The sequence below is a fragment of the Sphingobacterium gobiense genome (genome assembly GCF_002980575.1).
GTDB classification, from domain to species: domain Bacteria; phylum Bacteroidota; class Bacteroidia; order Sphingobacteriales; family Sphingobacteriaceae; genus Sphingobacterium; species Sphingobacterium gobiense.
In genome coordinates this window covers 1-230,686 of record NZ_PVBS01000002.1, presented here as the reverse complement: position 1 = coordinate 230,686, position 230,686 = coordinate 1, and the positions used below count along the sequence as shown (strand labels likewise).

Below are 230,686 nucleotides of genomic sequence, written 5' to 3'. Positions count from 1 at the left end.
TTTTTTGAAAGTTCCCTAATTAATACGACTTTTACCCCCCATGTTGAGAAAGTTGTTTAACTATATATGGGCAATCGCTTGGGGGTCAATTATGCTCCTCCTCATGGGATTACCTTCAAACGATATACCGAGCGTTGGATTTTTTGAAGGGTTTGATAAATTGGTACATTGTGGCTTCTTTTTCGTTTTTACGGCATTGTTGTTATTTGGCTCTATAGCACAATCACTCCACAGGTCCACCAAAACAAAAGCGATCATCATTACGTTTCTTATTGCCAGTATCTTCGCTTTCGGCACAGAAGCTATTCAGTATTTCTTTTCCGAAGGACGCCAAGCAGACTGGTGGGATATTTTTGCTGATTACGTTGGGATAGGAATGGCTCTTTTTAGCTACATTTTGTTCTATCGGAGATCCACGTTTTGATTGATCTCCGTGAGCAATCAGATGGATCTATGCGATCGCTAATACAGCAACAGAAACTTTACAGTTACACTGGTCTGTCAGCGTTCGCACAGCAGAAGCAACAGTAGCTCCAGTTGTGAAAACATCGTCCACCAATAATATATGCTTACAGTCAAAGGCTGAAGGTCTAACACAGGTAAAAGCATCTTCGACATTATCGTGGCGCTCTAAGCGGCTTTTCTTCGTTTGTGTTTCTGTATTTACAAGGCGTACGAAATCCGACCGATTTAAAGGCAATGACATTGCCTCGGCAACGCCTTGCGCAATATAATCACTCTGGTTATATCCGCGAATTCGCTTTTTCTTCTGATGGAGTGGCAGTGGGACAACCACATCAATATCAGCATAAAATGGCGAAGTAAGCAAATCCATGCCGAAGCACCTCCCAAAATACGTTCCGATACGATAATCCTGACGATATTTCAACTTATGGACTATAGCTTGTACTAACGAAGATTTTGAAAATGAAAGGTAAGCTGCACCGGTATTAATAGGAGCTTTGCCCAAAAGACGCTGCGTTAATTCATTCTGCATGAACAGATAATGATCATTGATAGGTAAATGAAATCGGCAGGTTGTACACATAAATTCTTCTTGGTACAACAATACATTTTCACAGGAAACACACAATGGCGGGAATAAGATAGATACAAAACTTTCCCAATACGACTTTATTTGCATACTGTTTACAATTGGTGTATATAAATTTACTTCTTTTTTTTCGTAAAAAAGAAGCAAAAACCTCGTGGCTTCGGATATTTTACATATTGGATAGTGCTAAGGATGAATTTCTACAGTTGTAAAACATCCGGATGCCACATTTAGGTGTTAATGAAGGGATAGTGCATCTCCTATCCTTGTTCTTTACTCTCTAGACTACGGTTTCTTTAATAGCAAGCTGGCCACAAGCAGCATCGATATCTTTCCCCCGGCTCCGACGGACGTTAGTCACAATATCCTGGCTACGCAGATACGCTGCAAACTGGTCGATTTTATCTGCATCGGCATTCACAAAATCAGCTAAGGCAATAGGGTTATATTCAATGATGTTCACTTTGCAAGGTACATGCTTACAAAATCTGGCAAGCTCCTTTGCATCCTGCAATTCATCATTAAAATGATGGAACACAATATATTCGAATGTGACCGGATTCTTGGTCTTTGCGTAGTAGTATTTCAATGCGTCTGCCAATGCTTGCAAGGAATTCTGTTCGTTGATCGGCATGATCTGATTCCGCTTTTCATCATTTGCGGCATGTAGTGACAGGGCTAGATTAAAACGCACTTCATCGTCTCCTAATTTCTTAATCATCTTGGCGATACCCGCTGTGGATACCGTGATACGCTTCGCCGCCATATTCAATCCATCAGGAGCTGTAATACGCTCTACCGATTTCATCATACCGCTGTAATTTAACAAAGGCTCGCCCATTCCCATGTAGACGATATTGGTTAATGGCTGATTATACTTTTCCTCAGCCTGTTTGGCGATCAATACCACTTGATCGTATATCTCGTCGGCTTGTAGGTTCCGTTTACGTTCCATATAACCCGTTGCACAAAATTTACAGGTCAAACTACATCCTACCTGCGAACTTACACAAGCTGTCATTCGATCCGGCGTAGGAATCAGAACGCCTTCAATCACATTTCCATCATACAGGGTAAAACTACTTTTAATGGTCTTGTCCGAACTTACTTGTGATTCTCGGATCTTAACATCACGTATCTCGAAATTATCCTTAAGCGTCTCACGCAATGCCTTACTCAGGTTCGTCATCTGGTCGAAATCCGTACATGATTTAGACCATAGCCATTCATACACTTGCTTTGCCCGAAATCCCTGCTCGCCCATTGCCGTAAGCTTATCTTTTAAATCCAACAAGCTTAAACTTCTGATATCTATTAATTTCCTCTGCTGTACCACCATGCAAAGATAGGGAAATAAATTTTTGCAAAAATAAAATGTATTTTAGCGCATGAAAAAAATCGCCGGTAACTTACTATTCAGGGTTGTCGTTGCTATCGTATTAGGTACGGCATTGGGCCTTGTTGTACCAACATGGATAGGACGCATCTTCGCTACTTTCAATGGCTTGTTTGATGAACTTTTAAAATTTTTAATTCCGCTTATTATCGTCGGCCTTATTGTCCCGGCCATTGCCAAGCTAGGCCAATCGGCAGGAAGGTTACTTTTATACACCGTACTACTCGCATACGGATCGACGTTAGCAGCGGGTTTTTCATCTTACCTGACCAGTATCACTATCTTTCCTCGTTTGTTGGGGGATCAAATAGCAGCACCACCGATGGAAAGCGCGGTAGTGCTTTCTCCATTTTTCCAGATGGAGTTTCCTCCTTTTTTCGACGTCATGCCGGCACTCATATTTGCATTTCTATTTGGCTTAGGTTTAACACAGTTTAGGCAATCCAGCTTGTTAAATATCGCCGAAGATTTTGAAAAAGTAATATCGTTCCTCATCGAGAAGCTCATTATTCCGCTATTACCATTGTTCATATTCGGTATTTTTTTGGACATGACCTACTCGGGAAAAATTGCCATCATTTTCCATGTGTTTTTAAAAGTTATAGGCGTTATCTTTTTGATGCACATCGTATGGCTTTTGCTGCAGTTTATCATCGCTGGTGCCATTTCAGGCAGAAATCCCTTCCGCTTATTGAAGACCATGCTTCCCGTCTACTTTACTGCATTAGGCACGCAATCGTCGGCAGCTACCATCCCGGTAACACTTGGACAGACCAAGAAAACGGGTGTTCAAGAAAGTATTGCCAGCTTTGTGATACCACTTTGTGCGACTATACATCTAGCGGGAAGCACGCTTAAAATCGTTTCCTGTGTTGTCGCACTGATGTTATTGCAAGGTATACCGATTGATTTTTTCCAAATGGCAGGATTCATTTGTATGCTCGGTATTACGATGGTTGCTGCACCCGGCGTACCGGGCGGTGCGATTATGGCAGCCATAGGTCTTATTTCTTCGATGTTGGGATTTAACACTGAAGATCAAGCCTTAATGATTTCGCTCTATATCGCTATGGACGGTTTCGGTACAGCCGGCAATGTGACGGGAGACGGCGCGATCGCGGTTATTCTTGATACCGTTTATAAAAAACCTTCGTGATCTAGCGGACGAGAACCGCCTCCATATTTATTTTTTTAACGCCTTTTTTACCTTCGGCATAATATGCGTACCATACAGCTCAATAGCTTTCATCATATCTTTATGATTTGGACTACCTACATCCGTATGCGCAGAAAAACGAGTCAGGCCAAACGTTTCTATAACATGCAATATCTTTTCTACGGACTGGTTCACGTCCCCTACCACCAAATGTCCATGGATAGAGCGTCCGAAATCGTATTGTGAGCGTTGATAAGGTGGCCAACCTCTCGATGCGCCGATTCTATTCATCTGTGCAGCATAAAGCGGATAATACTGGGTTGCTACTTCCTGACCATTTTCTCCAAAAAATGCATGCATGTGGACGCCTACCTGAAAGTTATCCATAGCATGTCCATTATCTTCCCACGCTTGTCGGTACACTTCAAACAGCGGCTTAAAGTTATCAATTGCACCACCGATAATCGCAAACATAACAGGAAGTCCCAATTTCCCTGCTCGGATTACCGAAGAAGTTGTTCCTCCAACAGCTACCCAGATGGGTAAAGAACCACGAACGGGGCGAGGAAAGATTTCCTGATCTATCAATGGTTTCCGAAACTTACCCGACCAGGTAACAGTCTCTTGCTTATTCAATCGCAGCAACAACGCTAACTTTTCCTCAAAAAGTTCGGCATAGTCCTTCAAGTCATAACCGAATAGTGGGAAAGACTCTATAAAAGATCCCCGACCGGCCATGATCTCCGCTCGGCCGTTCGATAGCAGATCTACCGTTGAAAAATCCTGAAATAACTTAACGGGGTCTGCCGAGCTGATAACAGAAACCGCACTACCTAACTTGATATTATTCGTTACCGTAGCAGCTGCCGCCAATATAATTTCCGGAGAAGCAACGGCATAATCTATACGATGGTGTTCCCCCATTCCAAAGAAATCCACACCGACTTCATCCATCAATTTGATTTCTTCGATAATCTCCTGTGTACGTTGCGCCGCAGATTGCATTTTGCCTGTTGTGGGATCTATATGGACATCCCCGAACATCCCTATTCCTAATTCGATCATAGCTTTTTTCCTTTCTAAAACAAAGATAGGGATGTTTTTCGCGGTGGGTATTGATGTAGATCAAGAAGTATTTCTTTTTTCTTTTCCCTAGATGGAAAAGAAACAAAAGATCACGACTTGTATAGTTCTGCTATTTTTTCTCCTCTATTCCTAAACAGCATGAAACTCGCTCCGCTCAGACAACATGCTGTTTTTAACGGAATAGTCTTCGTAAAAATCAACGCAGAACAATACAATGTCAATTTAACCCGCATAATCGCAAAGCAATATTGCTCGCTTTTTAATACGCATTTGCACTAATCAAAATTAACCTTAAAGGTCGCATACGAATTTTTGAGGCATGTAGAAACTCATTCTAGCACTATCCCTCTTCTCAAAGATTCGAAGCGACGATTTTTTGTTGTACTTTTTTCTAAAAAAGTACCTAATCAACCATGAATATATTCCTTTTTACCGTAACTCTGAATGAGCTTTCCCTCAAAATCCAACCATTCTTGCCACCTTTTATCTACGTCGACATCTGTCGTATATTTACGTGCAAAATGGAGGAACGTAGTATAATGGTTTGCTTCGGAGACCATCAAATCGTGGTAGAATTCTGCTAACTCTTGATCGTCTATATTTTTAGAAAGAACACGAAAACGCTCACAGCTACGTGCTTCGATCATTGCTGCAAACAATAAACGGTCAATAAACGCTTGATTACGGGAACCATCTTTCTTCGAAAATCTCATCAGTTGTCCAACATAATCATCTTTCCTTTCCCTTCCCAGTGCATAGCCACGGGCTTTGATAATATCGATTACCATCTGGAAATGCTGCATTTCTTCAATCGCGATAGCGGTCAATTCATGAACGAGATCTTCGTGTTCTGGATTCTGTGTAATCAACGTAATCGCATTAGATGCCGCCTTTTGTTCACACCAAGCGTGATCTGTGAGAATTTCATCTAAATTGGATGCTGCGATATTTGCCCAACGAGGATCTGTCAATAATTTTAGTCCTAACATATTCTTTTCTATTAAACCCTTGGATTATCCAAAAAATTGCGCGGGGTCAAACCCATGTTCTCTCAATATATCCTCTGGGACACCGTTCCATACACCGGGTCTGTTCCCTACGTAACCAATATCTTTAACGCCCATTTCGGTGGTGTAAAATCCTGAAGCCGTTAAGTTACGAATCAAAGAGAAGAACGCAACCCCTTGCTGCATTTCCGGTTTAGCTTTGTCAGGGTAAGCAATCTCGTCGATGAGTTCGATTTGCTGTTCTTTAGTACATTTTATAAATGCGTTATCGTACCGCTTCTGGCATTGTACGTCCATCCATTTCAGCCCGCCACGCATCGGAATCTTGTTGGAGGGAAGATCCTTTACAATGAATTCGATAAAGTCCGGCACACCTGCTTCTGAGGCACTACCAGAAGTATCATCCTTTGGTATAATAATATTAGCTAATACCGTAATGGTCGCCATTTCATGGTCTGTAAAAAATTTTTCTTCGAGCAGTTTCTGCGTTCGCTCGTGTTCCCAATCTTCAACTCCGGGCAACTTATCAGAAGCCTCGTTAGCGATTCTTGCTTCCTTCGCACTTTCGCCGTTACAGGCTGTGGCTAAAACGCCCGCTCCTGCTGCAAGTAAACCTAATGCCTTAAGAGATTCTCGTCTATTCATATCTTTTCGATTAGCCGTTTAACTTTTTCTTCTCTTCCAATATATATTCTGCTGTACGCATGGACAACGCCAAGATGGTCCAAGTTAGGTTTTTATCCCCTTGCTGCACAAAAGGTCCTGCATCCACTACATACAAGTTCTTGCACTCATGCGCTTGTCCCCATTTATTCAAGACCGACGTCTTGGGATCATTTCCCATACGCGTTGTTCCACCTTCATGGATAATCACACCAGGCGCTTCCAAACCATATTTTGTTTCTGGTCCCTGCTCGGGCGACAAAACAACAGCCCCCATCTCGTGCATGACCGACTTGAATGTCTCTTGCATATGTTTGGCTTGCTCCACTTCCTCGTTGGCCCATTTGTAGTGAAAACGTAATACGGGAATACCATATTTATCCACTCGTGTTGGGTCTATTTCGCAATAGTTATCCTTTCTTGCCAAAGCAGTACCACGTCCAGCCATCCCAATGGATGCACCGTAAAAGCGGCGGTAATCTTGCTTCAGTAACGCACCATATCCTCCACTATCTCGCTTTTCTCCACCGTTACCGGCCACCATACCCACAGCACCGGGTACCCAGTTTAAGAATCCATATCCCGGCATATTTAAGCCGCTACCATATTCGATATGATAGCCTCTGGGGAAACGCAATTTCTTATTGTCTTCCCACCATGGGGAATAAATATGCACACTGCCTACGCCGTCCTCGTTAAAACGTTTTCTATCCAATAACTGGGGTAAAAAACCCCAAGCGCTCGACCCCGTCGAGTCGTGTAGATACCTTCCTACTAAACCAGTACTATTGCCCAGTCCACCTGGGTGGGCGGATGATTTGGAATTCAACATGATACGCGCACTTTCACAAGCACTCGCGCCAAGAATCACCGTTTTTCCTCTCACAGCATACTCTTGTAAACTTTTGGTATCCACATAGGAAACACCCGTCGCCAACCCTTCATCGTTTGTGAGTACTTCGCGCACCATAGCGTTATCTATCACTTTCAGATTTCCGGTCTTCATCGCCGGCATGACCAAACAAGAAGACGAAGAGAAATCACCATATACCTTGCAGGCTCTTCCACACTGTCCACAATAGAAACACGTTCCACGTCCTTTGATCTCCGGAGAAGACTCGGTCAAAACCGCGCCTCGTCCCGGAATAACCGGAACACCTGCTTTTTTTGCTCCCCGAGCAATATAAAGTTCACCCAAACGGGGTTTTGGTGGCTTCATAAAAATGCCATCCGGCTCATTTCGTATACCTTCAACCGTTCCGTAGATACCAATCATACGGTCTACGCGATCATAAAAAGGCTTGACCTCTTCGTAGGTAATTGGCCATTCTTCGGTAACACCGTCTGTCGGTTTAAAATCATCCGGCCCCATACGTAAAGAAATTCGACCCCAATGATTGGTCCGACCTCCGAGCATACGCGCGCGGAACCATTCAAATTCCGTTCCGCTGACTGTACTATAAGGTTCCCCTTCTAATTGCCAGCCTCCATAGGCGGCATCAAAATCTCCAAACGGACGGGTTGTTCCCGCTCCCCTACGAGGCGACTCCCAAGGCCATCGCAATTGCAATGCATCTTTCGCCGGATCATAGAATGGTCCTGCCTCCAACATCAACACTTTCAATCCTGCATGGGCCAAAATATAGCCTGCCATACCTCCTCCAGCTCCCGACCCAACCACAATAGCGTCGTAAACCTCCGGACTTTCTTTTATTTGATATTCGCCCATATTTTATGAATTTGTAAAAAGCGGTAAAAAAATTTCTCTTCTCTGATACTGTTTAGCCACCACCAAAGTAAAAAAAAAATCTAATTTGAGAAGAATGTTATCCTATTTATTACCGAAGTTGTCTATCGCCTCTCAGGAATGCCCTCAGCGCGTTTTATTTTTCTCCTCGATCCAAAGCGACATATATTTACTGGCATTATGGTATTGACGCTGTAAGATTTGTCCGATAAAATTTTGTCGACGATGCGTATGCAATCGCTCTTTCAATTCAGCTATATACGTAAGAAATGGTATTTCAAACTGTGCTTTACTACTTGTTGTATTCAGTAACGTTATTCCTTTTCTCTGTGCTTCCCACCAGATCTTCGGGTCGCTATATAAAATAGCCGATTTCGCTGCAAAGTTGTCCGGATCATCTTCAATATATCCATTCCAGTGCCCGTCGACTGTCATTGATTCCGAACCTATGGCAGTCGTAACGGAAGGAGTACCCGCTTGCATAGCATCGATAAATTTACCTTTTACACCCGCTCCAAACTGAATCGGGGCAATCAATACCCGGTAGGCTTCGAGGGTTTCGCGCGCATCTTGGGCTCTTCCTTTTATCAGAAAATTATCTTTAGGCTGATGTAGCTGATAGACCTTTTCGCTTGCATAAGCACCGTAAATATGCAATTCCGCCTGCGGTAAGCGTTTCTTTATTTTTGGCCATATTTCTGTTTTCAGCACCCGGACTGTATGCCAATTAGGCTCGTGTAGGAAGTTTCCGATGAACACGAAGTTCGTCCGTTGGCCGAAAGGACGCCATTTATCTGTTGCCGATTCTTCTATTTTTGGTTCTAAGAAGGGGAGATAGCATAAAATTTCAGCGGGCAAACGGAATGTCTGCAAAAGAAGTTTCATTTCGCTCTCCGAAATAATTAAAGAAAGGTCGCAGCGTAGTATAGCGGCTATCTCTCGCGTGGTAATATCATTATAATAATCCAGCGCTGTATTTCGTTTTACGGCTTCCTGTCGTGCCCGACGAAGAAAATGTAAATCTTCTGTATCCAATATAGTTAGTACAGATGGACAATACTGCCTTACCCTCCATCCATATTGTTCCTCGCTGACAAAACGGTCAAAAACAACAATATCGGGTTTTAATGCTGTAATAAAGGTATCAAAACTGCTGTCATTGAGCTGAATATCTTCTTCCCGAACACCCTCTCGAGAAAGCGGGTAGCTATAGGGAGATCTGATAGCAGCCGAAGCGAAAACCACTTCGTATCCCCCGCTTTGGAACATCCGAACTAATTGCAGGATACGTGTCCCTGCCGCAGATGATTGAGGTTCAGGCCAAACAAGTCCGATGAAAAGGGTTGTTTTCATCGGACTAAAATAAGCAATTTACATTTTGGAAGGCTATCTCCGTCTAAATTCAATTTTTGTAGTGATGTTGCCCGCTGTATTTACCAACGTAAATTTAGCTACGGTTTGGACGATATTTTCCTGAATATCATACTCCACATCATCAAAAATCATCTTTTTACTAGTTGGCATACTATAGGAATAGGAGCTTGTTCCTCCTTCTGCCCCATACACATAAGCGTATCCGTTGGATTTAAACTCCATATTTTCACCTTCTCCCACCAACATTACCCGTACATCGGCCTGATCAGCAACCGACGTTGTTTTCACCACATCAAACCACTTGTTCGAACGAATAATATTCAACGCTGTGTCTCTGCCAATATTATCCACGGTCTCTTTACTACAAGACGAGAGCCCCATCAGAATTGTTCCTGTAAGCAGGAACATCCAGGTTCTAAATGTTATTCCTTTCATCATTCTTCATTTTAAAATTACAAAAGGAGATATCCAAGTATAATGCCAAAATCAGCCGTCTAAATTGAAACGATAAATTAATCGAGGCATTGCCATCTCGGCCTGGGCACAATATGTCTTAGATAATTTCGCGACTGTAAACGAAACAGTAGCAGCATTAAAAGATGAACGACGCCATCAATCAAGTATGACGTAATTCACTTTGTCCAGCCCGGTGTTCCCTGTATGTTCTTCGTAACCATATACAATAACTTCATAATTACCCGTGTCAGTAACGGGTATCCGGCCTTCGAAGAGATTACGCGACGCAAACTTTAAGGTCACATCGTCCATACGTTTACCATTATGCTTTACCATCGCTTTAATTTCCATTTTGTCGGCATCCCATAGCCCACCAGATTCGACGGAACAGCCACACATCATAACCACATTGACCTGTATAGGCAATGATTGACTGGCAAGGCTATTTAACGAGATATACGCATGCGTCCGGGGCTCCAGCACATCGATGATCAATCCGGGTATTTCAAGCACAATGCCATCGTTTAAGATATGCTTACCGGGGATAACCCATAATTCGGTGGTTGCACGCACTTGCGATGTTTTAAGGTTGATCGGCGACAGCACTTCGATCTCGACGAATGTAGGCTCGTCAATGTCCAATACCGCCTGAAATTTGGCTGTTTCTGGCGTAGCAATCGATTCTCCTCGTTGCAAAAGCTGATCCATGATCAACTTTGTATCACCAGTAGAACCTTCAGTCTTACCTTCTGCCAATATCTGGCCATTGACCTTATTACGAACGATAATATGCGCTCCACCTAAGGACGAGCCGATAAACTTGGCATCCTTAGCTTTTGCACGAATGTTAATACGTGTCTCCTGCGCAGAAATATGGACAGCAATAAAAAACGTAGCGATAAAAAAAACCAAAAATTTTGTCATAGTTGTTCTGTATAAAATCCCATCTTGTCCATAATGCGTCGACTAATTTACAGAAAGATTTCTTTACAGAAAACTAACAGCCCAAATATAACCAGGTATACACAAAAATATTTACGTTAAAAACAGTTAAATGCCATAAAAATTATGGAAGTTATCAAAACTAGTTGAAAATAATATTACTTGTCCCTTACTTTGCTGATTCGTTATTTGTTCTGCTGATGGCAGCATAGATGACAAAATTTTCCACCACAGAAAAAATTAAATAGATGAACACAACCTTCAAATCAATTGCCTTCATTTTATTGCTTGTATGGGCGAGCGCAGGTATCGCTCAAAGCTCCTCCTATACATGGAAAGAAGGTAAAGACGGTGCATACAGCTACATGTATGTCCCGGGCGATCCAACGGCAGCTCGGTTTTACAAATTGGATAATGGGCTAACCGTCATCCTGAGTCCGACGAAAAAGGAGCCACGCATACAGACATATATCGCGACTAAAGCTGGTGGCAAAACCGATCCAAAAGATCACACTGGTTTAGCACATTACTTGGAACATATGCTTTTCAAGGGAACTTCTAAATTTGGTTCGCTAGACTGGGAAAAAGAAAAACCGTTATTGGATGAGATTGAGGCGTTGTACGAACAGTACAATAAAGTAGAAGATGCGCAGGCACGTAAAGCTATTTACCGCGAAATCGATAGTGTATCAGGATTGGCGGCTAAGTTTGCGATTCCGAATGAGTACGACAAGCTTATGAGCAATATGGGCGCTGAAGGAACAAATGCTTTTACCTCGTATGAACAGACCGTATATATCGAAGACATACCTAATACAGTGATCGACAAATACCTGACTGTACAGGCAGAACGCTTTCGCGACCCCGTCCTCCGCCTCTTCCATACGGAGCTGGAAACCGTATATGAGGAGAAAAATATGAGCTTAGATAATGACAATAGAAAAGCCATTGAAGCTATTTTCTCTTCCTTATTTCCGAACAACAATTATGGAAAACAAACCATACTGGGCTCGGTAGAACATTTAAGGAACCCTTCCTTAAAGGCCATCAATGAATATTACAGTACCTATTACGTACCAAATAATATGGGTATAATTATGTCCGGCGATTTCGAGCCGGCAGAGATGATCCGTAAGATAGATCAAGCATTTGCTTACATGCGTCCTAAGGCCATTCCCGTCTATCGCTTCGACGCAGAACAACCTATTAACAAGCCGGTTGTCCGTGAAGTAAAAGGGCCTAACCCAGAATTGTTGTTAATGGGCTTTCGTTTCCCGGGCGCGGCCACAGAAGAGGCGCAGATGCTTAACCTGATGGCGAGTATCCTTACAAATGGTTCGGCAGGGCTCATCGATCTCAACCTCGTAAAATCGCAGAAATTACTTGGTGCCGGTGCATTTCCTTACGTCCTCAAAGATTACTCCATGCTGATATTACAAGGCAACCCTTCTCAGGGCCAATCCTTGGATCAAGTTCGCGAACTATTATTGACAGAATTAGCAAAGCTCAGAGACGGGAATTTTTCGGATGACTTGATTACTTCAATCATCAATAATGAGCGGAAAAGCCAGATTATGCGTACCGCCAGCTATAAGAGCCGAGCAGAAGATCTGATGAATGCATTTACATCCGAAGTAGACTGGGCAGATGAACTGGCTTATATGGACCGCTTAGCAAAACTCACCAAAGACGACGTAGTCACCTTCGCAAAAAAATACTTAAACGAGCAAAATTATGTGGCAGTATTTAAGCGCCAAGGAACCGATGCCACGGTCGACAAAGTAGAAAAACCGACTATCACGCCGATTACGATCAACAGAGATGTACAGTCGGATTTTCTGGGAAAGGTCAATGAAATCTCAGAGGCGTCGATTACGCCACAGTGGGTTAACTATGAGAAAGATATTTCCAAAGGAAAATTAGACGGACAGGAGATACTAACTGTTCAAAATCAAGAAAATGAGCTGTTCAACCTGTCTTATCAATACGATATGGGAGGATGGGATAATAAGCTGTTGCCATTAGCACTTGGCTATTTTCAATTTCTGGGCACAGCAAATCATTCCAGCGAATATTTCAGCACTGAATTTTACAAATTGGCTTCCTCGTTTCGCGTTAGCGCGGGTGATGAGGAAACGGCAGTTTCGATATCAGGGTTGAATGAGAACTTTACGGAAACGGTCCGTTTAATTCAACAGCTGCTCCGTGAATGTGTTGCAGACCAGGACGCCTTTGAAGCATATAAAGGACGCTTGAAACGATCTCGGCTGAACGCTAAAAACGACAAGAAAAATATATTGGCCGGCCTACAAGCTTATGCCAAATACGGGACAAAAAACCCCTTTAACTATACCCTGACAGACGCTGAGCTAGACCAGCTGCATGCGGAGGACTTGGTCAGCATTCTACACGATTTGGCTAAAACGGAACACACAATTTTGTATTACGGCCCTTGGGAGCAGCAACAACTAACAGCTGCCTTGCCGTCATTGAAAAACAATAATGGGGCTTACCTTACGCCGAAACGCGGCAAGCGGTTTATTGAAAAACCAACAACAGCGAACCAAGTTTTGTTGGCACACTATGATATGAAACAGGTCGAAATATTCTGGCTACGTAATACAGAAAGATACGACGTAGAAAAAGCGCCAATCATATCGCTATTTAACAGTTATTTTGGTGGTGGCATGGGTAGTATTGTCTTCCAAACACTTCGCGAAGCGAGAGCGCTAGCTTATACCACTTATGCTTATTATGGCCAGCCTCGCAAAAAGGAAAATCACGGCATGGTGGGTGCTTATATTGCTACACAATCTGACAAACTTAATGAAGCTTTAGCAGGCATGAATGACCTGCTAAACACGCTACCTGAATCCCCAATGGCTCTGGAAACGGCTCGAATAAGTCTTCGAAAATCGATCGCCAGTGATCGCATAGGGAACGAAAACAAACTCCATAATTATTTGACCGCGAAACGTCTTGGCAATACAACAGATATTCGCAAGAATATTTATGAACGCTTACCTTCATTACAATATACGGATCTAAAAGCATTCCACGCCGAGCAACTCGCGGATAAGGCTTATAGTTATTGCGTGATCGGTGATGAAGAAAGCTTAAATATGGAAGATCTGCAGAAAATTGGAGAAGTTAAAAAGATCTCATTAGAGGAGATTTTCGGATATTAGACACTATAGGTGTAAGATGGCTGTCGCTACCTATTCGATAGCTTAATATAAAAGGGGCACCGTTACAGTGCCCCTTTTTATTGGAATCTATTTTTTGACGCTCATCAAATCTATCTCATCGGATAGACGTTCAAAATCTTGCAACAACAAATCCAATTGTTTCGTCGTTTCCGTACTCGGCAGCACACTTCCATTTCTACAAGTCAATCCGATACGCATTCCCCGCTGCTTCAATATATATTTTGCGCTGGCTGGATAAGTATCATGCATAACGGCCATATTGCCTGCGAAAAACTCCTGTACTTTGGCTATCTTATCCTGTTTTTCAACGTTAGCGTAATTATCACACAGCCACACCACAAGCTCCGGAAAATAGTTTCCTTGGATACACGAAAGACCAGCAGATCCGGCTTTTAAAGACGCTACAGCATGTACCATATAAGCATCGTACAATCCGAAGGTGCGCTCCGCCTCCGTCTCTGCTATTTTTTGGCGCACATTTACAATATCCAAACAGGTATCTTTATGATATTTTACACGTCCAGTCGCCACCAGTTCGCCTAGCAACGCAGGAGATATAACACGTTTGTAAGGAATCGGACATTCGTAAAATCCTACAGGAATATCTCCTGTCAGATCCAACAATTGATAGACATTTTTTCTGAACACGTCTTCTGAATCTTCTTCCTTCGCCAACAGACTGGATATCAAAATAATCGCTGAAACGCCCGTTTCATATATTTTCTTTACATTTTCGGCTTGTTCCGCTGTTGTTTCGCCAAAAGAACCGGTCGCTACGATAGGAACACGCCCATTTACACGATGTACTATATGGCTTACGGAATCTACCATTTCTTCTACCGACAACTGATACATCTCACTGGATAGACAGTTGGCAAACAATCCACCGGCTCCACTTTCAAGATAAAAATCAACCAATCGGTCCAATGCGTCATAATCAATCTCCAAATCTTCTTTAAACGGCATCAACATCACCGGTATAAATTTTTTGCTATTATTCATCGTTAAAATATTCATATGTTTTAGTTATTGGGGTATTACGCTTTAGGTCGTAACCGCTGGCTAATATTCCCCACTAAGAGAATCGCCATCGTTCCGACCACAATAATCATATTCGCATGAAGCATATTCCTCAGGAACGCATAATGTTCAGGCAGCAGATAGGAGAATGTCATCCAGAGGATAACGGCTATTCCCACACCGGTAGCTAACATCGCATCGCTATTGCCTACCTTTTTATTGGTAATTCCAAGTAAGAACAGGCCAAGCATACCGCCTGCAAAGATTCCGGACAAGGTCCACCACACATCCAATATACTCTGGACGCCAATCATTGCAATGCCTGCCGACATTCCGATCACACCAAATACCCCTGTACAGATTAATAGCAGGCGCAGGTTGCCCTTATCGGATATATTGGGATTGATGTAGCGTTTATAGATGTCCTCCGTAAAAACGGTGGCAGAAGCATTCATTCCTGAACTGATCGTACTCATAGCGGCGGCTAAAATAGCAGAAACGATCAACCCCAAGATTCCTACAGGAATGTGGTTTACCATATAATGCGGCAACACTTTGTCGCCGTAATCTGCTGGCGTTAGGACATTCATTGTCCCCGCAAGGTTGCCTCCTGCACCCATTCGTTCCAAAGCCGCTTGTTCTTTAACTGTCACTAACAATTCCGGATTGACATCATAATAAGCATACAAACACACACCTATAACGAAAAACAATAAGGATATAGGCAGATAAAGCCACACACACAACCACACCGATTTAGTAGCTTCCTTAGCACTTGGTGCGGCATGATAACGTTGAACGTAGTTTTGGTCCATCCCGAAGTTTGTGAGGTTCATAAAGAAGCCATATAACAAAATAACCCAAAACGTAGATGAGGAAAAATCCGTCAAGGAGAACGACCCCAAGCTAAATTTATTATCTCTCAAGCCGATATCAATTATGGTATCGGTGCCGCCTGGAGTATTATAAATCAGCGTTCCAATGACAATCACCGCACCTACTGTCAGCAGTAGTCCTTGCACCACCTCCGTCCATATGACAGCTTCCAATCCTCCAAGCACGGTGTATACGACGATACATACGCCCGTAACCAACATGATCACGGACATGTCTAACCCTGTTAAGGCCTGTAAAGTGAGTGAAATACCAAAAAATATAGAGCCCATTCTTGCTACCTGTGTCAGTAGAAAGCAGACTACTGCATAACTTCTCGCCCACGCGCCAAATCGGTTCTCTAGATTAGTATAGGCAGACACCGTCTTATGGTTTCTATAAAAGGGCACAAAATACTTCGCTGCAATAAAAGCAGCTAGCGGCATAGAAAGACTAAAAACAAAAGCATTCCAGTTGGCGCCGTAAGCCTTACCGGGAACCCCGAGAAAGGTATTTGAGCTTAAAAATGTCGCATAAAGCGAAATTCCAATCGCCCAACTGGGTATACTGCCTGCAGCTTTAGTATAGGCATCAGTGGACGTATTTTTTCTGGAAAAATATACGCCGACCAATACCATCGCCAGCAGATAAACAGCTATTACAACCAGATCTATGATTGGTAAATTATTCATCATGTATCATATACCAATTAGTTTAAATACCACAAAAATTCACCTTAATTCCCAGCGACTGAAATGTTGCTGCCTTAATTTCTGCCGCTCTCTTCACATCGAAATCGCCGTCGACATAAGCCACCTGTATGTGGTTGGCTTTATGCTTGGCCATCATTTGGTCTCTACTTACGCCATCCAGCACCCCGTGCATAATCGGCCATTGCGGATCGGTGAGCGCCCATCGTCTTTCTGTTTCCTCTTTCGGCAGTTCCACGGCACGTCCTGTACCTATATCACAGCACAATTCATCTTGCTCGATATAGATTCTGCTCCACACAATTTTTCCTGGGCGACTTACCCCACGAAGTGTTCCTCCTCCTTTTTTGAAGAACATCGGCGGCTGGCGCATGCTGCTCGCACCGCTATATCCACCTTCAAAATGAGACGCGGGGACCGCTCCTGATATCAGGAACACCCATACAAATTCCTCTCTTCCATCTACTACAAAGTTCTCCCCATAACGTAAGTCATGTAGCGTATTATCACCGTTTAACCCCAGCTGTCTCCAGAGGTGATACGTGATGTAACCATCAATCCCAGCACATTCATCTACTTCATTAAAATGCGGTAAAGCTTCTTCTGGATATAGTTCCTCTCCTTTTTCATTATAAACGGAAGGCCGTTCTGTATTGTTCAAAAGACCTTCTACCAGGTCGCTCGCGGCCACCAAGTCTTTCAGTCCCTGCTGGTATTGTATACCAATCGTATCACATCCAAATTCATCCGCCAGATGAAGTGCCGCAACGTACATTTTGCACTGCTCCAGCGTCTGCTCTTTGGTTAGTTCGTTCACCGGATCCGTACCCCAGTCGAATTTCATTCCTTTTTTTTGGAGCCAATCCAATACAGCATGTGCCTCTTCATCAGAAACGGTCAACATTTTGGCGTATAATGTGGATTGACTAAGACGTTCCTTAAACATACCCAGCTGATGAATTAACGCGTCCGGCACAATCGCGTTAAACATACCCATACAACCTTCATCAAAGACGCCCATGATTACTTTGTCATTTTGCATCTTCGCTGCGAATCCTTCGGCCAATGTACGATCTTCCCTCGTAAGGACCTGCGGTGCAAATGCTCGTACATGAGAATAATCATGCGTGAGGGTTCCTGTGTTCAACCATTCCTGTAGTTTACTTTTGAAAAAGTCGTCTGTGAAGTCTTCGCTCCAGAGAAAACTATAGTTCACATTGGCTTTGGTCAATGAGCCTGTCAAGTTCAACGCGCCGACTAAGCCGGGATAGGTTCCATCCCAATTGGTCACGACCAAGATAGGCCCTTCGTGCGAAATTAGCCCTGCTAACACGTGATGGCTATATTGCCAAACGCTCTCTGCAACAATAAGGGGTGCTTTTTTATCTATTTCCCTGAAAATTTTAACCCCAATATGCTGGTAGTCGATAAAGCCATGTCCTTTTTCTTTGTCGTACCCATGCGCTCGCTTGATGGTCCAGCCAACATGTTGCAATGCCTGTTGGAGTTTGTCCTCCATCTGTTGCTGCATCGGCCAGCATTTGATATTTGCGGAAGGTCTGAGATCTCCACTACATACTAAATAAGCTTGATTATTATCCATTGTTGTCCTTCGATTAATGTCCCGTATTACAAAGATGGTTTAGAAATTCAATGATTTCGTGATGTAACTTTTCCAAAATATATAACATCTTATCATTCCACGCTACAGACGGCTTATAAATTATCGGAACGAAAGAAGCGCGTCGCACTTGCTTTACCCCTGCTTCGGACGCTCTTTAGACATTCTTCGGACTTTCTTCGGTTCTTGTTCGGTTCTTATTCAGCTACCGAAGGGCTATCGTTCGGGTTTTTATCGATAAATAGCCGATAGTTCCCCGTAGTAATCTCGAAGATATTGCGAATGTAAAGCGAAGTTAAAGTTAGGTTGGAGCGAGGTTAAGGCGAAGTTAATACGGACTTAGGCGGACTTTAATGGACTTGGGTGGACTTTGCTGGGGTTATCTGTTAGGATTTAAAGGGCTGTGCCATGTAGGGGAAGGTGCGTGTTGTTTGGCTTTTCAAACATAATAATTTTTTTTATTTTCGTGGAAAACAGAATCTAAAAAGGCTAACCGCGTTATACATGGACGAACTCATTAACAGGTTTATTTCTAAAAAGCTACGCAAAAAGGGACAAGATTATCAATTAAGCGAAAACAGCAGGGTAACGGCTCAGGATTTCGGACGGCTGAGTACCATCGCCTCCAAAATATACCAATATCTAGTGGCTATTAGTCCACGACTAAAAGCCGGTAGTGCTTTCAACGAGCTGGTCGCACTGCTCCGGGAAATGCGCAACGGGGATCAGACACTCTCGCAAGAGGAAGCCAAAAGCGTTACGAATATTAATGTCTTGGAAGGGTTCTCATTAAATAAACGAGCGTCTTGGGCCACCGTACTTCCATGGCATCCACAATTTTCGTTCGATATGGTCCGACAGGAAATAAAGGTCACACTCCCCGAAAACAAAAGCTGGACGCTGCAAAGCTTCCCCGAGCGCTTAAGCCGAATCGGCATCACGTTTCACCTCATCGTTATCAATCAGACGGATCCGAAGGAGAAAGGGGCAACCGCTCATACGACGATGGTCTTCGAAAATCCCACTAAAGAAGGTAAAAGTTTGACCACCGCCATGCGACCGGATTTATTTACGGACAGCCTGATTATCGTTATAGGCAAGGTTCAGTACTATTTATTCAATACGCAGGCAACGAAAGACGGTCCTTCCGAACACAACCGTTATAACGCCACCGACATCATGGCAACTTTTCATGTCCGTAACGGGACGTTGCTGAAAAACAGGCACGTCGCTCAAAAACCCTTCCCCTTGCCAAGATTCGATCCGAGCGGTGGCAGTGAATGGGAGTAAGCTTCAAGACAGGGATAACAAGAATTTCTCCAAGTCGACGTCCTTACCGAGGCCAAATTTCTGTTTCAGCCTGTATTTGAACATCCGGACACTCTGTGGTTCCACGTGTAATGCCTGCGCGATCTGCTTGGTCGTCATCTGGAGATAGATGTACGCACAATATTTCAAATCGAGCGGGGTAAGTTTATGAGCCGCTTTCTCCATCAGTTGCTGGAAAAAGGTCGGGTGGAGCTCCTGTATCTGCATCTTAACATCATTAAAATCCGCACGGAGCAACATTTCTTCTTTCAGCAGTTTTCGGATATCGGAAGTATCACCGTTCCGTATTTTGCCTTGTATCTGCTTTAACATATCGTTTTTATGGTCGATAATTAGTGAATTTGCCAGTGCTTCTTTTTCCAACTGTTGCCGTTTTAAGTCTAATAGCTCCTGTTCAGCTTTTAATCTAGCTTGCTCCTCTTTCTCAATTTTCAATTCCAGTGCTGCTTGATGTTCAGCATCTTCTTTTTCCTTGGCCAGCTTCGTTTCTCTTTCAAGTGCATATTTTAGTCTAAAATGATAGGAAACAAACATGAACACAAACCCGAATAACAGCGCTACCGCAATCCCGCCGTACATGTAGTTTTGTTTTTTACGGAATAGCTCCCGCTCCCGCAACAATTTCAATTGCTGATCCTTTTTCTCCGTTTCATATTGAACTTCCAGTTTTTGGGCATTGAAGAGTTGCTGTTCATCAAAAGATTTTTTTAGCAAATCCTCCGCTCTTTGCTGATACGTCAATGCTTTTTTTACGTCATTGTTCTTTAATGCGATCTCTTTTAGGTCCTTGTTGACCACATACTCCAGTTTAAAATGATTTTTGCTGGAATTCATCAACTGACTCAATCCCTGCAGAAGATAGTGTTCCGCAAGCATAAAATCTCCCTCCTTTTTCGCAAAACCACTTTTAATGCCATATACATTAATCCATTTTTCTGAACTTGCTTCCGCATGCCGGAGCTTCTTCTCTGCCAGATCGAGATGTAAAAAGGCCTTTTGACGGCGGGTCATCAAATCCTCTCCGGAAAACTCCAGATAGTAGTTTGCTAGATTGATGCAGGTGATAACTGACGTATTGCCACTGACTCTATCAGGCGACCGCTGGTATAATATTAACGCCTTATCCAAATAGTGATAACTACTATCTAATAAATTTTGTTGACCGGATGCTTTATATCGAGCAAGAAACATACTGGACATACCATTATTTACGTTCGCTTGCAGATTGATATTGTTTGCCAATATTGCATACTGTTGGCAAATACGGATATATTTTTCCATCTTTTCTTCATCATCCCATTTACTATAAGCGCTGTACAGGAGATAATGAAGGTGATATTTTGTCAACAAGTCATCATTACGCTCTTCGACATATTTCAACCCCGTCAAAGCATCTTCTACGACAGCATCCGGAAGATTGAGTATATTGCTTAGGTAGGCTTTAGCACGGTAGGCAATGGCTTTAGCATGTGGACTCTTCGATTTTCCCGCATTTTCCATGCTAAGATCTAATAATCTTTTCCCTTTCAGCAGGCTATCCGCGGCAATATACATACCACTTTGATGCGCGTACAAATACGCCAAGTCTGTGGGAGAGCCTGTATTCTTTATCGCTTTTTCTAAAACGTCAAACGCTTCTGGGGATTTATTGCGCAATTGGAGCTCATCCAATGTATTAAGCGTTTGCTGCGTAGCTGGCAGAATATATTGTGCATGTCCTAATGAACAGATCAAGAAAAGAGTAATAAACAAAAGTATTTTGGTCAACATCATAAAAGTTTTTACAGAAGAACAAGATAGCCAAAATAAAATGTTAGCATAAAATAGCGCATCATAATTTTAAGATTACAGAATCTCTTACAAACTATAAATCAACAAAATAAAAAAATTGTAGATACTTTGTATATACACCCGTAACACCGATAGATACTTTGTTATACGTTTAATTATTATACTTCAAATTTTTATGGCGAACTTCGTTGTAGTACGTAAACAAACATTAAAGGCCATGTTTTTTCACATTCAAAAAATAGAACAATCGACACATCATACGGACAACCTACAAAACCCTAAAACCCCAGGAAACCCGATGGTACTAGGTGTTTACCGAAATAAAGCACGGACGATTTTCTATACCATATATACGAAGAAAACCTTTGGTGAATATTGGGACTCCGTGGAGAACAAACGGATTTCAAAACGGTTTTGGACACCGGAGATGAAGGAATATTATCAACAGAAGGCACTAGACACACCCAAGCCTCCTTTCGTGTTTAAAATGACCGTTGTCGGGTGGCTATTTATTCTTCTCTTCATAGGTGTATTCGGCTACTTAATTTATGATTCCGTAAAGCCGCCTCTGGCTAAATCTGAAAAGCACGTTGCGATGGAGCAGGCCCCTGTAATGGGCGACGTCTACTTTGGTCGGTATGAAATATATAAAGAGAAAGGAAATCCGCTGGGCATGGAGGGTCGTTTTGGTTGGTTTAAAGTCCTAAAAGTAGAAGGCGATGTTTATCACATCGCGAAATCAACCGAGATGAACAGCGCCCACAGGCCAAAAGAGGAGATGAACAGCACAAGTTTCGAATCAAAAAGCCTGCCGCCCGTGAAGCTCACGGAGCAGACAGGCTATAATGTACGTTTTAAATCCGATGATGGTTTAACGGAAATATATATCACCGACAAACAAGAAAGTTAACGCTATTTACTAGCCGCGTTCAATATAGCAAGGTCTTCGGCATCCAATTTCAGCTTTGGCGCAGCAAATAAGGTTTGAAGTTGACTCTCACTAGTGGCACTTACGATAGGTGCAGTAACCAGCGGATTTGCCAGTAACCAGGCTAACGCGACAGTGGCCTGCTTTGCATCATGTTTCCGGGCAACGGTATCCAACGATTTCAAGATAGATTTTCCCCTATCATCGAAATATTTCTTAACGCTACCGCCTCTGACGGTTTTATCAAAGTCCTCTTCTGACCTGTACTTTCCGGTTAAAAATCCCGCTGCCAACGACCAATATGGAAAAACACTTAAATTATACTGTTCAACCAAAGCTGCATAATCAGTCTCAAAGGTATGACGTTCTACCAGATTATAATGTGGCTGCAGCGCTACATATTTCGGTAAACCGCTTTTCTCGGCCACTTCGAAACTTTGCGTTAATCGAGCAGGAGAAAGATTAGAAGCCGCGATGTAACGGATTTTGCCTGCCTTAATCAGTTCGTCATAAGCAGATAAGGTTTCCTCTACCGGTGTAACGTTATCATCAAAATGTGTATAATATAAATCGATATAATCTACGCCCAACCGTTGTAAAGACTCATCGGCAGATTTTAAAATATATTTTTTACTGATATCAAATCCATGTTCCTTCGTTTCAGAGCCGACTTTTGTAGCGATAACGACATGATTTTTGTTGCCGCGACTTTTAAGCCATTTACCGATAATTTCTTCGGATTGGCCTCCGGTTCCATTTACCCACCAAGAGTAGGTATCTGCCGTATCAATGAAGTTAAAACCTGCATCGGTAAATTTATCCAATATTTCAAAAGATGCTTTTTCATCTAATGTCCAACCCAAGACATTGCCCCCAAAGTTGATAGGTGCTATTTCTAAATCCGTGTTTTTAATCGTGACTTTGTTCATGTTGCTCTTTATTCTAATTCCTAAAAATCTTACGTCCCTTCTTACAAATGGCTCACATCGATCAAATTTAGCGAATCTTAAAGCGCTCGTTGTTGTTTATTTGTAATAAAGTTGTAAATTCAAACCCTTATAAAGGAGATGTCGCGGCTCACCTTTAACATCAGTAACTCGATATCACATGAAATATTCGTTTAGACAAGCAAAGCTGGAAGATGCTGCTCAAATTTGGGAAATTTTAGCTCAAGGTATCCAACGGCGAAAAGAAGAAGGTAGCAATCAATGGCAGGATGGCTATCCAAACCCTGCTGTTATCAGAACGGATATCGAAAAAGGAAATGGATATGTATTGGCGGACGGCGATACTATCGTGGGTTATTGTGCCATATTGATCAATGACGAACCGGAATACGCCAATATAAAAGGAAAATGGCTTACAGAGGGAGATTTTGTGGTTTACCATCGGGTCGCTATTTCCGAAACCTATTTAGGCAAGGGTTTGGCTCAAAAAATGTTACTGTATATTGAAGGTTTCGCCAGACAACACCGTATCCACAGCGTAAAAGCCGATACAAATTTTGACAACGCCGGGATGCTCAACATCTTCAAGAAAATGGGCTATACTTATTGCGGAGAGGTAACTTTTCGAGGGGCATCTAGGAAAGCTTTTGAAAAAGTTATCGCACATTAAATTATTATTGATTCATTTATTATTCCTTCAGGCTGTTAATAAACTCGTTTACTTTATTCTCATCTGTGGCCCAAGACGTAATTAATCGCACGGCAAACCTGTCCTCATCAATGGGTTTCCAAATATAGAAGGCATATTTTTGCGCGAGCTTTTCCATAACACGCTTAGGAAGAATAGGGAAAATTTGATTAGTCGTAGGTGCTGTAAGAAAAGAATAACCTTGTGCTTCCATCGCATCCGCTATTTTTATCGCCATTTCATTAGCATGTTTGGCTAAAGCGAAATACAAGTCACCTTCGAACAACGTCAAAAACTGAATACCCAATAATCGTCCTTTTGCTAGTAATGCCCCTTTTTGTTTCAACATATAATCAAAATCCGTCGCCAAAAGTGTATTATTGAAAACTACGGCCTCGCCTAATAATGCACCATTCTTCGTACCACCGATATAAAAGACGTCAGTATAACGGGTTATATCGGATAGGCTCAAATCATTGGACTTGGCGGTCAGCGCGTGTCCTAACCGAGCGCCGTCCATAAACAGATATAAGTCTTTTGATCGACAATAAGCCGATAGCTGTTCGAGTTCGGATTTTTTATAGATTGTTCCAATTTCCGTTGAATTGGATATATAGACCATTCTGGGCTTTACAACGTGTGGTCTTAACGAATATTCCTGTAGAACCTGTTGAATATCCGTTGGTGTTAGTTTACCGTTTTCTGCCCCTACTGTAATCACTCGATGTCCCACCGCTTCAACGGCTCCCGTTTCATTGGCATAGATATGTCCGGTTTTCGCACTGATAACGGCTTCATGTGGCCTTAAAAGCGCAGATATAACAATTAGGTTCGTCTGCGTACCGCCCGAAACAAAGTAGATAGCCGCTTGAGGATTATCCATTTTTTGTTTCAATAGTTGCTTGGCTTCTCTGGAATAATTGTCTTCGCCATACCCGTCTTGCTGTACAAGATTGGTTTCTAGCAATTTTTGCAGAATATTAGGATGTGCCCCTTCGGCATAATCATTTTTGAAACTGTACATTCTGTGGTGCATGGATTTTATCAACACAAAAGTACAAAGTCTGGACCGTTTTTCTTTTCGTTCTTGCATTTTAGGTTACGCCATAAAAAAATATTTATCTATGTTTGGATAGCTATTAAAGACACCACCATGAAGGACAGAATCACATTATGGAAGCTTACTGTAATCTTTGGGGCATTTTTACTCTTTGCTTCTTGCGCGAGTAGTAAAAGAACCGTATTGGCAAGCCTAAGTAAAGAAAGTTATTGTAACCCGCCTGGAAATTTTCATCACTTTAATGTACAAGCAATCAAAGATGCGAAGTCTGTCCTTGCCACAAATGCTGATCTGCGCAACCGGTATTCTGTTTCCAGTATTCTGATTATGGATGCCCTCGGGCTCGATGATGAGGTGCGAACTATCGAGGCATTAAGAATGGATACGGCGCTAAGAACACAACTTAAAGTGTCGACGCTAAAACAAAAAATTAACAGTAAAACATTGCTCGTCAACTCGGAAATAGATGCAACCACTGCCGAGCTGGACTGCGAAGGCGAACGCGTAGAACAAATCGCCGGCTATATCAACGAAATAAATGCTAACAACGACACGCGTCTAACCGTTGCTTCCATCGTATTAGGTGCGATATCGGGCTTGGCCGGAGCGGTAATAAGTGATAGCGGTTGGGATAACGGGGTTGCTATTGGAACGGGCGTTGCGGGTACCGCCTTGGGTTTCATCATGCTCAACCCAAAAGGCAAAAAAGCGCAACTGAAACATGATCGTAATTTATTGGAAAACGTATGGTCTAATACCAATAATGGGGAAATGGCCCCTTTTCTTTGGTACTTGTTGACTGAGGAAGCTTTTAGCAATTCTGGAGAGACCTCGTTGCTTCATAACTTGAGGGAACGCTGGATTATGTATCAGTTTGAAGAAGATAAGGAGGCTGCCGAAAAATCCGTCAACTTCACGAAAGGAGGAACATATCGCGCAGATGATTTATATGCCCGAGCGCAGATGATTAATCAATTACAAGCAGTCGTTCGCTCTACCTCGCAACACCTAAATACTTTTCTCATGGAGCTAGATAAGTTAGAAGTAGATTAAGCTGTTGGGCTAAAATTCTAAACCCTTAGTCTGAACAAACAGACCAAGGGTTTTCGTTAAATGATGCGCTTAAAAATTAATTTTAATTTATTTAAGCTCCACGTTTGTGATAACGGGAAAATGATCTGAAGGAAAAATCCCATCGGTTTCATCCTGTAGTACCGCGTATTCTCTTACCCGAAAGTGACTGCTTGTAAAAACATAATCAATACGCCCTTCATAGGCTCGATCGTTATTCATACCGTTATACGTACCGATCGGTCCTTCCGGTGCGGTTTCACTGACAGCGCGGCTATCATTAAGAAAACGCGTCAGCGTAAGGATCGGCATGCTGCCCGGTAAGGCGTTCATATCACCTGTCAAAATCACGGGTTGCCCGTTGGTCATAAAATCGATTCTTTCTTTCATGAGCAGTGCAGATTTCTCCCGCGCCTTCACACCTATATGATCGAAATGTGCGTTGAATACAAAGAAGTTACGCCCTGTATTCCGGTCATTGAATAGTGCCCAGTTGCATAACCTAATTACTGCTGCGTCCCAACCGTGCGAGCTCTTCTCTGGTGTTTCTGACAGATAGAACCGTCCTTGGCTACGTACGGAAAACCGCTTTCCGTCGTACAATATTCTTTTGGCTGTACCAGCAACCTGCAATCCCGTTGCCCTTTGAATATCTGCCACTTGGTTTGTCTGATCCTCTTGTAGACACAATATATCGATCTCATTTTCTATAACCTGTTTGATCAACAGCTCTTTCCTCTTGCTCCACTGATAATGTTCCGATATAGCTTCTGTGTCGTGCAGAATGTTATAACTGGCAACAACAAACGTCGGTTCACCTTTCGGAGAACCTTTGTCTTCCTCTAGACCGACCGTTTCATTCTTTTGACAGGAAATACTTATGCCGAGCAACAGAACGAACCAATACATATATTTACGCATAGTCACTATTTTTAACGACAACTTGTTACTTAGTCTGTAATAATCTTAAATTCTACTATTGCTGGTCGCCGGCTACTGATAACAGGAGCCAGTCGGAAATCGACCAATTGTTGAGCGCCGACGTTCTTATATAAAATATGATCGGCTGTAAACTCTTGATTAAACTGTGTTACCGTTGGTTCGCAAGGCCTACAGACTGATGACAGCTCATCTGTCAAGACGGTTGGCAGCATATCCGATCCTTCATTCTGAAAAAAGAAATTGCCGGCAACGAAAACGGGGATATCCATGTCCTTAATGAAATTTACGATCGTTTCTCCCTGTAAAGGGCGGTTATGATTTCTTCTATTCGCATTGCTTCCATCATCTAAGTGTACGCCAATAAAGGCTATATCGATGTCTCTGCTGAAATTAACTTTCAGGTATGCCAACGGACGTTCATCCCCGTTTACAGCGGGATCCACTGGCATCTTCATAACCGAGGATTCTTCGATTGGCAATTTTGACAATACCGCTAACCCAAACTGTCCTTCCCTATAATTGTCAAGCTGCGGCGCAAACACATACTGCATACCCACATCGGTTGCGATAACTTCGGCCTGATTGATATTGATGCCCGTACGCGTATTATTTTTATCAACTTCTCGCAACACGACTAAGTCTGCTTGCTCACTATTTATTAATTGGGTGATCGCCGAGTAGTCGGCGTTCGCATTGTTTATGCCGATAGAAATAATTTTAATGTTGTTCGGATCTTTCTCTTCTCCCTCGTTATCATCATCTGGATTTGTTGCTCCGGGCGTCGGCGGATTAGGATCCACCGGTGCGACATAACTTTCCCAAGGCGCTTTACTACAAGAAGAAAAGACCATCAGGCATATAAACAAGAAACTTAATGAAGTTTTCATAACATGTATCTTTAAATATTATTTTCAACAATTAGTAACCAGGATTTTGTTCCATCTTCGGATTCGACAACATTTCCACTTCTGGAATAGGCCACCAAAAGGAGCGGTCGCCATTCGTCGTACGGGTTTCCACTTCGATTTTCCTTCCGGTTTCGGGATCGACGGCGCCATATACCGTACCGTTCATCACCTCTTTCCAAGTTCCCCATCGTCGGATGTCAAAATAGTGAACGCCTTCAAATGCCAGCTCCACCGACCTTTCTTGGCGGATAAGCGCACGCATTTTTTCCTTTGAATCGTATTTTTTTAGCGTAGCACTTGGCATACCGGCTCGATTACGCACTAAATTGACGTAATACAGCACATCCGGATGATCCCATTCTCCGAGTTCGACGAGGGTCTCCGCGTAACTCAATAATACTTCAGCATAACGAATGATCATAAAATCAAGGATCCGCGTAGTGGGTGTATTGACTTTGTCTCGCTCATCAAGGTGTTTTTTCACCCAGTAACCCGTAACGGTTGAAAATTGATTTCCTAGGCGGTTGGCGTTAACGATAGAATTATCGAATGGGTTCAATGTCGAGCTCATAAAGGTATCGCCGACAAGCAAAACAGACGCTTTCAAACGTGGATCGCGCATATCCTTATGGTTAGGGTCGCGATGAAATAGCGCAATAGAGTCTGCAGAAAGTTCACTCAAGTTGCGTCCGTCCTTGAGCTGATAGGTGTCGACAATCGCCGCTGTAGGCGATAGTACACTTTGCCCGCCCTCGCTGGGCATGCCGATCGCGGTAAACGCACCGCTGTTCCCTTCATCCCGAAAGAAAATACGTTCCTTATTCTCTTCGCCAGCATAGCTAAATAGATCGGCATAGCTATTGGTCGGATTTGCACTTCTGTACAACTCATACTCTCCTGATTCAATAATTTTTAAGGATGCATGTCTTGCCGTTTCGTAATCGTGGTAGAACAGGGCAAGCCGCGTAGCTAATGCATATGCAATACCTGATGTAATCCGGGTGCGGTCCGCAAAATCATATTTTGCAGGTAGTCCTTCAGCACATTGCAGCAGTTCAGATAGGGCAAATTCGTACACTTCTTGCTCTGTATTCCTTTCCATATAGCTATTTTCAGGGCTGAGCGCCGTTGTTACAATAGGTACACCACCAAATAAAAGCAGTAACTCCATGTGATAATAGGCCCGCAGGGCCCTAGCCTCCAAAATATAGCGGTCTTTTAACCAATCTTCCATATACACTTTACCTATGTTTTCGAGTAAACGGTTGACGCGCCGGATGGTCTTATAGTTGTCCATATAAATATGGTTGGATTTGTCCCAATTCGACGCTTGTATTCCTTTAACATAGGCTTCGTATTCGCCACGTGTACTTTGTCGTGCCACGAGCTGGTCACTTAGGGCATCCAAGAATATAATTTGCCGTCCCGAAAGGCCATGCGGAATTCCGACATAGCACCTGTAAAGCCCCAGCTCCGCGTCTGCGGCCGTATTCCACCACAGCTCGTCGTATACACTGGTAGGGTGATCCTGCACTAGAAATTTCTCACAGCCAGTTGTTGTTAACAAACCAACTGCTAAACACGTTGAATAAATATATCGTTTGTTCATTTTTTTAAAATCTTATACTTGCTCCTACTGAATATGTTGCCATAATACTATGTTTCCATTGGTCTCCCCGGCTTTCGGGATCCACCAATTTCACGCTCGTGAAGGTCATGGGGTTCTGTGCATTCAAGAATACGCGTAATCCAGAAAGCTTCAACCGGTTGGCCATCTGCGAATTTAGCGTATAGCCCAATTGGATGAACTTCACACGAACATAGGCAGCATTCTGAAACCAAAAATCAGAAGCCATACGGTTATCTCCCGGACTGGCATTTAATCGTGGAAAACGCGCATCGGTTCGATTGGGAGCCCAATAGTTGTCCGCATAATAAGTTGTAGGCACCCCACCATCTGCGCTTCTATCGAGCGGAAGAGCAAACATACCCGTCAGCATCGCATCACTCTTGCCGGTACCTTGAAGTAAAAACTCCAAATCGAAGTTTTTATAATCAAACCGAAAGTTGGAAAAGAAGTTAATACGAGGCATGGGGTCACCGATAATCGTTTTATCCGCTTCATCAATCTGTCCATCTTGATTGAGATCAATGTATTTAATATCACCCGGAGCTGACTCCACACTCCTGACCGGAATCAGAGGCGCTCCGTTGTCATCGAAGTCGTCAGCCTGCAATAAACCATCGGTCCGATACCCAAAAAGACTGCCGATACTCGACCCAACTTGATTGCGGACATCTCCCCCGCTACTTTCGTAAGGTCCTCCTACAAGACTCAAAATCTCATTCTTGTTGTAAGTAATGCCCGGTCGTAGAGAAAACCCAAACCCGTTATCCAGCCTTTCCGTATAGGTTAATGATGCTTCCCACCCCCTATTCTGTACCTCGCCGGCATTCACGGGCACCTTGGCTTGGAAGCCTCCGGTCAGCGGCAATTGTGGTTGCAAAAGCATCCCATTGGTCCGCTTATCGTAGAAATCTACCGTCAGCTCCAGTTTATTGGATGCAAATAAACCCAGATCGAATCCGACATTTAGCATATCGACTTTTTCCCAAGAAATATCCGGGTTACCGTGAGTCACTTCCAAAGCGGTAGTCGGGCTGATCAACGATTGGTAAAGGTAAGGGTCGATGTTCTCGTTTCCTAGACTACCATAAGATGCTCTTAACTTCAAATTGTTCACTATAGTAGACTCGTTCAAGAACGATTCGTTATGCAGGTTCCAACCCACCGCAACGGAGGGGAAGAAACCATATTTCTTGCCCGGGCCGAACCGCGATGAGCCATCCATACGAACTGTTCCTTCCAAGAGGAAACGGTCGTCGTACGAATAATTGAGTTTAGTATAGGCAGAGCGCAAGGCGAAGATCGTCCAGTCGCCCTGATTTCGTTGTTCTTGCGAATATCCTAAAATACTATACACGCTATGCTTATCGCGGTTAAACGTATAGTCTGCATTCAAACCCACAAAATAATAGGTTGAACGCGATTGGCTGGCCTCCCTTTGCAAGCCCCACGTCCGAAGCAACACACCGGTATAATAGTCAAAGTGATTAAAATTTTCGCGTACATTATGATGCGCATCACTATTCAGTCGGAAACTGAACTGCCCGTTTACATTCAAACCAGGAAGCACCGTCCATTTTGGCCGGAAATTAATCAAGGATTCGGTATATTCGTTCTTACGCACCCCGCCAACTTCTGCATAAGCCAAGGGATTAACGATATCGGCAAATTGTCCATAAAATCGTCGTCCATCCCTATCCGGGAAACGGGGCAATACATTTGGCGCTACGCGATACAAATCCTCCAACAAACGAAACGTGCCGCCTGACGTCGCCCGATTCGCGAGCTCACGATTCCGTTTGATTGCCGTAAAATCTAGATTGACTAGAAAATTATCCGCTAAGGTAACAGTGGTGTTGGCCCGGATATTAAACCGTTTAACATTCGTGTTTGGAAGCATACTTCCTTGATCCATATAGTTTCCCGTCACGGCAAACCGTGCTAGACTATTTCCTCCGCTCACAGAAAGACTGTGGCTCGAAATCGGCGCCATCTTATCTAGCATCAGGTCGACCCAATTGGTATTTGGGTACATAAGCGGGTCTGCTCCTCTACGCGTCTCCTCGATGGCAACATCGGCGTGGGGAGCGCCCTGACCAGCAGCAAGATGCGCCTCGTTGTCCATCTCCATATACCGAACAGCATCCACTGTTTGGGGTAATGCTGTAGGTGTCTGGTAGCCGTAATAGCCATCGTAATTCACCCGCATTTTGCCAGGCGTTCCTCTCTTAGTTGTAACGACAATCACACCATTTGCGGCACGTGATCCATAGATGGATGCCGCGGCCGCATCCTTCAATACCGTCACGCTTTCCACCGTTACGGGGTCAATATGGTTCATATCCATTGGAATTCCGTCTACCAACACCAAGGGGTTTGCGCTGTTCAACGTCGTGATACCCCGGATATATACGGTCGCTGCATCGCCGCCGGGCAATCCAGAACCCTGACTGACCTGAATACCGGTCACTCCGCCTTGCAAAGCCTGAGAAAGGTTGGTAATGGGCTTCCCGGCAATGTTGCTCTCTATAGGTAACGTCGATAATGAACTGGCGATGTGTTTTTTCTGTTGTTCGTTCATCCCTACTACGACAACTTCATCGAGTGCCGCCACATCGCTTTTTAAGGCAATAGGTAAGCTTCTTTCATTTTTCGTAACACGGTGTTCTCTAGGGTAGAAGCCTACCATCGTAAACACTAACACATCTCCCTTTTTCGCGTTTACGGAGAAGAAGCCGGATTCATCCGTGGTTGTATTTTCGACAGTACCCTTCACCATGACATTTACGCCGGCCAGTGGCATCGGCGGCTCCTGCGTATCGTAAACCACACCGTTGATTGTCACGGTTTCCTGCTGTGGACGGCTAGCTGGTGTTGCCACTTTCGCTGCATTCGCTTCTAGGATAATGGTTTTTCCTTGTAGTGTATAAGTCAACCCTAAATTGCTGGATATCTCATCCAAAACGCTGGACAAGGGAGCGCTTTTTACATCTATTGCTATTGATTTCGTGCGCTTCACAAGATTCTCATTGTAAATGAAATAATAACCTGTTTGTTTATTGAGCTCTTTAAAAACACTTTTCAGGCTACTATTTCGGGCCTGTAACGTTACATGCTGTGCAAGGGTATGTGCACTTAAATGCATGCCGAAAAAAAATAATAGAATGCCGGTAAGCTTCATAATTAAAAATGTTCGTCGAAATCTGGGGGATTTTCTACTGTTTTTTGAATGAACGACCATCGTTTTAGATCGCCGGAGTTTAAAATGTAATACTTCTTTCATACATTTGAAATGTTTGATTATTAATTCATAAAAGGATATGCTGACAGCTGATGGCAGCAGTTAATTTAGTCGAACGTTTTCCTTCTCGGTTGCCGCCGGGAAGGATTCTTCATTCATAGGGCGTTTTTTTATGCATCGATTTTTATTTTAATTGTTTGACCATTATTTTGTTTTTCTGAACATCAAAGTGTAACCCTCCAGCACGCTCCAAAATAGAAAGAAGCGTAGCCAAGGAGTCTTGGCGGGATACCATTCCTGTTAGGCTCACCTCAGGCACTTCCCCTTTATAAACCACCTCGGCATCATACCATCGACCTATCTGCCGCATCACCTGTGGCAGTTCAGATTGGTCAAAAAGAAAGATTCCATTTTTCCAAGCGATGATAGGCTCTATGTCTACGACACGCATCTGAATTCCTTGTTGCTTTCGCTTGATTTCTGCCTGCTGCCCCGGGATCAGGCGCATTGCTTCTTCACCTCTTTTTACATGGACGGAGCCTGTTAACAAAGTTATTTGGCTCTTTTGCTCATCCGGATAAGCCATTACATTGAAGCTGGTACCCAACACTTTCACTTCGCTTTCGGCGGTCTGCACAAAAAAAGGTTTGGCGGCATCATGCGCCACTTCAAAATAGGCCTCGCCTTCCAGCTTCACGCTGCGCTTGTTTCCTGAAAAATGACTTGGAAAAATTAATGAGGATGATGCATTCAGCCAAACTTTCGTCCCATCGGCCAAAATAATTTGGTACTGACCACCTCGCGGCGTCCGCATGGTATTCAGCGCATGGTCGGCCTGGTCTATATTATCGTCATCGACCCGATAGATAACCAGTCCTTCCGATGTATTGGAGATCGTAATACCCGCCTCTTGGAGCAGCTGATCTTGCTCCAGCTCATTTAATACTATTTTCTTCCCATTAAATAGGGTTAATTCGGCTCTGTCGGTTCCGGGTTGCAGATAGCCCTTTGCCTGTGCTGTTATCTGCTCCTTAGGTGCATGCTTTATATACCGATAAGCGAATAGGGATGCTGACGCGACGAGCATAACCGTCGCTGCGACCCTTGTCCAATGTATTGCATGTAAAGATCTATACCAGGGGGTTCCTTCAGACGCTTGGATTTTCTCCTCGATTTTATCAAAAAGCTTAGACAAGTGTGGCTGCTGCGCAGTGATCTCCACCGTATCGACTTCCTTATTTAACGCTTTCAGAATAAGTTCTTTCAGCATTTCCGTATTTTCATCAATATCGAAATAGCGATAGAGCTGAGTCAGTTCCTCAGCAGTACACTCTTGCTGAAGAAATTTCTGAAACAGATGCGCAACTGTATGTGGATGCTTTTCCAATCGTTTGTATTTTCTTTTCTCTATTACGTATGAAAAGAAATTTACATCTGCTCCGCTCGGACTATTTTTTCAATAAGGGTGAAAGCAAAAGAAAATTAAGCGGTAAGGGAAGCTTAAAAAATAAGAAAGAATAAAAGTAGTGTGTAATAGCGTGTCTCCACTAGATACTCCTTTACGGTTTTAGTAGCTTTAACGATATGATCATTGATCGTCGAGGTGGAAACGCCTAGCATATCGCTCACTTGGTCATAGCTTAGTCCTTCCAGTTTGCATAATTGGTAAATCTCTCTTCTTCTGGGTGGAAGCTGATCCACAGCGCTCTCCAAGATCGCCTTATCTTCCTTTTCTCTGAGCCATTTTTCGGTAGGGGACTCGCTCTTTTCTCTTTCTTCTCGTCGACGTGAGGTAACAGCATTCAACGTGTGTTGTCTTGCTTCTCTTCGGAAGTTGTCAAAAACCGCATTTTGGGCTATTTGAAAGATAAAAGATTTGAAAGATCGGTCGGTGTCGATAATGAGCCGATTTTCCCAGATTTTGATGAATACGACTTGTAATATATCGTCAGCTATTTCACTGTATTTGGTCATTCGTTTTATATTCCCATACAACTTACCACTGTATCGGTTATATAACTCCCGAAAGGCACTTTGGTCGCTTTGCTTTACTAATTCAAGTAAGACCGTCTCTGGCAAATCAAGATACGATTCGGTCCGCTTTTTCATTCGCATAAAAATTATTTATTTGTGTCTTTCTCCAAGGTATTACCCTTTCGTGTCTGACTTCGATGATATCCATAAACTCGTTACACTCGGTTTGTCTTTTAGGTGACGAAACTACCAAACGCATTCACCACAAAGTCGCACATAGCCACTTCGCAAATCTAAAATTCCAATATTACCTCTATATTAAGAAACAATAATTTATGTCAATCCCTCTTCTTTGCCCAACCTCGCATAACCGAAAACTCACAAAACTTTTTTGATTATCAGTGACGCTGATTCCGAAAATGCTTCAAAAAACGACCGTGTATAAAGCAATTGTTACGGGGACGTTAAATGATTTATTTGTTTCGACGGATTTAAAAATAGCCTGTATATTTACAGCGGTCAGCAGAATTGGCCACCCGCAGAGCGTTAGCCGGTAACGTTCCGAAGGTTCGAATCCTTCCTCTGCAACATCATCAAGTTTAGTTTAGTTAGTTAGTCAGCTAAGCCCCTCCTCCCCGTTGGGGCTTATTTGTTCTACGAGGTGACGCGGTATATGTTTAGAACTCCGCACGGAAAGGAAGTCAGCATACCAGTAGCCTGAAGATTTCACGATACGTTTTTGCGTTGTAAAATCAACATACACCAGTCCGAATCGGGGATGATATCCTTCTGCCCACTCAAAGTTATCGAGGAATGTCCATACGAAATATCCATTTACTTTTACCCCTTCTTGTTTTGCACGCAACACCTGCGCAATGGTGTCTTTTAAATACGTTTTTCTTTTCGAATCGTTTACTTGTTGGTCTCGGACCTCATCCTGAAAGGCTGCTCCGTTTTCAGTTATCATCAGCGGAGGCATATTTTCGTAAGCACTGAATTTCTTCAATACGTGATAGATTGACGCTGGATAAACTTCCCAATTCATAGCTGTTACCTCTACCTTACGTTTTTTTGCACTGACAATTTTTGCTTGTAACCACGGGACAAAAGGTGCATAACGGATTACTTCTCGTGTGTAATTTTGTATGCCGATGAAATCCATATCAAACTTCAGATCTCTCTCATCGTCTTGTTGTATATATTTTTCTATTCGATTCAGAATCTTCAGATCCTGTGTAGGGTACCCCATACCTAGTAACGGCTCGATAAACAGCCGATTGAGCAAGGCGTCTGCCTTTCTTGCAGCAAGCATATCTTTTTCGATTGCGCGGAATGGCTCAACGTGTGAGCATGAAAACGTCGTACCAACACAACTGTCGCTTTGTATAGATTTAATTATCCGTGCTCCGTAAGCCTGTGATAGCGCGGCATGATGCGTAGCTGCTAAAAAATTGCCCAACCCCTTTCTACCTGGAGCGTGCACACCAAAGAAATATCCCGCGCCGGTAAACACAACTGGTTCGTTTAAAACCATCCAATTTTTCACGCGGTCTCCAAAATGCTGGACGCACATGGACACATAATTGCCAAACCACTCTTTGACATCACGATTTACCCAACCTCCCTTCGATTCCAGTGCGTGGGGAAGATCCCAATGGTAAAGCGTTACCCAAGGTGTTATACCCAATTCTAGCGAAAGATCAATAAGCCGATTATAAAAATCGATTCCTTTCTGATTAATCTCGCCTGTCCCATTAGGAAGTATACGGCTCCACGAAATAGAAAATCGGTAATTCGGAATGTTTAGGCTGTGCATCAGATACAGATCGTCTACGTAACGATTGTAAAAATCACATGCAATATCCCCATGTTGATTTTGGAAGATTTTATTCTTTCTTTTTACAAAGACATCCCAGATCGATAACCCTTTACTATCGTGGTTATGCGCTCCCTCGATCTGATAAGCAGCAGTGGAAACGCCCCAGATGAAGTCTTCTCCAAAGGCATCCTTATTCAACAACATCTAACGCTCTCCCTTTTTATATATCACAGTTTATGAAACCGCATAGGTGAATAGAATGAGGAGAACTGGGCTAAAAACAAGCGCGTGAACACTTTCTGGAAGAAATAAATGACCCTTTTCATGGCAATTAAGTTTTAATCCTTATGTAAATTAAGGGATTATATATGAATAAACGATTACCAGCATATTAAGTTTTTATTTACTGTTAATCGTACAGTCTTACTTTATGTTGATTTAAAAAGTATGATCAGACCAGGTCACCGGAATTTCATCTTTTATTAAAACCAAAGGTAGCAGATCGACGTATATATAGAAAACAACTGCGTATGCAAATAGGTTTTCACGCGTCACACGAACAGTTTTCGCCCAAACATTTGCTCGAACTGGTAAAGTTGGCAGAGCGTGCTGGTTTTGATGCCGTGCTTTCATCAGATCATTTCCATCCTTGGAGCAATGCCCAAGGAGAGAGCGGCTTTGCGTGGAGCTGGCTAGGAGCTGCTATGCAAGCAACCCACTTGCCCTTTGCCATTGTCAATGCACCAGGCCAACGCTATCATCCCGCGATTATTGCACAAGCCGTGGCAACATTGGACAACCTGTTTCCAGAGCGGTTTTATATCGCCGTGGGCAGCGGGCAGGCTTTGAACGAAGCCATCACGGGAGCGAAGTGGCCCGTGAAAGAAACCCGCAATGCGAGGCTTGAGGAGGCCGTAGATATCATGCGGGAGCTTTGGCGAGGTGATTATGTAACACGGAATGGGCTGATTCGGATTGAACGAGCTAAATTGTTTACACGGCCACATGCAACCCCAATGGTTTATGGTGCCGCCCTTACAGAAAGGACCGCGCAATGGTTGGCCGATTGGGCAGACGGCATGATAACCGTATCGCAACCAATGGAACAACTTGAAAAAATGGCTGCTGCGTTTCGGAAAAAAAATGTTTCCAAACCGATGGCTTTAAAAGTTCAGGTGTCCTACGCTCCCGACGAAGAAACGGCGCTTTATGGCGCCTGGGAGCAATGGAAAAATAATATTTTTCCTAGCAAGCTCCTTGCCGAGATCAGTACACCCGATCAGTTTGATGCTTTAGGCGCTGTCGTGCGTAAAGAAGATTTAAAACAGCATGTTATTATTTCAAATGACCCTATGGTTTACATCCAGAAAATCAATGCATTTTTCGCAATGGGCTTTGAAAAAATATATATACACAACGTAAACAGTGAGCAAGAGCTTTTTATTGATTTTTTTGGAGAACAGGTTCTACCTCATTTAAAAAGATAGTATAGATGAATAAACACTGGTATAAAAAAGCCGTCATCTATTCCTTGGATGTCGAAGACTTCATGGATGCGAATGGAGATGGTGTAGGCGATTTTCAAGGATTAATCGAGCGGATTCCTTACTTGTCCGCTTTAGGCATTGATTGCATCTGGCTACTTCCTTTTTATGGCTCACCAAATAAAGACGATGGCTATGATGTGAGCAACTATTTTGAGGTGGATAAGCGGCTGGGAAATTTGGGTAACTTTGCCGAATTTGTTGATGCTGCCACCAAAGCAGGTATCCGGGTTTTGGTAGACCTCGTGATTAATCATACGTCAGTTAAGCATCCGTGGTTTATAGAAGCTGCAAAGGACAAAGCATCCAAATACCGCAACTTTTACATTTGGGCCGATGAGAAGCCAGATGATGATGGCAAATATGCCATCTTTGGGCCAGATCAAGACTATTCAAACTGGGAGTATAGTCGAAAAACAAAACAATGGTACTACCACACCTTTTATAACGATCAGCCCGACCTGAACATGACAAATCCCGCTGTACAGGAAGAAATATTCCGGATTATCAACTTTTGGCTAAAGTTAGGAATTTCCGGCTTCCGCATTGATGCCGCTCCGCATATTATCAGACAGAAGGGCGACCAAAAGTTCGACGGGGACCGTCACGATATTTTCAGGAAGATCAGACAGTTTGTAAAAGAGCGAAACCCTGAAGCAGTCTTAATCGCCGAAGTAAATGTCAAACCAAAGCGGTATAGTGATTTTTTTGGCAAGGGCGACCAAATGCACATGCTTTTTAATTTTTATATCAATAATTATATATTCGTTGCGTTTGCCCGAGGAAAGGCCACCCCCCTTCTAGCAGCCCTAGATCGTCTCCCAACACTACATTATGAACAACAAATGGCTAACTTTCTCCGGAACCACGATGAGCTTAATTTAGAGCAGCTAAGCGACAAAGAGCGCGAGGAAGTGTTTGAAGTTTTTGCTCCAGATGAAGACATGCGCATATTTGACAGGGGCATCCGAAGAAGACTAGCCCCTATGCTGCAGAATGATCGGAAAAAGTTAGAGCTAGCTTATAGCCTGCTACTCACGCTTCCCGGAACTCCGGTGCTTCGCTACGGACAAGAACTGGGAATGGGTGAAGCGCTTTCCAAAGAGGGTAGGAATAGTGTACGTACGGTTATGCAATGGCACGGTGGAAAAAACGGCGGTTTCTCTAAGGCGGCCACCGAAGAACTTGTAGAAGATATCATTACCAAAGGTCCGTACGGATATAGGAAAGTGAATGCAAAAGCGGAAAGCTTGGATCCTAACTCGTTACTAAACTGGCTGATAAAAGCCATTAGGATCAGGAAGCAATTGCCCGAAATAGGTGATGCACGATTTGAAATCATTCCGGTGAACAGTGAAGAAGTTATGGCTATCCGATATGAAAGTACGCACAGGTGTGCCCTGATACTTCACAACTTTAGCGGTAACGATGTCCACGTCAAAATCGAGATGGAAGATATGAACGGGTATCTTGAGGTTTTCAGCAACGAAAGCTATGAGGAGTTCAATCCTAAAAAAAGGATCCAATTATCCGCGTTTGGTTACAGGTGGATGCAGAAGAGACAGCTGTTTGATTAAACCCGTTGGAGAAATAACAAACTATACATTAACGTAGTTTATTCGAAAATAAAATGGTATAATTCCAACATTCCTCCACACTCCAAATCAACTTTTCTATTTTTGGAGGAAAAGAAAGCTACATGCATCGTTACATTGTATTATTCAGTTTATTTTGTGCTTCCCTACCTCTTCAAGCACAAAACGGCAAACTATCCGGCACGGTCAAGGATGCTATTTCTCAATCCCCCGTTTCGTACGCGAGTGTCGCCATCGTCGATACCAACCATAATGTGTTAGATGGCGTTATATCTGATTCTCTAGGCTACTTCCAGTTTTCCGATGTAAAGAACGGGACATACCGTTTGCTGATCAAGTTTATCGGATATAACCAGAAAAAGATCGATTTTAAAATGAGTCGCAACCAAAATGTTAACTTGGGAACATTGCTACTCGCACCCGCAGCCACGGAAATAGAACAGATTAACGTTACAGGTAAAGCTGCTCCCCAACGTCATAGCTCCGATCGCCAGGTATATCGATCGGATCAGTATAAAAACGCTGTCGGAGGAACAGCATTGGATATCATAAAAAATCTGCCCGCCGCATCCCTCGATGCTCAGGGTAATATCAGTATCCGTGGTAACGCGGGCATTCTTGTTTTGATCAATGGCAAACCCTCTTTTTTGGATCCAGCGACTATTTTAAGCCAGATAGCGGCTAACGACGTGTCCGAAGTAGAGTACATCAGTAGCCCGACGGCTCAATTTGATCCGGATGGAAAGGGCGGAATGATTAATATTAAAACCAACCGAAAACCAGATACAGGTTTTTCTTGGGTGCTTAATCTGCAAGGTGGCTTACCGAGTATTGACGACTATAACAACAAGGAGAGACAGCAGCGTTATGGTGGCGATATTGCTTTCCAGTATAGGCAAAACAAGCTGGAATTAAATGGGTCCGCAAATTACCTCAGAAATGACAATGCCGGCTTACGGGATGGCGATGTATATACGATCATCGGCGATAGACAGACTTTTTTCCCTTCAACGGGTGAGAGGAGTTTTGATAAATACAATTATGGTCTACGCCTAAACGGCTCGTATGCGTTTTCCGAAAAGCAAACGCTCAGTTTAGGTGTTTTAGCTTCCCGTCGATTTCAGGACCGGGTAGCCGACATCCATTATACTAATCGGACTATTCAGCCATCAACCGGTCAGCAAATATCTTCTGTAAATTATTTCAACCCGAATCTGCAAAACAAACAGGGGGAGTTTTATTTGCTTGACTTAGCTTATCAATACAAAATAAATCCCACTCATGCTATACAGGTCAATGGTATTTACGAGTACGCCAATATATACGGATCGACAAAGAATGGCAACATTGAAAATGGTGCTGACACCGTTCAATGGACATATAATCCCTATAAAAACCCATTACAGGGTTTGCGGTTGTCTTTGCAGCATCAATGGAAAATAGGAAAAGCAGTATGGGTAACCGGCTACCAGCTACGACACGATAGCCAAAAGGGGGATTTCGCGTATTATGAATCTAATACAGGCATCACGAACCTCGTCTTAAATCCTGAATTTACCGGAAAATTAAATGCTACCAATATCATTCATGCGCTATACAGCCAATATGATAAAACGTTTCATAAAACGCAATTATCCTTAGGGCTGCGTTATGAATACTACCAACGGGACTTGCTTTTACTAAACACGGGGCAACAATTTCCTTACGCCATCCACCAACTCTACCCTACCCTAAACCTTATGCACGATTTGGGCTCGGATTGGTCTTGGAAGTTGGCTGCTGCAAGAAGGGTACAACGCAATAACAATTTCGAACTCAATCCCATTCCTGAACGAGAGCACTCCGAAACGTTGGAACAAGGAGATCCGGAGCTATTGCCGGAGTTCGTTACAAATGCCGAAACAGGATTGGTCAAGAAAATCAACACAGGAAGCCTTTTCGTCAACGCGTACTATCAACATAGTAAAAACCCAATACAGCGCGTCAATGCGGTCTACGCTGATACCATTCTACATCGGGTCTTTACCAATGCAGACTATGCGAGTCGCTGGGGTATGGAAGTTGGCGGCAATGGAGAGCTTACACGATGGCTATCGCTGAACGGCGGTTTGAATATTTATAATTACAAGATAGCTGGCCAGGTATTAGACTATCAAGAAACCCGCGAAAATCAAGATTGGGTATATTCCGTAAACACTGGAATTCAGGCGAACCTAGCAAATAATTGGAGTATGGGACTGCAGGTAAATTACCTATCGGAACGACCTACCGTTCAGGGGGTGGATTCTAGATTCGTTACCCCTCATTTTAATCTGAGCAAATCCTTTATGCGGGGTGCTATGACGGCCCAAATCCAATGGCAAAATATAGAACTGGGCAAATGGGGCGTCAACGAGCAAAGAATCAGTACACAAGCACACGATTTCTATACCACAACGAATTACGTCTACGAGAAAAATATACTGTTGATTAATTTAAAACTCAATCTGCAGCGTCTGAATGAAGTGTTCAAGTTGCCTAAAAGTGAATTTGGTGAAAAAGAATTTTAAATTCGCTGATTCCGGAAATTCTTGGGTGTAGTACCAGCATACCGCTTAAAATATTTGGAAAAATGGGATTTATCAGAAAACCCTAACGCATAAGCTACTTCCGAAACGGTTTTTCCAGTATAAACGAGTAGTCGTTGCGCTTCTTTGATAATATAGGTTCCTATGACTTCCGAGGCGGTTAGATCGGTGTTTTTCTTGCAGGCCACATTCAGGTTTTGTGGACTTGTATGTAGGATTTCGGCATAATGGGCCACGTGATTAATCACTTTTCCATCTTCACTTAACAGCGCGCAGAACCGAACAAAAAGGTTATTTTGCATCGTTCTGTTCGGTTTTATCTGTTGTACGTCTTCTAACGTTTTTGCCAAAATAACTTTGAGCAAACCCTCTTGGCAGACCATATTCTTTTCTTCCTGAAGCATTTCCAAAAGGCGTTGAAGATACTGACCGTTTTTCAGGTAAATCGTGTTATACTTCCCTATCTCCTTGACAAGGCGGTTAATTTCAAAATCCAAGGACCGGTCAACGAATGGTTTCTTCACTAAAACCACGTAACCTACTACCGGAAGCGCCAATTCCCAATGATGAACATTTCCTTGTTGAATAACCAGCACACAAGGCGCCTTAACAACAATTTCTCGACCATCAATATAATGTTTCCCTGAAGTTTCTGCCAAGAACACCAATTCTAGGTAGCCATTATGTTTATGAGCCGTGGTATGATGCTTAGACTGATCAAATCGCCTAACTTTGATCAGTTGCTGACCATCCATTTTGTCCTTGATTTCAATTTCTTTCTGCATCATCTCCACCCCAAGAGGATTTCGTAAATACACAATATGTTTTATCTATCCAAACCTACATAAAGTTCCTCTTACATACAATAATGCATTTGTATGTGTACTACAGTGGCACTGCCGCCACGTTTACCGCGCCATGGAAAGGAAATACCGATTAAAATCGGTAGGTCAAGCCAACAGTTCCTCCACCATGAAAGGTATTCCGTCTCTGGTCTGCTCCCCAGGCTTTCCAGATCACACCTTTATTCGCCAATCCGGGATGTATTGCCTCCGAATACGTCAGCGATGGGGCAGCATATACTTGAAGTTGTCGGCTCAAGTTCATCGCGGGTATGACCCGCAATGAACTGCGATTGGTATCATTATATTTAAGGTCTTCATCAAAATGCGTTCGATGAACCAATTCTGTCGACAGCGTAAAGCTTGTCCGTTGTATAAGATGTGCACCGATACCAGCTTCAATTCCGTATTTAAAGTGACCGTCGTTTAGGTAAGTACCTACTCCCAAGACGCTGTACATCACCCGGCCGCCGCTTCTGAAGCTCAAACCCATGAACTTGCTCTCATCAAGTCCCAATGACAATTGACGAGAACCATTTTTTATCCAGTTAAACACACCTATAGGGTAGTCGCTACTATCGGCCATATTAATAACAGCAAGCTGCACACCACGTACTTTCTGAGCGATATTAATACCTCCTGCGAATTGACTTCCGACCTCGCTTTTAGCTAAATTCATCACACCGGCAAATTGTATGCCCTGCACAGCATTATTAGCCAGATTGATTCCTCCCGTCAACTGTATCCCGGAAGCAACCGTGTCTATGCTATTCCATATTCCTGCCAATTGAACACCAGACAATTTATTCAATCCAACATTACTAACTCCTGCAGCCTGAAAGCCTCGAACATCGCCTCCTACGACATTGAATAGACCGGCGAATTGAACGCCTTGCATGTCAAATTGGTTGACATTAAATGCTCCAGCAAGTTCTGTTCCCGTTACACCCGCTGTATACCCCCCTATGATATTTAGAGAGAACTTATTAACGATCTGCGAATTGAAAAATCCGTGAGTGCCCAATCCTGGAGTCATCGAAATCTGAAAAGGGCTATACACAAAGAAACCTCCTAAGTTAAGATTTTGAACGCGCTGTCTAGAACTGGTAAAAAACCTCCCAAAAGCGGTGTTCGAGATCATTTTGCTCGAATCTGAAGCATGATAATATCCTGTTTTCCTTTCCTTACCCTTGCGTGAAACCTCTATCGGGAGCAATAAAACTAGCGCTGTATCTCGATAATTTTCTTTACTCATCGCTATCGTAAAAGTAGGTGCTGGATTCTTAACATCTAATTCGAAGTATCCGCTTTTGTCTGTCAATGTAGAAAATTGATATGCCGTGCCGTCATACACCGTGACAAACTTAACAGGCATATCTGTACGGATGTCTTTGACATAACCGGAAATCTTCGTTCGATTATTTTTGATGGTATCCATATCAACCGTGCTTACATCCATCCGTTGCGGGGCATACGTAATAATGATGTGCGAATTGGCTTCTTTAAAACTATATTTTTCTCCGAGTAGTTTTTCCAAATAACCGACTAACAGGCCTTGATAACGATCTACATTAACTTCTTCATCTAAATTTAGCAACTGGCTGTTGTAGGAAAAAAGAACCGATTGATCTTGTTTCAATACGTCAAAAATCTCTCTTATAGTCGCTCCTTCGAATTTTGGCAATTGTATATTATCTGAAAGTTTATTTTGAGCATCCGCGGATAAACTGTTGAAGCACATAACCAGCGTGCTTACAGCAAAAAGTTTCGACTTCCGGATAATGTATATAACAATTTTCAAATGTTTAATAAAGTTGTAATATTTAGACATGGGATGCTTATTTAATATAATAGATGTCATCTTTTTTACTCATTTTTAAGTCGAATGTTTTCAGAATAACGTCTACGATTTCTGTTAGATTCTGCTGTTCGAATGTTGCTGTATATGTTAGCTCTTTTGTTTTCGGATCTTCAATTAAAAACTTTTTTCCATAGGCTTTCCCTAAGACTTCAAAAACGCGTCGCAACGGCGTGTTCTCAAATGTAAATTCCTGATGGACATAATACCGATAGAGTTGATCCGGAATCGTGTCAACACGAAGCTTCTGATTGGAGGTATCTGAAACAACAATCATCTGATTGGGCTTTAAAATAAGTTCCTGTCCACTATAGGTAACTTTTACTGCGCCACTCGCTACAATAACCTCGGTGTCGGTTCCGTCTCGCCGAACATGAAAACTGGTTCCCAAAACTGTGATTTTACTTTTACCACTTTCAATAACAAAGGGATGATTCTGGTCTTTTTTTACATCAAAGAAAACTGCTCCTTTAAACAGTTGGACCTTTCGATCTTTTCCAAGCCACTGTTTTTGATAAACCATTTCTGCATGCGTATTAAGATGAACGGTGCTCCCGTCTGGCAATCCCGTATGCTGTACCTGCATATCCGTTTTTAATTTCTTTTTTACGCTGAGTGCGGATTGGAGTCCCCAAAAAGCTAATGTACCAAACAGCATTAACGATGCAGCAACGCTTAACCACTTCAGGCTAATTCGTTTTTGTGTGGTATCTAGTTTTTTTTCCTTGCTACTTTGCTCATCACGCATCCGAACGAAGTCTGACCAGGCCTTGTCTACATCTATTTCAGGAATCTGTTTAAGATTTTCTCCGATATCCCATATTTTTTTCATTTCCTCCAGTTCCTTTTTATTGTCACTATGCTCGGCAAGCCATGCCTCCACTAAAAGACGTTCTTGATTGTCGGCTTCTCCAACAATATATTTTATTATCAATTCCTTCATAACCCTGTCATCATGATTAAAGTCAATACATTTAAATAATCCGCAAGATGAAGTCTCAGATGCTTCAACGCTTTGGTCATATGTCCTTCCACTGTTTTCAGCGACAACCTCAGTTCTTCAGCTATTTCCTGATATTTCAATTCCTGAAATCTGCTCATCTCAAATACGATTCTACTCTTTTCAGGTAACTGAGCTAGAGCAACATGTAACTGTTTCCGCAATTCGGTATCACTTTGTTGGGCATACGCCGAACTAGCGCCGGCATACTGCTGATACAATTCGTACTTTACCTTACGTTGATTTCTCTTAAGGAGATTCATACTTTCGTTGTATACTGCCCGATACAAATAAGATCGAACAGACGTATGGATATCCTGTTGCCCATATTTTTCCCACAACTTTAGAAAAACTTGCTGGACGGTTTCTTCGGCTGTATCCGCATCACCCAATATTTTAAATGCGTACCGGTACAACTCCTTAAAATAAGTCCTAAAGACTTCTTCAAATTTTTTCTCTTTATCTAATAGCATATTTATGATGCTTTTATTTTTTTTCGTCTGCACTTTTCTAATGGCCCTAACTATATATGTAGACAATTAATTTGATCTTAACCCTTATACAATTCTTACTTTTTCTTTTTCATCGACAGGGTTAAACGATCCCCTGCCGACAAAAATACCCAATGCGCTAATTTTTTTTCAGTTCAGGCAAAGGGTATATCTAGAATCAGTTGTCATAAACATAAAAGAATACTATAACATTTAATCTTAAACGTAATCAAAAATGAAAAAACACGCGAGATACGGATTTATAATTTCCGTCTTATGCCTTGGTTTACTAGGAACCGTTAATGCGCAGGATATTGAATACGGTGTGAAAGCCGGAATCCTATTCAATATGCCAAGCTATGATCATGATGCCGTGAGCAATTCCGATTCGAAATTTGGTGTACAGGCGGGCGTCTTTGCTCGTACTTCTGAAAGACTTTTTCTGCAAGGGGAATTAACATTTTCCACTTTTAAATCGGAGTATACCTTTCAACAACAAAATTATAATCCTACATTCTACCAGTTGAATGTACCTATTCAATTAGGTTACAAAATAGTAGAGAATGACCAAATGAATTTAAGAGCGTCTGTAGGTCCTCAAGTAAACTATAATTTGAAAGAGAACCGCGCCACAAGTAACAATCATTTCAATAGATTTACCTACGACGGGGTCGTTAATCTAGGCACTGATATAAGCCGTTTTGCTATAGATCTCCGATATAACCATTCCGTCAATAAAACGAGTAAAGAGCTTGAAAGTCGCGATCGAATAATAGGTTTATCCGTAGGCTATAAATTTTAAATCAAAAAGGCCGCCCCTAAATGGGCGGCCTTTATAGTTAATCGTTGGGTAACATAAGTACAACATTACCGATCTTTCGTCCGCTTGCTACGTAGGTATAAGCTTCCTGTACCCGATCAAGCGTATAGCTGCATTTGAATTTCAGGAACCGGCGAAATAAAACAGTATGTTCATTTTGGATACCAGGTCTTACCGAAGTTAAGCATTCGGTGTAATGGATGAAATACCGGATTTTAGGGATTTATAAATCGAATCAAAATATGCACTTTTGTATGGTATGGACTATTTTTATAAAGGAATGATACGGAAAACATGGATCCTCGCTGCGCTGTTTATGTTCATTATGCTGACATCATGTGATAACAGATCTCATAACCGAAAACCGTTCGTGTGGGATGAAGACGTCAAGCAACTGATAGGTGTGGAAAATCTGAATGCATGGCTTCGGAAAGCACCTTTTGGAGACGAGCTGAAACAAGCCGAAAAGGATAAATTAATCTTTACTAATGCAAAGCAGGTATTCCCTTTTATGAACCGTTACTATGATGCGATAGAAGAACTTCGCGAATACGGTGATCCCGCTACAGATACCGTCATTTTCAGTGCAAAAGAAGTGTTGTTTCAGGATTCCGTCTGGGGAGACCTGTTTGTTGGCGCAATGTTACTTTATGACGACCGGGAGGTATTTTTGAGCGACAGCTATCTCGAGAGCGGTAGTCCTATTTTTGGCGGCGTAGAGGCCGTTCGCGATATACATCGTGCATCGCTCTATGAAACCGGAGTTTTGGCTAAACACCCGAAATACAAAACCGGTATCTACCGGGTGTGGACAAGTTATCGTGATTATCTGTTAGGCTTTTACCAGCAGGGACAACTGGTTTTTGAGGCCGTGGTACCTTTGCTGGGAAGCGATACACTCGCCACGCTTAACAAAATGAAAGAAATTAGTAAAAACCTCGGACTGAACGTTCCTGAATGGGAAAATGCGACGGTAGAACAACTACAACAAGTCGACGAACCGAAGAGCTTTTGGCAAGATCCGTTTTTGGGCATTTATCCAAACAAGTTTACGCATGATGTATATCTCAAAATAAAAGATACCCCCTTTATACAAGATGAAAAGCCACGCAAAGGGGACTATTATTTTGCCTATCGCGCTGACAATGGCGACGTTTCGCTTTATACCTTGCTGCAAAAAACAGAAATGACCAAAGATGATTTCAACGAGGCGAACAAGGAAATGGATAGCTATCGCTACAGTTATGACGATATTTTCTACGAAGAAGAGTCGAACAATGGCTACGTGAGCGGTACGGCAAAAACCTATTTTAAGGATAATCAATACCTGGAAATCTATTATTCCTATCCGGAAGCAGATGGGAAAGCGAAAAAACAGGCACACAGTATTTTGCGGTACGTCAATACACGTAGTTATTAACGGAGAAATTGATAACACATAACGAAAAGCCGCCTCTAAATATATTAAAGGCGGCTTTGAATCTTGTCGGCTCTCTTTGGAGTCTCTCGGTAGCCCGTAGGGGAATCGAACCCCTGTTTCAAGAATGAAAATCTTGCGTCCTAACCCCTAGACGAACGGGCCATTTGCTTTCGGTGATGCAAATATAAGAGCAATATCTATATTGCCAAAACTTTTTTTCGCGCTATCTTATAATACATTGAATCTGAAAAAGTTATTTTTTTACAACAGGGCGTGTCTTAAAAGGCGTAAAGCGTCTTTAGGATGTTTACGCCCTTTAATCTCGTTTTGGTGAGAACTTATATCAAGTCGAACCCGATATCCTTACGAAAATATTTACGTTCAAAAAATATTCTTCCGGCATCAGCTGTCGCTTGTTGAAGTGCATCAAACAAAGTGTCTTGGAGTGTCGTTACGGCAATAACGCGCCCTCCGGCTGTAACAACCTTTCCATCTATTTCCTTAGTTCCTGCATGAAAAACAATAGAATCTTCCACATTTTCGATATTCGTAATCTCCTTGCCAGATTCATAATCTCCCGGATAACCTCCTGAAACCAGCACTACTGTTACGGCTGTTTTGGGGCTAACTGTGTAACTCCGGGAATCTAAATCGCCTTTCGCCACACCGTCTAATAGATCAATCAAATCTGACTCAATCCTTGGCAATACAGATTCTGTTTCCGGATCGCCCATGCGGACATTATATTCGATAACATAAGGCTCTCCGTCGACGTTCATCAAACCAATAAAAATAAAACCCTTATATGGAATTTCGTCTTTCTTTAGCCCTTCTATTGTTGGCTTAATAATGCGTTCCTCTACTTTAGAAAGAAAGATCTCATCAGCAAATGGAACGGGAGATATCGACCCCATTCCTCCCGTATTCAATCCGGTATCACTCTCACCGATACGCTTATAATCCTTTGCCGAAGGCAATACTTTATACGAATCACCATCCGTAAGCACGAAAACGGAAAGCTCGATCCCTTTTAAAAACTCTTCAATAACCACTACGGAACTAGCGTCTCCAAATTTCGCATCCGCGATCATAGCACTTAGCTCCGTCTTAGCGTCTTCCAACGTTTCACAAATCAAAACTCCCTTTCCAGCAGCTAAGCCATCGGCCTTCAAAACAATAGGCAATTTTTGGGTCTCTAAGTAGGCCAGCCCTTCTTCCAGATTAGACTTGTCAAACGATTTATAAGCAGCCGTGGGAATTTCATGGCGCAACATAAACTCCTTTGAAAAATCTTTAGACCCTTCGAGTTGCGCGCCTTTTTGTTGAGGACCGATAACGGGTATGTGCTTCACATCTTCTCGGTTCAAAAAATAATCGTGAATACCTTTTACTAAGGGCTCCTCAGGCCCCACTAGAATCATATCGACCGCATTTTCAACGGCAAAAGATGCTATTCCGTCAAAATCCGTGACTTTCAAGTTTACATTTTGTCCATACTGGCTCGTTCCTGCATTTCCTGGAGCGATAAAAAGTTGATTCAATTTTGGACTTTTCGATAATTTGTACGCAAAGGCAGATTCCCTGCCGCCGGAACCGATAATTAAGATATTCATACCAACAAAGATACCGATGTTGATTAATAATCGTTAAAAAATAATAATGTATACTGTTTTTTTTGTATTTTGAGTTCAAATTTCACCTGTTATGAATACGAAAAGACTCCTGTTGTTATGCTTTTTTACACTGGTTACGGCTGGTATAAAAGCACAAGATTTACAAGGTCTTCTAGCTAAAATAAACGCATACCACGACGCCCGTCCTATTGAAAAGCTGTACCTCCATATGGATAAACATACCTATACAGCAGGAGAGACTATTTGGTTTAAAGCCTATGCAACCGTAGGCGTGGACAACCTTTTATCCAATATTAGCAACATTGCCTATGTAGAGCTCATCAGCCCGAAAGAAAAAGTTGTATCGCGCATCCGGATCCCTATATTGACAGGCCTCGGTATGGGCGACATTACATTGACCGACACGCTAGTTGAGGGAACATATCGTATCCGGGCCTACACCAACTGGATGCGCAATGATAGCGCTATTTATTTTTTTAACAAGAATATACAGGTTAGTAACGGCAGATTAGACAATGTCCTTTCTCGTTCTTATCTTGACAATAGCAACTACACGATTCAATTACAGGATCTACAAGGTGTTCCTTTGGCAGAAGAAACCATACGATACGAGATTATCTCCCGAGAAGACAAAAACTTAAAAAGAGGTCGTGTTAAAACTAATGACCAAGGGCAATTGGAGATTCCTTTTAAAGATGATTATGCAGAAGCCAAGCTTTCTATTAATTTTACGAATAGCGCAAAAGCACAAATCGAAAAAATCTTCAAACTGCCGAAAGCAACAGCTTTAGAAAATAGCGTACAATTTTTTCCAGAAGGAGGAAGTCTGTTAGCTAACCGCATCAATAAAATTGCTGTCAAAACACTAAAACCAGACGGTCTCGGCGTGGAGAGCCGAACGGTTATACTAACAACGACGGGCGACACCGCGGCAACCATCGAAACCAATATTTTGGGTATGGGTTCGGCTCCACTATTTATTCAAAATACAGAACCTATGGTCGCATATACCACATTCGACGATGGAACGACTATAAAATCGGAACTCCCTATACCCCTTTCTTCTGGTTATAATATCCAGATGAACAATGGAAATAGCGATAAACTGTTTGCACAGGTAAATGTAAGCACCGATAAGCAAGACGGTAGTGAGATCTATTTCGTAGTTCAGTACATGGGAAATGTTTACTACGCATCAAAACAGCCTGTTTCCAAGCCAGAACTGGTTTTTTCTGTGCCTAAAACTGATTTGCCCAATGGCATATTAACCATCAGCATTTTAAATAGCATACTGGAACCGTTGATAGAAAGGTCCGTTTTTGTTTATAGTGAAAAGAAAACACTGCCATTAATAGCGAATACGAACACACCAACAAGTACCAAAAGAAAAAAGATAACCGTGTCACTTGAAACGGGAGTACCATCGGATAGCATACGAACGGCTGTTTTATCCGCTTCAGTAGTCAACGCCTCTAAATTAAAAGATAACCCTAAAATAGCGCCTAACATGCTCTCGTCGCTATTATTAAGCGCAGATATTAAAGGCTACATCGAAAACCCCGGCTATTATTTTGATGGTGAAATAAAAACCAGCGATATAGACAATCTACTTTTAACACAAGGTTGGCGAAAAATCGATATAACGGCTCCTTTAGAAATCAGCGAACCTGCTTTTTCTCCTGAGAAGAGCATATCCATCAAGGGTCAGGCCCGGAAACTCGGCCGAAAAGCACCTGCTCCAAAAGCCAACATGGTGTTAGTGCCAACACACAATTTTATGGAATTTATCGATACGGTGGCGAATGAAGAAGGCTATTTCGAGTTCGACAATTTATTTTTCCCCGACAGCATTAAATTCATCATAACAGCGAAAGACGAAAAGGGACGAAATAACATCGACATTATTGTTCCTGAAGAAACTTCGCCTGTTATCGACCCCAACAAAAATGCTCCCGGCGAACAGAATAACGTGAATACGACCTTTGTCGACGAGCTTCTCTACAGTAAAAAATATTTCTCGGGACTAGAGGCACAAGGACTTATGGAAAAATCCATTGCGATTGAAGAAGTAATCGTAACTGCCCAACGTCCACGGCATAAGGCTTCCGAACGCTCCGCAAACCTCAATGGGCCTGGCAACGCGGATCAAGTAATCTCTGCAGAGGATTTGGAAATGTGTACTACATTAGAAATGTGTCTAAACGGCCGGTTGATGGGGGTCATGTTTAGAAACGGTATTCCATATACCACCCGTGGAGGCGGTGAAATGCAAGTTATCTTGGATGGGATGTACGTCGAAAGCGATATGTTATCCATGATCAACCCGATGGACGTGCAAAGTGTAGAGGTACTGCGAAATGTAAACTATACGGCCATTTATGGTTCTTACGGCGGAAATGGCCTAATCATCATTACCTCAAAAACAGGCGCTGATGCCATGCGAAGCAACTATACTCCCAAAGGCATCGCCACGGTGCAACCAAAAGGCTTCCATATTCAGAAGACGTTCTATAAGCCTGTCTATGAACCTGATTCAGAAACAACACTGCGTCAGGATTTACGGACCACCATTCATTGGGAACCGAATATCATAACGGATGACAGTGGTAAAGCGACTTTTGACTTTTATACTGCCGATGAAGCCGGTGAATACCTTATAACGATAGAAGGGCTGGATCTTTACGGAAGATTGGGGAGGAAAACATTAACTGTTGACGTCAAATAAAAATAGTGCTACATCATTCTTTTTTCTATATCGTTAACTTTCGTAATCATATAGCGACTAATTGCTGCGCGTTGTACTGCATCCACTGCATCCACAAGATTTCGCGCTATCGACCCTTCACTGGGCTTAATCAGCACGATAATATCCTTCCCATTGGTTGCTTGTTTCACGTCAACAGCCGTCTTTGCCAGCAGTTCTCCTAAACCCAGCTTTCCATACGCTACTTTTTGAGGACTAGTCTTCGGTGAGTCGGCGGTACCTCGATAGTACGTTAGTTCATTATTTTCCCCTAAGATAAGGTTCAGCACGCGATCTTCACTCAGCAAAATTGGCTCCGTGATAGGACCTTTGTCCGGCATGGCAATATCCAACTGATTGGGCGTATTCAGCGAAGTAGTGAGCATAAAAAAGGTAATCAGGAGAAAGGCTAAATCAACCATTGCGGTCAAATCTACTTTAGGCACGGGTGTGTTTCGAATACTCCTACGTTTCTTCTTTCCCCCTACTTTCTGGTTGTTCGTTAATTCTGCCATAATCTATTATTTTTAAGAAGTGCGACTTGGTTATTTATAATATTGATGGTTTTTTGCGTATTTTTCCATAAAATAGCATAAAAAGAAATATTATGGGCGAATTCATCAAAGCACAGATAAGCGAACATATTACTTATATCGGACTTGACCGGGGAAAGTCCAACGCCATGCATTTAGAAATGATGCAGGAACTAACAAGTGAATTGGAACGCGCGAAAGAAGACCCCGCAGTAGAGGCTATTATTCTTCATGGCAAAGAGGGTTTCTTCTCTGCTGGGCTAGACCTTATCGCACTATACCAGTACGATAAAGAACAGATAAAAACCTTATGGGAAACGTTTGTCGATCTGATATACACTTTGGCGTCGTTTCCTAAACCAGCAATTGCTTCTGTTACAGGACATGCGCCCGCTGGAGGATGCGTTTTAGCCATTTGTTGTGATTACCGTATTATGGCAGACGGCGAATTTATTATCGGATTAAATGAAGTTCCGATCGGCTTGATTGTACCGCCAAGTATCTTTGATCTCTACAGCCTATGGCTAGGGCAAGCCCAAGCTTATCGATACCTTTTAGATGGAAAACTTTTCTCCCCAGCCGAGGGACTACAAAGTGGTCTTATTGACGAGGTTGTTCCGGCAGACCGCATCCATACCTCGGCTACCCGAAAAGCAAAATCATGGACCCAATTTGAACGCCAAGCCTGGGGAACAACAAAATTGAATATGCGCAAACATCTACTGCAACATATCGACGAAAATAAAACAGAAGTGGTACAGCAAATGTTAACACAATGGTGGAAACCATCAACAAGGCGTATATTAAAAACTATTATTGACAACCTCACTAAATAAGAACGGATTAAAGAACAAAGACATATGAACATGAAGAGCATTCTTATCTTAATATGCTGCTATACCTTTTTTTTATTAGCATCATGTACCTCCTCCAACAAAAAAAGTGAAGAAACAAAGGATTCCCTTGACATACCGACAGCTACTTTTCCGGATGATACACAAGGAATAAGCGAAGTCATTACGCGTTTTGCAAGGGCATACCTTAGTCAGGATAATGAAAAAGCCAATGCGCTTGTACACCCGGACCTAGGTCTGTATGTCATATACCGGCCCGGTGCGCAAGACGTGTATGAGCGCGTGGATAGTATCGATTTTACTAAACCGGTGCCTGAACATTTTCCCTATACGACATTCGAGAACGGTTATGCGCTAAACTTTGAGGAACTTCCTTCTTTTGACTGCGGCACGGAAAAATGGAGTAAATTAGGTTTTTTCTGTGACACGACTGTACAGGCAAACGAACTCACAGAAATCGCCACCTTTAATTATGAGTTTAATGGCATAAACGACACCGATCTTGCAGAAGTCAAACAATTGGAAAAAGATACTTTCCGTGTTATGCTAACAAAAGATGAAAATCTGATTTTCCATGTTAAAAAACATCAAGGCAATTGGTACGTATTTGTACTTGATCGCGCTTACGGTTGGTGCGATGCTTAAATAGAAAGATAATTTGTTTTTTTCATATAATGAACGCACTTTTAAGTTAATTTTAGCAAAGATGAATAACAAAATAGATAATGAAACAAAAGACCGTATTCAACAATGGCTTGGCGCAGAATACGACCGCGATACCGTTGCAAAGGTACAGAACCTCGTAGATAGCAACGAAGAAACAGAGCTTATAGATGCTTTTTACAAGGAGTTAGCGTTTGGAACCGGAGGTTTACGTGGTATTATGGGTGTCGGATCAAACCGAATCAATAAATATACTATCGGCAAAGCAACACAGGGCTTGGCAAATTACCTAAAAAGCCAGTTTCCTGCCCAAGAGATCAAAGTGGCAGTCGGTTATGACTGTCGGAACAATTCGCAACAATTAGGCCATCTGGTAGCAGACGTTTTCTCGGCAAATGGCATTCACGTATACCTATTTAAGGAGCTCCGTCCTACGCCGATGCTTTCTTTTGCCGTCCGGCATTTTGGATGTCAAGGTGGTGTAATGTTAACGGCCTCACACAACCCGAAGGAGTACAACGGGTACAAGGCATACTGGAAAGACGGCGGACAACTGGTCGCACCACACGATAAAAACGTAATCGATGAGGTTAATGCCATACGATCCGTAAATGATATTAAGTTTGAACGCGATCAAACGAAGATAACCCTCGTGGATGAGGATTTTGATAAACGCTATATCGAGGAGAATAAAAAGTTAAGCATACACCCCGAAGCTGTATCCGCTCAAAAAGACTTAAAGATTATCTTCTCCCCTATCCATGGAACCGGCATTATCGTGCCCAAGGTACTTTCTGCGTGGGGCTTTACCAATGTACAGGTTGTGGAAGAACAAATGACGCCAGACGGAAACTTCCCAACCGTGGTCTATCCAAACCCCGAGGAGGAAGAGGCTATGACAATGGCGAAACAAAAGGGACAGGAGCTAGACGCAGACCTCGTCATGGCAACCGACCCTGACGCAGATCGGGTTGGTTTAGCCGTAAAGAATCACAAAGGCGAGATGCAGTTATTGAACGGTAATCAGATCGGTAGCTTGCTTATCTATTACGTACTATCGTCCAAAAAAGCAAAACACGAACTGCGAGATAACGATTTTATCGTGAAAACGATCGTGACATCCAACCTCATGGCTGACATCGGCCATAGTTTCGGCGTAAAACATTACGACACATTGACTGGCTTTAAATTCATTGGTGAAGTGATGACGAAATTAGAGGGAAAAGAAAACTATCTAGTTGGTGGAGAAGAAAGCTATGGCTTTCTAGTTGGCGACCTCGTTCGGGATAAGGACGCTGTTAACGCCTGTGCCTTTATCGCCGAGATGGCCGCTTACTTCAAAACCCAAGGGAAAACATTATTCGACGTGTTGCTGGAGCTTTACGAAAGCTACGGCTTTTATCAAGAAAAACTTATCTCACTTACCAAGAAAGGAAAAGCGGGTGCCGATGAAATCAAGCAGATGATGGCAAATCTTCGTGCTACTCCTCCACAATTACTAGGAGGTGTAAACGTTAAAGAAATCCGCGACTATTCCACCGCTATTGCGCACATATTGACAGATGGAACGAAAACAACTATGGATTTGCCAAAATCAGATGTACTCCAATTCATCACTGTTGACGGCGATGTAATCTCTGCCAGACCATCGGGAACCGAACCTAAAATTAAATTTTACTGCTCCGTCAAAGAGGATCTAGGATCCAGAGACGCTTACGAGCACGTACTAGCGAAACTGGAAGATAAAGTAAAACGTATTATGGCGGACATTGTGAAAGATTGATTATGGAGAAATGGACTTTATTAGATTCAAAGTATATTATCCAACGTCCCTGGGCCACTTTGCGTGTCGATAAATTACAGCTTCCAAACGGGAATATCAAAGAGGAATATTACGTGCTGGAATATCCCACTTGGGTGAATATGGTAGCCTTTACCGAAGACAATCATATACTATTTGTTCGGCAGTATAGACATGGCGCAAACAAAATCATGGTGGAGCTCCCCGCAGGTGTGGTCGATGACGGCGAGCGACCAGAAGAGGCAGCCCGGCGCGAGCTTTTAGAAGAGACGGGCTATATTTTCGAATACATCGAATATATCTGCGAATTATATGCCAATCCGGCGACGAGTGGAAATTTAACGTACACGTACGTCTTAAAAGGAGGCAAGAAAATTCAAGAACAACAGTTAGACAGTTCGGAGGATATTGAAGTTGTGATTATGAGCGTCGAAAAGGCTAAACAATTCCTTTTTGACAATAAGATAGGTCAAGCTTTGCACACTTCTGCCTTATTTTATGCATTTCGAAAATTAGGTTTACTTTAAGTAAGCCTAATTTTATTTTTAAAAACAGCTTTCGCGCCGAATAATATTCAATATTTTGTACCTTTGCATGCATGGCAAGAGAGATCTTTGAAACGAAGCGAAAAGCATTAAAAATTAACCTCAATCCCGATATTTATGGCACCTTTGCTGAAATCGGCGCAGGACAGGAAGTCGCCCGCAACTTCTTCGGAGCAGGGGCCGCTTCAGGCACCATTGCAAAAACAATGTCCGCTTATGATATGGCATTCAGTGATGCTATATATGGTGCGGAGGAGTCCGGCCGTTATGTGAGCCGCACGCGTGTCAATAAGATGCTGACGCACGAGTTTGATTTATTAACCGAACGCCTGCATGGGGAAAAATACAAATCAAAAAAATTCTTTGCTTTTGCCGATACCGTCACCACGCTCAATTTCACCAAAACCAATGATCCGCACGGATGGATCGGTATACGCTTTCAACATGAGGCAGGCGGTCCGGTCAACGATATCGTTATCCACATCCGCCTATTGGATAGTGATTCGCGTCTACAGACAAAAGTACTGGGTATCTTAGGCGTTAATCTCATTTTTGCCGCATATTACTACGCTAATAATCCACAAACGATGATTGAGTCGTTAGTAGACAATCTTTCTATCGGATCAGTGGAGATTGATTTAGTTAAAGTAACAGGTCCGGTTTTTGAACATGCCAACGAGAGACTACTCAATCTTTACCTCATTGCAAAGGGATTCGCACAAGCTGCTATATTCAAACCTGATGCACATGCGGCGCAGATTAAAGACTACCTCTACAAAAAGAATATCATTATTCTACGCACCAAATATCGGCAGAAATCAAACCCTAATTTCGATCTATTCAACCTCGCTGTAGAGCAGTTTAAGAAAAACACGGGTGCTACAGAAAATGACACGGTAGTATTAATTGAGGTCTTAATGGGAAATGCGCTCGACGAGGAGAACAAGATCACCAACGAGGATCTCCGGTATTTTGCTGAACGTGCTGAATACCTTTGTTCAACAGGTAACAATATCATGGTGTCGAACTTTCAGCGTAATAACCATTTAGCGGAGTTTATCCAGACATTTAAGCCGAAACATGTGGGCATCGCGACCAACACCTCCAATCTGAAGAATATTTTCAATACCGAAAACTACAATAAAGACGTTTATACCAACGAGTTGCTTTCATACATCTCGGGCATGTTCAGTAAAGATGTCAAACTATATGCTTACCCTTATTTAGATAAGAAAACAAACGAGATTATTACAACCGAGAATATGCCCGTTGCCGATGAAGCAAAACCGCTATTTGACTTTTTGGTGCAAAATAAATATATTGTCGATATAGAGAACTACGACGAAAAATTTGTGAAAACGGTATAAGCCGAGAAAAGATTACAGGTATTTCTTAAAAATAGCGTACAGTATTTTCAGTTCTTTTTCATTTAAAACAGCTGTAGTGGAGCCGTCCTGAATATAATGAACCTTAAATGCTTTTATCGCAGCATCGATGTTTGTTATATTATATCCGATAATACGTAACGCCAATGGCGGATCGAAATTTTCCGGCGGTGTTTCCAGATTTTCGTCATACCAGAATCCAAATCCTGCATCTGCCAATTTTTTCCAGGGAAAACGAGACGGATCTATCTTCCTTCCTGGTGAGACATCCATATGTCCAATAAAATTTGCTTGTGGGATTTTGTAGGTTTCTTTCAGGTAGTGTAATAAGCTAATCAACGCATCAATCTGAACATCGGGCCAAGGATCTGTTGTTCCGTTATTATCCAACTCTATACCTATGGATGATGAATTAAGATCTGTATCATTTCCCCATCTGCTCACGCCAGCGTGATGCCCTCTGTACAAATCGTTCACCATTTGTATAACTTTTCCGTCACGCCCGATCACATAATGAGAACTAACCCCGGCCTTCTGATTATGGAAAGTTCGAACAGTTTGTTCTGTAGAGTTTTGCGCCGTATGGTGAAGAACAACATAGTTCGGCTTTCGGACGCCGAAATTAACGGAAGCTATCCATTCCTTCTGTGGAACAATAATCTTTCCCAATTGGCCCGTTACGGGGGTTTCTTTATATATTTCAGCAAATCCCTTCGCCTTCGATTTATAGATTTTTTCCGTTGCCGCATATTTTCCACCACCACAGGATGACAGTAGAATGGCGCAGCTAAATAAAAAGATATAGATATTTTTCATTCAAAGTTTTTTGTTACCTCTTTGCTCCTAATTTAAACAAAGCAATAAATGCTCCAATTCCTAAAGCTCCTTCACGATGTGTTCCGGTAAGATATATCCCTCGTCCAATTCGATAATCTGCAAGTTCCTAAACGCTATTTGAGCTCCCTCCGATTCCAGGCATACATATCCTTTTCTTTTAGAGGATTCCCGTATACCATTGACAAACTTTCCGTTAACAGCGAGCTTAATCGTTCCGTCAACACAAATCACCGTATATTTATTCCACTCACCTACACCCAAACACCTATTCTCCACCGATTTGCTTCGCACCCCCCTCGGGTTATCTGGCACCGTCGAAACTTTTCCGACTCCAAAAAGCTCACCGTGCACATAGGCAATAGGTGGTGTTTCTCCGTTTCGCTTATGCTGGTTTACCCAATCCAGTTCCAACATCTGTACTTCTACCCCACTAGGTAGTCTATTGTGTTCCTCCGGTTGCGCATCACACCAAACAAAAATCCCCGAGTTTCCTCCTTTCTCCATGTGACGCCATTCCACATGCATAATGAAGTTTTGGTACATCTTTTCCGAACGCACGATACCGATCGGCAAACCTTTACACACCAGTTTATCCCCATCACGATACCAAGTCGTATCGGTAGTATTAACATCAATCCATTTTAATGTCTTTGCTTCTGGCACCCCATTTATTAACGCATTGAAATCCCTTCGTTCCCCAAACTCAAAAAGAGCTTCCTGCGCCTGGGACGTTAAACCCCAAAATAAAATAAACAGTCCCACGAAAGCTAGTATCTTCGATATACGCATGATCAAAGGTTTAAGTTTTCTCTAAAATAAAAAAACTCCTGCAATTAAAAAATCGCAAGAGTTTTAAATCATATGATCCGTCAACGGATATAAATAGCTTTTCTACGCTTCCATATATTCTTCGATAGAAGGACACGAACAAATCAATGTTCTATCCCCTTGTGAGTCGTTTACTCGACCTACCGAGGGCCAGAATTTATTCACTTTTAAATAAGAAAGTGGATAAGCGGCTGTTTGGCGGCTATACGGTCTATTCCATTCATCGGCAGAAACAATTTCTGCTGTATGCGGAGCGTGTTTCAATACATTCTCCTTCTGATCGATTTCACCAGTTTCTACCGCTGCAATTTCAGAACGGATGGCAATCAATGCATCACAAAAACGATCTAGTTCTGCCTTGGATTCTGATTCGGTAGGTTCAACCATCAATGTGCCTGCCACCGGAAAAGATACCGTTGGTGCATGGAAGCCGTAATCCATTAAACGTTTAGCGATATCACTCACTTCAATGCCAACACTCTTGAATGCCCGACAATCCAATATCATCTCGTGTGCACAACGACCGTTCGCTCCCGCGTATAACACTGGGTAATGATTTTCCAAACGTGCTTTAATGTAATTTGCATTCAAGATCGCTGTTTTAGTTGCATCCGTCAGCCCCTCTCCTCCCATCATAGCAATATAAGCATAGGAAATCGTCAAGATGGAAGCCGATCCAAAGGGAGCGGCGGAAACGGCCGAAATACCTTCTTCACCCGATATCTCTACCACTTCATGATTCGGTAGGAACGGCACCAAATGCGCTGCGACACCAATGGGGCCCATACCAGGGCCACCACCACCATGTGGAATACAGAAGGTCTTATGTAAGTTTAAGTGACATACATCCGCCCCGATAAAACCAGGACTGGTCAACCCCACCTGTGCGTTCATATTTGCACCATCCATATATACCTGCCCACCATTTTGGTGAATAATTTCACATATTTCAATAATCGACTCCTCAAATACCCCATGTGTTGAAGGATAGGTCACCATCAAGGAATTTAAGTTCGCGGCGTGTTCTTCTGCTTTCGTCCGAAGATCTACTACGTCGATGTTGCCATACACATCGCATTTTACAACCACAACTTTTAAACCTGCCATAGATGCCGATGCAGGATTTGTCCCATGTGCTGAGGCAGGAATCAAACAAACATTACGATGCCCCTCGCTACGGCTTTCATGATAGGCACGTATAACCATCAATCCCGCGTATTCGCCTTGGGCTCCCGAATTTGGCTGAAACGACATCTTCGCGAATCCGGTGATCTCGGAAAGCCAATCGTTCAACTCGTTAATTAGTTGCATATAGCCGGATGTCTGATCGACAGGGGCGAAGGGATGCAGATCACCAAAACGTGCCCATGTTAAAGGCAGCATTTCGGTCGTTGCATTGAGTTTCATGGTACAAGAACCCAACGGAATCATGGAATGACATAAAGATAGATCCTTAGCCTCCAATGATTTGATATACCGAAGCATTTCACTCTCGGAGTGATAACTGTTAAAAATCGGGTGGGTAAGATAAGGAGAGGTACGCACGGCTTCCGAGGGTATGGAAGATTCCAATTGCTCTGTCAAACCACGTAGATCAACATCGTTCCATGATTTTCCCTTGATTTTGGCGAAAACCCTGACAATGGTTTCGATGTCTTCAAAGGTGGTGGTTTCATCAAGAGAAATACCAACCATTCCTTCGTGGTAAAAGAAATTCAGTTCATTGTTAAGTGCTTCTGATTTTAATGCACCGACATGATCGCCAACTGCGATGCGTAGGGTATCAAAGTACGCCTCATTGATCTGTTCGTAACCAAGCTCTTGCAATGCCTTGTCTAATAGCTTAGTTAAATCGTTAATGCGTTTGGCTATATTTTTTATGCCTTGAGGGCCGTGGTACACCGCATAGAACGATGCCATAATCGCCAACAGCGCTTGTGCTGTACAAATATTGGAAGAGGCCTTGTCACGACGGATATGCTGTTCCCTTGTTTGCAATGCCATACGTAATGCATAATTACCACTAGCGTCGGAAGTAACACCGATAATACGTCCGGGGATATTTCGTTTATACGCTTCTTTTGTTGCAAAAAAAGCGGCATGTGGTCCTCCGAATCCCATCGGAACACCAAAACGCTGTGAGTTCCCAACGACAACGTCAGCTCCCCATTCTCCCGGAGGAGTCAGTAATGCCAACGACATTAAATCGGCTATAGCACATACCGTGACGTTTTTTTCGTGGGCTGCTGCGGTAAAACCGGTGTAATCCTTAATCGTACCATCCGCGGCAGGATATTGAATAAGCGTCGCAAATATATCTTCGGTCAAGTTTTCTTCTTCCAGATCAGCGACCCGTATCTCCACACCAAACGGAACTGCTCTCGTTTGCAGTACATCCAATGTCTGTGGGTAAATATTAGGCGTTACTAAGAATACATTTGCTGTTTTATTTTTCCGTGCGCTGTATAACATAAACATCGCTTCAGCAGCAGCCGTAGCTTCGTCCAGCAGGGAAGCGTTCGCAATTTCAAGTCCCGTCAGATCTGCAACCGCTGTCTGGAAGTTCAACAGAGCTTGCAGACGTCCTTGGGCAATCTCTGCTTGATAAGGTGTATATTGTGTATACCAACCCGGATTTTCCAATACGTTGCGCTGAATAACTGCAGGTACAGTAACATCATAATATCCCTGTCCAATATAGGATTTGAATACTTTATTTTTATCTGCAATTTGTTGGATTTTAACTAAAAATGATTTTTCGCTCAAAGCCGTTGGCAAGGCGAGCGCCTTTTTCAACCTAATCTGGCTTGGAACTGCTTGGTCGATAAGCTGATCCAAGGATTGTAGCCCCAAGTAGCCTAACATTTCTTGTATCTCTTCTACCCTCGGGCCGTTGTGACGGTCCTGAAATTTTTCTTGATAAAATACGTTGCTCATTTTGCGCTTTACTTTTCCGTAATATCGTCCTAAACCATCTTATTTAGACCTTTTTAGGGTGATACTTTCATATACTTTTTGAGACCGCAAAGATACAATTTAATCATCGAAATTAATAGGACCTGAAAGCCTGATATAGTATCATATGCACAACAATCGTTTGCGGTATTTTCTATGCACACACTTATATTTAAGAGAAAATCAAAATAAAATCGGCTTTCTTTCTATTATTATTAACCTTTCTACCAGAATCTTATCAATAATGTATTTCGACATAAAAATTAACCTTTGTAAGACAAATTACTTATCTTTAAGACATTAGCAGGTATAGAAATCGGTATGTTAAAACTTCATATCACAAACGAAACGGGAAGATTAAGGGCTGTCGTATTAGGTATTGCGAACCAAAATGGCCCGGCTCCGAAAGCAGAAGAGGCTTACGACCCGAAGTCTCTGGAACATATATTGGCAGGAACTTATCCCGTAGAGTCGGATATGGTTTTCGAGATATCTGCTTTTCATGATGTGTTAGAGCGATATGGAGTAAAAGTATATCGACCCGAACTGATACCTGAATTAAATCAAATATTCTCGCGCGATATTGGCTTTGTCATAGACCGCTACTTTATAAAGGCTAACATCCTCCCCGACCGTGCGGAAGAATGGCGAGCAATCGAGCATATTGTCAAACAAATCGCTCCAGAGGATCTTATTAAAGCACCGGAGGAAGTACACATTGAAGGTGGAGATGTCATCCTTTGGAATGAATACCTTTTTGTGGGCACATACAAAGGTGACGATTACTCGGCTATAAATACAGCCAGAACGAATAGGAAAGGTGTACAATTTTTGAAAGATTTGTTTCCTGACAAAATTGTGAAAGAATTTGATCTTATAAAATCAATGACTAATCCGCGGGAAAATGCGCTCCACCTGGACTGTTGTTTTCAACCTGTAGGCAGGGATAAGGCCATCATTTATCCTGGTGGTTTCCAGAATCCAGCGGACTATCTCTATCTTCGCAAACTTTTCGGGGACGAAAATATTTTTACCATAACGGCAGACGAAATGTATGAAATGTATAGCAATATATTTTCTATCTCAGAAGATGTAGTGGTGACCGAGCGACGGTTTGATCGACTTAACTATTGGCTTAGGAATCAAAGATTTCATGTGGAAGAAGTTCCCTATCACGAAATTGGCAAACAGGAAGGGCTGTTGCGGTGCTCTACCCTTCCTTTATATAGGGATTAATTTTTATGTTAATGAGGGATTGTACAACGGCATAAGTGAACGCGATTAATAGTTGATAGCAGTGATGCGGATTAAATCGACCTAGTATTGTTCCGCGGCCAGCTTTACGCAGGATATTCCGTTAAAAACAGAATGCTGTCTGAGCGCCAGCGAGTTCATTCTGTTTAGGAATAGACAAGGAAAGGTAGCGGAACCATGCAAGTCTTGATTTTTTTGGTTCTTTTTTCATCAAGGTAAAAAGAACATAGAACTTATGAAACAAACAACAGACACGTTACTTTTAGTTCGGCCTTATCAGTTTCGGAAAAACGAAGAGACAGCCGTAAACAATTATTTTCAAGAAGATTTACTGTTACCTCTACCTGCTCAGCAGGCTCAAGAAGAATTTGACAATTTTGTAAATGCACTCAACGCACACAAAATAAATACGTTTGTCATACAGGATGAAGGAGACTATGATACACCGGACAGCATTTTTCCAAATAACTGTATTTCGTTCCATAAACGAACAGCGGTTTTGTATCCCATGTTTGCTGAAAATAGACGACGGGAACGCAAATTGGATTATCTGAATGCGTTGCAACGATGGGGCTTAACGTTTGACGATATTATAGATTATACCAGCTTTGAGAAAGAAAATCGCTTTTTAGAAGGAACCGGAAGTTTAATTTTGGACCGCATAAACCGAATTGCTTACTGTTCATTATCTCCCCGTGCCGATGCAGGGGTTGCGCATCAATTTTGTCTTGATTTAGGGTATGAATTATTTATTTTTGAAGCCAACCAAACGGTAGGCGGGTTGCGTAAGCCCATCTATCATACCAATGTGATGATGTCCCTAGGAACACAGTTTGCCGTCGTGTGTACCGACAGTATTGACAATAGGCACGAAAAAATGAATTTGATTAAACGGTTAAATGAAACCGGAAAGAAGATTGTGGATATATCGGAGGATCAGGTTAATTCTTTTGCGGGAAATATACTGGAAGTACAGTCTATTACAGGAGATCCTTTTATTGTAATGAGCTCACAGGCGTATCAGAGCTTTACGGCGGAACAGCTAGGCTTACTTTATTCTTGGGGACAGATTATACACAACCCGCTGGATACCATTGAAAGAGGTGGCGGCGGCAGTGCGCGGTGTATGGTGGCCGAAGTGTTTTACTGAGCCTTTTTCTTTACGCCTTGCTCCAGTAGTAGTTCTCGACGCACACGGCTAAGACTTTCAGGAGTGATCCCGAGATAAGAGGCAATCATCCATTGGGGAACGCGTTGTAGCAAACTCGGATACATATCCATAAACAAAAGATATCGTTCCTTGGCACTCATGGCCAATAGTGAATTTATCCGTTGCTGCTGGATGTGGATATTTCGCTGTAACGAGCTTTCCATAAAGCAGGCGAAAGCATGACTTAACTGGGACGCCTTTTCCATAAATTCCGGTTGAATGAAAACAATTACCGAAGGTTCGATCGCTTTGATGAAAAAATCGGTTGGCTTATTGAAGTATTGGCTTGCTCGATCCGAGATAATCCAGTTCTCCGGCGCAAATTGCAGAATATGCTCTCCTCCCTTTTCGTCTAACGAAAACGAAAGCAATAGTCCCGACTCCACAAAAAAGACATAACGACTCAACTCTCCTGCGCTGAGCAAGTACTGATTATGGATAATCTCCCTAAACGAAAAGTACGGCACTAGTTGTTCAAAGATCTCTTCGGAAAGCGCAGCTTTCTCGCTATAATATTTAAAAAAATTACTTTCTCGCCAATTGAACTCCATAGAAGCCTTTAATATAAAATCGTAAATTTAAACTCGAGCGGGTTAAAGTGCTTTTCCAATTCCCGAATGAGACCATCACCGTGTTTCAAATATAAAGACGCAAAGTTTTCTGTACGCTCTTGTAAGCCGCCGTTTGGAAAAAGTTTATCTTTCACACGTTCTATCTGTATAAGCGCATCTTCATGGTTATGCTTGTCGGCTTTCAGCAGCTTCTTCTCTAAATTATTAATCGCTTTTTTTAAGCGTGCTTTCACGGCTTCTGTACTCGGGCCCAAGCTGGGGTCGATTTTATGCGCACGCAGTTTAATCTTTCCAAAAATAGCATTGAGCTCCATCCACTCGTCACGCAGATTCAACCGATGTTTTGTATGGCGTCGGACATACTCGTTCTTTAACACATCTGTTGACTTAAATATACTTTTGAAAGTCAAGTCTAAACGAAAAATTTTTCCCGCAACATGGTCATCTGTGAGCATGGCTGAGTTACGTGGGACAAGAATAGGGAACGGCACTTGATAGTAATCGAAGTTAGCCTTCAATTGCAACCAATACACAATCTCCGCTCCTCCACCGATATAAGCCAAATTCGGTAGGATAAGTTCTTGATATAACGGCCGCATAACGACATTCGGACTAAACCGTTCAGGATATTGCGCTATTTCCGTCCGCATTTCCTCTTCCGAAAAATAAAGTCCACGATGCAAGACTTCGAATCTCCCATCTTCTGTGCGCACGATACGCTCCCGAAATTCATCCGTTAAATAAAAGAAGTTGATTTCCCGCGCGTGCACCTGCGTATGGTAACCTAAGTTCTCTAGATTTCCAGAGGTATCTTCAATAGCTTTAAAGCTATTTTCTTCAAAAATATCCTGTGCTATAATCGGCGCGAAAACTTTTTTAAAGTCTTTGCTATCCGCGTCAATAATCACCAGTCCGTATGGTTTGAACAGTTCATTTACCATATACCGTGTAGCTGCTGCAAGAGACCAGTTTTGGAGGTAGGCATCCTCGACTATCCTTTTTAGCTTATCCGCATTGATAGATAAGCCGAAGGTACCGCAATATTGTTTGACGGTGTCGGCAATGTCATATGTGGACATCCGACCCGTAGCGGAAACCGCCGGCGTATCCCATATTATCTTCTTACCGAATACTTTAGTGTTATTTATTTCGGCAAAATCGTGGTCTTCGGTCGCCATCCAATACACCGGTACGAAAGAATATTCAGGGTACGCTTCTTTTAAATCTTTCGCCAACCGTACCGCGGTAATAATCTTAAAAATAAAATAAAGTGGCCCGGTAAATATATTGAGTTGATGTCCTGTCGTAACCGTAAAAGTCTTTTCATCTCCCAGCAACGTGATGTTAGTTTCCACTTCCGGCGATTGTGCTAAAAGCGGGCCGTATTGCTCACGAAGTGTTGTCGTCAATAATCTTCTGTTCGGAAAGTTTCGCTTCTCGGCAATCTGTTGTCGAAACCCTTCCCGTGTCGGTCTTTGCCCGTAAAAAGGACGCAATTGCTCTTCGTTTGCGAGGTAGGCTAATAATGTATCTGAAAAACTACCAGTATCGCTGTAATCAATATATGTTGCTTTCATCTAACGCAGTTCGTATCGTCTCGTAGTATCTACGGATTGAGCGGACAATTTACATATTTTTGCACGAAGCTACCACGGGGAAACCGAAATTATAGCAAACGTTTGACGAAAGGCACTTATTCTACGATCCAAAATGTGGTCAGCGATCTATTTAACCACTTCCCCATATAAATCAAAATCCTCTGCTCGATCTACTTTTACTTGAACGAAATCTCCGATCCGAGCATAATTTGTCTTCGCATTCAGCACCACTTCGTTATCCACCTCCGGTGAATCATATTCCGTGCGGCCAATGAAGTAATCACCGTCCAGACGGTCAACGAGTACCTTAAACGTCTGTCCGATTTTTTCTTGATTAATTTCGTAGGAAATGCCTTGTTGTACCTCCATGATTTGCTCCACACGCGACTCTTTCTCCTCTTGTGATACATCATCTACTAAGGTATGGGCATGTGTCTTTTCCTCGTGTGAATACGTAAAACAACCTAAACGATCAAATCGGGTTTCTTCCACCCACTCCAACATTTCATTGAAGTCCTGCTCCGTTTCTCCCGGATAACCACATATTAAAGTTGTACGTAAGGCAATATCGGGCACGCTATCACGAATTTGATTAACAAGGTCGACTTGCTTTTGTTTCGTCGTTCCTCGACGCATCGATTTCAGCATGGCATCAGAAATGTGCTGTAACGGCATATCAAGGTAATTGCAGATATTCGAGCGCTCCTTTATGACCTCTAAAATATCCATTGGAAAACCCGATGGATAAGCATATTGCAGGCGAATCCACTCTATACCATCGACATCCGATAAATGCCGTAGTAGATCTCCCAAATTACGCTTTCCATAAATATCCAGCCCATAATAGGTTAGGTCCTGGGCGATGAGTATCAATTCTTTCGTTCCGTTAGAAGCTAAGAATTTGGCCTCTTTCACTAAATCGTCGATAGATTTAGACACATGCTTACCCCGCATAAGGGGGATGGCGCAAAACGAGCAGGGCCGATTACACCCTTCTGCAATTTTAAAATATGAAAAATGAGAAGGTGTGGACAATAAACGCTCTCCTAACAATTCATGGCGATAATCTGCTCCAATTGTCGTCAGCAATTCTGGTAGATCGTTTGTTCCGAAATAAGCATCAACATTCGAAATTTCAGATTGAAGTTCTGGTTTGTACCGCTCCGATAAGCAACCAGTCACAATAACCTTATTTATCTTTCCCTCCTCCTTTAAAGCCGAATATTGCAAAATAGTATCAATAGATTCTTGCTTTGCATTGTCAATAAAACCACAGGTATTGATGACAACGATATCACTTTTCTGTGTATTGGAAGCCTCGTGCACAACTTCCATTTGGTTGCCTTTCAGCTGTCCCATTAATACTTCAGAATCGTGGATATTCTTAGAGCATCCCAACGTCACGACATTCACCCTTGGTTTACTCACTTGAGGAGTACCCTTACTATTTTTTGTTCTCATTTCTGTTCATTATGATGACAGGAATGTGCCATCAAGGACTATTTTATTAAAGGAAATTATTTAAACAACGAATCGACGAAATCCTTTTTATTAAATAACTGCAAATCGCCAATTTTCTCACCCACACCAATATATTTGACCGGAATTTTAAATTGGTCTGAAATACCGATGACTACGCCCCCTTTTGCTGTACCATCCAATTTCGTTAGCGCTAAAGCATTGACGTCGGTAGCTTGCGTAAATTGTGTGGCTTGCTCGATGGCATTTTGCCCCGTTGAGGCATCCAATACCAATAAGATTTCATGGGGAGCACCCGGTACGACTTTTTGCATCACGTTTTTAATCTTGGTCAACTCGTTCATCAAACCAACTTTGTTATGCAAGCGTCCAGCTGTATCTATAATGGCTACATCATCACCGTTCGCGACAGCTGATTTAACCGTATCATACGCTACCGACGCTGGATCGGATCCCATGGGCTGGGCTACCACGCGTACGCCAACACGTTCTCCCCATAATTTGATTTGATCTACGGCAGCGGCGCGAAAGGTATCTGCTGCGCCTAATACAACTTTATTTCCCGCTTCTTTTAATTGATGGGCAAGCTTACCAATGGTGGTCGTCTTTCCTACACCATTTACGCCTACGACCATAATTACATAGGGTTTGTGGGCACCATACTCAAAAGTTTCGAAGTCGTTACTATTATTTTCCGCCAACAGTGCTTGTATCTCTTCTTTAAGTAGGTGATTTAAGTCCTCTGTGCCCACATATTTATCACGTGCAACGCGTTGTTGAATACGGTCAACAATCTTTAAGGTTGTCGTTACCCCGACGTCGGACATCACAAGCACCTCTTCGAGATTGTCTAAAACTTCATCGTCGATAGTGGATTTTCCAACAACTGCTTTGGTTATCTTTGAAAGAAAACCTTCCTTTGTTTTTTCCAAACCCTTATCTAAAGCTTCCTGTGCTTCTGCTGTTTCCTGCTTCTTTTTAAAAAAATCAAATAATCCCATGGAGAAAAAAGTAAAAGGTAAATATACGAAAAAAGCCCTTTCGGTAAATACCAAAACGGCTTCTCTTATTTTTTAAAGAAAACTTTAAAAAGGAATCGCTGTTGCGCAACTTATTTAGCAGCTTCTGCTACAAAATCTTTCACTTTGTCATTGTGAACCATACCTTCTTTAAAGGTATAAGCTCCCGTTTTGGCAGACTTAGTAGTTACGACAACCTTAGTAAATTCCTTACCACCTCCTTTTTGTAACGATGCAACCGATTTCTTTGCCATTGTCTTATATTTTTAAATGAGCTAATGCTCTACGCGTTAATTACTTAATTTCTTTGTGAACAGTTACTTTTCTAAGCACAGGATTGAATTTCTTCAATTCTAATCGCTCTGTCGTATTTTTTTTGTTCTTTGTGGTGATATAGCGAGACATTCCCGGAAGGCCACTTTCTTTGTGCTCAGTACACTCTAAAATTACTTGTACTCTATTTCCCTTTTTTGCCATTGTTTTACTTTATTTTAATCCCTAGGGATCAGATTTCATGAATATTTTTGATAACAGGCGGTAACGATTAAATAAATCCTTTTTTGATAAATGTATCAATTACTGCTGTAATTCCCTTTTTGTTAATCGTCTTGATAGCCGAAGTAGATACTTTTAGCGTAACCCAACGATCTTCCTCTGGAAGATAAAAACGTTTAGTTTGTAAGTTAGGATAAAACTTACGTTTAGTTTTAACGTTTGAGTGCGAAACGTTATTTCCTGTTAATGCCGCCTTGCCTGTTAAATCACAAATTCTTGACATGATATTTGATTTTTAATGTTGTTTCTCCAATCGCTCTTTTCACAAAGAGTTTGCAAATATCCATATTTCTTTTGTGAAATGCAAGCAATGAATTAATATTTTTAAAGTTTTCCACAATTCACATGTATTTTAAGGTAAAGGGATGCCTTTCCTTTTTTGTATATTTGTCCTTTTAGACATAAGATGCTTCACAAAACGCACGGAATTGCTCTCAAGACGACCAACTATGCAGATAACAGTATCGTCGCCCACATCTTCACGCAGACGTTTGGCATGCAGTCCTATCTTATAAACGGTGCGAGAAAACCTAAAGCGCGGATTCCAGCGAACCTCTTCCAACCATTGCACCTTCTAGACCTTGTTGTCTATCATAAGGAAAGTAACGGCTTACAGCGCATCAAAGAGGTACATCCCCGCCCCGTATTGAAAGAAATCCCCATGGATATCACAAAATCATCCATTGCGCTATTTCTGAACGAGATACTATACAAGGTGCTTCATCACCAGTCGCCGGACGCCTATCTCTTTAACTTCCTACAGCAGTCGATTATATGGCTGGATGAAACGGATCAACGCCTAGCAAATTTTCACTTAATATTCTTGATTAAGTTATGTCGATTTCTCGGTTTCTTGCCGTTGCACCATCATAGCCTGAAATATCCCTACTTTAATCTTTTAGAAGGTGTATTTGACAAGAACCTTCCCGCACATGGCCACGTCCTGCAGGAACCACATACATCCGTTTTTCTGCAATTGCTGCAAACTGATTTCGGAGAATCACATCGCATTAAAATGAATAAAGATGATAGAAAATACTTGATAGAAAAAGTGCTGATATTCTATAGACTTCATACGGAAAACTTCGGGCAAGTAAATTCACTATACATTTTGGAAGAAATATTCACGTAAACGTGCGATGTAACTTTTTTATTGTTATTTTTAACATGGCAATAAAATTATTTACTTTAATTAAATCTACTATTATGGACTGGTTCCTAAAAACATTAAAAGAAAACTATGCTAATTTCGATGGCCGGGCGCGCAGAAAGGAATTCTGGATGTTCGTTCTATTTACTTGGCTAATCTATGTTGCGATCAGTATTGTGGGGGGTATACTTGCTTATATCAGCTCTATATTGGGCGGATTGGTATATGGCATCATGGGTCTTGCTTCGCTTGGACTGCTCATCCCTAGTCTGGCTGTAGGTGTACGCCGTCTTCACGATACAGGTTGTCCCACATGGTACATTGTTTTCGCCTTTATCCCCCTTATCAACTTATACTTTCTTTATCTAATGATAAAGGAGGGAGACAAAGGCCCTAACGAATTTGGGCCAGACCCGAAAGAAAGTGGGGATGGCCCAAATCCATTTGGTAACTTCCCACCAACGCCAGATGACAGCACATTTCGAAACAACCCTGACGCATAAACGTATAAATATAAAGCCAGACCTAGAAATAAAAAATAGTGTCTGGCTTTTGCTATAACCTAAATCAGGGTATAAAAAAGAAGCTGCTTTCCTCTTCGGAAAACAGCCCTTTACAATAAATATATTTGAAATCTAAATTAGATAAGCTTTACATTTACCGCATTAAGACCTTTACGGCCTTGTTCTACTTCGTAAGATACATGATCGTTCTCACGGACTTTGTCTACTAATCCTGACACGTGAACAAAAATTTCACTCTCGCCAGAGTTAGGAATAATGAAACCGAAACCTTTGGTTTCATTAAAGAATTTTACTACGCCTTCTTGCATTATTGTATTATTATTATGTATTGTTTCTAAAGGTAGAAATTTATTTTTAATGTCTCTTTATTTATTTTCAATTTTAAACGAAATGAGGCTTGTTCCGTCAAACAATACGCATACAATTTTGTATTAGTAACAATAAAAACAAATAAAATGAAAAAAATAACCGTTTTAATCTTAGCTGTCTGTATGGTATCCATGTCCAGTGCACAAACGAATAATTTCGAATCCAGTAGAAGAGTCTCCACGAGAGGGTATGCTGAAAAAGAGGTAACGCCTGATATTGTTTATATTTCCATTTCGTTAAGAGAATACTTTGTCGATGGCAACACCAAAAATAAAGTCGATATCGAAACACTGGAAAAGCAACTTTATGATGCTGCATTGGCTATCGGTGTTAAAAAAGAGGATTTCAATATTCAAAATATCTATAGTTACAATTATGATAGTTCGAAGAAAAAAGAAAACAAACAGTTACTGCAAGCGAAACAGTATAGGATCAAAGTGTCCAATCTCAACGGGTTGAACACCATGTTAGATCAAGTAGATCCCAAAGGCATACAAAACACTTCTATAAATGGCTACGATCACTCTCAAAAGCGACAGATTGAGAAAGAGTTGAAAGTGGCGGCGGTACAGGATGCCCGTACCAACGCGGAAATTATTGCTACTGCGACCGGTGATAAAATCGGAAAGGTACTCGCCATCAACGACAACAGCTCATTTGGCTGGAACGATATATTACCAACTCCGCGTATGTATGCTATGTCGGCAAAAGCGGAAATGGCAGATGCTACTTCGGCAGGTACTGGAGAGAATCTTGACATCAATGTGCGCCCCATTAAGCTTGCCTGTAACATTGATGGTATCTTCGAGCTTTTATAAAACCGAGTGAAGCAAGCTCATGGATATCACAATAAAGACGAATCCATACCGCTGTATGAAAAACAATCTTTCTTTTGAAAAAGAAAAAAGAATACGAGAACTAAGATGGGTGGAGCAAGTCTCCACCCTATTAGATAGTAAGTTCAAAGTTGGGGGATTCCGCTTCGGACTCGACCCTTTACTTAATTTCTTCCCAATTCTGGGACCAATCACCACCTTTGCGACATCCGTATTGTTAGTCTTGGTTATGTTCCGAAACGGCGTGAGTTCTAAAGCCGCAGTCAAAATGCTGCTAAATACAATATTTGACGCCATTATAGGTTCAATTCCTGTTCTAGGGAATATCTTCGATTTCTTTTTCAAAGCGAACAAACGCAATGTCAAGATCCTAAAAGAGCACTATCATGATGGCAAACATGAAGGCAGTGCTAAAGGGATATTGACAGTCCTTTTTATCGTCTTACTTACGCTCTGTATCTTCCTATTTTATCTCTTATGGCTCTTTGGTGAATGGATAATCGGAATCATTGCACACTAATCGCTACTTTTGTCCTTTATGATGAGTAAAACAAGAATATTCGCCCTCAGCATGATTGTACTCATGCTTATAGCCTTCTTCAGCAACCCAAAACAGGAGCAACACGAAAAAATAGTGCGGGAAAAAGCTATCATGCTTCTTAAACAACAGGCAGGCAAACAAAACGAACAAGTAGTGGATTTTGGTATACAACTTTTTGGAAATACGTTAATCGACCAATTCATGCAAAACCATGTGAAAATAGAGAATTACTATCTTTTTTCCATCACGAAAATACAAATTGGTCGTCAAGAAAATACAATTGGGGGTGGAGCGTTCGGCTCGATCTGGCTTAGCCCCAAAATAGATGAAAAAGCTACAGAAATAGCCAAAATGATAAAAGAGGGGTTATAATGCTGGATATTCTATATGAAGATGATGATCTAATGGCCATTAATAAACCACCTGGTTTATTGGTACACCGATCGTCTATTGCGGCCGACGCCTCTGAATTCGCATTACAACTTCTACGGGATCAGATACAACAAACCGTATACCCTGTCCATCGTTTAGACCGCAAAACCAGTGGTATCCTCCTCTTCGCGCGAAATAAAGAAATGGATTCACGCACACAGCAACTCTTTGCAGACAAGAATGTAACAAAAATATATTGGGCTATTGTGCGAGGTTATACCGATGACGAAGGGACGATAGACTACCCTCTCTGCAAGGAAAATGGTGCTTTACAAGATGCCGTTACGCATTACCGAACCTTATCCCACGCAGAGATTAATCTCCCTTTTGGAAAACATCCTACTTCTAGATACTCATTAGTGGAAGTAAGGCCCGAGACAGGCAGAATGCACCAGATCCGTAAGCACTTCGCTCATATTTTCCACCCCATCCTAGGTGATAGACCTCATGGCTGCAATAAACAAAACAAGCTTTGGAAAGAGCGGTTTTCCATGGACACCATGATGCTCCATGCGAAAGAACTAGCTTTTCGGCATCCGCGGACTCAGCAAGAAATCAATATTGAAGCGCCTACACTCTCGGAATTTATCCGTGTACGACAAATTTTGGATTTATAAATACAAAGAGGTAACGTAAATCGTTTGCGTGAATTGAAAATGGCCGACTATCCAGGCGTTGAATGGTCCTTTTTTGTTTAAATTTCCTCTAATAAGATATTTTCAATGGTGGAAGAGAGCTAGCTAAATCAGTTTATATACAGATGCGATTATTGTATATAAAAATGAATTTCGTTAGGTTTGGAAAAATTTAGATTATCATGATTAAAAACGTTGCGTTAGCCGAGCATCATATAGCGCTTGGTGCTAAAATGGTGCCTTTTGCCGGGTTCAACATGCCCGTTCAATATTCAGGAATAAACGATGAGCACGAAACCGTACGCACCGCAGTGGGTGTTTTCGATGTAAGTCACATGGGTGAATTTATCCTAAAAGGTGAAAATGCGATAGATTTAATCCAAAAGATATCTTCCAATGACGTTTCTAAGCTATACGACGGCAAGATTCAATACGCGTATATACCGAATGAAACAGGAGGAATTGTAGACGATTTTCTAACTTATCGTATCGATGAACACACTTACTTATTAGTCGTAAACGCGTCCAATATAGAGAAAGACTGGAACTGGATTAGTAAATATAACACCTATGGTGTAGAAATGAAGGATATTTCGGATAAAACATCCTTATTTGCCGTTCAAGGTCCGAAAGCAACCGAAGCATTACAATCCCTGACCGATATTGAATTGGCAGAGATGGCCTATTATACTTTCAAAAAAGGCACATTTGCAGGCGTAGCTAATGTGCTGGTATCAGCGACGGGTTATACCGGCGCCGGTGGATTTGAAATATACGTAGCCAATGAGGATGCTAAGAAAGTATGGGATGCAATCTTCGAAGCCGGAGCAGCATACGGCATCAAACCAATCGGTCTAGGAGCCCGAGACACGCTACGTTTGGAAATGGGATTTTGCCTTTACGGCAACGATATTGATGAAAGCACATCTCCACTCGCCGCAGGGTTGGGTTGGGTAACAAAATTCACCAGCGATTTCGTAAACAGTGCAAACTTAAAAGCTGAAAAAGAAAACGGTGTTGCGCAGAAATTGGTGGGTTTTGAAATGCTTGAACGCGGGATCCCTCGTCATGATTACGAAATTGTTGACGCGGACGGCAATAAGATTGGACGCGTTACATCTGGCACACAATCGCCAACGCTGAAAAAATCTATTGGTTTGGGCTATGTGGACAAAGCCTTTGCTAAAGAAGGAACGGATATACATATATCCATCCGAAACCAAGCGGTAAAGGCCCGCGTGAGAAAACCACCTTTTGTGAAATAGGAATATAAAATATCCGTAGAGATGCAAACGCTGCGTCTCTACTTTTTTCTTTTCAGCGGCTGTTTCCCCTCCCGTACGCTTTTCTTCACTACTTTTAACAAGACTACCTTCAGGTAAATCAATACAACCAGCAAGGCTATGGATATGAATAAAAAAAGATGGTTTCCCGATTGAAAGGACATGATACCACTATACACCAAAAATGCAATGGCAAGATTTAAAACAATATTTAAAATAAAATACTTTGTCATGTTTATTTTTTAATAGCCTTCCCTATCACCTTTTCGCGCAGAAAGAAAAAATAAACTGCTCCGGCTATAATATTACCAAAGATGATAAAAATGATTAACAATAATCGCTCCGTGTTTGTCAACTTTACAGAGAGCATAATTTCCCGCAAAACCAAAAAGGTCCACAGCAAAGATAATAGTAACGCAATGCTTATCAAGATGTGAGCTAGGGAAAAGTTCAACATCCACAATATAAATGCTAGGATGTAGAAGCCTAAGCTAAAATAAAATGCTTGCTGGGTCTGATGAATGAGATTCTTCATCCCGCAAAAATACATAATCTAGTAGAGACGCAATGCATTGCGTCTCTACTAATACATTAAGGGAAAATGCCCAGTTGCTCATATGCGACACCTATCTTGTCGATAGCGCAGATGAACGCCGCTGTCCGTAAATCCTCTACTCCCTCTCGGTTTCTATAAATTTCTCGAATTTCGCGATAGGAGTCTACCATGGTATCCTCTAACCCCGAATGAACAAGATCTATTTCACTGGGTCCCCGCAAAACCATTTTTCGTTCTAGATCAGACACCCGTTTTCCTGTTGTAGATTCGATAATATCAATGAGCTCGTTATACATATTCTCACTAAAACGTTTTTCAAGACGTCCGTAACGAACATGGCTTAGGTTTTTCAACCACTCAAAGTAGGATACTGTTACCCCGCCGGCATTCAAATAAATATCCGGAATTACCAAAACACCCTTTCTGTTCAAAATTGTGTCTGCTTCTGAGGTCAAGGGACCGTTAGCCGCTTCACCAATAATTTTAGCTTGGATTCGCTCTGCATTATCCTTATGAATAACGCTCTCCAAAGCGGCAGGAATAAGAATATCACAGGCCTGCTCCAATCCTTCTGCAGGATCTGAAAAATTAATTGCATTCGGATAATTAAGAATACCTCCTGTCGTCTCTCTATGGGCTTGTACTTGGTCAACATCCAATCCATTTTCGTCATAAATGGCGCCGTTATATTCTATTAGTCCGACTAATTTTGCTCCTGCTTCCTGAAAATACTTGGCAGCATGATAACCCACATTTCCTAATCCTTGCACAATGACCCGCTTGCCCGCGATACCCGTCGCAAGGCCCAGTTTTTCCATATCCTCTTGAAACGAACAGGCCTCACGTATTCCGAAAAATACGCCCAAACCGGTTGCTTCCGTCCGGCCATGTACACCTCCTTGTGAAAGAGGCTTACCCGTGACACAGGCCTGAGCATTTATATCTGTGGGGTTAAGTGAGGAGTAGGTATCAACAATCCAGCTCATTTCGCGAGCCCCCGTACCATAATCTGGTGCAGGAACGTCTATGCCCGGACCGATAAAGTTTTTCTTGCATAATTCAGATGTATACCGACGCGTTATCTTCTCCAACTCAAAAGCAGAATATTTACGCGAATCGATTTTTATCCCACCTTTTCCTCCACCAAAAGGAACGTTTACAATAGCACATTTGTATGTCATGAGCGCAGCCAATGCCATTACTTCTTCTTGATCCACTTCCATGCTGAAGCGAATTCCTCCTTTACAAGGAAGCTTATGGTGGGAATGCTGCACCCTATAGGCTTCGATGACTTCAATACTGTCGCCGATCTTAACGGGAAATTTTACTCGAAGAATAGAATTACAGGCTTTAATCTGGGCTATTATACCCTGATCAAATCGTGTGAACTGAGCGGCCTTGTCAAAATTCCGTTGAACGCTTTCAAAGAAACTGTTATTTGCTGTATTCGTTATACCCATAACATGCTTATTTATATATTTATGTTGGTTATTGCTTTATGCTTTAAAATTAATAAACTTTGGTGGAGTTAAGCACAAAATACGAACAGCAGTAAATATTTACGTTTTTCTTGTTGGAATCTGCTTTTTGTTTTTTTTTATATAAAAACAGTAATGTCTGCTCGCAATTTTATTTAAAAAGAAGCAACTTTCTTGAAAAAATAAAAAAGGAGATTATCCTCTCCTTTTTACAATTGTTGCTAGAAACCTTTAATAAACATCCATTTCTGGATCAATTTCTTCTTTCCAAGCTAGAATACCGCCTGTCAAATTGGCTAAATTATCAAACCCCTGCTGTTCCAATAACATAACCGCCTGGGCACTGCGTTTTCCACTACGGCATTGTATAATGACGGGCTTGTCTCTCGAAACCTTGTCGGACTCGATTACGATCCCTGCTAACGGAATGTTTAAGCCATTTAGATTAGAAACTTCGTATTCAAAAGGTTCACGCACGTCAATAAGTTGAAAATCCTCATTGCGGTCCATCATTTCTTTGAGTTCCTGAACTGTTACTTCTTTCATGTTTTATACTTTTCTTTTATCAAACCTAATTAATTTCATTTTTATATGCAATTTAATTGCACATAATATAATACTTTCAAGTGCACCATGTAGATTTTACACCTAACTATACCTATTATTGTACTATGAAACACAAACTTCTACGATGGGCTTTTCCATCCATCATACAACTCGTGGTATGCTCAACTTTCACTACGGCCCAAATAGTGGAGACGACGGACGTGGAACGGATTATCGCAACACTTGCCGATGACGACATGCGAGGAAGAGCAGCATTAACTCCTGATATTGCCCGCGCAGCAGATTTTATTGCAGAAGAATTCAGCCAAGCGGGTCTACAGCCATATGCCGAAGACAATTACCGTCAAACCTTTGAGGTCACGAAAGTTTTTACGGAAAATGAGTCTATTGAGATTAATGGAAAAGCATTGAAAATAGATGAATTTATTATATTGAACAATACTTCGAACCTGTCTTGGAATACAGATTCGGAAATCGAAATCATGGAAATCCGTGCAGGAGAAGATTTCTCTACGCGTTTCCGTGATATCGTCCGGAATAACCCAAACCACAACATCATTTGGGTAGATCCGTCCTTTGCTCCTATGCTAGCACGTTTCAAAAAAATACTTTCACGTGAAAACATCATTCCAAAACAAGCAAGTGTAACCGATAGCCCAAGTAAGGTGTTTGCCATCAAGAAAAAGAAGATCGTAAGTTTTCAAGTAGAAGCTCGCACCGTACACGAAGATTTTCCATTATTTAATGTTGCGGCTGTTATTCCAGGAAAATCTAAAGCAGACGAATTTGTTGTTTTCTCCGCCCATTACGATCATATTGGTATCCTCGACCCCTTAGGAAAGGATTCTATCGCCAACGGGGCGGATGACGATGCCTCCGGCACAACGGCCATGATAGCGTTGGCCAAACATTTCAAAAAGGAAGATATCAATGAACGTACGCTAATTTTTGTTGCTTTTACAGCCGAAGAGATCGGTATGTTTGGTTCTAAATATTTCTCCAATCATATTGACGCAGATAAAGTAATGGCCATGATTAATATCGAAATGATCGGCAAAGATTCAAAATTCGGACCCAATACCCTGTATGTAACAGGATATCATCATTCCAATCTGGCAGAACTGATGCAGGAAAACGTGAAGGGGACGACGTTTACCTTTCATCCCGACCCTTATTCGAAACAAAACCTCTTTTATCGAAGCGATAATGCAGTATTAGCCGCTTTGGGTGTTCCGGCGCATACTTTCTCCACTTCGCAGATTGATAAAGACGAATATTACCACACCGTAAAAGATGAGCTTTCTACTTTAGATATTCGAAATATAAAATCAAGCATCGAGGCCATTGCCAAAGGTGTCATCGGAATCGTCACGGGAACACAAACACCATCACGAGTAGAGAAGCTAGCGGACTAGTCGCTGCATTACGTAATCATCGAGGACGTAATCATAATAAGGTATATCCACTTCCTTCATCACTTGGAATCCCTGTTTGAGATAGAAGTAATATGCCTTATTTCCTCTATTTACGTTAAGCTCAACTACCGAACAATTAAGTTCCCTAGCTTTTTCCACCGCGAAGTCAATTAATTTTTTACCTAAACCCAATCCTTGGCTGCTTTTTAAAAGGTATAGCTTTTCTATGCGTAAAATGTCTTCACTCTTCTTTTGAAGCGCCATAAAACCCAAGGGCTGTATCTCTTGTTGGAAGATAAGATAAAAATCTTGTCCATTTAACATAGATTGTTGAATGGCTTCGGGGCTATAATTTTTACGCAACATGAAATCTATTTGAGCAGGACTTAAGATAGCCGTGTACGTCGTATAGTATACTTCTGTCCCTAGATGATGGATTACTGTAGCTTCTTCCCGGCTTACTTTTCGAATAGTGTACATTTTAAATTTCTTCGCCTATACAAACATGTTCATCTGTGTTAAATTCCAGATAGATAAAACCGTCCTGCTCAGTGACAAACTCATTCGGGTTAGTATGTTTAAGCCCGACCAGTGATTTGAGCCGGTTTTCGGGAACGAAAATACGCGTGCCTGCTTGTTTCCATTTTTCGTAGTGATAACGAATATATACGTAACGTATCCCATGAGACAACACAACGATATTGATTAATGCACAATAGGATGCTAGTATGTCATCCGGAGCATCACACACGATATTGACGGCTTTGTGGTCGTGTTGAATAAGATAATCCAGTGCATCGGGTATTATCCCATTTTTTGCTGGAAATTTTTTGATTTGCTCTTGCCGGTACGTTATTTCTTGCTTGCTGAATACCACGTCCACTTTAATGTCTGCAGCTAAAAAGAAATCTATGGTATCATCGTTGGCTATTATCGTCGGGCTCCACTCTAGAAGTTGTCCCATATATTCTTCATCGAGCGCTTCATAAGCAGCCACGATTAAAGCAGGTTCCTGATTCTCTCTAATAATATGATGTGAAGACATTTATCTACTTTTCGCCAAGTTGTCGTAGCGCGATATACGACATTAAGCCTATACTCACTTTCAACGCATTTTCATCAATATCAAAGGTTGGTGTGTGCACAGCTGACGAAATTCCAGCGGCTTTATTTCCGGTTCCCAATCGATAAAAACAGGCATTGGTTTCTTGCGAATAATAAGAAAAATCTTCTGCTGCCGGCCATATATCCAGTTCAACAACATTTTCTTCCCCTAGATACTCTACAGCAAAAGTGCGGGACGATGTTGTCAATTTCTCCTCGTTAATGAGGAATGGATATCCTTTTCGTACTTCGAAATCGCAGATTGCGCCCATGCTTTCCGCGATACCTGTTGCCATCTTGACCATATACTTATGGGCTTCCGATCGCCACTTTTCGTCAAATGTGCGGAATGTACCTTCCAAATATACTTCGTCAGGAATAATGTTGGTAGCACCATTTCCCACTATCTTGCCCCAAGACAAAACCGTTGGTATTCTTGGGTCTGCATTTCGGCTAACTATTTGCTGAAGAGCGGTAATAATTTGTGCTGTAATTGCTATTGGGTCTGTATTTTGATGTGGATGTGCTCCGTGTCCGCCTCTACCCTTCACGGTCATAAAAAGTTCGTCACAGGACGCCATGTACTTTCCTGTACGGAAACCGACTTTGCCTGTTTCGATAAAGGGCATAACGTGCTGGCCGATAATACCTGTAGGTGTGGGATTTTCCAGAACCCCTTCCTTAATCATAATGGAAGCTCCGCCGGGCAAACGTTCTTCTCCGGGCTGAAATATAAGTTTTATGGTGCCTCCAAATTCGCTTTTTAAGGTTTGCAATATGGATGCAACGCCGAGTAGCGAAGAGGTATGCACGTCGTGCCCACAGGCATGCATAACACCAACATTTTGTGACCCATAATGACGGCCACCCACCTCTTGTATAGGAAGAGCGTCCATATCTGCTCGAAGCGCCAGTACATTAGACGACGGTTTTTCGCCATGAATCAGCCCCACAACACCTGTATTTGCCATACGCTCATAAGCAATACCCAAGCTGTCCAGTTGCTGTTTGACAAAAGCAGATGTCTCGTATTCTTCAAACGATAATTCAGGATGTTGATGCAAATGGCGTCTAAACCCGACCGTCTTTTCAAAGAAGTCTTCGGCAAGTTGTTTTATCTTTTCTTTCAACATGGACATGGTTTTTCTCCTTATTCATACGCCCAAACGTCTTCGGTGAAGACGAACACATTGCTATATTGGGAGCGTAGCTCTCGCATAAAACTCGTCGCTTCGGACCGACTTCTAAAATCGCCGACCTTGACTCGATAATTTGGTTCATCATAGCTTACATAGCTTCCTATGTCTTTATATGACGTCTGAAATCTAGATTGTACAGCATAGGCATCACTCCGGCTCGATCCAGAAAATATCTGCACACGAAATCCGCGTACTTTTACCCGTTTGCCGCTCTTTTTATCGACCACTTTCGATCCCAAGCTAATCATACGGGAGGTACTAGGATTGATACCGTTTTCTGCTCTGAATTCCTGCAAGAGATTAATCAAAGAATCCTTTTCTACTTCAACGATTCCCGATTGTGCTTTACTAAGCTGCGTTAATCCAATGAGTACAAAACCAATTATCAATCCTTTATGTAACATCTTCCGTAAAATTTTTTACCCGTTTTTTCCGTGACAGTTTTTATATTTTTTTCCCGAGCCACAAGGACATTCGTCATTTCTACCCACGGTTTCCGTTTTGCGTATAGGTTGTGTCACCTGTTGCTCACGTGTATCCTTATCTTCCGCGGAGACCCCCGTCGGTGAAGCCAACTCCGCTTTAGTCGCCCTAAGCTGTGCTGGCTGAGCTTGTATCGGCCGTGCTTCCCGCACATTTTGTGGCTCCTGTTGCTGACCTGGAATTTCTCCTTTAAATAAGAAACTTACAATTTCTTTGTTCATCGAAGCTAGCATGCTCTTGAACAGATTGTAGGCCTCCATTTTATAAATAATAATCGGGTCCTTTTGCTCGTAGACAGCATTTTGTACGGATTGCTTTAAATCATCCATTTCACGAAGATGCTCTTTCCATGCCTCATCAATTAATGCTAAAACGATTCCTTTTTCGAACGACCTGAAAACTTCCTTTCCGTGAGATTCTACTGCCTTCTGCAAATTAGTCGCAACTTGTATGCCACGAATACCGTCGGTAAACGGAATGACAACGTTTTCTATCATAGCGCCACGTTCAGCTAACACATTGGTTAATACAGGAAGTGTTTGCTCTGCTATTTGTTGCGCCCTATTTTGATAATGTATGATGATCTGTTGGAATAGTCGATCGGTCAACGCTGCTACGCCACTTTGCGTAAACTCTTCCTCCGTAATTTCAGGATTAACGGCAAACAAACGGATAACCTCGATTTGGAACTCCTCGTAGGTTCCTCCCTCTTTCGCTCCGGAAACAATATCTTCTACAACATCGTAAATCGTGTTATTCAAATCAACGTCCAGTCGCTCACCAAACAGCGCGTTCTTACGTTTGGTATAGATTACGGTACGTTGGGAGTTCATCACGTCATCGTATTCCAATAGGCGTTTACGAATACCAAAGTTGTTTTCTTCCACTTTACGCTGCGCTCTTTCAATCGATTTCGTCAACATGCTGTGTTGCATCACTTCGCCTTCTTCCACACCCATTTTCACCATGATGTTAGAAATCCGTTCGGAAGCGAATAAACGCATCAGATTATCTTCCAAAGAAACAAAGAATTGGGAAGAACCTGGGTCTCCTTGACGACCGGCACGTCCACGCAACTGACGGTCTACACGACGAGACTCATGTCGTTCTGTACCAATAATCGCCAAACCTCCAGCTTTAATAACATCCTCTGTCAACTTAATATCCGTACCACGACCCGCCATGTTGGTAGCGATCGTTACCTGCCCAGGGCGTCCTGCTTCCGCGACAATATCCGCCTCCTTTTGGTGGAGCTTCGCGTTTAACACATTGTGTTTGATACCGCGCAGTTTCAGCATCCGGCTAAGCAATTCCGAAATTTCCACGGAGGTTGTACCGACTAGTACTGGTCTTCCTGCCTCTGTCAAGGCTTGAATCTCCTGTGCCACCGCATTGTATTTCTCTCTCGCCGTACGGTAAATTAAATCCTGGCGATCATCGCGTGCCGCAGGCCGGTTTGTCGGAATTTCTACAACGTCTAATTTATAAATCTGCCAAAGCTCACCTGCTTCTGTCGATGCCGTACCGGTCATCCCTGCAAGCTTGTGATACATACGGAAGTAATTTTGCAAGGTAACCGTTGCATACGTCTGTGTTGCGTCTTCTACCTTTACATTTTCCTTTGCCTCGATTGCTTGGTGCAAACCGTCAGAATAACGGCGTCCTTCCATAATACGGCCCGTCTGTTCGTCAACAATCTTAACCTTACCTTCATCCACGATATATTGATCATCAATTTCAAATAAGGTATACGCTTTAAGCAATTGATTTATAGAGTGGATACGTTCTGATTTAATCGCGTAATCCCGCAATAACTCTTCTTTTTTCTGTGCCTTTTCCTCTAGTGATAGCTCTAGTTTTTCGATATCGGCTATTTCAGATCCCACGTCGGGCATAATAAAAAAAGTAGGGTCTTCACCGGAAGCGGTAATCAGTTCGATACCTTTTTCAGTAAGCTCAACCTGATTGTTTTTCTCATCTATCACGAAAAACAGCTCTGCGTCCACCTTAGGCATATTGCGGCTTTGCTCTGCCATATAGTAGTTTTCCACCTTCTGCAGCAATTGTCTGTGGTTTCCTTCGGATAGGAACTTAATCAGTGCCTTGTTTTTAGGCAAACCACGATAAGCACGTAACAATGCCATCCCGCCTCCTTCTACGTCGGAATCTCCGTTGGAAATGGCTTTTTTAGCTTCGTTAAAAACCGTATTTATATATGCTTTTTGCGCATTTACTAATCGTTCAATACGCGGCTTTAGTTGATAAAATTCATGCTGATCGCCACGTGGGATTGGGCCGGAGATAATCAATGGCGTTCGTGCATCGTCAATCAAAACAGAGTCAACCTCATCAATCATCGCAAAATGCAGTTTACGCTGCACCATAGAATCCGGTGTTTGTGTCATATTGTCGCGCAGATAGTCGAAACCAAACTCATTATTTGTTCCGTACACAATATCGGATAAATATGCTTTCCTACGCTGTGGTGAGTTGGGCTGATGTTTGTCGATACAGTCGACACGCATTCCGTGAAATTCGAATAACGGGCCGTTCCATTCCGAGTCACGACGAGCCAAATAGTCGTTGACCGTCACGATATGTACGCCCTGCCCTGACAATGCATTCAAGTAAGTCGGCAGTGTACCAACTAGCGTTTTACCCTCACCGGTGGACATCTCCGCAATCTTACCTTGATGCAATACAACACCACCAATAAGCTGTACATCATAATGCACCATATTCCAGGTAACTTCCGTGCCGGCTGCTATCCAGGCGTTTTTCCATATTGCTTTACCATCCTCAACAATTACATTCGGCTTGAGTGTTGCTAATTCGCGATCAAGGTCGGTTGCTGTTACTTCTATTTCTTTATTTTCTGTAAACCGACGAGCAGTTTCTTTTACCACCGCAAAAGCTTCGGGTAGGATTTCCAACAACACTTCTTCGAGTTTCTTATCCCTATCTTTAGCGAGTTTATCTACCTTCTCATAAAGTTCCGTTTTTTTACCCATCTCTACACCTTCCTCGTCAGCCTCTGCTTTTAAAGACGTCATTTCTTCGTCTATATCAGCCAAATACGCTTTGATTCGGTTTTTAAAATCGGTTGTCTTCGCCCGCAATTCGTCATGGCTTAACGACGATAGCTTCTCGTACTCCTCTTTGATCTTATCTACAATGGGTTGTATGGATTTGATATCTCGTTCTGACTTGCTGCCAAATAATTTACTTAAAAATTTTAACATAATATTTTTATCTCCGTATATCGCCGTGCAATAATGGCTCCAACACGATGTTTACAGACATTTTGACACTAACCGGGCAAATTTAATTATTACATGTGATAACTAACAGAATTCCAGTTTATTTTTTTGTAAAACCTATGTTGTTATATTTGCCCCTGAAGTAGCCTCTTTATTTTTTATGGAAGAAGGAATTTATTTGGTCAAAAAAAGCCGCTTATCCAATGGTGGGACAAGCTTTAATGCCTGCGCTTTGTCGAACATTTGTTGTATTGCCCGACGCCCATCGGTTCCCAAATGTTCTGAATATTTATTGACGTATAGTTCAATATGCTGATACATCACGGTCTCTTCCATTTCCTGTGCATGTGAACGGATGTAGTTCAATCCTGATTTCGGGTTTTCAAAGGCAAATTGCACGCTTTCGCGAAGTAAACGGTTGATCTTGAGTTTAAGTCCTTCGTTCAAACCACGTTTAACAACGATTCCACCTAAAGGGATTGGACTGCTAGTTGTTTGTTCCCAAAAATCGCCCAGATCAACCACTTTGTGCAAACCCTTTGCTCGGTAAGTAAATCTATTTTCATGAATGATCAATCCCAAATCGATTACACCGTCCAATAGTGATTGCTCGATATCGGAGAAAACCAACTCCACTTTGTTCGGTAAGGTCGGGAATGCCAAACCCAATAGAAAATTCGCCGTGGTGTATTTTCCCGGAATACCGATTTTTAATTTGCTTTCCGCAGCACTTAGTTCCTCCTTGTCTTCTAACGCGCGCTTTAACCGAGCAGCTAGTTCTGGGTCTTTAGCAATGAGCAAAGGACCAACACCCGAACCTAATGCACTACCAGCATCCAATAGTTCATAATCATTTACCGCATAAGCGAAAGCATGATAACTCAACTTGGTAATATCCAATTCTCCCTGAAAAGCCTTTTGATTTAACGTTTCCACATCGTGATATTGGACTTCAAATTCCAGCCCTTCGGTGTCAATTTTATGATGGATCAACGCGTCAAAAATAAACGTGTCGTTGGGGCAAGGAGAAAAACCTAGTGTAAGTTTCATTTCTATTATTTTTAATGCAAAAATAGGGATTAAAGGGCTAAACAATCAAGCATAGGAAAACACCAATTCTCTCTTAACGACAATCAAAACAATCATAGCTAAAAATGTAACCAACACCACACCGTTGGCTGTAGCATCTTTCTCATAGCGGTAAAGAAAGCGAACCCCGATCAGGTTTGCGGTGGCAGCAATTACATACAAAGCGATAGGCTTATGTATGAATAACGAGGTTTGAATCGCGGTAAAGGTGGCCGCAAGATAAGCTAACAGCGGAAAGACAACGCCAAATGCCATTCCCAGTACAAAACTATTTTTCATCCGTTCTCCTCCTACTGTACATCAAAACTCCAGGAATTTAATTCTGTAATGGTGTGATGAGCCGTCATGTCAAATTGTGTCGGCACAATAGAAACGTAGCCATTGCTCAATGCATGAGCATCGGTATCCTCTCCTCTGTCTAACAATTGAAATTTACCTGTCATCCAAAAATATTCCCTGTTGTAAGGGTCTAAACGTTCATCAAATTCTTCAAACCATTTGGCGGTAGCCTGTCTACATATTTTTATCCCTTTTAGTTCTTTGCTGATGTGCGGGAAATTAACATTCAATAAGGTGGCTTTTTGCAATCCGTTATTTAATACCTGCTGGGCGATACTACGCACATACGGCCGGCAATGGGAAAAATCGGCATGATGAGAAAAATCATCCAACGAGAATCCAATAGAAGGAATGTCTTCAATGGCTCCCTCAACAGCAGCAGACATGGTCCCCGAATACAATACATTGATGGAATAATTCAAGCCATGATTGATTCCCGAGACACATAGATCCGGTTTTTTCCCTTTAAAAATTTTATTTACGGCAAGTTTCACACAATCCACCGGTGTCCCTGAGCATTTGTACATCTCCACGCCTTCATACAAATCAATTTTATCTAAACGAAGGGGTTTCCCAATAGTTATAGCATGCCCCATACCCGATTGCGGACTGTCGGGAGCTACCACCACAACATTGCCTATTTTCTGCATCTCTTCCAACAGCACTTTGATGCCGGGAGCTGTAATGCCATCATCGTTAACGACTAAAATCGTCGGTTTCTTTTTCGCCATAGTGCGAATTTAAAAAAAATTAAACGAACCATTTCTTTCAACAGAAAACAACATGCTCTAATTTTATTTGTATCTTCATCATAAAAAAATATCAATATGGAAAGAAGGAATTTTTTAAAATCAGCTGCTGCCGCGGGTTTAACCGGGACACTGCTCGCATCGTGTACACCGCTCGACGATAAAGGATCTATGTCGTCTAACACAATCGCTAAAGGAACAATTTTACACAGCGTATATTTTTGGTTAAAAGAAGACATTTCTCAGGAAGAAGAACAGGATTTCTTACATTTTTTTGAAGAGCTACGTAAAGTCCCTGGCGTGCAAACATTGCAATATGGAAAACCAGCATCCACCAATCCACGGCCGGTAGTAGACAACTCATTTCAATACAATCTATTGGTTACCTTCCAAAATATGGAGGACATCAACACGTATGAAACCCATCCCACCCATACTGCTGCCGCAGAAAAATACAGTAAATATTGGACAAAAGTGGAGGTTAAGGATACTACCATTATGTAAACGTTTCCGAAAATACTTGCTTTTAAGTGCGCTTTAACTCTTATCTTAGACCATTTATTAGTTATAATCATTATAATACTATGGCAAAGCACACTGTCTTCGAGAGTCGATATGCGATTGGTCCCAATGAAACTAAATCATTGGATACCAAAGGACTTCGAGAAAATTTTCTGATCGAAACCGTTTTCGCACCGAATAAAATCCATTTTGTATATACCCACTACGACCGTTATATGGCCGGAGGCGCAATGCCTGTTGACGGACGCTTACAACTGGAGACTATAGACGATCTTTTAAAGGAGCCCTTTTTTCTGTCCCGGCGGGAGCTAGGCGTTATCAACGTAGGTGGAGACGGAAAGGTAGAAGTAGATGGTACCGTATATGAAATAGGCCATAAGGAGGCTTTATATGTAGGGAAAGGCGCAAAAGAGGTCTTTTTCAGTAGCAATGACGGTTCCAGTCCAGCGAAATTTTATCTGAATTCTACGCCGGCACACCACAGCTATCCAACAAAGCGTGTCACCAAGGCAGAAGCCAACAAAATTGAACTCGGTACAGCGGAAACGGCGAACCATCGTGTTATCAACCAGATGTTACTGCACAAGGTATTGGATACCTGTCAATTGCAGATGGGTATGACAGAACTACAACCGGGATCGGTTTGGAACACGATGCCATCGCATACACACGATCGCCGTATGGAAGTATACTTCTACTTCGATTTACCAGAAGACCAAGCCGTTTCCCATTTTATGGGGCCAATCGACGAAACCCGTCATATCTGGATGAAAAATGAACAAGCGATTATCTCTCCGCCTTGGTCTATCCATTCAGGCGCAGGAACGAGTAATTACACATTTATCTGGGGGATGGCCGGTGAGAACCTGGACTACGACGATATGGATAAATGCGCTATAACAGATTTAAAATAAAACGGTGATGCAAAAAATGATCTGGCCGGTTTTTGCTTGTGCTTTGTTAAGTGTAAGCTGTGTTGAGCAACAGAAGCGTATCACGGTGAGTAATCCGACAGACATAGCACGCGAGGAACTTGTCAGTATTTCATATGCGGAATTTACGGAACATTTCGGCGTGGATTCGATTTTTTCGGTCAAACTGACGGACTCCAAAACGGAACTTCCGTATCAGCTGGAAAAAAGAGGAAGTGCGACCCCTGAAAACGTGCTGATTTGGATTCCCGTAGATGCGAAAGGAGAGGTTACACTAACCGTAGCGAAACGGGATGCCAAACCGGAGTTCAAAGCACAAACCTTTGCTCGTTTCGTGCCAGAGCGTTTTGATGATTTCGCATGGGAAAATAATGTGCTTGCCTTCCGCATGTATGGAAAAGCGTTAGAGGGCCGACCAGACGATGCACAGGGAACGGATGTATGGGCGAAGCGCACCGAAGAGTTAGTTATTGATAAATGGTATAAGGAAAATGACTATCATACTGATCACGGTGAGGGACTAGATTACTATGCAGTAGGGCAGACTTTGGGTGCAGGTGATATTATGCCTTATTTTGATGGTAAGATACATTTCACGAAACATTATAGAGAATACCAAATACTAGATAATGGGCCGCTTCGCACAACGTTCAAGCTAAGCTTCGAGCCGGAAGAGCTGAACAGTCAGACAATTTCTTTAACGAAAACCATATCCCTTGACGCAGGTCAATACTTCAATAAAGTAATCGTCGATCTTAAAAACCAACAGTTGGAAAGCACGCCTGTTGTAGTCGGGTTAGCAAGACGTGGAGAACGCGATCCCCAATACGATTATAACGAATCAAATCGCAGTTTGGCTTACTGGGAACCGGATATTCAAGGGCATGGTCAAACTGGAACAGCATTGATATTACCTGAAAGTAAAGCTACATTTATCGACACTGACAACGCACAGTTTTTACTAAGCACGGAGATTCAGCAGGAAAAACCACTTGTTTATTATAATGGTGCCGTCTGGAACAAAGCAGGGCAAGTAAAATCAGCTGATGAATGGAAAGCTTTTGTCGAAGAACAAGTAGAAAAAATAAGTAATCCGTTGATTGTTAAGCTCAAGTAAAGCGTTGTAAATTATATATATCTGCTAACACTTGATTTCTAATAACTTAAAAAACTAAAAAAATGTCTGTTTTAAATACATTTGATTTATCCGGAAAAGTAGCATTAGTTACAGGCTGCAAACGTGGAATTGGGAAGGCGCTGGCAGAGGCCCTTGCGGAAGCCGGCGCCGATGTTATTGGCGTATCCGCGTCGTTAGAGTTAGAAAACTCAAAGGTTGCGCAATCTGTAGAAAACATCGGACGTAAGTTCTACGCCTATCAATGTGATTTCGCAAACCGCGAATCGCTGTATCAATTTATCAATCAAGTCAAGAAAGACCATCCGGTTATTGATATCTTATTTAATAATGCGGGCAACATCTTACGTAAACCCGCTGCGGAGCATCCGGATGAATACTGGGATCAAATCATCGAGATTAACCAGAATGCACAATTTGTGCTTACCCGCGAAATCGGACGGGATATGATTGCACGCGGATCGGGAAAAATTGTCTTCACCGCATCGCTATTAACATTCCAAGGTGGTATCACGGTGCCGGGTTATGCCGCTTCTAAAGGGGCTATCGGCTCCTTGACAAAGGCTTTTGCGAACGAATGGGCGTCTAAAGGGGTGAATGTGAATGCTATTGCTCCAGGTTATATCGCTACCGATAATACGGAGGCACTACGTGACGACCCGGAACGCTCTGCCTCTATTCTTGGGCGCATCCCCGCCGGACGTTGGGGTGAACCGGAAGACTTTAAAGGACCGGCCGTATTCCTTGCTTCCAAAGCTTCGGATTATGTGCACGGCACGATCCTAACTGTCGATGGCGGTTGGATGGGAAGGTAAGTTCTTTATCACAGAAAGGAGAAATGGTGCGACAACGAAACATATTCGCACCATTTCTTGCTACATTATGACCACGGCATTCCAAAATCGTGCAGCGGCCCAAAACACCCATGGCATTTACGTCCATTATCGCCGAATTTGCTCAAAGGCGTACAAGAACTAAAAATGCCTGTTGTGTCTCCTATATCGGCATCGATCCCACACCAAACTACAGTGATACGGTAGCAAGCTATATGGTTTAAACTTAAAAAAATTTCGTAATTTTGAAAACGTTTCAATCCGTTTTTGTTTTTCCATAGAACTTATTGCGACCAAAATAATAATTAATACGCGTGCTTATTTGCACGTGGATTTGTCGGCTACTATTTAGAAAGGAGAGAACGTATGCCACATGTCGACTGTCATGAAGAAAGAATCCATGTATGCGGAAAGATCCAACCTTTCGGCTACTTATTTATATTTGACAGACATGAACAATGTATTGCTGCGAGCGAAAATATAGAGCAACATTGGCTTTGTACCGCAGCTAGTCTGATCGGAAAGAGCATAACCGAACTTTTGGGTTTTCTTTTGCCAGAATACAGTCTGCATTTTCAGCGTTTTAGGGATGAAATAGCAGATCCCACATTCAATCGCTTTGTAAAGAAGGTAAAGTTGGATGACCGTCATTATTATGTGAGCATTTATCGACATGGGGAAAATTTATATCTGGAAATAGAACAGAGCAATGGATTTGAGCTAAAGCAAACAAAACTCCATTATTACGCTAAACACCTCGAGCGCGAGGACAGTGACGTATGGCAATCGCTTACACAGCTCATTAAGGAGATTATCCAGTTTGACCGTGTCATGATTTATCGCTTTAAGGAAGACAAGAGCGGTCAAGTTATCGCAGAATCGATAAACGATAATCTCGATTCACTTTTGGGGTATCGCTATCCGGAATTTGATATTCCAAAACAGGCGCGGGCATTATATAAAGAATTCCTAGCTCGCCATACAGCCGATACGGAAAGCCCTATCAGTCCATTGGTGCAATCAACAGAAGAAGAAATAGATCTTACCCATTGTAGTGTTCGGGCACTATCCCCCATACATCTCCAATATTTACGCAATGCGCAAGTTCGTGCAAGTGCTAGCTTTTCGATTGTTGTAGATGGTGAACTTTGGGGTTTAGTAACGTGTCAAAACCTATTACCTAAGCATGTAGACCTCGCCCAACGACACGCTTGTCTATTCTTAACACAGTATGCCGTCAACTATTACCTCTCTACCCGTCTAAAGCAAGAAACGTACTATATCGAGATGACGAGTAAACTAGAGGGGGAATTGAAAGAGGAGCTTTGGATCAGCAACGATTTACTAGCCACTTTCAATAAGTACGCGCACCGATTAATGAATAAACTTGCTGCCGATGGCATGTTTATCGGAAACGAAGAAGAAAAACTTTCATTTGGCGACGTACCTTCGGCACACCACATTACTATAATCAAACAATTGTTGGATCAACATCAGGAGAATGTATTTGCCACCCATAAATGCATATATTGGAAAGATACGAAAAAAGAAGAAACACTATTTCCTGGAGTTATTAAAGTCGATCTCATCCCAAACTCATCATGGACATTGCTTTTTTTTCGCAAAGAGCATATTGTCGAAGAAATATGGGCTGGTAAACCCGAGAAAATAATACAAAATAGCCTATTGGGAAATGAAAAATACCCGTCGCCGCGTACTTCTTTTGCGGCATGGAAACGGATTAATGAGGGCGCATCAAGTAAGTGGGAGCAAAGAGAGCTTAAATTTATAGATCGTATTGCCCTTTTAGTGCAGCAGTCTATAGCTAAAAAGGCTGGCGAGATACAACGTTTGAACGAAAAACTTGTGAACGCAAACAATACGTTGGATACATATAGCTATACATTGACGCACGATCTCAAAAATCCGCTATCTGCTATCCGGCTTTCCGCACAAATGATTCAGATGAAACCGGATCTAAGTGAGGAATTTTTAAAGCGATGTAGTACCAATATATTGGATGCTGTGCAATTGATGTCTGAAATGATGGAGAAGATGCACGAAGAGTTTGCAGCCAAAAGTTCGGTTGCACTGAAGCCTTATCTCATCGACCCGACAGCACATATTCAGTCCATTGTAGAAACAGCCAAACAAGAACATGGCGTGCACAACCTACATTTTGAACTTGGAGAAGTTTATCCTGTTTTCGCCGAAAGAACACTTCTTTTTCAGCTGTTTTTAAATTTAATTGGCAACGCCATAAAATACAGCGGGAAGGAACAGCAACCTTACGTAAAAGTACGTAGCGAGATTAACGATACTCACATATCCTATTATATTGAAGACAATGGCATCGGGATGGACTTGAAAAACAATAATGATATTTTTGAGATTTTTCTGCGTATGCCAAATTCGACTGGTTACGAAGGATCCGGGGTAGGTTTATCTATTGTTAAGAGAATTGTCAATAGGCTAAATGCAACCATTGCTGTGGAAAGCGAACTCGGCAAAGGTACATTGTTTCGGGTAGATTTTGTTCGACCTCGATAAATGAACAGCTTCGCTAACGCAGATAAAGCCCTTTTTTTTCTATAAAATCAATAACCTTATCGGGTACATAAAACTGTAAACTCTTCCCTGCTTTTACGGCATTTCGCACAAACGTAGACGACAGCTCCATAACCGGGGTCTCAGTTACAACAACAGAAGGATGCTTTTTAAGATCTCCTCCGTCATAATCTGGCCTAGGATAAACAATAATTTGGTAATCACGGAGTATAACATCGGCGTTCTTCCATTTATGAAAACTGGTCAGGTTATCTTCACCCATAATTAAGGTAAACGCTTTCGCCGGGTACTTTTCGGTCAGATGAATCAAGGTATCGATGGTATAAGAAGGTTGAGGTAAAGAAAACTCGACATCGGATGCCCGCAGCTTTTCTGCTCCCTCAATAGCAAGGCTGACCATCTCCAGACGGTCGTACATATTGCCCAAGTTCTTTTTCACCTTGAATGGATTCTGTGGAGAAACGACAAACCAAACCTCATCAAGGTCTGTATAATTTGCCATATAATTGGCGATAATCAAGTGCCCGATATGTATCGGGTTAAAAGAGCCGAAAAATAATCCGATTTTATTGCTTGCCATCTTCTTATTAGGCAGACACAGAGGTCTGCCCCGCATTAATTTCCTATTTTTCTAAAAACTTCAATACCAGTTCCTCGGCTTCGGCACAGGCTGCTTCCAAATCAAAATTGTTTAACACCACATCAAATTTATCGGCATAACTGAGTTCAAGTTCCGCTTTGGCAAAACGCTCTTGTAGCTTTTCCTCAGCGTCTGTTCCTCGGCCTCTCAAACGCTCTTTTAATACTTCCAGCGACGGAGGATTTACAAAAATGGCCAAAGCCTCTTCCGGATATTTAGATTTAAGACGGAGACCGCCTATCACATCGATATCGAAAATAACTGATTTTCCCTGCGCCCAAATCCGCTCCAGCTCTTTTCTTAATGTACCATAAAAGGTTCCCGCGTATACTTCTTCAAATTCGATGAATTCGTGTTTTGCTACCTTATGAAGAAAGTCCTCTTTAGAGATGAAATAGTAATCTTTACCGTCTATCTCGCCCGTTCTGGGCTGCCTTGTACTGGCAGAAATAGAAAATGCAATCTTGTCTGCGTGATTGGATAACAGGCGTCTGACAATGGTCGTTTTCCCCGCACCGGAAGGAGCCGAAAATATAAGCAGTTTTCCTCCCATTTCTTATAAAACGTTAAGTAATTGTTCTTTTATTTTTTCCAATTCCTCTTTCATCCGGACAACAATCTGTTGAATATTTGCGTCGTTTGCTTTAGATCCTAAAGTGTTGATCTCCCTACCCATTTCCTGCGAAATAAAGCCCAATTTTTTTCCGTTAGAATCATTTGCGTTCAACGCTTGGATAAAGTAGTTACAATGACTTTTCAAACGAACTTTTTCTTCCGTGACATCCAACTTATCTATATAATAGATAATCTCTTGTTCGAAACGGTTCATGTCCACATTCTCTTTTCCAACCGCTTCATCTAAATAATGGCTCAAACGCTCCCGTATTAACGGGATACGATTTCCTTCCACTTCTTCTACTTGCGACAAATAGGAAAGAATCAGGTGTACGCGGCTTTCCAGGTCCTTCTTTAAAACTTCACCTTCATCCTGCCGAAACTTTGTAAAGTGCATTATTGCCTTATAAAAAGCCTCCATCAACACTTTGCCTTCTTCTTCATCTACCGTATCTTCGTTAGCATTTACTACCTCTGGCATCGTTAGCGCCATCTCAAAAAGGGACGTGTTCGCTTCTCCTATTTCCTGTGCTATTTCTTGTAACTGTTTATAGTACTGCTTTAAAAGTGCCGCATTAATAGTAGAAGCTTTCGCTGTTTGGTCAACATATTCAACGGATATCGTGATATTTACTTTGCCTCGTTCAATCAATTTACTGGCTTCGGTGCGAAGCGTCAACTCGCGATCAGAAACAACTTTCGGTAAACGCAAGCTAAGTTCAAGAAATTTGGAGTTCAGGGATTTTAATTCGACGGTATATTTGACCTGGCCATTTTCATGACTGCCAATACCATACCCTGTCATAGATTTTATCATACGCAATTACGCTTCCTTTTTTATTTTTTTGCTGCTTATTTTCTCTTTGACCACCTCAAAGATAATCGGTAGGACAGAAAGGAAAATAATGAGTAACACTACTTTCGAGAAGTTATCCCGAACGATTGGAATATTACCTAAGAAATAGCCGGCTAACGTGATTCCCACTACCCATAAAACAGCGCCCACAACGTTATATGTCAGGAATGTCCCGTAATGCATCCTGCCTATTCCACCTACAAATGGAGCCAATGTCCGCACAATAGGTACAAAACGAGCAATCACAATCGTTTTACTTCCATATTTTTCGTAAAAAGCGTGTGTTTTTTCGATCTGCTCGTCTTTTACAACCCGTTTTCCGAACAACTTAAATCTGGTTATTTCCATACCAAAACGTCTACCGATAGCATAATTCATCGAATCTCCGGCGATAGCGGCAATCAAAAGCAACGCTATCATAATCCAAACATTCAATTCATTAGGCTGTGCGGCCAACATGCCGGCAGCGAACAAAAGAGAGTCCCCTGGTAAGAAAGGCATGATCACAACCCCTGTTTCTATAAAAATAATCAAGAACAGGATAAGGTATGTCCAAGTCTGATAAGAGTTCACGATCTCCACAAGGTGTTTATCAATATGGAGAACAAAATCTATTAAAGAATATACGACTTCCAAAATGACAAGTTTAGATATTATTCAACATAACAGGCATCACCAACATCAAAATATCTTCATTGTCTTCTTTTACTGCGGGGATCAATAATCCGGCTCTGTTTGGTGTACTCATTTCAATGGCGACTTCGCTGGAATTTAAATTACTCAACATTTCCACCAAGAATTTAGCATTAAATCCTATTTCCATATCCTCGCCTTCAAATTGACAATTTAAACGCTCGTGCGCTTCGTTGGAAAAATCTAAATCTTCTGCCGAGATATGTAGTTCACTTCCAGAAATCTTCAATCTCACTTGGTGTGTGGTTTTATTCGCAAAGATAACCACACGACGAAGGGTATTTAAAAATAACAAACGGTCTACCGTCAACTTATTTGGGTTAACCTGCGGGATCACCGCTTCGTAATCCGGGTAGCGCTCATCAATAAGACGACATATCAAATGAATGTTCCCGAATTGAAAAAATGCATTCGTGTTATTGTATTCTATAGAAACGACCGTCTCATCAGATGGGAGCGAAGATTTCAATAGCGTCAATGCCTTCTTAGGTAAAATGAAAGACGTTGGTTTCTCTGAACTTACATCCGTCCGTCGATAGCGAACGAGTTTATGCGCATCAGTAGATACAAAAGTAATATTTTGTTCTGCCAATTGCACTAACACACCCGACATGGCGGGGCGTAATTCGTCGTTACTCACGGCAAAAAGCGTTTTATTAATGGCTTCTGAAAGAATAGACGCATTTAATGCCACCGTAGCAACGTTATCCACTACCGGAATTTTTGGAAAATCATCTGCATTTTCTCCGCTCAATTTGTATTTTCCGTCACCGGCACTAATTTCAATAGCCAACGTATTGGTATCCACAGAAAATGCTACGGGCTGATCAGGAAGCGTCTTTAATGTTTCTATCAATATTTTAGAGGGCATGGCCACCCGACCTTCTTCTTTGGCTTCAATCTGTAAGGATGTAACCATACTTGTCTGCAAATCCGTAGCCGAAATGGTCAACAAATTATCTTTAATTTCAAACAAAAAGTTTTCAAGAATAGGCAGCACCGTGCTACTACTCGAAGCACCGCTAATCGATTGTAGTTGTTTTAATAAAATTGAGGTGGATACAATAAATCTCATTTCCTGATTTTTATAGATTTTTATATGCAATATTACACAAAAGAATCTATATTTTATAAACTGAGCGCGTGTTAATTCTTATAGCGAATTAATTAATTAGTACCTTTGTATTGTTTATAAAGACATGCAGTTTAAGGATATTATAGGTCATCACAAAATCAAAACGCACCTGGCTCAAACCGTAAAAGAAAATCGGGTAAGCCATGCGCAGTTATTTCTCGGTCCGGAAGGGTCAGGAGGCTTGGCACTGGCGGTCGCCTATGCACAATACGTCAACTGCGAGCAAAAAGCTGAAAATGATAGCTGTGGTATCTGTAGCTCCTGTCGCAAATATCAAAAATTGATTCATCCTGATTTGCATTTTTCCTATCCGTTTTTTGCGAGTGGGGAAAAAGACGTAGCCACCAGCTATTTAGAAGAATGGCGCGCTGCTTTTTTGGATAATCCTTATATGGGGCTAGATTATTGGCGCCATCAGTTAGAAGCGGGCAACAAGCAGGCAAACATTAACATTGCAGAGGCACACGACATCATCAAAAAACTCAGTTTGAAAGCGTTTGAAGCGGAATACAAAGTATTGATCTTGTGGCTCCCGGAATACCTTAATGTACAGGGAAATGCATTATTGAAATTGATTGAAGAACCGCCAGAGAAAACACTGTTTCTTCTGATATCGGAAAATCAAGACAGGATATTGAACACCATCATATCGCGTACACAACTGGTGAAAATTCCGAAATTTTCACATAGTGATGTTAAACAATACTTGACAGCAGAAAAAGCAATTGCAGAAGAGCGGGCAAGCGAAATTGCATTCATAGCCGACGGAAACGTACAAACCGCGATAGAGCTCATAAAAGATGATACTAATCCTTATTTTGATTTACTTATCAATTGGTTAAGATTTGTCGTAACCGATTCGGGATTGCATATTATCCGTTTATGTGAAGAGGATTTTCCCAAGCTGGGACGTGAAAACCAAAAAATTTTTTTACTTTACGCCGTTAGCGTGTTCCGTCAAATTCTATTAACACAAACGGGCCTCTCACAATTAGTGCTTTTACAGGGCAAAGAATTGGATTTTGTCCAGAAATTTGGTGATAACTTTATAGGTGAACAGTTGGAAGCCGCTATTGATTTACTTGAAAAAACACATTATAAAGTAGAGCGTAATGCAAATCCTAAAATATTATTTTTAGATTTATCTTTGCAACTAGTTTTAATATTTAAATATCAAACGTTCCCACAAGGGACTCAATATATATAAAAGGAAAGAATATGGGATGTGGCAATTGCTCATCCGGAGGTGGGTGCGGTAGTGGTTCTACCGGAAAAGCACCTGCAGGCTGCCAAAATAACGGCTCCTGCATGACCAGCGGATGTAATAAATTAGATGTATACGACTGGCTTTCCGACATGGACTTGCCGGCAAACTATAAACCATTCAATATTGTAGAAGTCCGATTTAAAGGATCGCGCAAGGATTTCTATATCAACACGGACAACCTTTATCTTGAAATGGGTGAAATGGTCGTCGTTGAGCCCTCCACAGGAGGGTATGATATTGGACATGTATCGCTAACCGGCGAATTGGTGCGCTTACAGTTAAAGAAAAATAACGTAAAGGCTGAAACAGTCGCCAAAAAAATATACCGGAAACCAACAGAGGCGGACGTACAGAAATATAACGCGGCGAAAGACCTGGAGTGGGAGACTATGCACCGGGCGAGAACGCTTGCGCTAGATCTGGGTTTGTCTATGAAAATTTCTGATGTCGACTATCAAGGAGACAAAACCAAAGCAACCTTTTACTATACAGCAGAAGGGCGAGTTGATTTTCGGGAACTGATCAAGCGTATGGCAGAAGCATTCCGTATACGTATAGAAATGCGGCAAATCGGGATGCGCCAAGAGGCCAGCCGTTTGGGCGGTATAGGCTCCTGCGGGCGAGAGTTGTGCTGTTCCACATGGCTGACAGACTTTAAAACGGTTTCTACCGCAGCAGCGAGATACCAAAATCTTTCGCTGAATACCCTTAAGCTAGCCGGGCAATGCGGTAAATTAAAATGCTGTCTTAACTACGAACTTGATAGCTATATGGATGCTTTAAAGGATATTCCTAACAATGTTGATCGTTTGGATACTGAAGCAGGCACAGCGTTCTTACAAAAAACGGATATCTTCAAAAGAATCATGTGGTATTCCTACCCTGGTGCCGAAAGCTGGATTCCATTAGACGTAGACAAAGTGCGTGAATATGCTGAAATGAACAAAGAGGGCCGAAAGTCACAAGATTTGAAGGTCCATCAAGAACCGATAGAAGAAATAGAAAAACCTATCTCCTACGATTATGAAAATGTGGTGGGACAAGACTCTTTAACCCGTTTAGATGAAAAAAATAGGAAACGAAGAAAAAAGAAACCGAAAAACAAAAAAGAGCCGAACACAACTGGAAGCAAAATTGCAGCATTAAAGAAAGTAGAGACAAAAGAAGAAAAAGTCGTTACTTCTAAAGAAGAAAACACCAACGGAAATAAACCGAAAAGACGGTTCAACCGGAACAAAAATAAAAACAGGAATAAAGCACCAAATAATAATAAAGGCGAAAGCTAGCATGAAGCCACATAAAAAAGTTGTCGGGTTTAGTCTGTTATTTCTCATGCTGGCTTGTTCCAATCAGCCTTTTTATGACGTTTATAAAACGGTACCGAACAGACAATGGCATCATCATGAGAAACAAGCTTTTCAAGTACATATAACCGAAAATGGTGCTAAATACGATATTTGGGCCTATATAAGACATAGTGGCGAATATGATTATGCGAACATGTTTTTTTTATTACACGAAACGGGACCGCAGTTAGCGGATACCTCCTACAGGCACGAGCTTACGCTAGCGACCACCGATGGTAGATGGACAGGAAAAAGTGCGGGAAACCTATATGAAAACAGCTTGCTTTTGAAGGAAGACTATATTTTCCCCGATACAGGCATTTATACTTTCGAAATAGAGCAAAATATGCAGGAAGATCCGATATCGAATATTACCGATATTGGTTTAAAAATTGTTAGAAAGAAATGATTAGGTTCATCCGTTGGTTGCTTTTTCCGTTTAGTATCTTATACGCAACGGCGGTACTGCTTCGAAACTGGGCTTACGATAACCAACTCTATAATAGTACTTCTTTTCATTTTCCGGTAATCGTTATCGGAAACCTGTCGGTGGGTGGTACAGGAAAAAGTCCGATGACGGAATACGTACTCCGATTGATTAAAGCCCGCCTAAACGTAGCCGTTCTCAGTCGAGGGTATGGGCGAAAAACCAAAGGATTTCGATATGTCGATGTACAGGATTCCGCTAAACTCGTGGGAGACGAACCCCTCCAAATAAAACGGAAATTTCCAGATGTGATGGTGACCGTCTGTGAAGACCGCGTACATGGCATTCAACGGATTCAAGATCAAGTCGATACTGTGCTCTTGGACGATGCCTATCAACATCGGAAGCTACGTCCGAGCTTTTCTATACTGTTACTTGACTACGAATCCTTACAGCATCCCGTTATTCCGCTACCCACTGGAAATTTTAGAGAGCCTCTGTTGGGGTGTAAACGCGCTGATGTAATCGTAATTACCAAATGTCCACAAAAAATTTCCGCACAAATAAGGTTTTCTTTAGAGTCTCGACTTCGCAAATATACGGTGGTCCCCATATTTTATACAAAAATAGCCTACCAAACACTACAAACAACAGGTGGTATACTGCTATGCGAAGCGCAACTTCATGATACCTGTGCGGTGGTCGTAACCGGTATCGCAAAACCGCAACCGCTGCTAGCTCATCTAGAACCACAATTGAAAAAAATCATTCACTTGTCTTTCCCTGATCATCATGAATTCTCGCCAAGTGATCTCCATAGAATAAGCCAAACCCTTCAACATATCGACGCTCCTCAAAAAGTTATTATTACGACAGAAAAAGATATGCAACGGCTACCGTCCTCGTTCATTGCTCAACATCCCGTATATTTTCTTCCTATAGAGCAAGCTTTTTTATTTGACCAAGCGGCTACCTTCAACAACATCGTGATGCGTGCATGCTCTTTTGAATAGCGTAATTTCGTTAATTCCTAATGTTCACTTCTTGTAATCCTTCAGAATGCTGTGCTATGCGTTATACGCAAAACAGGGAGGTTAGCACGTGATTAAACTGTATTTATACGGGAATGCCGTTAAGAAATGTTAAAATGTAACACTTTTGATACATTGCATACAACAAACCTGTAGAAAATGTGTTCTATACTATGATAACACATTTATTATGTGATTTAACAATTAAAATATAGTGTCATGAAAAAATTATTTTTAACCGGAATCAGCTTATTATTTGCGCTGACATTAACATTTGCCCAGGATGCAAACCCGGAAGACAAAGCAAAAGAAAAAGTAACAAAGTTAACCGAAAAACTAACGTTGACAGATGAACAACAAACTTCTATCTATGACATCGTCTTGGAACATGCAAAAGCAAAGCAAGCATTAAAAGCAGACGCGTCACAATCGCCGGAAGCAGTAGCTGAGGCGAAAGGTAGATTGCAGGAGACAACAGATGCTCAAATCAAGGAACAATTGTCTGATGAGCAAAAAACATTATACGATAGGATAATCGCTGAGCGCCCTAGAGAAGAAACACCCGCGCCAGCTACTCCTGTCACGCCACCAACCCAGCCGCAAGAGCCTATGGAGCCACAGCAACCAGAGCAACCGATGGAACCACAACAACCGGAGCCACAACAGCCAATGGGAGAGTAGTGCTGCATAACTAGAGGTTGATTCAAGAAAAATGCGAAACCAGAATGAATTGGTTTCGCATTTTTTTACATTCAAAAATCAAGGATAGACAGTGACGTATCCTTTCTGCTTTTTTAAGACGACTTCAGCTTCTTCTGAATATCCTGAACATACGTCTTAAATTTCTTATCTGTTTCAATCAAATCTTCTACTGTTTGGCAAGCATAGATCACCGTAGAATGATCTCGTCCTCCAAAGAAATTTCCAATTGTTTTTAACGAAGATTTTGTATGATTTTTTGCTAAATACATGGAGATTTGACGAGCCTGTACAATCTCGCGCTTTCGAACTTTTGATTTTACCATCTCCACCGGTACCTCAAAATATTCACAAACGAGTTTTTGAATATATTCCATCGAGATTTCTTTGTGTGTATTTTTCACAAAGTTTTTCAACATGGATTTGGCCAGATTTATGTCTATTTCCTTTTTGTTTAACGTAGATTGGGCCAAAAGTGATACCATAGCACCTTCTAACTCTCGTACACTATTATCAATCTGCGTAGCAACAAATTCGACGACATTTTCTGGTAGCTCGATACCATCGGAATACATTTTTTTCTTCAAGATAGCCATTCGGGTCTCCAAATCCGGAATTTGAATATCTGCAGACAATCCCCATTTGAAACGACTTAATAAACGTTCTTCTAGACCGGATAAATCTTTAGGTGGTTTGTCCGACGTTAAGATAATTTGCTTGCCGGACTGATGCAAATGATTGAAAATATGAAAGAAAATATCTTGCGTCTTTTCTTTACCTGCGAAATTGTGCACATCATCCATGATAATCACATCCATAGCTTGGTAAAAATTCACAAAATCGTTAATGGTATTATTTTTCAACGAGTCCACGAATTGCTGACAGAATTTTTCACAAGAAACATATATGACCAATTTGTCTGCTAAATTCTTTTTGATCTCATTACCGATGGCTTGTGCCAAATGCGTTTTTCCTAAGCCTACGTCGCCATAGAGCATCAAGGGGTTGAAAGAAGTTCCTCCCGGCTTGTTTGCTACAGCGAAACCTGCAGAACGAGCCAATCGATTACATTCCCCTTCAATGAAATTATCAAATGTGTAATGGGTATTTAGTTGGGGGTCAACCTGTAGCTTTTTTAAACCAGGAATAACAAAAGGATTTTTGATATTCTTGTTCAGTGCTACAGGAACAGGGATAGATTGTTTTTTACCCTCAGCACCGTTTCCATTGGAAGGAATATTAGTGGTGTAAGGTGTATTGGCAGAAGACTTATCTACAATAATGTTGTACTCCAAACGCCCCTGTTCACCTAGAAATTTCTTAATTGTCTTACGCAGAATACCGACATAATGTTCTTCCAACCACTCGTAAAAAAACACCGAAGGTACTTGAATAGTCAAAACGTTCCCATTTAAACCTACCGCTTTAACAGGCTCAAACCAGGTCTTAAAACTTTGCGCAGGTATATTGTCTTTAATGATCTGAAGACAGCTATTCCAAACACTTGTACACGTTTTTTCCATTCTTAAATTGTTAATAACTTGAAAACCAATATTTGACAAAAAAATTGTTTAAAACTTTCACTTAAGACGAAGATGACAAAAAAAAACGACCAAAAAAACTAAAAAGTTAAAAAAAACATAAATAATTATAAATCAGTAATTTAAACAAAAAAAAGACCTGTTTTCGAATTAAAATACCACTTAAAAATATTTTTTCAACATCTTAAATTTAAGTTTTTAAAAACCGCTATTTCCACCTAAAAACAATATATGACCTGCTTTAATGTGGAAAACTATTAGGTTTATTTCGCTTATAAATATAAAGAATTTTTATTGAATTCTATTAAGACACCATGGTATCTGTTTTGATTCCCGCAGTCAATTTTTTTACCTGTTTCACGATAGCAGGTGCATCATATCCACATAGTTTCCATAGTTCTGCTTGTTCGCCGTGTTCAACGATTTCATCAGGAATTCCTAGACGAACTAATGTTGCCTTATAACCCTGGTCTGCCATAAATTCTAAAACAGCAGAACCGACTCCCCCCATAACACTACCATCCTCCACGGTGATAACTTTATTAAATTTTTTAAAGACTTCATGGAGCAACACTTCATCCAGTGGTTTTACAAACCGTAAATCATAATGGGCGGGATAAATACCTTCTTCATTCAATATTTGAACAGCTTTTACTGCTTCATTTCCAATAGTACCGAAGGTCAGAATAGCAACTTCTTCGCCATCATGTAATTTACGTCCTTTCCCTATTTCTATCTGAGAAAATGCGCGCTTCCAGTCTACCATGACGCCGCTACCACGTGGATAACGAATAACAAATGGCCCAGTATCTGGTAATTGCGCCGTATACATGAGATTCCGAAGCTCCTCTTCATTCATTGGAGCGGAAACAATCAAATTAGGAACACAGCGCATATATGCGATATCATATGCCCCATGATGTGTTGGGCCATCGGCCCCGACAATTCCTGCGCGGTCTAGACAGAAGACTACATTCAGTTTTTGCAGTGCCACATCATGAATAACCTGATCATACGCCCGTTGCATAAACGACGAGTATATATTACAGAACGGTATTAATCCCTGTGTAGCTAAACCAGCACTAAAGGTTACTGCGTGTTGCTCAGCTATACCGACATCAAAAGCTCGGTTAGGCATGGCTTTCATCATAACATTTAGCGATGATCCAGAAGGCATTGCTGGTGTAATGCCCATAATTTTATCGTTGGCTTCCGCTAACTCTACTAAAGTATACCCAAACACATCTTGATATTTAGGTGGCTGTGGTTTATCTAAAACCAACTTCTTAATCTCTCCGGTTATTTTATCAAATAAACCGGGAGCATGCCACTTTGTTTGGTCCTTCTCTGCTAATGCATACCCCTTGCCCTTCACGGTTACTGCATGTAGTAACTTCGGTCCGGGAATATGTTTAAGATCTTCGATCGTTTTCGCTAATTTTGTCACATCATGCCCATCCACCGGACCAAAATAACGGAAATTCAGCGATTCAAATAAGTTGGCATTCTTCAACAATGTACCTTTAATACTTTGTTCTAGTTTCTTTGCCCATCCATAAGCATCTGGTCCATTCTTCGAAATCTTTGCTAATACGGCAATCAATTCATCTCGAAACTTGTTGTAGCTTCTGGATGTAGTAATACTGGTCAAATACTCCTTCATTGCTCCCACATTGGGATCAATAGACATGCAGTTATCATTGAGTATAACCAATAAATTAGATTTTTCAATCCCTGCATGATTTAATGCCTCGAAAGCCATGCCTCCAGTTAACGCACCGTCACCGATAACGGCCACATGTTGCCTGTCTTTCTCTCCTTTGTATTCTGAAGCAACAGCCATTCCCAGCGCTGCTGAAATAGAAGTAGAAGAATGCCCTACCCCAAAAGCGTCATATTCGCTCTCACTTCTTTTTGGAAAACCTGATATTCCGCCAAAAATCCGATTCGTATGAAAGATTTCTTTTCTTCCTGTTAGTATCTTGTGCCCGTACGCTTGATGCCCTACATCAAAGATGATTTGATCGTAAGGTGTATCCAATATGTAATGTAACGCTACGGTTAATTCTATCACACCCAAGCTCGCTGCAAAATGTCCGCCGTTGACCGAAACGATATCGATAATGAATTGCCTCAATTCACGGCAAACCTCTTCCAATTCACTTGTTTTCAGCCTCCTAAGATCTGACGGGTAATTTATCTTTTGTAATAGTGGACCTGCCTCTACTTGCATTTCTTTAATTATATAAAATAAGTTACAAACTTAATAACTTATTCCCTAAACTACAGAACAATAAAAGCAAATAAAAGTTTATTCCAGTTAAGGCCGAAATGATGTAAGTGTATAAAAATTGTTATATAATTGTTAATAGAATCCCAATTGTGGATAAAATATAAAATAGCTTTAGCACACAATTCTTTATTTTTGAGAGGATATGCAAACAGCTGGTTACGAAATCAAACTCGCCCAATTTGAAGGTCCCTTCGATCTATTACTTTTCTTTATTGAAAGGGATGAATTAAACATTCACGATATTCCGATCTCTAAAATAACAGATGATTTTTTGGGCTATATTCAGAAAATGCAGTCCCTGAATATAGAGCTCGCTAGTGAATTTATATTTGTGGCTTCCACATTGATGCGTATCAAGGCCAAGATGCTTTTACCTCGCCCAGATCTAGATGATGCGGAAAACGAGATAGACCTGAAAAAAGAACTAACGCAAAAGCTTATTCTTTACAAGCAGTTTAAGGAGGTCTGTGAGGAGTTACGTATATTGGAAGAAAACCGGACACGGCTACATGCTCGGGAAAATATAGCCCGGGACAATAAAATTGCGCGTTACACCGATACTACAGAGGAAGAATTATCTTCTTTCGACCTATACAAACTCTTGATGGTATATGAAAAATTGATGTTCAGTTTTACCCATCGTATTCAAGAAGCCACCCATACGGTCGTAAAATTTCCATATACTATCGAACAGCAGAAGACGGCCATTGCCAAACTGATAGAAATAAACAACAAATTGGATTTCCAGCAAATCATCAAAAATTCAGCGGATAAGGTACAGCTTGTATTCAATTTTTTGGCTATTCTGGAGATGCTCCAACAACGCTTATTGGAAATAGAAATAGGATTAGGGTTCAATAATTTTTCAATCGGCAAAAAAGAAGGGCTTTCCTACAAGTCCGAAGACGTAGCTTAAACACTTTTATTACTGAAACTCAGTAGATTTCCTAAGGCTTGAGCTGTCCGATAAAGATTCTTTTCTGTATTGTCAAGTGCTTCTTCCAGCGACATAGCTTCATGACTAATGGGCAGAAGAACATCAAACAGGCTTAACAGGAGGGACGAAGGTGCTAATGGTACTCTTCCAGCTATACCAATAACGGGAATTCCATGTTGCTTTGCTAACAAAGCTACACCTGCCGGAGCCTTCCCCGAGAGCGTTTGCTCATCTAGACTACCCTCTCCCGTGATTAGCCAATCCGCAGTTTTGAGTATTCCTTCAAAGTCTGTCTTTTGCAGGAAATAGGTTATTCCGTTTACTAATTGTGCATTTGCTAGTGCATACATCCCAGCAGCAGCTCCTCCGGCTGTCCCTCCCGAAACAACGTCTGCCATATTCTTTCCGGTTGTTTGTAAAACAATATCATTTAACTGATATAGAAATTTGTCCAAAACATCCAATTGAGTTGGAGAAGCGCCTTTTTGAGGTCCAAAAACATATGCTGCTCCCTCTTCTCCGAGAAGACGATTATCTACGTCGCAAAGAATCTTGATATCGCAGTCTAATACACTTTTGTTCAATTTACCTGTATCAATACGTGCCACATTCTGCAATTGTTCGGGAATGGGGTCAAGCTCCTTTCCTTTTCCGTCAAAAAAACGTATGCCAAGCGCATGAAGTATACCACATCCCCCATCCACCGTGGCGGATCCCCCCATCCCCAGAATGATTTGGTCTACCTTAGCGTGATTTAATGCATGTAGAATTAGTTCCCCCGTACCTTTACTACTCGCATGAAGCGGATTTCGCTCTTCTTTTTCTATCAAGTGTATACCCGATGCTTCAGCCATTTCAATGATCGCTGTTTTTTCTTCTTCCACCAGACTGTAAGAAGCTTCAATTGGCTTTCCTAGCGGTCCCGAAACAACCGTCGTGACCAGCTTGCCTCCTAATTTTCCATGTAGTAGCTTGCATGTACCATCGCCCCCATCACCAATAGGAAACAGCGTTGTGCGACAATTCAAACGACTCTGTGAAAAACCAGCGTGTATAGCTTCTGCAACTTGGCGCGCGTTCAGGCTATGTTTGAAAGCATTTGGTGCAATAAGTACATGTAACATGGGGTGTTATTTTCTAAAAATTCTATCCTTCACATCTGCAGAAGACTTCAGTGCATGCAAGGTTTTCAGTAAAAAATTATATCTGTCTTCAACAGCCACCGACGGAAGTTCTCTCGCTGCTTTAAAACCTGAAACAACAGCAGAAGCGCTCATATCTTTAAATCTAACTAAAAAGGCTGCTATATCTATCTCTTCCAAAAAACCGTCTACCAAACCATATTCCACCGCTTCCTGAGCAGAAAAATAGTCGGTGTACAAACAAAGCTGCAGCATTTTCTTTTCAGGCATTATCCGCATCAAACTCGCCATAACTTGAAAAGGGAATATGCCCAAGTTTAATTCCGGCAATCGGAACTGCACATTTTTCGAACAGAATACATACGTACATCCTGCAATCATCAGAAATGCGCCAGCAATAACATTTCCTTCTACAATAGCTACCGATGGTTTGTGCAAGCCTGTAAACACTTCGCCTAAAGATATATTTTTATTCTCGATTAGCGGGTTACGTATATCAAGTTCTTCGTTTTCAAAAGTATTTAAATCCATTCCGGCACAAAACACGGGTCCTTCGGCTTTCAATATAACAATTTTAACCGTGTCATCTTCATTAGCATTTTGAAAAGCATGTGCTATTTCATTCACCATCGTCGGCGTAAACGCATTCCGTTTCTCCGGCCGTGCAAGCATAACTTCCATACAGAAATCTACCTTGTTTACCTTAATGTATTGATATGTTACTGCCTGCATATAACAAAGATATCGTTTTCTCTATTTCTTAAAAAGAATCAATTCGTGAAACCCCTCCAACAGCGCCTGTATTTTACTTTCATTTTCCACATTTTTGAAACGCCGTAACAACATTTCCATGGGAATATTACCAACCAAATCATTTTGTGCAAATGGACAGCCGCCATACCCTAGGATAGCACCCTCAAAAACACGACAGCCCACATCGTAGGCCGCTTCGATTTTCGAAAGCGCATTTTCTTCCTTACTGTGTAAATGAACACTAAATGCTAATGCTGGAAAGGTGCGTTTTATCAGTGAAAACAACATTTTAATACTTTCTGGCGATGCTTCTGACGTTGTATCGGCTATAGAAAAGCGAGATATGCCCAAGGCGGAAAGTTCTTCTATCCATTTCAATACCAAGTCGGTATTCCACGAATCGCCATAAGGATTGCCAAATGCCATGGATATATATATCACGATTTCTTGTTTACCCGAAGCCATGATGTTTTTAATCCGTTCAACCCGTCGAAAAGATTCTGCAATAGTAGAATTTGCATTACGGCGCTGAAACGTTTCGGAGATAGAAAATGGATAGCCCAAGAAATCAATTTTATCCATCGGTTTAGCTATTTCAGCTCCTCTTTCGTTGACTATAATCGCTAATAATTTAGTTTCATTTTTCTTTTCGATCCCCGCTAAAACCCGTGCTGTATCCTGCATCTGCGAGACCGCCTTAGGCGATACAAAACTCCCAAAATCAATACAATAGAATAGATTACTATCAATCAATTGATTGATATAAGTTATTTTTTTAGCTGTAGGAATAAAATCTTGAATACCTTGAATGGCGTCTCGAGGACATTCTATTAATTGTATCACGTTATTGGACATCTTTTTTAATTTCCCTCGCAATAACCATCTTTTGTATAGCGCTTGTTCCCTCTCCGATCGTACATAATTTAGCATCCCTAAAGTATTTTTCTGCCGGATAATCTTTTGTAAAACCATAACCACCATGCACTTGTACACTTTGATTGGATACTTCTACAGCTATTTCGGAAGCATAATACTTCGCCATTGCGCTTTCCTTTGTAACTTTTTGACCTGTATCTTTTAAATGACCTGCTTTTCGAATTAATAATTCAGCGGCGTCGATTTTTGTGGCCATATCCGCTATCGTAAACCCTACATCTTGAAAATCAAAAATCTTTTGTTGAAATTGCTCTCGCTCATTCGCATACCGCAGCGCGCACTCATATGCTCCGCGAGCAATACCTAATGAAAGCGCAGCAATAGAAATACGTCCACCATCCAAGAGCTTTAATGCTTGGACAAACCCATCTCCTACCTGGCCAATGACTTGACTTTGATGTACCCGACAATTGTCAAAGAACAGACTTGCCGTCTCCGAAGCACGCATACCTAATTTATCTAATTTTTTACCTGCTGTAAAGCCTGGCGTATCCTTTTCGATAATAAATGCGGTAACACCATGTTTTTCTCCTTTTTTACCTGTTCTCACCATTACCACGGCCACATCTCCACTAATCGCATGGGTAATAAAAGTTTTAGAACCATTGATAATAAAATAATCGCCGTCAGCCACCGCGGTGGTTGCTAATCCTCCTGCATCAGATCCCGAACCGGTTTCTGTTAGTCCCCAGGCACCAATCCATTCAGCGGTAGCTAGTTTTGGAAGATATTTTTCTTTTTGCGTCTCGTTTGCAAAAGATAAGATATGATTCGTACATAAGGAGTTATGTGCAGCTACGGATAACCCGATGGAACCACAAACTTTTGATATTTCATCAAGGATCGTAATATATTCTTGATACCCTAGTCCAGCGCCATTGTATTTCTCGGGAACCAATGCTCCCATAAAACCATATTCACCCATTTTTTTAAATAATTCTACCGGAAAATATTGCTTTTCATCCCATTCCATCACGTACGGTTTAATAAATTCCCTAGCAAATTGCTGAGCGCTATCCCGTACCAAAGCTAATTGTTCATTTTCTTGTATTTGCAGTATCATATTTTAGAGGTTTACATTCATATTTGCTAAATATATAAAAAATAAGCTATATTTTAAAATAATCGAATTTACACCTATAAAAACAAGCCTACTATTAAAAAGTTTTAAATTCTACACGTTAAACAAGAGCATCATATGTTCTAAAAATATGTTGTTCGCTATTGGTATTAGTAATTTTATACACACTTTAATAATGCATTTGCTGAATTTGGATTCATGCAGGTTTTATTATCTTTGAGAAAGGGAATACACATATTCAAATAATAAACCAATGGCAGTATGGAAAACCTACTAAAGGCACTCAAAAGCAAATATGAAAAACTTCTTCTTGGAGGTGGGTTAAATAAGATAGAAAAACATAAAGAAAAAGGGAAAATGACGGCATGGGAACGGGTTGTTTATCTGTTGGATAACGATCGTCCCTATGTAGAAATAGGTTCTTTTGCAGGAGATGATATGTACGAAGAGCATGGCGGCTGTCCGAACGGCGGTGTTGTTGTTGTGATGGGCTATATAAAGAACAGGCTGTGTATCGTAGTCTCCAACGATGCAACGGTAAAAGCAGGTGCCTGGTTTCCCATTACCGGAAAAAAGAATCTGAGAGCGCAAGAAATTGCCATGGAAAATTACCTGCCCGTTATTTACTTAGTAGATTCTGCGGGTGTATATCTGCCTATGCAGGACGAAATCTTTCCAGATAAAGAACACTTTGGCCGCATCTTTAGAAATAACGCCAAAATATCCGCTATGGGTATTCCGCAAATCTCAGCTATTATGGGTTCCTGTGTTGCGGGAGGTGCATATTTACCTATTATGTCAGATTACGCTTTGATTGTAGAAGGTACGGGTTCTGTATTTTTAGCCGGCTCTTATTTAGTTAAATCTTCCATTGGCGAAGTCATTGACAATGAAACACTAGGTGGCGCCACAACCCATTGCGAAATATCTGGTGTAACGGACAATAAATATCCCGATGATAAAAGTTGTCTGGATGCTATTAAGAACATCGTCGATAAATTTGGTGAAAACGCTAAAAATCAATTCTCACGGATTTCCAGCAAATCACCAGAATTTCCGGCCGGTCATATTTACAAAAATCTACCAGAAGATCGTCTGAAACCCTATAACATGCTGGAAATATTAAAAGCTATTGTAGATAAAGATTCATTAGAAGAATATAAAAAAGACTACGGTAAGACATTAATTTGCACTTTGGCGCGCATTGATGGTTGGGCTGTAGGTATTGTCGCCAATCAACGGGAAATGGTAAAAGCAAAGAAGCCGGGCAATGCTACGGAAATGCAAATGGGTGGTGTTATCTATTCGGATTCGGCAGATAAGGCCGCTCGATTTATAATGAACTGCAACCAACAAAAAATCCCGCTGGTATTTTTCCAGGATGTCACCGGCTTTATGGTCGGCTCCCGTTCAGAGCATGGCGGCATCATCAAAGATGGCGCTAAGATGGTTAATGCCATGGCAAATTCCGTCGTTCCAAAATTCACTTTCATCGTGGGTAACAGTTATGGTGCTGGAAATTACGCGATGTGTGGAAAAGCTTATGATCCCCGCTTGATATATGCTTGGCCTACAGCTCAAATGGCCGTTATGAGCGGTGCTTCTGCGGGGAAGACACTATTGCAGATACAGGAAGCTGCGCTCAAAACAAAAGGAGTATCTTTATCTGATGAAGAAAAGAAACATTTACTTTCCAAAATAGAACAGCAGTACACTCAACAACTTAGCCCATACTATGCTGCCGCACGTCTTTGGGTGGATGGCGTTATTGATCCAAAAGACACACGAAAAATTGTTTCAATGGGGATAGAAGCCGCTAATCAAAATCCCGCTATGGATCGGTATAACGTCGGTGTCATACAAGTTTAATTCCATAATTAGGATACGTATGCCTCCTGTTTTCCTCGGACTATATACTGATTATACGTTAACAGCGTATTAGTAGCGGGTTTATAGGGTGATAACAGGGGGTTAGTAGGGGTACAACCCCTATTAATACCCTATAATATCCCTGCAAAATATAATCTAAGGGTTAATATGAATAGTAGTAGAATAAATGCTTTACGCTAGTTAGTGTTCAAGTATATCTGCATATATTCTTTCAGACATTCGGGGTTACGCATCACATCTTTTGAAACAGCTTTTTCTATAGGGTAACCCGAAAAAATTTTCTTAATTGGAATTTCCAGCTTTTTGCCACTCAATGTATAAGGAATATCATTGACAACATAAAATAAGTCCGGCACATGCCGGGCACTATATTGCTTACGAAGTTGGCTTTTAATAAGAGGAACAATAATTTCCGATTCTTTTCCTAGACGCAATTGGATAAATAATAGCATCTTCGATTGTCCCTTCTCGTTATCCGTCGAAATAACTAAACTATCCCTTATACCCTCTATTTCATTCACTACATTATATATTTCAGCCGTGCCTATACGGATACCACCTCTATTCAACGTAGCATCCGAACGTCCATACATCACGATACCACCATTATCCTCAATAGAAATCCAATCACCGTGGCTCCACACACCTTTTCGTTCCGAAAAATAGCTTTCCCTATACCTTTCATTTCTTTTATCATTCCAAAAGTAAAGCGGCATAGAGGGCATGGGTTTCTTAATAACCAGTTCGCCGACTTCGTTGTATACCTCCGCACCTTCATCATTCACCGCTACGATGTCCGAACCTAACGTCGTGCACTGAATTTCGCCTGCGTACACAGGTAAATATGCACATCCAGATAAAAAGGCACTGCATACATCTGTTCCGCCGCTTAATGATATGATATGTGTATCTGGAAATTTTTTCTGGAGATTTTCAAAAGTAGCTACAGGCAAGGGTGAGCCTGTCGAACCTATTACCTTTGGTTCATAATTCTCTATTTTCAGATCATGAATAGCTGAAAAATATGCTGCTCCTCCTCCCAAATGATGCACGTTTGCCTGTTTTACAAATTGCCAAAAAGCCTGGTGATCATTATAATGGATAGCTCCATTAAACAGACAAAGCGTAGTTTCACAAAGCAAGGAAGACAAAGCATAATTCCACATCATCCATCCTGTGGTAGAATACCACAGAAAATTCTCTCCGGATCGTACATTTTGATGAATAGCCAGAGCTTTATAATGTTCTAATAAATTTCCACCTGTGCTATGTGTGATAGCTTTTGGCTTACCTGTCGTACCGGAAGAATATAAAATCCATATCGGATGGGAAAAAGGGACGCTCACAAAGTGTAGTTCCCGGGAGGGATAATTCCTAAATATAGCTTGCCAATCGTCTTTATAAACCGTAATTATTGTTTCAATAGATGGAATATTATTTTTTATATAGGTCAACGTTTCTCTTTTAGAGAATGTTTTGCCATTATATTGATAATCCAGCTCAATAAATAGTGCTTTGGGTTCTATTTGTTCAAAACGCTCGACAATGCTTTTGTCACCAAAATCTGGTGAGCAGCAAGACCAAATGGCTCCCAAAGAATTTACAGCCAGAAAAATAGCGACCGTCTCTATTGTATTATTTAATATACCCACTACCCTATCACCTTTTTGGATTTTTTTTTCTTCCAAAAATTGTTGTATGTAGGATACTTTTTCACGCAGCTCATCCCACGTAATATCTCGGTAATTTCCAGTCTCATCTGTATATTTGATAGCTCGATCAGTGCCTTTTTTTTCGCGAAAGATATGTTCTGCATAGCTCAAAGAAATACCTTCAAACCATCTTACATCAATAAAATCAGTATATGTGGGCAGCCATTTTAGAACCTTTTTGTATTCTCCGATAAAATCTATTTTAAAATACAACAAAATAGCTTCCCAAAAACTCTCCTGCTGTTCAATCGACCATTGATGAAAAGACGTATAATCCAAAAAACACCGATTATAGTGCTGCTCCACAAAACGTTGAAAATCATAAAGAACAGATGATTTAATATATTGTTCAGACGGTGTCCATATCGGTTGGTTCATTGCGTTTATCGTTTACAAGTGACTAACAACCTAAGATAATAAAAATGCTTTAATGCATCTTTATTATAATTTGATTATAATAAAGTTACTCTTTATTAAATGCGTTCCAGCCTTGCGCCTTAATTGGATGCACATTTCCCGATTTAGAAATCATTTCACAACCAGCCGCTTCCTCTGTGATGTGACCGATAATCGTAATATCCAACTGGTTCTTTACTTTATCGTACTCCTCTTGCGGAACAGTAAACAGTAGTTCATAATCCTCTCCTCCACTTAATGCACATACAGTAGGATCCAATCCGAATTCACGGGCGGTATCATATGTCATCGGATCAATGGGGATTTTTTCTTCGTATAATTTACACCCTACCTTAGATGCATTACAGATGTGGAGTATCTCAGATGCTAGCCCATCGGATACATCAATCATCGCATGAGGTTGTATACCGTAAGTTTCAAATAATTCTACAATATCCTTACGTGACTCCGGTTTTAACTGACGCTCCACAATATAATCTTTTCCTTCCAAGTCTGGCTTAATCTGTGGATTCTCTAAAAAAATCTGCTTTTCTCTTTCCAAAAGCTGCAGCCCTACATATGCACCACCCAAATCGCCACTTACACAAAGTAAATCGCCTTCCTTTGCACCTGAACGATAAGCTATTTTAGCTTCTTCTGCATAGCCGATACTTGTAACAGAAATAACCAATCCTTGTGCGGACGCCGACGTATCGCCTCCTATTAGATCCACATTATACTTTTTGCAAGCTATTAATACCCCCTCATATATCTCTTCTACTGCTTCTAACGGAAACTTAGAAGACAAACCGATGGAAAACGTAATCTGCGACGCTTTACCGTTCATCGCATAAATATCGCTTAAGTTCACTTGAACGGCCTTGTACCCTAAATGTTTTAATGGTACATAGCGTAGATCAAAATGAATACCTTCGAGTAATAAATCGGTGGAAATCAACGTTTTCGTGTTAGAAAAATCCAATACAGCCGCATCGTCTCCGATCCCCTTAGTCGTTGAAGGTTCCGTAAGCTCTACCGCCTTGGTGAGATACGCTATCAAACCAAACTCACCTAACTCGTTTATTTCTGTCTTATCTTTATTATCAAACATACTATTTCTTATCAATGCTATCTACAGACCCAATCTCTCCGATATTTCCAACATCCGTTCGATGGGTTTTCTAGCTCGTTCAACTACATCCATTGGCAAATCTACTTCTGGAAGTTCATAATAGAGACAGTTATATAACTTTTCCAGGGTATTCAGTTTCATATGAGGACAGTCGTTGCATGCACAGATATTATTCGGCGGTGCAGGGATAAACGTCTTCGTAGGACTGGCTTTCTGCATTTGATGTAAAATACCGGATTCCGTCGCAACAATATATTGTTGTGCATTGTCTTCAATCGTAAACTTAAGCATACCGGAGGTAGAACCAATATAATCCGCTTCCGCCAAAATATGATCTTCACATTCCGGATGCGCGATGAATTTTGCGTTAGGAAATTGTGTTCGTAAATCGGCAATCTTGTCCTGAGAAAAAATCTCATGCACCATACACGCGCCATTCCATAACACCAAATCCCGACCTGTTTTCTTCTTTACATATTCGCCCAGATTGCGGTCAGGACCGAAGATTATCTTCTGGTCTTTCGGTAAGCTTTCTACGATCTGTACTGCATTACTGGATGTACAGACGATATCCGATAAGGCTTTCAGCTCTGCGGTACAATTCACATAGGTAATAACCACGTGATTAGGATACTGCTCTTTGAATTTGGCGAACAAATGAGGCGGACAGCTATCGGACAAGGAACATCCCGCTTTTAAATCGGGTAACAATACTTTCTTTGAAGGAGATAAAATCTTAGCCGTTTCCGCCATAAAATGTACACCGGCAAAAACGATAACATCCGCATCCGTTTTAGCTGCTTGCTGGGATAATCCCAAACTATCTCCAATGTAATCGGCAATATCTTGAATATCAGCTTCTTGATAATAATGTGCCAAAATAACCGCATTCTTTTCTTTTTTAAGTCGCTGAATTTCAGCGACAATATCTATCGTAGGATCGATGGGCTCATCGATGTATCCTTTAGCCTCCAAATCCCTTTCAAAAATCGTATTCATTAGTTTTATCCTATTTAGCTTCCTCAGTTTGACTAAACAACGATACAAAAGTAAAGAAAGAAAATCAAACGAAATCCACATTCCCTTTTTTCAATAAATAATAATCTTTTTTTAAAGAGAGAATCTTATTGTTTATTAGCATGTGGAAAATGGGGATAAGTGTATGGAGTTATGTTTGGTAAAATGTTTTTCATATTGTTTTCCACAGGTTCTCCACAAAGATTATTTGATTATCACTTGATTCTCAATTAACTGATTTTTTTACGTTTTCTTTTTCCATATTTTTTTGTTGAATGTTTGCTGTTTACAATTTGTTAATATTGGGTTGATTTTAGCTTAACTTTTCCCACTGTTTCGTGAGAATCGGCGATCTACTGTGGAAAGTTTTAAAGTTTTCATTTTTAGTTCACCGTTTCTATACATGTTTTCCACATATTTTGTTAATTTGTTCCTCTAAATGAAAGGCGTTCCGCTTTATACACTTTATGGTACATAAACAAGTAGATTTTTTAGTAGTCGGTTCTGGCATTGCCGGTTTGAGTTTTGCACTTAAGGCAGCCGAACTGGGCAGCGTATTGATAGTTACAAAATCGAATGAGGACGAATCGAATACTAAATATGCGCAGGGAGGAGTAGCAGCCGTTGTGGATAAGTCGGATAGCTTTGATAAGCATATAGCTGATACACAGATAGCTGGGGATGGTTTATGCCATGTTAGTGTTGTGGAAAACGTTGTTAAGGAAGCTCCTGAGAGAATTAAAGAACTTATTGATTACGGTACTAACTTCGACAAAGTCGACGGAGAGCACTATGATCTTGCCCGTGAAGGCGGACATTCCAATCATCGGATTCTACACTATAAGGATATAACGGGGTATGAAATAGAGCGAGCATTATTGGAGAAGGTGCATCAGCATCCCAATATCGAAATATTAACGCATTATTTTGCAGTCGACCTCATTACACAACACCATCAAGGTATCCATGTGGACAAAAGCACGAGGAATATTCAGTGCTTTGGTATCTATGCGTTGAATACCAGAAACAATGCCATAGAAACTTTTTTAAGTAAAGTGACATTAATGGCTTCAGGAGGGGCTGGCCATGTATATGCAAGTACTACAAATCCGACGATAGCGACCGGCGATGGCATTGCCATGGTATACCGAGCAAAGGGTAAAGTGCGGAATATGGAATTTATACAGTTTCACCCCACGTCGTTATATAATCCAAAAGAATCACCCTCTTTTCTTATTTCTGAAGCAGTACGAGGCTTCGGTGGGATTTTAAGAAGAGTGACCGGAGAATCATTTATGGAGGAATATGACGAACGCGCATCATTAGCTCCTCGCGATATTGTGGCCAGAGCGATCGACAATGAAATGAAGAAATCAGGACTTGATTTTGTTTATTTGGATATTACGCATCGTGAGAAAGCAGACATCATTTCGCATTTTCCTAATATCTATGAGAAGTGTCTTTCGGTTGGGTTGGATATGACAAAGGATTATATACCGGTAACGCCTGCAGCACACTATTTGTGCGGTGGTATTATGGTCGACGAAAACGGAAGGACTTCTATTCAAAATTTGTATGCCTGTGGAGAATGTTCTTCCACGGGGCTTCACGGGGCTAACCGGTTAGCATCAAATTCCTTGTTGGAAGCGGTGGTGTATGCGCATCGGATTTTTGAAGATGCGTCTTCTATTTGGCGTACATTGGATCACGCAGTTGATATTCCGGGTTGGGATGAATCTAAGGCGCAATTGATGAATGAAGAGATCTTAGTCACACATAATTTACGGGAAACGCAAAAATTAATGAGTGATTATGTAGGTATAGTTCGATCAGATTTCCGTTTAGATAGAGCGATCAGACGGTTGGGATTTCTTTATGAAGAGACGGAGGAGTTTTATAAAAATACCAAGTTATCTGTTAAGTTATGCGAGTTACGTAATGTCATACAAGTTTCTTATTTGATTGTTAAATCTGCTATGCAACGTCGGGAAAGTAGGGGGTTACATTATACCACAGATTTTCCAAAAAAATCAGTGGAATTGAAAGACACCGTTTTATAGAAAGAGAGATGCCAACTATTTTGCCAGTAAAAGATATATATCCGCAGATAGACAGGTCTGTATTCCTTGCCGACAATGCTACCATCGTTGGTGATGTCGTTATAGGAACGCATTGTTCTATTTGGTTTAATGCTGTGATTAGAGGGGACGTAAACTATATTCGTATAGGAAATTATACGAATATTCAGGATGGCGTCGTCATTCATTGCACTTACCAAAGAAACGGAACTGACATCGGGAATTACGTAAATGTAGGTCACAATGCTATTGTACATGGTTGCGTAGTACACGATTATGTACTTATTGGTATGGGTGCTATTGTAATGGACAGAGCCATTATTGAATCAAATGTAATTATCGCTGCCGGAGCGGTTGTTTTAGAAGGCACACTATGTGAATCGGGTTATTTATATGCAGGAGTTCCTGCCAAGAAAATAAAGCCGCTAACGGAAGGACAAATGGATATGTTGCAGCAATTGCCGCATAATTACGTGTTATACAGTTCATGGTTTGATTAATCTAAATTAGCGTATATTAGCACTAGTCTAGATTAATGGTTTCGTTCTGATCCCAGTTTGCTCGGATGGTAAACGTTTTGCCCAAATACCATATATTTTCTGCCTGTTTTTTTGCATAAACATCCGCCGGATCCCATCTACCATTGTTGTTTTCGTCGTAAATAATACGCAGGGAATATTTACCTCCCGGATAATTCGTATAATTTATGATAGGATTAGAAGCATGGAGAGACCGTTTATTAAATACCTTTTCTTTAGCCTCGTCAATAAGTTCTACAATGTAATTTTTCGTGGAATCTAATCCATTTACAACAAAATTTATATTTCCATAGTTATCTGACTCATCTAAGGTGAATCTTGTTTTGGATTCTAGATTGACATCATCAAAAGGTGTTCGCATCGCTCCTTCCTGGATTACTAGTTCGTAGTCTTTTTTAGGACGCCAGTTGTACCGTATATGGTATAAATTTCTGTTTAGTGTATCTTGTTGTAGTTGGAAATTTCTTCTCGATATAGAATCTTCATGAATAAGGATTTTTGATTTATCTACATTGGCTAGTGGACTTTCACTTGTTAACGTGATATGTCGAATACGATCGACCTTATTCGTAATGCTTAATATAGGCTTTACCTCCCTATCGAATTTTGCGTTTTTATTTGTTCTGATTAGGATGGTATCCAATAGTCGATTTTCTTCACTTAATTCTATTTTAATAGAATCGAGTTCAGTTTTTGGTATGTAAATTTTGACGGAGTCGTTATTGACGCTGTATCGTTCTATCTTATTATCGTCTAATTCTGCAGGGAATAAGATTTTAGTTTTCGGCTGTTCAAGTGGTTTCGTAAAAGTCAGTAAAATATGACCAGCCGGTTCGAATTTCTTTTCCAGTGTACGAAAATCTTTGGGATATGCTTTTGTTATTTCGAGTTTTATACCCGTTATATCTTTATCCAGATGTATACTATCTTCCAGAAAACCTATCCATTCGTCATTCCCGTTAAAGATACGATCGTTATTCTGCTCTTTTAATGCATAGATCCTGTAAGTATCTTCCCTTAGATTATTGAATTTGAAATTACCGGATGTATCTACATTCGCAAATATGTTTGCTTTTCTTTTCCCAAATATCGAATCTTGTGATGTGGGGATAAGAAGTACCTTTATGTTTTCGTCTTTTTTTTGATCAAACTCTTTTGTAAATCCGTTGATGACAGAACCGCTAATGGAAAGAGAATCCAATTCAGCGCCTGTGGCAAATACATAGTTATAATCTATAAATGGATTACTTTCATTGTAATCTACTAATCCCTTACCAAAATTGATAGTATAGGTTGTATTTTCTTCCAGTGAATCTGGTAGGGTAATAACTAAGTCTTTTTTTCGTACGCGATAGTCAACGATATCTTCGACGTCCGGGCTGATACTAAATTCCTTATATTGGTTGTTCAGTTTTATAAATTCGTCGAACCTGAGAACAATTCTTTTTTCTGTAAAGTTTGTACTGAAGTTCGGAATCGATACCTCTAAGAGCTTAGGGGGAATAGAGTCCTTCGGCCCGCCTGTTGGCCGTTGCATATTTGCACATCTGCTAAAGCTAATGAATATTAATAAAGCAAAGCTAAAAATAGCTAGGTTTTGCAATTTTAACGTTTTTAAGCCATTTGGCGCGTTTTTATCTTTTTTGGACCTGGAACTCATAAATTTAAAAATAATCTCTTATATCGCTTTATTTTTATATTTTCTTTTTTGTTATAAGGTATTGATAATCAGAAAGTTAATTCATATGTACCATTAGAACACTAATGTCAGAGGGAGAGACTCCAGAAATGCGCGATGCCTGCCCTAAAGTCCGAGGTTTTACTTTTAATAATTTTTCACGTGCTTCAATGGAAAGAGAAGTGAGGGAATTATAGTCAAAGTTGGGATTGATTTCTTTGTCCTCCATCTTTTTCATTTTATTTACGATCTCCATTTCTTTAGTAAAATAGCTATCATACTTCACTTTTATTTCTGCTTGCTCTATAGTTTCGTCGTCATATTGTTTTAACAGTTCATCAAATTCTCCATCCGCTTTTGCGATATGATAAATGTTTATTTGTGGTCTACTCAGTAAATTGAACATTCGCATCTTTTGATTTAACGGGCTTGATTCTACTTCTTCTAAAATGGGGTTCATATCATCGACAGACACACTATTTTGTTTCATATAGTTGACTAGAGAGTCCGAATTTTCTATTTTTTTATTTACTTTTAACAGACGCTCTTCGCTCACGAGCCCTAATTTGTATGCCATGGGTGTGAGACGAATGTCTGCGTTATCTTGCCGGAGGAGAAGGCGGTGTTCCGCTCTGGAGGTGAACATACGATAAGGTTCTTCTGTTCCCTTAGTCACTAAATCATCTATAAGGACGCCGATATACGACTCAGCGCGTTTCAATATAAGCTCTTGCAAGTCATTGATTCGCTGATGCGCATTGATACCAGCCACGAATCCTTGGGCTCCCGCTTCTTCGTAACCTGTAGTTCCATTAATTTGACCAGCGAAGAATAAATGTTTGACTTTTAATGTTTCTAACGTTAGATCCAATTGCATAGGTGGAAAATAATCATATTCGATAGCATACCCAGGTCTATACATTTTTGCATTTTCAAATCCGGGTATTAAACGCAATGCTTTCAGTTGTACGTCTTCTGGGAGTGATGTCGAAAAACCATTCACATATATTTCCACGGTGTTGAATCCTTCCGGCTCTACAAAAATTTGATGTCTATCTCGTTCTGCAAATCGATTTATTTTATCTTCAATAGATGGGCAATATCGCGGACCTAGTCCTTTTATACGACCGGTAAACATTGGCGATTTCTCAAACCCGGTTTTCAGTACTTCATGTACTTTATCATTAGTATACGTAATCCAACAACAACGTTGTTTGGCCGGTATATCGACATCAGTGTAAGAGAATCTTCCTCTTTTCTCATCACCCCATTGTTCTTCCATCAAAGTATAATTTAGCGATCGCCCATCAACACGGGGCGGTGTTCCGGTTTTCATTCTACCGGATTCGAAACCTAAACTAACGAGTTGTTCAGTAAGTCCCGTTGCCGACTTTTCGCCTGTGCGTCCCCCTCCTATTTTTTTCTCGCCGATGTGGATGATACCATTCAAGAACGTGCCGTTTGTTAGAATGACAGCATCTGCCGCTATGCGTATTCCGAGTGATGTTACTACGCCCTTTGCTTGTCCATTTTCGACGATGATTTCTTTGACGGTATCCTGCCACATATCTACATTGGGGAGTGACTCTAGGGTGAGCCTCCATTCTTCAGCGAAACGCATTCGATCATTTTGGGACCGGGGACTCCACATTGCGGGACCTTTTGAACGATTGAGCATCCGAAACTGGAGTGTTGATTTATCTGCGATGATACCGGTATATCCACCCATTGCATCAATTTCTCTGACGATTTGCCCTTTCGCTACACCACCTATTGCTGGGTTGCAACTCATCTGTGCAATGACTCCCATGTTCATAGTAATCAATAAAACTGATGATCCTAAATTACCTGCTGCTGCTGCTGCTTCACATCCCGCATGACCGGCCCCTACTACAATTACATTATATTTATTAAACATTTTTTATTTCTCTTATCCTAATGTTTCACGTGGAATAGTTTATCAATAATTTGTTTCACGTGGAACAAGCTATATATATTCTGCGAGGTTTAACCAGCGTTCGGACTTAGCATCTAAATCTTTTTGGAGTTGTTCGATATCCAAAACAATTTTTGCAATTTCCTCGTGGTCTGAAACCATATTTAACAATTCCGTCTTTTGTGCGATAGTTCTTTCTATTTCCGTTATGTCTTTTTCCAAAACTTCATATTCGAGCTGCTCTTTATAGGAGCGTTTCTTCTTCTCTGTTTTTACTGTTGTTAACGGTTTTTCTGTTTCGATCTTTTTTATTTTTTCTTTCTCTTCACGGCTAATCTGATCTTGTTCCAATTTGTAATCCGCATAATTACCATTATATATTTTAAGTTTTCCGTTGTTTTCAAATATAAAAAGCTGTTCAGTTAACTTGTCAATCAGGTAACGGTCGTGCGAAACTAATACCAAGATGCCTGCGTAGTTTTCCAAAAATTCTTCTAGAACGTTTAATGTATCAATATCTAAATCGTTAGACGGCTCATCAAGTATCAGGAAATTCGGATTAGACATCAATACACGCATCAACTGTAAGCGCTTTTTTTCTCCACCACTTAATCGACTTACCAAATTGTATTGCTTTTCCGGGGGAAACAAAAATAATGTAAGCAATTGCGAAGCAGTAATAATATCGCCATTAGCCATTTCAATATAGTCTGCTACATTTTTGACTATATCTAAAACGCGATCGCTATCCATGAATGCAAGTCCTTCCTGCTTATAGTATCCGAACTTGGTGGTCTCTCCTAAAATCACGTTACCGAAATCTGGTGGAGTAGCCCCGGTTAACAAATTTAGAAAGGTTGATTTTCCGCTTCCGTTTTTTCCGGCTAATCCGATGCGATCGCCCTTTTTAAAAGTATATGAAAAATGATCTATAATTTTCTTCTCCGCAAAAGATTTCGACATGTCCTCCAATTCTAATATTTTCGAACCCTGTCTGCTCATTTTTACCGATAGCTGTACATTTTCTTTCTTGTGTCCAGTTTTTGACTTTTCTTCCAAATCATAAAAAGCGCCAATACGTGCTTTTGATTTTGTTCCGCGCGCCTTGGGCTGACGGCGCATCCATTCCAGCTCACGTCTAAGTAAGTTCTGCGCTTTTTCTACTGCGACAGCATCTATGGTTTCTCGTTCGGCCTTCTTTTCTAGAAAGTAGGTATAGTTTCCTTTATAAGTGTATATATTTCCCTTGTCTAGTTCTCTTATTTCTGTACAAACGTTATCCAAAAAGTACCTATCGTGTGTAACCAGGAGAACAGTTTTATTTCCTGTTGTCAATAATTTTTCTAACCATTCTATAGTCTCTATATCCAAATGATTGGTCGGTTCGTCTAGAATGTAAACATCGGGTTCGTCGATCAGTAATTTAGCTAGAGACAGTCTTTTCTTCTGTCCTCCTGATAAACTGTCAATTGTTTGATTGAAATTTGAAATCTGTAATCGATTTAAAATTGTCTTAATATTATGCTCGTATTCCCAAGCCTCCATCGCGGATAATTTGTCTGTAAGCTCGGCCAGCAATTGGTGATCTATTTCCTCGCTGTTTAATAAATTTTCATAAGACTTTATGAGCTGCTGTTGTTCGTTATCCGTGCTATAAATAAAATCGTTTATGGTTTCCATCCCATTAAAACTAGGCTCTTGCGATAGAAAACCTATTTTAATACCTCGTTCTTTGACGACTTTGCCTTCTGTCGGGATAACTTGTTCAGCAAGAATTTTGAGCAAAGTTGACTTACCCGTTCCGTTTATGCCGACCAAAGCCACCCGGTCTCCTTTTTGCAAAGCAAAATGGAGTTGTTTGAATAACCATTTATCATGGAAGGAGTGACTAACTTGCTCTGTTGCTAAAATACTCAATTTTTATAATATATTGATAATTAAATACTTGTGTTTTATTTAATCCATTCTATAGCTCGTGTATAAATTATAGAAAGGTTCTCCTTTCGTACGCGAATGGAGATAAATTTTCAAGTACAAAAATACGTAAATATCAGCGTAAATGTGTTTTATTTTCGAGAAGCTTTTGATATAGACTTTGCTTGAGTATAACTTTGGTGCTTTTAGATGGTAATAACGATACGGCAGTAATCTTCTACCCTATTAACTGGAATGTTCACACGGATTGGACACGGATTTAGCTCAGGCGCACAATATTCGACGAACGTTGGTGGATTTTTGAAATTATGGTATGCTGTTAGTTCAATTTAAATGAAGCAATTAAATTAAATCGGGGAATCTCTACGTGAAATATGCTACCGTCGACCTCCTTAATCATTTCATAATAGCCCTCCATATATCCTATCTCGCTTTTTAAATTGCATCCTGAGACATATTGATAGACGGTTCCAGGGACTAAAATGGGTTGCTCTCCTACCACTCCTTCTCCTTCTACTTGTTTAAATTCGCCAATAGAATCGAAAATATCCCAATGTCTATTAATAAGCTGTATGGTAATATCACTTAGATTTTCTATTGTGATTTGATAAGAGAACATAAAATGCATCTTATCCGGATTGGAATACTCGGGTTGGTAGACCACGTCTACAGATACCTTTACGCCGGATGTTATTTGTGTATTCATCTATTTAATAGCTCTTTTTAACTGCATATCGAATACCCCAAGATTGATAATGAACACCTTAATCGTGAGCAAATTATTAATTATCTTTTTAAACATCAAATTTAATTTTTTTTCCTCACTTCCATCCACTTGTTTTGTATGATTTTTTCGAAGGCTTCTGCCCCTTGAGAAAGATCAGCAAATATTCCCAACGGTTTTAAAGAGCTTTAACGGATAGCTCTTTTTTTGTTTAGTACCGATAAGGTGTTCCCTCCGGTCACGAATAGCGAAAATATTTAGTAATTTTGAATAATGGCTTTAGGAACACTTTATCTTATACCTGTACCGTTGGCTGAAAATGCGGAGAAACAGTCTTACACGCTTTACTTTCAGGAAGTGATTAATCATATTGATGAATACGTGGTTGAAAACGAAAAAACTGCTCGTCGGTTTCTAAAGGAGGCCGGGCTAAAAATACCACAAAGTGAACTGAAAATGCACGATTATGGCAAACATGTCCGCGAAATAACAGATTATAATCGTATGTTTAAATCGCTTACGGAAGGAAAGGACATGGGGTTGATGTCGGAAGCGGGTTGTCCTGGCGTAGCCGATCCCGGTGCGGACGTGGTAGCTGAGGCCCATAAGCGAGGAATAAAAGTCGTTCCATTAGTTGGTCCCAGTTCGATTTTATTGGCATTGATGGCGTCGGGATTTAGTGGACAAAAGTTTACTTTTCATGGTTACCTTCCGATAGATAAAGCGGAACGGGCAAAAAAGATTAAAGATATGGAATTTCAGTCACAAAGGGAGCAACAAACGCAGGTGTTTATTGAAACACCCTTTCGTAATAATGCCCTATTTGATGATTTACTTAAAAACTGCAAACAGAAAACAAGACTCTGTGTAGCGTGTAACCTAACGGCTTCTGATGAACAGGTGTTGACTTTATCCATAGCAGAATGGAAGAATCGAAAACCGGAGCTTCATAAGAAGCCCGCTATATTTTTGATGTATGTACAAAATTAAAATTCCTCATATAACATGTTAGATATTTTGCCTCAAAATATAACCGATGACATGGCTTTGTACATGCTAATCGGCGGAATAATTCGAATTATAATATGGATTTTTTTCGCCTTGACTCTTTATCGCACATTAAAACTGGTGAAAAAAGAAAACTTATGCATACTGCCTAGTCAAGCCTGGTTTGTTGCAGTGCCTCTTTTCAACATATACTGGAATTTTGAAGTAGCCAAGCGTTTGGCGGATTCTTTAAACAATGAATTTTATGACCGAAAAGTCGAGGTAGAAGAAAGACCCACCCAAAAATGGGGACTTATATTTGCATGGACTTTTTTATTGAGTAATATTCCGCTACCCTTATTCATATTGACAATAATCGGCATATTGCATTTAGTGTATTTTATTACCTATTGGGTCAAAGTTCACGAATACAAGACACTGCTGCGCATGCATGTCGAACATTACGGAAAAGATTTTGTAGCGGAAAATAAGGATGAAACCGAGATGTAATAACGATGAAAATTAGCGAACTTACACAATATCTAGAGCAGATTGCTCCGCTGGCTTATCAGGAATCTTATGATAATTCAGGATTGATCGTTGGCCATCCAGAGGACGAGATAGGACAGGCGTTGATCGCTTTGGATTGCACGGAGGAAATCGTTGACGAAGCCATGCAAAAGGGTTGCGATATCATTATTGCGCATCACCCCATAGTATTTGCGGGATTGAAAAAATTGAATGGTAATAATTATGTGGAGCGGGTGATTATTAAAGCTATACGCCATGGCATTGCTCTTTATGCGATTCACACGAATCTCGATAATGTCTTGGGAGGTGTGAGTAGTAAAATTGCCGAGAAGCTGGGATTAGCATCACACGCCGTTTTACGACCTAAACGAAACCTGCTTAAGAAACTAGCCGTTTTTGTACCCCGTTCGCATGCTGAATCCGTTCGGGTGGCATTGTTCGACGCAGGCGCCGGCGCTATCGGCGATTATGATGAATGTAGCTATAATACGGCAGGATACGGCACATTTCGACCACTTGACGGGGCAAATCCAACAATCGGTACAGTGAACGAGCAGGAACGTGTTGAAGAAACCAAAATTGAAGTTATTTATCCTGAAAGATTAGAACGTTCCATCTTGGTCGCGATGTACGCTGCACACCCTTATGAAGAAGTGGCCCACGATATATTTCCTTTGAACAATACGTTGCAAACGGTCGGGTCGGGTGCTATTGGCAACCTGCCACATCCGATGAGCGAATTGGATTTTCTAGGTTATGTAAAAGAAAAATTGAATGTAAAGGTTATCCGGCACACCAAGTTGCTGAATAAGGTTATTTCCAGGGTTGCTGTTTGCGGCGGTGCTGGTGCATTCCTATTAAACGACGCGAAGCGTTCAGGTGCAGATATCTTCATTTCGGCCGATTACAAATACCATGAGTTCTTTGATGCAGAGGATGATATTGTCATTGCAGACATAGGACATTTTGAAAGTGAACAATTTACGCAGGAATTATTATTGGAAATTATTCAGAAAAAATTTGTTAACTTTGCTGTCCTATTGACAGAAATAGAGACAAATCCTATTAAATATTACGTTTGATAATGGAACAATCCGTAGAACAAAAGTTAAAAGCATTATGGACGCTGCAGTCCATCCATACGAAGATAGATAAGATTCGCCAAGTGCGTGGCGAATTGCCTATTGAGGTTGCCGATCTAGAAGATGAGATCGCAGGTCTTGATACCCGAATCGAGAAAATTAGGACAGACTTGGATGATCTAGAAGATTCCATCGTGAATCGCAGAAATATGATTAAAGATGCACAAGCTGCGATTAAAAAATACGAAGGTCAACTCAATGAAGTAAAAAACAATCGTGAATACGATGCTATATCAAAAGAGATTGAAATTCAAGGTTTAGAAATTCAAGTATGTGAAAAGCGCATTCGAGAAGCAGAGTTTGAGATAAAAAATAAAACGGAACTTTACGAAAGCACGCAAAAGAGCCTTGAATACAGTAAAGGTGAATTGGATGTAAAAAAGCAAGAACTTGAAAGCATTACTGGCGAAACACAAAAAGAAGAAGATGCCTTAGTAGATAAGGCAGATAAGGCAGAAAAAAATATTGAGGAACGTCTATTAAAAGTATATAATAAACTTCGTGGGACATTCCGAAATGGCCTGGCCGTTGTCTCTATTGAACGTGATAGCTGTTCGGGATGTTACAATAAGATTCCACCACAATTGCAATCTGAAATCCGCCAGCGGAAGAAAGTTATCATTTGTGAACACTGCGGAAGAATCATCGTCGACGAAGGTATCGTTTTTGACGAAGAACACGCTTAGTGTAAGCTGAAGATTATAAAAGCCCCGCGACTACTCGCGGGGCTTTTTTTTAAGAAAAAACCAAAACCGAACGAAAGTGAGCTCATGGACACCAAAACAAACGCTTAGCCATAAGTCTCCTATCTCTTATTAACACCAAAGGTTTTCAGCGACGATTTTTTTGCTTCTTTTTTGAGAGAAAAAAGAACACAATAAGTTTGCAACATCTCTGATATGAATCCAGCTTATAGGATAAATTCTACTATTTTTGGCAACAATCATCAATAATCTGTATGAAAAATAAATTTTCGAAGGCCTTACACGCACTTTTTCTTTCTGGCTTTTTGTTTTTAGGGGCAAAAGCGCAACAAGAAACCCTACTTTTGAGAAACCCAGATATAAGCGATAAACATATTACTTTTGTTTATGCTGGAGACGTATGGATAGCGAATAAAAATGGTGAAAACGCGCGTCGCTTAACAGTAAATCCTGGCGTAGAGCAGAATCCTATATTCTCGCCCGATGGCCAGCAGATTGCTTTCACAGGCAATTACGATGGAAACACCGATGTCTATGTCGTTTCTATACAAGGGGGCGCGCCACAACGGGTTACCTTTCACCCCACCTCAGATATACTTCGCGGCTGGCTAAATAATAACGAAGTTTATTTCACAAGTACACGAGAATTCACCTACTCTTTAGGTCCCAGGTTATATAAAACATCGGTGAACGGGGAACTAGCTTCTCCCCTGTTAATGCCGGAAGCCTATCAAGGAAGCCCCTCTCCCGACGGTCGTTATTGGGCATATATTAAAAATACGGATCCAACGGAAAGGGATCGCGTAGCGTTCAAGCGCTATCGTGGAGGCGGCATGCCTTCTATTTGGATCTTTGATACGCAAACAAAAGAAGTAGAAATCATCCCGGGAGAAAACAGTAACGATGTGAAGCCCATCTGGTTAGGAAACAAGGTCTATTTTCTTTCAGATCGAGACAAAATAGTAAATATTTTCAGCTATGATACGAAAACGAAAAGTGTTGAGAAGCTAACAAATTACAAAGACTACGATGTGCGTACGCTGAGTGGAAAAGGAGACGAACTGACATTTGAATACGCCGGCCGCCTGCATATCCTTCATACCGCGACGAAAAATGTGGAAAGACTAGTTATCAATGTGAATGCCGACGCCATGTACAAGCGGCAGCATTATATAGATGTTGGAAAAGATATTCGTTCGTACACCATTTCTCCAACAGGTCAAAGAGTATTGTTCGAAAATCGGGGGGAAATCTTCACTATACCGAAGGAAAAAGGTGATGCACGAAATATTTCTAAAGCACCTGCTTCACATGAACGCTTCCCAGCTTGGTCGCCCAATGGAAAATGGATTTCGTTTATTTCCGATAAAAATGGAAAATACGAATTGGTACTACGCGATCAAATGGCTAAAAACGAACCGATTTATATCCCCTTGGGAGAAACTGCTTTTTATTACCAACCGAGCTGGTCGCCTGACAGTAAAAAGCTTTTCTATAATGATGCCCATCTCAATCTTTACTATGTGGATATAGAAACCAAGAAAATAACGCTGGTAGACGATGACCGACTTAGTTCAACGACAGGTAGAGTTTCCAATCATTTTCAGCCCTCGTGGTCCTTTGATTCTGACTGGATAGCTTATGTCAAAAGTCTAAGAAATGGTATTCGTACGCTATTTATGTACAACCTGCAAACAAGACAATCCACGCAGATTACAGATGGCATGAGTGCGGTCAACCAACCAACTTTTAGTCGGGATGGAAAGTACCTTTTTTTCTCTGCAAGTACGAATACCGGTTTGACGAATTCAGGACTACACATGACGGCTTATGAAAGAAATGTAAATTATAATGTTTACGCTTTTATTCTTTCAAAGGAAACACCGTCTCTGTTTAAAAATGAAAGCGACGAAGAAGAAATAACGGACGACAAAACGAAGAATAAAAAAGAGGAGAATAAAGAAAAGGAAGATAAATCTGAAGAAAAGCCTAAGGAAGATAAATCAAAGAAGTCAGCGACAAAAGTTGATTTGGAAGATATAAGCCGCCGTATTGTTGCGCTACCCCTCTCTCCTGGTCGCTATTCGTTGAATGGGACGACGGAAAATATGTTGATTTATATGCGTGGCAATACGATTGGTGCCTACGACTTAAAGAAATTGGAAGATAACAAGTTAGTCGAAAATGCTTCAGGGTTTGCTATCAGCGCAGATGGAAAGAAAATGCTTTATCGCAGCAATCGCGACTTTTTCATTGTGAATGCCGGACAAAAACCCGCCCCAGGAAAGGGAAAAATAGAAATTAAAAATGTCAAACAATTAGTAGACCCGGTGGCGGAATGGAAACAGATTTTTCATGAAGTATGGGCGATGCAGAAAGAATTTTTTTATGTAGAGAATATGCATGGTGTCGATTGGAATGCAATGAGGACAAAATATGAGAAATTCTTACCATACGTAGGACATCGATCAGATTTAGGCTATCTATTGAACGAGATGATGGGTGAAATGGTCGTAGGACATAATTATATATATCCTGGTGACGAACCAGCAACGCCCGCTGTCCATACGGGTACATTAGGAGCTGATTTCGACGTAGTAGAAGAAGGATACAAGATCAATAAGATATATACTACTTTAGATTGGAATCCATCACTCAGAGCGCCATTGGCTGAACCCGGCTTAAAAGTCAAAGAAGGGGAGTATATTGTTGCCGTGAATGGTATTGCCTTGAATCAATCAATTAATATTTTCCAGTTGTTGGAAAATACGGTCGATAAACAGGTGACTTTGAAAATCAATGATACGCCATCATGGAGTGGAGCGCGGGAAATTGTTGTAAAACCTATATCTTTTGGACAGGAAACCAGTTTGCGCAGGATGGATTGGGTAGAATCTAACCGTAAGAAAGTAGACGAGCTTAGCAAAGGGCAAATCGCGTATGTGTACATGCCAAATACGGGACCGGAGGGATATACCTATTTTAACCGCTATTATTTCTCCCAGATGGACAAGAAAGCACTTTTATTGGATGAACGAAACAATGGTGGTGGTTGGGTCGCGGATTACGTCATCGATTTATTGTCTAGAGAACTTATATCCGGTTGGCGGATCCGGGACGGAAGAAGCTTTACTACACCGGGAAATGGTATATATGGTCCGAAGGCGATGATTATCAACGAGAATGCCGGATCCGGAGGGGATATGATGCCCTATATGTTTCGTTTCAAAGGCCTTGGAAAGCTCGTAGGGCGTACGACAATGGGAATACTAGTGGGCATTTCTGGATATCCGCCGTTGTTGGATGGCGGTCGTATAACCTCGCCAAACTTTGGAATATTCGACCTAGACAGCAACTACATTATCGAAAATAAAGGCGTTGCGCCCGATATTTTTGTAGAACAGATGCCAAAAGATTTGCTCGAAGGAAGGGATCCGCAATTGGAGAAAACCATTGCTATTTTATTGGAAGAGATGAAAACCTATCCCTACCAGGAATTAAAAGACCCCAAAGATCCTGTGCGGGTAAAGTAACAAAATATAAAAAGGAGTGAATTTCACTCCTTTTTATATTTTAAAACCAATGAAATACCTATTTTTAATCTATGAATACATCCGAGGTGCAAGAAAGGAGCCCATGGGGAGACCTGCTTTTTTTAATCATGGTCCTGTTTATCTGTGTTTTCGCTGTTTCACTAATTTTCGGTGGATTGGGGTATATTCTCTTTGGGAATATCGACTTTTTTTCAGAGGTATCAGGAGCGAATCCAGCGCAGCTGTATTATGCCTATCTGGTACTGGGCATTAGCTCTGCTGCTACCTTTATTTTACCAGCGTATATTTTTCAGCGTAGAAAAAAAGAGGAAGAGCTATTCCCTAGTCAAAATCTTAACGATTGGAAAACGTATGTTTTGAGCATACTATTTCTTTTTGCTTTTTCACCTTGTATGTCGTTGATTTCGGAGTGGAATGCCAATATGCGTTTGCCGGAATCCTGGCGTAATATAGAAGAGTGGATGCGCATAAAAGAGGACCAGATGGCTTTGTTAACCGAGAGCATTGTTATGACGACCGCTTGGGACAGATTGCTGTTAAACATTGTCGTCATGGCGATTTTGCCGGGAATAGGCGAAGAGCTATTCTTTAGGGGTGCGTTGCAACAAATAGGGACACGGATTTTTAAAAATGAATATGTTGCTGTTTGGGTAGTTGCACTTGTTTTCAGCGCGATACATATACAGTTTTACGGCTTTTTCCCTCGCTTAATCCTCGGCGTGTTTTTTGGTTACCTCGTCGTCTGGACAAGGAATATCTGGACAGCTATTATTGCTCATTTTGTTAATAATAGTATGGTGGTTATACTGGCTTTTTACTATGCTACACAAGGCAAAAGCTATGCGGAACTCATGGAAAGTGATTCTTATCCGATAATTGTGTATCTTGGTAGCTTCGTTTTCAGTATCATCATTGCTTTTATATTTTATCAGTACATAACAAGACTAAGGTTATATGGAAAAAGGTTGGATTAAACTACAGACATACACCGATGCCATTCGGGGAGAAATAGATAAACAGGTGTTAGCGGAAAATGGAATTCCCGCTGTTTTGCTAAATAAGCAGGATTCATCCTTCATGTTTGGAAAGATAGATCTTTTCGTTAATGAACGCGATTTCAACCATGCCCAAGAATTGATAGTAGAAAACGATTCAGAAACGAATGAAAACTAGGGCGATAACAGGTTTCTTTTTTATTGCGGTTTTAATAGGAGCTGTCTTGCTTGGGCCTTATGTTTTTGTGTCTCTTTTTTCGTTGATAGCCGCTTATTGTGTATATGAATTTTATCGCATGGTGCACACTGAGAATACGCAACCTTTGGTTTTTCTAGGTGTTGGGGTTGCCGCTTTGGGATTGATATTAGTGGATATGGTACTTTTGGGCCTACTCTCCTATGCTGTTCTTCCGCTTGGCGTGACAGCCGTTTTATTACTTTATATCGCAGCACTTTTCCGTAAAACGGTGCATCCTATTCAAGACGTAGCGTATTCGCTTTTCGGGTTAATATACGCCGCTATACCCTTCGGGTTTTTTATGAGTCTGGGGTTTGTGAATGGTATATATAACGCATATATTCCGCTAGGCTTTTTGATCCTTCTATGGACCAATGATACAGGTGCCTACCTTGCTGGGAGGAGTATTGGACGACGGAAATTATTTGAACGCATTTCCCCTAATAAAACATGGGAAGGGTTTTTTGGAGGTGCCGTGTTTGCTGCCCTTGCAGGATTCATCCTTTCGTATTATTTTGGGATCCTTCCGCTGTGGTGCTGGGTATGCATGGGTTTGATTATTGCGATATTCGGAACGCTTGGCGATTTGGTAGAATCCATGCTAAAACGTAATGTTGGTGTTAAGGACGCTGGAAATCTATTACCGGGACATGGCGGGTTGCTCGACCGGTTTGACGGTTTATTGGTTGCCGCGCCTTTGGTTTATTTGTTTCTAAAAAGTATACTCTGATATGAAAGTAGAAAAGCAAACATTGGACTTTTTGAACCAGCTTCAAAAAAACAATAATCGGGAATGGTTTCAGGAAAACAAGGCGATTTATGAAACGGCATTGGCGAATATAAAAGATTATATTACACAATTTATTGCTGAGCTATCGGAATTTGATCCGCACATCAATACCGATATACAAGCTTCGCGATGTCTATTCCGGATATATCGTGATACCCGATTTTCAAAAGACAAAACGCCCTACAAGACATGGTTTGCCGCTGGAATTTCATTAGACGGCCGGAAACTGGACGGCCCTGAGTACTATTTGCATATTGAGCCTGGAAAACATTTTTTGGCAGCAGGATATTGGCGTCCGGAAAAGCATCATTTGAATGCTATTCGACAGGAAATAGATTACAATTTTGAGGAGCTGGTTGATGCGCTTGCTCAAGGAGGCTGGACAGTTGAAGATTTATCTACCGAAGATAAATTGAAAAGAGCTCCCGCGGGCTATAGCGAAGAAGACCCCCATATCGAAGTAATGAAACTAAAAAGTTATATCTTATACAAGCCCTTTACCGACGCAGAAATAACGGGTATTAAATCGTTACAGCAGGTTGTCGATACTGCCAAACGCATTTTACCGTTTAAGCGCTTTATCCACCACGCTTTAGATCAATAAGGCAGGCTAATTTTACCCATGCATACCCCCGGAGAATCTTTAATTTGTTGGACATGCTGAGGCGAACCTGCAACGGTCTCGTTGGCCAGGAGCGCAAAAAGACAGGCTTCTTTAGCATCGGGATTTAATCCCAACGAGCTAAATGAGGAGACAGATATGGAGGGAAAGGCATCACGGATGTTTTTCATTAATAAAGGATTGTAGACGCCTCCCCCGCTCACATATATATGTACGTCTTCTAGGTCTTTCGACGCCCGGATGATGCCATCTACTATAGCTTGCGCAGCAAATTTATTTAGGGTAGCTAAGACGTTCTCTGGTGCAATTGATGAAGTATTCGAAACAGATTGAGCTTTCCTTAAATAAGCTAAATTAAACAGCTCGGGCCCGGTCGTCTTCGGAAAGTCCGCATGTAAAAAAGGTGCTGTCAACAATGCCTCCAGCAGCGCGATATGTACAGTTCCCTTTTCGGCTATTTGGGCGTTCTCATCCATTTCTAACCCGAATTGTTCAAAAGAGAATTGATTCATCATTGTATTTCCAGGCCCTAGATCAGTAGCATAAGCTTTTAGTTCACTTTCCTTTTTGGGAAGGAATGTGAAATTGGAGATCCCGCCTATATTGAGCAGAAACCTGTTTTCTGTCTCTGAGGAAAAGAGAAGAAAATCGCCATAGGCAGCTAATGGCGCGCCCTCTCCTCCAGCCGCTACATGCTTTTGTCGAAAATCTGACAGTGTGATGATACCTGTTATGTGGGCGATATGGTCGCCATCTCCGATTTGTAAGGTGCTATTCGGCAAGATTGTTTCTCCGGTCAAGCGCTGGGGAGCGTGATACACGGTCTGCCCGTGACTGGCGATTAAATCCACATCCGATGAGGAAATATTCCATTGTTCCAATGCTTGATTAATGAGTTCGCCATGTGTTTTTCCGATATAGGCGTGTAGCCCGCACAGCAATTGTTGGTCTATATGGCGTTTGGCGAATATCTCCCGAATGTGTTGACGGAAAGTTGTATCATAGGGAATAGTGGTAAAATTGTCGAGAAATAATGTGGTCTCTTCGCCACTATTGCCTATACGGCACAGTGCAATATCCAAACCATCTAATGATGTTCCGGACATCAGTCCGATGATACGACGCTCTTTTTGTTGCGCGATGCGGTATAGTTTTTCGACTTGCTGGTTCATTGAACGAATATAAGCAAGAGCGAATGAATTTTTGGTTATCTCATAGGATAATTATATTTTTGGGCAAATAATATAGATATGAATTTTCCAGCAGAATTAAAATACACGAAAGATCACGAATGGATTCGTGTCGAAGGTGACGAAGCCGTTATTGGAATTACAGATTTTGCACAACGCGAATTAGGCGACATTGTTTTTGTTGATATCAACACGGTCGGCGAAGAAGTAGCTGCAAATGAAATATTCGGTACAGTTGAGGCTGTTAAAACGGTTTCTGATTTGTTTATGCCTGTGAATGCGACGGTTTTGGAAGTGAATGAGGCAATTGATGCGTCGCCGGAATTGGTCAACACAGATCCCTATGGGGAAGGTTGGATTATCCGTATAAAATTGAGCAACCCCGCTGACGTGGATGCATTATTATCTGCAGATGGGTATAAAGAAGAAATAAATGCTTAAGTAACAAATTAAAAGCCTCTTTATCGAGGCTTTTAATTTGTTATTCCACCGTCATCTCCACGTCACTGATTATTTTAGCTCCTTGTGCTGCAATCGTTGTTTTTATAGAACTGCTTTTTGTGAAGTGAGTTTGTTTGTCTAGGGTATAGCTGCCGGACATTGTCCCTATTTCTTCCCCAGACGCCTGTAACATCGTCCCTTTGATATCAATAATGTATCCGTCCGCATTTTCCTCGCGAAAAGTTGAAGTCATTTCTATTTTTGAGAACAAAGGGTTTTCCGGTACTTCAGTGGTGCCTTCCCAAGATTCTCCTACCGCCACAGCCTTTTCCGGAAAAGAAGGCGACATATTGGAGAATGAACTTGCGTCGAATCCCTGTGCGGCGAAACTAGCTGGTAAGTCGATATCGATTGTTTTCCCTTTTTCGGTAACAACAGATGAAATTTTTTGATCGATGATTTTGGCGAATTGTTCACCTAACATTTTGGCGGGCTCACTTGTCGCTTCTTCTTCTGAGTTATAAGAAAGCGTCATCATACCGGCATCTATATCCGCCTTAATCGCTTTGATAACATTTTCAAGCGTGAAATTTTCGTTTTCTTTTTTTGCCGGAAGCAGCTCCATTTTCATGTTCATATCCATGATTACGCTTTGAGGACCATCTACATCAGTCTTCATGAGCATGTTGAGCTTAAGAGGTTTTCCGACTTCCGGATTGAGTCTAAAATCTACCGTCTTTTGGGCAGATGAGAGGAGACCAATACATAAAGCAAAACAGGTAATAAATAATCTTTTCATATAGTAAGTATGTTATAGCGTGAATATAAGAAAAATTAAAAAAAGAAAGAGTCTTCCATATACATAGAAGACTCTTTTCCAATTATATTATTCCTCAGCAAGAGGGATGAATCTATTTGGTAATATAAGACACTTCTTTTACCGCTTTTACAACTTTAGCAATGCTTGGCAAACTTGCTTCTACCAATGTGGGGGCATAACCAAGAGGAACATCCGCAGACGTTACACGAATAACGGGTGCATCAAGATAGTCGAAAGCATCTTTCTGAACCTTAAAAGCGATTTCACCAGAAATAGATGCTAATGGCCAAGCCTCTTCTACTACTACTAAACGGTTGGTTTTTTTCACAGACTCGATAATAGCCGTGTAGTCAATAGGACGAACGGAACGCAAATCGATCAACTCTACACTAACACCTTCTTTTGTTAGCTCTTCTACAGCAGGTATGACTACGCGCGGAACCATTTTACCAAAAGATACCACGGTTACGTCCGTACCTTCTTGTACAGTATGTGCCTTACCGATAGGCAAGTAGTATTCTTCTTCCGGAACCTGTCCTTTATCTCCATACATGACTTCTGATTCCATAAAAATAACAGGATCTGGGTCAAGGATTGCCGTTTTTAACAAACCCTTCGCGTCATGAGGATTGGATGGAATAACAACTTTCAAACCAGGTGTGTTTGCGTACCAATTCTCAAAGTTTTGAGAGTGTTGTGCACCCAGCTGCCCTGCGTTACCTGTTGGTCCGCGGAAAACAATCGGACAAGAGAATTGCCCGCCACTCATTTGGTGCAATTTTGCTGCTGAATTGATGACCTGATCGATAGCGACCAACGAGAAGTTGAAGGTCATAAATTCGATAATAGGTCTAAGACCATTCATCGCTGCACCAACGCCGATACCAGCAAAACCAAGCTCTGCTATCGGTGTATCGATAACACGTTTCGGCCCAAATTCATCTAGCATCCCTTGGCTCACTTTGTAAGCCCCGTTGTAATCAGCGACTTCCTCGCCCATCAAGAATATCTTATCATCTTTACGCATTTCTTCGTTCAATGCCTCACGAAGCGCTTCTCTGAATTGTATTTCTCTCATCAGTTGTAAAATTGTGTCTTTTTTGAATATGGCAAAACTACTATAATTAATTGATATTTCGTAATGGATTATACGTAAAAAAGCATCGGAATAACGTAAAAATAGAATTGTTTTGACATGAAGAAATAGGTTTATACCGCTTAATTTATAAACCTTAAAAGGTCGCGTAAAAAGTCATTCAAATTTTTGATTGCGAGTTCAATTTCCCAAGCGTTTCGATTTCTGGGCTCAATATAATTTGAGATGGACCGGAATTGCAAGCAGCAGATATTTTCCTGCTCCGCAACGAAGAAGGTTGCCGCTCCTTCCATAGATTCAATCAAAGGTTTTTGATATTGTTGATGTAGCTGAAGAATGCTGGCCTTTGTTCCGTGTACACTATTGACCGTAATGCCCTGCGCTTTCTTAATGTCCGGAAGCTGGATATTAATAGGAAGTTTCTCGGTATACATCCGTTTACCGAAACCAAGTTCTTCGATCGATAAAAATGCACCATTATCTTCGGCACCCAATCCAAATATTTCGTCGATATATATTTGATATACTTCTCCCAAAGGTGTTGAGGAGTCCAACGCCCCTCCAATTCCTACATGGAGTAGTAAATCGACCTTATGCCGTTGCAAATGCGTTGCTAACGCGTAGGTCGTGGCAACCATGCCTACTCCTGTAATGAGATAGGGTATCTGTTTTTCCTTCAAAAAAGAAAGAGAAGGCTTTATTTCTTCGATGGTGGCGGCTACAACTAAAATGCTCATGTGGAACGAATCGCTTTAAGCGGTGAAGATACTAAGAATCTAGTTTTTATCCACTATCTTTGTCTTTATGATTTATATCACGAGGCGCGAACGATTCAGCGCCGCACATAAGCTATATCGAGAGGATTGGTCTCTGGAGCAAAACGAGGCCGTATTCGGCAATTGCTCTAATCCCAACTGGCACGGCCACAATTATGAGCTTTTTGTGACCGTAAAAGGCGAGATAAATCCTGAAACAGGTTTTCTAATTGACCTAAAAAAGATGAAAAGCATCATTTTGCAGCACGTTATTCGTAAGTTAGATCACAAAAACGTGAACCTTGATGTTGATTTTATGAAAGGCAAGAAAGCCTCTACAGAAGTTATCGCCGTAGCGATATTTCAAGTACTAAAGCCCTTTTTTGATCAAGAAAATGTAGAGCTGCATGCTGTCAAATTGTACGAAACAGAGAATAATTTTGTCGAATACTTTGGTGAATAAGTAAAAGCCATTTTTAATTTAAACAAATGAGTAATCTAACAGCCTTCGAAAGCGAAGAACAAGATGGTTATATCAAAATCGATCAATATAATCAAAAACAAGTAGAAGAAATTGCTTCTTACTACCCTGCTATTTTGCGCGCTATCGGTGAAAATCCAGAAAGGGAAGGATTGGTCAAGACACCCGAGCGCGTTGCTAAAGCGCTACAGTTTCTAACCCATGGCAATGACGTTGATGCCGCGGAGGTATTGCGTAGTGCTATGTTTGAAGAAGAATATAGCCAGATGGTGGTAGTAAAAGATATCGAGGTCTACTCTTTATGCGAACACCACATGCTTCCGTTTTTCGGAAAAGCGCATATTGCCTATATTCCTAATGGACATATCGTAGGTTTAAGTAAGATTCCGCGCGTTGTAGACGCATTTGCCAGACGACTACAGGTGCAAGAGCGATTAACCAATGAAATACGGGATTGTATACAGGAAACGCTTAAGCCTGCGGGTGTCGCAGTGGTGATAGAATGTAAACACATGTGCATGGCGATGCGTGGTGTACAAAAGCAAAATTCTGTTACAACCACTTCTGCGTTTACCGGAGCATTTCAGAACGATGTTACACGATCAGAATTTTTAAGATTGATTATGGCATCGTTGGATTAATAGAAAATCATGTAAAAAAGGCCTTTTTTGATAGCGAAAAAGGCCTTTTTTATTTATGGGAACTATATGAACGCGAGCTTTAATTTATGTTAAAGTTTTTTGTATTAAGATGCTACTTAGTAGTTTTGCGACTATGCTTGAAAATGAAGACGTATTAAATACGTATTTAGAGAAGGCTTGTGATGCTGAAAGCGAGCTTCTGAAGCGTATAGCGAGGGAGACCTATTTACGGGAGACGATGCCTCATATGTTGTCTGGTCATTTCCAAGGAAGGGTGCTTGCTATGTTAGCAAAACTAGTAAAGCCCAAAAGGATATTAGAAATAGGCACATTTACCGGCTACGCTACACTGTGTTTGGCGGAAGGTCTTGATAAAGAAGGTGTGCTACACACCATCGATATCAACGAAGAACTGGAGGAACGGGTACAAAGTTATTTTGATAGCTCTCCTTTTGGAGATCAAATAAAGTATCATATTGGGGATGCTGCTGAAATCATCCCGAAAATTAAAGGTGACTTTGATTTGGTGTTTATTGACGCTGATAAAAAAAGAAACCTCTATTATTTCGAAACGCTCATCGATCGGGTTGTCAGTGGGGGACTACTATTAATAGATAATGTACTTTGGAAAGGGAGGGTTTTGACGGACTATCCAGATAGCCAAACAAAAAAAGTAATCGAATTAAATGAAACCGTGGCAAAGGACAGCCGTGTAGAAAAGCTGATTTTGCCCATTAGAGATGGACTTTTTGTATTGCGCAAAAAGTAATGGTTTAACTAAAATAAATAATATGCAAAAAACAAGTATTGGTAAGTATGTCATGATACTACTAATGTTTGTGTTTACGGTCACCACGACCATTGCACAAAAATTTTCACCAAGTAGTTATATTGCGGAGCACAAAGACCTAGCTCAACAATTAATGAACGAAACAGGAGTGCCAGCTTCTGTTATTTTAGCGGTAGCTTTTCACGAGAGTGCCTATGGCAATAGCCGCGTAGCAAAACACCTTAATAATCATTTCGGAATCAAAGGAAAAAATAAGAGTAAAGCCATTCGGTCGGCGTATAAAGGATACGGGTCGGCGGAAGAATCCTATCGTGATTTTGTTGGCTTGATGCAACGACGAAAAGCAAACAGGGTACTCTTTGATAAATATGATGCAGATGACTATGAGGGTTGGGTCAGAGGTATTTTTAAAGCTGGCTATACGAGTTTAAGTAGCTGGACACCCAAAGTCCTAGCGACTATTAGACGCTATAATTTAGATAAATATGATCAAATACAGCGGCCCGTTGAAAAAGGAATGTTAGCAAAGAGCGGAGCAACAAAAATTCAACAGGATATACTGTTACGTTCCATGGAAGCCAATGACATGTCTGTAGATTTTACACCGGGAGTAACCCATGTCGTGACAAAGGGAGAGACACTTTCGGATTTAGCGACACGCTACGATACGTCAGTAGAAGCGTTAAAACGACGGAACAATCTGCAATCATCGAAACTATCGATGGGGCAACGTTTGTTGTTGTAATTATATAATTGATAAAATTAAAGTCGATAAGTTAGTTTATAGCCTACAGCTAAAATGAGAAACAAGGGTTTAGGTGTATTACTACTACTCGCCACGGTGCTGCTGGTATTCGGATCTTGCGCTTCACGTAGAACAATACTGCAACAGCCGAATAGCGGACATAAGAAAACTGATCAAGGTCGTGCTTCGGGAGCAACCTCTATATCTGGCTTAGCGTACATCGATCAATATAAAGATATTGCCATTGCCGAGATGAACCAATATGGTATTCCTGCGAGTATTAAGTTAGCCCAAGCGCTGTTAGAGTCGGGGAATGGCAATAGCTATCTCGCGCGTGAAGCCAATAATCATTTCGGGATAAAATGTGGGGGTGTGTGGCAAGGAAAATCCATTACACGTCCAGATGACCACGTGCGGGATTGCTTCCGCGTGTACACCGACCCCGGGCACTCGTTCAGGGACCATAGCCAGTTTTTATTGAGAAAACGCTATGAAAAACTGTTTACATTAGACAAGAACGATTATAGGGGCTGGGCAAAAGGTTTAAAAGAAGCCGGATATGCTACGAACCCACGATATCCCGAACTGCTTATCAATCTCATTGAACGGTACCAGCTTTATCAATACGATCGATCGGAATCTTATGCTAGCAAGGAGAAGCGGGAAGAAAAGGTAGAGAAAATTATTCAGGAGAAAGAAGTTGTAGAGCCAGCGATTAAAACGAACGTTGATGAGCTGAAAAGTGCGGTAGCCATGATTATTTACGAAGTAAAAGCAACCGACACGCTGTACAATATTAGCCAACGACATGGCGTGACCATGGATCAAATCAGGCAGCTAAATGGCATGTCGTCCGACGACCTTTCAGTGGGTCAATTATTGGTTATTTCGAAATGACCTAAATAATAAGTGACGATCTCCGTTATGGCCTAAAAAATGTTAAAATTTCGTGTTATACGTTTCTTTTCCCTTAGTTTTATAAAGTGGAAACCCTAAAATATATCGTCTTATTTTTTTTGTTTCTGTATGTTCCCTTTGTGACCGTAGCACAGACTAAAACCGTGCAGGGCATCGTATTGGACAAAGGTACAAATCAGCGCGTGGGTAAGGCTTTTATCAAGAACGATGATACCAAAGAAAATACGTTCAACAATGCCCGCGGCGAATTTGAGATTGGGGTTTCCTTAGGAGATTTGATAATAACATCCAAAGAGGAGTACGTGGCTGATACCATCAAGTATACCGGACAACAGGTACTTATGGTATATTTGGACCGTACCTCTATTTATATACCCGAAGTAAGGGTCGTGGCTCGGCAGTCGCCCGAGGAGGTTTTTCGTCGCCGACAGGAGGAATACAACAAAGCCTTTAAACTGGCTGCTCCAAGGGATATTTTTAGTCAGGGGGCAACAAGTGCGGGCGTCAGTATCGATATGCTTTACGGACTGTTTAGTAAAGAGCGGAAGAATGCAAAGCGCTTTACACGGTTTGTTCAGCGCGAATATGAGGAAGATGTGATTGATTCCAGATTTACACGTGATCTTGTTAGCAATGTTACCGGCCTAACCGGAAATCAGCTGGGTGTTTTTATGAGTAACTATCGACCCTCCTACTATTTCGTTTCGGTGGCCTCACCCTACGAGTTGACAACTTATATCAAAAGCAAGTATGAAATATTTAAATTAAATCCTAACTTGCGCTTTTTACCGAAATTGCCGGAAATTGATTTGGAAGTAAATAATTAAAACGTCATGCTTAAAAAAATAAACGTTCTGTTTGTTGTTTATTTGCTCATTATGGGTCAGATAAGTGTTGCGCAGGTTGACCTTAAAGGATTAAGGGAAAAACCTGATACCAATATTGTGAAGAAGGCACAGGCGCCTGTGGCTAATTTGCAGGAAGTTTCGGTACCCATTCCAAAGCTGGACCTGGAGATTAATTATTGGAAGCATTGGACTAAATTCGGAATAAATATGAATCAAGCCTCCTTCAGTGAAAACTGGAGCGCGGGGGGGGTCAATTCCATTGCAGTGGGTCTACTCGGCTGGCATAAATCGGAGTATAATAAGAATAACTTTCAGTATGTAACGGAGCTGGATTTGAGGTACGGAAAGATCCGGAATAAAGAGCAGTTGGCAAAGAAAAACAATGACCGGATTTTTTGGGATCATAAAATAGCGCATAAACTCTCTAAAAGTTGGGCACTTTACTTCGCCGTAACCTTTGAATCGCAATTTGATGCCGGTTATAAATATGGAAGAGATAGCGAAACGAATGATGAGATTATTACCGACACGATGTCTAGATTTATGGCTCCGGGCTATTTTACGGAATCTTTCGGTTTGGAATACAAACCGGACAACACGTTTTCGTTGCGCCTAGGTACAGGTACAGCTCGGCAAACGCTTGTGCTGGACGATCGTATTTCACAAAAGGAAAATGAAAAAGACCGGTTTGGTGTTGAGCAAGGCGCGCGGTTTAGAAATGACCTCGCTTTTCAGATAACGGCCAACCTCGATAGAAACCTATCAAAAAATCTCAATATCAAGTCCAGGTACAACTTATTTGCAGACTATAAAGAGTTAAGTGACCCAGACCATCGTTTGGATGTCATACTAACCGCTAAAGTTACCAATTTGGTGAATGTGTCTTTGACCGGCATTATGGTTTACAATTCCGCGGAGGCTGATAAAGTACAATATAGCCAAGCACTGGCTTTAGGTTTGACTTATGCTTTACCGAGATAGTATGCCCAGTTGTGTGAGAAAGTATTGTAACGTTTGAAAAGTTTTTGTTATTTCCTTATCGTTTTTTGGCTGTTGACGTCTTGCGGTACACCAAAGCAGCGCATATTGCATAATGCAAGCGCACCCGTACTCCGCGCAGATACCATCAAAATCGATCCAGACTCCATAAGACCGGCTTCGATAGCTGATTCGTTAGTTGAAAAACAGGTTATGGCTTTACCGGTAGCCATTACGACCGAGGATAAAATCAACATGTTGATGCGAGAAGGCATCAATAAGAACGCCGATTGGTCGGAAGCAGCTCATTACGACATTAGAAAACCGAATTTTGTCATTATCCACCATACGGCACAAAATAGTATACAACAAACCATACGTACATTTCAGCTGGATCATACCAAAGTTTCTGCCCATTATGTCATCGGTAAAGACGGCCGCGTCGTGCAGATGTTGAATGACTATCTTCGCTCCTGGCATGCGGGGCGATCGAAATGGGGAAATGTTACAGACCTGAACTCCGTGTCTCTAGGGATCGAGTTGGATAATAACGGAAAAGAACCCTTTCCGGATGTTCAGATAAATGCCCTACTAGTTTTATTGGATACGCTAAAAACCAAGTACCAGATACCATTCACCAATTTTCTAGGACACGCCGATGTGGCGCCGGCTCGTAAAAATGATCCAAGTGTATTTTTCCCTTGGAAACGTTTAGCCGAGCAAGGCTTTGGAGTATGGTACGATGATAGCAACCTCATGTCCCCTCCTACCAATTTTAACTATGTAGATGCACTCCGTATTATTGGTTACGACGTTAGCAATCTGAACGCAGCAATTGTCGCTTTTAAGCGGAAATTTATTATTACCGATGTCAGTAAAGAATTGACCGATTATGATAGGCGTGTTTTATACAATTTATACCGACGGTACTTTTAATTTGAACATCGTTTGTAAGATCAATCCGAAGAGGATTACACACACACAGCCGATTAAGTTGAGCCAGAGATAAGCCATGATATCCGCTTTCCAGATACCAAAAACAACGACTTCAGAGAGTACCGCAGCCCAAAATACAGCCTTGCCACCGATGCGTTTTACATAAAACGCAACAAGGAAAATTCCTAAAATAGTGCCGTAGAAAAGTGAACCCAAGATATTGACCGCCTCGAGGAGGTTTCCGAGCTGATTGGCGTAAAGCGCTACAGCAAGAGCGAGGATACCCCAAACAAGCGTAAATAGCCTTGATGCTCGAAGATATCCCCCGTCGGATCCCTTTTTGTTGATAAATCGTTTATAAATATCCACAACGGTCGTTGAAGACAACGAATTTATAGCGCTGGCAGTTGCGCCCATAGAGGCCAGGAAAATGATAGCGATCAATAATCCGATAAGCCCTTTTGGAAATGTACTGGTAACAAAAGAAAGGAAAATATAGTTGTTATCATTGAGTTCTGCATCGACATTATTTTTTTGCAACAGTGCCTCCACCTCTTTCCGTAATACCTGATTTTGTTCGTTTTTTTCCTGTAAAGCTTGACGGGCAGCGTTAACCGTCTTGGAATCGTCGGCTTTAATGGCTGCGACTAATTTTTCCACCCACGCTTTTTTCTCTTCGCCAATGGCTTCATGACGCACGATTATTTCCTCGTATTCATCACTATAAATGCTATTTTCAATTTTAGCCACCTCTACATTGTTAAAAAATAAAGGGGGCGTATGAAACTGATAGTAAGCAAATACCAAAATACCAATCAATAAAATACAAAACTGCATCGGCACTTTTAGCAAACCGTTCATAAGCAGACCCAGCCTCGAATCCCGTATAGACGATCCCGTTAAATATCGTCCTACTTGGCTTTGGTCTGTACCAAAGTAAGAAAGTTGGAGAAAGAACCCGCCGATAAGTCCGGTCCATACCGTGTACTGATTATTGAGATCGAAACTCCAATCTATGGCGTTGGTCTTGCCTGATTTCCCTGCGATATGTAAGGCTTCCTTAAAACCGATATCCGTTGGGAGGTAGTGTACGACCATGACACCGGCAGCTAACAAAGCCGTGAAGATGATGCCCATTTGTAACAATTGGGAATATGAAACCGCTTTTGTTCCACCCCAAACGGTGTAGAAGATAACCATCGTTCCGATAATAAGCGTCGTGTATGTCACATCGAGATGCAGGATGCTCGAAAGGATAATGGACGGTGCGAAGATGGTAATTCCAGTGGATACTCCCCTTTGGATTAGAAAAAGCAACGCCGTGAGCACCCGTGTATTCACATCGAATCTTTTTTCCAGAAACTCATATGCCGTATAGACCCTTAGTCGATGAAAGATGGGCACAAAGGTAATGCAGAGGACAATCATGGCCAGCGGCAGGCCGAAATAAAACTGAACGAAACTCATTCCAGAGGAATAAGCGAGGCCCGGTGCTGATAAAAATGTGATGGCACTGGCCTGTGTCGCCATCACCGAAAGCCCTACGTTGTACCAGGGCAACTCACGGTCGCCAACGATATAACCATCGATGTTTTTGATTCCCCTGCTCTTGTAGATTCCGTAGACGACAATGAGCAGGAGCGTTAAAAAGAGTACTATCCAATCAATAGTACTCATGAATAATTTTTAGTAAACCAATACATGAGGAAAATGCACGCGACAAGCCATATACAAACGAGTATATAGAATTGCCGCCAGCTTTTTACAAAAGGTGGAAGACCCTTATCTGTCATGTGGTTTATGGGGGAGGATGAAATTGACAAAAATGATAGCAATAACTAACCCCACAATAGCACCCGTGATAACACCTAATATTGTTCCACTGGCAATAACAGCCATCAAGGCGAAGAATATCGTTCCTAACAATAAAATAATGGCGGTCGGATTAACATTCGCGTTCTTTTCTACTTGATTTTCCATTTTAGTAAGTTATATCTATATTTCTTTTGCTAACAAATTTACAAATAATCTATTAGCCCCGGGAATTCCGGCGGGTAATTGTCTGAAAAAAGATAGGGAAGTATACACGAATTTCCCTTTTCCCATTCGATATATGAGTAAAGATCCAGTGTGTGGGGGCTCGTTCTTATCGCTCATCGCGAGTGGCGTTTGGTAAAGCGGATCAATGTTTTCTGCAAAATAAAGTCCTCGTTCTTGCACCCAACCATCGAAGTCTTTGGATGTAATTTTATTCGGGTAATTTAGCGCAGGATCATGGGGGTCGGTGAAAGTGACTTTCGCGTCCTCTTCTGTTACTCTGGTGCGGGTGATGGTGAACGGCGCCGGTTTAGGTGAAAAGTGTTCTTCTTGCAATCTGGAATTTACATTGTATTGCATTAAAACTACGCCGCCTTCCCGGATGTAGTCATAAATCAAAGGCAGTTTCTGCGTAATCCGTGTATTCATATTTAAGGCGCGCACACCAAATACAATTGCGTCGTATTGTTGTAGTACGCTCGAACTGATTTTGGTGATATCGAGTATATCGACCGCGGTACCGATATTTCGTAAAGCTTCCGGAACGAGATCTCCCGCGCCCATGATGTAGCCTACCCTTTTAACAGGATTAACCATCGTAATAGGGTTCAGTTTTACTTCGGTGTCGGGAAACCATGTTTGCCGAGGAATGTGGTCGTGTGTAATTTCGCGGATCTCCTTCAATTTTTTCCCGTCGACCACGAAGCTTAATATCGCTTCTTTTTGTCCAGCATTGGCGTTAGTTATCTCCAATGTTTTGGAAAGGATGTTTTGTCCGTCAGCGAAAGACAAAGTCAATCTTTCGGGTGATATTTTCCATCCCTTAGAAGAAAGATGTATATCGACTTGTGTTTCTTTTTCCGTGTTACCCCGCTTCTGGAATGTCACATGTAGCGTTTTCCTCTCATTTTGTTGAATAAGCAGATTATTGACGTCGATAGCAGCCGTAATCGTCGGTGCGACTTCCACATATTCGTACAACTCTCCCCTCACGGGGTCGACATAGCGGTATTGTATTGGGGTTTGTATAACAAAGGGGACGTCGGCAATTTTGAGATGGATGTGGGCTGCAGGTAAATCGGGATTCATGGGATAACCGAAGTTTTCCGGATCAACGTCAAACTTGCCAAGTGTGTGGGGTTTGCGCAACCAATACGGTTGAGTGATTGCTGTTGGAGGAAGAACCTGTTCAAAGGTCGTCACTTCGTTTATAGGAAGCGTTTGTTCGATTTTAGTATCGTTGATGCGTAAAAGTTCCACGTGGACCTCGGGATTCCGTACGACGACTTCCGTTTGAAAGGCGATCGGTTGTCCGTCGACTACGCGTAATCTTGGGGAAAGGCTTTCAATTTTTATTCCTGCGCAGGCGAGCATAATGTTTTCTACCTCTTTGCTCTTTCTTTCTTTCCAATAGGTGTCTTCTAATTTTTGTATTTCATGCCATATTTTGGCGAGTTGCGTAATAGCAAGCTGCGGTTTGTTCGCGTTGAAAGACGACAATAGCTTTTGGACCGCTAGTTGGATGGATTCGCTATGAGGAACGCGGTTCCACGTCAGATCAATACCGTCGAACAGATCTTCAGTTGCTATCGAACCGTCGACGTTTTCGAACGTTTCGAGCGAGACGCCATTGGTACTTGCCGAGCCAAAGCCTTGGCTTTTGTGTTGTGAACGGCTGGCGGCGGACAGTTCCCCATAGGATTTGCCGAGTAAGGGGTTATATTGACCAATGTCGATGCGAAGTCGATTGGAATCATCTCCTTGAAGACGCATAAAACTAGCTGTATTCCAGAGTAAACGTTTAGCCTGCCAGGGTTTTACCTCAACGAGCTGTTCTGGAAACATTTTAGGGTCAGCTGCGGCTATAAAAGCTTCATGCGCGAGTATGGCGGAAGCTTGATGATGGCCATGTCCGCCACGTTCATCGGGTGGAAAGCGTGTAATAATGACGTCGGGTTGCAATTTTCGGATAAGCCATACAGCTTCCCGTAGCACCGCTTGTTTTTGCCAGAACCTAAAAGTCTCGTCGTATGTTTTGGAGAAGCCAAAGTCAAATGCAGAAGAAAAGTACTGTTCTCCCCCATCCACTTTTCGGGCTTGTAGCAGTTCCTGCGTGCGTATTAACCCTAGCTCGATGCCCTGCTCAGTACCGATTAAGTTTTGGCCGCCGTCACCACGTGTCAATGAAAGATAAGCTGTGCGGACTTTACGTTCAGAAGCGAGATAGGATATGAGTTTCGTATTCTCGTCGTCAGGATGCGCGGCAAAATATAAAGCAGAGCCAAGAACATTCAATCGTTCCATCTGCAGCTGAATGTCTGCCGAGCTACCCGTAAATGTAGATTGAGCTAGAGAAAAATGAAAAGCAAAAAAAGATGCAAGGAAAATGCAGATAATATATCGTCTCATAGTGCCTAAAAATAGGCAATATTTCTGCGATAAAAAAGCCGTGAAGCAAGGGAGCAGCGGAAAAAATAAAAGGAATCAGAACACAGCTGATTCCTTTTACCAACAATTAAAAATCCTTTTGTCTAAAACTCCCAAATCAACCCAACAAATTTGAAAACAAACGGGAACAGTCGATAGTTTTAAAGTAGTAACCTTATAGTGCTAGTAAAATTAGGATTAAATAATAGGAATCGTTCTCTTCTCGATAAAAAACTTTTCCACATAGAAGAAGTTATAAACAGGCCGCGTATCCCTATTTATCGATGGAACCGAGCACTCGCTGCATAAATCCGTTTAATGCTTCTTTTTTAGGAGTACCATTTTTAATCAGTTTATCTACCTCCACTGCGCCATACATATTGGAGATCAATTCGCCTATCACATCAAGTTCTTCATCCTTGAGAGAGGGAACTTCTGTAAGCGCCTCCAATGTTTCGATGGTTTCTAATACGAAATCTGCATCGTTCTGCTCTATAAACTCGATAAGATGCTTAATTACTGGTAACTTCATTTAATAAATCGATTAATCCGTCAATTTTATTTGTTTGTACTTGGTTGACTAACTTACCATTTTTAAATGCCGCAAAAGTCGGCAAGTTATTTACATTTGCAAGTTTTCGGGATTCAGGAAACTTCTCCGCATCAACGATGACGAATGAAACGTTGTCGTTTTCCGACGCTAATTTTTTGAATTTCGGTTTCATGATACGGCAGTTCCCGCACCAAGATGCTGAAAACTGTACCATGACGGTGTCGTTATTCTCTACAATTTCCTGTAGAGCGTCTTTGTCTAATTCTTGTAACATGATAATTTTATTTAAGAAAGGAGAGAGAACCTCTCCTTTCGAGATTTGTTTATTTTAACTAGTTTGCAGAAAGGTAGGTCGCAACGCCTTCTCGTGTGGCGTTCATGGCGTCTTTACCTTCTTCCCAGTTTGCCGGACAAACTTCTCCGTGCTTCTGAACGTGTGTATAGGCATCGATTAAACGAAGATATTCTTTTACATTACGTCCTAGCGGCATATCGTTGACAGATTCGTGGAATACTTTACCTGTCTCATCGACAAGATAAGTCGCACGGTAAGAAACAGCGGAACCTTCCACCAAAGTACCGTATTCAGGATGCTCTACTTCTTTCATTTCTAAGATACCCAATACGCTTGATAAGTTACGATTGGTGTCTGCAATAAGCGGGTATTCCACACCTTCAATACCACCGTTGTCTTTTGCTGTGTTTAGCCAAGCAAAGTGAACCTCAGCAGAGTCGCAGGAAGCACCGACGACAATGGTATTTCTTTTAGCAAATTCTTCCGAAAGCTCTTGGAAAGCATGCAATTCTGTTGGACACACAAAAGTAAAATCTTTTGGATACCAGAATAACAATACTTTTTTGTTTTCTGCTTTTGCTTTTTCGAATACGTTGATCGTGAAGTTGTCTCCTAAATAATCAATCGCGTCAACTGAAATGCTTGGAAAATTTTTACCTGTAAAACTCATAATATATATTTCTTTCTTTTTGTACTGCAAAAGTAGGCTTTTTATTGTCAATAAAACATCAAAAATCTTTATGACTTATTGCTAAAATCTATAATATTATCCGACATTATATAGTTAATGATTATAAAATTAATAAAGAAAAAAAGTTAATTTTGTAGGTATTAACGGGCCCCGTAGTTCAACGGATAGAATAGATGTTTCCTAAACATTTGATAGCAGTTCGATTCTGCTCGGGGCTACTGAATGGCTAACTTTATTAGTTGGCCTTTTTATTTACTCATAATCTCCGTTTTCTAAACAAATCTCTTGTTTTTGGGTTAAATCTATAGGAGCAAAGCGTAAATCATGACACACAAAATAGCCTCTCTTAAAGAACTTCAAGAAAGCGGTAAGAATATCCATAGACTCCCCTTCTCTATTCGGATCTTATTAGAAAACGTTTTACGGAACCATGATGGCTTCGCTATAACGGACGATCACCTTGACACCCTGGTTAACTGGGATGCCGCCGGTACGGACAAAGATATCCCTTTCAAGCCGGCGCGGGTATTGATGCAAGACTTTACGGGTGTACCAGCTGTCGTTGACATTACCTCTATCAGGGCAGAGTTTGTCCGAAAAGGCGGAGATGGTACTAAGATCAATCCGGCTATTCCAGTTGATCTTGTCATCGATCATTCTGTACAGGTAGATTATTTTGGAACAGATTATTCCTATCAGGAAAATGTGAAATTAGAATACGAGCGCAACGCGGAACGATATCAGTTATTGAAATGGGCCCAACAAGGCTTGGCGAATTTAACCGTCGTGCCGCCCGGAATGGGTATCTGTCATCAGGTCAACTTGGAATATTTGGCAAAAGGTGTGGTAAAACGCGACGGCTGGGCTTTCCCTGACACGTTGGTTGGAACGGACTCGCATACACCTATGATTAATGGTATTGGCGTTCTTGGTTGGGGTGTCGGCGGTATCGAAGCCGAAGCCGCGATGTTGGGCCAACCCATATATTTTACGTGTCCGCAGGTTATTGGGCTTAAACTTACTGGAGAGATTCCTGCAGGGTGTACCGCTACCGACATGGTGCTGTCAATAACCAAAATATTAAGGGATACCGGCGTGGTCGGTAAATTCGTGGAGGTATTTGGTGATGGTTTAGATAAATTGACGGTTACCGATCGCGCAACCATATCCAACATGTCTCCGGAATTTGGGTGTACCGTAACCTATTTTCCTATAGATGATCAAACGCTGGACTACATGGAGCGTACCAATCGATCGTCCGAACAAATTAACTTAGTAAGGGAGTACTGTCAGGAAAATATGCTTTGGCGGACAGGAAGCGAAGATATTGAATATTCCAGAATCGTGGAGTTGGATCTCAGTACCCTAGAACCAACTGTTGCCGGGCCAAAAAGACCGCAGGATAAAATTTTAGTAAACGAGCTCCATGCGTCGTTCAAAACAATTCTCGACAAGGATTTCCAACGAAACTACGTAGCGTTTGACGACCGCAGGGAGCATGCTTGGCTAAATGAAGGTGGATCGGGGACCCAATATGTTCAGAAGGCGACGGATGAGCATAGAGAAACCCTAGCAATAGAAACCGACGATCTCCGTAGCGTGAAAATCAAGTTAAAAAATGGCGAATACCGTTTAAGCGATGGTAGCATTGTCATTGCGGCAATTACCAGCTGCACCAATACATCCAACCCCAGTGTCATGATAGGCGCAGGTCTGGTAGCGAAGAAGGCAGTGGAAAAAGGGCTTCGCACAAGGTCGTGGGTGAAAACAAGTTTGGCACCTGGCTCTAAGGTTGTCACAAAATATTTGGAACGTTCTGGCTTAGCCACCGATTTGGAAGCGTTGCGGTTCCATACGGTGGGTTACGGATGCACGTCGTGTATCGGCAATAGTGGGCCATTGCCTACACATATTGCCGAAGCGATCGATAAGAGTGAAATGGTCGTGGCGTCTGTACTTTCTGGAAACAGAAATTTTGAAGCGCGTGTGCACCCGCAGGTGAAAATGAATTTTTTAATGTCTCCTATGTTGGTTGTCGCTTATGCCCTTATCGGCCGCGTTGATGTAAATCTTATGGAAGATCCGCTATCCTACGACCCGAATGGGAACGCGGTTTATTTAAAGGATATCTGGCCGACGCCGGACGAAATCAACCGTACGATCAAAGAAGCGATGCGGAAAGAGGATTTTAAAGAGGTGTATGATGTCATCTTTGACGGCGACGAAGAGTGGAAAAAACTCGAAGCGCCCGAAGGTGAGGAATTTATTTGGGACAACGATTCTACGTATATCCGGGAAGTTCCCTTCTTTAATGACCTATCGACCGAGCCGTTACCCCCTACCGAAATCGAACGCGCGCGCGTTCTGCTGTATCTAGGCGATTCTGTGACAACCGATCACATTTCACCGGCGGGCTCTTTCAATGAGGAGAGTGCGGCAGGAAAATATCTTTTGAGCAAAGGGATCGAAAAGAAAGACTTTAATTCATACGGCTCTCGACGAGGGAATCACGAGGTCATGATGCGAGGAACGTTTGCTAACGTACGCATCCGAAACAAGATTACAGATCGGGAAGGCGGCTATTCGGTATATTTTCCAACGAACGAAACCCTGACCGTCTATGATACGGCGATGAAATATAAAGTAGATGGTACGCCATTGGTTGTTCTGGCCGGTAAGGACTACGGAAGCGGTTCCTCAAGGGACTGGGCGGCAAAAGGCTCAAGTTTATTGGGGGTTCGCGCTGTAATCGCGGAAAGCTTTGAAAGAATCCATAGAAGCAATCTGGTAGGAATGGGCATACTTCCCATAGAGTTTCCTCGCGGAGAAAGCGCCGAGTCATTGGGATTGACCGGAGAGGAAGAGATCAGCATAACCGGTCTTGCGAGCGATTTGAAGCCGTTTAAGATGATAAAAGTACGCGCAACTAAAGCATCCGGAGAAGTGATTGAGTTTGATGCCAGGGCAAGACTGGACTCGGCGATCGATGTAGCATACTTTAAGCATGGCGGCATTCTCCAATATGTTTTAAGAAGTTATTTAAGCCGCTAAATTAACCTTATCGAATATTTTATATGCTGTCGTTTGGTTCAAATCGTTACGAACAGCTGTCCTGTACTGTCCTGCAAACGTTGCCGGCAACGTTTGCGTGATTTTTTATTTCTATTTATTCTGTTTTACTACCTGCATTACCTTATAATTGCAATAGGATATTAACGCTAACAAGATATAAGCATACGTTTTCAAATAGGAGAACTTGATGTTTAGACCAATTGAATCTGTTTAAAATCCAAAAAAGAAATACAAGTATCATAATCAAAAAGAGATTATCGTTCTTATTATTATGCAACCAGTTTAAATCATTTATTCAAATTATTATGAGGATATTAAAAGCTTTAATGCTGATGTTCTTCTTCGCTCAAGGGGTTTTTGCACAGGAGCGAACTATTACGGGTACGGTTTCTGATCAGGACCAAAGGCCGTTGCCTGGGGTGACGGTAAAGGTGAGAGGAACAAACCAAGAAACCAGTACCGACGATAACGGAAATTTTTCCATCTCTGTTTCGTCAAATAACCAAGCTTTGGTATTTACGTCGATCGGCTATACTGAACAAGAGCGCATAGTTTCGTCAGGCGATAGGGTTTCTGTCACTTTAGAAGCAGACGCCTCGGGACTAGAGGAAGTTGTTGTTATCGGCTATGGAACGGTGAGAAGAAAGGACCTCACGGGGGCAGTTGCATCCGTGGATGCAAAAACCATTACTGCCGCGCCAGTTTCCTCGGCTTTGGAAGCTATACAGGGTCGTGTGGCTGGTTTGAATATAAATACGACCGAAGGCTCGCCAGATGCAGAGCTGACCGTCCGGGTGCGTGGTGGGGGCTCTATCACGCAAGACAACTCACCCTTGTATATTGTCGATGGTTTTCCAGTTAGCTCGATTGCGGACATTGCACCACAGGACATTGAGTCTATCGACATTTTAAAAGATGCATCATCCACGGCGATATATGGTGCCCGCGGTGCAAATGGCGTAATCCTTGTCACCACCAAAGGTGGCACCTCGGGGAAAACCGCAATTAGCTTCAACGCGTTTACCGGTTCTCGGAATCTGGCTAACAAACTTGAAGTGTTATCCCCGTTAGATTATGTTACTTGGCAATACGAACATTCGCTTTTAGCAAACAAACCTGAAAATTACACCAAATATTTTGGAAATTATCAGGATATTGACCTTTACGCTAACGTCGAGCCGAATGATTGGCAAGAGATTATATTTGGAAGAACAGGAACAACCTATAATCAAAACCTGAACCTCAGTGGAGGTGGAGAGAAAACTCGGTTTAGTGTAAGCCATAGCTTTGTAAAGGACCGCGCGATTATGCAGATGTCTGATTTCCAACGGCACAATGCGAATTTTAAGTTGAACCATAAGTTATACGATGGCTTAACATTGGATATCGGCGCACGCTATTCGGACACACAGGTTAATGGAGGAGGTATGAATGAGCAAAATGAGGTCTCTTCGGCCGATTCTCGATTGAAGTACTCCATGTTATATCCGCCTTTTCCAGTAGCGGGCCTAACGACGACAACAGAAACAGATGACGATTTTAATCTTTACAGTCCAATTGTGGCTATTTCCGATAACGATCAGTATTACAGACGGAAAACGATAAACTTAAATGCAGCTCTCTCCTATCAGGTGCTATCGAACCTGCGTTTGCGTTCCGAATTTGGCTACGACAATTACCGGAACGATCAGGATCGGTTTTACGGCGGCACGACCTATTATGTGCGTAATGTTCCTGCAGCAGACTATCAGGATAAGCCAGCACTCATCTTAACCAATACGAACCGCAATAGTTGGCGAAATACGAATACGGCTACCTACACCCTGGATGATATGATCGGCGATGACCATAAGTTGAATATGATGGTTGGCCAAGAATATATATTTACCGAGAATCAGGTGTTGACTAATGCTATTCACAATTTTCCCGAATCTTTCTCTTTTGAAGATGCGCGGAAATTGACAACACAAGGCGTTCCCAATTCCGTGGATAATAATTTCTCTCCGGATGTAAAGCTTTTGTCTTTCTTCGGACGTGCTAATTACGATTTCCGAGGGAAATACTTGTTGAGCGCTACCTTCCGGGCAGATGGCTCATCAAAATTCTCCCAGGACAACTGGTGGGGTTATTTTCCCTCTATATCGGGTGCTTGGCGTCTGTCTGACGAGGAATTCCTGTCAGATGCGAAAAGCTGGCTAACCGACATGAAACTTCGGGCGAGTTACGGATCGGCGGGAAATGACCGTATTCCTCCCGGCTTGCTTGTACAGACCTTTAATAACTCGACAACGAACTGGGTGAATGGTTATGATAACTATTGGGCGGCCTCCAAGACGATGGCGAATCCAGATCTGAAATGGGAAACAACGGTTACCCGTAATATAGGTTTGGACTTTACGTTGTGGAGTGGCCGCTTGAGTGGGACAATAGATGCGTATCACAATAAAACGAAAGACCTGCTTATTGCCTTTCCCGTTGCCGGAACGGGCTACGACGTGCAATACCGTAATTTGGGTAATACGCAAAATAAAGGGTTAGAATTTACTCTGAATGGAAGGCTCGTACAGAAAACAAATTTCGATCTTTCTGTCAATGCGAATATAGCTTTTAACCGAAACAAGGTGTTGAGTTTGGGTGCGATTGACAACATTCCAGGAACCGCGGGTTGGGCATCCACGGCTATCGGAACAGATTATATGGTAGAAGTAGGTGCGCCTATTGGGCAGATGTACGGGTATCAAAGTGCGGGCCGATATGAAGTCGCCGATTTCGATAGGTATGACGCTGCGTCCAACCAATGGATTCTGAAGGACGGTGTAGTGGATGGAAGAGAACTTGTTGGCTTAATTCGTCCCGGTTCGATGAAAATAAACGATCTAGACGGCGATGGCAAAGTTAGCGTTGCGGACCGAACCATCATCGGAAATGCAAATGCATTGCATACTGGCGGTTTTTCGATCACATCTCGGATTTACAATTTTGATCTAGCGACCTATTTTACCTGGAGTTATGGAAATGATATCTACAACGCCAATAAAATTGAATATACATCGACCAGCCAGTATAATTCGCGCAACATGATCGGTGAAGTAGCCAGTGGATCTCGTTGGACAAACCTCCGTCCCGACGGAACGATCAGTAACGATCCGGCGGAATTGGAAGCCATGAATGCAAATACCACCATGTGGTCGCCGTACACGCGCTCATTCACCTTTACGGACTGGGCCGTGGAAGATGGTTCTTTCTTACGTCTCTCGACCGCAACTATTGGATACACGTTACCACAGGCTATTTCTTCGAAACTGAAAATACAGAATCTGAGGATATATGCATCTGGTTACAACCTCTTGTTGTTTACCAATTATAGTGGCTTTGATCCCGAAGTCTCCACACGACGGAGAACATCGCTAACACCGGGTGTAGACTACTCGGCTTATCCGAAAAGCAGATCCTTTGTATTTGGTTTGAATGTGAATTTTTAATTTGAAAACAATGAAGCGAATTATAAACATAGCAGTGCTGGCAGCGGCGGTTATATCGGTGACAGGATGTAAAGATATATTGGAAGCACCGACAAAGTCTTCCTTGGACGAATCGGTTATTTTTTCTTCGCCAAGCTTGGCAGAAGGAATTATTCCGGGAATTATCCAGTCGTTTGGGGAGACGAATTCCTATCGTGGGCGATATCTCGTCTATTACGGTACCAACACCGACGTGGAGGTCCACAACTCTCTCAAGGCAATAGATGACGATAAATCGAGATTGGGGAATTATAATACCAATTTTGATAACGGACAAATGAATACGGACAATAACGCCTATGCAAAATTCTATGAAGGAATTGAACGGGCGAATATGGCGATACGGGGTTTACGTACCTATGGCGAAGTCGAGACGAATGCACAGATGGCGCAGATTTTGGGTGAAGTGCTCGTTCTTCGGGCAGTATTGTATAACGATTTAATTAAAGGATGGGGCGATGTCCCAGCACGATTTGAGCCTATAAACTCGGAAACGACGTATCTGCCGCGGGCAGACCGGGATACGATCTATAAACAATTATTGGCGGATTTAGACGAAGCGGCGAGTTTATTACCTTGGCCGAATGAATCGTCTAAAACCTCTTCTGTAGAGCGTGCGAGCAAAGCATTTGCCAAAGGCCTTCGTGCTCGTTTAGCATTAGCTGCAGGAGGATATGCACAACGGTTAGACGGAACGGTGCGGTTAAGTCTAGATCCGGATCTCTCCAACGAAAAAATGTATGCGTTGGTTAAACAAGAATGTTTGGACATCATCAACAGTAATACACAGCAACTATTAGGGTTTGAAGAAGTTTTCCGTCGTTTTAATCAAGAAAATCTAGCAGCAGGTGGTGAGTCCATGTGGGAGATTCCTTTTAGTGAAGGACGGGGTCGGGTCATTTTTGATTTAGGTGTCAGACATTTAAAGACGAGTCAATATACGGGCCAAAACCGTGGAGGTACCGTAGGACCAAATCCAATTATGCTGTACGAATTTGACAAAGACGATGCACGACGTTTTGTATCTGTCGTTCCCTATGAGTGGGATCGCGCGGGGGATATGGCCGATGCTGGCGCATTCCAAGTACCTTCTTCACTGGGGCGCTTATATTTCGGTAAATATCGGTACGAATGGATGGGACGACGTGTTACCTCGACAAATGACGACGGTTTAAACTGGATGTATATGCGTTATGCCGACGTGGTGTTGATGGCTGCCGAAGCTGTTAACGAGCTGGATGGTCCACAAGCGGCCGCACCTTATTTGAAAATGATATTGGATCGGGCTTTCCCAACAAATGCTACAAAAGCGGAGAATCTTCTTGCCGAAGCAACGGTGTCGAAAACAGCATTCTTTAATGCTATTGTTGATCAGCGCGCGTTAGAGTTTACAGGAGAGATGTTGCGTAAAGGGGATCTCATCCGTTGGAACTTGCTCGGCACCAAACTTGCTGAGGCTAAAGAAAAGCTGGAGCAATTGGAAAATCGGACAGGAAAATATGCGAACCTTCCTGAAAAGATTTATTACCAAACCAATGAGGATGACGAAACGATTACCATTTACGGTTTAAACTTTGGAGACACCGATGCCGAAGGTGTGGCATTGAATTACGGAGAGAGCAAAACTTGGACAATGGTCGGTAGCAGTGACGCCAATACATTATGGGATGCATTGGTTTACCTAGGTAAAGATCCGAATAAACAGCAGTATTGGCCTATATGGCAGTTTTTTATCGAAAACTCCAACGGTTTATTGAATAACGATCATTTAAATTAACCTTTTAAGACGTTGAAATCATGAAATGTAAATATATCATATGGTTTTCCGCAATGATAGTAGGATTAGGTTTATCCTCCTGTAAAGAAAACCTCTTGCAAGAAATTACAGAACTGAATCTCGATCGAGCGCTGTCGCCGACGGAATTAACCGCCCAGATAGTGGACCGCACAAATGTCCGGTTGAATTGGAGGCGTGTAAGCAATGCGGAATCCTATAACATAGAAATTTTCGATAATGCACAATTTTCGGGAACGGCAGCTGCAACAGCTGACGGTGTTACGATGGACCAGCTTCCGTATACCATTTCCGGGCTGGAAGGGGAGACAATTTATTATGTTCGTGTACAGGCTATTGGCGAAGCCATAAACGAATCTAAGTGGATCAGTGCGACCTTTACGACAGATACCGAACAGATTTTTAATGAAATTGACGCCGAGACACTTACAGCAGAATCCGTTACCCTTAGTTGGCCATCGGGAGAAATGGCAACAGAAATTATCTTAACACCGGGAGACATCCGCCATACGGTGACACCAGCAGAAGTGGACGCCGGTTCTGTCACGATTACAGGCCTATTTAGCGATGAAACCTACACGGCGACACTTAAAAATGGCGAGAAGACACGTGGCACTATTTCCTTTACCACCTTACTGGGCGAAGGAGTGATCAAAATTTCACCAGAAGAGGATTTAGCTGCGGTTGTTGCAGCAGCGGAGGAAGGTGCTATATTAGCCTTAGAGCCTGGAGCATATATTGTAAACGATGACTTGACAATCAAAAAAACAATTACACTGCAGGGGTATAAACCTAACGATAAACCCGTTATACAAGGAGCTATTTTGCGGATTTCCAATAATGCGGGATTGACACTGAAAGATTTGGTTCTTGACGCGACGGGCGGTGCGTCAGATCAGACGGTCATATACAATGATGACGACCTACAAAGCCCATATGGCGATTTTGTGATGCAAGATTGTGAAGTGAAAAATTATGTAAAAGGCATATTCTACGCAAGTAAGAAGGCAAGGGTATTATCGGTAACCTTTAGAAATAACGTCATCCATAATATTGAATGCGACGGTGGCGATTTTATTGACTTCAGACACGGCATGGCCGATAAACTTGATTTTGTAAATAACACCGTCTATAATAGTGCTGCTGCCCGAGATCTATTCCGTATGGATAGTGATGGGTCTACAAATTTCCCCGGCGTGTCTAGTCAGGTTACTATTAGCCAAAACACGTTCTATAATGTCGTTAGCAACAACTCAAGGCGGTATCTATATATTCGCCATGCAAACCATAGCATATCGTTCACAAAGAACCTAATTGTTGGAAGCGAAGGTTATTATACGAATCAAGGAGCGACTACTATCACCGCGCTGTCGGGAAATAATTATCATAACGCACCAAATTTCACAGCAAGTTCAGTATCGAACGCGCAAAATGACACCGGGAATTATACATCCTTAAACCCTGAATTCACGAATCCAGAAGAAGGAGACTTCACGGTGAATAACTTGGATTTGAAATTAAATGGCGTTGGTGCCGCGCGTTGGAGATAAACGACACTTTTTGTACAGAGTCCCGTGTCGCGGTTTTCGACACGGCTCTCTCTTAGTTCTTATTATGATAATTAAAATCAACGTCCGGGTGAAGAGTATAGCTCTTACCTTAGTATGCTTCTACTCGTTATGGGTTTTAACGGGGTGTGGCAAAGATATCAAAGACGAGGTTGGCGAAGTACTTCTTCCGCCTAGCAATTTTGTTGTCCAAGCGGATGCGCGATCGGCTATATTTGAATGGGACGCTGTCGATAAAGCGGATGGTTATTTTCTGGAAATCGGTACGAACAGCTCCTTTTCAGAGGTTGTGGCTAAAACCGATACAACACAGCAGACTAAGGTGCAATTTAGTGGATTAGCGCCGGCGACGGTTTACTATGCCCGCTTGCGCGCCATCCATAAGATCAATCCGTCTTTTACCTCCAACAGACTCGTGGAAACTTTTACCACGACAGAAGAGGAACAGCCCGAACCTGCTCTTGCATTTCCGGGGGCCGAGGGTTATGGCAAAATGACGACAGGTGGTCGTGGAGGTAGGGTTATTAAGGTGACCAATCTAAACGATGCCGGAACGGGAAGCTTACGGGCAGCGGTCGAAGCCTCTGGACCGCGTATTGTGGTCTTCGAGGTGTCCGGAAATATTAAATTGACGCGGCGGCTGAATATCAATAATGGCGACCTTACCATTGCCGGTCAGACAGCGCCCGGCGATGGCATCTGTATTCAGGACTATGAAATGACGGTCGCTGCTGACAATGTGATTGTGCGATTCATGCGCTTCCGAATGGGCGACTTGACTCAAAATGAACAGGATGCTTTGTGGGGACGCTATCAGCAGAATGTTATTATTGATCACTGCTCCATGAGCTGGTCTATCGATGAGTGTTCTTCATTTTATGCGAATCAGGATTTTACTATGCAGTGGTGCATTCTATCGGAAAGCCTGAATCAATCTTTTCACAATAAAAACGATCACGGTTACGGCGCTATCTGGGGCGGCAATAGAGCCACGTTTCACCATAATTTGATTGCGCACCATAACAGTCGGAATCCACGCTTCGATGGCGGTAACCGTCCGGGCACCGGTGGCATGAGCCCTGTTGGCAAAGATCAAGTAGACTATCGCAATAATGTTATTTATAACTGGGGCGCCAACTCCGCTTATGGAGGAGAAAACGGGGCGTACAATATGGTAAACAATTATTATAAGCCGGGACCGGGCACACGTAATAATCCACGTCGGATTATGCAGGTTTCTAATGAGAGTTCTGCTGAATACGCGCCTGGGCATGGTGTGTTTTTTATTGAAGGAAATTATATGTGGAATCATGACGGCGTCACCCAAAACAATTGGGCTGGGGTAGACTTAAGTGGAGGTGTTGCGCAAGCAGCTGTGCAGGCTGAACAGCCCTTTCCACACCTAGCGTTATCAGTAGAACATACTGCCGAACAAGCTTTCGATGTTGTGTTGGAGAAGGCAGGGGCTTCCTATAAACGTGATGCCGTAGACGCGCGTGTGGTGCAAGAGGTGCGTGATGGCACAGCAACCTACAGCGGCTCGAAAACGGGCTATGCGGGCATCATCGACTCACAGACGGATGTGGGTGGCTGGCCCATGCTGGAACAGGCTACACCCCCAACAGATACCGACGGAGACGGCATGCCTGATGCGTGGGAAATTGCGAATAATCTCAATCCCAATGTACCGGATGCTAATGGAAGAGATTTAAGTGAGGTGTATGATAATATCGAGGTGTATTTCAATAGCTTGGTGAACGGGTTATATTAAAATCCAATTCCGAAACTATTTCCCCTTTAATCCGTTCATACCATATAATCAAAAAAGAAGAATGTTATGAAAGCGATAAGACACTTAAAGGATTTAATAGAGATCAACAATGATCGTACACTAGGGTTTAGAAAAGCATTGGAAGATTTAGAGCCTGTAAATGCGGACCTTAATCACATCTTCACAGAGTCGGCAGCACAAAGCGAACGTTTTGCGCAAGAACTTACTGTTTTAGCCGACCAACATGGTACCGACGTGGATGAAGATGATGAGAGCGTGGCGGGAGCGCTACATCGCGCTTGGATAGATGTAAAAGCACTATTTGGAGGGAAAGATCGGAAAAGCATTTTAGAAGAAGCAGAACGTGGTGAAGACGCTATCAAGGCCGCTTATAAAAAGGTGATGGACAGTGGTGATTTGAGTGGGCAGACATTGGAAACAGTACTGGACCAGGCTGCGCAGATCAGAGTCTCCCACGACAGAATTAAAGCGCTACGCGACAGCGCCGAATAGTTTTTATAAAGAAAAATAATAATCACGCGCTATAGCGTATGGACAGTGCAAACGTTGCCGATAACGTTTGCACTGTTTTTTTATATTATTTCTTATGTGTTTACTTATCAAATACTTATTTTGTAAAAGCATATTAATTAAACCGAATAAAGATATAAACCTTGTTCAGATGAAGAAGTTAATCACAACGATATTTTCTATTTTTTTAGCGCTACAAACTTTTGGTCAAAAAACCTATGTTCAGATGGCAGACTCGGAGATGAAGCGTAATCCTGAAGCGTGGATGCTTGATTTTTCAAAAACGTTGAAATGGAACTATTGCCATGGTTTGGTGATGCAGTCTATATTACAAGTTTATGATAAGACGGATAATCCTAAATATTACGAATATGTGTATGATTATGCCGATACGATGGTGAATACCGATGGAACGATTAAGACCTACAGACCGCTGGAATATAACATAGACCGCGTTAATACCGGCAAAATTCTCTTCCCTATCTTAGCAAGGACGAAAGAGAAAAGGTTTAAAATCGCCTTGGACCTTCAACGAGAACAGATGCGCACGCATCCTCGTACAGAGGATGGAAGCTTTTGGCATAAAAAAGTCTATCCGCATCAAGTATGGCTGGATGGGTTATATATGGCCGGACCTTTTTTGGCGCAATATGCAAAAGAAAATAACGAAGAAGCGTTATTTGATGATGTCGCTCTACAGATTGTGGACGTTCGGAAATATTTGTATGACTCTAAAACAGGCCTGTATTTTCATGGTTGGGACGAAAGCAAGCAACAGCGTTGGGCAGATCCGGAAACGGGTTTATCCCCTCATTTTTGGTCGCGTAGTATAGGCTGGTATATGATGGCTATTGTGGACGTTTTGGATTTTTTACCAGAAGATCATAAAGATCGGCCAGCCATTATTAACATCCTACAGGAATTATCCGCCTCGATCGATAATTTCAGAGATCCGGAAACGGGAATGTGGTATCAAGTCACCGATTTAGGAGGGCGAGAAGGAAATTATCTGGAATCAACGGGCTCCATTATGTTTATTTATACGTGGATCAAAGGCGCGCAAAAAGGCTATTTGGATGAGGGGTATTTAAAAAAAGGAGAACAGGCATATGATCAGTATTTAAAACGGTTCGTCAAGACAGAAGCAGACGGCTCTTTATCGATCACCGATTGTTGTTCGGTGGCCGGATTGGGCGGTGAAAAGAACTATCGGGATGGAAGCTTTGCGTACTATATTTCCGAGCCGATCCGCGATAATGACCCTAAAGCCATTGGACCTTTTATTATGACGAGTGTACTGCTGGATCGGTAGGATTAGTTATCTTTATAAGTATAACTAAGCTTATTAATATATGGTTGATTGTAGAGTCTTTATCGTATTCTTTCTAATTCAGTTTGCTGTCTTCCCAGCAATAGCGCAATCCGATTTTTCAACGCATATCAGCTATGAAAGCTTATTGGCGAAAGCGAAGGAACAAGATAAGCTTATGTTCTTTGTGGTGCATCAGCGTAGCGCGCAGTTTTCTCCCTATGATCGTTTAACGGTATCAAAGAAAACGAAAGATTTCCTCCGGGAGGCTTTCGTTTCGGGCATAGTACGGGTTGCACAAGATGATTTCAACCATCCCCTATCGAAGACGTATCATCTCCCCACGCCTATATATCTCTTTACCGATAAAGATGGCTATCCGCTATTGCGCTATAACAAGCAAATCAAACAGGAAGATACCTTGCTGAAACTGATTGACTCTGCAAAAACCATTGCGGCAGGTGAGACGATGGGAAAGCTAATACAGCAATATAAAAAAGGCTTCCGCAACCAATCGTTGTTACGGAAGTTACTGAAACAATACTATATTTTTGATCAGTATACCAATCAGCAGGTATTGAATGATTATCTCTCCGGGCTTACGGTGCAGGAATTGAATAATTTTGAAACGGTGGTATTTCTGTTGCGTTGCGGACCGTCATATGATAGCCCGACTTATCAATTAGCTTATACCAACCGCAAGATGGTGGATAGTCTGTACGCGACCTTGCCCCTCCCCACGCGCAAAGAGATAAACGGACGCATACAGCGTCAAACCTTTCGGGAGGCATTGGATAAAAAGAACTTTGCTTTGGCCCAAAACTTAGGAAACCGCGTTGCGAATACTTGGCAGTCACATCATCTACGGGGTAATATGGCTCGAAGCTATTATCCGATGAAGTATTTGCAGTTTTCTCGGGATACCGTGCTGTACTGCTCCTACGCACGGAATTATTACAACACTTATTTCTATCGCCTAGACCAGGATTCCTTAGCGAAATTGGACTACGCCAACAACAAAAATGTGCCTATTGCGAGAAGAGGATTCGTTTTGGACAGCCTCGAAAATCTACGTTTCCAGAACTGGTTGGATAAGCAGCGACCACGGTACGTAAAAGTCCAGGTGGATCGTTTAAATTATGGGGCGAATCAACTACTGAGCTATGGGAAAGATGATCCGGAGACATTATTCGACGGCATCCGTTGGATGCGTAAATCCATTGCGTTGCTCCCAGATCGCGGACAATCGCACTACATCCTCGCAAAATTGCTATATCAAGTCGGTTTTTACGCAGAAGCAGAGGCTGCGCAGCGGCGTGCAGTTGAGCTGTATAAACCGCAGCGACATTACTACAAGCGGATGCAAGATGTATGGAAACAGATGGTGAACCGCTCGTGGGACGGAATCTAAATTTATACTTTTACTGTGGGGGACGCGGACCGCTATTTAATGTAATCGGTAGTGTGTAGGCCACACGGACCGGAACGCCCCGTTGATAGCCCGGCGACCATTTTGCTGACTTTTTGAGCATTTCAATACCCGCGTCTGCGGTGCCGTATCCCAGATCATTTACGATTTCAAAATCTGTTGGATTACCCGCTGTATCAACCACAAAACGAAGGATGACTTGCCCTTTTACACGGGCCCGAACAGCTTCTTTTGGATAACGATAATGCTGCGCCGCAAATCGCCTAAGATTTTCTACACCGCCTGGGTACTCTGGCTGGACATCTCTTTCCTTGTAAGGAAGCGTTGTTCCGATGCTATCGGTGCTAACGCCTCGGGTAACGATTCCTTTCTCGTACCATTCCTCAAAGCGGTATTTCCCTTTTCGAAACGACCCCTCCCAGCGACCTTCCCGTAGGCCTTCTCTGTACATTCCTTGTTCAAAATCGATGCCGTTGTCGTGGGGAAGCACGATGTTGCCATTGCCATCCTGCACTTGTATGCTACCTGTGGAGTCCGCGTAGTAGAGCAAGTGCTTATTTGTCCCATCCCATGCTGGTCGCTTCTGTCCTTCTTGTGGTTTTAAATAGACCTTTATTTCTTTTAAAGTGCCGCTTTCGTAGTAGCGATGGGCCGTATCAATCCGCTTATTGTCGGAATAATAGGTGGTCGCCTCCAGCGATCCGCTATCATAATAGGTCTCAACCAAGCCTTCCAGGCGCAGTCGCATAGGGTCAAGTGTCTTTACCCAACCATGGCGCTTCAAGTTGCCGTTTTGATAATAGTCATTAAGTTCATATAGTCCCTGCTCGTTTGGTTTGATGCGTAGTATGCTGGTATATTCTGCTGAGTCCTTGTGTACGGTACGACCGCCGTTTTTGGTTACATAGGATACAATCGTTTCCTGCGCTCTGGAAAGGGGGGCTGAAAAGAGGTACAATAATAACAATGCAAATTTATAAGAATCGGTTTTCAGAAGCTTCATATCGTGTAATCTATGTATGCTGGTTTTTCATTAAAAATAGAAAAAATAATTGTATAAAGAGATAGGGGCCCAAATAATTATGAAGTTAATCATCTTTTTGTATTTTCCACATCGTGTTTGTCACATATGCACAAGCTCCGATTCCGAGATACCGTTTGAAAAGCAATCCTACTTTTATCAATTTTTAGTATTCTTTTATCAATTTTTGGTACTTGCCTTTTCTTTGCGATCCTATTTTTGTTAAATAATCTATGTATGATAAAAATGTCTTAGTCGAGGAATGCTAAAAATTATAAACATATGAAAAGTCTTTTTATTTTCCTGCTATCTGTTTTTTCTGTTGTATCAGGACTTGCACAGCATCACATTCCAGCTTTTCCGGGAGCCGAAGGTTTTGGACGCTATGCTACCGGTGGACGGGGAGGATCAGTGTATCACGTAACCACGCTGGAAGACGGTGACGAACCGGGTACATTCCGCCATGCTGTCTCTCAGAAGGGTGCGCGCACAGTGGTATTTGATGTGGCAGGAACTATTTTTCTGAACAGCCGCCTGAATATCGTCAACGGCAATTTGACTATTGCCGGACAAACCGCGCCCGGACAAGGGGTTTGTATTGCACGTCACCCGGTATCCGTTAGCGCAGATAACGTAATTATTCGTTACATGCGTTTTCGCGTAGGTAATGAAGGAGGTGGAGAGCCGGACGGATTAGGAGGTTCAAAAAACCGGAATATCATCATCGACCATTGTTCCATCAGCTGGTCGGTTGATGAAACTTGTACATTCTATGGTGGCGAAAAGGTAACGGTACAATGGTGCCTGATTTCAGAGAGCCTTCGTACAGCCGGACACGCTAAGGGAAAACATGGTTATGGAGCCATTGTCGGCGGACACCGGTCTTCATTTCATCATAATCTGATGGCTCATCACGAAAGCCGCATGCCGCGTTTGGGGCCTCATGTTTCGACACAGGAACGCGAATATGTGGATATGCGAAACAATGTGTTTTATAACTGGGCGGGAGCCGGATGTTACGGTGGCGAGGGAATGCAGGTGAACATTGTAAACAATTATTACAAGCCTGGCCCTGCAACACCGAAGAACAGCCGTGTCCGTTACCGTATTGCCGCTATCGGGGTGCGTACTTCCGAATATGTGACCGGAAAGAACGGTCAACCCAACGCATGGAAACCGATGGAACATATTTGGGGACGCTATTATGTAGACGGAAATGTGGTGGAAGGAGATAAGAAAACAACGAAAAATAACTGGCCAAAAGGAATCTACGAGCAAATTGACAATAGAAGTGATAACACGTTTACGGAACAGGTGAAAAAAGATATATGCCTCTCCACACCGTTGGAGACGGGGATTGTTACCACCCATACCGCTCAAGAAGCGTATCATTTGGTTTTGCAACATGCGGGCTGTTCAAAGCAACGCGATATTATTGATCTACGAATTGTTGAGGAAACGAAAAACGGAACAGCGACATATTTCGGTAGCATTTCTTCAGATGCTAAAAATTATCCCGGACTTATAGACGTTCCCGATGATGTAAAGTCTATAGGCGCAGCGAGTGCATGGCCCGATCTGAGCGATAGTGGGGTTAACCCCAAATTTGTGAAAGATACTGACGGCGATGGGATGCCAGATTGGTGGGAAAGAGAGAAAGGATTGGATCCCAATCATGCCTCCGACGGAAGAGCCGTTACATTGTGCAAAACGGGATACACCAATCTTGAGGTGTATCTGAATGGTTTGGTAGCAGAGATTACACAGAAACAAAACAGGGAAAATCTCTAAAAAAGGCAAGGTCCCCATTTTGTACATGTACATTGACCCGTTGCGCATGTACTTAGTGGCTATGTACAGTGACTTAATCATTAAGTCACTGTAGTTGTCGGCTTTGTACGGTTACATAACCTATTTGTTGCCTGACATAACGACAATGTCCCTTTGATGATCGATGACTGTACGGTACTTATCAAACATGTCACGTGTGTGAACGACGATATTCGTGTATTTAACGGTGAAGTCACGGAACATAATCAACAGCGCACGTGACATATCGGCTTTGTTCTGGTACAAAACAGATATGTCACGTGCAGGCATTCACATGTACATGTACATAGGTACAGCAAAGAAGTGCTTTTTCCTTTTCCCGTATTGATTTCGATTAACGTTGAATCACAAATGCATAACGCTCACCTGCCTTCGTATCAAACTCTACCAGTTTTGTCTTTGGTACCGTAAAACCTTTTAAGCTTGCTTTTTCTGATTTTAGTGGAGCTTTAATTTCGCGCACCTGAAAAAATGGATTAGCATTCTCTCCTTGAGCAGTAGGGAGTTCCACATTTCCTTTCAAATTTGTTGCTTCTGCCAAACGAAGACGGCAGTTTCCACCTGATTTGGAGTGAACCGATAAGCTTGTTAGTATTCCGTTATCCCATGCCATATCGATCTCAAATCCTCCGCGGGTTTTCAGTCCACTCACACTACCCTTAGGCAAAGCATCAGGTAAGGCCGGTAGAATGAAAATATTCCCGTCATAAGACTGTACCAACATTTCTGCAATACCAGACGTACAGCCGAAATTCCCGTCAATTTGGAAAGGGGGGTGTGCATCTAATAAATTCGGATAAGTACCCCCACCTTGCCCGTTCTCTCCAAGAGGAGGACTTAGTTGTTCCTGGATAAGTTTATAGGCTTTGTTACCATCTAGAAGTCTTGCCCACCAGTTCACTTTCCAGCCCATAGACCATCCAGTCGACTTATCGCCCCGGTAAGTTAACGAGTTTACTGCAGCTTCGGTCAGGTCTGGGTGACGGAACGGGGAAATCTGTCCTGCAGGATAAAGGCCATATAAATGCGAAATGTGGCGATGTTTATCCGTTGTTTTATCTAGATCTTCCAACCACTCTTGCAATTGCGTGTGCTGTCCGATCTGCATAGGAGGTAAGCGATCTAAAGCCGTTTTAACAGAGTCGGCTAATGATACATCTTGATTTAAAATTTTAGATGCTTGGATGAAATTATGAAATACATCAAAAATCAATTGATTATCCATCGTTGTTCCTGCGGAAACACCGATACTGCCTGGCAGATAGGAATTTTCGGGCGATATGGAAGGGCTGACGACCAACCATCTCCCCGAACGGTCTTCGTGCAGGATATCCAGATAAAACAGTGCTTTGCCTTTTAGTATATCATAATATTTCTGTAAAAAGGATGTTTGTCCATTGTAGAGGTAATGTTGCCATATATGTTGGCTTAACCAAGCACCTCCCATTGGCCATATACCGTAATAACCACCATCCACAATGCCTGTAATACGCCACAGATCCGTATTATGATGCATATTCCATCCACGGGCACGATACATTTCCCGTGCGCTTTCCCGTCCGGTTACCGACAGATCTTCCAGCATAGAAAATAGTGGCTCGTGCATTTCGGAGAGGTTTGTCACTTCGGCGGGCCAGTAATTCATTTCGGTGTTAATGTTGACGGTGTACTTACTATCCCATGGCGGGGATAGCTTTTCGTTCCAGATTCCTTGGAGGTTGGCTGGTTGTCCACCGGGTTGTGATGAGCTTATGAGTAGGTATCGGCCAAATTGGAAATAAAGGGACACCAATTCCGGATCGTGCGTTGTGGCAAATTCCCGCACACGAACATCGGTTGTCTTATCGGCTTGTGCCGAAGTGCCTAAATCTAATTTAACCCGATTAAAAAAGGTTTGGTATCTTTTGCTGTGTTTCGCTAAGGCCTTATTATATTTTACTTTTAATGCATTGTTCAACGTTGTCTGTGCACGTAGAGCGGGCTGACCGGTTAAATCGTTGTACTTATTAAAGTTCGTACCGATAGAGACATATAAGATCACTTCGTCCGCATTTTTGATTTCGAATTTATCATTATCCGAAGTCAGCTGTCCTCCTTTAAGTATAGGGTGTACGATGCCCTCAAAGTTCACTTTCCCCGTTTTGCTGTCAACTGAACTGCTCGTGCCGGAGAGGTGCATTTGGTTTTTCGTTAAGTTTAAGGCATGCACCTTATGTGGTGTGCTAAGACCAACAGAAAATGATAAGGCATTTTTTTGGGAGGACGTCAAACGGATGATGACCACATCGTCTGTAAAAGACGCAAACACTTCCCGCTGATATTGAATGCCATCAACTCGGTATGATGTACGTGCTACCGCATCCTGAATATCCAGTTCCCGGTGAAAGTCACTATACGTATCGTGTCCTTTAAAATCCAGCCAAAGGCTGCCGAATGTCTGGTAAGGCATACCGTAGTCTAAACCTTCCGGCGCTTGTCTAGGAAAGGTGGCGTTCGACAGATCTTGCGCTTCCCTAGGTTTTCCCTCTGCTAGTAGTTTTCGTATCGCTAAAATATTGTCATGGGTGTTTTTGGGGACGTTATTACCCGGTTCTCCTGCCCATATCGTTTCTTCGTTCAGCTGTATTTGCTCTTTGTCTGGGCCACCGAAAATCATAGCGCCTAGACGACCATTGCCGATGGGTAAAGCTTCATTCCATTCCGTAGCAGGTTTATCATATTTCAGTTTTAAAGGCTGGTTTGCCAGTAGTCCATTATAGGGTACGACAATAAAAGCCACAGTAATAATAAGGACAGTTTTTAGCATTAATTTTCTCATAGTAATACAGGAATTTCTTAATTTACTTTTACAGCATCAGCATGTGCGCCGTAATCGAAAGTTACTTTATTTTTGTCAATAGTTGAATTTTCAAAGGCAATATTTGAGGAATTGGCGCCGTGTACCTCTACATGTTGAGGCTGTTTCTTGTCGACATCCAACTTGTTAAGCGCTATGTCTTTTGCGCTTTCTATGTAAACGATAGGACCTTCACTGGCAGTATGTAGTCGAGCGTTTTCGATTGATATATGCCTTGCATCTTTAATTTCCACCCCTTTATTCACTGTTAGGTTTAAATTCTTCATATGGATATGCTGTACAGGCATTTCTGGCAGCCCACGTACGAAAACACCTACCTTTCCGCCATTACAGCTAACATTTTCAATAAATATATTTCTGATTTGCGGGGTCTCCACTGTTACGGGCGGAATTTCTTGTACTTCGTTTGCCTGTGGCGGTTTAGTCCAGTAATACATATCAAAGAAGATGGCTTCGTCAACAATGTTAGACATGTTTATATTACGAATATGAATGTTTTCTACTATTCCTCCGCGTCCACGTGTTGTTTTAAAACGTATTCCTTTATCGGTTCCCATAAAGGTACAGTCTTCGACAAAAATATCTCGTGCTCCCCCCGACATTTCGCTACCGACGACAAACCCACCATGGCCTAAATATACTTTATTACGGCGAATGATTACTTTCTCTGTGGCGATTCCTCTTTTTCGTCCTTCCTCGTCCTTACCGGACTTAATGCAAATAGCATCATCACCGACGTCTAAAATACAATCTTCAACGAGTACATAAGAACAAGATTCAATATCAATGCCGTCTCCATTTTGGGCGTAATCGGGATTTTTGATCTTGACGCTCCTAACCGTAATATGCTGGCTCATGAGCGGATGCAGGTTCCAGGCGGGGGAGTTTTGGAAGGTAACACCCTCCAACAATACCTTTTCGCAATTCGTTAAAACGAGTAAGTTGGGGCGTAAATAATCTTTAATATCTTCAAAATCCGCTAATGTTTTGCCATCGGTCAGCAAAACAGAACGTTTTTCTTCGTGCGCCAACTTCGTTCTTTCGGAAGGGAACCAAGTTTTGCCGTCCTCGCTGACCAGTCCACCTGAGGCAACCTTATCACGCCATTCTCTTTCCGTTAGCGCATTCTTTCCGACCATACGCCAGGCATCGCCGTTGCCGTCTATAGTACCTTTTCCTGTAATAGCGATATTTTTTAGGTTCCTTCCGCTGATGGGAGACTGGTTTCGGGCAGATGGTTTGCCTTCATAGTTCCCTTCTACAATCTGATACTGATCGAAGTCTGTCGTGAACTGTAGGAAAGCGTTATCGTCTAAATGCAAATTCACATTGCTTTGTAATTCCAGTGGTCCTGAAAGCCAGTATCCAGCGGGAATTAGCACCACACCACCGCCTTTTTCACTACAGGTGATAAGGGCTTCCTGAATACTTTGGGTATTGAGCGTATGACCATCACCCTTAGCTCCAAATTGCTGTATGTCGATGGTGTCTTTCTGAAATTCCGGTTGTTTGACTTGCGGCAGATTATCCCAATGATAGGGGCTTGTGGAGGCCTGTGCCTGCGCGTAATCGATATTGCTTAACATACATAAAACGGTGGCTCTGAGCAAAATCTTCGTTGTGCGGTTAAAAATCATATTTTATCTTTAAAAATTACAGTTCAATACCCAAGTTTATATCCTTCAGCGATAAGGGCGGGGTGTTTGCCTCCGATCACTTTATCGTAACGGAATTTAACAGCTTCTTCAGCTGGTAATTGCCTGGACCACGAAACACGCGTTTCTGGACTAGCGCCTTCTCCCCTAGAATTGAATTCAGCATAGTATGCTGTTTTTTCATTATCGGGCTTTCCCCAGTTATGCCAGCCCGGTTGCTGGATGTGCTTATCCATTGTGCAGTCGATGAATACCACCTGAGCGTTCGGACGCCAGGGTCTGCCGAGATAAACCGAACTTTTGGCTATCTCAGAGCGAGCTGTGAGGGTACATTGATGGAATACGTATCCATAGGCTTGATCTTCGGGGGTAGATGCCGCTGTGATGTACCCGTCCCGAGTACTTTCCAACTGGCAATTATCGAAATATGCGGTAGATCCACCAAAAATGAAATCCACCGATCCTTCAATATAGCAATCTTTGAGATATTGATAGGTTCCATTGCCGGCATACCATGTATCTTGATGCCCTAAAAACCGGCAGTTGCGAAAAGATGAGTAAGCACCACTGATATTGATCGCTAATGCCTGTCCGGCCTTTATGCCTGCATTGTTTTCGAACGTTATGTTCTCGGCGACGAAGTTGTTTCCCTGTACAAAGAACGATGCGGAACCACTTGTTCCGTATTCGGAACCATCTGGTTTAATACGGCTTGCGTAGTTGTCGTAGGTCAAAACCGTTGTTGTCGCCTCCTCGCCTACCAAATAGATATGATTTTTGTTCCGGGGTACGGTAATGACTTCTTTATAGATGCCACTTTTGACGTAGATGTAATAGGGTTCCTGTGCATTGTCGGGCGCAGCATCAATCGCTTCCTGAACGGTTTTATAATCGCCGGTACCGTCTGCTGCTACAACTACATCTGTCTTGATCACGTTACCCTCGTCGCCTCCGGAGGAGTCACCTGTTATCCCTGCGTCTGACAAACAGGAAATGAATATTAAGCCGACAATCAGTGCGAAGACCGAGGTTGTGACATGTATTTTACGTATATAGCGTTTGGTTTTTAACATGTAACGATGCCTCCCTTTTCAAACTAGCACCAGCAAATTCCAGCACGCTCCAAATCGTGGATTACCGCTGTTGTGATGCGCTAATAGGTTCTCAGTACTGTAGAATGATACGCATCCATCTATACTCCTTGTTTTGTTCATGATGATTGTTGTTTTATATAAGCCCTCGGTCTTTATATAAAAGGCCGAGGGCGTATGTCGTTACTTTTACTCAAACCAACGTGGATCGCCAGCTGTTCCACGACCGCCAAAACCATTTCCAGGTTTAATCCTAAAATCGCCGGCATCCGGATCCACAAAAAGATCGGCAGCGCTACCATTGAAGAGCGTAATATCCGCAAATCCACGAGAATCCCTCTCTATTTCAAACTCATTCGTCCGGTAACTACCAGCGAAGGATACTGGGAGGGCAAAATCTCCATGGTTATAGCTGGTTGCATTCAGCTTCGCCCCGCTGTTTGTGCCAGCAATAATGTTGTTGGCTGCCACCAGCTCTAGCGGTAACCTATTCGTATCAAAACGTAGCAACTGAGTCATAGCGGCGTTCTGGTTATAAAATGTACAGTTTTGCACGATAATCTTTCCCACTGCTACGCGGACGTCCATCAGCTGGGTCGCAAGATCGGTCAAGGTGCTGTTTCTAAATGAGATAGAATCAACCACAGCCGTACTGCCGCCCACATTTACAACGCCCCAGCCACCATTTTTATGTACAAAACAATTATTGAAGTCGATTTTTCCTACGGTAGCTTTATTGTTCACCCGAACGACGCCGTTTCCAAATCCCTCGACTTTGCAATTGATAAAAGAGTAGCTTTCCGTCTCGCTATCGTTGGCATCTTGCGTAATCAAGAAAGAGGCACCACTTATTGCTTTTAAATCAACATTTTCAAAAATAACACGTCCAAAGGTTGGATCCCCAAGTTTGAACGAACTAATATCTAGCTGTGGCTTCTCTCCATTACTATCGAGTTCACCTGTCACGCTAACGTTCATCACGCCAGCAGGTAAGGATATACCTCCGAGGTTGTAAGTTTGTCCGCCAGCGAACATTAAAATAATATCCGTCTTTCCTGCCGATACGGCTGTTTCGACTAGTCCGGGTATATTATCGCCCGGAGATACCGGTATGATTTCGCCCCCTTCCAAGCCTGATGTCCGGATAAACATCAGCCCTCGCTGCACATCTTCTTTAAAAATCGCAACGAGGTACAGCGTACCAGGCTTGAGGCCACTTACCTTGATCGAGCCGTTAGATTTATGTGACTCCGTCAGGGTTATTGATTTTCCCGGTTCGTTACTGAGCGTATCAATCACTACAAGGCGGGTTACTTCTTCATCTGCCGGCCAGTACATGGTTAAGCTGTTTACGGCTATATCTACCGAAGAGAACAATTGCTCTGCCGCAGTATAAAAGAACAGTTCAACATATTCGGATTCGTGTCCGGTTTCCGTATCGACACCCTTCATCCGAACGGAGTAAGGAGACGTCCCGTCCAATCCTTCGAATATCGTGCGGTAAGCCACCCGAGCCGGAATTGTTGACGGCGCAAAAGGCGTCAAAGTATCCGCTAGAATTTCCACCGTTCGCACGATCTCGTTGAATTCCAAGCTATCTTTACTGAACTCGAAAATATATTTGTCGGCCGATACGGTTTGTGTATATCCGATTTCTACATCGGTGGCTCCGATGCGGGTAGTTTCGAAGTTCAGGGATCGAAAGAGTCTTGCATGGGATGGATCGACATCCCAATCATTCACATCTTTTTGGCAACCTGAAAAAAGGATACCGGTAACGATGAGTATGATCATATTAAAGCATATCTTGTTCATAGTTTACTGTTTACAACTGTTAATAACCATATGAATTTTCTAAATAACCTCTCGACTCGCGAATATCATCCACGTAGATAGCGTACGGGTAGCGATAATTACACACACCATTCCCCATTCTATATTGGTTCAGTAAAGTTTGGATATCGCCTCCATGGGTCAGTGTAGATAAAAAACCGGAATAATCATAAGACGCCATTAAGCCCGTTCCCGCTAACAACGCTCTTACCGGATACATGGTATAATTATAGACTCTTCCAGGCTCTATAACTTCCGGTTTTTCCATGGCCGTCGTGAACCAAGAGACGGATAAATAATCCCCACCCGGATTCGCGGGAAGATCGCCATAATAGTTTAATGAGTTTTGGTCTATGTATTCTGCATTCCGAAAGCGGTAATAAACGGTTTTTGGAAAATCGGAGGGTTGGTACGTTTTGTCGAATATGGTAACGGGCCGTGTATGGTCATACATTAAGCAAAGCGCTTTCTTCATATCTTCAATCTTTTCATATAACAATCCCCAACGGATTAAATCTTGTTTGCGGATGGACTCCCCTCCAAACTCCCATGCCCGCTCATGGATAACTGCATCCAAGAAATTGGAATCGTACGCATGTATCTTGGGCGACCCGGCACCGAAAGCTCTTTCTCGAACTTTTTCTAATGCTTGGCGTGCGGATATACCTGCAGCTTCGTGTATAGCATCTGGATTCTCGAGTTGGCTCAAGGCCTCGGCATACATTAGATACACGTCCGAATAACGCATCAAAATCCAGTTCACCCCGGTGGCGATCCTTCCGCTAGCTGTCTTGTGCATGGCTAAATACGCATCGGACATCCAATAAATCCGCCACTTGCCAAACTTGACATCGTGGGGGTTGGTATTGATGTTTTCTTTGTTGTCTGCACCGTATCCGATCCAGGTCAACGTTACATCGCGACGTTGATCCTCGCGATCGAATGAATAAAAATAGAAGGCGGTAGAGGTTACGTAGCTACCGCCAAAACCTCTTGATCCGTATTTCGATCCGCCGGCGACGCCATAGCCCATAAGCGATCCGATATCGCCGTTTTGCCCCATACCGAATGCGACTTCAAAAAGATTTTCGTTAAAGCTGTTTAACTGTCCGCGGCATACGGTTTCCCATATATGTTGAAAGTTTGGGTCTAATGCGTGTGGGTTGTCGGACGAGCCGATAAGTTCGGCAGTGTGCTGGGCGGCAATTTGATAATAGTCGCGCCAATTTTGTGGACGCCCCACGTAATACCCATTTGTTTCCGGTATAGAAGGATGCTTTTCGGCTGTGGAATTGGGGAATAGATTCGCATCTCGTAGGGACCAGCCTCCGGCGAATAAGGCAACTCGTGCCAGCAAACCTTTTGTGAATCCTTTGGTAATCCGTTCTACAGTACCATACTCTCCTGTAGCACCCTTATAAGGCAAATAAGATTGTGCTTCTTCCAGGTCTTTTACAACATAATGGTAGATGGAATCTTTATCTGATTTTCCGGCATACACGTTAGAAAGGTCGGATTTTGAAGCTTCTTTTTTATAAGGTGCATCGCCCCAATAACGTGCGATCTCAAAGAATGCTAACGATTTGAGCGTTAGTGCTTCTCCCAATAAGGGTTTCATGACAGAAGCATCGCTTTCCAAAATGGGCGAATTACGGATTCCGTCCACTACCGCCGTGGACATCTCTGCGAATTCATATAAACGTTGCCAACGTGTAGTTTGATTATTTGGGTCGCCAAAGAAATTTCCTGCGCCATAATCGCTGGTTGGTTGTATATAGTCAGTCTCGCTAAAGGTGCCGTTAGACTCCGTATCGGACACCCCTTGCCAGTTGACCGCAAGCTTTTGGCCGTATATGTAGGCATCTGTCATTCGTCCGTAAAGCCCCATAACAGCTGCTTTAGCCATTGAACTGGTGTTGAATACCGTTTCTGGGCTCAACGATGACGGTGATTCTGTCTCTAAGTACTTTTCACAACCTGCGAAAAGTGTGGCGAACACAATGGAAGTTATCAATAATATCTTTTTCATTTTCGTCATCTCTTTAAAATGTAACATTTAATCCAAACAATACTTTTTTAGATTTTGGATAAGCGGAATATCCCACGCCAGGCGTCAATGCATTGTTTTGCGTATCCACCTCCGGATCTTGTCCGGTATAGTTTGTCCACACGTGTAAATTATAGCCTGCCACGTATACACGTAAATTTTGCATGAGCAAACGGTTGGCGATATGTGTAGGCAGGGTATATCCCAGTGTCAAATTGCTTAGTCTTAAAAAAGAACCGTCTTCAATAGCCCAGTCTGTCAATATACGGCCGTTCGCCGCTAATGGATTCCACATGGATTTTCCTTCGTTCAAGGCTTGAAACAGTTCCGGGTTGGCATTGTTGCCGTGCATGATGTTGTATCCTGTAGCAGGATCTATCGTGGTAAAACGTTCCGATAAACGCATGTCCGCGCTGAGGTTTTGATAGCGCTTTGAGCCCTCATAGGCTGTGAAATCAATCTTGTCTGCATTATAGATGTTGTTACCGTAAGACCAGTTGAACATCGCCGCTAAATCAAAATCCTTGTATCGACTATTTAGCATAAATCCACCTGTATGTTTGGGTTGTGCCCTACCGATTACGACACGGTCATCGTCCAGATTGACAACCGTTTCTCCTTCTTCTCCTCCAATTTTCTTCAGCTTGATATGTCCCGGTCCAAAATTATTGCCTGAACGGGACATGACATGGGATGCGTCGACGACACCGTCGTTCAAAATCCACTTGTTTTGGGTGTCGTCAAAGGTAAAGTCATCGAAGGTATAGTATCCGTCCGAAAGGAAACCGTACATGAGTCCCACTGGTTGCCCTACGATTGCGCGAAAATCATCCCGTCCGAAATCCAACCAGGGGGAGGCGGGTGTATTCATCTCGTTCAATCCATCGAGAAGAGCCCTGATTTTATTTCGATTAAATGAGATATTGAAATCGGCCGACAATCGGAAATCTTTGTTTTCCATAATAACAGCCGCAGCAGCGAATTCTAACCCTTTATTGGAAGTACTGCCGATATTCTGATATTGGTTCGCGTAACCTGCACTGGAAGGAAGAGGAACTTGCAGGATAAGATTGTTCGTGATGTTATTATAAGCGTCTATGGTTACGTTAAACCGGCTATTCAAGAAGCTTAAGTCTAAACCTATGTTGGTAGAGACGGTGCTTTCCCAAGTTAAGTTCTCATTCCTAAGCGTGCTTTGCGTTCGAAGCGCACTTTGTGGTGTTTCATTGATGTAATATAGTTGGTTTCCAGCCGTAACAAAACCATACTCCTGCCTCCAATAAGAATTGACTCTGGCGTTTCCGACAGCACCACGGCTCAAGCGTAATTTTGCATCAGAAAGCCAAGAACGCGTATTCTCCATAAAAGCTTCATCAGATAACCGCCAAGCGAACGCCGCTCCAGGAAAAAAGCCCCATCGATTGCCCGGCGCAAACACATTCTTCCCGTCAGCTCTTCCTGTTAAGGTAAGAATATAGCGATCGCTGAAGGTATAGTTGATCCGAGAAAAGAAAGAGGTGGTTCGCGATGGCTCTCCAATAGTCGTGTAGGTAGGTTGTGGTGTTCCGTAGTTCCACATGGCCAGCACGTCATCAGGCGTAAAGTCCTCGGGATAGAATTTGGATTCTATCAACGTTTTGTTACGCTGATTATTCGTTATTTCCTGCCCGCCGACAATTGTAAACCGATGTTTGTCCTCTTGTAATTTAAAGTCGTACGTTAACACGTTCTGGATGTTCCACAATGTACCCTTTTGATCTTCCCGGCGCGCCACCGGCTGCCCACCGTTGGAACTGGATTGCCCCGTGCCGCGAACCCAGATATTGTCCGTATAATCTTTAACATACCCATATGAGCCTTTGGTGCTAAAGCTCAACCCCTCTATAATCCGCCAGTTAAGGCCGGCATTGAAGGTCAAGTTAAAGCGGTTTTGATCTTTGTACTCGTTCTCTACATTCACGATTGGGTCCCGCAAGGAGCTCAATGCCTCTGGCGAAGTGATGTCTTCTGCACCTCCAAGAGCATCTTCGGTCAGCGAAGCCAAACTACGCACCGGTGCATATTTAACGGCTTCCCGGAGTTTTCGGCCGTTTGATATGCTGGGGCCAGTGATTGTCGTGTTCGACATACGGGAATTGAACTCAAAGGTTAATTTAGGACTAATTTTCTTATTCAGCTTAGCACTTACATAATCGCGCTGATAGCCGGAATTTAGCATAATATAATCTTCTTCGTCTCGCGTATAGTTGAGATTGTAGGTAAGGCTCCCGTCCTGATCGCCGCCATTCATACCCAAGTTATAGTTTTGCTGTATGCCGGTATTTCCATAGAGTCTATCCTGCCAATTGATCCCTTCTTTAGACTTATAGATGTCCAGATCGTCCCACATGCCGTACATCGCGTTGAAGCTGTTGTTCGCCGAGGCTGAGGGGTCGAGTTCGCGCTGCCAGTACACATATTCATAGGGGGATAATACTTCGGTTAGATTATAGACATTGCTAGCCGCTACATATGAATTGAAGGTAACCTGAGGGCTGCCTCCCCTTCCTGATTTGGTGGTAATTAATACCACCCCGTTGGCTCCTTCCGATCCATAAATAGCCGTGGAAGCTGCGTCCTTTAATACATCGATGTTTTCGATATCCGTCATGGGTATATCGTTGATATTGGCTACTCGGAAGCCGTCTACGATATATAAGGGCGAGTTATCTTGTGTAATAGAATTCCCTCCACGAACACGTACCTTGATGTCTGCATCCGGAGATCCTTCGGTGACGGTGACGTGAACCCCTGGCATTCTGCCGGCGATAGCCTGCAATACCGATACCGTGGGTAAATCCTTCAGTTGTTCTGAATTTATAGAGGCGACTGATCCCGTTAGGTCTTTGCGTCGGGCTGTTCCATATCCTATAGCCACGACCTCTTCTATGCTTGTGGAACTATCGTATAGTACCACGTCAATTTTGGTGCGCTTGCTTACAGGGATTTCCTGTGGTTCTTTACCTACAAAGGTGAAAACCAAAGTCGCATTGTTTGGTACGCCCTTAATGGCGTAAGAGCCGTCTGGATTTGTCGCAACGTCTTTAGGCAGCCCTTTTACGCTGACTCTGACTCCAGCGATAGCAGCTCCCTGTTCATCTCTTACCGTCCCTGTTATGTCAACGATTTCCTGCGGAGCAAGTTGCAAAGACATATAATGGTTGTTCATCAGCTTTTCCTTTGCAGGATACAACACGCTCGTTTCTATGCCGAAAGCGACTTGAGATGTTATAGCAAGCAAAAAAACTGTAACGGTAGATTTACATGAGGTTGGTTTAATTTTCTTCATATAAATGTGGTTTATAAAAGTGTTCGCGTTTACGATTGATTATTGCCAGTTCTATCGAAATGACTGAGTCAAATGTATTAGAAACACTCCGGGGAAAGGTTCAAAAATTAGTAAAATTGGTTCAAAAATTAATATGAGCCCAGCTATCAGCGTTCCTGCCGGCTTTTGGAAAATTCTTTGGGAGAAATGCCGTATTTTTCTCTAAAACAGGTACTGAAATATTTCGGATTATTGAATCCGACGATATAGGCAATCTGTGAAATATTTTCTAGATTATCATTTAACAATTGATGAGCTCGTTGCAACCGCATATCTCGGACAAATTCTACTGGAGTGAGCTTGGTAAGGCTTTTGAATTTCTTATAGAATGTACTTCGTCCCAGGTTGAGCTGATCTGCAACCATATCGATATTAAATTCAGGATCAGACATCTTTTTTTCCACTACCTTAACTACATTTTGCAAAAATTGTTCGTCCATATCGGTGATGACCAAATCCGATGGTTTTAAAACCACTTCTCTTTTTTTGACCAACGCTTGAAAAAACTGCGTTCTTCTTTTCAATAAGTTATCTATCGAACTCAACAAGAACTCGATATTAAAAGGCTTGGTAATGTAATAATCTGCGCCATATTTAATTCCCTCTATTTGGTGTTCAATAGCATGCTTCGCAGAAAGTAAGACAACAGGGATATGACTGGTTGATTGATGTTCACGAATTTTGTCCAGCATGACGATTCCATCCATATTCGGCATCATAATGTCGCTGATAATTAAATCGGGTATATGCTCTTTTGTCAGTTTTAGTCCAATCCAGCCATCTTCTGCGGACAGGATATCGTAGTGATTTTGTAATTGTAATTTTAAAAACCGCACCAAGTCTTCATTGTCTTCTACAATCAAAACTAAAGGCTTTTCCGACGTTTTTTCGTTCTTCGGCAGTATTTCGATCGGTGTCTGTATCTCTGGGATGGCTGCTGGAGGTTGGGCCTGCACATTTTTCGAATCCCCGGTTTGGTATTTGGGCAACGTTACTTTGACCGTAAGACCGCAATCCACATTATTAAAAGCCTCGATGTGTCCGTGGTGTAATTCGACCAACTCTTTGGTCAAAGCGAGTCCAATACCACTGCCCTTCTCCTGCGATGCTCCTGTCGGAGAATCAATATAGAATAGCTCAAAAATATGTTTTAAGTTTTCCTCACGAATGCCCCTGCCTTGATCGCTGATACAAATGACAACTTTATCTTGTTTCAACACCTCTTCCACAGTGACCCTGACCGTCGTGCCATTTGGTGAATACTTAAACGCATTTGATAGAATATTGAAGAAAATAGTCTCTATCTGATCGCTGTCTGCTTGGATAAATAACGTGTCGGCAGGGAAACTACTCGTCAAAAGCATAGTGCGCTCATTCGCTAATGGTTGAAAGCTGTTCGTGACTTCCTGCATTAGCATTATGAGGTCTAAAGACTGGAAGGACAGCGTAAATTTATTTTCCTGTACTTTCCTTAGGTCGAGTAACTGATCGACAAAAGACTCCATACGAACGGCATTCCGCTGAATCATGTTGGCATACTGCTGGCTTTCCCTGGAAAGGTTTTTGTCGTTCAATAGTTGCTTTACCGGACTTAAAATAAGGGTTAATGGCGTTCTAAGTTCGTGCGATACATTCGTAAAAAACGCCATTTTTAACGTAGCAACCCGTTTTTCTATTTCGATGCGGTTTTTGAGTGTGAGCATGGTAGACAAGACGCGCCAAGCAAAAATTAACGCCAACATTACGAGAATGGTGTATAGGGTATATGCCCACCGTGATTTCCACCAAGGAGGAGAAATGATAATAGGCAAGCTCTTATAAGGAGGGGTTTCATATAAGTCGCTATGTCCTCTCACTTCTAACAGGTACTTTCCAGGTTTTAAATTGGTAAAGGTTATCCTATTGTGATGTTGATTGCTATGCCAAATCGTATCCAAACCCACGAGCCGATATAAATAGGTATGCTGATTGTGCTTGTAATCGATAATCGTAAAATCTATGCTAATGTTGTTTTCTTCATGGCTCAGGGTCAGTTGATCGGCATATTGTACATGATATTCCTGCCCTTTCACTGTTACGTTTGGCACCATCTCTTTATTGTTGACCCACAAGTTGCTAAATACTAGATTGGCGTTTTTTTTACTCGCGGAAAAAGCGGTTGACGAAATCTCTATAGTTCCTTTGCTCGTACCCCAGACAATCTCTCCGAAAGCGGTCTTCACCACCGTTTTCTCAGCAAAAGAAAATCCAGTCCGATCATAGAATGAATCAAAAGCGAAAAAATAGCCTGTCTTGGTATCATATTTTGAGATACCGCCTTCGGTAGCGAACCACAGGTTACCGTCGGCATCTTCAATACCGCTGAGTACATAATCGTTACTAAGACCCTTATCTATCGTAAAATTCTCAAAATGAAGCTGATCAAAGGGGTCTCCTACCGCTTTGGACACTCCTCCTCCCGACGAACAGATCCACATCTCTCCGTTCGATTTTCGGAATATATACTGAAGATCATTAGTCCCAATGCTCGTGTTTTGTGAATAATTATCTTTAAACGTCTTGAACTTGCCTTTCCTGTCGTATACCAACAAGCCATAAGTGGTGGCGAGCCAAATGTTTCCTTTTGCGTCTGTGCTTAGATTTCTTATTTTATCAAAACTCCCCGCGGGATGTTCTTTACTAAAAAATGGAATGGATTGAAAATCAATTTTATCTGACTTCCGGATAACCTTGACCAAGCCCGCACCAAATGTGCCTAACCAAATCTCTCCCTCTCCGTCCAATAAAATGGAATAAACTTGATTGCTTGTTAGCTTACTGTTATCCCGCTGGTAGTTTTGTATTCGATATGTACTCCTATCGTTATCTTCAAGCGATGCGACATAGACCCCATGGCTCTTTGTTGCCATCCAGATATCGCCGTCGTGGCCTTCTAACAAAGAATAAATACCGCTAAAGCCATTGGGTGGCAGATTGACTATCGGAGCGTCTTTATAGACTCCACCCTCTTTCACCACCAGTTTACCTCCTTTTGTGCCGATCCAGAGTCGACCTTTACTATCATATAGTAAGCTACGTACTTCGGGGTCCCCCCCAATGTTCAGCATCTTGGCCAGGTTCCCTTTATTCAGGGCTGATTCGCGTATATGCAACTTTATTAGCCCCTTCTCTTCGGAGCATAGCCATATAATACCATCGTCGTAAAAAGACGAATAAACTTGCTGGGGGAAGGATGTATAGTTTCCGAAGTTATCCTCGTTTTTGGTAATCAGCTGTCCTTTATTGGTGTCATAATAACCAAAACCTCCTCCTTTTAATGTTAGCCACAACAGGCCCTGTTCATCCTCGAAACATTGAAACAATACATTGGTTTCATACCGACCGAAACCAGATTGAAAGCGTTTTATAAGACCACTCTTTTTATCCCACAAGATCGCCCCAGAACGGCCGGGTTCTAACCACATATTTCCTTTTTTATCTTCATACATCTTTTTGACCTCTTCGTCAAATTGCTTTAAGAAGACGAGTTGGTTACCATAGATATCGTAAAAAAACAGTTTTCCCCCAGGACTTGATATAAAAAGTTTCTTTTGATCCTTAGAAAGTAAAAGGTGATTGATTCCATATTCTGAAACCTTTACTTTCTTCAGTTTACGGGTCTGCTTATTATAAATTAATAGGATGCCATTGACGGTGGAGAAATAAATCTGGTTGTTGTCTTCCTCCGCTTCAACGATGTTCAATCCCAACGTCTCTCTTTGGATATCCTCGTTAAGGTGTAGGACGTCCCGCTTGACGGAAGAAAATGAAGATAAGCCCGCCTCTGTACCGACCCAGATATTTTTGACGCTATCCAGGTACATAAAATTGACCCGGTTGGAATTCAATTTTATGGGAGACTGCTGTGTGGAATCAATGCGTAAAAAGTCAAGTGATTTGTTACCTAAATTAATGCACTTATACAATCCATCATTGGGAGATGCAAGAAATATCTGTTCCTCATTAATATTGAAAATCTTGCTAATCGGTACCTTGCGATTAAACTTTTTGGTCAACGCAGCAGATATAGATGTAAACTGTTCGCTTTTTTTATCGAAGAAATATACCTGTGCATCGTAAGTCCGGATCCAAATCAGTTGTCCTGCAGTTTCTTCGAGCTGTACGATCCGTTCACTTTCTAAATATGGTTTGTTTTTCAGCGAAGATTTATAAGTTTTGAAATGTTTTCCATCAAACCGGTTTAGGCCGTTCCAGGTGCCGAGCCAGAGGAAGCCGTCACAATCTTTTAGAATACTGGTGATAGTCCCGTGTGAAATGCCGTCCTCTCCGGAGTAATGCACCATATTGCAATTGGTCTGCGCCTTTACAGAAAGCCCAGGTAAAAAATAGAGCGCGATTAAGAAGCGAAGCAGTTTTGGCCAGGCCGATAAGAACTGACTAAATTTAAGCCAATGGGTTGGTGTATGATTCACAACCCTTTCATCGCGTCAAAAACCAGTTGAGCAACAGCTTCACCTCCCGCTGTCTGGAAATGCGTATTATCTTTTTGTCCATCAGGATAAGCTTGAAACTGTCCCGCGGAAAAATTCATAAAGTAATTTTTTGTAACATAATCTTGTCCTTTTTCTGAGAAATGAGCCATCGACAGTTCGTTTAGATCAATTAGCTTGACGTCCATTTCGGCAGCCACCTCTTTTACGGCTTGTGGATATTCCCCATGTACATTGTGGAGTTTGCCATCCTTCCACGGATAGTTGCGTGCCACCGGCGTAAGTAAAATAGGCAAGGCACCTTTTTGGCGTGTTTGGTTAATGAACAGACGCAGAAACTCTTTATAGCCTTGAATATCTACATAGCGCTCCGGCTTGTTTTCCGCAGCATCATTGTGTCCAAATTGTATCATGACAACGTCTCCCTTTTGAAGCGCGTTATAGATAGCCGACCATCGACCCTCCTGAAAAAATGTACGGGTGCTACGCCCCCCTTTAGCGCGATCGTCAACTTTCACTTGGTCTACTTTGCCAAGGAGATGTTCCACGTGCTTTAAACTATCTGCAACGAAGAAGGGTTGGAACATCTGTCCCCAACCCACCAATGGATATCGTTTTGTATCATAATCGTTTTCCAACGAATAGTCAGCGACTGTGGAATCGCCAATCAGGTAGATGGTGGTTACTTTTTGATTAGAGAAAGAGGTAAGTATGGCACTTACTGCGAAGATGATTACTATTAGGTTATATTTCTTCATAAGTTTACTGTTTATAACGGATTCCATCCGTTTAGTACCTGTTCGCGGCTGTATTTTTTTAGATCGGATTTCTTCAATTGATGCGACCATTCGACTCTTTTCGATAAGTCTTTTGCTCCAGGCCCATAGCTACCGTATTCTGCGTAAAAAGTGGTTTTCTCCTTATTGGGAAAATTCTTATCGCCCGGCCATGGATGCCAACCTTCCGGCGTAATGTGTGCCCCTATTTCCGTATTGATGAAAACCGTTTTGGCATACGGGCGCCAAGGCCTGCCGAGATAAACCTTATTTACTTGTTCGTCCTTGGCGGTCAGTCTGCAGGATTCGAATACAAATCCATGGAGATCTTCAGCTGTCGTGGATGCCGCAGTGACATACGAGTCACGAAGGCTTTCAATATTACACCTTGAAAAATAAGCTGTCGCCGCACCGAAAATAAAATCTGTAGTGCCATTAATAAAACAATTCTCCAAAAAGATACGTGTACCCGCCTTTGCGAGGTAGAGCGTATCCTGGTTACCCAAAATATGGCAATTGCGTACGGTGATGCGGTCCCCCTCCGTATGCAAAGCCACTGCTTGCCCCACCCGTCCTGCAGTATTGGCGATCGTTAAATCTTCTAGTGAACAATCGTTCGCAGCAACGAATACCGTATACGATGTGTACGTGCTAAACTTCGGATTTCCCGTCACATCGACTCCCCGAAAAGGTTTGCCCGAATAATCGTCATATTCAATGATTGTCTTTTCCGCGCCTTCTCCCTTTAACGTGATGTTTCTTTTAAAAGCTGGGATCACAACCTTTTCCCTATAAATACCTGCTTTGATATGAATAGTCACACGTTTTTCCGCATGGTCTCTCACCTGGTTGATTGCTTCCTGTATCGTCGTAAAATCACCTGATCCATCCTGAGAAACAACTAACTCAAATCGGTTGTCTGTCGTCTGGGCTCTCCCCCCCGTCGCGACAAAGGAGATAAATAAAACGAGTAATATCTTGTGTAACCACATAACTTATTCTTTAATAGACTCTACTCTAAACCAATCAAACTCTGCGTAACCGCTATCATTGATTTTCGTGTCACGTAAGGCGTATAGCCCTAACGTCGCACCGATCCATTTGCCCGGCTTTGCTGTAAATGCTTCTCCTACTGCTGTATACTTTTTGCCGTCCAGACTATAAGACCATTGGCAGACTGCTCCCTTGTTTACTTTTACGCGGAGGTATATGTACTCCCCTTCTTGCAAATCGGTGATGGTTGAAACCGACTCTTCGCCCGAAGTTAATCCGTTCTTGCAGCTGGCATAATGGAGTGTTTGCTTGCCCTTGTCTTGCTTGATGTATAGCTGGCTGTAATCCTCTCCTACCGCAGCAAATCCAGCACGCTCATGCTCGATTTTCTCGTTTGCTATAAGCCGCATCTTGGTCGTTGCCATAAACTCCTCAGCAGGGAATTTTTGCGTGAGCACATGGGGAATATCTAACAGATTTTTGTGATTTTCTGGGACTTGTTGTGTGTATAATGTTAAGTGCCCATGCTTGCTCGGCATAAGCCAGGTGCCATCCGGGTTGGCTTGCCATTGCCATTGCTTACCAAGTAATGGTGTTTCGAATTCATCCGACTCGACAGGAGTCTCCATCGGATAAGTTTTCCCAACGTTCGGTTTTTTATATGTCGATACCGGTTCCCCAGTTCCCTTGACATCGTTTTCTATACCGATGATAGGCCAATCATCAAGCCACTTCATAGGCTGTAAGTGAACGATACGCCCATATGCATCTTTATCTTGAAAGTGTACAAACCAGTCCTCCCCGGTTTGCGTATCTATCCAAGCACCTTGATGAGGACCATTAATAGATGTGCTTCCTTGATGCATGGCGACGTGCCGTTCATAGGGACCATATACATTTTTAGAACGTAATACCAGCTGCCATCCGGTAGAAACACCGCCCGCAGGCGCAAACAAATAGTAGTAGCCATTGCGTTTATGCATCTTGGTACCCTCAATAGTGGGGTCGTCTTCATGTCCGTCATAAACAATCACACCGCGATCCAACACTTTGCTACCGGTTGCATTGAGTTTCGCAATAGCCACGACACTTTTTAGTCCGGCGCGACTCCCTGCATAGGCAAAAGACAAGTAGTTATTGCCGTCCTCGTCCCAAAACGGACAGGGGTCGATTAATCCTTTGCCCTCAAATACCAAAACGGGCGCTGACCAGTCTCCGGCAGGGTCCTTCGTTTTGATCATATAGATGCCGAAATCGGGATCTCCCCAATAGATGTAGAATTCTCCTTCGTGGTAACGGATAGCAGGTGCCCAAACGCCATTACCATGTTGAACGGATCGAAATACATCCTCCGGTGTCTGACGAGGTAAAGCATGCGAGACAATTTTCCAATTCACCAAGTCTTTAGAATGTAGTATAGGAAGACCAGGCGCATGATTAAAACTGGATGCAGTCATATAATAGTCGTCTCCGGCACGTACGACATCGGGGTCGGAATAATCGGCATGTAAAATGGGATTTTGGTACTGTCCGTTACCCAGATCAGCAACCCATACGGATGAAACATAAGGTGTCTGTGCGAAAATTGCAGAGCCGGATGATAGCACAAAAGCAAGTGAAAGTATAGAAAATTTATTCATTGTTGTGTGTTTGATTTACGTATTGGTAATCACAAGAATACGCATTTCCCGGAAAGATTACAACAAGTAAATATGCAATCGTTGCCGGTAACGATTGCGTTTAATTTTATGGTTAATTCTAAAAAAATGTGGAAATTGACATGCCAAAAGAAAAGGGATATTACAGAACAAACCAAATAAATATGTGTAAAAAGAATATTTTATGGTCATTAAATGGGATACTTGTGTTGGGGGTGCTGTGCAGCTTTATCATACAGCCTAGGAAAAAGAACATATGGATGATCGGCGATTCCACGATGGCTATAAAAGCGCCCGACAAATTTCCGGAAACGGGTTGGGGGGTGGCTTTTGCGGAGATGTTCGGGTCCGATGTGGATGTGTTAAATAAGGCAAAGAACGGGAGAAGCACGAAGTCTTGTATTCGAGAAGGGATCTGGAAAGAAGTAAGCGATGGGTTGAAACAAGGAGATTATGTTTTTATTCAATTTGGGCACAATGATGAGAAAGTCCATAAGCCGAATACAGGGACAATAATTGACGAATATAAAGCAAACCTTTCTTTATTCGTCACGGAAGCTCGGTCGAAAGGAGCCGAGCCCATCTTGTTGACACCCATCGCCCGCCGTGCATTCGAGGACGGCAAGCTCGTCGATACGCACGGTGCGTATCCCGATGCGGTAAGAACAGTAGCGGATAGCTTACATGTGCCGCTTATCGACATGACACAACAAACATCGGAATTATTAACCGAGCTGGGCGAGGAGAAATCTGCCCGTTTGTTCTTACATCTGCCGGAGGGACATATCAATTATCCAAAGGGGGTAATCGATAATACACATTTGAATGAACGGGGGGCGGAGACTATTGCTACGCTTGTCGCCCGAGAGTTGGAACGGCAGCGTATGCCGTTAGCAAAAGATTTAAAAAAGAAAAAATAATAAAATGAGGAAATTAATTTGTGCCGAGCCGGGCCGATTTGTGTATGAAGAGGCAGATATCCCAAAGCCGGGAACAGGAGAATCCCTATTGCGTATTCGCAAAATCGGGATTTGCGGGACGGATATCCATGCTTTTGCAGGTAGGCAGCCTTTTTTTACTTACCCACGTGTGTTGGGGCATGAAGTTGCTGCCGATTACGTGGAAGGAGATGCAGCAGGATTTACAGCGGGCGACAAGGTCACAGTGATTCCGTATTTCACAGCGGGCAAAGACATCGCATCCCAGATGGGAAAACCGAATTGTACCAATGATATGCGTGTTTTGGGTGTCCATATCGATGGCGCTATGGCCGAATATGTAGTTGTTCCTTCGCATGCCTTACGTAAAGCCACCGATTTGGATTATGACGATCTCGTACTTGTCGAGCCGTTGTCCATTGGTGCCCACGGTATACAGCGGGGAGGTATTATTCCGGGAGAGTTTGTCCTGGTGATGGGAGCAGGCCCAATAGGTTTAGGGATTATCGCTTTGGCAAATATTGCGGGAGGAAAGGTTATCGCGCTGGATGTTGACGACAGTCGCTTGGCTTATGCGAAGGCGTTGGGGGCATCTTACACCGTTTCGGCACGAGATGCAGACGTGCAGGAGCAACTAGCAACTATTACGTCTGGTGATATGCCTACGCTTTTGTTTGATGCAACGGGGAATACAGCTGCTATCAATAACGCTTTTCAATATATGGCGCATGGTGCACGCTATGTTCTGGTAGGTTTGCAAAAAGAAGAGATACACTTTAGCCATCCGGAATTTCACAAACGAGAGGGTACACTGATGAGTAGCCGGAATGCTGTTGCGCGTGATTTTGAATATGTCATGGAGCGCTTACAAGACAAATCGTTAGATGCGCAACAGTTTATTACACGACGCGTCAAGTTCGAGGATGTAGCGGAACTGTTCACCGATGGTAATAAACCTTTACTTTCCGGAATCAAGACCGTGATCGAGTTTAGTTAACCGAAATTACAGAAAAAATTAGAGCGCAAACGTTACCGATAACGTTTGCGTTTTTAATTCTAAGCTAACCCGCTGTTAAACTGAATATTAATGTATAAATTTATCTTCGACCAATAGAGAGGGAGTAATAAAATACATTTAATGAAGGCAAACCTATTCATCATTTTGGTTTTTTTCTGGATGGAAGCTGCGTGGGGAGCGTCCTATGACTTCGTCGTTTCGAAAGACGGGAGTGGTGATTTTGAAACGGTGCAGGAAGCCATTGATGCCGTTCCTTCTTTTCGGAAAGAAGGAACTACCATTTTTGTGAAAAAAGGGGTGTATAAAGAAAAAATCATCTTAGCTTTTCCGAAGCAGCATATAAAACTCATAGGAGAAGACAAATTCAATACGATTTTGACGTTTGACGATTTTGCTCAGAAAAAAAATGCATTTGGTGAAGAAATCGGAACATCGGGCTCATCTAGTTTCTATTGCCTTGGAGAGGGCTTTATTGCTGAAAATATCACGTTTGAAAATAGTGCTGGTCCGGTAGGTCAGGCAGTCGCGATATGGGTAGGTGCAGATAAGGCAACGTTTATCAACTGTCGTTTCTTAGGCTACCAAGATACGCTGTATACATACGGTAAAGGTGCTAGGCAGCTATATGTCAACTGTTATATCGAAGGAACAGTCGATTACATTTTTGGATCATCTACGGCTTGGTTTGAAGCCTGCGAGCTACATTGTAAGAAATCCGGCTACATTACTGCCGCTTCAACTCCAGAAACAACTGAATACGGCTATATATTCAATAATTGTATCATTACGGGAGCGGAGGATGTACAACGTTTTTATTTAGGCCGTCCGTGGAGGCCTTATGCGAAAGTCGTGTTTATGCATTGCATCTTGCCGGATTTTATCGTTTCGGAAGGATGGCACAACTGGGGAAAGGAGAGCAACGAACAAACCGCTTTTTATGCAGAATATGAAAATACGGGAGAAGGCGCTTTGTCACAAAGTCGTGTCAAATGGTCACAACAGCTAACGGACGAAGAGGCAGGAGAACTAACATTATCAACTGTTTTCGGTGATTGGGACGTCAAATCAATACTAAATAAACATTCGGTTCTCCGGTAACGATTGCATAGTTTTTTCTTTCTTTTTCTAGACAAACGATGTAGACTTGTCTAAACGAAATAGCCAAAAATTAAACAAATAAAGGGGAAATGATACGAAGAAAACAAGATATTAAGACAATATATATCACTATGCTCATGGTTTTGGCGGGTATAAGTGTGTGCGCGTTGAAGGCACAGGAACCTGTACGTCCGATCGTCCAACAAGTGAGCTTTCCAAACGACACGTTACGTATTACCGAATTTGGAGCAAAAGGTGACGGCCAGTATATAAACACCGAAGCGATTAATAACGCGATTACAACCGTTAATGAAAAGGGCGGCGGTGTAGTATTGGTACCGGGAGGCTTGTGGCTGACCGGACCTATCGAAATGAAGAGCAATGTAAACTTGCATATTCAGCGGGATGCAGTAATCTTGTTTACAGATAACTTTGATGCATATGAACTCGTAGAATCCAACTGGGAAGGAGAACCTGCATGGCGAAACCAAAATCCGATTTCGGGAAAGAACTTAGAAAATATAGCGATTACAGGAACGGGTGTTATTGACGGGAATGGCGGGGCTTGGCGAATGGTGAAACGAGATAAGATGACAGACGCGCAGTGGAAAAAGCTCGTTGCTTCTGGCGGTGTCGTGGACGAGGCCGGCAGGATTTGGTACCCCTCCGAAAGTGCACTTCGCGGTGCAACAACGCAGAACGCAGGTAAAGGTCATGCCGGACAAACGGCGGCTGATTTTAGGGATGTGAAAGATTTTTTGCGTCCGAATCTATTGGTTTTTACGTCTTGTAAACGTATCCTGCTAGAAGGTGTAACGATCCAAAATTCACCGGCTTGGAATATTCATCCGTTAATGTGCGAAGATTTAACGGTAAGAAACCTAAACGTACGAAATCCCTGGTATGGCCAAAACGGAGATGGTCTGGATATTGAATCCTGTAAAAATGTGCTAGTCGAAAACAGCACGTTTGATGTGGGTGACGATGCCATATGTATTAAATCCGGACGTGATAAAGCGGGTCGCGATAGAGGAATGCCAACAGAGAATGTAATTATTCGCAACAATATCGTATACCACGGGCATGGAGGCTTCGTGATCGGAAGTGAGATGAGTGGTGGTGCCAGAAATATTTGGGTGGAAGATTGTTCGTTAGTGGGTACAGATATTGGTTTACGCTTTAAGACCACACGCGGCCGTGGAGGTGTGGTAGAAAATATATTCATCAATAACATTAACATGGTTGGTATTCCAGGAGAAGCGATATTATTCGATATGTACTATGGTTTGAAAGGGCAGCTTCCGAAGGCAGGCGAGGGAGGTGCTGCATTAGCGGAGATCCCGCCGGTGACAGCGGAAACGCCTCGATTCCAAAATTTTGTTATTCGGAATATTAAGGTGAATGGTGCGGAAAAGGGAATTTTTTTCCGTGGTCTACCGGAGATGTCTATAAAAAACATTCTGATCGAGCATGCGCATATTGTGGCAAAAAAAGGCGTCGAACTTATCGAGGCGTCGAATATCGTTGTGAAAGATTTAACACTCAAAACAGCCAATACGAATCCACTTATTCATATAGATAACAGCAAGAATATTGTGTTTACAGCGTTGAAACCGATAGACAACATAGATTTACTTATCCAGGTGTCCGGCGCGAAAACCGAAAAAGTGGTACTTACGGGAACGAAGGCGGAAAGCGTAAAGAAAACAAGCGTGTTTTCCAACGGTGCATCAGAAAAAGCGTTGATTATAAAGTAGGAAAAAAAATGAAGAAGAATATAAGTTTTGTAGTCTGTTTACTGTTGTTAACACAGCTCGGTGTGGGGCAACAGAGACTATCCGAGAAAATGGCAATTACGGCGATGGATTCGTTGTATAAAGATGCTCGGTTTACCAATAAAGAGAAAGGACCCCAATGGACCTACGACATGGGCGTTGTATTGGAAGGTATGGTGGAAGTATGGCGAAATACAGGTGATAAAACGTATTACGACTATATACAGGGCTGGATGGATCAGTTTGTAACAGAAGATGGCGATATCAGAAACTATCGACCAGAAGAGTATAATATCGACCATATTAAAAATGGCCGCTCATTATTGTTCCTGTACAAGGTCACGGGGAAGCAGAAATATTTAAAAGCGAGTGAAAAGATATATAATCAGATCCTGACACACCCCCGCACCAATGAGGGCGGATTTTGGCATAAGAAAATCTATCCGTATCAAATGTGGCTGGATGGACTCTATATGGCACAACCCTTTTATACCGAGTACGCTGCTTTGATGGGTATCGATAGTGCATTTGATGATATCGTAAACCAGTTTACGTATATGGAAAATCATGCGCGCGATGACAAAACGGGATTACTTTACCACGGTTGGGATGAGTCTAGAAAAGAAAAGTGGGCAAATCCGGAAACGGGGCTTTCCAAGCATTTTTGGGGAAGAGGAATTGGCTGGTATGCGATGGCTTTGGTGGACGTGTTAGATTATTTCCCGCAGGAACATCCCGGCAGAGAAAAGCTTTTACAAATCTTGAACCGAACATTAACAGCTGTAGCGCGATACCAAGATCATAAGACAGGTGTATGGTATGATATTGTTGATTTAGGCTCGCGTGAAGGAAATTATGTAGAGGCATCGGCATCGAGTATGTTTGTATATGCGATGGCGAAAGCCGTTAGAAAAGGATATGTTGAAAAAAAGGACTTTCAAAAAGCTGTTGATAAGGGGTATACTGGTTTGGTAAAGCAGTTCGTCACCTCGGGTGGTTCTGACCGCGTGAATATCAATCATGTCGTAACTGTTTCTGGATTGGGAGGGTCAAAAAATTATCGTGATGGCAGCTTTGCATATTATATGAGCGAACCCGTGAAACCGAATGACCCTAAAGGTGTTGGACCTTTTATCTTAGCCGCATCCGAAATGGAATTTGCAAAAACAGCAAAAGGTAGAAAAGTAAATGTGACGTTGGATAATCATTATAACAATGAATACAAGAAAGCACCGGACGGTCAATTGAAGCCTTATCATTACCTTTGGGACGGTCAGGATAACAACGGTTTCTATTTGTTAGGACGCATATTTGAACAATATGGGGGTAAATTGAATACATTGCGTGAAGCGCCAACTCGGCAAAAGTTAGCGGATAGCGATATTTATATTATTGTTGATCCTGATACAGAGAAAGAGACAACGCGTCCGAATTACATGAACGAAGCAGATGCGGATGAGATTGCAAGTTGGGTTCGGGCAGGAGGTGTATTGGTGTTATTGCTCAATGATGCAGGCAATTGTGAGATAACGAAGTTCAACACACTTCCTCAAAAATTCGGAATCACGTTTAATGAAGACAACCGGAATATGGTGAAAGGAAATAATTATGCGCAGGGTGCTATTATCATGTCGCCGAAAACGGAAATTTTCAAAGAGACAAAGAAGATTTATATAAAAGAAATTTCGACCATCAACGTTACAAAGCCGGCAAAAGCACTCGTGGAGGATAACGATGATATCATCATCGCAACAGCAAAATTTGGTAAGGGAACTGTTTTCGCGATTGGCGATCCGTGGTTGTACAATGAATATGTAGATGGGCGTAAACTTCCTGCTGAATATCAGAACTTTGACGCAGCGCATGAACTGGTACAGTGGTTAGTGAAAAAAGCAAAATAAATAGATAGACGATGCATATTAGATTTTCCATATTGTTTTATTGTTTGCTCTCGCTATCTCATTCGGTTTTAGCGCAGGAAAAGCTAAAAGATAGTTTAGCAGAGAAGGTGCTGGCATACCAGCTTCCCAATGGAGCATGGGGAAAACAAGTTGATAAGAAGGCGGTCAACTATGCTTTACCATTGACAAATGAATTGATTCAGAAAATCAAAGCCACGGGTGAAGAACACGCCACGATTGACAACGGAGCGACAACGCGAGAAATTAACATATTAGTGGAGGCCTACGCCAAAACACAGAACGCCGATTATTTAAACGCAGCTCGTCAAGGGGTAGCATATTTGTTAGAAGCGCAATATGAAAACGGTGGCTTTCCACAATACTATCCTAACAAATCCTTATATCGAGCGCAGATTACCTATAATGACAACGCGATGATTAATGCGTTAACCGTGTTGGACAACTTAGTAAAAGAAAAAGCGGGTTTTGATGCATTAGGTGAGGACAAGTTAAAAAGACGTGCGGCAGATGCATTGGCAAGAGGCATAGATTGTATATTAAAAACACAGGTGGTTCAAGACGACTCTTTAACCATTTGGGCCGCGCAATATGATGAAAAAACGTTACAGCCAGAACAGGCGAGAGTTTTTGAGCCAGTTTCGCTAAGTACATCGGAATCGGTCAATATTGTTCGTTTTTTGATGAAACAGCCCGTTACGCCAGCGATAGAAAAAGCAATAGAATCTGCTATTCGTTGGTTTGCGGTACATGACTTAGAAGGGTATCGATTTGATAGAAAAAAGGACCCAAAAACAGGAAATACAGTTCGTGATTTGGTGCCTGATAGTACTTCTGTGATATGGTCGAGATTCTACGATATCAAGAATAATAAACCGCTATTCGGCGATCGGGACAATAGCGTGACTTACGATTTTTCGCAAATATCAGCTGAACGAAAGAATGGGTATGCGTGGTTTGGGAATTGGCCCGCCAAGCTGTTGGAAAAAGACTACCCCAAGTGGAAGAAAAATAAGGAAATAAAAAAGTAGAAATATGTTACTTTCAAGAGAGAATATAGGAAAAATAGATGCAAGCAAGGTGGAGTTGCCTGAAGGCAATTCCTTTGAATTGCCGGAACGCGTGTTGCAATTTGGAACTGGAGTGCTGTTGAGGGGCTTGCCTGATTATTTTGTTGATAAGGCAAATAAAGAAGGTTTGTTTAACGGGCGTATTTTGGTGGTTAAGTCAACAGCATCATCGGGTACGGATGAATTTGCAGAGCAAGAAGGCTTATACACCTTATCTATCAAAGGAATAGAGGATGGGCGGGAAGTCGTTCGATACAGTGTCAATAATGCGATTTCGCGGGTATTGTCAGCCTCGAGAGATTGGCAAGCTATCCTTGAAGCGGCGCGGAACCCCGATATGCAAGTTGTATTTTCCAATACAACGGAAGTAGGGATCGTATTGAGTAACGATAAGATAACAGACGGCCCTCCTGCTTCATTTCCCGGAAAATTGTTGTCCTTCCTGTACGAACGTTACCGACACTTTGATGGCGACACAACAAAAGGGCTCGTGGTGCTCCCTACAGAATTGATTTCCGACAATGCAACGAAACTGAAGAAAATTTTACACAGTTTGGCTGCTCAGAATAACCTGGAAAAAGGTTTTTTAACATGGTTAGACGAAGCCAACGACTTCTGTAATACCTTGGTAGATCGCATTGTGCCGGGTCGTTTGCCGAAAGAGGAGCAGCAACAAACGGAACAGGAATTGGGGTACCAGGATAAACTCATGATTATGGCCGAACCATTCCGTTTATGGGCCATCGAAACCGATTCGCAACGCGTGAAGAATGTCCTTTCTTTCGCAGAAGTAGACGACGGTGTAGTACTTGTTCCATCTATCGATAAATTCAAGGAGATTAAGTTGCGGCTGTTGAACGGAACACATACGCTAAGTTGTGCAGCTGCGTTGTGGAGTGGCTTTATAACCGTGAAAGAAGCGATGCAAAATGATGCGTTTAATGCTTTCGTCCGCGGTCTGATGAAAAATGAAATAGGTAAATCGATAGTCGATCAACATATTAAAACACAGGATGTGGAGGATTTTGCTAATCGTGTAATCGACAGGTTTAGTAATCCTTTTCTTGAGCATCGATGGGAAAACATTGCGTTAAATTATACCTCGAAGATGAATATGCGCAATATCGCATTGTTAGAAAAATGGTATACGAAGAATCTCGTTCCCCCACAGCATATCGCATTAGGTTTCGCCGCCTATATCAAGTTTATGGATACTACAGAGCAAGATGGTCAATATGTACAGGAGATCAACGGACAGAAAATTGTCCTTCAAGACGAGTTTGCACCGGCATTGTTAAACCATTGGACGAATAGGCAGACAGTAATACACAATGTGCTCCGTGATGATAGTCTATGGGGAAAGGATTTGACAACGTATCCCGAGTTCGAGTCGGCTGTCGGGCATTATATGGACGAAATAGACGCGGATGGCGTATTAAAAACAATTGAAAAGTTAAATGCAACATGGCAAATAGAATATTAAGGATCCATCCGAAGGATAATGTATTGGTAGCATTGCAGGACCTGTCGAAAGGTGAGCAAATAGCGTTTGATGGTGCAGTTTATACCTTACAGGACGATGTGCCCGCAAAACATAAGTTTTTTATGCGGGACATGCATCAAGGAGATGAAATATATATGTATGGCGTACTTGTGGGAAAAACACAATATACCGTGCAGCAAGGGGGGATTATGAATACGGACAATACCAAACATGCCGCAGATCCCTATAGATTTCGCCCTTATGAATACACATGGGAAATGCCCGATGTTTCGCGCTTCGAAGGCAGAACCTTTAACGGGTATGTTCGCTCTGATGGCAAAGTGGGTACGGCCAATTATTGGCTTTTTATCCCTACCGTATTTTGTGAAAACAGAAACCTGGATGTTATTAAGGAAGCACTCCACAACGAACTAGGGTATTCGGTGACCGGAAAATATCGTGCTTTTACCCATGAACTGTTGGCCGCGTATGAAGCCGGACAGGACATAAATACGTTGTCACCTGAACAGCTAAGCGTTGTCTCTCATGCGAAGAATCGTGTATTTAAAAACGTAGATGGTATTAAATTCTTAAATCATCAGGGGGGGTGTGGCGGTATCCGGCAGGATGCGGCCGTTTTAGGGAAACTATTGGCCGCTTATGCTGACCACCCTAATGTAGCAGGTGTCACGGTATTAAGTCTCGGTTGTCAGAATCTGCAACTGAACGATTTATTGGCGGATATAAAAGAGCGAAATCCGAATTTTAAAAAGCCGATTCACGTTTTTGAGCAACAGCAGTCGAAAAGCGAAGAACAGCTTATTAAAGAAGCTATACAAAAGACCTTTGTCGGACTGATAGAAATTAATAAATTGGAACGGCAACCTGCTCCGTTGAGTAAATTAACCTTGGGGGTGAAATGCGGTGGTAGCGACGGTTTCAGCGGAATATCGGCAAACCCGGCTGTAGGATATACTTCTGATTTACTGGTCGCTCTAGGAGGCAAAGTGCTGTTGGCCGAGTTTCCCGAATTGTGTGGCGCTGAACAAAACCTAATCGATCGAACGATAGAGCCGGAAGCGGCCCATAAATTCATTCGATTAATGGGGGCTTACAGCCAGGCAGCAGAAAATGTAGGTTCTGGGTTTCACATGAATCCGTCTCCAGGAAATATTCGGGATGGTCTGATTACCGACGCTATAAAGAGTACAGGAGCGGCTAAAAAAGGCGGAACGTCGCCTGTAGTAGACGTATTAGATTATACCGAAGAAGCAACTAAACCCGGGTTAAATCTAGTGTGTACACCAGGCAATGATGTAGAAGCAACAACCGGAAAGGCCGCTTCGGGTGCCACCCTAATTTTGTTTACCACTGGGCTTGGCACACCTACGGGAAACCCCATTTGCCCGGTTATAAAGGTAGCCACCAATAACGCGTTGGCACAACGCATGGGCGATATTATTGATATCAATACGGGGGCTATAATTGACGGGGATAAAACCATCGAGCAAATGGGGGAAGATATCTTAGAATATTGCATTAAAGCCGCCAGTGGAGAAGTAATACCAAAAGCAGTACAGTTAAATCAAGACGACTTCATTCCTTGGAAAAGAGGAGTAAGTTTATAAAACTATTATAATCATGAAAGCATTTTTAGACGACAACTTTTTATTAAATAGCAAAACGGCAGAAACGTTATATCATCAGTTTTCAAAGAGTTTGCCTATTATTGACTACCATAATCACCTGATCCCAGAACAAATTGTAAACGACACGCAATTTGAGAACATAAGCCAGGTATGGCTGAATGGTGACCATTATAAATGGCGCGCTATGCGTGCCAATGGAGTGAACGAGAAATATATTACAGGAGATGCTTCTGACAAAGAGAAATTTTTAAAATGGGCGGAAACTGTTCCATATACGCTGCGTAATCCTTTGTACCATTGGACACACTTAGAGCTTCAGCGCTACTTTGGCATCAAGGATTTACTTTCTCCTAAAACAGCAGAAAAGATTTATGAAGAGACGGCGGCTAAGTTGGCGGAACCGGGTTATTCCGTTCGGGGATTATTGAAAATGATGAATGTTGAGGTCGTATGTACGACAGACGATCCGATAGATTCCTTGAATTTTCATCAGCAGTTTGCGCAGGAGAACGAAAGCTTCAAGATGCTTCCGGCTTTTCGTCCAGATAAAGCCATGAACGCAGACGATGTTGAAGCGCTGAACACTTATATCGATCAAGTGGAAGCAGTGACAAATACATCTATTGGAAGTTATGCGGCTTACTTAGACGCACTGAAGACAAGACACGACTTCTTTGCGGAAAACGGTTGTTCTGTTTCTGATCACGGGCTAGAGCAGATTTACGCCGAAGATTATACTGATCAGGAGATTGCTCTTATCTTCGAAAAAATAAGAGCAAAACAAGTCTTAACCCTTAGCGAAAATTTGAAGTTCAAATCGGCTATGTTGGTGCAGTTTGCGGAATGGGATCACGAAAAAGGTTGGGTTCAACAGTATCATCTAGGGGCGCTACGGAATAACAACGCGCGTATGTTGCGTTTAAATGGACCAGATACCGGCTGGGATTCCATCGGTGACTTTAGCCAAGCGAGAGCACTTTCTAAATTCCTGAACAGGTTGGATAACCAGGATAAGCTGACAAAAACGATTTTATACAATCTGAACCCGGCTGACAATGAGTTAATCGCCACCATGATCGGAAATTTTAATGATGGATCAATCAAAGGAAAAATTCAGTTTGGATCGGCTTGGTGGTTCCTGGATCAAAAAGACGGCATGACTAAGCAGCTAAACGCCTTGTCGAATATGGGGCTGTTGAGCCGTTTGGTCGGGATGTTGACCGATTCTAGAAGCTTCTTGTCGTTTCCAAGACATGAGTATTTCAGACGATTAGTGTGTGATATTTTCGGAGAAGATGTAGAAAAAGGAGAACTGCCAAATGATATCGAATGGATTGGAGAAATGGTAAGTGATATTAGTTATCATAACGCGAAAGAATACTTCAACTTTTAGATTTCTGCGTTCAAATGACTATCTTTCCGAAATATTCTAATGACACCTAAACCGGTCAGCGGGAAGAATTAACACAGAACAAAACGAATAAAATGGGTAAAAGAAAAGAAGTTTTAGATGCGATTTTAAAACAGGGAATGTTGCCGTTGTTTTTTCACACGGACGTACAAGAAAGCATAGCTATTGTAAAGACGTTATATGCATCGGGGATTCGTGTCTTTGAGTTTACAAATCGTGGAGACGAGGCAAAGCGCGTTTTTAAAGCATTAATAGATGCTCGAAACGAAGAAATGCCTGATCTTCAGTTAGGTATCGGCACAATTAAGACCAATACCGAAGCGGAAAAATTTATTAGTTTGGGCGCGGACTTTATCGTTGCACCAATAGTCACCCCTGAAGTAGGGGATTTAACGCATAGTCACGATTTATTATGGATTCCGGGCTGTATGACACCCACAGAAATAGCTTTTGCGCAACAGAATAAAGCGTCTTTGATCAAGCTTTTTCCGGCGAACGTATTGGGACCGGGATTCGTGTCTGCGATTAAAGAGCTGTTCAAAGGTCAGCTATTTATCCCTACTGGAGGCGTGGATTTGGAAATAGAAAACCTAAAATCTTGGTTTAATGCTGGCGTTTGTGCAGTTGGAATGGGCAGCAAGCTAATCAACCCGAATAATACAGAGGGACTTGCCGAAAAAACACAACAGGCTTTACAGCTTGTGGAACAAGCAAAGGCATCGATTGACAAATGAGAAATAAACAACAATTCATTTTACGATTACGAACAACGAATTACAAAAAAATATAAACAAAAACGCTATACCAATGAACATAGAAAAGAAAAGCAATTATAGATGGACGATATGTTCGCTACTATTTTTTGCAACAACGATTAACTATTTGGATAGACAGGTGCTATCGCTCACGTGGAAAGATTTTATCGCTCCGGAGTTCCATTGGACAAATAGTGACTATGGATTGATCACGGCATTGTTCTCTATATTTTACGCTGTAAGTATGTTGTTCGCTGGCCGGTTTGTAGACTGGCTTGACACGAAGAAAGGCTTTTTGTGGGCTATAGGGATCTGGTCCGTCGGAGCAATATTACATGCTTTTTGTGGCATCGCCACTTCAGGGATTGTTGCCGGAGAATGGCTTGTTGGATTCGAAGGAGCGAAAGAAGCAATTGGGCGTGTGAATGATGTCGCGCTTGTTGTCAATGTGAGTGTTACCCTGTTTATTTTTGCACGTTTTGTCCTAGCGGTAGGTGAAGCGGGAAACTTTCCAGCAGCTATTAAAGCTACCGCCGAATTTTTTCCTAAAAAGGATAGAGCGCTTTCGACGAGTATCTTCAATGCAGGGGCAACTATTGGTGCATTGGCTGCCCCACTTACAATTCCCGTAATCGCCGCTCACTGGGGATGGGAGATGTCATTTATCATTATCGGTGCGCTCGGTTTTATATGGATGGGTTTCTGGATCTTTATGTATAAGAAGCCCCATAAACACCCTAAGATTAACAAGGCGGAGTTAGCCTATATTATGCAGGATGGCGATGGCGACGAAATCGAACCAGAGGATGTCGTAGGAGTAGCCCCGCCTACAGGAAAGAAAAAAATGTCTTTCGCTAGCTGCTTCAAACACAAACAAACATGGGCTTTTGCATTCGGTAAGTTCATGACAGATGGGGTATGGTGGTTCTTTTTGTTCTGGATGCCTGCGTACCTTTCTTCAGTTTATGATATCAAATCATCGGATACAGAGGGACAATTGGCGCTGTTCGTATTATACTTGATAACTTTATTATCTATTATTGGAGGTTGGTTACCCACATACTTTGTTGACAAAAAAGGATTAAACCCTTATGACGGACGTATGAAAGCCATGTTGCTGTTTGCTTTCGTGCCGCTGGTGGTATTATTCGCACAGCCATTGGGGCATATTTCCTACTGGGTGCCCGTTATATTCATCGGCTTTGCTGGTGCGGCACATCAGGCTTGGTCAGCGAATATATTTTCTACTGTAGGAGATATGTTTCCAAGAAGTGCGATCGCAACCGTTACCGGTATTGGCGGTCTTGCAGGCGGAGTAGGCTCGACCTTCATCAACTTCGGTTCGGGAAAACTGTTTGACTATACCGCGGAAACGCAGATGATTTTTATGGGCTTTCAGGGTGAAGAAGCAGGTTATTTTATTGTTTTTTCTTTCTGTGCGGTGGCCTATCTAATCGCCTGGGCAGTAATGAAGACCTTGGTGCCAAAAATGGAAATAATTAAAGGATAATCGTAAAATGGATTTAGACTTAGCGCACATTTTCTATAAAGAAGAGGACATTCCGGTGGAATTTTCTTTAGCGGAGCAGATCGATCAGCGATCGTTCCTCTCGAACGGAGAAATGCTTACCTGGACAGGAGAGACTAGTGAGGTATTTTCACCCATTTGTGTAAAGACAAAAGCGGGGTTGGTACGAAAACGGATAGGAAGCTATCCGGTATGTACCGAAAAAGAATCGATGGTCGCGTTAGAAGCTGCTGTGAAGGCCTACGACAACGGTCGGGGCGAGTGGCCCACGATGAGTGTGGCCGACCGCATTACATGTGTTGAGCGATTCACGGAAAAGATGCTAGAGAAGAAAGACATCGTAGTGAAGCTCATCATGTGGGAAATCGGAAAATCTTACGCCGACTCCGTTAAAGAGTTTGACCGAACAGTAGAATATGTTTATGCGACAATTGACGCCTTGAAGGACTTGGATAGAGACTCGTCGCGCTTCCAGATAGAACAAGGGATCATAGCGCAGATTCGTCGTTCGCCGTTAGGTGTCGTGCTTTGTATGGGGCCGTTTAACTATCCATTGAACGAAACGTTCACGACCCTCATCCCTGCGTTGATTATGGGTAATACCCTGTTGTTTAAACCACCGAAACATGGGACATTATTGCACTATCCGTTATTGGAGGCGTTTCGAACCAGTTTTCCGAAGGGAGTAGTAAATACCATCTACGGTCGAGGGAATAAAATTGTACCCCAATTGATGCAATCGGGAAAAATTAATGTATTAACGCTTATCGGTTCCAGTCGTGTAGCGGATGAATTGAAGAAGCTGCATCCCCGTGTAAATAGGTTACGCGCTATTTTAGGGCTAGATGCTAAAAATGCAGCAATCGTTACGAAAGATGCAGATCTTGATTTGGCTGTCTCTGAAACCGTATTAGGTTCGCTATCGTTTAATGGACAGCGATGCACGGCCTTAAAGATCGTCTATGTACATCGTAGTATAGCGCCCGAATTCTTGAAGAAGTTAAGTGCTGAAGTCGGGAAATTGAAATACGGAATGCCTTGGGAAAAAGGTGTGGCGTTGACGCCACTACCAGAAGTCAATAAACCAGCTTATTTGACAGCGTGCTTGGAAGATGCGAAAGCCAACGGTGCTAAAGTGGTTAACGAACATGGCGGGGAGGTTCTCGAATCATTTTTTTATCCTGCTATCGTTTATCCAGTAAATTCGCAGATGAAACTTTACAGAGAAGAACAATTTGGTCCCGTAATCCCCGTCATTCCATTTGATGACTTGGAAGAACCTATCGAATATTTAATTGAATCTTCTCATGGACAGCAAGTTAGTATATTTAGTAACAACCATGCTGTTATTTCGTCTTTAATAGATCCGTTAGTCAATCAAGTAAGCCGGGTTAATATCAATTGTCAGTGCCAACGGGGTCCGGATACATTTCCCTTCACGGGAAGAAAAGACAGTGCCGAGGGAACATTGTCGGTAGTAGATGCCCTACGGTCGTTCTCCATCCGATCACTTGTGGCGACGAAAGATACAGATAAAAATAAAAAGGTGTTGAACGAAATAGTGCGTGATCACAGCTCTAATTTCCTAAGTACGAAATATATTTTCTAATAGCGGAATGGGCGGGTTAAATATCCTGCCTATTTCAATATCTCAGCTATTTTAGGTAATATTACAACATAATTACCTATTATGGCGTTTGAGAACTATACGATAAAAGATATTGCAAAGGCCTTAAACCTTTCCACTTCTACCGTTTCCAGAGCTTTACGAGATAGCTATGAAATCAGTACAGACACGAAAAGAATGGTGTTGGAGTATGCGGAAAAAATAAACTATCGCGCAAATCCTATTGCGAGAAGCTTAAAGGAGAAGAAAAGTTATAGTATCGGGGTAATCGTGACGGAGATTGCCAATAATTTTTTCTCGCAGGTTATTGATGGAATAGAGTCAGTCGCTTATAGCAAGAACTATCAAGTTGTTATTTCTCAAATGCGTGAGTCCTCTGTTCGAGAACGGTCGAACGTAGAATATCTTTATTCTCGTTCAACGGACGGTCTTCTCATCGCATTATCTTCCGAAACAACTGATTTTTCTTATCTGGAACAACTTATGAATAAAGGTTTTCCCATTGTTTTCTTTGATCGGGTACCCAACGATTTAAGATGTCATAAGGTAATTGCAGATAATCGTCAGGGAGGATTCGATGCCATTCAATATCTTGTCAGAAAAGGAAAACGAAAGATTGCCCACCTTACCGGAACAAGAAAACTTTCTATTACGCGGGAACGGCTTGAAGGCTATAAGATGGGATTAGAAGCGAATGGACTTCCATATCTTCCCGAGCTTGTTAAGCATTGTGAATATGGAGGACTTCACCAGGACGAAATTGAACAGGCCGTGACAGAACTTTTACAAGAGGAATATGATGCTATTTTTATCTCAGGAGATAAATTGAGCATGGGATATCTGGAGGCGATGAAAGCACGGCCAGGGGCAGACTTGACGAAAATTGAGGTTACGGGCTTTACAAATTCTAAAGTTGTAAATCTTTTCTCGCCTCCTATTACAGCAGTACGGCAACCGGCGTTTGAGATGGGCGAGAAAGCCGCAGAACTATTGATTCAGCAAATTGAGTCTAAACATCTTATCGAGGAGTTTGAAACAATTGTGTTTCCGACGACCTTGATAGAGCAAGGCTTATAGCGTTAATTTTTATTAAATACAGTAAGCCGGCTGGTCAACGCAAACATCAGCAAGCCAAAACAAGCGAATACCCCGAAAGAATATCGTAAACTAAATACCTCTGCTATATAACCAATAAGTGGTGGGCCCATTAGGAAGCCTAAATAGCTCACGCTAGAGACCATTGCTAAGGCCACTCCGGAGGAGATGGTTTTGTGTGTTCCTGCAACGGAGTATACAGATGGTATGTTACAAGCAACGCCTAATCCGACGAGCATAAAAGCCAGTGTACATAGAATAAGTTCTGGGAAAATCACGGCGCTCATCATGCCCACAAACATGAGGATTCCGCTAATCTGTAATGTTCGTTTACGGCCAATTCGGCTAATGACCGCGTCACCGACAAATCGTCCCAACGCCATCATGACCATGAAAGAGGCATACCCTAGGGTGGTCCATTTTTCTGGCGCTAACACAATATCATGAAAATAAACGCCACTCCAATCAAACATTGCGCCTTCAGTTGCCATACTGCAAAAACCAATGACGCCTAAGGATATTAAAAGGCGGTCCGGTTTAAATGAGAAGGATTTTTTTTCAGATGAATTGGTAATGTCCTGTACAAGATAAGCCCTGTTTAGAAAAATATTAATGAGCATCAAACCCATAACAATATAGAAGTGCGTTTGGGTAGATAAATCTATATTAAAAGAAATCAGACCAATTATAGCACCTGTAAAACCGGCGATACTCCAGGAGCCATGAAAGGATGACATGATTGATTTCTTGTAAAGGCGTTCAGCTAATACTCCTTGTGTGTTGACGGAGATGTTACATATATTTCCAACGACACCGAAAAGCAGGAGCGTGCCTCCTAATTGCCAGGCGTTTGTTGAATAAGGAATACTGCATAACACCATTAAATAGAAAACTGCGGCGATGGGCATAATGTGATGGCTTCCGTATTTGCTAACCAATCTTCCCGAAATGGGCATTGTCAACAACTGACCGATAGGCAACGCGAGCAAAACCGTGCCTAACTCTGCTTCCGTAAGTTGTAATTGTGACTTTATCACAGGAATACGACTTGCCCAGCTAGCGAAGGCCAATCCTTGTCCGAAATAGAATAGCGAAACGGCTAAACGTATCCGTTGTTTGCTTCCATACATTGCCGTGCTTTGCGTGTTTGTTGACGAGTCCATGGCTACATCCTGATTTTGAGGCAAAAGTACACTAAATTTCACGCATTAAATAATTCGCTTATACGTTGGTTGGAAGAGATCAAATGTTAGAGGAACCCGTTAAAAACCAAAAATTATTGGTATTTTACAGAAGAGCGCTTACATTTGTATTAACAGACTCCGTAGCTCAGTTGGTAGAGCAACTGACTCTTAATCAGTGGGTCGAGAGTTCGAGCCTCTCCGGGGTCACTTCTTGGGGCAAGTCTAAAAGGAAAGACTTGTCCCATTTTTTTGCGTTGTAATGTGCGATTATCTGCGATAGCTAAAATTGTTGTTATCTCGGGAAGCTTTTTATAATATTTCTGCCATGCGCTTGTTCTCTTAACGGTCTTGATATGATCAGCGTAGCATGATTGTTTTTAATCATTTGATTAAAATATTTGGTTAATTAACAAATTAGTTTTTATATTTGTTGCGTTAAAGGATATTGGTTACATGACAAAAAGCAAAGAAGCAAAGCGTTTAGATACGTCTACAGAGGAGAAAATTATACAAGCAGCGAGTAAAGTGTTTACACAAAAAGGCTATGTAGGGACGCGTACACGTGATATTGCTGAAGAAGCAGGCATTAATCTGGCTTTGCTCAACTATTATTTCCGCAGTAAAGAAAAATTGTTCCAGTTGATTATGGCGGAGAAGCTGCAGTTGTTATTTAGCGTGATCTTACCCATAGTCAACAACGATGATCTAACATTGGAAGAAAAGATGGAGGCCCTTGTCGAAAACTATATCGTTTTGCTAGTTGATAACCCCGATTTGCCTCTATTTGTTTTAGGAGAGATAAAGGCAAATCCGGAAGGCTTTAAAGACAGATTGCAGGTTAGGAAACTACTGCAACATTCTTCTTTTATCCGCCAATTGCGAGAGAGAAGACCAGACCTAGAACCTGTACAGTTTATTGTGTCGTTGCTTGGAATGACAATTTTCCCTTTCATAGCAAAACAAATTCTATTTGCAGATGATAAAATTTTTAAAAAACAGATGGAAGAAAGAAAAATTTTAATAGCTAAATGGGCAAAAATGATGCTGGAAACATAAAGTGTTTTTTTTACGTCATCATTAATCAAATGATTAAAACAAAATAATTAAGATCATGATTAGAATAGTATTTAGACGGGTATTAACTATTATTGGCTGCTGGTTAATAACAAATAACTACATCTATGCGCAGTCATCCCGATCATTAAACCTTGACGTTTGCTATCGACTTGCAGAAAACAACTATCCTTTGGTAAAACAATATGCGCTGTTAGAGAAAACAAAAGAATATTCTTTGACCAACGCTTCAAAAGGCTATCTACCGCAGATAAATGTAGGAGGACAAGCGAGTTACCAATCGGACGTAACACAAATACCTATATCTATTCCTCACATCGATATTCCTTCTATGAACAAAGATCAGTACAAATTATATGGAGAAGTATCGCAACCGCTTACGGATTTGTTTATGGTAAAACACCAAAAGGAACTTGTATACGCTAATGCAGCTGTCGAGAAACAAAAAGTAGAAGTGGAATTGTACAAATTGAAAGAACGTATCAACCAATTCTATTTTGGAATCCTATTGATTGATGCTCAGATAGCCCAGGCTGAAGTCTTAAAAAAGGACATCCGTTCCGGGATGAACAGAAACGACGTCGCCATTGCTAATGGAATTGCTTTAAAAAGTAGTAGCGATGTATTGGGAGCGGAGTTATTGAAAGCAGATCAGCGTACCATTGAGTTGAAAGCCACGCGGAAAGGTTATGTCGATATGCTTTCCCTATTCATCAATCGGACCATTGATGAACACACCATATTGGAAAAACCATTTACAGCAACTTCTCTAATGACAGAAATCAACCGTCCGGAATTAAAATTATTTGAAACACAAAAGAAAACTTTTGACGTGCACAACAAACTGATAGATACCAAGGCTTTGCCGCACTTTAGTCTTTTCTTTCAAGGAGGGTATGGCAGGCCTGGGCTAAATATGTTGAACAATAATTTTGATTTGTATTATATCGGAGGTGTCCGCCTTACGTGGAACATCGCTAGTTTCTATACACGGAAACAAGAAAAGCAGTTGCTGAATCTAAGTCAAAACGCGTTGCAAGTGCAAAAAGAAACGTTTTTATTCAATACGAACCTTACATTAAAACAACAGGATAGTGAAATAGCAAAACTGGAAGAACTGATACAAACAGATCGGGATATTGTTCAATTAAGGGAGAATGTAAAGCTATCTGCACAAAACCAGTTGGCGTACGGCGCAACGACTACAAACGATTATCTCATATATATCAACGCAGAAGACCAGGCAAAACAAAATATGATTATCCACGAGATACAGCTTTTGATGGCACAGTATAGTTTTAAAACAACTTCAGGGAATTAAAATAGACAACAATGAATACAGCACCAGAAAATCGCTTTTTTTTATCTAAAATAATGATAATAGTTATTTTATCGGCGTGTAACACCAATCGACATTCTTTTGATGCATCGGGTTCGTTTGAAGCCGAAGAAACGATTATATCAGCCGAGACCCAAGGCATGATAAAAGCTTTTGATATAGCGGAAGGACAAACCCTACAGGCCGGGGAACAAATTGGTTATGTTGACAGTGTGCAGTTGCATTTAAAGAAAAGACAATTGGAGGCGCAGGTACGCGCATTAACCGGAAAAAAACCGAACATCCCAGTTCAGTTATCTGCCCTGGGGGAGCAATTACGAACTGCCGAAAAAGAGAAGGCCCGAATAATTAATCTAGTAAAAGGTGATGCAGCAACACCCAAGCAGTTAGACGATATGAACGCGCAGATCGCAGTGCTGAAAAAGCAAATTGAAGCACAGAAATCATCATTAAGCATCTCTAGCGAAGGTATCAGCAAAGACGCTATTCCGTTGCAGATACAGATTGAACAATTAGAAGATCAACTAAGCAAATGCCATATTGTAAATCCTATAGCGGGAACAGTATTAACCAAATATGCTGAAGCCAATGAGATGGCTACTGTGGGGAAACCGTTATACAAAATTGCGGATCTATCCAATATCACCTTGCGCGCTTATATTACAGGGAATCAGTTATCCCAAATCAAGCTCAACCAAAAGGTAAGCGTAAACACCGATGACGGCAACGGAGGATATAAGGAAACAGCGGGAATAATAACTTGGATAAGTGACAAAGCAGAGTTTACGCCAAAAACTATCCAAACGAAAGACGAAAGGGCAAACATGGTATACGCGATAAAAGTGAAGGTTAAGAATGATGGGAAGTATAAAATAGGCATGTACGGTGAAATTTTGTTCAATGGAGAAGAGGAAAAAGAAAGAGGAAATGATGATTAAGTATAATGAAAAACGTTGTTTTAAATAATATTTCCAAGACTTACGACAATGGAATGGTGCAGGCGGTAAGTGACGTATCATTTCACGTAAACCAAGGCGAACTGTTCGGGTTGATTGGGCCTGATGGCGCAGGTAAGACAAGCATTTTCCGTATCCTCACGACCTTACTTTTACCGGATGGAGGCTCAGCTTCAGTAAATGGTTTGGATGTGGTAGAAAATTATAAGACTATTCGTAAAAACGTAGGCTACATGCCCGGCAAATTCTCTTTGTATCAAGATTTAACAGTACAGGAGAACTTGAACTTTTTTGCAACGATATTCAATACCAGCGTAAAAGAAAATTATGATCTTATCAAGGATATATATGTACAGTTAGAGCCTTTTAAGGACCGGAGAGCAGGAAAGCTTTCTGGTGGTATGAAACAGAAATTAGCTTTATGCTGTGCTCTAATACATCGCCCGACGGTACTCTTTCTCGATGAGCCGACCACAGGTGTGGATGTTGTCTCCAGAAAAGAATTCTGGGATATGCTGAAACGTCTGAAACAGCAAGGGATTACCATACTTGTTTCTACCCCTTATATGGATGAAGCCACGCTTTGCGAACGGATAGCTTTAATACAGACTGGTAGCATCATGTCAATTGATACACCTGAAAATATCATAACGCAATTTCCGGAAAATCTTTTTGCTGTGAGGAGTGATAATATGGGAAACCTGTTGCATGATTTAAAAAAGGCCAAAATAATAAAAAGCTGTAACGCGTTTGGCGCATACCACCATGTGACATTCCGAGACGTCAGTCCGGAAGTTAAAGAAAAGCTTATTCGTGTTTTGGAAGAAAAAAAACATACGAATATAGAATTAAAACCGGTCACGCCAACCATTGAAGATTGCTTTATTTATTTGATGGAGAAATAGGAATGGATACTGTAATACATACCAATAAACTCACGAAGCGATTTGGCGATTTTATTGCCGCCAATGAGATCACCTTTGATGTGTACCGGGGTGAAATATTCGGTTTTCTTGGCGCTAACGGTGCCGGAAAAACAACGGCTATGCGCATGTTATGCGGCTTATCCACACCTTCATCGGGAACGGCTACCATTGCCGGATTCGATATTTACAAACAGGCTGAGGAAATCAAAAAGAACATTGGCTATATGAGTCAGAAATTCTCGCTGTATGAAGACTTAACCGTGCTAGAAAATATCCGTTTTTTTGGTGGTATCTATGGCTTATCGGATAGACAATTAAAAGAAAAGAGTGAGCAGCTTATAGAAACACTAGGTATGAAAAGCGAAGTCAAGAAGATGGTAGGTTCGTTGCCGCTGGGTTGGAAGCAAAAGCTATCCTTCTCGGTAGCGATTCTTCACGAACCCAAAATCGTTTTTCTCGATGAACCCACGGGAGGTGTTGATCCGGTAACCAGACGTCAGTTTTGGGACTTGATATATGAAGCGGTTGACAGTGGGATCACTGTTTTCGTGACCACGCATTATATGGACGAAGCTGAATATTGTAATCGTATCTCGATGATGGTGGACGGTGAAATAAAAGCACTCGATACACCTGCAAAATTGAAACAACAGTATTCCGTCACATCGATGGACGAGGTTTTTTATGAATTAGCTAGAGGAGCAAAAAGGAGCGAATAATGAATAACATTTCCATTTTTATACAAAAGGAGTTTCTGCATGTTTTTCGCGACCGGAAAACCCTATTGATGCTGTTTGGTCTACCCATAGTGCAGATTATTTTATTTGGTTTTGCATTGACTAATGAAATTAAAAATGCAAAAATTGTTGTCTGCGATTATGCGAAAGATGCTGCTTCACAGCAGATTATAGAAAAGCTAAAGGCAAGCCAACAATTTGAAATTCAAAATATACTATTAAACCATAAGCAAATAGAAGCAACCTTTAAAGAAGGGAAAATAAAAATGGCGGTTGTTTTTCCTGCTAATTTCAACAACGACTTATTGCATCAGAATAAGACGCAGGTGCAGTTAATCACAGATGCATCCGATCCTAACACAGCAACGACAATCAGTGGATACGCTAGTCAAATCATCATGGATTATCGGAACGAACTGATGCAATTGCAGGATCTACCCTACCAGATCGATACGGAGATGAGGATGATTTATAACCCAGAACTGAAGGCCGCGGTAAATTTTGTTCCGGGAGTGATGTCGTTGATTTTATTACTCGTCTGTGTATTGATGACTTCCGTTGCTATCGTAAAAGAAAAGGAAATGGGAACAATGGAGATACTGTTGGTCTCACCGTTTAATCCTTTTTTGGTTATTGTGTCTAAAGCAGTACCCTATCTTGCCTTATCCCTGATTAACTTAACGATCATTTTGTTGCTGAGTGTTTTTGTGTTGGGAATGCCGATTAATGGTAGTGTTTTATTACTATACGCGGTGAGTACGTTATTTATCATGACAGCACTTTCTCTAGGACTGCTGATTTCGAATAGCACGGCTTCGCAGCAGGCAGCCATGTTGATTTCGCTAATGGGTATGTTGGTCCCGTCCATTCTATTTACAGGTTTTATGTTTCCATTGGAAAATATGCCGTATCCCCTACAGCTTGTATCCCATATCATTCCTGCCAAATGGTATTATATTATCGTTAAATCTATTATGGTGAAAGGATTAGGTTTCTCGGCAATATGGAAAGAAACACTTGTTTTATTCGGGATGACGCTCCTGTTACTGGTCGTTAATATCAAAAAATTTAAAATCCGTTTGACATGAGAACGCTGAAATTTTTGTTGCGTAAAGAATTTAAGCAGATATTCCGCAATAAGGCTTTATTACCTATGCTGTTTGTCGTTCCTATCATGCAATTGCTTATTCTTCCTTTGGCTGCAGATTATGAAGTAAAGAATATTAACATTACGATTGTTGACCAAGACCATTCGGCCTATTCGCAAAAGTTGATTTCAAAAATAATGGCATCCGGATATTTCAGGCTGGCAAGTTATGCAACGGGGTTTAATGATGCATTTGATGATGTTGAAAATGACCGATCCGACTTAATATTAGAAATACCACAAGGTTTTGAACGTAACCTTATCCGGGAAAATGAACAACAGCTATATATGGCCGTTAATGCTATTAACGGTGTAAAAGCCAATCTTGGGGGCACATATTTAAATCGCATAATTGCCGATTATAACGCAGACGTTCGGTTAGAGTGGGTACAGATGTCGAAATTCAACCGCCTTCCGACTATCGAAATCGTTTCGTCCAATTGGTTTAATCCTACGATGAACTATCGGTTTTATATGGTTCCGGGTATTCTCGCTTTGTTGGTCACTATGATCGGAGCATACATGTGCGCGCTTAATATTGTTAAAGAAAAAGAAAAGGGAACAATTGAACAAATAAATGTGACACCAATCAAAAAGTATCAGTTTATTTTGGGAAAACTTATACCTTTCTGGGTTATCGGCATCGTGGTATTCACTATGGGACTGTTTGGGATTGGATGGCTCGTTTATGGCATTGCGCCGATTGGGAGCCTGCTCCTGCTATATGCCTATCTTTCGGTATATTTGATTGCCGTATTAGGTTTAGGACTGTTGATTTCCACGTATGCGGAGACCCAACAACAGGCCATGTCGATCGCTTTTTTCTTTATGATGATTTTTATATTGATGAGTGGATTGTTTACATCTATTGATGGCATGCCCGAATGGGCTTATATAATGACGAAATTCAGCCCTATAACCTATTTTATAGAGGTCATGCGGATGATTGTGTTGAAAGGAAGTGCATTTTCCGATATAAAAAGCCATTTTTTAATCATGGTAGGTTTTGCAGTATCCCTTAACGGATGGGCGATTTATAACTATAAAAAGACCAGCTAATGGCAGTATTGTTTTTTACTTACAAGGACGGTTATCTTTGTTGGAAGTATATCGCATATTTCGGATTTTACCCTTGCGAAATATTATAGAAATTTGTAGAATAAGCGATCAGAAAAAGATGGAAACACAGGCAACTATGAATTATAATCGGATAGCAAAAGCCATTGATTATATTAAGGGGCATTTTAAGGAACAGCCTAATCTGGATGATGTAGCGGAAAAGATAAATTTAAGTCCGGCGCACTTTCAACGGATGTTTACTGAATGGGCAGGAACAAGTCCGAAAAGATTTTTGCAGTACATCTCTCTAGAACATGCGAAGAAGATGCTAAAAGAGGAACAGGCGACATTGTTTGAAACTACTTTTGAAACAGGGCTTTCCAGTACAAGCCGTCTCCATGATCTGTTTGTAAACATCGAAGGAATGACACCGGCAGAATATAAAAATGGAGGTAAAGACCTAGATATCAATTACAGCTTTGCCGAAAGCCCTTTTGGAGCATTGATTACTGCTGCCACTGTGAAAGGTGTCTGTTATATGGCCTTTGAAGACGATGAGGGAAAAGCTTTCTCTAATTTAAGAGCAAAATTTCCGAATGCTACATTCCAAAGAAAGTTAGATTTATTGCAGCAAAATGCATTGTTTATTTTTCAAAATGATTGGAGCAAGCTAAATGAGATTAAATTACATCTAAGGGGTACCGATTTTCAACTGAAAGTATGGGAAAGCCTATTAAAAATTCCCATGGGTAAATTGTCTACCTATGGTTATATCGCCGAACAAATAGGCTGTCCTAAAGCTTCGCGTGCCGTGGGAACGGCTATTGGAAGTAATCCTGTTGCGTTCTTGATTCCTTGTCATCGTGTCATCCAGTCATCTGGAATATTCGGCGGATATATGTGGGGACCGACGAGAAAAACGGCCATTATTGGCTGGGAAAGAGCGAAAGTATGCACAGAAAACACAGGGCATGGACTTATTTAACCAATCCTCCGATAACGATCAAAATTGGCTTCCTTATGACGGGGTAGTAAACTACTACGGAAAATTGATGTCCAAGGAGCAAGCTGATTTTTATCTAAACCGTTTATTAGAGACTATAGAATGGAAAAATGACGAAGCGATTCTTTTCGGGAAAAGAATAATTACCAAAAGAAAAGTAGCCTGGTATGGCGATAAGCGTTACGAATACTCGTATTCGAACACAACGAAATATGCTTTACCCTGGACAAAAGAGTTGTTGGAGTTAAAAACTTTAATAGAGAAAGAAACAGGTGAAACGTTTAATTCCTGTCTGCTCAATCTGTATCACAATGGAGATGAAGGAATGGCATGGCATAGCGATGGAGAACGTGATTTAAAACGAGACGGAGCAATCGGATCCATGAGCTTTGGGGCAGAACGGAAATTTGCATTCAAGCACAAGCAGACCAAAGAAAAAATAGTGCTTTTTTTGGCACATGGAAGCCTTTTGGTCATGAAAGACACCACACAAACCCACTGGTTACACCGATTACCGCCAAGCAAAAGGGTTACGACCCCCAGGGTGAACCTGACGTTTCGAACGATAGAAAACCAAACGAAAGATAAAACCAATAGGAATACGGAGCAATAATACATCAAGATTACATTCCGATTCCGGAAATATCGAAATTTAGGTTAAATTTACCCGAAGAAAGTCGATATGAAGAAATTAGGAATTTTGTTGATTATTTGTTGTTGTTCGACGGGGGGCTTAAAAGCGCAAAAGGTGCAAAAATTAGGTTGGATATGGGGACCGTCTGTCGGATGGCAGTATCAAAGCGGAAATTTTCTGAAAGCATCCGGCTGGGGGCTATTTGCGCCCAACGAGCATCAATATATAAAGATTAATGCCGGGGCAAACTTTACGTGGATGAAGAGCAAGACCACCGTTGTCCCAGAATTAGGTTTTACCTATTATCTAAGCAATAGGTTAGTCTTTCCATTTGTTCAAGCAGAGGTAACACCATATACATTAACACCTAAAGTTGGAATAAGTATGCTTTCCATTGTAGACTTAGGTATAGGCTATGGGTTCGATATGAAAACCAAGGAAGATTTTAAACCGTTAAAGGGACTAACAGGATCGGTAACGTTAAACATTCCGCTGAATTTCTACTAAAAAGCTGAAACCTGCGTAAATCTCCTTAATCAAAAGAATATAAATAGTTTATGCGACCTTTATTGCCATTAAAAACAATTTATTCTGATGAAAATTAACGCTGTGTTTTGTTTTTAAAAATTATTTCTGTCCGGTTTTCTTTTTCTAAAAGATATAAATAGTTGATACAGAAAAGTTTTTGAGTAGACGGAGTTTGGTAAAAAAATAAAATAAATTTTTAAACATCATAAAAAAAAGATACTTTTGCATCCCCAAACTGCTGTTGCGTTAAGGGTTGAAAAATAAATAATTACAGTAAAAACAGATATGACTAAAGCAGAAATTATTGCGGAGATCTCTAATAAAACAGGCTTAGAGAAAGTAGATGTTCAAGAAACAGTAGAAGCGTTTTTTAAGGTGGTGAAAAATGCTATGATTAGCGGAGAGAATGTGTACGTTAGAGGTTTCGGAAGTTTTGTTGTGAAGAAAAGAGCAGAAAAAACGGCTCGTAATATTTCGAAGAACACAGCTATTATTATTCCGGCGCACTACGTGCCCAGTTTTAAGCCGGCAAAAGTTTTTGTGGAAAAAGTTAAACAAGGAAACAAGTAAAACTAGGTCGAGATGAATACCAAACAAATAATCGTGGTTGTTGTTGTAGTTGCCTTAATGGGGGGACTTCTTGCGCGGCCTATTAAGGGTTTGGTAGACGAAAACAAAGGAGCTAATGATCCGGCGGGTGAAGCAGCTTCGTCAGCTTTTACTCTTCAAAGTGTATCTGAAATTACCAAACAGTCTATAAACACCAGTATAGCACAGGAAATTACGACTTTAGAGGAAAAAGCCAAACAAGCCAATGGCGACGAAAAACTCGCTTTGTTGGAACAATTAGCCCAAAAATGGGATGATGTTGCCAAATTTGCTCCTCAGGGATTTATTTATGAGGAAATGGCTAAAACATCACCTAAATTTGAGTATTGGTTGAAAGCTGGTGATGCCTATCGTACGGCGTATACGAATTTGCAGGATACTGCGATGTCGGCAGAACTCAATAGGCTGGCCATTCGGTCGTATGAAAAAGCAACAGAACTGGACGAAAACAATTTGGACGCAAAAACAGGTTTGGGCGCAGCTATGGTTACAGGCAGTGGTAACCCAATGGCAGGAATCGCCTTGTTACAGGAAGTTGTTGCAAAAGATCCAAAAAATATTCATGCAAACAAAACATTGGGACTGTTCTCTTTGCAGTCTCGTCAATTCGACAAAGCTATTGAGCGATTCAAAACAGTTGTCGAATTAAGCCCCGATGCAGAATCGTACTTTTACCTAGCGACGGGCTACGAAAATATTGGATTGAAAAACGAAGCCATTGCAGCTTTTCAAAAAAGTAAAGAGCTTGCTTCGGATCCAACCTTATCTCAGTTCATCGACAGACGTGTCGAGGAACTCAGCAAGTAATTAACATATTAATTTAATCATTAAAAACATTAAAGCTATGCCAAGCGGAAAAAAAAGAAAAAGACACAAAATGGCTACGCACAAGCGTAAGAAACGTTTAAGAAAAAATAGACACAAGAAAAAATAAGCTTGTTGGTCTTTAGGTTAATACCTGTAAGATGTCATACAATCTATAGTTTTTCAAATGGAAGACAATAGATTGTATTTTTTTCATTAACGAGTTTTTATGTTTCATCAGGCTACATACAAATTGTATAAAGCCGTAAATGAGTAGCTGTTGGTAAAGGAATTAATTATCGATTCGACTCCCGACAAGGGAGTGACTATTGCTTTACTACAGGACAAACAGCTTGTTGAGCTGAACAAGGAACAGGCAGATAATAATTTCGCCGTTGGCGATATTTATCTAGGGCGAATCAAAAAGATTATGCCTGGCCTCAATGCCGCTTTCGTAGATGTAGGCTACGAAAAAGATGCGTTCTTACATTATTTAGATTTAGGACCTCAGGTTCAGTCTTTGCTCAAGCTAACACGGATAGTAAAGAACGGCAGCTATCAAGAGAAGCTGCTCAATAGTTTGAAGCTCGAAAAGGACATTGATAAAGCAGGAAAGATTTCGGATATATTAAGCCGAAATTTGCTTTTACCAGTACAAATTGCGAAAGAGCCTATCTCGACTAAAGGCCCCCGATTAAGTTCGGACCTATCCATCGCAGGTAGATTTGTTGTGTTGGTCCCGTTTTCGAGCACAGTTTCCATATCCAAGAGAATTAAAGGAAGTGCTGAACGAAATAGGTTGAAGAAGATAGTGGAAAGTATTAAACCACCAAACTTCGGCGTTATCATACGGACAGTTTCGGAAGGAAAAGGTGTAGATGAATTACAGAAAGACCTTTTAGATTTAATCTCAAAATGGGAGCTTTTTACCAAACGCCTTAAAAGTGTTGAGCCCGCCCAGAAGGTATTGGGTGAAATGGATAGAGCTTCTACCATTTTGCGTGATATATTAACGGACGAATTCACACATATCCATGTCAACGATTATGCACTATATGAAGAAGTAAAATCGTATGTGCAGGAAATTTCGCCCGACCTCGAAAAAATAGTAAAGCTTTATAAACATAAAGAACCTATTTTTGACCACTTCGGCATCGAAAGACAGATTAAGGCGTCTTTCGGCAAAACGGTAAACTTGCAAGGTGGTGCTTACCTCGTAATCGAGCACACCGAAGCCCTCCACGTAGTGGACGTCAATAGCGGTAACCGAATTGCTAGTAAAGAAAATCAGGAAGAAAATGCGCTGCTAGTAAATAAAGAAGCAGCAAAGGAAATCGCTAGACAATTGCGATTACGTGATATGGGTGGTATCGTGGTTATCGATTTTATCGATATGCACAAACCAGCCAATCGCAAAGAGTTGTACGGGTTTTTGAAAGAATGCATGGCAAACGATCGCGCCAAGCATACCATTCTTCCCCCAAGTAAATTTGGGTTGGTACAAATAACCCGACAGCGCGTCAGACCCGAAATGAGTGTCGTGACAAACGAGAAATGTCCGGCATGCGGAGGAACTGGCGAAATTCGTTCGAGCATCGTATTGTTGGACGATATTGAAAGCAATTTGAGTTATATTTTACAAGAGCAAAACGAAAAGGGAATCACATTGTGTGTGCACCCGTATATAGGCGCCTACATCACGTCTGGTTTGTTCTCTACAAGGCTCAAATGGTTTTTTAAATACGGTAAATGGATAAAAATAAAAAATATTTCATCGTATTATTTGACACAGTTTAGATTCTTCAATTCTAAGGAAGAAGAAATTAAGTTGTAAGTTTAGAAAACATTAAAGTAAAGGCTGCCAAAATGGGCAGCCTTTGTTATATAGGAAACTGTCGTTGAGGACAACTGTCAGAGCCAATTTATCTGGATCCCATCCTTTTCCATTTTGCGGAAATAGGTCATCTGCCGTTTAGCATATCGATGTATTTCCGTGTTTAGCTTGCTGAAAAATTCGGGATAAGTCAGCGAACCTTGTAAGTATAACGTCGCGTATTTGTATTCCAAACCATAATAAATTAAATCGGTTTGACTTACTCCCATTTTCATCAAATTCTCAACTTCTTCAATGAGTCCCTGTTGCAAGCGCTCACGGAGTCTATTCGTAATAGAGGCCCGCTGTTGTTCTAGATGAGACTTGATGCCGAAAACAAGATAATTATCAATCACACGCTGGGCGTGTGATATTTCTGGATGATGTTGTAGATATAGCAGGATTTCCAGCGCGCGGACTAAACGTTTATGATTATCAAAGTCGACTTTAAAATCTTTCGGAATGCCTATATGCTGTATCTGCGTAATGAGTTCCGCTTTGCTTAAACTGGTTAATTCTCGCTGCAAGTCGTTGTTTTTTGGAATTTGTGTGTAAGGCCTTTCCTGTAAAACGGTTTGTATATAAGACCCCGAGCCTCCACAAAGTATAGGACGTTTCTGTTGACCTATGATAAAGTCGTAAGCTTGGAAGAAGTCAGTGCGAAAGCAATCGACGTTATATTTTTCTCCCGGGTTTTTGATATTGATAAGATGGTGAGGTATTCCTCGATATTCTTCCAGATCTTTGCCTGTTCCGATATCCATATTTCTATATACCTGACGAGAATCCGCCGATATAATTTCACCGTCTGTTTGTCTGGCTAATTCTACAGCAAGTTTGGTCTTGCCAGAAGCAGTAGGTCCGAGTATGATAAGTAATAAATCAGGCGAAAGTTTTTCTTTCGCCTGATTTATTATTGTGTCTATTCTAGTGGTAATATTCACTCTTCAAATTTAATCCATTTTTCGTTACTAGCGTTGCTGGTAACGACATTTTGAACAAAAGCCATACCCCGTACGCCATCATCTACTGTTGGAAAATCTAGTTCTTCTGGAGTTGGGGTTCTGCCTTCGCGTTTTGCGCTTGTCGTCGCCGCAAAGTTACGATAGATGTTAGCAAAAGCTTCTAGTAACCCTTCGGGATGCCCCGCAGGTATACGCGTATTGTGTGTCGCAAATGAACTTAACGCATACGGTGTCGTATAGGCATTCCCCGTGCGGTAGAGTTGTCGAGGCTGATCCAGCATTTTAATAATGAGGTTATTTGGATCTTCGTTTGCCCACTCTAATCCACCCTTTTCACCGTAAATACGGATCCGTACGGCATTTTCTTCTCCGGCGGAGATTTGAGATGCCATTAAAACCCCTTTGGCGCCATTGTCGAAACGTAATAGTACGGAGCCATCATCATCGAGTACACGCCCTTCTACCAATGTGCTTAGGTCAGCACACAGTTCTGTAATTTTTAAACCCGAAACATATTCTGCTAAATGAGCAACATGGGTTCCAATATCGCCCATAACGAGCGATAAACCCGATTTTTTTGGGTCAGCTCGCCATGCAGCGCCCGCATTTCCCTCGCGTTCGGATAAACGACTTAGCCAGCCTTGTGGATATTCGACGACAATTTTCCTGATTTTGCCAAAATGGCCGTCTTTCACCATAGCTTTTGCTTGTTTCACCATGGGATAGCCTGAATAAGTATGCGTCAAACAAAGCGTTCTTCCTGTCTTTTCTACAGTAGCTTTAAGTTCTTTAGCTTCGTCCAATGTGACTGTCATCGGTTTTTCTACGACTACATCAAAACCGTTTTCCAAGGCCATCTTTGCCGGCCCAAAATGTAGGAAATTAGGTGTGACGATTGTTAGGAAGTCCATGCGATCACCCTCAGGCAGTTGCGATTCTTTCGCTATCATCTCTTCGTAGTTCGCATATACCCGGTTCGGTGCCACAAACAGCTCTTCAGCAGATTGGCGAGAAACTTCGGGGTCAATACTGAACGCGCCACAAACAAGTTCTATTTTTCCATCCATAAAGGCGGCGATCCGATGAACTGCGCCGATAAAGGCGTCTTTGCCACCGCCAACCATGCCCATACGTAGTTTACGTTTCATGTGCAAATAATTTGTTTATTATTAATGTTTAATAGGCTAAATATACACAACCGAAACCAGTTTTCATGTGTTTATTTTCTTTTTAATGGCTGATGAGAACTCGAATAAATAATCATTTTCCTGTGCATCAATGATTATTTATATCTCGGTTTCATAGCTGGAGCACCAATTTTGTACTCCCGTTGTTCTGTGAAAAATATCCCATCGGATATGTTTGTTTGAGTTCAGAGAGTCGCTCCGGATCCTTTATATAATAACGTTCCTCGCCTACAATCCAAAACGCCTGGGGAGGTGTATGTCCCTCCTCATGAAAGCCCAAAGTACGGAGATTTGAAACCGCTGCCCAATCCCTGTCTACATAGGTCATAATATCATTTGGATGAAAATCCTGAACGAATGCTTTTAGGAGTTTTGACAGCCCACCTACGACGCGGTATCCCGCCTTATGACAAAAGCGCAAGAGCTCGAAGGAACGGTAACTATTTAAATCCTGTTTCCGCATTCTTCTGCCCCCACTAAAAATAGCAACTGATACGAGTTCGCCGTTATGGAATAACCCATAACGATATTTACCGGGGATGGCAATTTGGAGATGGTTCTCTTTTAAAAATGCCAGGGCCATGTGTTTATCTATACGAGCAACGACCGTTTGACGACCATAAATCACCTGCCCTTTCCCCAAAAGAGAGCACAACCGGTTAAGTATCTTGTGCGAATCTTTCAATATTTGATCATAGTCGACATGGAATGTGCGGATGTCGCCTGCGTCTACGCGTTCCGTACCTCCGCCGAAATAGATAGCCAACGCAAAACAGGGCATTTTGGCATAGAGAATGACTACGCCGTTTAAATATCGGTTGGAAAAGGAAGTATCCAGTCCCTTCTCTAATTCAAGAATAAAATCCGCTATCGCCAAAGGTAAGCCCATACCACACAAAGTTAATACAATCTGAATGTGTATAAATTTTTATTAATACCTTTGCATAAAAATTGTAAATTAGATGAAGCCAATCCTTTTACCGGGTGCCTCATCAGCATAATGTAAATGATTAAATGAAATTACCCATTGTTGCATACGGTGACCCTATATTAAGAAAAAAAGCAGAGGAGATTGACGAAGATTATCCCAATTTGAAGGAATTGATCAGCGACATGTTTGAAACGATGTATGCGGCTCGCGGAGTCGGTCTCGCTGCACCACAGGTTGGATTGCCTATTCGTTTATTTGTGATTGATGCCTCTCCATTTGCGGAAGATGACGAGGACGGTGAGGGTGACCCCGCACTCAAAGACTTTAAAAAAGTACTAATCAATCCAATTATCATAGAAGAAAAAGGAGAAAAATGGGGCTTTAACGAGGGCTGTCTAAGTATACCAGATATCAACGAGGATGTTATACGCCCTTCCCAGGTGGTTATTAATTATTTGGATGAAGATTTTGAAGAACATGAAGTCGAGCTTTCTGGACTCGCAGCCCGTGTTGTTCAGCATGAATACGATCATATTGAAGGTAAACTTTTTGTCGACAAACTGAGTCCATTGAAGAAAGCAATGCTAAAGGGAAAGCTAGAGGCGATATCTAAAGGTATGGTACAGGTGGGGTACAAGATGAAATTTCCCAATCCGAAAAAGAAAAGGTAACTTTCTGGTTGTCCTTTCTTCCTAGCCGCCTATTCCCGGCAAGGATAATTCGTATTTGACAGCGACGAGCCTGATGGCAGAAACCGTCAGTGTAGATATAAAAGCATTCGTCGCTGTATCAACCCCCCAAGTTCCTAAAACTACATACATAATTGCGCCTGAGAGACAAGCTGTGGCGTATATTTCTTTTCGAAAAATTAATGGTGTTTCATTCATTAATGTATCGCGTATTACGCCTCCCATAACCGCTGAGAATACGCCTAAAATAACCGCAGCAGTTTGTGAGCTTTCGTATGTAAGCGATTTTTGTACGCCAACGACACAGAAAAAACCGATCCCCAAGGCATCAAAGAAAGTTAGCGTTCTCGCCAATCGATACAACTGTTTGTTCGCAACAACAGAAATGATGACGCCTATTAAAATGGCAACTAGATAATTGCTGTCACCGACCCATATCGGACGTAAATTTAAAAATACATCACGTAATGACCCCCCTCCGATTGCCGTCACAAACCCCGTAAATGTGGCTCCAAAAATATCGATGCCAGAGCGGTTGGCAGCCATAGCGCCCGATATGGCAAAGACCATCGTGCCTAAGAGATCGATGTAATAAATTATGTTCATCCCTCAATAACGTTAATAATGCACAAAGATAGTGCATTATAGTGGACGATGATAGCGTTATTCAGGAGAGTTGTAGAATTCTACCATCTTTTTAGCATTCGCTTCGATATCGGCAATTTTCGCTTTCCATTCGGGAGAATTGAAATATTCCTCGGCTTTTCTGGCATGTGCTTCTATGTCTGCAACCTTATTTTTCCATTCAGGCGAGTTGTAGTACGCTTCTATTTTGTTGGCGTTTGCTTCGATATCGGCAATTTTCGCTTTCCATTCGGGAGAGTTAAAATATTCTTCTGTTTTTTTTCTGGCTCGCGTCTCGATGTCAGCAACTTTGTTTTTCCATTCGGGAGAATTGAAATATTCCTCGATCTTGCTGGCATTTGTTTCTATCTCGGCTAGCTTGGCCTTCCATTCCGTTGAATTAAAATATTCTTCTGTTTTTTTCGTTTGCGCCTCTATATCAGCAACCTTGTTTTTCCACTCATGCGAGTTGTGGTGCGCTTCAATCTTTTTTACTTTTGTCTCGACATTTTTAATATGTGTTCGATCCGTTAGTATATCTTCGGGTTCCAAAGGAGGTTTTATGGTGTCGGGAGAAGATAGAGTATAGCTTGGCGCAGTTGCTGGTGTGGGTATTTGATAAGGTGTTTCAGAGGTAGTTATGGCTACGGGTGTGCGTTCGTTTTCTGTATTAATAGTTGTTTTTTCTTTTGGCCCGATCCAGGCGGTGGTGATTAACGCTAGGGAGCAAAGGACAACAGGTACAAGATGTCGTCGAGTATTTATATGATCTTTTTCCATATTGGTAATTCTTTGTATACGGTGTAATAAATGATGTTTTTTTCCGATCGCGGCCATAGCATGGGCGGGAGCTGATGTGTTTTTTAGAACTTCTACAGACATAAGTGCTTGGGCGTAAGCAATAGAAGAAGGGATCCACGCCATTGCCATATCGTCACAGGCATGTTCCCGTTCGGTTTCTACGTGCTGTGAAAGTAACCAAACAAAAGGGTTGAAAAAAAGTATAGTTTCTATCGCGACCTTAAACAGGTTGAATAAATAGTCATGGCGTTTAATGTGTGCTAATTCATGTATTAATATAGACTCGACCTGTTCCGGCTTAAGATGGTTGACAAATGCTATAGGAAATAGCACAATTGGTTTCAAGTGTCCTATGGTTAATGGCGTGGACACTTTATCCGATAGATAGAATTGTATATGTTTTTTAATTTGTATGTTATCACAAATCTGTTGAAAGGATTGCGTCCACCCTACTGGAGCACTTGATATTCCTTGTGTTTTGAGATAATGTAGCTTAGCGAAACTGTTACTAAAAATGATCAGTTGAATAAAAAGCCCTAACACATATAGGGAACTCATCCAAGGCAATAACGGTTCCAGTGTTTTTAGAAGCTGGGAGTAGGAGTCTTGAGAAAAGGTTAATGATAAGTCTCCATTCTTCATAAATGTTTTCGCTGATGTAGGAGAGACATCCATGTAGAGGGTAAAAGTAATAGCAAATGAGATAAGAAGGATAAATTGGCCAGATAAAGCGAAAACATATTTGTTTTTAGAAGTAAGTTTTGGAAGCAAGAAGTAGACAAAGCACAATGCTCCGTATATTAATGCCCCCTGCCAAAGAGAATGTGCCATGCTCAACCCTAGCGCCTGTGTAATGTTTTGAAGTAGGCTGTTCATACTTTATGGATTTTAAAGATTGTTCAGATATTCTTTGATTAATTCTATTTCTTCCTTGCTTGCCCGTTTGTTGCCCAACGCCTGCATAACTAAGCGAGTTGTAGAGCCATTATATACTGTATTGATTATCTTTTCTAGGAATTTATGCTGTGTTTGCTCTTTACTTAATAGTGCTTTATACAAATGAATCTTTGCGGAGGTATCCCGCGAAACCATACCTTTGTCGAGCATAATTTGCATCAGCTTTAACGTGGTGGTATATCCCGCATCTTTTTTGTTTAACTCTTCATGAACGCTCCGCACGCTACTCTCCCCTTTTTCCCAGAGGATTTGCAATATCTCCATTTCACTATCTGTTGGCTTCATTTTGTCTACGAATTGTTTCGTAGACAAACGTACGAAACAATTCGTAGATTCCAAATAAAAAAAACATTTTTAACAAATTACCGAATGTTAAACATAGCTGATGTGTGGCTGGCTGCCTTGGTTCTGTCCCCGTCGGGTCCCGGGGCGGGAGTTTTCAAAAACTATACTCCAGATTTCCAGTGTTTTGGGATGTTTCCGACGAAAAAGGGCTTTCCGTCCTTGCGGGATAGGGTCAGAATCCCTACCTTTGCCCCACTCCGCGAGGGAGGGATGCGGTCCTTAGGGACCCGGGAGCAGGACGGGGACGGGAATAAAAAAAATATTTTTTTTCTTTTCTGAAAAACTTTCCTACCTTTGCAGTCCCTTCGGAAACGGAGGAAAAAAACAAGATAGAGATTCCGTGCTTTATTGAAGTACGGTCTACGATAGCCGAAGCGCGAAGCGGAGGTGCAGAAGTTCTTTAAGATAGATGATCATGTAGCGCAGCGAGTACCCTTGATGGGGGAAAGTTGTAAGATAA

At 41.9% G+C, this 230,686-nt stretch carries 195 protein-coding genes and 3 tRNA genes; 100 read left to right on the top strand and 98 right to left on the bottom strand.

Annotated features, from left to right (window positions below):
• The first annotated feature begins 40 nt into the window (after positions 1–40).
• Positions 41–424 (top strand): VanZ family protein, encoded by a 384-nt coding sequence (locus tag C5749_RS10180; RefSeq protein WP_245893704.1) that lies wholly within the window; start codon positions 41–43, stop codon positions 422–424.
• A 27-nt stretch (positions 425–451) separates the two neighbouring features.
• On the opposite strand, the gene C5749_RS10175 is transcribed toward C5749_RS10180, so the two are convergent.
• Both C5749_RS10175 and rlmN read right to left on the bottom strand, forming a co-directional pair.
• Positions 452–1,144 carry a ComF family protein gene (locus C5749_RS10175; RefSeq protein ID WP_105725713.1) on the bottom strand — a complete coding sequence of 231 codons (693 nt, stop codon included), beginning with the start codon at positions 1,142–1,144 and terminating at the stop codon, positions 452–454.
• 190 nt (positions 1,145–1,334) lie between these two features.
• Entirely contained in the window at positions 1,335–2,393 is a 1,059-nt protein-coding gene (rlmN, locus tag C5749_RS10170) for a dual-specificity RNA methyltransferase RlmN (protein WP_105725711.1), read from the bottom strand.
• Between the two features lie 49 nt (positions 2,394–2,442).
• On the opposite strand from rlmN, the gene C5749_RS10165 reads away from it, so the two are divergent.
• Positions 2,443–3,606, top strand: a complete 1,164-nt coding sequence (locus C5749_RS10165; protein WP_105725709.1) for a dicarboxylate/amino acid:cation symporter — start codon at positions 2,443–2,445, stop codon at positions 3,604–3,606.
• Between the two features lie 27 nt (positions 3,607–3,633).
• Here C5749_RS10165 and C5749_RS10160 read toward each other — a convergent pair whose 3' ends face one another.
• The 7 genes from C5749_RS10160 to C5749_RS10130 form a co-directional block, all read right to left on the bottom strand.
• Positions 3,634–4,671 carry an LLM class flavin-dependent oxidoreductase gene (locus C5749_RS10160; RefSeq protein WP_342748696.1) on the bottom strand — a complete coding sequence of 346 codons (1,038 nt, stop codon included), beginning with the start codon at positions 4,669–4,671 and terminating at the stop codon, positions 3,634–3,636.
• Between the two features lie 428 nt (positions 4,672–5,099).
• Positions 5,100–5,681 carry a MiaE family protein gene (locus C5749_RS10155; RefSeq protein WP_105725707.1) on the bottom strand — a complete coding sequence of 194 codons (582 nt, stop codon included), beginning with the start codon at positions 5,679–5,681 and terminating at the stop codon, positions 5,100–5,102.
• Between the two features lie 24 nt (positions 5,682–5,705).
• Positions 5,706–6,344, bottom strand: coding sequence for a gluconate 2-dehydrogenase subunit 3 family protein (locus tag C5749_RS10150; RefSeq protein WP_105725705.1), 639 nt, complete (start codon positions 6,342–6,344; stop codon positions 5,706–5,708).
• A gap of 10 nt (positions 6,345–6,354) precedes the next feature.
• Positions 6,355–8,091 (bottom strand): GMC oxidoreductase, encoded by a 1,737-nt coding sequence (locus C5749_RS10145; protein WP_105725703.1) that lies wholly within the window; start codon positions 8,089–8,091, stop codon positions 6,355–6,357.
• A 144-nt stretch (positions 8,092–8,235) separates the two neighbouring features.
• Positions 8,236–9,462 carry a glycosyltransferase gene (locus tag C5749_RS10140; protein ID WP_105725701.1) on the bottom strand — a complete coding sequence of 409 codons (1,227 nt, stop codon included), beginning with the start codon at positions 9,460–9,462 and terminating at the stop codon, positions 8,236–8,238.
• Between the two features lie 33 nt (positions 9,463–9,495).
• Positions 9,496–9,921 (bottom strand): hypothetical protein, encoded by a 426-nt coding sequence (locus C5749_RS10135; RefSeq protein WP_146113733.1) that lies wholly within the window; start codon positions 9,919–9,921, stop codon positions 9,496–9,498.
• Between the two features lie 174 nt (positions 9,922–10,095).
• Entirely contained in the window at positions 10,096–10,863 is a 768-nt protein-coding gene (locus C5749_RS10130) for a hypothetical protein (protein WP_105725697.1), read from the bottom strand.
• A 266-nt stretch (positions 10,864–11,129) separates the two neighbouring features.
• Between C5749_RS10130 and C5749_RS10125 the strand changes: the two genes are divergently transcribed.
• Positions 11,130–14,069, top strand: a complete 2,940-nt coding sequence (locus tag C5749_RS10125) for a M16 family metallopeptidase (protein WP_105725695.1) — start codon at positions 11,130–11,132, stop codon at positions 14,067–14,069.
• Between the two features lie 87 nt (positions 14,070–14,156).
• Here the strand turns inward: C5749_RS10125 and C5749_RS10120 are convergent, their stop codons facing one another.
• Genes C5749_RS10120 through C5749_RS10110 form a run of 3 tightly spaced genes read right to left on the bottom strand, consistent with a single transcriptional unit; the run spans position 14,157 to position 18,296 of the window.
• Complete coding sequence (locus C5749_RS10120) at positions 14,157–15,107, bottom strand: dihydrodipicolinate synthase family protein (RefSeq protein WP_245893702.1); 951 nt, start codon at positions 15,105–15,107, stop codon at positions 14,157–14,159.
• Positions 15,108–15,127: 20 nt separating this feature from the next.
• On the bottom strand, positions 15,128–16,678 hold the full coding sequence (locus tag C5749_RS10115) for a sodium:solute symporter family protein (RefSeq protein WP_245893700.1): 1,551 nt from the start codon (positions 16,676–16,678) through the stop codon (positions 15,128–15,130).
• Between the two features lie 19 nt (positions 16,679–16,697).
• Entirely contained in the window at positions 16,698–18,296 is a 1,599-nt protein-coding gene (locus C5749_RS10110) for a fucose isomerase (RefSeq protein WP_105725689.1), read from the bottom strand.
• A 522-nt stretch (positions 18,297–18,818) separates the two neighbouring features.
• Here C5749_RS10110 and C5749_RS10105 point away from each other — a divergent pair.
• Complete coding sequence (locus C5749_RS10105; RefSeq protein WP_146113732.1) at positions 18,819–19,604, top strand: hypothetical protein; 786 nt, start codon at positions 18,819–18,821, stop codon at positions 19,602–19,604.
• A 3-nt stretch (positions 19,605–19,607) separates the two neighbouring features.
• On the opposite strand, the gene C5749_RS10100 is transcribed toward C5749_RS10105, so the two are convergent.
• The gene (locus tag C5749_RS10100) at positions 19,608–21,416 is read right to left on the bottom strand and encodes a helix-turn-helix transcriptional regulator (protein ID WP_105725686.1); all 1,809 of its coding nucleotides are present in this window, start codon (positions 21,414–21,416) and stop codon (positions 19,608–19,610) included.
• Between the two features lie 235 nt (positions 21,417–21,651).
• Between C5749_RS10100 and C5749_RS10095 the strand changes: the two genes are divergently transcribed.
• On the top strand, positions 21,652–22,344 hold the full coding sequence (locus C5749_RS10095) for a hypothetical protein (RefSeq protein WP_181151342.1): 693 nt from the start codon (positions 21,652–21,654) through the stop codon (positions 22,342–22,344).
• Between the two features lie 2 nt (positions 22,345–22,346).
• On the opposite strand, the gene C5749_RS10090 is transcribed toward C5749_RS10095, so the two are convergent.
• Positions 22,347–23,291, bottom strand: coding sequence for an aldo/keto reductase (locus C5749_RS10090; protein WP_105725682.1), 945 nt, complete (start codon positions 23,289–23,291; stop codon positions 22,347–22,349).
• Between the two features lie 178 nt (positions 23,292–23,469).
• Between C5749_RS10090 and C5749_RS10085 the strand changes: the two genes are divergently transcribed.
• Positions 23,470–23,979: a GNAT family N-acetyltransferase gene (locus tag C5749_RS10085; protein WP_105725680.1), complete on the top strand. Its 510-nt coding sequence runs from the start codon at positions 23,470–23,472 to the stop codon at positions 23,977–23,979.
• 19 nt (positions 23,980–23,998) lie between these two features.
• Here the strand turns inward: C5749_RS10085 and C5749_RS10080 are convergent, their stop codons facing one another.
• On the bottom strand, positions 23,999–25,021 hold the full coding sequence (locus tag C5749_RS10080; protein ID WP_105725678.1) for a threonine aldolase family protein: 1,023 nt from the start codon (positions 25,019–25,021) through the stop codon (positions 23,999–24,001).
• 129 nt (positions 25,022–25,150) lie between these two features.
• Here C5749_RS10080 and C5749_RS10075 point away from each other — a divergent pair, with 129 nt between their 5' ends.
• On the top strand, positions 25,151–26,110 hold the full coding sequence (locus C5749_RS10075) for a hypothetical protein (RefSeq protein ID WP_146113731.1): 960 nt from the start codon (positions 25,151–25,153) through the stop codon (positions 26,108–26,110).
• Between the two features lie 87 nt (positions 26,111–26,197).
• On the opposite strand, the gene C5749_RS10070 is transcribed toward C5749_RS10075, so the two are convergent.
• From C5749_RS10070 to C5749_RS10040, 7 genes are all read right to left on the bottom strand, one after another.
• A complete protein-coding gene (locus tag C5749_RS10070; RefSeq protein ID WP_105725674.1) occupies positions 26,198–27,049 on the bottom strand; it encodes an endonuclease/exonuclease/phosphatase family protein in 852 nt (283 codons plus the stop codon).
• A 29-nt stretch (positions 27,050–27,078) separates the two neighbouring features.
• Positions 27,079–27,957, bottom strand: a complete 879-nt coding sequence (locus tag C5749_RS10065) for an endonuclease/exonuclease/phosphatase family protein (RefSeq protein ID WP_146113730.1) — start codon at positions 27,955–27,957, stop codon at positions 27,079–27,081.
• Between the two features lie 31 nt (positions 27,958–27,988).
• A complete protein-coding gene (locus C5749_RS10060; RefSeq protein WP_105725670.1) occupies positions 27,989–29,587 on the bottom strand; it encodes a RagB/SusD family nutrient uptake outer membrane protein in 1,599 nt (532 codons plus the stop codon).
• Between the two features lie 4 nt (positions 29,588–29,591).
• Positions 29,592–32,786 (bottom strand): TonB-dependent receptor, encoded by a 3,195-nt coding sequence (locus tag C5749_RS10055; protein ID WP_181151339.1) that lies wholly within the window; start codon positions 32,784–32,786, stop codon positions 29,592–29,594.
• A gap of 244 nt (positions 32,787–33,030) precedes the next feature.
• Positions 33,031–34,233, bottom strand: coding sequence for a FecR family protein (locus C5749_RS10050; RefSeq protein ID WP_105725666.1), 1,203 nt, complete (start codon positions 34,231–34,233; stop codon positions 33,031–33,033).
• A gap of 113 nt (positions 34,234–34,346) precedes the next feature.
• Positions 34,347–34,955 (bottom strand): RNA polymerase sigma factor, encoded by a 609-nt coding sequence (locus tag C5749_RS10045; protein WP_181151337.1) that lies wholly within the window; start codon positions 34,953–34,955, stop codon positions 34,347–34,349.
• Between the two features lie 481 nt (positions 34,956–35,436).
• Positions 35,437–36,843 carry a GH1 family beta-glucosidase gene (locus tag C5749_RS10040; protein ID WP_105725662.1) on the bottom strand — a complete coding sequence of 469 codons (1,407 nt, stop codon included), beginning with the start codon at positions 36,841–36,843 and terminating at the stop codon, positions 35,437–35,439.
• Between the two features lie 326 nt (positions 36,844–37,169).
• Here C5749_RS10040 and C5749_RS10035 point away from each other — a divergent pair, with 326 nt between their 5' ends.
• From C5749_RS10035 to C5749_RS10025, 3 genes are all read left to right on the top strand, one after another.
• Complete coding sequence (locus C5749_RS10035) at positions 37,170–38,126, top strand: TIGR03885 family FMN-dependent LLM class oxidoreductase (protein WP_105725660.1); 957 nt, start codon at positions 37,170–37,172, stop codon at positions 38,124–38,126.
• A gap of 5 nt (positions 38,127–38,131) precedes the next feature.
• Complete coding sequence (locus C5749_RS10030; RefSeq protein ID WP_105725658.1) at positions 38,132–39,760, top strand: alpha-amylase family protein; 1,629 nt, start codon at positions 38,132–38,134, stop codon at positions 39,758–39,760.
• 122 nt (positions 39,761–39,882) lie between these two features.
• Positions 39,883–42,327, top strand: a complete 2,445-nt coding sequence (locus tag C5749_RS10025; RefSeq protein ID WP_105725657.1) for a TonB-dependent receptor — start codon at positions 39,883–39,885, stop codon at positions 42,325–42,327.
• Here C5749_RS10025 and C5749_RS10020 read toward each other — a convergent pair.
• The 4 genes from C5749_RS10020 to C5749_RS10005 all read right to left on the bottom strand — a co-directional run bounded on the left by C5749_RS10020 (position 42,324) and on the right by C5749_RS10005 (position 46,518).
• Positions 42,324–43,163, bottom strand: a complete 840-nt coding sequence (locus C5749_RS10020; RefSeq protein WP_146113729.1) for a helix-turn-helix domain-containing protein — start codon at positions 43,161–43,163, stop codon at positions 42,324–42,326. The two genes, C5749_RS10025 and C5749_RS10020, sit on opposite strands and share 4 nt — an antisense overlap.
• Before the next feature lie 118 nt (positions 43,164–43,281).
• Positions 43,282–45,048 carry a peptidase associated/transthyretin-like domain-containing protein gene (locus tag C5749_RS10015; RefSeq protein WP_105725653.1) on the bottom strand — a complete coding sequence of 589 codons (1,767 nt, stop codon included), beginning with the start codon at positions 45,046–45,048 and terminating at the stop codon, positions 43,282–43,284.
• Positions 45,026–45,988: a FecR domain-containing protein gene (locus C5749_RS10010; RefSeq protein ID WP_105725651.1), complete on the bottom strand. Its 963-nt coding sequence runs from the start codon at positions 45,986–45,988 to the stop codon at positions 45,026–45,028. The genes C5749_RS10015 and C5749_RS10010 overlap by 23 nt, the downstream gene beginning before the upstream one ends.
• The gene (locus tag C5749_RS10005; protein WP_105726979.1) at positions 45,985–46,518 is read right to left on the bottom strand and encodes an RNA polymerase sigma-70 factor; all 534 of its coding nucleotides are present in this window, start codon (positions 46,516–46,518) and stop codon (positions 45,985–45,987) included. The genes C5749_RS10010 and C5749_RS10005 overlap by 4 nt, the downstream gene beginning before the upstream one ends.
• Before the next feature lie 253 nt (positions 46,519–46,771).
• On the opposite strand from C5749_RS10005, the gene C5749_RS10000 reads away from it, so the two are divergent.
• Together C5749_RS10000 and C5749_RS09995 are read left to right on the top strand one after the other, a co-directional pair.
• A complete protein-coding gene (locus tag C5749_RS10000) occupies positions 46,772–47,338 on the top strand; it encodes a porin family protein (RefSeq protein ID WP_105725649.1) in 567 nt (188 codons plus the stop codon).
• Between the two features lie 298 nt (positions 47,339–47,636).
• Complete coding sequence (locus tag C5749_RS09995; RefSeq protein ID WP_146113728.1) at positions 47,637–48,776, top strand: hypothetical protein; 1,140 nt, start codon at positions 47,637–47,639, stop codon at positions 48,774–48,776.
• Positions 48,777–48,866: 90 nt separating this feature from the next.
• Here the strand turns inward: C5749_RS09995 and C5749_RS09990 are convergent.
• Positions 48,867–48,938: transfer RNA gene (locus C5749_RS09990), tRNA-Glu, on the bottom strand.
• Between the two features lie 176 nt (positions 48,939–49,114).
• A complete protein-coding gene (gene purD, locus C5749_RS09985) occupies positions 49,115–50,389 on the bottom strand; it encodes a phosphoribosylamine--glycine ligase (RefSeq protein ID WP_105725645.1) in 1,275 nt (424 codons plus the stop codon).
• Between the two features lie 91 nt (positions 50,390–50,480).
• Here purD and C5749_RS09980 point away from each other — a divergent pair, with 91 nt between their 5' ends.
• Positions 50,481–53,135: a TonB-dependent receptor plug domain-containing protein gene (locus tag C5749_RS09980; RefSeq protein WP_105725643.1), complete on the top strand. Its 2,655-nt coding sequence runs from the start codon at positions 50,481–50,483 to the stop codon at positions 53,133–53,135.
• An 8-nt stretch (positions 53,136–53,143) separates the two neighbouring features.
• On the opposite strand, the gene C5749_RS09975 is transcribed toward C5749_RS09980, so the two are convergent.
• Entirely contained in the window at positions 53,144–53,668 is a 525-nt protein-coding gene (locus tag C5749_RS09975) for an ExbD/TolR family protein (RefSeq protein WP_105725641.1), read from the bottom strand.
• 92 nt (positions 53,669–53,760) lie between these two features.
• Between C5749_RS09975 and C5749_RS09970 the strand changes: the two genes are divergently transcribed.
• The 5 genes from C5749_RS09970 (at position 53,761) to C5749_RS09950 (ending at position 58,916) form a co-directional block, all read left to right on the top strand.
• Positions 53,761–54,522, top strand: a complete 762-nt coding sequence (locus tag C5749_RS09970; protein WP_105725639.1) for an enoyl-CoA hydratase/isomerase family protein — start codon at positions 53,761–53,763, stop codon at positions 54,520–54,522.
• 30 nt (positions 54,523–54,552) lie between these two features.
• Positions 54,553–55,185, top strand: a complete 633-nt coding sequence (locus C5749_RS09965; protein WP_105725637.1) for a hypothetical protein — start codon at positions 54,553–54,555, stop codon at positions 55,183–55,185.
• A gap of 61 nt (positions 55,186–55,246) precedes the next feature.
• Complete coding sequence (locus C5749_RS09960; RefSeq protein WP_105725635.1) at positions 55,247–56,986, top strand: phospho-sugar mutase; 1,740 nt, start codon at positions 55,247–55,249, stop codon at positions 56,984–56,986.
• Between the two features lie 2 nt (positions 56,987–56,988).
• Positions 56,989–57,531, top strand: a complete 543-nt coding sequence (locus tag C5749_RS09955) for an NUDIX hydrolase (RefSeq protein ID WP_105725633.1) — start codon at positions 56,989–56,991, stop codon at positions 57,529–57,531.
• A 71-nt stretch (positions 57,532–57,602) separates the two neighbouring features.
• The gene (locus C5749_RS09950; protein ID WP_105725631.1) at positions 57,603–58,916 is read left to right on the top strand and encodes a nicotinamide mononucleotide adenylyltransferase; all 1,314 of its coding nucleotides are present in this window, start codon (positions 57,603–57,605) and stop codon (positions 58,914–58,916) included.
• A gap of 12 nt (positions 58,917–58,928) precedes the next feature.
• On the opposite strand, the gene C5749_RS09945 is transcribed toward C5749_RS09950, so the two are convergent.
• The 3 genes from C5749_RS09945 to gcvP form a co-directional block, all read right to left on the bottom strand.
• Positions 58,929–59,750, bottom strand: a complete 822-nt coding sequence (locus C5749_RS09945; RefSeq protein WP_105725629.1) for an N-acetylmuramoyl-L-alanine amidase — start codon at positions 59,748–59,750, stop codon at positions 58,929–58,931.
• Between the two features lie 60 nt (positions 59,751–59,810).
• Positions 59,811–60,560 (bottom strand): 3-keto-disaccharide hydrolase, encoded by a 750-nt coding sequence (locus C5749_RS09940; RefSeq protein ID WP_105725627.1) that lies wholly within the window; start codon positions 60,558–60,560, stop codon positions 59,811–59,813.
• 102 nt (positions 60,561–60,662) lie between these two features.
• Positions 60,663–63,536 carry an aminomethyl-transferring glycine dehydrogenase gene (gene gcvP, locus C5749_RS09935; RefSeq protein ID WP_105725625.1) on the bottom strand — a complete coding sequence of 958 codons (2,874 nt, stop codon included), beginning with the start codon at positions 63,534–63,536 and terminating at the stop codon, positions 60,663–60,665.
• A 339-nt stretch (positions 63,537–63,875) separates the two neighbouring features.
• Between gcvP and C5749_RS09930 the strand changes: the two genes are divergently transcribed.
• Positions 63,876–64,790 carry a dimethylarginine dimethylaminohydrolase family protein gene (locus tag C5749_RS09930; RefSeq protein ID WP_105725624.1) on the top strand — a complete coding sequence of 305 codons (915 nt, stop codon included), beginning with the start codon at positions 63,876–63,878 and terminating at the stop codon, positions 64,788–64,790.
• 253 nt (positions 64,791–65,043) lie between these two features.
• A complete protein-coding gene (gene ctlX, locus C5749_RS09925) occupies positions 65,044–65,958 on the top strand; it encodes a citrulline utilization hydrolase CtlX (RefSeq protein ID WP_105725622.1) in 915 nt (304 codons plus the stop codon).
• Here ctlX and C5749_RS09920 read toward each other — a convergent pair.
• From C5749_RS09920 to rpmB, 7 genes are all read right to left on the bottom strand, one after another.
• Positions 65,952–66,569 (bottom strand): Crp/Fnr family transcriptional regulator, encoded by a 618-nt coding sequence (locus C5749_RS09920; RefSeq protein WP_105725620.1) that lies wholly within the window; start codon positions 66,567–66,569, stop codon positions 65,952–65,954. The two genes, ctlX and C5749_RS09920, sit on opposite strands and share 7 nt — an antisense overlap.
• Positions 66,570–66,577: 8 nt before the next feature.
• Entirely contained in the window at positions 66,578–68,167 is a 1,590-nt protein-coding gene (gene bshC, locus C5749_RS09915) for a bacillithiol biosynthesis cysteine-adding enzyme BshC (RefSeq protein ID WP_105725618.1), read from the bottom strand.
• A 147-nt stretch (positions 68,168–68,314) separates the two neighbouring features.
• Positions 68,315–69,649 (bottom strand): 30S ribosomal protein S12 methylthiotransferase RimO, encoded by a 1,335-nt coding sequence (gene rimO, locus C5749_RS09910; protein ID WP_105725616.1) that lies wholly within the window; start codon positions 69,647–69,649, stop codon positions 68,315–68,317.
• Between the two features lie 56 nt (positions 69,650–69,705).
• Entirely contained in the window at positions 69,706–70,668 is a 963-nt protein-coding gene (gene ftsY, locus C5749_RS09905) for a signal recognition particle-docking protein FtsY (protein ID WP_105725614.1), read from the bottom strand.
• A gap of 110 nt (positions 70,669–70,778) precedes the next feature.
• On the bottom strand, positions 70,779–70,940 hold the full coding sequence (locus C5749_RS09900; RefSeq protein ID WP_105715361.1) for a DUF4295 domain-containing protein: 162 nt from the start codon (positions 70,938–70,940) through the stop codon (positions 70,779–70,781).
• A gap of 40 nt (positions 70,941–70,980) precedes the next feature.
• On the bottom strand, positions 70,981–71,163 hold the full coding sequence (gene rpmG / locus C5749_RS09895) for a 50S ribosomal protein L33 (RefSeq protein ID WP_002998409.1): 183 nt from the start codon (positions 71,161–71,163) through the stop codon (positions 70,981–70,983).
• Between the two features lie 67 nt (positions 71,164–71,230).
• A complete protein-coding gene (gene rpmB / locus C5749_RS09890; RefSeq protein ID WP_105725612.1) occupies positions 71,231–71,464 on the bottom strand; it encodes a 50S ribosomal protein L28 in 234 nt (77 codons plus the stop codon).
• A 183-nt stretch (positions 71,465–71,647) separates the two neighbouring features.
• On the opposite strand from rpmB, the gene recO reads away from it, so the two are divergent.
• Positions 71,648–72,373, top strand: coding sequence for a DNA repair protein RecO (gene recO, locus C5749_RS09885; protein ID WP_105725610.1), 726 nt, complete (start codon positions 71,648–71,650; stop codon positions 72,371–72,373).
• A gap of 35 nt (positions 72,374–72,408) precedes the next feature.
• Positions 72,409–72,894, top strand: coding sequence for a DUF805 domain-containing protein (locus tag C5749_RS09880; protein WP_219847961.1), 486 nt, complete (start codon positions 72,409–72,411; stop codon positions 72,892–72,894).
• A gap of 137 nt (positions 72,895–73,031) precedes the next feature.
• Here C5749_RS09880 and C5749_RS09875 read toward each other — a convergent pair whose 3' ends face one another.
• Positions 73,032–73,223: a cold-shock protein gene (locus C5749_RS09875; RefSeq protein WP_093364840.1), complete on the bottom strand. Its 192-nt coding sequence runs from the start codon at positions 73,221–73,223 to the stop codon at positions 73,032–73,034.
• A 147-nt stretch (positions 73,224–73,370) separates the two neighbouring features.
• On the opposite strand from C5749_RS09875, the gene C5749_RS09870 reads away from it, so the two are divergent.
• The 5 genes from C5749_RS09870 to gcvT all read left to right on the top strand — a co-directional run bounded on the left by C5749_RS09870 (position 73,371) and on the right by gcvT (position 76,993).
• A complete protein-coding gene (locus C5749_RS09870) occupies positions 73,371–74,102 on the top strand; it encodes an SIMPL domain-containing protein (RefSeq protein WP_105725608.1) in 732 nt (243 codons plus the stop codon).
• Between the two features lie 19 nt (positions 74,103–74,121).
• Positions 74,122–74,640 (top strand): DUF4112 domain-containing protein, encoded by a 519-nt coding sequence (locus C5749_RS09865; protein WP_245893699.1) that lies wholly within the window; start codon positions 74,122–74,124, stop codon positions 74,638–74,640.
• 18 nt (positions 74,641–74,658) lie between these two features.
• Positions 74,659–75,033 (top strand): DUF4359 domain-containing protein, encoded by a 375-nt coding sequence (locus C5749_RS09860; protein ID WP_105725606.1) that lies wholly within the window; start codon positions 74,659–74,661, stop codon positions 75,031–75,033.
• A complete protein-coding gene (locus C5749_RS09855) occupies positions 75,033–75,710 on the top strand; it encodes a pseudouridine synthase (protein ID WP_105725604.1) in 678 nt (225 codons plus the stop codon). The genes C5749_RS09860 and C5749_RS09855 overlap by 1 nt, the downstream gene beginning before the upstream one ends.
• Positions 75,711–75,910: 200 nt before the next feature.
• A complete protein-coding gene (gene gcvT / locus C5749_RS09850; RefSeq protein WP_105725602.1) occupies positions 75,911–76,993 on the top strand; it encodes a glycine cleavage system aminomethyltransferase GcvT in 1,083 nt (360 codons plus the stop codon).
• Between the two features lie 38 nt (positions 76,994–77,031).
• Here the strand turns inward: gcvT and C5749_RS09845 are convergent, their stop codons facing one another.
• From C5749_RS09845 to C5749_RS09830, 3 genes are all read right to left on the bottom strand, one after another.
• Complete coding sequence (locus tag C5749_RS09845) at positions 77,032–77,244, bottom strand: DUF6358 family protein (RefSeq protein WP_105725600.1); 213 nt, start codon at positions 77,242–77,244, stop codon at positions 77,032–77,034.
• Positions 77,245–77,602: 358 nt separating this feature from the next.
• Entirely contained in the window at positions 77,603–79,027 is a 1,425-nt protein-coding gene (locus C5749_RS09835; protein WP_105725596.1) for a Glu/Leu/Phe/Val family dehydrogenase, read from the bottom strand.
• A 249-nt stretch (positions 79,028–79,276) separates the two neighbouring features.
• A complete protein-coding gene (locus C5749_RS09830; protein ID WP_105725594.1) occupies positions 79,277–79,591 on the bottom strand; it encodes a rhodanese-like domain-containing protein in 315 nt (104 codons plus the stop codon).
• Positions 79,592–79,716: 125 nt separating this feature from the next.
• Here C5749_RS09830 and C5749_RS09825 point away from each other — a divergent pair, with 125 nt between their 5' ends.
• Positions 79,717–81,027: a M20/M25/M40 family metallo-hydrolase gene (locus C5749_RS09825; protein ID WP_105725592.1), complete on the top strand. Its 1,311-nt coding sequence runs from the start codon at positions 79,717–79,719 to the stop codon at positions 81,025–81,027.
• Here the strand turns inward: C5749_RS09825 and C5749_RS09820 are convergent.
• The 8 genes from C5749_RS09820 to surE form a co-directional block, all read right to left on the bottom strand.
• Positions 81,016–81,507 (bottom strand): GNAT family N-acetyltransferase, encoded by a 492-nt coding sequence (locus C5749_RS09820; RefSeq protein ID WP_105725590.1) that lies wholly within the window; start codon positions 81,505–81,507, stop codon positions 81,016–81,018. The two genes, C5749_RS09825 and C5749_RS09820, sit on opposite strands and share 12 nt — an antisense overlap.
• Position 81,508: 1 nt before the next feature.
• Positions 81,509–82,072, bottom strand: coding sequence for a thiamine diphosphokinase (locus C5749_RS09815; protein ID WP_105725588.1), 564 nt, complete (start codon positions 82,070–82,072; stop codon positions 81,509–81,511).
• Positions 82,073–82,076: 4 nt separating this feature from the next.
• Entirely contained in the window at positions 82,077–83,264 is a 1,188-nt protein-coding gene (locus C5749_RS09810; RefSeq protein WP_105726976.1) for a M20 metallopeptidase family protein, read from the bottom strand.
• Between the two features lie 17 nt (positions 83,265–83,281).
• Positions 83,282–83,734, bottom strand: coding sequence for an SPOR domain-containing protein (locus C5749_RS09805; RefSeq protein WP_105725586.1), 453 nt, complete (start codon positions 83,732–83,734; stop codon positions 83,282–83,284).
• 15 nt (positions 83,735–83,749) lie between these two features.
• Complete coding sequence (secA, locus tag C5749_RS09800) at positions 83,750–87,055, bottom strand: preprotein translocase subunit SecA (RefSeq protein ID WP_105725584.1); 3,306 nt, start codon at positions 87,053–87,055, stop codon at positions 83,750–83,752.
• Positions 87,056–87,247: 192 nt separating this feature from the next.
• Positions 87,248–88,123 (bottom strand): 1,4-dihydroxy-6-naphtoate synthase, encoded by an 876-nt coding sequence (locus C5749_RS09795; protein ID WP_105725582.1) that lies wholly within the window; start codon positions 88,121–88,123, stop codon positions 87,248–87,250.
• A 45-nt stretch (positions 88,124–88,168) separates the two neighbouring features.
• Positions 88,169–88,441 (bottom strand): hypothetical protein, encoded by a 273-nt coding sequence (locus tag C5749_RS09790; RefSeq protein ID WP_105725580.1) that lies wholly within the window; start codon positions 88,439–88,441, stop codon positions 88,169–88,171.
• 11 nt (positions 88,442–88,452) lie between these two features.
• Positions 88,453–89,232 carry a 5'/3'-nucleotidase SurE gene (gene surE, locus C5749_RS09785; protein WP_105725578.1) on the bottom strand — a complete coding sequence of 260 codons (780 nt, stop codon included), beginning with the start codon at positions 89,230–89,232 and terminating at the stop codon, positions 88,453–88,455.
• Positions 89,233–89,328: 96 nt separating this feature from the next.
• On the opposite strand from surE, the gene C5749_RS09780 reads away from it, so the two are divergent.
• The 6 genes from C5749_RS09780 (at position 89,329) to C5749_RS09760 (ending at position 95,222) form a co-directional block, all read left to right on the top strand.
• Positions 89,329–89,754, top strand: a complete 426-nt coding sequence (locus C5749_RS09780) for a Dabb family protein (RefSeq protein ID WP_105725576.1) — start codon at positions 89,329–89,331, stop codon at positions 89,752–89,754.
• An 80-nt stretch (positions 89,755–89,834) separates the two neighbouring features.
• Positions 89,835–90,686, top strand: coding sequence for a 5-dehydro-4-deoxy-D-glucuronate isomerase (kduI, locus tag C5749_RS09775; protein WP_105725574.1), 852 nt, complete (start codon positions 89,835–89,837; stop codon positions 90,684–90,686).
• A 7-nt stretch (positions 90,687–90,693) separates the two neighbouring features.
• A complete protein-coding gene (locus C5749_RS09770; protein ID WP_105725572.1) occupies positions 90,694–91,821 on the top strand; it encodes a DUF4861 family protein in 1,128 nt (375 codons plus the stop codon).
• 62 nt (positions 91,822–91,883) lie between these two features.
• The gene (locus tag C5749_RS09765) at positions 91,884–92,654 is read left to right on the top strand and encodes an SDR family oxidoreductase (protein ID WP_105725569.1); all 771 of its coding nucleotides are present in this window, start codon (positions 91,884–91,886) and stop codon (positions 92,652–92,654) included.
• Positions 92,655–92,764: 110 nt separating this feature from the next.
• Entirely contained in the window at positions 92,765–92,896 is a 132-nt protein-coding gene (locus C5749_RS19895) for a hypothetical protein (protein WP_281258061.1), read from the top strand.
• A gap of 142 nt (positions 92,897–93,038) precedes the next feature.
• Entirely contained in the window at positions 93,039–95,222 is a 2,184-nt protein-coding gene (locus tag C5749_RS09760) for an ATP-binding protein (RefSeq protein ID WP_105725567.1), read from the top strand.
• Between the two features lie 13 nt (positions 95,223–95,235).
• Here C5749_RS09760 and nadD read toward each other — a convergent pair whose 3' ends face one another.
• The 5 genes from nadD to dnaN are packed head-to-tail and all read right to left on the bottom strand — an operon-like array spanning position 95,236 to position 99,119.
• A complete protein-coding gene (nadD, locus tag C5749_RS09755; RefSeq protein WP_105725564.1) occupies positions 95,236–95,820 on the bottom strand; it encodes a nicotinate (nicotinamide) nucleotide adenylyltransferase in 585 nt (194 codons plus the stop codon).
• A 43-nt stretch (positions 95,821–95,863) separates the two neighbouring features.
• Positions 95,864–96,433, bottom strand: a complete 570-nt coding sequence (gene gmk / locus C5749_RS09750; protein ID WP_105725562.1) for a guanylate kinase — start codon at positions 96,431–96,433, stop codon at positions 95,864–95,866.
• Between the two features lie 3 nt (positions 96,434–96,436).
• The gene (locus tag C5749_RS09745; protein ID WP_105725560.1) at positions 96,437–97,312 is read right to left on the bottom strand and encodes a YicC/YloC family endoribonuclease; all 876 of its coding nucleotides are present in this window, start codon (positions 97,310–97,312) and stop codon (positions 96,437–96,439) included.
• Between the two features lie 6 nt (positions 97,313–97,318).
• Positions 97,319–97,987, bottom strand: coding sequence for a DedA family protein (locus tag C5749_RS09740; RefSeq protein WP_105725558.1), 669 nt, complete (start codon positions 97,985–97,987; stop codon positions 97,319–97,321).
• A 10-nt stretch (positions 97,988–97,997) separates the two neighbouring features.
• Positions 97,998–99,119, bottom strand: a complete 1,122-nt coding sequence (gene dnaN, locus C5749_RS09735; protein WP_105726975.1) for a DNA polymerase III subunit beta — start codon at positions 99,117–99,119, stop codon at positions 97,998–98,000.
• Positions 99,120–99,243: 124 nt separating this feature from the next.
• Between dnaN and C5749_RS09730 the strand changes: the two genes are divergently transcribed.
• From C5749_RS09730 to C5749_RS09710, 5 genes are all read left to right on the top strand, one after another.
• Positions 99,244–100,386: a DNA polymerase III subunit gene (locus C5749_RS09730; protein WP_105725556.1), complete on the top strand. Its 1,143-nt coding sequence runs from the start codon at positions 99,244–99,246 to the stop codon at positions 100,384–100,386.
• A gap of 11 nt (positions 100,387–100,397) precedes the next feature.
• On the top strand, positions 100,398–101,732 hold the full coding sequence (locus C5749_RS09725) for a PSP1 domain-containing protein (RefSeq protein ID WP_181151332.1): 1,335 nt from the start codon (positions 100,398–100,400) through the stop codon (positions 101,730–101,732).
• A gap of 1 nt (position 101,733) precedes the next feature.
• Positions 101,734–102,201: a gliding motility lipoprotein GldH gene (locus C5749_RS09720; protein WP_105725552.1), complete on the top strand. Its 468-nt coding sequence runs from the start codon at positions 101,734–101,736 to the stop codon at positions 102,199–102,201.
• The gene (lpxK, locus tag C5749_RS09715; protein ID WP_105725550.1) at positions 102,198–103,232 is read left to right on the top strand and encodes a tetraacyldisaccharide 4'-kinase; all 1,035 of its coding nucleotides are present in this window, start codon (positions 102,198–102,200) and stop codon (positions 103,230–103,232) included. Before C5749_RS09720 ends, lpxK begins: the two co-directional genes overlap by 4 nt.
• Positions 103,233–103,469: 237 nt before the next feature.
• The gene (locus C5749_RS09710; RefSeq protein WP_105725548.1) at positions 103,470–103,931 is read left to right on the top strand and encodes a hypothetical protein; all 462 of its coding nucleotides are present in this window, start codon (positions 103,470–103,472) and stop codon (positions 103,929–103,931) included.
• A 113-nt stretch (positions 103,932–104,044) separates the two neighbouring features.
• On the opposite strand, the gene dnaA is transcribed toward C5749_RS09710, so the two are convergent.
• Positions 104,045–105,472 (bottom strand): chromosomal replication initiator protein DnaA, encoded by a 1,428-nt coding sequence (dnaA, locus tag C5749_RS09705; protein ID WP_105725547.1) that lies wholly within the window; start codon positions 105,470–105,472, stop codon positions 104,045–104,047.
• Between the two features lie 322 nt (positions 105,473–105,794).
• Positions 105,795–107,723 carry a 1-deoxy-D-xylulose-5-phosphate synthase gene (dxs, locus tag C5749_RS09700; RefSeq protein WP_105725546.1) on the bottom strand — a complete coding sequence of 643 codons (1,929 nt, stop codon included), beginning with the start codon at positions 107,721–107,723 and terminating at the stop codon, positions 105,795–105,797.
• Between the two features lie 202 nt (positions 107,724–107,925).
• On the opposite strand from dxs, the gene C5749_RS09695 reads away from it, so the two are divergent.
• Positions 107,926–108,699 carry a segregation and condensation protein A gene (locus C5749_RS09695; RefSeq protein ID WP_105725545.1) on the top strand — a complete coding sequence of 258 codons (774 nt, stop codon included), beginning with the start codon at positions 107,926–107,928 and terminating at the stop codon, positions 108,697–108,699.
• Here C5749_RS09695 and C5749_RS09690 read toward each other — a convergent pair.
• From C5749_RS09690 to C5749_RS09675, 4 genes are read right to left on the bottom strand one after another with little or no spacing between them, the layout of a single operon-like run.
• Positions 108,696–109,844, bottom strand: coding sequence for a glycerate kinase family protein (locus tag C5749_RS09690; protein WP_105725544.1), 1,149 nt, complete (start codon positions 109,842–109,844; stop codon positions 108,696–108,698). The two genes, C5749_RS09695 and C5749_RS09690, sit on opposite strands and share 4 nt — an antisense overlap.
• A gap of 6 nt (positions 109,845–109,850) precedes the next feature.
• On the bottom strand, positions 109,851–110,594 hold the full coding sequence (locus tag C5749_RS09685) for an enoyl-CoA hydratase/isomerase family protein (protein WP_105725543.1): 744 nt from the start codon (positions 110,592–110,594) through the stop codon (positions 109,851–109,853).
• A 21-nt stretch (positions 110,595–110,615) separates the two neighbouring features.
• On the bottom strand, positions 110,616–111,458 hold the full coding sequence (locus C5749_RS09680) for a beta/alpha barrel domain-containing protein (RefSeq protein WP_245893698.1): 843 nt from the start codon (positions 111,456–111,458) through the stop codon (positions 110,616–110,618).
• A gap of 1 nt (position 111,459) precedes the next feature.
• Positions 111,460–112,614, bottom strand: coding sequence for an acyl-CoA dehydrogenase family protein (locus C5749_RS09675; RefSeq protein ID WP_219847960.1), 1,155 nt, complete (start codon positions 112,612–112,614; stop codon positions 111,460–111,462).
• 279 nt (positions 112,615–112,893) lie between these two features.
• Between C5749_RS09675 and C5749_RS09670 the strand changes: the two genes are divergently transcribed.
• The gene (locus C5749_RS09670) at positions 112,894–114,501 is read left to right on the top strand and encodes an acyl-CoA carboxylase subunit beta (RefSeq protein ID WP_105725541.1); all 1,608 of its coding nucleotides are present in this window, start codon (positions 112,894–112,896) and stop codon (positions 114,499–114,501) included.
• Positions 114,502–114,698: 197 nt separating this feature from the next.
• Here C5749_RS09670 and C5749_RS09665 read toward each other — a convergent pair whose 3' ends face one another.
• The 3 genes from C5749_RS09665 to nadA form a co-directional block, all read right to left on the bottom strand.
• A complete protein-coding gene (locus tag C5749_RS09665; RefSeq protein WP_105725539.1) occupies positions 114,699–116,612 on the bottom strand; it encodes an acetoacetate--CoA ligase in 1,914 nt (637 codons plus the stop codon).
• A gap of 85 nt (positions 116,613–116,697) precedes the next feature.
• Positions 116,698–117,741 (bottom strand): thiamine-phosphate kinase, encoded by a 1,044-nt coding sequence (gene thiL, locus C5749_RS09660; protein WP_105725537.1) that lies wholly within the window; start codon positions 117,739–117,741, stop codon positions 116,698–116,700.
• 21 nt (positions 117,742–117,762) lie between these two features.
• Positions 117,763–118,761, bottom strand: a complete 999-nt coding sequence (gene nadA, locus C5749_RS09655; protein ID WP_105725535.1) for a quinolinate synthase NadA — start codon at positions 118,759–118,761, stop codon at positions 117,763–117,765.
• A 485-nt stretch (positions 118,762–119,246) separates the two neighbouring features.
• On the opposite strand from nadA, the gene nadB reads away from it, so the two are divergent.
• Both nadB and C5749_RS09645 read left to right on the top strand, forming a co-directional pair.
• Complete coding sequence (gene nadB / locus C5749_RS09650) at positions 119,247–120,839, top strand: L-aspartate oxidase (protein ID WP_105725533.1); 1,593 nt, start codon at positions 119,247–119,249, stop codon at positions 120,837–120,839.
• A gap of 8 nt (positions 120,840–120,847) precedes the next feature.
• A complete protein-coding gene (locus tag C5749_RS09645; RefSeq protein ID WP_105725531.1) occupies positions 120,848–121,357 on the top strand; it encodes a gamma carbonic anhydrase family protein in 510 nt (169 codons plus the stop codon).
• A gap of 22 nt (positions 121,358–121,379) precedes the next feature.
• On the opposite strand, the gene C5749_RS09640 is transcribed toward C5749_RS09645, so the two are convergent.
• The 4 genes from C5749_RS09640 to apaG all read right to left on the bottom strand — a co-directional run bounded on the left by C5749_RS09640 (position 121,380) and on the right by apaG (position 127,651).
• A complete protein-coding gene (locus C5749_RS09640; protein ID WP_245893696.1) occupies positions 121,380–122,933 on the bottom strand; it encodes an Ig-like domain-containing domain in 1,554 nt (517 codons plus the stop codon).
• Between the two features lie 199 nt (positions 122,934–123,132).
• A complete protein-coding gene (gene mnmG, locus C5749_RS09635) occupies positions 123,133–124,992 on the bottom strand; it encodes a tRNA uridine-5-carboxymethylaminomethyl(34) synthesis enzyme MnmG (protein ID WP_105725527.1) in 1,860 nt (619 codons plus the stop codon).
• A gap of 69 nt (positions 124,993–125,061) precedes the next feature.
• Positions 125,062–126,927: an ABC-F family ATP-binding cassette domain-containing protein gene (locus C5749_RS09630; protein ID WP_105725525.1), complete on the bottom strand. Its 1,866-nt coding sequence runs from the start codon at positions 126,925–126,927 to the stop codon at positions 125,062–125,064.
• Between the two features lie 337 nt (positions 126,928–127,264).
• Positions 127,265–127,651, bottom strand: a complete 387-nt coding sequence (gene apaG / locus C5749_RS09625) for a Co2+/Mg2+ efflux protein ApaG (RefSeq protein WP_105725523.1) — start codon at positions 127,649–127,651, stop codon at positions 127,265–127,267.
• Between the two features lie 291 nt (positions 127,652–127,942).
• Between apaG and C5749_RS09620 the strand changes: the two genes are divergently transcribed.
• The 9 genes from C5749_RS09620 (at position 127,943) to C5749_RS09580 (ending at position 137,214) form a co-directional block, all read left to right on the top strand.
• Positions 127,943–128,659 carry an SAM-dependent methyltransferase gene (locus tag C5749_RS09620; RefSeq protein ID WP_105725521.1) on the top strand — a complete coding sequence of 239 codons (717 nt, stop codon included), beginning with the start codon at positions 127,943–127,945 and terminating at the stop codon, positions 128,657–128,659.
• Positions 128,660–128,797: 138 nt separating this feature from the next.
• Complete coding sequence (locus C5749_RS09615) at positions 128,798–129,166, top strand: hypothetical protein (RefSeq protein ID WP_245893694.1); 369 nt, start codon at positions 128,798–128,800, stop codon at positions 129,164–129,166.
• 5 nt (positions 129,167–129,171) lie between these two features.
• Positions 129,172–130,269 carry a Nif3-like dinuclear metal center hexameric protein gene (locus tag C5749_RS09610; RefSeq protein WP_105725517.1) on the top strand — a complete coding sequence of 366 codons (1,098 nt, stop codon included), beginning with the start codon at positions 129,172–129,174 and terminating at the stop codon, positions 130,267–130,269.
• A 2-nt stretch (positions 130,270–130,271) separates the two neighbouring features.
• Positions 130,272–131,015: a zinc ribbon domain-containing protein gene (locus C5749_RS09605; protein ID WP_105725516.1), complete on the top strand. Its 744-nt coding sequence runs from the start codon at positions 130,272–130,274 to the stop codon at positions 131,013–131,015.
• A 272-nt stretch (positions 131,016–131,287) separates the two neighbouring features.
• On the top strand, positions 131,288–134,566 hold the full coding sequence (locus C5749_RS09600) for a S41 family peptidase (RefSeq protein ID WP_105725514.1): 3,279 nt from the start codon (positions 131,288–131,290) through the stop codon (positions 134,564–134,566).
• A gap of 71 nt (positions 134,567–134,637) precedes the next feature.
• Positions 134,638–135,561, top strand: coding sequence for a CPBP family intramembrane glutamic endopeptidase (locus C5749_RS09595; protein WP_105725512.1), 924 nt, complete (start codon positions 134,638–134,640; stop codon positions 135,559–135,561).
• Complete coding sequence (locus tag C5749_RS09590; RefSeq protein WP_105725510.1) at positions 135,542–135,760, top strand: putative signal transducing protein; 219 nt, start codon at positions 135,542–135,544, stop codon at positions 135,758–135,760. Before C5749_RS09595 ends, C5749_RS09590 begins: the two co-directional genes overlap by 20 nt.
• A complete protein-coding gene (locus tag C5749_RS09585; protein ID WP_105725508.1) occupies positions 135,750–136,550 on the top strand; it encodes a phosphatidate cytidylyltransferase in 801 nt (266 codons plus the stop codon). Before C5749_RS09590 ends, C5749_RS09585 begins: the two co-directional genes overlap by 11 nt.
• Before the next feature lies 1 nt (position 136,551).
• Positions 136,552–137,214 carry a DUF2461 domain-containing protein gene (locus tag C5749_RS09580; protein ID WP_105725506.1) on the top strand — a complete coding sequence of 221 codons (663 nt, stop codon included), beginning with the start codon at positions 136,552–136,554 and terminating at the stop codon, positions 137,212–137,214.
• Here the strand turns inward: C5749_RS09580 and C5749_RS09575 are convergent.
• Positions 137,208–138,404, bottom strand: coding sequence for an anhydro-N-acetylmuramic acid kinase (locus C5749_RS09575; protein WP_105725504.1), 1,197 nt, complete (start codon positions 138,402–138,404; stop codon positions 137,208–137,210). The genes C5749_RS09580 and C5749_RS09575 overlap by 7 nt on opposite strands.
• Positions 138,405–138,482: 78 nt before the next feature.
• On the opposite strand from C5749_RS09575, the gene gcvH reads away from it, so the two are divergent.
• Positions 138,483–138,863, top strand: a complete 381-nt coding sequence (gcvH, locus tag C5749_RS09570; RefSeq protein ID WP_105725502.1) for a glycine cleavage system protein GcvH — start codon at positions 138,483–138,485, stop codon at positions 138,861–138,863.
• Between the two features lie 40 nt (positions 138,864–138,903).
• Here the strand turns inward: gcvH and C5749_RS09565 are convergent, their stop codons facing one another.
• The 3 genes from C5749_RS09565 to mqnB form a co-directional block, all read right to left on the bottom strand.
• Positions 138,904–139,662 carry a DUF6263 family protein gene (locus C5749_RS09565; RefSeq protein WP_105725500.1) on the bottom strand — a complete coding sequence of 253 codons (759 nt, stop codon included), beginning with the start codon at positions 139,660–139,662 and terminating at the stop codon, positions 138,904–138,906.
• A gap of 112 nt (positions 139,663–139,774) precedes the next feature.
• Positions 139,775–140,761 (bottom strand): pyruvate dehydrogenase complex E1 component subunit beta, encoded by a 987-nt coding sequence (locus C5749_RS09560; RefSeq protein WP_105725498.1) that lies wholly within the window; start codon positions 140,759–140,761, stop codon positions 139,775–139,777.
• Between the two features lie 140 nt (positions 140,762–140,901).
• Positions 140,902–141,516, bottom strand: coding sequence for a futalosine hydrolase (mqnB, locus tag C5749_RS09555; protein ID WP_105725496.1), 615 nt, complete (start codon positions 141,514–141,516; stop codon positions 140,902–140,904).
• A 67-nt stretch (positions 141,517–141,583) separates the two neighbouring features.
• On the opposite strand from mqnB, the gene C5749_RS09550 reads away from it, so the two are divergent.
• From C5749_RS09550 to C5749_RS09515, 8 genes are all read left to right on the top strand, one after another.
• Entirely contained in the window at positions 141,584–141,997 is a 414-nt protein-coding gene (locus C5749_RS09550) for a 6-pyruvoyl trahydropterin synthase family protein (protein ID WP_105725494.1), read from the top strand.
• Positions 141,998–142,023: 26 nt separating this feature from the next.
• The gene (gene folE / locus C5749_RS09545; protein ID WP_105725492.1) at positions 142,024–142,656 is read left to right on the top strand and encodes a GTP cyclohydrolase I FolE; all 633 of its coding nucleotides are present in this window, start codon (positions 142,024–142,026) and stop codon (positions 142,654–142,656) included.
• A 109-nt stretch (positions 142,657–142,765) separates the two neighbouring features.
• The gene (locus tag C5749_RS09540) at positions 142,766–143,425 is read left to right on the top strand and encodes an O-methyltransferase (RefSeq protein WP_425443444.1); all 660 of its coding nucleotides are present in this window, start codon (positions 142,766–142,768) and stop codon (positions 143,423–143,425) included.
• Between the two features lie 22 nt (positions 143,426–143,447).
• Complete coding sequence (locus tag C5749_RS09535; RefSeq protein WP_181151331.1) at positions 143,448–144,191, top strand: glucosaminidase domain-containing protein; 744 nt, start codon at positions 143,448–143,450, stop codon at positions 144,189–144,191.
• Positions 144,192–144,245: 54 nt separating this feature from the next.
• Positions 144,246–145,088 carry a glucosaminidase domain-containing protein gene (locus C5749_RS09530; protein WP_105725486.1) on the top strand — a complete coding sequence of 281 codons (843 nt, stop codon included), beginning with the start codon at positions 144,246–144,248 and terminating at the stop codon, positions 145,086–145,088.
• Positions 145,089–145,174: 86 nt separating this feature from the next.
• Positions 145,175–145,936, top strand: a complete 762-nt coding sequence (locus C5749_RS09525; RefSeq protein WP_105725484.1) for a hypothetical protein — start codon at positions 145,175–145,177, stop codon at positions 145,934–145,936.
• Between the two features lie 6 nt (positions 145,937–145,942).
• Positions 145,943–146,938: a DUF3078 domain-containing protein gene (locus tag C5749_RS09520; protein WP_105725482.1), complete on the top strand. Its 996-nt coding sequence runs from the start codon at positions 145,943–145,945 to the stop codon at positions 146,936–146,938.
• Positions 146,939–146,971: 33 nt separating this feature from the next.
• Positions 146,972–147,871 (top strand): N-acetylmuramoyl-L-alanine amidase, encoded by a 900-nt coding sequence (locus tag C5749_RS09515; RefSeq protein ID WP_245893692.1) that lies wholly within the window; start codon positions 146,972–146,974, stop codon positions 147,869–147,871.
• On the opposite strand, the gene C5749_RS09510 is transcribed toward C5749_RS09515, so the two are convergent.
• From C5749_RS09510 to C5749_RS09485, 6 genes are all read right to left on the bottom strand, one after another.
• On the bottom strand, positions 147,851–149,548 hold the full coding sequence (locus tag C5749_RS09510; protein ID WP_105725480.1) for a sodium:solute symporter family protein: 1,698 nt from the start codon (positions 149,546–149,548) through the stop codon (positions 147,851–147,853). The genes C5749_RS09515 and C5749_RS09510 overlap by 21 nt on opposite strands.
• A gap of 105 nt (positions 149,549–149,653) precedes the next feature.
• Positions 149,654–149,851, bottom strand: coding sequence for a hypothetical protein (locus tag C5749_RS09505; RefSeq protein WP_105725478.1), 198 nt, complete (start codon positions 149,849–149,851; stop codon positions 149,654–149,656).
• Positions 149,852–149,866: 15 nt separating this feature from the next.
• Complete coding sequence (locus tag C5749_RS09500) at positions 149,867–152,212, bottom strand: PIG-L family deacetylase (RefSeq protein WP_245893691.1); 2,346 nt, start codon at positions 152,210–152,212, stop codon at positions 149,867–149,869.
• A 397-nt stretch (positions 152,213–152,609) separates the two neighbouring features.
• Positions 152,610–152,867 carry a DUF6952 family protein gene (locus C5749_RS09495; RefSeq protein ID WP_105717828.1) on the bottom strand — a complete coding sequence of 86 codons (258 nt, stop codon included), beginning with the start codon at positions 152,865–152,867 and terminating at the stop codon, positions 152,610–152,612.
• Positions 152,848–153,162: a thioredoxin family protein gene (locus C5749_RS09490; RefSeq protein WP_105725474.1), complete on the bottom strand. Its 315-nt coding sequence runs from the start codon at positions 153,160–153,162 to the stop codon at positions 152,848–152,850. Before C5749_RS09490 ends, C5749_RS09495 begins: the two co-directional genes overlap by 20 nt.
• Positions 153,163–153,220: 58 nt before the next feature.
• Complete coding sequence (locus C5749_RS09485; protein ID WP_105725473.1) at positions 153,221–153,853, bottom strand: peroxiredoxin; 633 nt, start codon at positions 153,851–153,853, stop codon at positions 153,221–153,223.
• A 167-nt stretch (positions 153,854–154,020) separates the two neighbouring features.
• Between C5749_RS09485 and C5749_RS09480 the strand changes: the two genes are divergently transcribed.
• The 9 genes from C5749_RS09480 to C5749_RS09440 all read left to right on the top strand — a co-directional run bounded on the left by C5749_RS09480 (position 154,021) and on the right by C5749_RS09440 (position 168,852).
• Positions 154,021–154,092, top strand: a tRNA-Arg gene (locus tag C5749_RS09480).
• Between the two features lie 106 nt (positions 154,093–154,198).
• Entirely contained in the window at positions 154,199–156,925 is a 2,727-nt protein-coding gene (gene acnA, locus C5749_RS09475) for an aconitate hydratase AcnA (protein ID WP_181151330.1), read from the top strand.
• A gap of 326 nt (positions 156,926–157,251) precedes the next feature.
• Positions 157,252–160,428, top strand: a complete 3,177-nt coding sequence (locus C5749_RS09470) for a SusC/RagA family TonB-linked outer membrane protein (RefSeq protein WP_105725470.1) — start codon at positions 157,252–157,254, stop codon at positions 160,426–160,428.
• A gap of 10 nt (positions 160,429–160,438) precedes the next feature.
• A complete protein-coding gene (locus C5749_RS09465) occupies positions 160,439–162,244 on the top strand; it encodes a RagB/SusD family nutrient uptake outer membrane protein (protein WP_105726972.1) in 1,806 nt (601 codons plus the stop codon).
• A gap of 20 nt (positions 162,245–162,264) precedes the next feature.
• A complete protein-coding gene (locus C5749_RS09460; RefSeq protein ID WP_105725468.1) occupies positions 162,265–163,812 on the top strand; it encodes a DUF4957 domain-containing protein in 1,548 nt (515 codons plus the stop codon).
• A gap of 88 nt (positions 163,813–163,900) precedes the next feature.
• Positions 163,901–165,601 (top strand): pectate lyase, encoded by a 1,701-nt coding sequence (locus tag C5749_RS09455; protein WP_219847959.1) that lies wholly within the window; start codon positions 163,901–163,903, stop codon positions 165,599–165,601.
• Positions 165,602–165,667: 66 nt separating this feature from the next.
• Positions 165,668–166,114, top strand: coding sequence for a ferritin-like domain-containing protein (locus C5749_RS09450; protein ID WP_105725467.1), 447 nt, complete (start codon positions 165,668–165,670; stop codon positions 166,112–166,114).
• A 169-nt stretch (positions 166,115–166,283) separates the two neighbouring features.
• Positions 166,284–167,444, top strand: a complete 1,161-nt coding sequence (locus C5749_RS09445) for a glycoside hydrolase family 88/105 protein (protein WP_105726970.1) — start codon at positions 166,284–166,286, stop codon at positions 167,442–167,444.
• A gap of 40 nt (positions 167,445–167,484) precedes the next feature.
• Positions 167,485–168,852, top strand: a complete 1,368-nt coding sequence (locus tag C5749_RS09440) for a hypothetical protein (protein ID WP_105725464.1) — start codon at positions 167,485–167,487, stop codon at positions 168,850–168,852.
• Positions 168,853–168,862: 10 nt separating this feature from the next.
• Here C5749_RS09440 and C5749_RS09435 read toward each other — a convergent pair whose 3' ends face one another.
• Positions 168,863–169,873, bottom strand: a complete 1,011-nt coding sequence (locus tag C5749_RS09435; RefSeq protein ID WP_105725462.1) for an energy transducer TonB — start codon at positions 169,871–169,873, stop codon at positions 168,863–168,865.
• A gap of 300 nt (positions 169,874–170,173) precedes the next feature.
• Here C5749_RS09435 and C5749_RS09430 point away from each other — a divergent pair, with 300 nt between their 5' ends.
• A complete protein-coding gene (locus tag C5749_RS09430) occupies positions 170,174–171,682 on the top strand; it encodes a pectate lyase (protein ID WP_219847958.1) in 1,509 nt (502 codons plus the stop codon).
• A gap of 120 nt (positions 171,683–171,802) precedes the next feature.
• Here C5749_RS09430 and C5749_RS19640 read toward each other — a convergent pair whose 3' ends face one another.
• The 11 genes from C5749_RS19640 to C5749_RS09375 all read right to left on the bottom strand — a co-directional run bounded on the left by C5749_RS19640 (position 171,803) and on the right by C5749_RS09375 (position 192,470).
• Positions 171,803–171,946 (bottom strand): hypothetical protein, encoded by a 144-nt coding sequence (locus tag C5749_RS19640; RefSeq protein ID WP_181151329.1) that lies wholly within the window; start codon positions 171,944–171,946, stop codon positions 171,803–171,805.
• 109 nt (positions 171,947–172,055) lie between these two features.
• Positions 172,056–174,539, bottom strand: a complete 2,484-nt coding sequence (locus tag C5749_RS09420; protein ID WP_105725458.1) for a glycoside hydrolase family 95 protein — start codon at positions 174,537–174,539, stop codon at positions 172,056–172,058.
• 17 nt (positions 174,540–174,556) lie between these two features.
• On the bottom strand, positions 174,557–176,215 hold the full coding sequence (locus tag C5749_RS09415) for a glycoside hydrolase family 28 protein (protein ID WP_245893690.1): 1,659 nt from the start codon (positions 176,213–176,215) through the stop codon (positions 174,557–174,559).
• Positions 176,216–176,238: 23 nt separating this feature from the next.
• Positions 176,239–177,306 carry a pectinesterase family protein gene (locus C5749_RS09410; RefSeq protein ID WP_105725454.1) on the bottom strand — a complete coding sequence of 356 codons (1,068 nt, stop codon included), beginning with the start codon at positions 177,304–177,306 and terminating at the stop codon, positions 176,239–176,241.
• A 207-nt stretch (positions 177,307–177,513) separates the two neighbouring features.
• Positions 177,514–179,139: a DUF5123 domain-containing protein gene (locus tag C5749_RS09405; protein WP_105725452.1), complete on the bottom strand. Its 1,626-nt coding sequence runs from the start codon at positions 179,137–179,139 to the stop codon at positions 177,514–177,516.
• A 19-nt stretch (positions 179,140–179,158) separates the two neighbouring features.
• The gene (locus C5749_RS09400) at positions 179,159–181,186 is read right to left on the bottom strand and encodes a RagB/SusD family nutrient uptake outer membrane protein (protein ID WP_105726968.1); all 2,028 of its coding nucleotides are present in this window, start codon (positions 181,184–181,186) and stop codon (positions 179,159–179,161) included.
• A gap of 13 nt (positions 181,187–181,199) precedes the next feature.
• Positions 181,200–184,532 carry a SusC/RagA family TonB-linked outer membrane protein gene (locus C5749_RS09395; protein WP_105725450.1) on the bottom strand — a complete coding sequence of 1,111 codons (3,333 nt, stop codon included), beginning with the start codon at positions 184,530–184,532 and terminating at the stop codon, positions 181,200–181,202.
• Between the two features lie 146 nt (positions 184,533–184,678).
• A complete protein-coding gene (locus C5749_RS09390; RefSeq protein ID WP_146113726.1) occupies positions 184,679–189,043 on the bottom strand; it encodes a hybrid sensor histidine kinase/response regulator transcription factor in 4,365 nt (1,454 codons plus the stop codon).
• Complete coding sequence (locus C5749_RS09385; RefSeq protein WP_105725446.1) at positions 189,040–189,819, bottom strand: rhamnogalacturonan acetylesterase; 780 nt, start codon at positions 189,817–189,819, stop codon at positions 189,040–189,042. The genes C5749_RS09390 and C5749_RS09385 overlap by 4 nt, the downstream gene beginning before the upstream one ends.
• An 11-nt stretch (positions 189,820–189,830) precedes the next feature.
• A complete protein-coding gene (locus tag C5749_RS09380) occupies positions 189,831–190,829 on the bottom strand; it encodes a pectinesterase family protein (RefSeq protein WP_105725444.1) in 999 nt (332 codons plus the stop codon).
• A 3-nt stretch (positions 190,830–190,832) separates the two neighbouring features.
• A complete protein-coding gene (locus tag C5749_RS09375) occupies positions 190,833–192,470 on the bottom strand; it encodes a glycoside hydrolase family 43 protein (RefSeq protein ID WP_105725442.1) in 1,638 nt (545 codons plus the stop codon).
• Positions 192,471–192,652: 182 nt separating this feature from the next.
• Here C5749_RS09375 and C5749_RS09370 point away from each other — a divergent pair, with 182 nt between their 5' ends.
• The 13 genes from C5749_RS09370 (at position 192,653) to C5749_RS09310 (ending at position 209,836) form a co-directional block, all read left to right on the top strand.
• Positions 192,653–193,408: a rhamnogalacturonan acetylesterase gene (locus C5749_RS09370; RefSeq protein ID WP_105726967.1), complete on the top strand. Its 756-nt coding sequence runs from the start codon at positions 192,653–192,655 to the stop codon at positions 193,406–193,408.
• Between the two features lie 4 nt (positions 193,409–193,412).
• Positions 193,413–194,423, top strand: coding sequence for a zinc-binding alcohol dehydrogenase family protein (locus tag C5749_RS09365; protein ID WP_105725440.1), 1,011 nt, complete (start codon positions 193,413–193,415; stop codon positions 194,421–194,423).
• A gap of 141 nt (positions 194,424–194,564) precedes the next feature.
• Positions 194,565–195,542: a pectinesterase family protein gene (locus C5749_RS09360; RefSeq protein ID WP_105725438.1), complete on the top strand. Its 978-nt coding sequence runs from the start codon at positions 194,565–194,567 to the stop codon at positions 195,540–195,542.
• 89 nt (positions 195,543–195,631) lie between these two features.
• Positions 195,632–197,299: a glycoside hydrolase family 28 protein gene (locus C5749_RS09355; protein ID WP_105725436.1), complete on the top strand. Its 1,668-nt coding sequence runs from the start codon at positions 195,632–195,634 to the stop codon at positions 197,297–197,299.
• 8 nt (positions 197,300–197,307) lie between these two features.
• The gene (locus C5749_RS09350; RefSeq protein WP_105725434.1) at positions 197,308–199,218 is read left to right on the top strand and encodes a glycoside hydrolase family 88 protein; all 1,911 of its coding nucleotides are present in this window, start codon (positions 197,308–197,310) and stop codon (positions 199,216–199,218) included.
• Between the two features lie 11 nt (positions 199,219–199,229).
• Positions 199,230–200,267, top strand: coding sequence for a pectate lyase (gene pelA / locus C5749_RS09345; RefSeq protein WP_105725432.1), 1,038 nt, complete (start codon positions 199,230–199,232; stop codon positions 200,265–200,267).
• 4 nt (positions 200,268–200,271) lie between these two features.
• Positions 200,272–201,789 (top strand): tagaturonate reductase, encoded by a 1,518-nt coding sequence (locus C5749_RS09340; protein ID WP_105725430.1) that lies wholly within the window; start codon positions 200,272–200,274, stop codon positions 201,787–201,789.
• Positions 201,771–203,417: a UxaA family hydrolase gene (locus C5749_RS09335; RefSeq protein WP_105725428.1), complete on the top strand. Its 1,647-nt coding sequence runs from the start codon at positions 201,771–201,773 to the stop codon at positions 203,415–203,417. Before C5749_RS09340 ends, C5749_RS09335 begins: the two co-directional genes overlap by 19 nt.
• A gap of 13 nt (positions 203,418–203,430) precedes the next feature.
• Positions 203,431–204,831 (top strand): glucuronate isomerase, encoded by a 1,401-nt coding sequence (gene uxaC / locus C5749_RS09330; protein ID WP_105725426.1) that lies wholly within the window; start codon positions 203,431–203,433, stop codon positions 204,829–204,831.
• A gap of 92 nt (positions 204,832–204,923) precedes the next feature.
• Positions 204,924–205,583, top strand: a complete 660-nt coding sequence (locus C5749_RS09325) for a beta/alpha barrel domain-containing protein (protein ID WP_105725424.1) — start codon at positions 204,924–204,926, stop codon at positions 205,581–205,583.
• A gap of 73 nt (positions 205,584–205,656) precedes the next feature.
• A complete protein-coding gene (locus C5749_RS09320) occupies positions 205,657–207,114 on the top strand; it encodes an MFS transporter (protein ID WP_105725422.1) in 1,458 nt (485 codons plus the stop codon).
• A 7-nt stretch (positions 207,115–207,121) separates the two neighbouring features.
• Positions 207,122–208,741 (top strand): NADP-dependent glyceraldehyde-3-phosphate dehydrogenase, encoded by a 1,620-nt coding sequence (locus C5749_RS09315; protein WP_105725420.1) that lies wholly within the window; start codon positions 207,122–207,124, stop codon positions 208,739–208,741.
• 81 nt (positions 208,742–208,822) lie between these two features.
• Positions 208,823–209,836, top strand: coding sequence for a LacI family DNA-binding transcriptional regulator (locus C5749_RS09310; protein ID WP_105725418.1), 1,014 nt, complete (start codon positions 208,823–208,825; stop codon positions 209,834–209,836).
• 2 nt (positions 209,837–209,838) lie between these two features.
• Here C5749_RS09310 and C5749_RS09305 read toward each other — a convergent pair whose 3' ends face one another.
• Positions 209,839–211,059, bottom strand: a complete 1,221-nt coding sequence (locus tag C5749_RS09305) for an MFS transporter (RefSeq protein WP_245893688.1) — start codon at positions 211,057–211,059, stop codon at positions 209,839–209,841.
• A gap of 113 nt (positions 211,060–211,172) precedes the next feature.
• Between C5749_RS09305 and C5749_RS09300 the strand changes: the two genes are divergently transcribed.
• The 14 genes from C5749_RS09300 to C5749_RS09235 all read left to right on the top strand — a co-directional run bounded on the left by C5749_RS09300 (position 211,173) and on the right by C5749_RS09235 (position 223,688).
• A tRNA-Lys gene (locus C5749_RS09300) sits at positions 211,173–211,245 on the top strand.
• A gap of 246 nt (positions 211,246–211,491) precedes the next feature.
• Positions 211,492–212,094: a TetR/AcrR family transcriptional regulator gene (locus C5749_RS09295; protein ID WP_105725414.1), complete on the top strand. Its 603-nt coding sequence runs from the start codon at positions 211,492–211,494 to the stop codon at positions 212,092–212,094.
• 55 nt (positions 212,095–212,149) lie between these two features.
• Positions 212,150–213,433: a TolC family protein gene (locus tag C5749_RS09290; protein WP_105725411.1), complete on the top strand. Its 1,284-nt coding sequence runs from the start codon at positions 212,150–212,152 to the stop codon at positions 213,431–213,433.
• Positions 213,434–213,486: 53 nt separating this feature from the next.
• Positions 213,487–214,389, top strand: coding sequence for an HlyD family secretion protein (locus C5749_RS09285; RefSeq protein ID WP_219847957.1), 903 nt, complete (start codon positions 213,487–213,489; stop codon positions 214,387–214,389).
• A 5-nt stretch (positions 214,390–214,394) separates the two neighbouring features.
• A complete protein-coding gene (locus tag C5749_RS09280; protein WP_105725407.1) occupies positions 214,395–215,312 on the top strand; it encodes an ABC transporter ATP-binding protein in 918 nt (305 codons plus the stop codon).
• A 2-nt stretch (positions 215,313–215,314) separates the two neighbouring features.
• Positions 215,315–216,052: an ABC transporter ATP-binding protein gene (locus tag C5749_RS09275; RefSeq protein WP_105725406.1), complete on the top strand. Its 738-nt coding sequence runs from the start codon at positions 215,315–215,317 to the stop codon at positions 216,050–216,052.
• The gene (locus tag C5749_RS09270; RefSeq protein WP_105725404.1) at positions 216,052–217,158 is read left to right on the top strand and encodes an ABC transporter permease; all 1,107 of its coding nucleotides are present in this window, start codon (positions 216,052–216,054) and stop codon (positions 217,156–217,158) included. Before C5749_RS09275 ends, C5749_RS09270 begins: the two co-directional genes overlap by 1 nt.
• Entirely contained in the window at positions 217,155–218,276 is a 1,122-nt protein-coding gene (locus C5749_RS09265; RefSeq protein WP_105725402.1) for an ABC transporter permease, read from the top strand. Before C5749_RS09270 ends, C5749_RS09265 begins: the two co-directional genes overlap by 4 nt.
• 118 nt (positions 218,277–218,394) lie before the next feature.
• Positions 218,395–219,261 carry a methylated-DNA--[protein]-cysteine S-methyltransferase gene (locus C5749_RS09260; protein ID WP_105725400.1) on the top strand — a complete coding sequence of 289 codons (867 nt, stop codon included), beginning with the start codon at positions 218,395–218,397 and terminating at the stop codon, positions 219,259–219,261.
• Positions 219,248–219,892 carry an alpha-ketoglutarate-dependent dioxygenase AlkB family protein gene (locus tag C5749_RS09255; RefSeq protein WP_105725398.1) on the top strand — a complete coding sequence of 215 codons (645 nt, stop codon included), beginning with the start codon at positions 219,248–219,250 and terminating at the stop codon, positions 219,890–219,892. Before C5749_RS09260 ends, C5749_RS09255 begins: the two co-directional genes overlap by 14 nt.
• A 69-nt stretch (positions 219,893–219,961) precedes the next feature.
• A complete protein-coding gene (locus C5749_RS09250; RefSeq protein WP_105725396.1) occupies positions 219,962–220,420 on the top strand; it encodes a hypothetical protein in 459 nt (152 codons plus the stop codon).
• A gap of 306 nt (positions 220,421–220,726) precedes the next feature.
• Positions 220,727–221,011 carry an HU family DNA-binding protein gene (locus C5749_RS09245; protein WP_093364748.1) on the top strand — a complete coding sequence of 95 codons (285 nt, stop codon included), beginning with the start codon at positions 220,727–220,729 and terminating at the stop codon, positions 221,009–221,011.
• A gap of 12 nt (positions 221,012–221,023) precedes the next feature.
• Complete coding sequence (locus C5749_RS09240) at positions 221,024–221,857, top strand: tetratricopeptide repeat protein (protein ID WP_105725393.1); 834 nt, start codon at positions 221,024–221,026, stop codon at positions 221,855–221,857.
• A gap of 277 nt (positions 221,858–222,134) precedes the next feature.
• Positions 222,135–223,688 carry an Rne/Rng family ribonuclease gene (locus C5749_RS09235; protein ID WP_105725392.1) on the top strand — a complete coding sequence of 518 codons (1,554 nt, stop codon included), beginning with the start codon at positions 222,135–222,137 and terminating at the stop codon, positions 223,686–223,688.
• Between the two features lie 77 nt (positions 223,689–223,765).
• Here C5749_RS09235 and miaA read toward each other — a convergent pair whose 3' ends face one another.
• The 3 genes from miaA to C5749_RS09220 all read right to left on the bottom strand — a co-directional run bounded on the left by miaA (position 223,766) and on the right by C5749_RS09220 (position 226,768).
• Positions 223,766–224,671: a tRNA (adenosine(37)-N6)-dimethylallyltransferase MiaA gene (gene miaA, locus C5749_RS09230; protein WP_245893686.1), complete on the bottom strand. Its 906-nt coding sequence runs from the start codon at positions 224,669–224,671 to the stop codon at positions 223,766–223,768.
• Positions 224,668–225,840 (bottom strand): Gfo/Idh/MocA family protein, encoded by a 1,173-nt coding sequence (locus C5749_RS09225; RefSeq protein WP_105725390.1) that lies wholly within the window; start codon positions 225,838–225,840, stop codon positions 224,668–224,670. The genes miaA and C5749_RS09225 overlap by 4 nt, the downstream gene beginning before the upstream one ends.
• 151 nt (positions 225,841–225,991) lie before the next feature.
• Entirely contained in the window at positions 225,992–226,768 is a 777-nt protein-coding gene (locus tag C5749_RS09220; protein WP_105725388.1) for a hypothetical protein, read from the bottom strand.
• A gap of 125 nt (positions 226,769–226,893) precedes the next feature.
• Here C5749_RS09220 and def point away from each other — a divergent pair, with 125 nt between their 5' ends.
• Complete coding sequence (gene def / locus C5749_RS09215) at positions 226,894–227,481, top strand: peptide deformylase (RefSeq protein ID WP_105725386.1); 588 nt, start codon at positions 226,894–226,896, stop codon at positions 227,479–227,481.
• 21 nt (positions 227,482–227,502) lie between these two features.
• On the opposite strand, the gene C5749_RS09210 is transcribed toward def, so the two are convergent.
• Genes C5749_RS09210 through C5749_RS09200 form a run of 3 tightly spaced genes read right to left on the bottom strand, consistent with a single transcriptional unit; the run spans position 227,503 to position 230,166 of the window.
• Positions 227,503–228,105 (bottom strand): trimeric intracellular cation channel family protein, encoded by a 603-nt coding sequence (locus tag C5749_RS09210; RefSeq protein ID WP_105725384.1) that lies wholly within the window; start codon positions 228,103–228,105, stop codon positions 227,503–227,505.
• Positions 228,106–228,162: 57 nt separating this feature from the next.
• A complete protein-coding gene (locus tag C5749_RS09205; RefSeq protein ID WP_105725382.1) occupies positions 228,163–229,800 on the bottom strand; it encodes a M56 family metallopeptidase in 1,638 nt (545 codons plus the stop codon).
• A gap of 12 nt (positions 229,801–229,812) precedes the next feature.
• Positions 229,813–230,166: a BlaI/MecI/CopY family transcriptional regulator gene (locus tag C5749_RS09200; protein WP_105725380.1), complete on the bottom strand. Its 354-nt coding sequence runs from the start codon at positions 230,164–230,166 to the stop codon at positions 229,813–229,815.
• Between the two features lie 84 nt (positions 230,167–230,250).
• Between C5749_RS09200 and C5749_RS09195 the strand changes: the two genes are divergently transcribed.
• Positions 230,251–230,505: a hypothetical protein gene (locus C5749_RS09195; RefSeq protein WP_105725378.1), complete on the top strand. Its 255-nt coding sequence runs from the start codon at positions 230,251–230,253 to the stop codon at positions 230,503–230,505.
• Positions 230,506–230,686: the final 181 nt, after the last annotated feature.

Coding starts and splice junctions, on each gene's coding strand:
- C5749_RS09830 (WP_105725594.1), bottom strand. CDS start 79,591: ATGAAAGAAGTAACAGTTCAGGAACTCAAAGAAATGATGGACCGCAAT.
- C5749_RS10105 (WP_146113732.1), top strand. CDS start 18,819: ATGGACGAACTCATTAACAGGTTTATTTCTAAAAAGCTACGCAAAAAG.
- C5749_RS09870 (WP_105725608.1), top strand. CDS start 73,371: ATGAAAAAAATAACCGTTTTAATCTTAGCTGTCTGTATGGTATCCATG.
- C5749_RS09385 (WP_105725446.1), bottom strand. CDS start 189,819: ATGAAGAAATATAACCTAATAGTAATCATCTTCGCAGTAAGTGCCATA.
- C5749_RS09995 (WP_146113728.1), top strand. CDS start 47,637: ATGATACGGAAAACATGGATCCTCGCTGCGCTGTTTATGTTCATTATG.
- dnaA (WP_105725547.1), bottom strand. CDS start 105,472: ATGGAAAAAACGTGTACAAGTGTTTGGAATAGCTGTCTTCAGATCATT.
- C5749_RS10100 (WP_105725686.1), bottom strand. CDS start 21,416: ATGATGTTGACCAAAATACTTTTGTTTATTACTCTTTTCTTGATCTGT.
- C5749_RS10145 (WP_105725703.1), bottom strand. CDS start 8,091: ATGGGCGAATATCAAATAAAAGAAAGTCCGGAGGTTTACGACGCTATT.
- C5749_RS10075 (WP_146113731.1), top strand. CDS start 25,151: ATGAAGGACAGAATCACATTATGGAAGCTTACTGTAATCTTTGGGGCA.
- C5749_RS09760 (WP_105725567.1), top strand. CDS start 93,039: ATGCCACATGTCGACTGTCATGAAGAAAGAATCCATGTATGCGGAAAG.
- C5749_RS09960 (WP_105725635.1), top strand. CDS start 55,247: ATGAATAACAAAATAGATAATGAAACAAAAGACCGTATTCAACAATGG.
- C5749_RS09900 (WP_105715361.1), bottom strand. CDS start 70,940: ATGGCAAAGAAATCGGTTGCATCGTTACAAAAAGGAGGTGGTAAGGAA.
- C5749_RS09860 (WP_105725606.1), top strand. CDS start 74,659: ATGATGAGTAAAACAAGAATATTCGCCCTCAGCATGATTGTACTCATG.
- C5749_RS09290 (WP_105725411.1), top strand. CDS start 212,150: ATGATTAGAATAGTATTTAGACGGGTATTAACTATTATTGGCTGCTGG.
- C5749_RS09435 (WP_105725462.1), bottom strand. CDS start 169,873: ATGAAGCTTCTGAAAACCGATTCTTATAAATTTGCATTGTTATTATTG.
- C5749_RS10150 (WP_105725705.1), bottom strand. CDS start 6,344: ATGAATAGACGAGAATCTCTTAAGGCATTAGGTTTACTTGCAGCAGGA.
- C5749_RS10085 (WP_105725680.1), top strand. CDS start 23,470: ATGAAATATTCGTTTAGACAAGCAAAGCTGGAAGATGCTGCTCAAATT.
- C5749_RS09420 (WP_105725458.1), bottom strand. CDS start 174,539: ATGAGAAAATTAATGCTAAAAACTGTCCTTATTATTACTGTGGCTTTT.
- C5749_RS09980 (WP_105725643.1), top strand. CDS start 50,481: ATGAATACGAAAAGACTCCTGTTGTTATGCTTTTTTACACTGGTTACG.
- C5749_RS09195 (WP_105725378.1), top strand. CDS start 230,251: ATGTTAAACATAGCTGATGTGTGGCTGGCTGCCTTGGTTCTGTCCCCG.
- C5749_RS09250 (WP_105725396.1), top strand. CDS start 219,962: ATGAAGAAATTAGGAATTTTGTTGATTATTTGTTGTTGTTCGACGGGG.
- C5749_RS09575 (WP_105725504.1), bottom strand. CDS start 138,404: ATGAACCAGCAAGTCGAAAAACTATACCGCATCGCGCAACAAAAAGAG.
- bshC (WP_105725618.1), bottom strand. CDS start 68,167: ATGAAAGCAACATATATTGATTACAGCGATACTGGTAGTTTTTCAGAT.
- pelA (WP_105725432.1), top strand. CDS start 199,230: ATGCATATTAGATTTTCCATATTGTTTTATTGTTTGCTCTCGCTATCT.
- C5749_RS09845 (WP_105725600.1), bottom strand. CDS start 77,244: ATGACAAAGTATTTTATTTTAAATATTGTTTTAAATCTTGCCATTGCA.
- C5749_RS09550 (WP_105725494.1), top strand. CDS start 141,584: ATGATTTATATCACGAGGCGCGAACGATTCAGCGCCGCACATAAGCTA.
- C5749_RS09450 (WP_105725467.1), top strand. CDS start 165,668: ATGAAAGCGATAAGACACTTAAAGGATTTAATAGAGATCAACAATGAT.
- C5749_RS09805 (WP_105725586.1), bottom strand. CDS start 83,734: ATGTTACATAAAGGATTGATAATTGGTTTTGTACTCATTGGATTAACG.
- dnaN (WP_105726975.1), bottom strand. CDS start 99,119: ATGAGATTTATTGTATCCACCTCAATTTTATTAAAACAACTACAATCG.
- C5749_RS09695 (WP_105725545.1), top strand. CDS start 107,926: ATGCAAACAGCTGGTTACGAAATCAAACTCGCCCAATTTGAAGGTCCC.
- C5749_RS09310 (WP_105725418.1), top strand. CDS start 208,823: ATGGCGTTTGAGAACTATACGATAAAAGATATTGCAAAGGCCTTAAAC.
- C5749_RS09460 (WP_105725468.1), top strand. CDS start 162,265: ATGAAATGTAAATATATCATATGGTTTTCCGCAATGATAGTAGGATTA.
- C5749_RS10125 (WP_105725695.1), top strand. CDS start 11,130: ATGAACACAACCTTCAAATCAATTGCCTTCATTTTATTGCTTGTATGG.
- nadB (WP_105725533.1), top strand. CDS start 119,247: ATGGTACATAAACAAGTAGATTTTTTAGTAGTCGGTTCTGGCATTGCC.
- C5749_RS09505 (WP_105725478.1), bottom strand. CDS start 149,851: ATGGAAAATCAAGTAGAAAAGAACGCGAATGTTAATCCGACCGCCATT.
- C5749_RS09975 (WP_105725641.1), bottom strand. CDS start 53,668: ATGGCAGAATTAACGAACAACCAGAAAGTAGGGGGAAAGAAGAAACGT.
- C5749_RS10035 (WP_105725660.1), top strand. CDS start 37,170: ATGCAAATAGGTTTTCACGCGTCACACGAACAGTTTTCGCCCAAACAT.
- C5749_RS09470 (WP_105725470.1), top strand. CDS start 157,252: ATGAGGATATTAAAAGCTTTAATGCTGATGTTCTTCTTCGCTCAAGGG.
- C5749_RS09285 (WP_219847957.1), top strand. CDS start 213,487: ATGATAATAGTTATTTTATCGGCGTGTAACACCAATCGACATTCTTTT.
- C5749_RS09265 (WP_105725402.1), top strand. CDS start 217,155: ATGAGAACGCTGAAATTTTTGTTGCGTAAAGAATTTAAGCAGATATTC.
- rimO (WP_105725616.1), bottom strand. CDS start 69,649: ATGAGAACAAAAAATAGTAAGGGTACTCCTCAAGTGAGTAAACCAAGG.
- C5749_RS09445 (WP_105726970.1), top strand. CDS start 166,284: ATGAAGAAGTTAATCACAACGATATTTTCTATTTTTTTAGCGCTACAA.
- C5749_RS09645 (WP_105725531.1), top strand. CDS start 120,848: ATGCCAACTATTTTGCCAGTAAAAGATATATATCCGCAGATAGACAGG.
- C5749_RS09965 (WP_105725637.1), top strand. CDS start 54,553: ATGAAGAGCATTCTTATCTTAATATGCTGCTATACCTTTTTTTTATTA.
- C5749_RS09880 (WP_219847961.1), top strand. CDS start 72,409: ATGGCAATAAAATTATTTACTTTAATTAAATCTACTATTATGGACTGG.
- C5749_RS09825 (WP_105725592.1), top strand. CDS start 79,717: ATGAAACACAAACTTCTACGATGGGCTTTTCCATCCATCATACAACTC.
- uxaC (WP_105725426.1), top strand. CDS start 203,431: ATGAAAGCATTTTTAGACGACAACTTTTTATTAAATAGCAAAACGGCA.
- rlmN (WP_105725711.1), bottom strand. CDS start 2,393: ATGGTGGTACAGCAGAGGAAATTAATAGATATCAGAAGTTTAAGCTTG.
- C5749_RS10060 (WP_105725670.1), bottom strand. CDS start 29,587: ATGAACAAACGATATATTTATTCAACGTGTTTAGCAGTTGGTTTGTTA.
- folE (WP_105725492.1), top strand. CDS start 142,024: ATGAGTAATCTAACAGCCTTCGAAAGCGAAGAACAAGATGGTTATATC.
- C5749_RS09270 (WP_105725404.1), top strand. CDS start 216,052: ATGAATAACATTTCCATTTTTATACAAAAGGAGTTTCTGCATGTTTTT.
- C5749_RS10065 (WP_146113730.1), bottom strand. CDS start 27,957: ATGAAAACTTCATTAAGTTTCTTGTTTATATGCCTGATGGTCTTTTCT.
- C5749_RS10080 (WP_105725678.1), bottom strand. CDS start 25,021: ATGTACAGTTTCAAAAATGATTATGCCGAAGGGGCACATCCTAATATT.
- C5749_RS09255 (WP_105725398.1), top strand. CDS start 219,248: ATGGACTTATTTAACCAATCCTCCGATAACGATCAAAATTGGCTTCCT.
- C5749_RS09440 (WP_105725464.1), top strand. CDS start 167,485: ATGGTTGATTGTAGAGTCTTTATCGTATTCTTTCTAATTCAGTTTGCT.
- C5749_RS10130 (WP_105725697.1), bottom strand. CDS start 10,863: ATGACAAAATTTTTGGTTTTTTTTATCGCTACGTTTTTTATTGCTGTC.
- thiL (WP_105725537.1), bottom strand. CDS start 117,741: ATGTTTGATAATAAAGATAAGACAGAAATAAACGAGTTAGGTGAGTTT.
- C5749_RS09490 (WP_105725474.1), bottom strand. CDS start 153,162: ATGTTACAAGAATTAGACAAAGACGCTCTACAGGAAATTGTAGAGAAT.
- nadD (WP_105725564.1), bottom strand. CDS start 95,820: ATGGCAAGCAATAAAATCGGATTATTTTTCGGCTCTTTTAACCCGATA.
- C5749_RS09350 (WP_105725434.1), top strand. CDS start 197,308: ATGAAGAAGAATATAAGTTTTGTAGTCTGTTTACTGTTGTTAACACAG.
- ftsY (WP_105725614.1), bottom strand. CDS start 70,668: ATGGGATTATTTGATTTTTTTAAAAAGAAGCAGGAAACAGCAGAAGCA.
- C5749_RS09430 (WP_219847958.1), top strand. CDS start 170,174: ATGAAAAGTCTTTTTATTTTCCTGCTATCTGTTTTTTCTGTTGTATCA.
- C5749_RS10070 (WP_105725674.1), bottom strand. CDS start 27,049: ATGCGTAAATATATGTATTGGTTCGTTCTGTTGCTCGGCATAAGTATT.
- C5749_RS09415 (WP_245893690.1), bottom strand. CDS start 176,215: ATGATTTTTAACCGCACAACGAAGATTTTGCTCAGAGCCACCGTTTTA.
- C5749_RS09220 (WP_105725388.1), bottom strand. CDS start 226,768: ATGGGCTTACCTTTGGCGATAGCGGATTTTATTCTTGAATTAGAGAAG.
- rpmG (WP_002998409.1), bottom strand. CDS start 71,163: ATGGCAAAAAAGGGAAATAGAGTACAAGTAATTTTAGAGTGTACTGAG.
- gcvH (WP_105725502.1), top strand. CDS start 138,483: ATGAATTTTCCAGCAGAATTAAAATACACGAAAGATCACGAATGGATT.
- C5749_RS09340 (WP_105725430.1), top strand. CDS start 200,272: ATGTTACTTTCAAGAGAGAATATAGGAAAAATAGATGCAAGCAAGGTG.
- C5749_RS09595 (WP_105725512.1), top strand. CDS start 134,638: ATGAATACATCCGAGGTGCAAGAAAGGAGCCCATGGGGAGACCTGCTT.
- C5749_RS09590 (WP_105725510.1), top strand. CDS start 135,542: ATGGAAAAAGGTTGGATTAAACTACAGACATACACCGATGCCATTCGG.
- C5749_RS09780 (WP_105725576.1), top strand. CDS start 89,329: ATGGAAAGAAGGAATTTTTTAAAATCAGCTGCTGCCGCGGGTTTAACC.
- C5749_RS09955 (WP_105725633.1), top strand. CDS start 56,989: ATGGAGAAATGGACTTTATTAGATTCAAAGTATATTATCCAACGTCCC.
- gcvP (WP_105725625.1), bottom strand. CDS start 63,536: ATGAGCAACGTATTTTATCAAGAAAAATTTCAGGACCGTCACAACGGC.
- secA (WP_105725584.1), bottom strand. CDS start 87,055: ATGTTAAAATTTTTAAGTAAATTATTTGGCAGCAAGTCAGAACGAGAT.
- C5749_RS10160 (WP_342748696.1), bottom strand. CDS start 4,671: ATGATCGAATTAGGAATAGGGATGTTCGGGGATGTCCATATAGATCCC.
- C5749_RS09205 (WP_105725382.1), bottom strand. CDS start 229,800: ATGAACAGCCTACTTCAAAACATTACACAGGCGCTAGGGTTGAGCATG.
- C5749_RS09530 (WP_105725486.1), top strand. CDS start 144,246: ATGAGAAACAAGGGTTTAGGTGTATTACTACTACTCGCCACGGTGCTG.
- C5749_RS09950 (WP_105725631.1), top strand. CDS start 57,603: ATGGCAAGAGAGATCTTTGAAACGAAGCGAAAAGCATTAAAAATTAAC.
- rpmB (WP_105725612.1), bottom strand. CDS start 71,464: ATGTCAAGAATTTGTGATTTAACAGGCAAGGCGGCATTAACAGGAAAT.
- C5749_RS09210 (WP_105725384.1), bottom strand. CDS start 228,105: ATGAACATAATTTATTACATCGATCTCTTAGGCACGATGGTCTTTGCC.
- C5749_RS09500 (WP_245893691.1), bottom strand. CDS start 152,212: ATGGAACGATTGAATGTTCTTGGCTCTGCTTTATATTTTGCCGCGCAT.
- C5749_RS10000 (WP_105725649.1), top strand. CDS start 46,772: ATGAAAAAACACGCGAGATACGGATTTATAATTTCCGTCTTATGCCTT.
- C5749_RS10140 (WP_105725701.1), bottom strand. CDS start 9,462: ATGAAAACAACCCTTTTCATCGGACTTGTTTGGCCTGAACCTCAATCA.
- C5749_RS09540 (WP_425443444.1), top strand. CDS start 142,766: ATGCTACTTAGTAGTTTTGCGACTATGCTTGAAAATGAAGACGTATTA.
- C5749_RS09815 (WP_105725588.1), bottom strand. CDS start 82,072: ATGTCTTCACATCATATTATTAGAGAGAATCAGGAACCTGCTTTAATC.
- C5749_RS09200 (WP_105725380.1), bottom strand. CDS start 230,166: ATGAAGCCAACAGATAGTGAAATGGAGATATTGCAAATCCTCTGGGAA.
- C5749_RS09790 (WP_105725580.1), bottom strand. CDS start 88,441: ATGAAAAATAGTTTTGTACTGGGAATGGCATTTGGCGTTGTCTTTCCG.
- C5749_RS09795 (WP_105725582.1), bottom strand. CDS start 88,123: ATGAAACTTACACTAGGTTTTTCTCCTTGCCCCAACGACACGTTTATT.
- C5749_RS10110 (WP_105725689.1), bottom strand. CDS start 18,296: ATGGATAATAATCAAGCTTATTTAGTATGTAGTGGAGATCTCAGACCT.
- gmk (WP_105725562.1), bottom strand. CDS start 96,433: ATGGGAGGAAAACTGCTTATATTTTCGGCTCCTTCCGGTGCGGGGAAA.
- C5749_RS10015 (WP_105725653.1), bottom strand. CDS start 45,048: ATGACATCTATTATATTAAATAAGCATCCCATGTCTAAATATTACAAC.
- C5749_RS09620 (WP_105725521.1), top strand. CDS start 127,943: ATGGCTTTAGGAACACTTTATCTTATACCTGTACCGTTGGCTGAAAAT.
- C5749_RS09610 (WP_105725517.1), top strand. CDS start 129,172: ATGAAAATTAGCGAACTTACACAATATCTAGAGCAGATTGCTCCGCTG.
- C5749_RS09670 (WP_105725541.1), top strand. CDS start 112,894: ATGGAAAACCTACTAAAGGCACTCAAAAGCAAATATGAAAAACTTCTT.
- C5749_RS09485 (WP_105725473.1), bottom strand. CDS start 153,853: ATGAGTTTTACAGGTAAAAATTTTCCAAGCATTTCAGTTGACGCGATT.
- C5749_RS09410 (WP_105725454.1), bottom strand. CDS start 177,306: ATGTTAAAAACCAAACGCTATATACGTAAAATACATGTCACAACCTCG.
- C5749_RS09260 (WP_105725400.1), top strand. CDS start 218,395: ATGGAAACACAGGCAACTATGAATTATAATCGGATAGCAAAAGCCATT.
- C5749_RS09565 (WP_105725500.1), bottom strand. CDS start 139,662: ATGAAAAGATTATTTATTACCTGTTTTGCTTTATGTATTGGTCTCCTC.
- nadA (WP_105725535.1), bottom strand. CDS start 118,761: ATGAATACGATTTTTGAAAGGGATTTGGAGGCTAAAGGATACATCGAT.
- C5749_RS10135 (WP_146113733.1), bottom strand. CDS start 9,921: ATGATGAAAGGAATAACATTTAGAACCTGGATGTTCCTGCTTACAGGA.
- kduI (WP_105725574.1), top strand. CDS start 89,835: ATGGCAAAGCACACTGTCTTCGAGAGTCGATATGCGATTGGTCCCAAT.
- C5749_RS09275 (WP_105725406.1), top strand. CDS start 215,315: ATGGATACTGTAATACATACCAATAAACTCACGAAGCGATTTGGCGAT.
- C5749_RS09720 (WP_105725552.1), top strand. CDS start 101,734: ATGAAGCCACATAAAAAAGTTGTCGGGTTTAGTCTGTTATTTCTCATG.
- acnA (WP_181151330.1), top strand. CDS start 154,199: ATGACACACAAAATAGCCTCTCTTAAAGAACTTCAAGAAAGCGGTAAG.
- C5749_RS09725 (WP_181151332.1), top strand. CDS start 100,398: ATGGGATGTGGCAATTGCTCATCCGGAGGTGGGTGCGGTAGTGGTTCT.
- C5749_RS09835 (WP_105725596.1), bottom strand. CDS start 79,027: ATGGGTATAACGAATACAGCAAATAACAGTTTCTTTGAAAGCGTTCAA.
- C5749_RS09585 (WP_105725508.1), top strand. CDS start 135,750: ATGAAAACTAGGGCGATAACAGGTTTCTTTTTTATTGCGGTTTTAATA.
- C5749_RS09765 (WP_105725569.1), top strand. CDS start 91,884: ATGTCTGTTTTAAATACATTTGATTTATCCGGAAAAGTAGCATTAGTT.
- C5749_RS09580 (WP_105725506.1), top strand. CDS start 136,552: ATGAAAGTAGAAAAGCAAACATTGGACTTTTTGAACCAGCTTCAAAAA.
- C5749_RS09245 (WP_093364748.1), top strand. CDS start 220,727: ATGACTAAAGCAGAAATTATTGCGGAGATCTCTAATAAAACAGGCTTA.
- C5749_RS09945 (WP_105725629.1), bottom strand. CDS start 59,750: ATGAAAAATATCTATATCTTTTTATTTAGCTGCGCCATTCTACTGTCA.
- gcvT (WP_105725602.1), top strand. CDS start 75,911: ATGATTAAAAACGTTGCGTTAGCCGAGCATCATATAGCGCTTGGTGCT.
- C5749_RS09920 (WP_105725620.1), bottom strand. CDS start 66,569: ATGGAGTTCAATTGGCGAGAAAGTAATTTTTTTAAATATTATAGCGAG.
- ctlX (WP_105725622.1), top strand. CDS start 65,044: ATGAAACAAACAACAGACACGTTACTTTTAGTTCGGCCTTATCAGTTT.
- C5749_RS10165 (WP_105725709.1), top strand. CDS start 2,443: ATGAAAAAAATCGCCGGTAACTTACTATTCAGGGTTGTCGTTGCTATC.
- C5749_RS09380 (WP_105725444.1), bottom strand. CDS start 190,829: ATGTGGTTACACAAGATATTACTCGTTTTATTTATCTCCTTTGTCGCG.
- C5749_RS19895 (WP_281258061.1), top strand. CDS start 92,765: ATGGCATTTACGTCCATTATCGCCGAATTTGCTCAAAGGCGTACAAGA.
- C5749_RS09280 (WP_105725407.1), top strand. CDS start 214,395: ATGAAAAACGTTGTTTTAAATAATATTTCCAAGACTTACGACAATGGA.
- C5749_RS09510 (WP_105725480.1), bottom strand. CDS start 149,548: ATGAGTACTATTGATTGGATAGTACTCTTTTTAACGCTCCTGCTCATT.
- C5749_RS09605 (WP_105725516.1), top strand. CDS start 130,272: ATGGAACAATCCGTAGAACAAAAGTTAAAAGCATTATGGACGCTGCAG.
- C5749_RS09930 (WP_105725624.1), top strand. CDS start 63,876: ATGTTAAAACTTCATATCACAAACGAAACGGGAAGATTAAGGGCTGTC.
- dxs (WP_105725546.1), bottom strand. CDS start 107,723: ATGCAAGTAGAGGCAGGTCCACTATTACAAAAGATAAATTACCCGTCA.
- C5749_RS10045 (WP_181151337.1), bottom strand. CDS start 34,955: ATGAAAAAGCGGACCGAATCGTATCTTGATTTGCCAGAGACGGTCTTA.
- def (WP_105725386.1), top strand. CDS start 226,894: ATGAAATTACCCATTGTTGCATACGGTGACCCTATATTAAGAAAAAAA.
- C5749_RS09320 (WP_105725422.1), top strand. CDS start 205,657: ATGAACATAGAAAAGAAAAGCAATTATAGATGGACGATATGTTCGCTA.
- C5749_RS09495 (WP_105717828.1), bottom strand. CDS start 152,867: ATGAAGTTACCAGTAATTAAGCATCTTATCGAGTTTATAGAGCAGAAC.
- C5749_RS09520 (WP_105725482.1), top strand. CDS start 145,943: ATGCTTAAAAAAATAAACGTTCTGTTTGTTGTTTATTTGCTCATTATG.
- C5749_RS09745 (WP_105725560.1), bottom strand. CDS start 97,312: ATGATAAAATCTATGACAGGGTATGGTATTGGCAGTCATGAAAATGGC.
- C5749_RS09240 (WP_105725393.1), top strand. CDS start 221,024: ATGAATACCAAACAAATAATCGTGGTTGTTGTTGTAGTTGCCTTAATG.
- C5749_RS09295 (WP_105725414.1), top strand. CDS start 211,492: ATGACAAAAAGCAAAGAAGCAAAGCGTTTAGATACGTCTACAGAGGAG.
- C5749_RS10120 (WP_245893702.1), bottom strand. CDS start 15,107: ATGAATATTTTAACGATGAATAATAGCAAAAAATTTATACCGGTGATG.
- C5749_RS10095 (WP_181151342.1), top strand. CDS start 21,652: ATGTTTTTTCACATTCAAAAAATAGAACAATCGACACATCATACGGAC.
- C5749_RS10025 (WP_105725657.1), top strand. CDS start 39,883: ATGCATCGTTACATTGTATTATTCAGTTTATTTTGTGCTTCCCTACCT.
- C5749_RS09335 (WP_105725428.1), top strand. CDS start 201,771: ATGGCAAATAGAATATTAAGGATCCATCCGAAGGATAATGTATTGGTA.
- C5749_RS09770 (WP_105725572.1), top strand. CDS start 90,694: ATGCAAAAAATGATCTGGCCGGTTTTTGCTTGTGCTTTGTTAAGTGTA.
- C5749_RS10090 (WP_105725682.1), bottom strand. CDS start 23,291: ATGAACAAAGTCACGATTAAAAACACGGATTTAGAAATAGCACCTATC.
- C5749_RS09315 (WP_105725420.1), top strand. CDS start 207,122: ATGGATTTAGACTTAGCGCACATTTTCTATAAAGAAGAGGACATTCCG.
- C5749_RS10055 (WP_181151339.1), bottom strand. CDS start 32,786: ATGAAGCTTACCGGCATTCTATTATTTTTTTTCGGCATGCATTTAAGT.
- C5749_RS09400 (WP_105726968.1), bottom strand. CDS start 181,186: ATGAAAAAGATATTATTGATAACTTCCATTGTGTTCGCCACACTTTTC.
- C5749_RS09855 (WP_105725604.1), top strand. CDS start 75,033: ATGCTGGATATTCTATATGAAGATGATGATCTAATGGCCATTAATAAA.
- C5749_RS09325 (WP_105725424.1), top strand. CDS start 204,924: ATGGGTAAAAGAAAAGAAGTTTTAGATGCGATTTTAAAACAGGGAATG.
- C5749_RS09405 (WP_105725452.1), bottom strand. CDS start 179,139: ATGAACAAGATATGCTTTAATATGATCATACTCATCGTTACCGGTATC.
- lpxK (WP_105725550.1), top strand. CDS start 102,198: ATGATTAGGTTCATCCGTTGGTTGCTTTTTCCGTTTAGTATCTTATAC.
- C5749_RS09365 (WP_105725440.1), top strand. CDS start 193,413: ATGAGGAAATTAATTTGTGCCGAGCCGGGCCGATTTGTGTATGAAGAG.
- purD (WP_105725645.1), bottom strand. CDS start 50,389: ATGAATATCTTAATTATCGGTTCCGGCGGCAGGGAATCTGCCTTTGCG.
- mqnB (WP_105725496.1), bottom strand. CDS start 141,516: ATGAGCATTTTAGTTGTAGCCGCCACCATCGAAGAAATAAAGCCTTCT.
- surE (WP_105725578.1), bottom strand. CDS start 89,232: ATGGCGAAAAAGAAACCGACGATTTTAGTCGTTAACGATGATGGCATT.
- C5749_RS10180 (WP_245893704.1), top strand. CDS start 41: ATGTTGAGAAAGTTGTTTAACTATATATGGGCAATCGCTTGGGGGTCA.
- C5749_RS10010 (WP_105725651.1), bottom strand. CDS start 45,988: ATGAAGGAATTGATAATAAAATATATTGTTGGAGAAGCCGACAATCAA.
- C5749_RS09685 (WP_105725543.1), bottom strand. CDS start 110,594: ATGCAGGCAGTAACATATCAATACATTAAGGTAAACAAGGTAGATTTC.
- C5749_RS09820 (WP_105725590.1), bottom strand. CDS start 81,507: ATGTACACTATTCGAAAAGTAAGCCGGGAAGAAGCTACAGTAATCCAT.
- C5749_RS10175 (WP_105725713.1), bottom strand. CDS start 1,144: ATGCAAATAAAGTCGTATTGGGAAAGTTTTGTATCTATCTTATTCCCG.
- C5749_RS10115 (WP_245893700.1), bottom strand. CDS start 16,678: ATGATGAATAATTTACCAATCATAGATCTGGTTGTAATAGCTGTTTAT.
- mnmG (WP_105725527.1), bottom strand. CDS start 124,992: ATGTTTAATAAATATAATGTAATTGTAGTAGGGGCCGGTCATGCGGGA.
- C5749_RS09640 (WP_245893696.1), bottom strand. CDS start 122,933: ATGCAACGGCCAACAGGCGGGCCGAAGGACTCTATTCCCCCTAAGCTC.
- C5749_RS09865 (WP_245893699.1), top strand. CDS start 74,122: ATGGATATCACAATAAAGACGAATCCATACCGCTGTATGAAAAACAAT.
- C5749_RS09225 (WP_105725390.1), bottom strand. CDS start 225,840: ATGAAACGTAAACTACGTATGGGCATGGTTGGCGGTGGCAAAGACGCC.
- C5749_RS09465 (WP_105726972.1), top strand. CDS start 160,439: ATGAAGCGAATTATAAACATAGCAGTGCTGGCAGCGGCGGTTATATCG.
- C5749_RS09560 (WP_105725498.1), bottom strand. CDS start 140,761: ATGAGAGAAATACAATTCAGAGAAGCGCTTCGTGAGGCATTGAACGAA.
- C5749_RS09360 (WP_105725438.1), top strand. CDS start 194,565: ATGAAGGCAAACCTATTCATCATTTTGGTTTTTTTCTGGATGGAAGCT.
- C5749_RS10030 (WP_105725658.1), top strand. CDS start 38,132: ATGAATAAACACTGGTATAAAAAAGCCGTCATCTATTCCTTGGATGTC.
- C5749_RS09665 (WP_105725539.1), bottom strand. CDS start 116,612: ATGAACCAACCGATATGGACACCGTCTGAACAATATATTAAATCATCT.
- C5749_RS10005 (WP_105726979.1), bottom strand. CDS start 46,518: ATGCTATTAGATAAAGAGAAAAAATTTGAAGAAGTCTTTAGGACTTAT.
- C5749_RS09940 (WP_105725627.1), bottom strand. CDS start 60,560: ATGCGTATATCGAAGATACTAGCTTTCGTGGGACTGTTTATTTTATTT.
- C5749_RS10155 (WP_105725707.1), bottom strand. CDS start 5,681: ATGTTAGGACTAAAATTATTGACAGATCCTCGTTGGGCAAATATCGCA.
- C5749_RS09395 (WP_105725450.1), bottom strand. CDS start 184,532: ATGAAGAAAATTAAACCAACCTCATGTAAATCTACCGTTACAGTTTTT.
- C5749_RS09710 (WP_105725548.1), top strand. CDS start 103,470: ATGAAAAAATTATTTTTAACCGGAATCAGCTTATTATTTGCGCTGACA.
- C5749_RS09875 (WP_093364840.1), bottom strand. CDS start 73,223: ATGCAAGAAGGCGTAGTAAAATTCTTTAATGAAACCAAAGGTTTCGGT.
- C5749_RS09375 (WP_105725442.1), bottom strand. CDS start 192,470: ATGAATAAATTTTCTATACTTTCACTTGCTTTTGTGCTATCATCCGGC.
- C5749_RS10040 (WP_105725662.1), bottom strand. CDS start 36,843: ATGTTGTTGAATAAGGATGCCTTTGGAGAAGACTTCATCTGGGGCGTT.
- recO (WP_105725610.1), top strand. CDS start 71,648: ATGCTTCACAAAACGCACGGAATTGCTCTCAAGACGACCAACTATGCA.
- C5749_RS09675 (WP_219847960.1), bottom strand. CDS start 112,614: ATGATACTGCAAATACAAGAAAATGAACAATTAGCTTTGGTACGGGAT.
- C5749_RS09355 (WP_105725436.1), top strand. CDS start 195,632: ATGATACGAAGAAAACAAGATATTAAGACAATATATATCACTATGCTC.
- C5749_RS09600 (WP_105725514.1), top strand. CDS start 131,288: ATGAAAAATAAATTTTCGAAGGCCTTACACGCACTTTTTCTTTCTGGC.
- C5749_RS09690 (WP_105725544.1), bottom strand. CDS start 109,844: ATGTTACATGTACTTATTGCACCAAATGCTTTCAAACATAGCCTGAAC.
- C5749_RS09730 (WP_105725556.1), top strand. CDS start 99,244: ATGCAGTTTAAGGATATTATAGGTCATCACAAAATCAAAACGCACCTG.
- C5749_RS09970 (WP_105725639.1), top strand. CDS start 53,761: ATGGGCGAATTCATCAAAGCACAGATAAGCGAACATATTACTTATATC.
- C5749_RS09535 (WP_181151331.1), top strand. CDS start 143,448: ATGCAAAAAACAAGTATTGGTAAGTATGTCATGATACTACTAATGTTT.
- apaG (WP_105725523.1), bottom strand. CDS start 127,651: ATGAATACACAAATAACATCCGGCGTAAAGGTATCTGTAGACGTGGTC.
- C5749_RS09370 (WP_105726967.1), top strand. CDS start 192,653: ATGTGTAAAAAGAATATTTTATGGTCATTAAATGGGATACTTGTGTTG.
- C5749_RS19640 (WP_181151329.1), bottom strand. CDS start 171,946: ATGTCACGTGCGCTGTTGATTATGTTCCGTGACTTCACCGTTAAATAC.
- C5749_RS09810 (WP_105726976.1), bottom strand. CDS start 83,264: ATGTTGAAAGAAAAGATAAAACAACTTGCCGAAGACTTCTTTGAAAAG.